Annotated in this window: 211 protein-coding genes and 1 pseudogene; 124 read left to right on the top strand and 88 right to left on the bottom strand. The window is 71.3% G+C overall.

Features of this window, described 5'->3' with window-relative positions; translation table 11 throughout:
• Nucleotides 1–48 precede the first annotated feature (48 nt).
• Nucleotides 49–1,701 (bottom strand): LCP family protein, encoded by a 1,653-nt coding sequence (locus VA596_RS01060; RefSeq protein ID WP_323322627.1) that lies wholly within the window; start codon nt 1,699–1,701, stop codon nt 49–51.
• 287 nt (nt 1,702–1,988) lie between these two features.
• Nucleotides 1,989–4,145 carry a phospholipase gene (locus VA596_RS01055; protein ID WP_323322625.1) on the bottom strand — a complete coding sequence of 719 codons (2,157 nt, stop codon included), beginning with the start codon at nt 4,143–4,145 and terminating at the stop codon, nt 1,989–1,991.
• Nucleotides 4,146–4,299: 154 nt separating this feature from the next.
• Between VA596_RS01055 and VA596_RS01050 the strand changes: the two genes are divergently transcribed.
• Nucleotides 4,300–5,118 (top strand): hypothetical protein, encoded by an 819-nt coding sequence (locus VA596_RS01050; RefSeq protein ID WP_323322623.1) that lies wholly within the window; start codon nt 4,300–4,302, stop codon nt 5,116–5,118.
• A gap of 130 nt (nt 5,119–5,248) precedes the next feature.
• Here VA596_RS01050 and VA596_RS01045 read toward each other — a convergent pair whose 3' ends face one another.
• Together VA596_RS01045 and VA596_RS01040 are read right to left on the bottom strand one after the other, a co-directional pair.
• Entirely contained in the window at nt 5,249–6,637 is a 1,389-nt protein-coding gene (locus tag VA596_RS01045; RefSeq protein WP_410171830.1) for a sensor domain-containing diguanylate cyclase, read from the bottom strand.
• Between the two features lie 365 nt (nt 6,638–7,002).
• The gene (locus VA596_RS01040) at nt 7,003–8,211 is read right to left on the bottom strand and encodes an MFS transporter (protein ID WP_323322621.1); all 1,209 of its coding nucleotides are present in this window, start codon (nt 8,209–8,211) and stop codon (nt 7,003–7,005) included.
• Between the two features lie 385 nt (nt 8,212–8,596).
• Here VA596_RS01040 and VA596_RS01035 point away from each other — a divergent pair, with 385 nt between their 5' ends.
• Nucleotides 8,597–9,496: an SDR family NAD(P)-dependent oxidoreductase gene (locus VA596_RS01035; RefSeq protein WP_323322619.1), complete on the top strand. Its 900-nt coding sequence runs from the start codon at nt 8,597–8,599 to the stop codon at nt 9,494–9,496.
• 69 nt (nt 9,497–9,565) lie between these two features.
• Here the strand turns inward: VA596_RS01035 and VA596_RS01030 are convergent, their stop codons facing one another.
• Nucleotides 9,566–11,425 (bottom strand): AMP-dependent synthetase/ligase, encoded by a 1,860-nt coding sequence (locus VA596_RS01030; RefSeq protein ID WP_323322617.1) that lies wholly within the window; start codon nt 11,423–11,425, stop codon nt 9,566–9,568.
• 169 nt (nt 11,426–11,594) lie between these two features.
• On the opposite strand from VA596_RS01030, the gene VA596_RS01025 reads away from it, so the two are divergent.
• From VA596_RS01025 to VA596_RS01005, 5 genes are all read left to right on the top strand, one after another.
• Nucleotides 11,595–12,251, top strand: a complete 657-nt coding sequence (locus tag VA596_RS01025; protein ID WP_323322615.1) for a transcriptional regulator — start codon at nt 11,595–11,597, stop codon at nt 12,249–12,251.
• A 701-nt stretch (nt 12,252–12,952) separates the two neighbouring features.
• Nucleotides 12,953–15,493 (top strand): sensor histidine kinase, encoded by a 2,541-nt coding sequence (locus tag VA596_RS01020; RefSeq protein ID WP_323322613.1) that lies wholly within the window; start codon nt 12,953–12,955, stop codon nt 15,491–15,493.
• Nucleotides 15,493–15,912 carry a roadblock/LC7 domain-containing protein gene (locus tag VA596_RS01015; protein WP_284745731.1) on the top strand — a complete coding sequence of 140 codons (420 nt, stop codon included), beginning with the start codon at nt 15,493–15,495 and terminating at the stop codon, nt 15,910–15,912. The genes VA596_RS01020 and VA596_RS01015 overlap by 1 nt, the downstream gene beginning before the upstream one ends.
• Nucleotides 15,909–16,280, top strand: coding sequence for a DUF742 domain-containing protein (locus VA596_RS01010; RefSeq protein ID WP_323322611.1), 372 nt, complete (start codon nt 15,909–15,911; stop codon nt 16,278–16,280). The genes VA596_RS01015 and VA596_RS01010 overlap by 4 nt, the downstream gene beginning before the upstream one ends.
• Entirely contained in the window at nt 16,261–16,863 is a 603-nt protein-coding gene (locus VA596_RS01005; protein WP_086674902.1) for a GTP-binding protein, read from the top strand. Before VA596_RS01010 ends, VA596_RS01005 begins: the two co-directional genes overlap by 20 nt.
• Before the next feature lie 21 nt (nt 16,864–16,884).
• On the opposite strand, the gene VA596_RS01000 is transcribed toward VA596_RS01005, so the two are convergent.
• Nucleotides 16,885–17,340, bottom strand: coding sequence for a DoxX family protein (locus VA596_RS01000; RefSeq protein WP_323322608.1), 456 nt, complete (start codon nt 17,338–17,340; stop codon nt 16,885–16,887).
• Between the two features lie 133 nt (nt 17,341–17,473).
• Between VA596_RS01000 and VA596_RS00995 the strand changes: the two genes are divergently transcribed.
• A complete protein-coding gene (locus VA596_RS00995; RefSeq protein WP_323322606.1) occupies nt 17,474–17,941 on the top strand; it encodes an NUDIX domain-containing protein in 468 nt (155 codons plus the stop codon).
• Here VA596_RS00995 and VA596_RS00990 read toward each other — a convergent pair.
• Nucleotides 17,931–18,578: an HAD family hydrolase gene (locus tag VA596_RS00990; protein WP_323322604.1), complete on the bottom strand. Its 648-nt coding sequence runs from the start codon at nt 18,576–18,578 to the stop codon at nt 17,931–17,933. The genes VA596_RS00995 and VA596_RS00990 overlap by 11 nt on opposite strands.
• 257 nt (nt 18,579–18,835) lie before the next feature.
• Here VA596_RS00990 and VA596_RS00985 point away from each other — a divergent pair, with 257 nt between their 5' ends.
• Nucleotides 18,836–19,261: a hypothetical protein gene (locus VA596_RS00985; RefSeq protein ID WP_323322602.1), complete on the top strand. Its 426-nt coding sequence runs from the start codon at nt 18,836–18,838 to the stop codon at nt 19,259–19,261.
• Here the strand turns inward: VA596_RS00985 and VA596_RS00980 are convergent.
• The 3 genes from VA596_RS00980 to VA596_RS00970 all read right to left on the bottom strand — a co-directional run bounded on the left by VA596_RS00980 (nt 19,258) and on the right by VA596_RS00970 (nt 21,935).
• Nucleotides 19,258–20,055 (bottom strand): alpha/beta fold hydrolase, encoded by a 798-nt coding sequence (locus VA596_RS00980; RefSeq protein ID WP_323322600.1) that lies wholly within the window; start codon nt 20,053–20,055, stop codon nt 19,258–19,260. The two genes, VA596_RS00985 and VA596_RS00980, sit on opposite strands and share 4 nt — an antisense overlap.
• A gap of 27 nt (nt 20,056–20,082) precedes the next feature.
• The gene (locus VA596_RS00975; RefSeq protein ID WP_323322598.1) at nt 20,083–20,715 is read right to left on the bottom strand and encodes a DUF998 domain-containing protein; all 633 of its coding nucleotides are present in this window, start codon (nt 20,713–20,715) and stop codon (nt 20,083–20,085) included.
• 98 nt (nt 20,716–20,813) lie between these two features.
• Nucleotides 20,814–21,935, bottom strand: coding sequence for a metallophosphoesterase (locus VA596_RS00970; protein ID WP_323322596.1), 1,122 nt, complete (start codon nt 21,933–21,935; stop codon nt 20,814–20,816).
• 73 nt (nt 21,936–22,008) lie between these two features.
• On the opposite strand from VA596_RS00970, the gene VA596_RS00965 reads away from it, so the two are divergent.
• Both VA596_RS00965 and VA596_RS00960 read left to right on the top strand, forming a co-directional pair.
• Nucleotides 22,009–22,281 carry a DUF6412 domain-containing protein gene (locus VA596_RS00965; RefSeq protein WP_323322594.1) on the top strand — a complete coding sequence of 91 codons (273 nt, stop codon included), beginning with the start codon at nt 22,009–22,011 and terminating at the stop codon, nt 22,279–22,281.
• Nucleotides 22,282–22,343: 62 nt separating this feature from the next.
• Nucleotides 22,344–23,000 carry a YidC/Oxa1 family membrane protein insertase gene (locus VA596_RS00960; protein ID WP_323322592.1) on the top strand — a complete coding sequence of 219 codons (657 nt, stop codon included), beginning with the start codon at nt 22,344–22,346 and terminating at the stop codon, nt 22,998–23,000.
• Here the strand turns inward: VA596_RS00960 and VA596_RS00955 are convergent.
• On the bottom strand, nt 22,983–23,396 hold the full coding sequence (locus VA596_RS00955; protein WP_323322590.1) for a DnaJ family domain-containing protein: 414 nt from the start codon (nt 23,394–23,396) through the stop codon (nt 22,983–22,985). The genes VA596_RS00960 and VA596_RS00955 overlap by 18 nt on opposite strands.
• Nucleotides 23,397–23,505: 109 nt before the next feature.
• Between VA596_RS00955 and VA596_RS00950 the strand changes: the two genes are divergently transcribed.
• Nucleotides 23,506–24,306: a TetR/AcrR family transcriptional regulator gene (locus tag VA596_RS00950; protein WP_323322588.1), complete on the top strand. Its 801-nt coding sequence runs from the start codon at nt 23,506–23,508 to the stop codon at nt 24,304–24,306.
• A 59-nt stretch (nt 24,307–24,365) separates the two neighbouring features.
• On the opposite strand, the gene VA596_RS00945 is transcribed toward VA596_RS00950, so the two are convergent.
• The 3 genes from VA596_RS00945 to VA596_RS00935 form a co-directional block, all read right to left on the bottom strand.
• Nucleotides 24,366–24,641, bottom strand: coding sequence for a hypothetical protein (locus VA596_RS00945; protein ID WP_323322586.1), 276 nt, complete (start codon nt 24,639–24,641; stop codon nt 24,366–24,368).
• Entirely contained in the window at nt 24,638–25,789 is a 1,152-nt protein-coding gene (locus VA596_RS00940; RefSeq protein WP_323322584.1) for a lytic transglycosylase domain-containing protein, read from the bottom strand. Before VA596_RS00940 ends, VA596_RS00945 begins: the two co-directional genes overlap by 4 nt.
• Nucleotides 25,790–25,994: 205 nt before the next feature.
• Entirely contained in the window at nt 25,995–26,897 is a 903-nt protein-coding gene (locus VA596_RS00935; RefSeq protein WP_323322582.1) for a LysR family transcriptional regulator, read from the bottom strand.
• Between the two features lie 102 nt (nt 26,898–26,999).
• Here VA596_RS00935 and VA596_RS00930 point away from each other — a divergent pair, with 102 nt between their 5' ends.
• The gene (locus tag VA596_RS00930) at nt 27,000–27,695 is read left to right on the top strand and encodes an SDR family oxidoreductase (protein ID WP_323322580.1); all 696 of its coding nucleotides are present in this window, start codon (nt 27,000–27,002) and stop codon (nt 27,693–27,695) included.
• A 91-nt stretch (nt 27,696–27,786) separates the two neighbouring features.
• Complete coding sequence (locus tag VA596_RS00925) at nt 27,787–28,347, top strand: hypothetical protein (RefSeq protein WP_323322578.1); 561 nt, start codon at nt 27,787–27,789, stop codon at nt 28,345–28,347.
• Here VA596_RS00925 and VA596_RS00920 read toward each other — a convergent pair.
• A complete protein-coding gene (locus tag VA596_RS00920; RefSeq protein ID WP_323322576.1) occupies nt 28,344–28,784 on the bottom strand; it encodes a GNAT family N-acetyltransferase in 441 nt (146 codons plus the stop codon). The genes VA596_RS00925 and VA596_RS00920 overlap by 4 nt on opposite strands.
• Before the next feature lie 132 nt (nt 28,785–28,916).
• Between VA596_RS00920 and VA596_RS00915 the strand changes: the two genes are divergently transcribed.
• From VA596_RS00915 to VA596_RS00870, 10 genes are all read left to right on the top strand, one after another.
• Complete coding sequence (locus VA596_RS00915) at nt 28,917–29,144, top strand: hypothetical protein (RefSeq protein WP_323322574.1); 228 nt, start codon at nt 28,917–28,919, stop codon at nt 29,142–29,144.
• A gap of 178 nt (nt 29,145–29,322) precedes the next feature.
• Nucleotides 29,323–30,204, top strand: a complete 882-nt coding sequence (locus VA596_RS00910; protein WP_323322572.1) for an SIS domain-containing protein — start codon at nt 29,323–29,325, stop codon at nt 30,202–30,204.
• Nucleotides 30,201–31,100 (top strand): 1-phosphofructokinase family hexose kinase, encoded by a 900-nt coding sequence (locus VA596_RS00905; RefSeq protein ID WP_323322570.1) that lies wholly within the window; start codon nt 30,201–30,203, stop codon nt 31,098–31,100. The genes VA596_RS00910 and VA596_RS00905 overlap by 4 nt, the downstream gene beginning before the upstream one ends.
• 3 nt (nt 31,101–31,103) lie before the next feature.
• A complete protein-coding gene (locus VA596_RS00900) occupies nt 31,104–31,958 on the top strand; it encodes a class II fructose-bisphosphate aldolase (RefSeq protein WP_323322568.1) in 855 nt (284 codons plus the stop codon).
• A gap of 126 nt (nt 31,959–32,084) precedes the next feature.
• Nucleotides 32,085–33,461: an ABC transporter substrate-binding protein gene (locus VA596_RS00895; RefSeq protein ID WP_410171860.1), complete on the top strand. Its 1,377-nt coding sequence runs from the start codon at nt 32,085–32,087 to the stop codon at nt 33,459–33,461.
• A complete protein-coding gene (locus tag VA596_RS00890; protein WP_323322564.1) occupies nt 33,461–34,414 on the top strand; it encodes a carbohydrate ABC transporter permease in 954 nt (317 codons plus the stop codon). Before VA596_RS00895 ends, VA596_RS00890 begins: the two co-directional genes overlap by 1 nt.
• 10 nt (nt 34,415–34,424) lie before the next feature.
• Nucleotides 34,425–35,348 carry a carbohydrate ABC transporter permease gene (locus VA596_RS00885; protein ID WP_323322562.1) on the top strand — a complete coding sequence of 308 codons (924 nt, stop codon included), beginning with the start codon at nt 34,425–34,427 and terminating at the stop codon, nt 35,346–35,348.
• Nucleotides 35,349–35,354: 6 nt separating this feature from the next.
• Nucleotides 35,355–36,404 (top strand): ABC transporter ATP-binding protein, encoded by a 1,050-nt coding sequence (locus VA596_RS00880; RefSeq protein ID WP_323322560.1) that lies wholly within the window; start codon nt 35,355–35,357, stop codon nt 36,402–36,404.
• Entirely contained in the window at nt 36,401–38,200 is a 1,800-nt protein-coding gene (locus VA596_RS00875; RefSeq protein ID WP_323322558.1) for a DUF5107 domain-containing protein, read from the top strand. Before VA596_RS00880 ends, VA596_RS00875 begins: the two co-directional genes overlap by 4 nt.
• 102 nt (nt 38,201–38,302) lie before the next feature.
• A complete protein-coding gene (locus tag VA596_RS00870; protein WP_323322556.1) occupies nt 38,303–39,088 on the top strand; it encodes a DeoR/GlpR family DNA-binding transcription regulator in 786 nt (261 codons plus the stop codon).
• Here VA596_RS00870 and VA596_RS00865 read toward each other — a convergent pair.
• The 4 genes from VA596_RS00865 to VA596_RS00850 all read right to left on the bottom strand — a co-directional run bounded on the left by VA596_RS00865 (nt 39,085) and on the right by VA596_RS00850 (nt 44,104).
• Entirely contained in the window at nt 39,085–39,927 is an 843-nt protein-coding gene (locus VA596_RS00865) for an SGNH/GDSL hydrolase family protein (protein WP_323322555.1), read from the bottom strand. The genes VA596_RS00870 and VA596_RS00865 overlap by 4 nt on opposite strands.
• Nucleotides 39,928–39,999: 72 nt before the next feature.
• Nucleotides 40,000–41,496, bottom strand: coding sequence for an alpha/beta hydrolase (locus VA596_RS00860; protein WP_323322553.1), 1,497 nt, complete (start codon nt 41,494–41,496; stop codon nt 40,000–40,002).
• A gap of 81 nt (nt 41,497–41,577) precedes the next feature.
• The gene (locus tag VA596_RS00855) at nt 41,578–42,987 is read right to left on the bottom strand and encodes a DHA2 family efflux MFS transporter permease subunit (RefSeq protein WP_323322551.1); all 1,410 of its coding nucleotides are present in this window, start codon (nt 42,985–42,987) and stop codon (nt 41,578–41,580) included.
• Between the two features lie 121 nt (nt 42,988–43,108).
• On the bottom strand, nt 43,109–44,104 hold the full coding sequence (locus VA596_RS00850; protein ID WP_323322549.1) for a LacI family DNA-binding transcriptional regulator: 996 nt from the start codon (nt 44,102–44,104) through the stop codon (nt 43,109–43,111).
• 95 nt (nt 44,105–44,199) lie between these two features.
• On the opposite strand from VA596_RS00850, the gene VA596_RS00845 reads away from it, so the two are divergent.
• Nucleotides 44,200–45,690 carry an FGGY-family carbohydrate kinase gene (locus VA596_RS00845; RefSeq protein ID WP_323322547.1) on the top strand — a complete coding sequence of 497 codons (1,491 nt, stop codon included), beginning with the start codon at nt 44,200–44,202 and terminating at the stop codon, nt 45,688–45,690.
• A gap of 32 nt (nt 45,691–45,722) precedes the next feature.
• Here the strand turns inward: VA596_RS00845 and VA596_RS00840 are convergent, their stop codons facing one another.
• Nucleotides 45,723–46,052, bottom strand: coding sequence for a hypothetical protein (locus VA596_RS00840; protein ID WP_323322545.1), 330 nt, complete (start codon nt 46,050–46,052; stop codon nt 45,723–45,725).
• A 506-nt stretch (nt 46,053–46,558) separates the two neighbouring features.
• On the opposite strand from VA596_RS00840, the gene VA596_RS00835 reads away from it, so the two are divergent.
• A complete protein-coding gene (locus VA596_RS00835; protein ID WP_323322543.1) occupies nt 46,559–49,693 on the top strand; it encodes a TIM-barrel domain-containing protein in 3,135 nt (1,044 codons plus the stop codon).
• Between the two features lie 988 nt (nt 49,694–50,681).
• On the opposite strand, the gene VA596_RS00830 is transcribed toward VA596_RS00835, so the two are convergent.
• Nucleotides 50,682–51,149, bottom strand: coding sequence for a GNAT family N-acetyltransferase (locus VA596_RS00830; RefSeq protein ID WP_323322541.1), 468 nt, complete (start codon nt 51,147–51,149; stop codon nt 50,682–50,684).
• Nucleotides 51,150–51,219: 70 nt separating this feature from the next.
• Between VA596_RS00830 and VA596_RS00825 the strand changes: the two genes are divergently transcribed.
• Nucleotides 51,220–51,810: a TetR/AcrR family transcriptional regulator gene (locus tag VA596_RS00825; protein ID WP_323322539.1), complete on the top strand. Its 591-nt coding sequence runs from the start codon at nt 51,220–51,222 to the stop codon at nt 51,808–51,810.
• 493 nt (nt 51,811–52,303) lie between these two features.
• Here the strand turns inward: VA596_RS00825 and VA596_RS00820 are convergent, their stop codons facing one another.
• The gene (locus VA596_RS00820) at nt 52,304–53,269 is read right to left on the bottom strand and encodes a helix-turn-helix domain-containing protein (protein WP_323322537.1); all 966 of its coding nucleotides are present in this window, start codon (nt 53,267–53,269) and stop codon (nt 52,304–52,306) included.
• Between the two features lie 51 nt (nt 53,270–53,320).
• Here VA596_RS00820 and VA596_RS00815 point away from each other — a divergent pair, with 51 nt between their 5' ends.
• Nucleotides 53,321–53,704 carry a cupin domain-containing protein gene (locus VA596_RS00815; RefSeq protein ID WP_323322535.1) on the top strand — a complete coding sequence of 128 codons (384 nt, stop codon included), beginning with the start codon at nt 53,321–53,323 and terminating at the stop codon, nt 53,702–53,704.
• Here the strand turns inward: VA596_RS00815 and VA596_RS00810 are convergent.
• Nucleotides 53,697–54,587: a LysR family transcriptional regulator gene (locus tag VA596_RS00810; protein ID WP_323322533.1), complete on the bottom strand. Its 891-nt coding sequence runs from the start codon at nt 54,585–54,587 to the stop codon at nt 53,697–53,699. The genes VA596_RS00815 and VA596_RS00810 overlap by 8 nt on opposite strands.
• A 132-nt stretch (nt 54,588–54,719) precedes the next feature.
• Between VA596_RS00810 and VA596_RS00805 the strand changes: the two genes are divergently transcribed.
• The 8 genes from VA596_RS00805 (at nt 54,720) to VA596_RS00770 (ending at nt 61,840) form a co-directional block, all read left to right on the top strand.
• Nucleotides 54,720–56,141: an MFS transporter gene (locus VA596_RS00805; protein WP_323325580.1), complete on the top strand. Its 1,422-nt coding sequence runs from the start codon at nt 54,720–54,722 to the stop codon at nt 56,139–56,141.
• Nucleotides 56,142–56,153: 12 nt separating this feature from the next.
• Nucleotides 56,154–57,041 carry an SDR family oxidoreductase gene (locus VA596_RS00800; RefSeq protein ID WP_323322531.1) on the top strand — a complete coding sequence of 296 codons (888 nt, stop codon included), beginning with the start codon at nt 56,154–56,156 and terminating at the stop codon, nt 57,039–57,041.
• Nucleotides 57,042–57,052: 11 nt separating this feature from the next.
• The gene (locus tag VA596_RS00795; RefSeq protein ID WP_323322529.1) at nt 57,053–58,045 is read left to right on the top strand and encodes a YncE family protein; all 993 of its coding nucleotides are present in this window, start codon (nt 57,053–57,055) and stop codon (nt 58,043–58,045) included.
• A gap of 39 nt (nt 58,046–58,084) precedes the next feature.
• Entirely contained in the window at nt 58,085–58,588 is a 504-nt protein-coding gene (locus VA596_RS00790) for a winged helix-turn-helix transcriptional regulator (protein WP_323322527.1), read from the top strand.
• A 69-nt stretch (nt 58,589–58,657) separates the two neighbouring features.
• The gene (locus VA596_RS00785; protein WP_323322525.1) at nt 58,658–59,149 is read left to right on the top strand and encodes an SRPBCC family protein; all 492 of its coding nucleotides are present in this window, start codon (nt 58,658–58,660) and stop codon (nt 59,147–59,149) included.
• On the top strand, nt 59,146–60,183 hold the full coding sequence (locus tag VA596_RS00780; RefSeq protein WP_323322523.1) for an LLM class flavin-dependent oxidoreductase: 1,038 nt from the start codon (nt 59,146–59,148) through the stop codon (nt 60,181–60,183). Before VA596_RS00785 ends, VA596_RS00780 begins: the two co-directional genes overlap by 4 nt.
• Nucleotides 60,184–60,200: 17 nt before the next feature.
• Complete coding sequence (locus tag VA596_RS00775) at nt 60,201–60,737, top strand: dihydrofolate reductase family protein (protein ID WP_323322521.1); 537 nt, start codon at nt 60,201–60,203, stop codon at nt 60,735–60,737.
• Entirely contained in the window at nt 60,734–61,840 is a 1,107-nt protein-coding gene (locus VA596_RS00770; RefSeq protein WP_323322519.1) for an epoxide hydrolase family protein, read from the top strand. The genes VA596_RS00775 and VA596_RS00770 overlap by 4 nt, the downstream gene beginning before the upstream one ends.
• Here VA596_RS00770 and VA596_RS00765 read toward each other — a convergent pair.
• Both VA596_RS00765 and VA596_RS00760 read right to left on the bottom strand, forming a co-directional pair.
• Nucleotides 61,837–62,166: a hypothetical protein gene (locus VA596_RS00765; protein ID WP_323322518.1), complete on the bottom strand. Its 330-nt coding sequence runs from the start codon at nt 62,164–62,166 to the stop codon at nt 61,837–61,839. The two genes, VA596_RS00770 and VA596_RS00765, sit on opposite strands and share 4 nt — an antisense overlap.
• Nucleotides 62,163–63,686, bottom strand: a complete 1,524-nt coding sequence (locus tag VA596_RS00760) for an AMP-binding protein (protein ID WP_323322516.1) — start codon at nt 63,684–63,686, stop codon at nt 62,163–62,165. Before VA596_RS00760 ends, VA596_RS00765 begins: the two co-directional genes overlap by 4 nt.
• Before the next feature lie 81 nt (nt 63,687–63,767).
• Here VA596_RS00760 and VA596_RS00755 point away from each other — a divergent pair, with 81 nt between their 5' ends.
• Both VA596_RS00755 and VA596_RS00750 read left to right on the top strand, forming a co-directional pair.
• The gene (locus tag VA596_RS00755) at nt 63,768–64,631 is read left to right on the top strand and encodes a hypothetical protein (protein ID WP_323322514.1); all 864 of its coding nucleotides are present in this window, start codon (nt 63,768–63,770) and stop codon (nt 64,629–64,631) included.
• 83 nt (nt 64,632–64,714) lie between these two features.
• Nucleotides 64,715–65,131: a nitroreductase family deazaflavin-dependent oxidoreductase gene (locus VA596_RS00750; protein WP_323322512.1), complete on the top strand. Its 417-nt coding sequence runs from the start codon at nt 64,715–64,717 to the stop codon at nt 65,129–65,131.
• Here the strand turns inward: VA596_RS00750 and VA596_RS00745 are convergent, their stop codons facing one another.
• Genes VA596_RS00745 through VA596_RS00725 form a run of 5 tightly spaced genes read right to left on the bottom strand, consistent with a single transcriptional unit; the run spans nt 65,132 to nt 69,798 of the window.
• Nucleotides 65,132–65,980, bottom strand: coding sequence for a TIGR03620 family F420-dependent LLM class oxidoreductase (locus tag VA596_RS00745; protein ID WP_323322510.1), 849 nt, complete (start codon nt 65,978–65,980; stop codon nt 65,132–65,134).
• A 25-nt stretch (nt 65,981–66,005) separates the two neighbouring features.
• A complete protein-coding gene (locus tag VA596_RS00740) occupies nt 66,006–66,695 on the bottom strand; it encodes a TetR/AcrR family transcriptional regulator (RefSeq protein ID WP_323322508.1) in 690 nt (229 codons plus the stop codon).
• A gap of 28 nt (nt 66,696–66,723) precedes the next feature.
• A complete protein-coding gene (locus VA596_RS00735; RefSeq protein WP_323322506.1) occupies nt 66,724–67,668 on the bottom strand; it encodes a phosphotransferase enzyme family protein in 945 nt (314 codons plus the stop codon).
• A gap of 11 nt (nt 67,669–67,679) precedes the next feature.
• A complete protein-coding gene (locus tag VA596_RS00730) occupies nt 67,680–68,870 on the bottom strand; it encodes a pyridoxal phosphate-dependent aminotransferase (RefSeq protein ID WP_323322504.1) in 1,191 nt (396 codons plus the stop codon).
• A 19-nt stretch (nt 68,871–68,889) separates the two neighbouring features.
• Nucleotides 68,890–69,798, bottom strand: a complete 909-nt coding sequence (locus tag VA596_RS00725) for a hypothetical protein (RefSeq protein ID WP_323322502.1) — start codon at nt 69,796–69,798, stop codon at nt 68,890–68,892.
• A gap of 200 nt (nt 69,799–69,998) precedes the next feature.
• On the opposite strand from VA596_RS00725, the gene VA596_RS00720 reads away from it, so the two are divergent.
• Nucleotides 69,999–70,298: a YciI family protein gene (locus tag VA596_RS00720; RefSeq protein ID WP_323322500.1), complete on the top strand. Its 300-nt coding sequence runs from the start codon at nt 69,999–70,001 to the stop codon at nt 70,296–70,298.
• 733 nt (nt 70,299–71,031) lie between these two features.
• Here VA596_RS00720 and VA596_RS00715 read toward each other — a convergent pair.
• The 4 genes from VA596_RS00715 to VA596_RS00700 form a co-directional block, all read right to left on the bottom strand.
• Nucleotides 71,032–71,427 (bottom strand): NUDIX hydrolase, encoded by a 396-nt coding sequence (locus VA596_RS00715; RefSeq protein ID WP_323322498.1) that lies wholly within the window; start codon nt 71,425–71,427, stop codon nt 71,032–71,034.
• A gap of 15 nt (nt 71,428–71,442) precedes the next feature.
• Nucleotides 71,443–73,113, bottom strand: a complete 1,671-nt coding sequence (locus VA596_RS00710) for a hypothetical protein (protein WP_323322496.1) — start codon at nt 73,111–73,113, stop codon at nt 71,443–71,445.
• 81 nt (nt 73,114–73,194) lie between these two features.
• A complete protein-coding gene (locus tag VA596_RS00705) occupies nt 73,195–73,557 on the bottom strand; it encodes a VOC family protein (RefSeq protein WP_323322494.1) in 363 nt (120 codons plus the stop codon).
• A 36-nt stretch (nt 73,558–73,593) separates the two neighbouring features.
• On the bottom strand, nt 73,594–74,010 hold the full coding sequence (locus VA596_RS00700) for a hypothetical protein (protein WP_323322492.1): 417 nt from the start codon (nt 74,008–74,010) through the stop codon (nt 73,594–73,596).
• Between the two features lie 103 nt (nt 74,011–74,113).
• Between VA596_RS00700 and VA596_RS00695 the strand changes: the two genes are divergently transcribed.
• From VA596_RS00695 to VA596_RS00685, 3 genes are all read left to right on the top strand, one after another.
• On the top strand, nt 74,114–75,262 hold the full coding sequence (locus tag VA596_RS00695) for a serine hydrolase domain-containing protein (protein ID WP_323322490.1): 1,149 nt from the start codon (nt 74,114–74,116) through the stop codon (nt 75,260–75,262).
• A gap of 373 nt (nt 75,263–75,635) precedes the next feature.
• Nucleotides 75,636–75,797 (top strand): hypothetical protein, encoded by a 162-nt coding sequence (locus tag VA596_RS00690; RefSeq protein ID WP_323322488.1) that lies wholly within the window; start codon nt 75,636–75,638, stop codon nt 75,795–75,797.
• Nucleotides 75,798–75,887: 90 nt separating this feature from the next.
• Complete coding sequence (locus VA596_RS00685; RefSeq protein ID WP_323322486.1) at nt 75,888–78,494, top strand: CHAT domain-containing protein; 2,607 nt, start codon at nt 75,888–75,890, stop codon at nt 78,492–78,494.
• Nucleotides 78,495–78,936: 442 nt separating this feature from the next.
• Here VA596_RS00685 and VA596_RS00680 read toward each other — a convergent pair whose 3' ends face one another.
• Complete coding sequence (locus VA596_RS00680; RefSeq protein WP_323322484.1) at nt 78,937–79,857, bottom strand: alpha/beta fold hydrolase; 921 nt, start codon at nt 79,855–79,857, stop codon at nt 78,937–78,939.
• 131 nt (nt 79,858–79,988) lie between these two features.
• Between VA596_RS00680 and VA596_RS00675 the strand changes: the two genes are divergently transcribed.
• The 11 genes from VA596_RS00675 (at nt 79,989) to VA596_RS00625 (ending at nt 90,725) form a co-directional block, all read left to right on the top strand.
• Nucleotides 79,989–80,678 (top strand): GNAT family N-acetyltransferase, encoded by a 690-nt coding sequence (locus tag VA596_RS00675; RefSeq protein ID WP_323322482.1) that lies wholly within the window; start codon nt 79,989–79,991, stop codon nt 80,676–80,678.
• A 102-nt stretch (nt 80,679–80,780) separates the two neighbouring features.
• On the top strand, nt 80,781–81,383 hold the full coding sequence (locus VA596_RS00670; RefSeq protein ID WP_323322480.1) for a hypothetical protein: 603 nt from the start codon (nt 80,781–80,783) through the stop codon (nt 81,381–81,383).
• Nucleotides 81,384–81,456: 73 nt separating this feature from the next.
• The gene (locus tag VA596_RS00665) at nt 81,457–82,794 is read left to right on the top strand and encodes a DUF2252 domain-containing protein (protein WP_323322478.1); all 1,338 of its coding nucleotides are present in this window, start codon (nt 81,457–81,459) and stop codon (nt 82,792–82,794) included.
• Nucleotides 82,795–82,902: 108 nt separating this feature from the next.
• The gene (locus VA596_RS00660; RefSeq protein ID WP_323322476.1) at nt 82,903–84,225 is read left to right on the top strand and encodes an MSMEG_0569 family flavin-dependent oxidoreductase; all 1,323 of its coding nucleotides are present in this window, start codon (nt 82,903–82,905) and stop codon (nt 84,223–84,225) included.
• Complete coding sequence (locus VA596_RS00655) at nt 84,225–85,061, top strand: amidohydrolase family protein (protein ID WP_323322474.1); 837 nt, start codon at nt 84,225–84,227, stop codon at nt 85,059–85,061. The genes VA596_RS00660 and VA596_RS00655 overlap by 1 nt, the downstream gene beginning before the upstream one ends.
• Before the next feature lie 4 nt (nt 85,062–85,065).
• Entirely contained in the window at nt 85,066–85,578 is a 513-nt protein-coding gene (locus VA596_RS00650) for an MSMEG_0572/Sll0783 family nitrogen starvation response protein (protein ID WP_285484086.1), read from the top strand.
• A 9-nt stretch (nt 85,579–85,587) separates the two neighbouring features.
• Nucleotides 85,588–86,658, top strand: a complete 1,071-nt coding sequence (locus VA596_RS00645) for an MSMEG_0568 family radical SAM protein (RefSeq protein WP_323322472.1) — start codon at nt 85,588–85,590, stop codon at nt 86,656–86,658.
• Between the two features lies 1 nt (nt 86,659).
• Nucleotides 86,660–88,030: an MSMEG_0567/sll0787 family protein gene (locus VA596_RS00640; protein ID WP_323322470.1), complete on the top strand. Its 1,371-nt coding sequence runs from the start codon at nt 86,660–86,662 to the stop codon at nt 88,028–88,030.
• On the top strand, nt 88,027–88,857 hold the full coding sequence (locus VA596_RS00635) for a carbon-nitrogen hydrolase family protein (protein WP_323322468.1): 831 nt from the start codon (nt 88,027–88,029) through the stop codon (nt 88,855–88,857). The genes VA596_RS00640 and VA596_RS00635 overlap by 4 nt, the downstream gene beginning before the upstream one ends.
• Nucleotides 88,858–89,688, top strand: a complete 831-nt coding sequence (locus VA596_RS00630; RefSeq protein ID WP_323322466.1) for a carbon-nitrogen hydrolase family protein — start codon at nt 88,858–88,860, stop codon at nt 89,686–89,688.
• Nucleotides 89,688–90,725, top strand: coding sequence for an MSMEG_0565 family glycosyltransferase (locus tag VA596_RS00625; RefSeq protein WP_323322464.1), 1,038 nt, complete (start codon nt 89,688–89,690; stop codon nt 90,723–90,725). Before VA596_RS00630 ends, VA596_RS00625 begins: the two co-directional genes overlap by 1 nt.
• Here VA596_RS00625 and VA596_RS00620 read toward each other — a convergent pair.
• Nucleotides 90,710–91,174: a hypothetical protein gene (locus VA596_RS00620; RefSeq protein ID WP_323322462.1), complete on the bottom strand. Its 465-nt coding sequence runs from the start codon at nt 91,172–91,174 to the stop codon at nt 90,710–90,712. The two genes, VA596_RS00625 and VA596_RS00620, sit on opposite strands and share 16 nt — an antisense overlap.
• A 180-nt stretch (nt 91,175–91,354) precedes the next feature.
• On the opposite strand from VA596_RS00620, the gene VA596_RS00615 reads away from it, so the two are divergent.
• Genes VA596_RS00615 through VA596_RS00590 form a run of 6 tightly spaced genes read left to right on the top strand, consistent with a single transcriptional unit; the run spans nt 91,355 to nt 95,648 of the window.
• Entirely contained in the window at nt 91,355–92,545 is a 1,191-nt protein-coding gene (locus tag VA596_RS00615; RefSeq protein WP_323322460.1) for a PP2C family protein-serine/threonine phosphatase, read from the top strand.
• Nucleotides 92,542–94,086, top strand: coding sequence for a sensor histidine kinase (locus VA596_RS00610; protein WP_323322458.1), 1,545 nt, complete (start codon nt 92,542–92,544; stop codon nt 94,084–94,086). The genes VA596_RS00615 and VA596_RS00610 overlap by 4 nt, the downstream gene beginning before the upstream one ends.
• The gene (locus VA596_RS00605; protein WP_323322456.1) at nt 94,083–94,523 is read left to right on the top strand and encodes a response regulator; all 441 of its coding nucleotides are present in this window, start codon (nt 94,083–94,085) and stop codon (nt 94,521–94,523) included. Before VA596_RS00610 ends, VA596_RS00605 begins: the two co-directional genes overlap by 4 nt.
• 46 nt (nt 94,524–94,569) lie before the next feature.
• A complete protein-coding gene (locus tag VA596_RS00600) occupies nt 94,570–94,929 on the top strand; it encodes an STAS domain-containing protein (RefSeq protein WP_323322454.1) in 360 nt (119 codons plus the stop codon).
• A 32-nt stretch (nt 94,930–94,961) separates the two neighbouring features.
• On the top strand, nt 94,962–95,387 hold the full coding sequence (locus VA596_RS00595; protein WP_323322452.1) for an ATP-binding protein: 426 nt from the start codon (nt 94,962–94,964) through the stop codon (nt 95,385–95,387).
• 12 nt (nt 95,388–95,399) lie between these two features.
• Nucleotides 95,400–95,648 carry a hypothetical protein gene (locus tag VA596_RS00590; RefSeq protein ID WP_323322451.1) on the top strand — a complete coding sequence of 83 codons (249 nt, stop codon included), beginning with the start codon at nt 95,400–95,402 and terminating at the stop codon, nt 95,646–95,648.
• A 60-nt stretch (nt 95,649–95,708) separates the two neighbouring features.
• Here VA596_RS00590 and VA596_RS00585 read toward each other — a convergent pair whose 3' ends face one another.
• The 5 genes and pseudogenes from VA596_RS00585 to VA596_RS00565 form a co-directional block, all read right to left on the bottom strand.
• Nucleotides 95,709–97,331: a phospholipase C gene (locus VA596_RS00585; protein ID WP_323322450.1), complete on the bottom strand. Its 1,623-nt coding sequence runs from the start codon at nt 97,329–97,331 to the stop codon at nt 95,709–95,711.
• 37 nt (nt 97,332–97,368) lie between these two features.
• Nucleotides 97,369–98,526 carry a Dyp-type peroxidase gene (locus tag VA596_RS00580; RefSeq protein WP_323325578.1) on the bottom strand — a complete coding sequence of 386 codons (1,158 nt, stop codon included), beginning with the start codon at nt 98,524–98,526 and terminating at the stop codon, nt 97,369–97,371.
• Between the two features lie 80 nt (nt 98,527–98,606).
• On the bottom strand, nt 98,607–99,746 hold the full coding sequence (locus tag VA596_RS00575; protein WP_458363998.1) for an EfeM/EfeO family lipoprotein: 1,140 nt from the start codon (nt 99,744–99,746) through the stop codon (nt 98,607–98,609).
• A gap of 227 nt (nt 99,747–99,973) precedes the next feature.
• A pseudogene (locus VA596_RS50585) lies at nt 99,974–100,299 on the bottom strand (SRPBCC domain-containing protein); the annotation flags it as partial.
• Nucleotides 100,300–100,359: 60 nt separating this feature from the next.
• Complete coding sequence (locus VA596_RS00565; protein ID WP_323322446.1) at nt 100,360–101,265, bottom strand: hypothetical protein; 906 nt, start codon at nt 101,263–101,265, stop codon at nt 100,360–100,362.
• Between the two features lie 75 nt (nt 101,266–101,340).
• Between VA596_RS00565 and VA596_RS00560 the strand changes: the two genes are divergently transcribed.
• Nucleotides 101,341–102,144 carry a hypothetical protein gene (locus VA596_RS00560; RefSeq protein WP_323322444.1) on the top strand — a complete coding sequence of 268 codons (804 nt, stop codon included), beginning with the start codon at nt 101,341–101,343 and terminating at the stop codon, nt 102,142–102,144.
• Entirely contained in the window at nt 102,141–103,847 is a 1,707-nt protein-coding gene (locus VA596_RS00555) for a serine/threonine-protein kinase (RefSeq protein WP_323322442.1), read from the top strand. The genes VA596_RS00560 and VA596_RS00555 overlap by 4 nt, the downstream gene beginning before the upstream one ends.
• 5 nt (nt 103,848–103,852) lie before the next feature.
• On the opposite strand, the gene VA596_RS00550 is transcribed toward VA596_RS00555, so the two are convergent.
• Nucleotides 103,853–104,275, bottom strand: a complete 423-nt coding sequence (locus tag VA596_RS00550) for a hypothetical protein (protein ID WP_323322440.1) — start codon at nt 104,273–104,275, stop codon at nt 103,853–103,855.
• 284 nt (nt 104,276–104,559) lie between these two features.
• On the opposite strand from VA596_RS00550, the gene VA596_RS00545 reads away from it, so the two are divergent.
• The 9 genes from VA596_RS00545 to VA596_RS00505 all read left to right on the top strand — a co-directional run bounded on the left by VA596_RS00545 (nt 104,560) and on the right by VA596_RS00505 (nt 115,154).
• Nucleotides 104,560–105,117 (top strand): AAA family ATPase, encoded by a 558-nt coding sequence (locus VA596_RS00545; RefSeq protein WP_323322438.1) that lies wholly within the window; start codon nt 104,560–104,562, stop codon nt 105,115–105,117.
• A 347-nt stretch (nt 105,118–105,464) separates the two neighbouring features.
• Nucleotides 105,465–107,240: a chitinase gene (locus VA596_RS00540; RefSeq protein ID WP_323322436.1), complete on the top strand. Its 1,776-nt coding sequence runs from the start codon at nt 105,465–105,467 to the stop codon at nt 107,238–107,240.
• A gap of 59 nt (nt 107,241–107,299) precedes the next feature.
• Nucleotides 107,300–108,046 (top strand): IclR family transcriptional regulator, encoded by a 747-nt coding sequence (locus VA596_RS00535; RefSeq protein ID WP_323322434.1) that lies wholly within the window; start codon nt 107,300–107,302, stop codon nt 108,044–108,046.
• Nucleotides 108,047–108,118: 72 nt separating this feature from the next.
• Nucleotides 108,119–109,270 carry a 4-hydroxybenzoate 3-monooxygenase gene (locus VA596_RS00530; RefSeq protein WP_323322432.1) on the top strand — a complete coding sequence of 384 codons (1,152 nt, stop codon included), beginning with the start codon at nt 108,119–108,121 and terminating at the stop codon, nt 109,268–109,270.
• A 91-nt stretch (nt 109,271–109,361) separates the two neighbouring features.
• A complete protein-coding gene (locus tag VA596_RS00525; RefSeq protein ID WP_323322430.1) occupies nt 109,362–110,984 on the top strand; it encodes an FAD-dependent oxidoreductase in 1,623 nt (540 codons plus the stop codon).
• 47 nt (nt 110,985–111,031) lie between these two features.
• Nucleotides 111,032–112,087, top strand: coding sequence for a LacI family DNA-binding transcriptional regulator (locus VA596_RS00520; RefSeq protein WP_323322428.1), 1,056 nt, complete (start codon nt 111,032–111,034; stop codon nt 112,085–112,087).
• A gap of 76 nt (nt 112,088–112,163) precedes the next feature.
• On the top strand, nt 112,164–113,456 hold the full coding sequence (locus VA596_RS00515) for an ABC transporter substrate-binding protein (RefSeq protein WP_323322426.1): 1,293 nt from the start codon (nt 112,164–112,166) through the stop codon (nt 113,454–113,456).
• Complete coding sequence (locus VA596_RS00510; protein WP_323322424.1) at nt 113,453–114,337, top strand: carbohydrate ABC transporter permease; 885 nt, start codon at nt 113,453–113,455, stop codon at nt 114,335–114,337. The genes VA596_RS00515 and VA596_RS00510 overlap by 4 nt, the downstream gene beginning before the upstream one ends.
• Complete coding sequence (locus VA596_RS00505) at nt 114,327–115,154, top strand: carbohydrate ABC transporter permease (RefSeq protein WP_323322422.1); 828 nt, start codon at nt 114,327–114,329, stop codon at nt 115,152–115,154. Before VA596_RS00510 ends, VA596_RS00505 begins: the two co-directional genes overlap by 11 nt.
• On the opposite strand, the gene VA596_RS00500 is transcribed toward VA596_RS00505, so the two are convergent.
• Entirely contained in the window at nt 115,144–116,913 is a 1,770-nt protein-coding gene (locus VA596_RS00500) for a sensor histidine kinase (protein WP_323322420.1), read from the bottom strand. The genes VA596_RS00505 and VA596_RS00500 overlap by 11 nt on opposite strands.
• Complete coding sequence (locus tag VA596_RS00495) at nt 116,903–117,598, bottom strand: response regulator transcription factor (RefSeq protein ID WP_323322418.1); 696 nt, start codon at nt 117,596–117,598, stop codon at nt 116,903–116,905. Before VA596_RS00495 ends, VA596_RS00500 begins: the two co-directional genes overlap by 11 nt.
• A 158-nt stretch (nt 117,599–117,756) precedes the next feature.
• Here VA596_RS00495 and VA596_RS00490 point away from each other — a divergent pair, with 158 nt between their 5' ends.
• The gene (locus tag VA596_RS00490; RefSeq protein ID WP_323322416.1) at nt 117,757–120,912 is read left to right on the top strand and encodes a GH92 family glycosyl hydrolase; all 3,156 of its coding nucleotides are present in this window, start codon (nt 117,757–117,759) and stop codon (nt 120,910–120,912) included.
• Nucleotides 120,913–120,978: 66 nt separating this feature from the next.
• Here the strand turns inward: VA596_RS00490 and VA596_RS00485 are convergent, their stop codons facing one another.
• A complete protein-coding gene (locus VA596_RS00485) occupies nt 120,979–121,839 on the bottom strand; it encodes an esterase/lipase family protein (RefSeq protein ID WP_323322414.1) in 861 nt (286 codons plus the stop codon).
• 167 nt (nt 121,840–122,006) lie between these two features.
• Here VA596_RS00485 and VA596_RS00480 point away from each other — a divergent pair, with 167 nt between their 5' ends.
• The 3 genes from VA596_RS00480 to VA596_RS00470 all read left to right on the top strand — a co-directional run bounded on the left by VA596_RS00480 (nt 122,007) and on the right by VA596_RS00470 (nt 124,103).
• Nucleotides 122,007–123,077: a PucR family transcriptional regulator gene (locus tag VA596_RS00480; RefSeq protein ID WP_323325573.1), complete on the top strand. Its 1,071-nt coding sequence runs from the start codon at nt 122,007–122,009 to the stop codon at nt 123,075–123,077.
• Between the two features lie 100 nt (nt 123,078–123,177).
• A complete protein-coding gene (locus tag VA596_RS00475; protein WP_323322412.1) occupies nt 123,178–123,660 on the top strand; it encodes a hypothetical protein in 483 nt (160 codons plus the stop codon).
• A gap of 8 nt (nt 123,661–123,668) precedes the next feature.
• Nucleotides 123,669–124,103: a hypothetical protein gene (locus VA596_RS00470; RefSeq protein ID WP_323322410.1), complete on the top strand. Its 435-nt coding sequence runs from the start codon at nt 123,669–123,671 to the stop codon at nt 124,101–124,103.
• Here VA596_RS00470 and VA596_RS00465 read toward each other — a convergent pair whose 3' ends face one another.
• Nucleotides 124,104–125,735: a DUF885 domain-containing protein gene (locus tag VA596_RS00465; protein ID WP_323322408.1), complete on the bottom strand. Its 1,632-nt coding sequence runs from the start codon at nt 125,733–125,735 to the stop codon at nt 124,104–124,106.
• Between the two features lie 53 nt (nt 125,736–125,788).
• Between VA596_RS00465 and VA596_RS00460 the strand changes: the two genes are divergently transcribed.
• The 3 genes from VA596_RS00460 to VA596_RS00450 all read left to right on the top strand — a co-directional run bounded on the left by VA596_RS00460 (nt 125,789) and on the right by VA596_RS00450 (nt 127,410).
• The gene (locus VA596_RS00460; RefSeq protein ID WP_323322406.1) at nt 125,789–126,037 is read left to right on the top strand and encodes a hypothetical protein; all 249 of its coding nucleotides are present in this window, start codon (nt 125,789–125,791) and stop codon (nt 126,035–126,037) included.
• 510 nt (nt 126,038–126,547) lie between these two features.
• Nucleotides 126,548–126,814 (top strand): hypothetical protein, encoded by a 267-nt coding sequence (locus tag VA596_RS00455; protein ID WP_323322404.1) that lies wholly within the window; start codon nt 126,548–126,550, stop codon nt 126,812–126,814.
• Nucleotides 126,815–126,987: 173 nt separating this feature from the next.
• Nucleotides 126,988–127,410 (top strand): hypothetical protein, encoded by a 423-nt coding sequence (locus tag VA596_RS00450; protein WP_323322402.1) that lies wholly within the window; start codon nt 126,988–126,990, stop codon nt 127,408–127,410.
• 109 nt (nt 127,411–127,519) lie between these two features.
• On the opposite strand, the gene VA596_RS00445 is transcribed toward VA596_RS00450, so the two are convergent.
• A complete protein-coding gene (locus VA596_RS00445) occupies nt 127,520–130,111 on the bottom strand; it encodes a glycoside hydrolase family 3 protein (RefSeq protein WP_323322400.1) in 2,592 nt (863 codons plus the stop codon).
• Between the two features lie 269 nt (nt 130,112–130,380).
• Between VA596_RS00445 and VA596_RS00440 the strand changes: the two genes are divergently transcribed.
• Nucleotides 130,381–130,803 carry a GNAT family N-acetyltransferase gene (locus VA596_RS00440; protein ID WP_323322399.1) on the top strand — a complete coding sequence of 141 codons (423 nt, stop codon included), beginning with the start codon at nt 130,381–130,383 and terminating at the stop codon, nt 130,801–130,803.
• 581 nt (nt 130,804–131,384) lie between these two features.
• Here the strand turns inward: VA596_RS00440 and VA596_RS00435 are convergent.
• Nucleotides 131,385–131,918 (bottom strand): Lrp/AsnC family transcriptional regulator, encoded by a 534-nt coding sequence (locus VA596_RS00435; RefSeq protein ID WP_323322397.1) that lies wholly within the window; start codon nt 131,916–131,918, stop codon nt 131,385–131,387.
• 77 nt (nt 131,919–131,995) lie between these two features.
• On the opposite strand from VA596_RS00435, the gene pdhA reads away from it, so the two are divergent.
• From pdhA to VA596_RS00410, 5 genes are read left to right on the top strand one after another with little or no spacing between them, the layout of a single operon-like run.
• Nucleotides 131,996–133,066, top strand: a complete 1,071-nt coding sequence (gene pdhA / locus VA596_RS00430) for a pyruvate dehydrogenase (acetyl-transferring) E1 component subunit alpha (protein ID WP_323322395.1) — start codon at nt 131,996–131,998, stop codon at nt 133,064–133,066.
• Entirely contained in the window at nt 133,066–134,061 is a 996-nt protein-coding gene (locus VA596_RS00425) for an alpha-ketoacid dehydrogenase subunit beta (protein WP_323322393.1), read from the top strand. The genes pdhA and VA596_RS00425 overlap by 1 nt, the downstream gene beginning before the upstream one ends.
• Nucleotides 134,054–135,235, top strand: a complete 1,182-nt coding sequence (locus VA596_RS00420) for a dihydrolipoamide acetyltransferase family protein (RefSeq protein ID WP_323322391.1) — start codon at nt 134,054–134,056, stop codon at nt 135,233–135,235. Before VA596_RS00425 ends, VA596_RS00420 begins: the two co-directional genes overlap by 8 nt.
• 55 nt (nt 135,236–135,290) lie before the next feature.
• Complete coding sequence (locus VA596_RS00415) at nt 135,291–135,860, top strand: hypothetical protein (protein WP_323322389.1); 570 nt, start codon at nt 135,291–135,293, stop codon at nt 135,858–135,860.
• On the top strand, nt 135,857–136,855 hold the full coding sequence (locus VA596_RS00410; protein ID WP_323322387.1) for a hypothetical protein: 999 nt from the start codon (nt 135,857–135,859) through the stop codon (nt 136,853–136,855). Before VA596_RS00415 ends, VA596_RS00410 begins: the two co-directional genes overlap by 4 nt.
• Here VA596_RS00410 and VA596_RS00405 read toward each other — a convergent pair.
• Complete coding sequence (locus VA596_RS00405; protein ID WP_323322385.1) at nt 136,852–137,067, bottom strand: hypothetical protein; 216 nt, start codon at nt 137,065–137,067, stop codon at nt 136,852–136,854. The genes VA596_RS00410 and VA596_RS00405 overlap by 4 nt on opposite strands.
• A gap of 98 nt (nt 137,068–137,165) precedes the next feature.
• On the opposite strand from VA596_RS00405, the gene VA596_RS00400 reads away from it, so the two are divergent.
• Nucleotides 137,166–138,128 (top strand): response regulator, encoded by a 963-nt coding sequence (locus VA596_RS00400; RefSeq protein ID WP_323322383.1) that lies wholly within the window; start codon nt 137,166–137,168, stop codon nt 138,126–138,128.
• Here the strand turns inward: VA596_RS00400 and VA596_RS00395 are convergent.
• From VA596_RS00395 to VA596_RS00375, 5 genes are all read right to left on the bottom strand, one after another.
• Nucleotides 138,082–139,227: an NAD(P)/FAD-dependent oxidoreductase gene (locus VA596_RS00395; RefSeq protein WP_323322381.1), complete on the bottom strand. Its 1,146-nt coding sequence runs from the start codon at nt 139,225–139,227 to the stop codon at nt 138,082–138,084. The two genes, VA596_RS00400 and VA596_RS00395, sit on opposite strands and share 47 nt — an antisense overlap.
• Nucleotides 139,224–139,544: a bifunctional 3-phenylpropionate/cinnamic acid dioxygenase ferredoxin subunit gene (locus VA596_RS00390; protein ID WP_323322379.1), complete on the bottom strand. Its 321-nt coding sequence runs from the start codon at nt 139,542–139,544 to the stop codon at nt 139,224–139,226. The genes VA596_RS00395 and VA596_RS00390 overlap by 4 nt, the downstream gene beginning before the upstream one ends.
• Nucleotides 139,545–139,728: 184 nt before the next feature.
• Nucleotides 139,729–141,387, bottom strand: coding sequence for a choline dehydrogenase (gene betA, locus VA596_RS00385; protein ID WP_323322377.1), 1,659 nt, complete (start codon nt 141,385–141,387; stop codon nt 139,729–139,731).
• Between the two features lie 101 nt (nt 141,388–141,488).
• Nucleotides 141,489–143,057, bottom strand: coding sequence for an amino acid permease (locus tag VA596_RS00380; RefSeq protein WP_323322375.1), 1,569 nt, complete (start codon nt 143,055–143,057; stop codon nt 141,489–141,491).
• Between the two features lie 32 nt (nt 143,058–143,089).
• A complete protein-coding gene (locus VA596_RS00375) occupies nt 143,090–144,556 on the bottom strand; it encodes an aldehyde dehydrogenase family protein (RefSeq protein ID WP_323322373.1) in 1,467 nt (488 codons plus the stop codon).
• A gap of 98 nt (nt 144,557–144,654) precedes the next feature.
• Between VA596_RS00375 and VA596_RS00370 the strand changes: the two genes are divergently transcribed.
• Nucleotides 144,655–145,233: a TetR/AcrR family transcriptional regulator gene (locus tag VA596_RS00370; protein ID WP_323322371.1), complete on the top strand. Its 579-nt coding sequence runs from the start codon at nt 144,655–144,657 to the stop codon at nt 145,231–145,233.
• Between the two features lie 165 nt (nt 145,234–145,398).
• On the top strand, nt 145,399–146,520 hold the full coding sequence (locus VA596_RS00365) for an aromatic ring-hydroxylating oxygenase subunit alpha (protein ID WP_323322369.1): 1,122 nt from the start codon (nt 145,399–145,401) through the stop codon (nt 146,518–146,520).
• Here the strand turns inward: VA596_RS00365 and VA596_RS00360 are convergent.
• Nucleotides 146,517–147,164 (bottom strand): GntR family transcriptional regulator, encoded by a 648-nt coding sequence (locus VA596_RS00360; protein ID WP_323322367.1) that lies wholly within the window; start codon nt 147,162–147,164, stop codon nt 146,517–146,519. The two genes, VA596_RS00365 and VA596_RS00360, sit on opposite strands and share 4 nt — an antisense overlap.
• 55 nt (nt 147,165–147,219) lie before the next feature.
• Between VA596_RS00360 and VA596_RS00355 the strand changes: the two genes are divergently transcribed.
• Genes VA596_RS00355 through VA596_RS00325 form a run of 7 tightly spaced genes read left to right on the top strand, consistent with a single transcriptional unit; the run spans nt 147,220 to nt 155,546 of the window.
• Complete coding sequence (locus tag VA596_RS00355; protein WP_323322365.1) at nt 147,220–148,449, top strand: sarcosine oxidase subunit beta family protein; 1,230 nt, start codon at nt 147,220–147,222, stop codon at nt 148,447–148,449.
• Between the two features lie 8 nt (nt 148,450–148,457).
• Nucleotides 148,458–148,736, top strand: coding sequence for a sarcosine oxidase subunit delta (locus VA596_RS00350; RefSeq protein WP_285475991.1), 279 nt, complete (start codon nt 148,458–148,460; stop codon nt 148,734–148,736).
• Nucleotides 148,733–151,270, top strand: a complete 2,538-nt coding sequence (locus VA596_RS00345) for a 2Fe-2S iron-sulfur cluster-binding protein (RefSeq protein WP_323322363.1) — start codon at nt 148,733–148,735, stop codon at nt 151,268–151,270. The genes VA596_RS00350 and VA596_RS00345 overlap by 4 nt, the downstream gene beginning before the upstream one ends.
• Nucleotides 151,260–151,727 carry a sarcosine oxidase subunit gamma gene (locus VA596_RS00340; RefSeq protein ID WP_323322361.1) on the top strand — a complete coding sequence of 156 codons (468 nt, stop codon included), beginning with the start codon at nt 151,260–151,262 and terminating at the stop codon, nt 151,725–151,727. The genes VA596_RS00345 and VA596_RS00340 overlap by 11 nt, the downstream gene beginning before the upstream one ends.
• A complete protein-coding gene (purU, locus tag VA596_RS00335; protein ID WP_323322359.1) occupies nt 151,724–152,566 on the top strand; it encodes a formyltetrahydrofolate deformylase in 843 nt (280 codons plus the stop codon). Before VA596_RS00340 ends, purU begins: the two co-directional genes overlap by 4 nt.
• Nucleotides 152,567–152,576: 10 nt before the next feature.
• Nucleotides 152,577–155,012 (top strand): GcvT family protein, encoded by a 2,436-nt coding sequence (locus VA596_RS00330; protein ID WP_323322357.1) that lies wholly within the window; start codon nt 152,577–152,579, stop codon nt 155,010–155,012.
• Nucleotides 155,013–155,015: 3 nt separating this feature from the next.
• Nucleotides 155,016–155,546, top strand: coding sequence for a cyclodeaminase/cyclohydrolase family protein (locus VA596_RS00325; RefSeq protein WP_323322355.1), 531 nt, complete (start codon nt 155,016–155,018; stop codon nt 155,544–155,546).
• Here VA596_RS00325 and VA596_RS00320 read toward each other — a convergent pair.
• Entirely contained in the window at nt 155,536–155,931 is a 396-nt protein-coding gene (locus VA596_RS00320; RefSeq protein ID WP_323322353.1) for a hypothetical protein, read from the bottom strand. The two genes, VA596_RS00325 and VA596_RS00320, sit on opposite strands and share 11 nt — an antisense overlap.
• Before the next feature lie 149 nt (nt 155,932–156,080).
• On the opposite strand from VA596_RS00320, the gene VA596_RS00315 reads away from it, so the two are divergent.
• Nucleotides 156,081–157,538, top strand: a complete 1,458-nt coding sequence (locus VA596_RS00315; protein WP_323322351.1) for a S1C family serine protease — start codon at nt 156,081–156,083, stop codon at nt 157,536–157,538.
• 4 nt (nt 157,539–157,542) lie between these two features.
• On the opposite strand, the gene VA596_RS00310 is transcribed toward VA596_RS00315, so the two are convergent.
• Nucleotides 157,543–157,917, bottom strand: a complete 375-nt coding sequence (locus VA596_RS00310) for a MarR family winged helix-turn-helix transcriptional regulator (protein WP_323322349.1) — start codon at nt 157,915–157,917, stop codon at nt 157,543–157,545.
• Between the two features lie 86 nt (nt 157,918–158,003).
• Here VA596_RS00310 and VA596_RS00305 point away from each other — a divergent pair, with 86 nt between their 5' ends.
• Nucleotides 158,004–159,461 (top strand): MFS transporter, encoded by a 1,458-nt coding sequence (locus VA596_RS00305; protein ID WP_323322347.1) that lies wholly within the window; start codon nt 158,004–158,006, stop codon nt 159,459–159,461.
• 60 nt (nt 159,462–159,521) lie between these two features.
• On the opposite strand, the gene VA596_RS00300 is transcribed toward VA596_RS00305, so the two are convergent.
• Entirely contained in the window at nt 159,522–159,974 is a 453-nt protein-coding gene (locus tag VA596_RS00300) for a carboxymuconolactone decarboxylase family protein (protein WP_323322345.1), read from the bottom strand.
• A 47-nt stretch (nt 159,975–160,021) separates the two neighbouring features.
• Between VA596_RS00300 and pdxR the strand changes: the two genes are divergently transcribed.
• Nucleotides 160,022–161,428, top strand: a complete 1,407-nt coding sequence (gene pdxR, locus VA596_RS00295; protein WP_323322343.1) for a MocR-like pyridoxine biosynthesis transcription factor PdxR — start codon at nt 160,022–160,024, stop codon at nt 161,426–161,428.
• A 1-nt stretch (nt 161,429) separates the two neighbouring features.
• On the opposite strand, the gene VA596_RS00290 is transcribed toward pdxR, so the two are convergent.
• On the bottom strand, nt 161,430–162,230 hold the full coding sequence (locus tag VA596_RS00290) for a glycoside hydrolase family 25 domain-containing protein (RefSeq protein ID WP_410171829.1): 801 nt from the start codon (nt 162,228–162,230) through the stop codon (nt 161,430–161,432).
• 261 nt (nt 162,231–162,491) lie between these two features.
• On the opposite strand from VA596_RS00290, the gene VA596_RS00285 reads away from it, so the two are divergent.
• Together VA596_RS00285 and VA596_RS00280 are read left to right on the top strand one after the other, a co-directional pair.
• Nucleotides 162,492–164,072 carry a substrate-binding domain-containing protein gene (locus VA596_RS00285; protein WP_323322341.1) on the top strand — a complete coding sequence of 527 codons (1,581 nt, stop codon included), beginning with the start codon at nt 162,492–162,494 and terminating at the stop codon, nt 164,070–164,072.
• 7 nt (nt 164,073–164,079) lie between these two features.
• A complete protein-coding gene (locus VA596_RS00280; protein ID WP_323322339.1) occupies nt 164,080–165,834 on the top strand; it encodes a glycosyltransferase family protein in 1,755 nt (584 codons plus the stop codon).
• Nucleotides 165,835–165,838: 4 nt separating this feature from the next.
• Here the strand turns inward: VA596_RS00280 and VA596_RS00275 are convergent, their stop codons facing one another.
• A complete protein-coding gene (locus tag VA596_RS00275) occupies nt 165,839–166,489 on the bottom strand; it encodes a class I SAM-dependent methyltransferase (RefSeq protein WP_323322337.1) in 651 nt (216 codons plus the stop codon).
• A gap of 143 nt (nt 166,490–166,632) precedes the next feature.
• On the opposite strand from VA596_RS00275, the gene VA596_RS00270 reads away from it, so the two are divergent.
• Complete coding sequence (locus VA596_RS00270) at nt 166,633–170,649, top strand: alpha-(1->3)-arabinofuranosyltransferase (RefSeq protein ID WP_323322335.1); 4,017 nt, start codon at nt 166,633–166,635, stop codon at nt 170,647–170,649.
• Between the two features lie 264 nt (nt 170,650–170,913).
• Here the strand turns inward: VA596_RS00270 and VA596_RS00265 are convergent, their stop codons facing one another.
• Complete coding sequence (locus VA596_RS00265) at nt 170,914–172,116, bottom strand: lipopolysaccharide biosynthesis protein (RefSeq protein WP_323322333.1); 1,203 nt, start codon at nt 172,114–172,116, stop codon at nt 170,914–170,916.
• A gap of 70 nt (nt 172,117–172,186) precedes the next feature.
• On the opposite strand from VA596_RS00265, the gene VA596_RS00260 reads away from it, so the two are divergent.
• Both VA596_RS00260 and VA596_RS00255 read left to right on the top strand, forming a co-directional pair.
• On the top strand, nt 172,187–173,878 hold the full coding sequence (locus VA596_RS00260; RefSeq protein ID WP_323322331.1) for a hypothetical protein: 1,692 nt from the start codon (nt 172,187–172,189) through the stop codon (nt 173,876–173,878).
• 3 nt (nt 173,879–173,881) lie between these two features.
• On the top strand, nt 173,882–174,064 hold the full coding sequence (locus VA596_RS00255) for a hypothetical protein (protein WP_323322329.1): 183 nt from the start codon (nt 173,882–173,884) through the stop codon (nt 174,062–174,064).
• Between the two features lie 929 nt (nt 174,065–174,993).
• Here VA596_RS00255 and VA596_RS00250 read toward each other — a convergent pair.
• Nucleotides 174,994–176,241, bottom strand: a complete 1,248-nt coding sequence (locus VA596_RS00250) for a glycosyltransferase family 4 protein (protein WP_323325569.1) — start codon at nt 176,239–176,241, stop codon at nt 174,994–174,996.
• A gap of 173 nt (nt 176,242–176,414) precedes the next feature.
• On the opposite strand from VA596_RS00250, the gene VA596_RS00245 reads away from it, so the two are divergent.
• Nucleotides 176,415–177,110: a class I SAM-dependent methyltransferase gene (locus VA596_RS00245; RefSeq protein WP_323325567.1), complete on the top strand. Its 696-nt coding sequence runs from the start codon at nt 176,415–176,417 to the stop codon at nt 177,108–177,110.
• A gap of 1 nt (nt 177,111) precedes the next feature.
• On the opposite strand, the gene VA596_RS00240 is transcribed toward VA596_RS00245, so the two are convergent.
• Nucleotides 177,112–178,179, bottom strand: coding sequence for a DUF3068 domain-containing protein (locus tag VA596_RS00240; RefSeq protein ID WP_323322327.1), 1,068 nt, complete (start codon nt 178,177–178,179; stop codon nt 177,112–177,114).
• 241 nt (nt 178,180–178,420) lie between these two features.
• Here VA596_RS00240 and VA596_RS00235 point away from each other — a divergent pair, with 241 nt between their 5' ends.
• Nucleotides 178,421–178,936 carry a hypothetical protein gene (locus VA596_RS00235; protein WP_323322326.1) on the top strand — a complete coding sequence of 172 codons (516 nt, stop codon included), beginning with the start codon at nt 178,421–178,423 and terminating at the stop codon, nt 178,934–178,936.
• Here the strand turns inward: VA596_RS00235 and VA596_RS00230 are convergent.
• On the bottom strand, nt 178,933–179,364 hold the full coding sequence (locus tag VA596_RS00230) for a RidA family protein (RefSeq protein WP_323322324.1): 432 nt from the start codon (nt 179,362–179,364) through the stop codon (nt 178,933–178,935). The two genes, VA596_RS00235 and VA596_RS00230, sit on opposite strands and share 4 nt — an antisense overlap.
• Before the next feature lie 62 nt (nt 179,365–179,426).
• On the opposite strand from VA596_RS00230, the gene VA596_RS00225 reads away from it, so the two are divergent.
• Together VA596_RS00225 and VA596_RS00220 are read left to right on the top strand one after the other, a co-directional pair.
• Nucleotides 179,427–179,900: a MarR family winged helix-turn-helix transcriptional regulator gene (locus tag VA596_RS00225; RefSeq protein ID WP_323322322.1), complete on the top strand. Its 474-nt coding sequence runs from the start codon at nt 179,427–179,429 to the stop codon at nt 179,898–179,900.
• Nucleotides 179,901–180,140: 240 nt separating this feature from the next.
• The gene (locus tag VA596_RS00220; RefSeq protein WP_323322320.1) at nt 180,141–180,692 is read left to right on the top strand and encodes an Ltp family lipoprotein; all 552 of its coding nucleotides are present in this window, start codon (nt 180,141–180,143) and stop codon (nt 180,690–180,692) included.
• A 10-nt stretch (nt 180,693–180,702) separates the two neighbouring features.
• Here the strand turns inward: VA596_RS00220 and VA596_RS00215 are convergent, their stop codons facing one another.
• The 4 genes from VA596_RS00215 to VA596_RS00200 are packed head-to-tail and all read right to left on the bottom strand — an operon-like array spanning nt 180,703 to nt 183,350.
• Nucleotides 180,703–180,909, bottom strand: coding sequence for a helix-turn-helix domain-containing protein (locus VA596_RS00215; RefSeq protein ID WP_247056639.1), 207 nt, complete (start codon nt 180,907–180,909; stop codon nt 180,703–180,705).
• Nucleotides 180,909–181,388 (bottom strand): DUF2975 domain-containing protein, encoded by a 480-nt coding sequence (locus VA596_RS00210; RefSeq protein ID WP_323322318.1) that lies wholly within the window; start codon nt 181,386–181,388, stop codon nt 180,909–180,911. Before VA596_RS00210 ends, VA596_RS00215 begins: the two co-directional genes overlap by 1 nt.
• Before the next feature lie 50 nt (nt 181,389–181,438).
• Complete coding sequence (locus tag VA596_RS00205) at nt 181,439–182,617, bottom strand: PucR family transcriptional regulator (RefSeq protein WP_323322316.1); 1,179 nt, start codon at nt 182,615–182,617, stop codon at nt 181,439–181,441.
• 55 nt (nt 182,618–182,672) lie between these two features.
• Complete coding sequence (locus VA596_RS00200; protein ID WP_323322314.1) at nt 182,673–183,350, bottom strand: class I SAM-dependent methyltransferase; 678 nt, start codon at nt 183,348–183,350, stop codon at nt 182,673–182,675.
• Between the two features lie 152 nt (nt 183,351–183,502).
• Here VA596_RS00200 and VA596_RS00195 point away from each other — a divergent pair, with 152 nt between their 5' ends.
• Together VA596_RS00195 and VA596_RS00190 are read left to right on the top strand one after the other, a co-directional pair.
• Entirely contained in the window at nt 183,503–185,479 is a 1,977-nt protein-coding gene (locus tag VA596_RS00195) for a glycosyl hydrolase family 28-related protein (RefSeq protein WP_323322312.1), read from the top strand.
• A 36-nt stretch (nt 185,480–185,515) separates the two neighbouring features.
• Complete coding sequence (locus VA596_RS00190) at nt 185,516–185,992, top strand: nitroreductase family deazaflavin-dependent oxidoreductase (RefSeq protein WP_323322310.1); 477 nt, start codon at nt 185,516–185,518, stop codon at nt 185,990–185,992.
• Here VA596_RS00190 and VA596_RS00185 read toward each other — a convergent pair.
• The gene (locus VA596_RS00185) at nt 185,982–186,515 is read right to left on the bottom strand and encodes a GNAT family N-acetyltransferase (protein WP_323322308.1); all 534 of its coding nucleotides are present in this window, start codon (nt 186,513–186,515) and stop codon (nt 185,982–185,984) included. The genes VA596_RS00190 and VA596_RS00185 overlap by 11 nt on opposite strands.
• Before the next feature lie 85 nt (nt 186,516–186,600).
• Between VA596_RS00185 and VA596_RS00180 the strand changes: the two genes are divergently transcribed.
• A complete protein-coding gene (locus tag VA596_RS00180; RefSeq protein WP_323322307.1) occupies nt 186,601–187,182 on the top strand; it encodes a YdeI/OmpD-associated family protein in 582 nt (193 codons plus the stop codon).
• A 208-nt stretch (nt 187,183–187,390) separates the two neighbouring features.
• Nucleotides 187,391–188,743 carry a pyridoxal phosphate-dependent decarboxylase family protein gene (locus VA596_RS00175; protein WP_323325565.1) on the top strand — a complete coding sequence of 451 codons (1,353 nt, stop codon included), beginning with the start codon at nt 187,391–187,393 and terminating at the stop codon, nt 188,741–188,743.
• Here VA596_RS00175 and VA596_RS00170 read toward each other — a convergent pair.
• Nucleotides 188,737–189,129 carry a hypothetical protein gene (locus VA596_RS00170; protein WP_323322306.1) on the bottom strand — a complete coding sequence of 131 codons (393 nt, stop codon included), beginning with the start codon at nt 189,127–189,129 and terminating at the stop codon, nt 188,737–188,739. The genes VA596_RS00175 and VA596_RS00170 overlap by 7 nt on opposite strands.
• A 144-nt stretch (nt 189,130–189,273) precedes the next feature.
• Between VA596_RS00170 and VA596_RS00165 the strand changes: the two genes are divergently transcribed.
• Nucleotides 189,274–190,491, top strand: coding sequence for a glycoside hydrolase family 18 protein (locus VA596_RS00165; protein WP_323322305.1), 1,218 nt, complete (start codon nt 189,274–189,276; stop codon nt 190,489–190,491).
• Nucleotides 190,492–190,537: 46 nt separating this feature from the next.
• Here the strand turns inward: VA596_RS00165 and VA596_RS00160 are convergent, their stop codons facing one another.
• Nucleotides 190,538–191,677 (bottom strand): MFS transporter, encoded by a 1,140-nt coding sequence (locus VA596_RS00160; RefSeq protein ID WP_323322304.1) that lies wholly within the window; start codon nt 191,675–191,677, stop codon nt 190,538–190,540.
• A gap of 64 nt (nt 191,678–191,741) precedes the next feature.
• Here VA596_RS00160 and VA596_RS00155 point away from each other — a divergent pair, with 64 nt between their 5' ends.
• Nucleotides 191,742–192,110, top strand: coding sequence for a MerR family transcriptional regulator (locus VA596_RS00155; RefSeq protein ID WP_323322303.1), 369 nt, complete (start codon nt 191,742–191,744; stop codon nt 192,108–192,110).
• A gap of 13 nt (nt 192,111–192,123) precedes the next feature.
• Here VA596_RS00155 and VA596_RS00150 read toward each other — a convergent pair whose 3' ends face one another.
• Entirely contained in the window at nt 192,124–192,276 is a 153-nt protein-coding gene (locus VA596_RS00150) for a hypothetical protein (protein ID WP_323322301.1), read from the bottom strand.
• A 170-nt stretch (nt 192,277–192,446) separates the two neighbouring features.
• Between VA596_RS00150 and VA596_RS00145 the strand changes: the two genes are divergently transcribed.
• Nucleotides 192,447–192,617: a hypothetical protein gene (locus tag VA596_RS00145; RefSeq protein ID WP_323322300.1), complete on the top strand. Its 171-nt coding sequence runs from the start codon at nt 192,447–192,449 to the stop codon at nt 192,615–192,617.
• A gap of 198 nt (nt 192,618–192,815) precedes the next feature.
• Here VA596_RS00145 and VA596_RS00140 read toward each other — a convergent pair whose 3' ends face one another.
• Complete coding sequence (locus VA596_RS00140; RefSeq protein WP_323322299.1) at nt 192,816–193,766, bottom strand: helix-turn-helix transcriptional regulator; 951 nt, start codon at nt 193,764–193,766, stop codon at nt 192,816–192,818.
• Nucleotides 193,767–193,975: 209 nt separating this feature from the next.
• Nucleotides 193,976–194,401 (bottom strand): DUF5709 domain-containing protein, encoded by a 426-nt coding sequence (locus VA596_RS00135; RefSeq protein WP_323322298.1) that lies wholly within the window; start codon nt 194,399–194,401, stop codon nt 193,976–193,978.
• Between the two features lie 98 nt (nt 194,402–194,499).
• Between VA596_RS00135 and VA596_RS00130 the strand changes: the two genes are divergently transcribed.
• Nucleotides 194,500–195,324, top strand: coding sequence for a cyclase family protein (locus VA596_RS00130; protein ID WP_323322296.1), 825 nt, complete (start codon nt 194,500–194,502; stop codon nt 195,322–195,324).
• Here the strand turns inward: VA596_RS00130 and VA596_RS00125 are convergent.
• The 4 genes from VA596_RS00125 to VA596_RS00110 all read right to left on the bottom strand — a co-directional run bounded on the left by VA596_RS00125 (nt 195,321) and on the right by VA596_RS00110 (nt 199,933).
• Entirely contained in the window at nt 195,321–197,639 is a 2,319-nt protein-coding gene (locus VA596_RS00125; protein WP_323322294.1) for a putative bifunctional diguanylate cyclase/phosphodiesterase, read from the bottom strand. The two genes, VA596_RS00130 and VA596_RS00125, sit on opposite strands and share 4 nt — an antisense overlap.
• An 87-nt stretch (nt 197,640–197,726) precedes the next feature.
• Nucleotides 197,727–198,548, bottom strand: coding sequence for an ABC transporter permease (locus tag VA596_RS00120; RefSeq protein ID WP_323322292.1), 822 nt, complete (start codon nt 198,546–198,548; stop codon nt 197,727–197,729).
• A complete protein-coding gene (locus VA596_RS00115) occupies nt 198,538–199,437 on the bottom strand; it encodes an ABC transporter ATP-binding protein (RefSeq protein ID WP_323322290.1) in 900 nt (299 codons plus the stop codon). Before VA596_RS00115 ends, VA596_RS00120 begins: the two co-directional genes overlap by 11 nt.
• On the bottom strand, nt 199,346–199,933 hold the full coding sequence (locus VA596_RS00110) for a hypothetical protein (protein ID WP_323322289.1): 588 nt from the start codon (nt 199,931–199,933) through the stop codon (nt 199,346–199,348). Before VA596_RS00110 ends, VA596_RS00115 begins: the two co-directional genes overlap by 92 nt.
• Nucleotides 199,934–200,416: 483 nt before the next feature.
• Here VA596_RS00110 and VA596_RS00105 point away from each other — a divergent pair, with 483 nt between their 5' ends.
• Nucleotides 200,417–201,049, top strand: a complete 633-nt coding sequence (locus VA596_RS00105) for a TetR/AcrR family transcriptional regulator (RefSeq protein WP_323322287.1) — start codon at nt 200,417–200,419, stop codon at nt 201,047–201,049.
• Nucleotides 201,050–201,304: 255 nt separating this feature from the next.
• Here VA596_RS00105 and VA596_RS00100 read toward each other — a convergent pair whose 3' ends face one another.
• Complete coding sequence (locus tag VA596_RS00100) at nt 201,305–203,488, bottom strand: ATP-binding protein (protein WP_323322285.1); 2,184 nt, start codon at nt 203,486–203,488, stop codon at nt 201,305–201,307.
• Nucleotides 203,489–203,674: 186 nt separating this feature from the next.
• Nucleotides 203,675–203,833, bottom strand: coding sequence for a hypothetical protein (locus tag VA596_RS00095; RefSeq protein WP_323322283.1), 159 nt, complete (start codon nt 203,831–203,833; stop codon nt 203,675–203,677).
• A gap of 265 nt (nt 203,834–204,098) precedes the next feature.
• Between VA596_RS00095 and VA596_RS00090 the strand changes: the two genes are divergently transcribed.
• Nucleotides 204,099–205,064, top strand: a complete 966-nt coding sequence (locus tag VA596_RS00090; RefSeq protein WP_323322281.1) for a hypothetical protein — start codon at nt 204,099–204,101, stop codon at nt 205,062–205,064.
• Here VA596_RS00090 and VA596_RS00085 read toward each other — a convergent pair.
• Nucleotides 205,057–207,792: a tetratricopeptide repeat protein gene (locus VA596_RS00085; RefSeq protein ID WP_323322279.1), complete on the bottom strand. Its 2,736-nt coding sequence runs from the start codon at nt 207,790–207,792 to the stop codon at nt 205,057–205,059. The two genes, VA596_RS00090 and VA596_RS00085, sit on opposite strands and share 8 nt — an antisense overlap.
• Nucleotides 207,793–208,134: 342 nt before the next feature.
• Here VA596_RS00085 and shbA point away from each other — a divergent pair, with 342 nt between their 5' ends.
• A complete protein-coding gene (gene shbA, locus VA596_RS00080) occupies nt 208,135–208,785 on the top strand; it encodes an RNA polymerase sigma factor ShbA (protein WP_323322277.1) in 651 nt (216 codons plus the stop codon).
• 3 nt (nt 208,786–208,788) lie between these two features.
• On the opposite strand, the gene VA596_RS00075 is transcribed toward shbA, so the two are convergent.
• Complete coding sequence (locus VA596_RS00075; protein WP_323322275.1) at nt 208,789–209,091, bottom strand: cupin domain-containing protein; 303 nt, start codon at nt 209,089–209,091, stop codon at nt 208,789–208,791.
• A gap of 476 nt (nt 209,092–209,567) precedes the next feature.
• The gene (locus VA596_RS00070; RefSeq protein WP_323322273.1) at nt 209,568–212,720 is read right to left on the bottom strand and encodes a BTAD domain-containing putative transcriptional regulator; all 3,153 of its coding nucleotides are present in this window, start codon (nt 212,718–212,720) and stop codon (nt 209,568–209,570) included.
• A 91-nt stretch (nt 212,721–212,811) separates the two neighbouring features.
• Here VA596_RS00070 and VA596_RS00065 point away from each other — a divergent pair, with 91 nt between their 5' ends.
• The 3 genes from VA596_RS00065 to VA596_RS00055 are packed head-to-tail and all read left to right on the top strand — an operon-like array spanning nt 212,812 to nt 214,050.
• Nucleotides 212,812–213,681 carry an alpha/beta fold hydrolase gene (locus VA596_RS00065; protein WP_323322271.1) on the top strand — a complete coding sequence of 290 codons (870 nt, stop codon included), beginning with the start codon at nt 212,812–212,814 and terminating at the stop codon, nt 213,679–213,681.
• Between the two features lie 4 nt (nt 213,682–213,685).
• A complete protein-coding gene (locus VA596_RS00060) occupies nt 213,686–213,907 on the top strand; it encodes a VOC family protein (RefSeq protein ID WP_323322269.1) in 222 nt (73 codons plus the stop codon).
• Nucleotides 213,907–214,050: a VOC family protein gene (locus tag VA596_RS00055; RefSeq protein WP_323322267.1), complete on the top strand. Its 144-nt coding sequence runs from the start codon at nt 213,907–213,909 to the stop codon at nt 214,048–214,050. The genes VA596_RS00060 and VA596_RS00055 overlap by 1 nt, the downstream gene beginning before the upstream one ends.
• Nucleotides 214,051–214,145: 95 nt before the next feature.
• Here VA596_RS00055 and VA596_RS00050 read toward each other — a convergent pair whose 3' ends face one another.
• Entirely contained in the window at nt 214,146–214,511 is a 366-nt protein-coding gene (locus VA596_RS00050; protein ID WP_323322265.1) for an RNA-binding S4 domain-containing protein, read from the bottom strand.
• Between the two features lie 129 nt (nt 214,512–214,640).
• On the opposite strand from VA596_RS00050, the gene VA596_RS00045 reads away from it, so the two are divergent.
• Complete coding sequence (locus VA596_RS00045) at nt 214,641–216,275, top strand: GMC oxidoreductase (RefSeq protein ID WP_458363997.1); 1,635 nt, start codon at nt 214,641–214,643, stop codon at nt 216,273–216,275.
• 30 nt (nt 216,276–216,305) lie between these two features.
• Here the strand turns inward: VA596_RS00045 and VA596_RS00040 are convergent, their stop codons facing one another.
• Nucleotides 216,306–216,791 (bottom strand): carboxymuconolactone decarboxylase family protein, encoded by a 486-nt coding sequence (locus VA596_RS00040; protein ID WP_323322263.1) that lies wholly within the window; start codon nt 216,789–216,791, stop codon nt 216,306–216,308.
• Nucleotides 216,788–217,864 carry an NAD(P)H-dependent amine dehydrogenase family protein gene (locus tag VA596_RS00035; protein ID WP_323322261.1) on the bottom strand — a complete coding sequence of 359 codons (1,077 nt, stop codon included), beginning with the start codon at nt 217,862–217,864 and terminating at the stop codon, nt 216,788–216,790. Before VA596_RS00035 ends, VA596_RS00040 begins: the two co-directional genes overlap by 4 nt.
• Before the next feature lie 117 nt (nt 217,865–217,981).
• Between VA596_RS00035 and ilvD the strand changes: the two genes are divergently transcribed.
• Nucleotides 217,982–219,673: a dihydroxy-acid dehydratase gene (gene ilvD / locus VA596_RS00030; RefSeq protein ID WP_323322259.1), complete on the top strand. Its 1,692-nt coding sequence runs from the start codon at nt 217,982–217,984 to the stop codon at nt 219,671–219,673.
• Here the strand turns inward: ilvD and VA596_RS00025 are convergent.
• Both VA596_RS00025 and VA596_RS00020 read right to left on the bottom strand, forming a co-directional pair.
• The gene (locus VA596_RS00025; RefSeq protein ID WP_323322257.1) at nt 219,652–221,028 is read right to left on the bottom strand and encodes a class I adenylate-forming enzyme family protein; all 1,377 of its coding nucleotides are present in this window, start codon (nt 221,026–221,028) and stop codon (nt 219,652–219,654) included. The genes ilvD and VA596_RS00025 overlap by 22 nt on opposite strands.
• 16 nt (nt 221,029–221,044) lie before the next feature.
• Complete coding sequence (locus VA596_RS00020) at nt 221,045–221,458, bottom strand: SsgA family sporulation/cell division regulator (RefSeq protein WP_323322255.1); 414 nt, start codon at nt 221,456–221,458, stop codon at nt 221,045–221,047.
• 390 nt (nt 221,459–221,848) lie between these two features.
• Between VA596_RS00020 and sigK the strand changes: the two genes are divergently transcribed.
• From sigK to VA596_RS00005, 3 genes are read left to right on the top strand one after another with little or no spacing between them, the layout of a single operon-like run.
• A complete protein-coding gene (gene sigK / locus VA596_RS00015) occupies nt 221,849–222,445 on the top strand; it encodes an ECF RNA polymerase sigma factor SigK (RefSeq protein WP_323322253.1) in 597 nt (198 codons plus the stop codon).
• Complete coding sequence (locus tag VA596_RS00010; protein WP_323322251.1) at nt 222,442–223,164, top strand: anti-sigma factor; 723 nt, start codon at nt 222,442–222,444, stop codon at nt 223,162–223,164. The genes sigK and VA596_RS00010 overlap by 4 nt, the downstream gene beginning before the upstream one ends.
• A gap of 19 nt (nt 223,165–223,183) precedes the next feature.
• A complete protein-coding gene (locus tag VA596_RS00005) occupies nt 223,184–224,764 on the top strand; it encodes a molybdopterin-dependent oxidoreductase (protein ID WP_323322249.1) in 1,581 nt (526 codons plus the stop codon).
• Nucleotides 224,765–224,979 lie beyond the last annotated feature (215 nt).

Genomic DNA, 224,979 nt, shown 5'->3' with positions numbered 1-224,979 from the left:
CGGGTTAACAGCAGATGACAAGATCGTGCAACTTGCAGACGTCGTTGCTCAGTTGACGCAGGGGACGCCCTCGGCCGTGATCGGCTTCTCCTCGTCGGCGGGCGGCGGCGCGGGTGCCTGGGACGTCGCGCCCCCGGCGCTGGAGCCGGCGTTCGAGTCGGTGGAACTCGGCGGCTGGTAGTCGGCGCCGAGGAACACCATCACGTGCCCCGCCTGGACGCTCTTGTCCTCCTGGACCGTCGGCGAGCCGCCGAGCGCGTCCGCGACCTTCTGGCCGGTGTCCTTGCCGCCCTTCGGCACCCAGATCACGGTGGTCTTGCGCGAGGTCGCGTTCGCCGTGTCACCCGAGGTGAAGCCCTTGGCCGAAAGGGCCTTGGCGACGGTCGCGGCCAGGCCGGTCTTGCCGGAGGCGTTGCGGACGTCGACCGTGGTCGCCTTGTTCGCGCTGTCGGCCTGGTCGGTGGTCGGCGTCGGCTGGCCCGGCTGCGGCCCGGCGAGGCTCTGGACGAAGTCCTTGACCTCGGCGGGGTCGACCTGGATGGCCGAGCCGTCTTCGGGGGTCTTGTAGTCGACGTTCTTCACCGGGATGGTGCGGAACTCGAGCTGGCCGCCGGTCAGGCCCTTCATCTGCTGGGCGAACCCGAAGATGTCCCAGTTCTGGTTGAGCACGACCGACTTCTTGATCGCGTCGATCAGGTCGGTGAGCTTGCCCGGGTTGGTCAGCGTGCCCGCCGAGAGCACCTTGCGCGCCATGCCGGCCATGAACACCTGCTGCCGGACGACCCGGTCGAGGTCGCCGTTGGGCAGGCCGTGGCGCTGGCGGACGAACTCGAGCGCCTCGACGCCGGAGATCGTGTGCTGGCCCTTGGTGAAGTTCGCGCCGGAGTACTGGTCCTTGACGGTGTTGTTCAGGCAGACGTCGACGCCGCCGATGGCCTTGGTGATGTCGCTGAAACCGAGCAGGTTGACCGCGGCGTAGTTGTCGATGGTCGACCCGGTGAGCTTCTCGACGGTCTGGATCAGCTCCTTGGCGCCGGCCTGGTTGGCCTGGACGTCGAGCTGCTTGGGGTCGGTGACGCCCTGCTTCTGCAGGTCCTTGCGGGCCTGGAGCATCGCGCGGGCGTACGCGGAGTTGATCTTGTGCTTGCCGTAGCCGGGGATGTCGACGTAGGAGTCGCGCGGCAGCGACATCGCGACGGCCTTGCTGCCGTCGTTCGGGATGTGCACGAAGATCAGCGAGTCGGTGTTGAGCTCGCCGTCGGACTCGCCGGCCCGCAGCTCGTCGAGCACCTCGCGCGACAGGGGGTTGCCCTGGGCGTCGGTGCGGCTGTCCAGGCCGACCAGCAGGATGTCGCGGGCGCCGTCGGCGGGCTTGTCGCCGCCACCGCCGTCGCTGATCACGTTCGCGTAGTTCAGCCCGTTGACCAGGCCCTGCATCGCGGCCCACGCGTAACCGGTCAGGCCCATCACCAGCAGCGAGACGACGGTCAGCGCGATCTTCGCGCCCCGGAAGGAGTTGCGGCGCGCCCGCGCCGGCGGCCGGCGCTGCGGCTCGATGCGGCGGGAGTCCACCGGTTCACGGCGGGGTGCGGGGCGGCGCGGCGGCGGGGTGCCGCGCCGGGCGTCGGCCCGGACGGGCTCGTCCTGCCAGGGCCGAGCGGGGCGGCGGCCGCCTTGCCCGTTCCGAGGCGGGTGATCCACGCGGGCGACTCCTCACTGCTCGTTCGGTAGGGCTGATCTGTAGGGCTACAGGATGGGACGCATGGTGCCTTCCCCTGGTTGCCGTAGCGTTACACATCCCCCTGTGAATGTGGCGTGCAGCACCCATTTTCCCGCACCGCCGCCGGTTTCGCCTGGTCAGGACGCCGCGTTCGCCGGAGCCCGCGGCGCTCGCCGCGAACCCTTCTCCGCGCCGCGTGGCCGGATGTCCCACGAACGAGTGAACGCGGCGCGTGCTGTGCGCCGGCTGAGAGCGCGTCGTGGCCCTCTCAGGGGGTCGCGTTGGCGGGGCTGCGGGCGGGCAGCAGCGTTCCGGCCGCGGCCAGCAGGGCGAACACCGCCGTCGCCGCGTGGAGCGTGACGCCGAGGAAGCCCGGGGAGCCGCCGTCGGCCGCGAAGAGCAGGGACGGGGCGCACGCCAGGGCCGTGGCCAGCCAGGTGCCCGTCGCCGCGCTCGCGCCGATGCGGATCGTGTGCAGCAGGAACACCCCCAGCAGCAGGTGCACCAGGCTCTGGATCGGGTCGAGCCGCAGGCCGAGGATGTCCGCGTCCGCCGCGACGCCGCCGAAGCGCGTCAGGGCGAAGCCGAACACGCCGAGCGTCGCGTAGCCGATGCCGAGCGCGGCCGCGGCCCTGGTCAGCACCGCCGTCCGGCGGCCGGGGTGCTCCGCCGCGCGCGGGCGGCCGGCACCGTGGGCGTGCCGCTCGAACCACCAGAACACCAGCGCGCCCGGGACCGCGAGCAGGCCGACCGCGACCAGCGTGCGCGGCCGGACCAGCCAGGTCAGCCCGTCGGCGATCCGGCCGGGCAGGTAGACGACGGCGACCAGCAGCAGCATCGCCGCGAGGAACGCCAGGTAGAGACTCATCGGCGCGCGCAGGACGAACCGGCACACCCGGACGACGCCGGGCCGTGAGCCGAGCCGGACCAGCGGGCCCGCCAGCAGCCCGAGCAGGCCGAGCTGGACCAGGCCGAGCAGCAGCACGCCCCACGGCGGCGCGGAGAACGCGGCCGGGGCGCCCGGGCTGCCGAGCAGCAGCGGCGGCCCGCCCCGGAGGACGCTGACGACCGCGAGGCCCGCTACACCGGCGAAGGCCGCGAAGCCGAGAAGACGTCGAGACGGCCGTACGCCGTCAGCGTGCGCGAAGGCGAGCTGCTGGGCGAGGAGCGCGAGAGCGAACGTCGCCGCGTAGCGGGGTAGCGGCGAGCCCACCCAGCTCGCGGCCAGCTCGCCGCCGACGACCAGCGCGAGCAGGCCGGCCGCGGCCGCCACCGGCGCCCGGCGGTGCAGCGCCAGCAGCGGCGGCGCGCAGACGATCGTCAGCAGGTAGACGCCGAGCAGCCAGAGCGGGTGCAGCGCGATCCGCATCACCGTCGCGGTGGTGCCCGCCGGGATGCCGAGCAGTTCGAGCGCGAGCGGCGTCAGCAGCGCGACGACGGCGAAGATCAGCGCCGGGCGCAGCAGCGGGCTGGCGCGTTCGGCCAGGTAGTGGCGGTAACCGCCGCCCGACTCCTGCTCGGTGCGCCAGCCGGCCGCGTTGGCGTGCCCGCCGGCGAAGAAGATCAACGGCGTGAGCTGGGCGAGCCAGGTCAGCGGCCACAGCGCCGGTTCGGGCGCGCCGGCCCAGTCCGCGAGCGCCGTCACGGACTCGCCGAGCAGCAGGAGGACGACCCCGCCGGCGCCGAGCAGCGCTGCTGGTTGTACGCCCGACGCCGGTACCGGCGCGGGGCGCGGCAGCGGCATCGCGCGGCGAGCGTACAGCCAGCCGCGCAGCCGGAAGACCAGCAGGCAGGCGATCACCAGCACCCCGGCGACCATCGGGCCGATCGGGTCGCCGACCGGCGGGCCCCACCGCTGGTGCCACGAGTTGACGACCAGGCCGGCCGAGTAGAAGGACGCGACGACCCGGCAGGTGCCGGCCGAGTCCATCGGGTTGAGGTCGCAGGCGTGGTGCATGTCGTAGGAGAGCCTGCTGTCCAGCGCTTCGCGGACCTCCGGGCCGAGCGGGTGGCCCTTGCGGTCGGCGTAGCGCAGGAGGTCGTACCCGAGGTCGTGGGCCTTGCACGGCACCGCGTAGTCCCACTTGGTGTTGTCGTCACCCCAGGGCGTCGAGCAGCCGCCGTCGACGTGCACCGCGCGGACCGTGCCGTCGCGGGCCGGCATCGAGCCCGGCGTGACGCCGCTGAGCGCGGTGAAGTCCTTCGGCAGCAACGCCAGCGCGTCTGGGTGCGGGCCTGGGTGGACCAGGGCCTCGATCGCGTTCTGCGCGGCCAGGACGTCTCCGGTGGGCGGGCCCTGGTCGGGCGGCGACGGCGGGCGCGAGGCGATCAGCCCGAACGCGAACACCACCAACAGGACCAGCAGCAGCCAGCCGGACGTCGACCAGGGTCGGCGGACACGCGGCGGCTCGGTCGGGGCTGGCATGCGTCAAGGGTGCCAGCCCCGCCGGCGGGCCGACACGGGGCTAACCCCCGGGCGTGCGGTGGGGGTTGCCCGATCGGCTGCCCGTTCTCGCCTTCCGCGGCCGGGCGGCGGTGCGGAGACTCGGGGCGGGGGCACGGCGACCAGGAGGCGTGACGTGGGGCCGGTTCCCGTGGAGAACACCGTGCGCGCGCTGCGCCGGCTGGCTCCCGGCGCGTCCTTGCGGACGCCGCGTGACGCCGACCTGCGGGTGCTGGCCCGGGCCCTGCGGAGCGTGGAGCCGGGGACACTGGCCCGCCACTGCCCGCCGGAGGTCGCGCGCGTGGTGCTGGCCGACCAGGTGCGCGCGCTCGACCGGGCGTCGACGGGCTTCTTCGGCGCCGGCCCGCCGGAAGCGGCGAGGCTGGTGCGGGCGTCCCGGTTGCGCGTCCAGCCGGGCCTGCGGTCCGCCGCGCTGGCCTGGGCGGAGGCGGTGGGACACGGCGTTCTGAGCGACTTCCTGCGAGGTGTCCCGCCGGCCGTTTCGTCGGAGGACGGCCGTCGGGCGGCGGAGCTGACGGTCGCCGCGCTGCTGCCCCGCGCAGACTGCCTGCCGGGCGAGGTGGGTTCGCCGAGGGGCGGCGCGATCCTTCGGATCCGAGGTGTTCGCGTGGGCCCGAGCGGTTTCCGCGTCGACGTCGATGCGGACCCGCCGATGGAGCTGACGGCGGGGCCGACGCTGCGGGCCCTGTGGTGGAACGGCCTCGGCCGGGTGACCGACGACCTGGGGTACGAGTACCTGATCCTGGCGAAGGACCCGGCCGGGACGGGCACGGTCCGCCACTGGTGCCACCCCCGCCCGGCACGGGGAGCAAGGGAGCTGCGCCTGGAGTCGGCCGGCTATCGGGGCGAGCGCCTGCGGCTGAGCGCGACGGCGGTGGGGACATCGGCGGAGGTGCTGGTGAAGACCCAGCTCACGGTCCGGCTGGAGACTTGAGCAGCCGGGGAACGAGCAAAGCCGTGAAGGCCACCTTGAGGGACTCAGAGTCCCTCAAGGTGGCCTTCACGGCTTTGAGGCGAGGCGTCGGGGGCCAGCAGGCCGTCTGGAGCCGCAGCTGGGTGGGGCCTCAGGGGGCGGGCAGCTCGTCCGGGGTGTCGGGGGCGAAGCTGACCTGGTCACGGCCGTTCTCCTTCGCCAGGTAGACCGCCGCGTCGGCGGCCTGCAAAAGCCTGTCCAACGTGTCGCCGTGTCTTGGGTAGCGCGCTACGCCGATCGACGTCGTGCGGTCGGCGATCGTGGCTGGGTCGCCGCGCTTGTCGGTGGTCACGATGTGTGACTTGGCGATCGCTATGCGGATGCGCTCGGCTGCGTCGCGGGTGGCCTCTTCGTCGATGTCGGGGAGGAGAATGAGGAATTCCTCGCCACCGAAACGGCCGACCGAGTCACTCGGTCTGGTCACCTCGTCGAGGGTTTGCGCAACAGTGCGCAGCACGTCGTCACCCGCTGGGTGTCCATAGGTGTCGTTAATCCACTTGAAGTGGTCGAGATCGACCATCAGGAGCGCCAGCTGATCACCCGATCGAGCAGTCCGTTCCAGTGCTCGCTCCGCCGTCTCGGACCAGCCGCGCATGTTGAGAATGCCGGTTTTCGGATCCGTCCGGACGTCGTTCTGCAGCTGATCGAGTTCGGCGAGGCGATTGAACACGACCGTGACCACGGCCATCACCGCCACCATCGGCGGGACCACCGCGAGCAGGATCGCAGTCACCGCGCCGAGGCCGATGGTGATCGCTTCGAGCATGTTGTCGGCCGGGCTGCCGAGGACGTTGCGAACCGTGGGCTCGGACGACATGCCGAGCGCGAGGGCCCCGCCGACGTAGACGATCTGGATCGCCTCGTAGATCGCGCCGGTGAGGACGATCGCGCCGAACTCGTACAGGAAATCGGTCCAGCCGGTGCCCAGCAAATGCGGGCCGAGTGCCGTGTAGGTGAGGTGCGCGAGGACGCCGGCGAGGCCGTGCGTGATCGACGAGAAAATGAAGTTGTGCGCCGGGCGGCGGGCGATGAACCAGTGCTGCAGCCGAATGACGAAGATGACCAAGAGAATCAACGGCGCCGGCAGGATCAGCGCGGCCGAAAAAGTCCACACCGCGGTGAGGTCGATGAGGACCGTCTTTTTGCGGTTCCGGCGCCTTTCCTCCTGGCGCTGGGTCAGCTGGATGTGAATGGTGGCGCCGGCGGCGAGAATTCCGAAATTGATCCAGTCGCGCGGCACGAGCGCCGGTGAACGGGTGAGCGAAACGGCGAGCACGGCGAGGGCGATCGCCTCGCTGGCGAGGAAGAAGGCGACGACCCGCGGACGGCGGCGCCACAGCGCCCAGTTGCGGGGCGAGTACGGGTGGTCGCGCCAGACCGTCCCGGGTGGACCACCGGCCGTGGTCGCCGCGGGGTCCGGTTGACGGCGCGACGACGCGCCGCGGCCGCCCGTCACGGCGTCGTCTGGTCCGGGATGCAATTGGTCACCTCCTTTCCAGCCTACTTGGGGTGTTGAGTAATCTCATCGGTACCTGCCAGAGTGGTTCACGCATTCCGCTGCCGGGTATCATCCCACTGCAACGGAACTGCCGCGCCCTCGGCGGAACTGCCGGGAACGTGGACCAAAGGCATCTTCAGGCTCCCCACACGGAGGTGGCACCGTTGAGCAACCGCGATCTCTGATGCGCCGTCGAATTGTCGTCCCTTGATTACTCCGAGAGGTGGCTCCCGTGCGCAACCGCGACCTGTGACGAGTGCGAATCCCATTCACGATCTTGACTTCACGGAGAGGTGGCTTCCGATGGCGAACCGTGACCTCTGAACCCAAGCCCTTGAACCCCCGGGTCACGACGGCCGGGGTTCCGTCCCGCCGACCCGGCGCCAGGCGAGCGCGACCGGGACGGCCAGCAGCAGGCCCACCGCACCGGCGAGCGCGATCGTGGCGTTCGCGGAGCCGGCCCACTGCGCGACCAGCCCGCCGATCCCCACGCCCACACCCTGGGCGACCCGCAGCCCGGTCCGGTACAGCCCGCCGGCGCTGCCGCGGATGTCGTTGGGGACCCACGTGATGAACGTGGCCGACACCGTGATGACGTACGCACCCGTCGCGCCCGCCAGCGCGAGCAGGACCAGCGCGATCGCCAGGTTCGGCCGCAGCGCGAAGGCCGCCAGCGCGGCCAGCGGCAGCGCGGCCAGCACCCCCAGCAGCTTCCGGCGGTGTTCCGTCGAGACGTACCGCGACAGCAGGAACGTGCCGAGCACGAATCCCAGCGGGTCGGCGGCCAGCAGCCAGCCGACGGCCTGGTCGCCCGCGCCCAGCTGCGCCGCCAGCGGCGCGGCGAGGCCCTCCGGGATCACCGCCAGGCCGACCAGCCAGGACAGGTAGAGCAGCACCCGCAGCCGTTCGTCGCCGAAAACCTGCCGGACGGCGCCGAACCACGGGGCGCCCCCGTCCCCGGCCGCCGCGCGCCGGAGCACCAGCAGCTGCACGGCGGCCGCGGCCACCAGGAACGTCAGCGCGTCGATCGCCAGGGCCCACGACGTGCCGATCGTCGTCACCAGCAGGCCGCCGACGGCCAGCCCGCCCAGCATCGCCGTGTTGTTGGTGATCCCGCGCAGGTCCTGGCTCTGCAGGTAGACGTCGTCGTCGGTGAAGATCTCCCGGCCGAGCGCGTTCTGCGCGGCGTTGCCCGGCGCGTTCGCCAGCCGGGCGAGCACGAACAGCACGAACAGCCACGCCATCGGCATGCCGGGAACGGCCATCAGCCCGATCAGCACGGCCTGCGCGAGCGACCCGGCGGCCAGCACCGCCCGCCGCGGGAAGCGGTCGGCGAGCTGGGACAGGCCGAGGCCGCCGGCGAGCGCGGGCAGGAACGTCAGCGAGTAGACGACGGCCGAGAGCAGCGGCGACCCGGTCCGGTCGAACACGAGGATGGCCAGCGCGACGATGGTGAGCTGGTCGCCCAGCATTGACTGCGTCTCCGCGAACCACAGCGCGCGGAACTCCCGGTTGGCCAGGACGGCCCGGAGCCGGGGTGTCGCACGCGTCGTCACCTCGTCACCACCGTCCCCCGATCGAGTGAATATGGACCGCCCCGCATTGTGCCTCGCCAGTGACGACCCGGTCCGGGGGCGTCACATTCACGGCCCCGGGCAGCACTAACAGTATGCCGCCGACTACGCGCCGACGTACGTGGAACGACGTACTACTGCACCCTTGAGCCGATCGGGTTACGCCGCCTGACCGGCGACGGACGGTGGCTTTGACCGGTGCGCGGGTATCTCCGGACTGATCGAACCCGACTCGTTCGGCGCAAGGCGGCGGCCGCTCGTCGTCGTGGCGATGCTCCGTTGGGCCGAACGGGCCAAGACTGGAGCCAGGACCGGCCGGGGTGGACGGGCCGCCGCGCCGACGGCGCCGCAGATCGGGGAGATGACGATGGACGACTTGATGCAGGGCAAGGCGGTCGTGGTGACCGGCGCCGGGCGGGGGCTGGGCGAGGCGTTCGCGGTGCACGTCGCACGCGCGGGCGGGTCGGTGGTCGTCAACGACGTCGACGTCGAGCTCGCCGAGCGGACCGCGCAGAACATCCGGGACCACGGCGGCCGGGCGGTGGCCAGTGGCCACAGCGTGGCCGAGGCGGGCGAGGCGCAGGAGATCGTCGACCTGTGCGTCAAGGAGTTCGGCGGGATCGACGGCCTGGTCAACAACGCCGGCCTGAACTACGAGGCCCTGCCCTGGGAGGACGACGCCGACCAGGCCCGCGAGCTGGTCCAGGTGAACGTGCTGGGCGTCGTCAACACCGGCCTGGCCGCGATCAAGGCGATGGTCGACGCGGGCACCGGCGGCTCGATCGTCAACATCTCCTCCGGTGCTTCGCTCGGCCAGCGCAAGCTCGGCGTGTACGCGGCGAGCAAGGGCGCGGTCGCGTCCCTGACCTACTCGTGGGCGCTGGACCTCGAGGACGTCGGCATCCGCGTCAACGCCGTCTGCCCGCTCGCGCACACCCGGATGGTCTGGAAGTCCGAACGCTCCCTGCGCGCCTGCCCGCCGGACCGCACGCCGTCGCGGATCGCGCCGGTGGTGCTGTTCCTGCTCGGCGAGGGCTCGGACGGCATCACCGGCCAGATGATCCGCTGCAACGGCCCGCAGCTGCACGTCATGGGCCAGCCGTTCCTCAAGCAGCCGATCCTCGAGCGGCCGGTGTGGGACACCGAGACCGTGCAGAAGGCGTTCGACGAGGTCTTCAGCGCGCACCTGGAGAACTACGGCCTGGAGAAGCGTGTCCCGCCGCGCCTGCGCAAGTGGACCGACACCACCTCGCCGCGCACCGCCTGAGCGTCGCTTTCACGTGAAAGTGACCACCTGGGGGCGTCACTTTCACGTGAAAGTGACGCCCTTCCAGGGTCAGGAGCCGGCGGTGGGGGCCGGGTCCCGGACGGCCGCGTAGAGCGCTTCGATGTCGGTCGAGTAGCGGTCGTTGATGATCCGGCGCTTGAGCTTCAGCGTCGGGGTCAGCTCGCCGGACTCGGGCGTCCACGCCTTCGGGAGCACGTGGTAGCGCTTGATCTGCTCGATCCGCGCCAGCCTGCTGTTGGCCGACTCGACCGCGCGCTCCAGCTCCGCGCGCACCGCCGGGTGCTCGGCCAGCTCCTCGGGCTTCGCGTCGACGCCGTTCGCGGCGGCCCAGCCCGGGGCGATCTCGTCGTCGAGGACGATCAGCGCCGTGACGTACGGCCGGTCGTCGCCGATCGCCACCGCCTGGCCGATCAGCGGGTGCTCCTTGAGCAGCCCCTCGATCCGCGTCGGGGCGATGTTCTTGCCGCTCGAGGTGATGATCAGTTCCTTCTTGCGGTCGGTGATCGTCACGAAGCCGTCTTCGTCGATCGTGCCGATGTCGCCGGTGGCGTACCAGCCCTCGGCGTCGGTGGCGTCGGCGATCGTGCCGTCCTCCTGCAGGTAACCGAGGAACACGATCGGGCCGCGGACCAGCAGCTCACCGTCTTCGGCGACGCGGACGTCGATGTCGGCGAGCGGCTTGCCGACCGTGCCGGCGCGGAACGCGGCGCCGGAGTTCGACGTCGCCGCGCCGGTCGTCTCGGACAGCCCCCAGACCTCGGAGATCTCGATGCCGAGGCCGGCCAGGAAGTAGATGATCTCCACCGGCAGCGCGGCCGCGCCGCTGGAGGCGACGAGCACCTTGTCCAGCCCGAGCAGCGCGCGGACGGGGGCGAGGGCGGCCGCGTCGGTCTGCGCGATCTGCTCGGCCAGCTCCGGCGGCACCGGCTGCCCGGCACTGCGCAGCTTGTAGCCCTTCTGCAGCAGCTCGTTCGCCGCGAGCAGCGCCGTGCGGCGGTCCTCCGGCACCCCGCCGAGCATGTTCTTCAGCCCGGCGACCATCTTCTCCCAGACGCGCGGGACGCCGAAGAAGCTCTGCGGGTGCACCTGGCCGAGCGCGCCGACCACGCCGGACGGGTCGGCGAGCGTGTGCACGTGCCCGGCCCAGACGATCGGCAGGTAGACCGACAGCTCCCGCTCGGCGATGTGCGCGAGCGGCAGGTACGCGATGTTCGTCGCGTGCATCGGCGGGTGGTGCAGCTCCGTCACCGCGTACGCCTGGTGGATCGCGTTGCGGTGCGACAGCACGACGCCCTTCGGGTCGCCGGTGGTGCCCGAGGTGTAGATCATCGACAGCGGGTCGTCCGGCTGGATGCCCTGCCACGACTGTTCGAAGGCCTCGGGGTCGGCGGCCAGCGCCTCCCGGCCACGCGCCCGGAGGTCGGCCAGCGAGAGGAACCGGTCGTCGCCCTCGGGGATCGCGTCGGCGTCCATCACGACGATGTGGCGCAGTGCCGGGAGGTCGTCGAGCACCGTGCGCCAGCGGGCCAGCTCGGTTTCGCCGCCGAGGATCACGACGGGCGCCGCGCTGTGCCGCGCGACGTACCGGATCTGGTCCGGGCTGAGCGTGGCGTAGGCGGTGCACGGGATCGCGGACAGGTGCGTCGCGGCGAGGTCGGCGACGATGTGGTCCGGGCAGCCGGGCGCCATGATCAGCATCCGGTCGCCCTGGGCGAGGCCGAGCCCGGCCAGGCCGCGGGACACCTCGGCGATGGCGGTGCGGAACTCCAGCCAGCTGAGCGTCGGCTGCCCCTCGATGTCGAGCGAGGTGATCGCCGGCAGGCCGGGGAACTCGACCGCGTTGCGGTGCAGCAGTCGCGGGATCGTCTGACCTTCGGTCTGCTCGGCGACGGACGGGGTGGTCAACACTGGCCTCCTGGTGGTCCGGATGGCCACACTTTAGGGGCTCCGCAGGCTGGTGGATAGAGAATCGCGGCCAGGTCAAATGTCTCCTTGGTCCGGTTTCGGCCGGTCAGCTCCTCACGACCGTCCACAGTGCACCCGGGCGGCTCCGGCCGGAATTCGGTTGAATGGGGTGATGACCCGCCAGGCTCGCGAACTGCTCGACCAGATCCAGTCCGAGCTCGCCTCCCGCGACGACGACAACCGGCTGGTGCCGCTGATCACCGCGGGCCGCGCGCCGCGGCGGGTGTTCGCCGCGCTCGCCGCGGAGGAGAAACGGATCACGCTCAGTGACTGGCGGAGCTTCCACGCTCTGGCCGCGCGGGCCGACGAACCGAACGCGCGCACGTTCTTCGGCGGTCTCGCGCCGGGGGAGCAGCGGGCCAACCTGATGCTGGACGCGCTGATCGCGGCGGCTGGTCCAGACCACGGGGAGGAGCGGCCGCGCGCGGGCTGCCAGGCGTACCCGGCCTACGTGGCGTGGCTGGCGCTGAACGGCGAGTCGTCGGCGGCCGTCGCCGGGATCTTCGCCAACTTCTCGGCCTTCGGCCGGTACTGCGCGGACGTCGCGGCCGGCATGCGCGAGCACTACGGCTTCGACGACGTGGCCTGCGCGTTCTTCGACTTCTTCGCCGCGGACGTCCCGGAGATCGAGGAGCAGGCGCTCGCCGCGATCCAGGCCGGCATCGACGCCCACCGGCTCGACGTCCACGAGGCGCTGCTCTACGCCCGGCTGTTCCAGAGCTACGAGCTGCAGTTCTGGAACACCCTCGCCGACGAGTTCCCGGGCTGAGGAATCCCTTGGCGGGCAAGGGTTTCGTGCGCTGACGACGCCGTCTCCCGGCGGGCGGGCCCCGGTGGCCGGTAATCGAATTCTTCGACAGCGCGCTATTCCATTCGGAGCAACGGGTCCCGGAACCGGTTCCGGAGGTAGCGGACACCCGGTGAACGCCCACTTCGCGGAATGGCGGGAATTCCGGCCCGCTTTCCGGTGAATCCGTGGTGCCGGTCGCGAATCGTGCGCAATTCCGCTTTCCGGGAGCCATCCGGCCCGGACGAAGGGGTGGTGCGGCCCGGCCGTGTCGTTCCCGTGATGTTTCTCACCGAACGATTCGGCGCCGCCGTACGTAGCGACCCCCAGGTCGGCGGCCGGTTCGATCGGTGCCGGTACCAGCGTGCACCCGTGGCGTGAAAGAGAAGCCGCCCTGGGACGAACCTCACGACTTTCGGTGGTGGACTTTCCAAGCGCAGGCAGCGAGTGTTGACGGGTCACCGTTTCCAAGATCACGTTATCGCCACGGACTTGACGTGCCCTGAAGGGCTGCCTAACGTCGTCGCGGGCGAAGCAGACCACGGTGATGTTGATCCGGCTGGTCGGAATCCGGGTGTTGACCGCCTCGGGCGACCCGAAACCATGTACTGCCGGAAGGAAAACGGACCCAGGTGAAGCAGATTTCTCTTCGACGCAACCGGGGATCCTCGATTCGGAAGCGCGTGCTCACGATCGCGCTCATCCCCAGTGTCGCGCTGTTGCTCGTCGGCGTGGCACTCGCAGGTTACCTGATTTACGACGCCGTCACGGGCCGTGACTACGTGAACCGGATCCGGGGTTCGGAAGCCCCGTCGATCCCGTTCTTCGGCGCGCTGCAGCAGGAGCGCCTGGCGACCCTGAGCCTCCTCGCGGGGCAGGGCAACCAGCGCGCGGTGCTCGCGGCCGTCCGCCCGAAGACGGACCAGAACGCCGCGAAGACGATCGAGTACCTCAAGGACAGCTTCGCGGGCTACGACGACACCCCGCCGAGCGTCCAGAAGAACATCGCCACGTTCTTCGCGCTCTACCAGCAGCTGCCGCAGACCCGCCAGGCGGTCGACAGCGGCCAGATCCAGATCAGCCAGGCCTTCACCTTCTACAACAAGATCATCGACCAGTTCACCGACGGACTGGCCGGGCTGGCGCAGAACGCGCGCGGCGCGCAGAACGCGTTCGACCGGCTGACCGCCATCCCGATGTTCACCGCCGCGGAGGCGATGCAGCGCAGTGACGCGCTCGCCGCCGCGGGGCTGGCCGCGGGCGGGCTGACGAACGACGACTTCCGCACCTACGTCGGCCAGGTCGGTGCCTACCACGCGCAGCTCGACGCGTCGGCGCCGAAGATGATCCCCGACGTCAAGGCCAAGTACGACCAGCTGCTGGCGAGCCAGCCGTGGCAGATCGTCAACCAGGTCGAGACCGCGTTCCTGCGCGGCGACCTGACCAAGCTGCCGGTGCCGCAGGACCAGTGGCGCACCGCGGCGCGCCAGGTCGGTGACGCCCTGTCGGGCATCTTCGTCCTGCAGAGCTCGAACGCCAGCCAGGCCGCGATCAACGACGCCGACTCGACGTTCACCGAGTCGCTGATCGCCGGCGTGATCGCGGTGCTGTTCGCGGTCTTCGTCGTCTTCGTCGCCGTCCGGCTGTCGAACCGGCTCATCGGCCGGCTGCACCGGCTGCGGGAGGACACCCTCGACGCGGCCGAGGTCCGGCTGCCCGAGCTGGTCGCCAGGGTCCAGGCGGGTGAACCCGTCGACCTCGAAGAGGGCGGGCACTTCCTCGACCACGGCACGGACGAGATCGGCCAGGTCGCCGACGCGTTCAACAAGGCGCAGCAGACGGCCATCGCGGCCGCCATCGACGAGGCCAAGACCCGTGAGGGCACCAAGACGGTGTTCCTCAACATCGCGCACCGCAGCCAGGTCATCGTGCACCGCCAGCTCAAGGTGCTCGACCAGGCCGAGCGCAAGCAGGAGGACCCGGAGCAGCTGGACACGCTGTTCCAGCTGGACCACCTCTCCACCCGCGCCCGCCGCAACGCCGAGAACCTGATCATCCTCGGCGGCGGCCAGCCGGGCCGTCAGTGGCGCAACCCGGTCGGGCTGGCCGAGCTGGTCCGCGGCGCGTCCGCCGAGACCGAGGACTTCGCCAGGGTGAAGACGGCGGCGCTGCCGCAGATCGCCATCCGCGGCCCGGTCGTCGGCGACCTCGTGCACCTGCTGGCCGAGCTGATCGACAACGCGACGTCGTTCTCGCCGCCGCAGTCGCGGGTCGAGGTCCGCGGCAACGTGGTCGGCAAGGGCGTCGTGATCGAGGTCGAGGACCAAGGCCTCGGGCTCGAGCCGGACCAGACCGAAGAGATCAACACGCTGCTGGCCGACCCGCCGGACTTCGGCATCATGGCGCTGTCCGACGAGCCGCGCCTGGGCCTGTTCGTGGTCGGGCGGCTGGCCGCCCGCCACGGCATCCAGGTGCACCTGCGCGAATCGGCCTACGGCGGCACCCGGGCCATCGTCCTGGTCCGCACCGACCTGCTCGCCCCGCTCACCGAGCTCGAGCCGGAGCAGCCGATCACCCCGCCGAAGCCGGAGCTCGTGCCGAACCCGGCCGACGGGGAGCCGCCGAACGACGAGGTCAGGCAGCTGCGGCGGCAGCCGCGCCGCCCGGCCCGCCACCGCACCGAGCCGTCGGCCGCGCCGCCGATGCCCACGCAGCCGGCCCCGGTGCTCGCGCCGGCCCCGGCCCAGCCGTCGTCCGCGCCGACGCCGGTCGGGACCGTCTCCGAGCCGGTCAGCCAGCCCACGCAGGTCCAGCCGGTGAGCCAGCCGGCCAGCCAGCCGACCCAGGCCCAGCCGGCCGCCCCGGTCCGCCCGCCCGCGCCCCCGGTCCGCGGCTCGCGCCCGGCCCGCCCGGCCGCGCAGCAGCCGGTGTGGCCGCCGCAGGAACCCCGGCAGGAGCCCCGGCCCGCGGTGTCGGAGTCCCGGCCGCAGCAGCCGCGGCGCCCGGAGGCTCCCGGCCGCCCGCCGTTGCCGCAACGGCGACGCCAGCAGAGCCTGGTTCCCCAGTTGCGGGAGGATAGGCCCGCACAGCAAGAGCGCGAAGAGGTTCGGCTGGACTCCCCGGAGGCAGCCCGCAGCCGGTTGTCCGCCTTCCAGCAGGGCACCCGCCGGGGCCGTGACGAGGAACCAGCCGAGAACGACGACACGTACGGAGAGCGCGAGTAATGGCCAACTCAGGCGTCAGTGAGCTCGACTGGCTGCTGGACGACCTCGTCAAGCGGGTCGCCGGGGCGGACCGCGCGGTGGTCCTGTCCTCGGACGGCCTGCTCATCGGGCGGTCCGGGAACCTCTCCGAGGAGGACGCCGAGCACCTTTCGGCGGTGGCTTCGGCGTTCCAAAGCCTGGCGCGCGGGACCGGACGGCACTTCGGCGGCGGCAACGTCCGCCAGACGATGGTCGAGATGGACCACGCGTTCCTGTTCGTGACGGCGGCCGGACGGGGTGCCTGCCTGGCCCTGCTCGCCCGCGAGGACGCGGACATGGGCCTCGTGGCCTACGAAATGAACCTGATGGTGAAGCGGGTCGGCCAAGTGCTCACCTCCGCGCCGCGCACCGGTGCCGGCGTACTCCCGACGTCGCCATGAGTGCCAAGCACGAAGCCTGGTTCGACGACGAGGCCGGCCCACTGGTCCGGTCCTACGCCGTCACGGGTGGGCGCACGCGGTCGGACACGCTGGGACTCGACCTCATCACCCTGGTCGTCGCGCTGCGCACGGCGCACGAAGCGGGCATGCTCGAACCGGAGTACGCGCGGATCATCGCCCTGTGCCAGCGGCCGGTCTCGGTGGCCGAGGTCGCCGCGCGGGTCGACCTGCCGTTGCCCGTGGTGAAGGTGATGTTGAGCGATCTCATCGAGCAGAACCTGGTGCTGTTCCGTACCGCGGCGCCGGTCAACGAAACTCCCAACAAACACGTACTCCAGGCGGTTCTTGATGGCATCCGGAAACTCTGATCCCCGGCGGAACCTGACCGCGACCGCGGTCAAGGTACTGATCGCCGGCGGCTTCGGAGTCGGCAAGACCACGATGGTCGGTTCGGTGAGCGAAGTGCCGCCGTTGCGCACCGAGGAAGTCATCACCACCGCGTCCGAGGGCGTCGACGACCTATCGGGCATCGAGCAGAAGACCACCACCACGGTCGCGCTCGACTTCGGCCGCATCACGATCAACCCCGACCTGATCCTGTACCTGTTCGGCACGCCGGGGCAGGACCGGTTCTGGTTCATGTGGGACGAGCTGGCGGAGGGCGCGCTCGGCGCCGTCGTGCTGGCCGACACCCGCCGGCTGGACAGCTGCTTCGCGGCGGTCGACTTCTTCGAGCGGCGCAACCTGCCGTTCGTCGTCGGCGTGAACTGCTTCGACGGCGCGTACCGCTACGGCACCGAGGAGGTCCGCCAGGCGCTCGACGTCGGCATGGACGTCCCGCTGCTGCTGTGCGACGCGCGGGAGCGGGAGTCGACGAAGCAGGTGCTGACCAGCCTGATGGAACACGTGATGGCGCGGTCCGACCTGGCGGCCGCCCAGGGCGGCTACTGACCGGACCGCGCCCGCGGTTCCTCAGCGACGGCGCTTGACGAGCGTGTCGAGCGCGAACGTGCCCGGGCCGACGACGGCGAAGAGCAGGAAGACCCAGGCGTAGACCGCGGCGGGCTCGCCCATGTTCTGCAGCGGCAGCAGGCCCATCGGGGCGTGCACGGTGAAGTAGGCGTAGGCCATCACGCCGGACAGCAGCAGCGCCGCGGGCCTGCTGGCCAGCCCGACCAGCAGCAGGACGGCGCCGGCCAGCTCGAACACGCTGCCCCACCAGCCGGGGAACGAACCGAACGGGACGCCGCCACCCTGGCCGTCGATCCCGCCGAAGTACCCGAATCCCTGAAGGCCGTGGAAGCCGAACAGGAACGAGATCACGATCCGGCTGGCGGAGATGACCGCGCTGGTCAGCGGGCTGAACCGGGTACGCGGGGCCGCGGTCCGGGACGGGGTGGTCGTGGTGACGGTGGCGATCGTGCTCATGGTGAGCCCTTCTTCTCGTGATGTTCTTCCCTGTTGCTGAAGCGTCGAGTGGGCTCCTCCCGGATCGACATCCCCTCGGAAAAAATCCCGACCGGGTTCTGCCCGGCACCGGACGGCCCGGCAGACTGGGCGGATGGCGGGCAAACGCAGTGCCGGGCTCCTGCTCTTCCGCGGGCGCGGCGAAGACGTCGAAGTGCTGCTCGGGCACATGGGCGGGCCGTTCTGGGCGAAGAAGGACGCGGCCGCGTGGTCGCTGCCCAAGGGGGAGCTCGACCCGGACGAGCCACCGGAGAAGGCGGCGCGGCGCGAGTTCGAAGAGGAGCTGGGCCTGCCCGCGCCCGAGGGTGACTACGTGCCTCTCGGTGAGATCAAGCAGTCGGGCGGCAAGGTCGTCACGGCCTGGGCGGTCGAGGCCGACCTCGATCCGGCGGCCGTCGTGCCCGGGACGTTCAGCATGGAGTGGCCACCGCGCTCGGGGAAGCAGCAGGAGTTCCCCGAGCTGGACCGGGTGGAGTGGTTCGGGCTGGACGCCGCCCGCGAGAAGCTGCTCAAGGGCCAGTTGCCGTTCCTCGACCGGCTGACGGCGTCGCTCAGCGAGTGAGCAGGGCCTCGAGCGGCTTGGCCGTGAAGGACGGCAGCACGACGTCCGCGGCGCCGAAGTCGAGGCTTTCGGTGATCGCGTTGGGCACCGCGACGCAGGTCAGCCCGGCGGCCTTGGCGGAGGTCACGCCGTGTGGGGTGTCCTCGAAGGCGATGGTCTCCCCGCCGCTCGTGCCGAGGGCGTCGAGCGCGGCGAGGTAGAGGTCGGGCCGGGGCTTGGCGGCGTGCCGGTCACCGGTGCAGACGGCGTCGAAGTAGCCCGCGATGCCGAGCCGTTCGAGGTGCGGGTTCACCCAGGCCCCGGACGAGCTGGACGCGACGGCCAGCTTGAGGCCGTGCTCCCGAGCGGCCTCGAGGTAGCCGACGACACCGTCACGTGGACCGAGCGTTTCGAGCAGCTCGAAGACCCGCGCCTTGGTGAGCGGCCGCAGCGCCTCGGTGTCGACGCCGGGCACCTGCTCGGTGAGCAGGGCGAACATCGCGGGTGTGGTGTGCTGGGTGCCGATGACGGCGTACCAGGCTTCCAGCGGCAGCTCGACCCCGTGGTCGCGAAAGGTCTCCTGCCAGGTCCGGAGCACGGCGGACTCGGTGTCGGCAAGCGTGCCGTCGAAGTCGAAGACCAGGGCGCGGGTGGGCACGCCTGCACCCTGCCTGGTCGCCGATCGCTCAGGCAAGGGACTTGTGACGCGCGCGAAAGGCCTCGATGGCTTCTTCGCCGCGGAGCGCGAAGACGATTTCCTCGACGTCGGTCTCGGTTTCGCGCACGGAGGCGAGCGCGATCTCGGCCGCCGACCGGTCTTGAGCCCACGCCCGTAGTGCTCGGCCCGCAGCTTCCGGCACTCGGCGAGGGCCCGGGACCGTCCACCGGTAATCGCGGTGGTGGCAGACTCCCGGCGTGCTGCTGACGTGGATCGCCGAGCTGGGTGCCGAGGAGTTCCTGGTCGAGCCGTCGGATCCGCTGGCGGAGGCGAGGCACAACACCTGGTCGCTGAGCGCCGGACCGGTGGCGGTGACCACCGGGGAGGTGGTCGCCGCCTTTGACGCGGTCGCCGTGGTCCTCGCCGGCCGTCTGACCGGCGTGACCCTCTACGCCTGGCACGACGAGCAGGTCGGCGCGCTCCGGGTGTCGATCTCCTCGCTCGGCCCGGACGCGCTGCCGTTCGGCGCGATGTACCGGACGACCGGTGACCTGGCCCCGATCGTCGAGGTGTTTCTCTCCGATCCCCATCCCGGCTTCATTCCCTGGGAAGAGCTGGAGGACGGGAAGGCCGAAGAGCCCGAACCGCCGCCGTTTCCCGTCTGGGTGCGGGTGCTTCCCTAGCCGCGGAAGAAGGTCGTCAGCACCGGGGCCAGGGCCGCTGCCTTCACGATGTGTGTCTGGCCCTCCAGGGTCCGGTGGTCCGCCGATGGCAGGGCCTTCGCCAGCGAGGCCACTCCGTTGCGCATCCACTCCGGGCTCTTGCCGCCGTCGATGGCCAGGGTCGGGATCTTCACCTCCGGCCACGCCGCCGGCGGCAGCGGGTTGCCCGACTGGTGGTCGCCGACCACTGCCGTGTCGTACGGGATCGTGTGGGCCACTCGCTTGAGCTTCGACCAGAACGGCATGATCCGCATCAGCGCGACCGTCACGCCGCCGAGGCCGACGCCTTCGGTCATGAACATCTTGACCGCCTTGCCGCGCTTGCCCGCCGCCACGGCCTCGTCGAGCCGGGTCGCGTAGTCGGCCTTCACCGGTGTGCGGGTGTGGTCGAGGATGAACGGCGGTTCGTACAGCGCCAGCTTCGTCACCGGCAGCCCGCGGTCCACCGCCTCCAGCGCCAGCGCCGCGCCCGACGAAATGCCGAACAGCAGCGCCGAGCCGCCCGCTTCCTTGACCAGCGCGTCGAGGTCCTCGACCTCCCGCTCGACCGAGTACGGCGCGGTGTCCGTGCTCTCGCCGCGGCCGCGGCGGTCGTAGGTGTACACGGTGAAGTGCGCGGCCAGCTCCTTCGCCAGGTCGTCGTTGGGCGACGAGCCGCGGTAGCACATCGCGCCGTCCACCAGGACGAGCGCGGGGCCGGTGCCGGCGCGGGTGTAGGCGATCCGGGTGCCGTCGGCGGAAACCGTCGTGCTCATGGGAACTCTCCTTGTCCGGTAGGGGTTTCAGCGCCGCATCAGGTGGGCCGAGGTGGTCGCGAGCCAGGTCCAGGCGACGATGACGGCCGCCCAGAAGCCGAGCGTCGCGGCCGGGCTCGTCGAACCGGACGCTACGCCCGCGACGCCGATGAGGAAAAGCAAGCCGCTGATCCGCGAGTACCAGGCCCGCCCGGGGGCGAGGTGCGAGCCGATCGCGAAGCACGCCGCGACCAGGCAGGCGAAGCCGATGCCGCCGCTGACGAAGTGCAGCGTGCCGTGCCAGCTCACCGACGCCGGCGGCCCCGCGGGCGTGCCGAGCGGGAAGCCGTCCTGCGGGTCGGCCCGGAAGACGCCGGCGCAGATCAGGCTGACGCCGTAGACGGCGAGGAGCCTCGGCCCCCACCGGCCGGGCAGCGCCCGTCTGGTCCCGGCCGCGGCCGCCAGCGTCAGCAGGCCGCTGACCACGAAGTTCGTGATCTGGATGAAGCCGAGCGAGCCGTCCGACAGCAGGCTCGCCGGGTGCCGCGTGAGGTCGAAGCCGGCCCGCGTCAGGCCCTGGACCAGCCCGGTCAGGACGAAGACGGGCCCGGCGAGGACACCGCAGGCGAGCAGGGCGCGGGTCCGGTCACCGGTGCGGGCGGGGGCGAGTGTCGTGGTCATGCCGCACAGCCTGGCATCCGAGTGTAAAAACTGTCAAGACAAAAAAATCTGTCGGTAGTGCCGGAGAGAGGCCGCCCCGGAGATCGAGGCGGCCTGACTCAGGCGCGGCGCAGGGTGAGGAGCGTGATCTCGCTCGGCGCGAAGACCCGGAACGGCGGACCCCAGAACCCGGTGCCGCGGCTGTTGTACACCTGCGTCGGGCCGAACCGCTTGAGGCCGGACAGCATCGGCTGGTCGATCCGCACCAGGAAGTGGAACGGCCAGATCTGCCCACCGTGCGTGTGCCCGGAGATCTGCAGGTCGATGCCCGCTTCCCGGGCCGTCGCGACCTGCTTCGGCTGGTGCGCGAGCAGCACCACCGGCACCTCCGACGGCACGCCGTCGAGCGCCGCGGGCAGGTCGGGGCCGTGGCCGGGGAGGCCGGACGACGCGCCCGTCGGGTCGTCGATGCCGGCGAACGCGATCCGGTCGCCGCCGCGCTCCAGCAGCGTCGAGCGGTTGTGCAGCGGGTCCCAGCCGAGCCCGGCCATGTGGTCGAGCCAGCCCTGGGCCTCGCCGAAGTACTCGTGGTTGCCGGTGATGTAGAACCGCCCGAGCTTGGCCTGGACGCCGCCGAGCGGGTCGACCTGCTTGCGGCGCCGCGCCACCGAGCCGTCCGCGAGGTCACCCGCGTGGCAGACGACGTCCGCGTCGAGTGCGTTCACCGCCGCGACGACCTTCTCCGACCACTTCGTCCGGTCGATCGGCCCGAAGTGGGTGTCGGTCAGCACCGCGACGCGCAGGCCGTCGAGCGCCGGGCCGAGCCGCGGGATGACGACGTCGGTCTCCTTCACCGGCGGCACGCGCATCGCGACGCGGTTGCCGTACACCAGGAGCGAGACGGCCACGAGGGCCGCCGCGCCCGCGACGATCCGCGACCGCGCCGGGTCGTCGACGCCCAGGAGCGCGACGCGCAGCACCAGGCTCAGCACCGACCACGTGAACAGCACCCAGCTGACGGCGAGCAGCGTGTCGCCGAGGCGCGCGGCGCCGTCCCGCTGGCGCTTGCCGTGGCCGAAGACCATCGCGACGGGCATCGTCACCAGGCCCACCGCGAAGAGCGCGGTACCGGCGGCGAAGCCCGCGGTACCCCACTCCGGCGCGAGAACGAGCGTCCACCACGGGACGGTGAACAGCAGAAGCAGCGCCAGGATCGGCACCGCGAGGAAAGGGCCTCTCATCGAACCAGGTTACAGCCCATCGGGCTGTTAGCGCTTCGGCTACGCTGGGAGCGGAAGGAAGGGAACGGCCGCCGTGACCACGTTGCTCGAGCTGGCGTTCCCCGTGCTGATCAGCCCCACCGCGCTGGTCGCCTTCGCCTCCCTCGCCGCCGCGAGCCTCCTGGTCGTCCTGCTCGTCGGCAGCACGCAGCGCAGCGAACTCGCGCTCTGGTCGGTGCCGGCGCGCAGCCGGGTCGCCGCCGCGCGCCGCCGCGCCCGCCGGGCCGAGTCCATCCGGCTCCGCGATCCGGGAGCGCCTGGACGCAGCAGGCCACGAGCACCCGGTTCCCGCAGCCTGGCTGCGTAGGAACCTTTTCACGCAGCCATTCCGCGTACCCCTTTCCTTCTCACTCATGCGGAGTGCTGCCCATGTTCGGCTTTCTCGACGTGCCCGTTTCCGGCGCGTACCACCTGATCCACTGGCTGACCCCGCTCCCCGCGGTGCTCGCCATCGTCCTGTTCACCCTGTCCGTGCGGCTGCTGCTGCACCCGTTCGCCCGGGCGGCGGCGCGCGGCGAGCGTGCCCGGGCCGCCCTGATGCCCGAAATCAAGGCGCTGCAGACCAAGCACGGCCGCGACCGGGAGCGCCTGGCCGCGGAGATGACGAAGCTGCAGCAGGAGACCGGCACGTCGATGTTCGTCGGCTGCCTGCCGATGCTGGCGCAGCTGCCGTTCTTCATGGTCATGTACCGGCTCTTCACGACGCCGGCGATCGGCGGCGAGCCCAACTCGCTGCTCGGCGCGACGCTGTTCGGCACGCCACTGGGCGCGCACGGCCTGGCCGGCAGCCCGCTCGTCTTCGTGATCGCGGCCGGGCTCGCCGTCGTCGCGTGGTTCTCGGTGCGCTGGCAGGACCGGCAGCGCGCGGCCGGCGCGGCCGACGTCCCGGGCGGGAAGCTGCTGCGGCTGCTGCCCTACGGCACGGTGCTCGCGACGCTCGTCGTGCCGCAGGCCGCCGGGATCTACCTGCTCACGACGACCGCGTGGAGCGCGGCCGAACGCGCGTGGTTACGGCGTGGCGCGTGAACGGCGCCAGTCCTCGAGCGTCTCTTCGACGTCGACCATCGCGACGGTGAGCGGCGGGCCGGACAGGTGGTTCAGGTAGGCCTGGCGGATCCGCTCGTTGAGGTCCTCGACGAGCTCCCGCACCCGCCGTTCGGTCCGCTCACCGGCGAGTTTGCCCGGCAGGTCCTGCACTTCGCGCCGGAGGGCCAGCGCGGGCGGCAGCAGCACCGCGGTGTCGTGGCCCTCGGCCCGGACGCGGCGCAGGACCCAGTCGGTCGCGGCGTCGTTGCCGGTGGGCGGCGGCAGCGGCTTGCCGGTGCCGGGCAGGTCGTCGAACTCGCCCCGGTCCTTCGCCTCGCTGATCTGGCGGTCGACCCACCAGCGGAAGGAGACCTTGGGCGGCTTGCGTCCGGTCATGGTTCCCAGGGTAGGCGGACGCGCGTCCGGGTTCACGGGACCAACGTCCTGAAGCGCCAGGTGAGCGCGGTCCGGCGGGTAGGATTCGCGGGAGGAGCGAGGGGAGCGCATGACCGCCGAACGCAGTGGTGCCGAGAACGTCGACCGCACGCTCGGGTTGCTCTGGCGTGCCCGGGGCGGGGCGGCCGAACCGACGAGGGGACGGCGCCCGACGCTGACGGTCGAGCGGATCGTCGCGGCGGCGATCGCGGTCGCGGACGCCGACGGGCTGGCGGCCGCGTCGATGCACCGCGTCGCGAAGGAGCTCGGCGCCGGCACGATGACGCTCTACACGTACGTACCCGGCAAGGCCGAGCTGGTGGACCTGATGGTGGACGACGTGCTCGTCGAGCGGCGGCTGCCCGGGCCGGGCGAGCCGCGCCCGGCCGGCTGGCGCGAGCAGGTGGCGCTGTACGCGTCGCGGACCGGCGAGGCCTACCGGAACCACCCGTGGCTGTGCGAGGTCTCGCGGGTCCGGCCGCCGCTGGGGCCCGGCCAGCTGGCCGGGCAGGAGTACCTGCTGTCCATTGTGGACGCCCTGGGCCTGCCGCCGCGGCAGGCCGTCGCGGCGGCCAACGGGATCGGCACGTACATCGACGCGAACGCGGCACTGGGCGCGGAGCACACCCACCTGGAACGCAGCACCGGCCAGTCGACCGAGGCGTGGTGGCACCAGCGGTCGTCGTTCTGGGAGAACTACTTCGAGGTCGACGCCCACCCGTCGATCAACCGCATCTGGCTGGGCGGCGGCTTCGAGCAGACCGCCGAAGCCCAGGGCGAAGCGGCGTACGAGTTCGGCCTGCGCCGCATGCTCGACGGCATCGAGGCCCTCGTGCGCGGCGACCAGCGGCCCCGCACCCCAAAGCCGTGAAGGCCACCTTGAGGGACTCTGAGTCCCTCAAGGTGGCCTTCACGGACTTGGGACGGGTGTCAGCGGCGGGTGGCGCGCAGCCACCTCGAGCGGCGGCGTTCCTGGGCCGGCACCGTCGGCTCGGCCGGGGTGGTGTCGCCGCGGAGGAGGTCGCGGCAGGTCGGGTCGAAGCGGCCGGGGGCCTCGATCATCGGCGCCGCCAGCACCACGTGGCCGCAGATCGCGCGGAACCGGCCGTCGTGGCGGCCCGTCGCGAACGCGTCCTCGGTGACGGCGTGGGTGTAGCCGTCGGTGTCGCAGCGGATGTGCACCAGGAACGGCTCCATCGGGCTCATCCCGTCGGGCTGGTCGTGGTGGTGGTGTCGGTGGGCGTCTCCGCCGAGCCGGCCGGGGTGGTCGACGTCGTCGACGGCGGTGGGGTGGTCGTGCTGGTCGTCGACGGCGGCGTGCTGGTCTCCGGCGGCGTGGTCGGGGTGGTGGACGACGACGGGGAGGTCGTCGGTGTGTCGGACGTCGGGGACGTCGAGGTGGTCGGGGTCGTCGACGTGCCCGGGTCCACCGGGAGCGACTCCGGCGGGCCGGTGACCTCCGGCGGGGCCGGGGTGCCGACCGGGCTGCCGGCCGCGGCGTTGTCCGGGGCGTTCGGCGTGCCGATCGGGATGTCGCTGTCGGGCAGCTGCGCCACCCCGCCGCGGTAGGCCGTGGCCCACGCCATCACGGTGTCCACATAGGACTGCGAGTTGTTGTAGCGGCGGACCGCGATGCGCTGGCCGGCGTCCGTCGAGAGGTCGAGCCCGCCCGAGCAGAGGTACCGCGCGGTGGCCAGGGTCTCGTCGTAGATGTTGTTCGGGTTCGAGACGCCGTCGCCGTTGCCGTCGGAGGCGTAACCGCGCCAGGTCCCCGGGATGAACTGCGTCGGGCCGACCGCGCGGTCCCAGACCGGGTCGCCGTCGTACTTGCCGCCGTCGGTGTCCGGGATCGCGGCGAACGCGCCCGCGCCGTTGAGCACCGGGCCGAGGATCGGCTCCAGTGTGTCACCGGCCGCGTTGACGTACCCGCCGCGGGCGTGGTTCGACTCGATGCGCCCGATGCTCGCGATCAGGGCCCAGTCGATGTGGCAGCCCGGCTGCTCCTTGTTCAGGATCTCGGCGGCGTTCTTGTACGCCTTGAGCATGCTGGCCGGGATGCCGAGCGGCCCGGAGATGCCCGCGGACCCGGCGTGCCCGCCGGGCACGACCAGCGGCATCGGCACCGGCGGCTGCGGCAGGCTGCCGTCCACGGCGACCGGCGGCATGACGACGTTCGGCGGCTGCAGCGGCGCGGCCTGGTCGGGCAGCGCGTCACCGGACCTGGCGACGACGACCGGCGCGGGCAGGCCGCCGGCGGTCAGCGTGGGCAGCACGACGAGCGCGCCGCCGGCGAGCGCCGCGGCGGCCCGGCGAACGGAACGCGCGCTCTCGCGGCGTGGCCGGTGCTTCGGCATGGTCGTCCCCGCTTCCCTCGATCTGCGCTGATCGCCTCACCCGATCGGCCCCACCGCCGGTACTGGCCGGTAGGAGCAAGCTATCCGATGTAAGCAAACTTTGGCGAATGCCACAGCGAAATCCGGGTCTCCGGGAGAAGTTCGTCCTGATGGCACAAAACTATCGTCGGAAATCTGTCACATTCACCAGGACTTAACGGGTCGCTCAGGAGAGTTTGTCCAGTAGCGGGGCCGGGACAGTGATCCCGCGGTGCCGCACGTCCGAGCAAAACCGCCGGACGAGCGAATCCGACGGCGTTGCGGTGAACGTGACGACGTCGCGGTGCAGGGCCGGCTTCAGCCGCCGCAGCGCACCCGCGAACGTCCGGGTCAGCGCGGTCGTCGGGACCAGCGCCACGCCCAGGCCCGCCGCGGCCAGCTGGGCCGCCGTCGCCGCCTGCTTCGTCCGCATCACCGCGTCCAGCACCGTGCCGTGCTCCGCCGCCACGCCGTCCAGCCAGCCGCCGAGGCCGTTGTCCGGGTGGTAGTGGACCACCGGCAGTCCGGCCAGCTCCGCGATCGGCACCGACGCGCGGGTGGCGAGCGGGTGGTCCGCGGCCAGCGCCAGCACGACCTCCTCGCGCCCCACCACCTCGGTGTGCCCGGTCCACCGGCTCGGCCGCGGCCCGGTCGCGACGTCCGCTTCGCCGGTTTCCACGGCCGTGACCAGCGCGTCTGCGCTCGTCGTCTCGACGAGCGTGATCAGCACGCCCGGCCGCTGCCGGTGCCAGGCCCGCAGGACCGGCGCCAGCAGCCCGGCCGTCATGCTCTCCGCGCAGGCGATCCGGAGGGTGCCGTCGCCACCGCCGGCCACCGCGCGGCCGGTGCGGACCACCCGCTCGGCCGCGGCGAGCGCCGCCCGCGCGTCGGCCAGCACCGCCCGGCCCGCCGCGGTCGGCCGGACCCCGCGCGGCAGCCGTTCGAGCACCGGGGTGCCCAGTTCGCGTTCGAGCGCGCCGATCTGGTGGGACAGCGCGGGCTGCGAGAGGTGCAGCCGCGCGGCCGCTTCGGTGATCGACCCGGCGTCCAGCACCGCGACGAGGCACTCGAGGGCGCGCAGCGTAGGCATTCGCCGATTCTATCGCAGCCATCGAAAACCTTCGGATCGCGACGGGATGGTTCAGGCGCCCACATGCGCTGAACCCGGTGTGCGAGACGAAAGGAGCACGTGATGTCTTGGGAGAAAAAGCGGCTGGTGATCGTCGGTGGCGGTTCGGGTATCGCGCGCCGGATAGCGGTGGACGCGGCCGCGGCGGGTGCGGAAGTCGTGCTCGCCGGGCGGAATCCGGCGGAGTTCACCGATCCCGGAATTCGCCCGGAATTCGCGGATCTCGGTGACGAATCGTCGCTGAAAGCGCTTGCCGAGGAGGTGGGAGAACTCGACTACCTGGTCACCCTCGCGGCGGCCCCGGCGAACGGGCCGTTCACGACGCTGGAGCGGGACGCGGTCGCCCGCGCCTTCGACGCCAAGGTGATCGGCCCGATGATGCTGGCCAAGCACTTCGCGCCGCGATTCCGCGAAGGTGGCGCCATCGTGCTGTTCTCCGGCGTCGCCGCGTGGCGCCCGATGCCCGAGCGGGCCGTGATGGCCACGACCAACGGCGCGGTCGCGTTCCTCGCCGAAGCGCTCGCGGTGGACCTCGCGCCGGTGCGCGTCAACGCGGTGTCACCGGGCATCGTCGACTCGGGCGCGTGGGACGGGCTGGGCGAGGCGAAGGACGAGTTCTTCCGCCGCACGGCGGAAACGAACCCGGCGCGCCGGGTCGGCACGACCGCGGACGTCTCCGCGGCCACCCTGTCCCTGCTGGCGAATCCGTTCGTCACGGGGACGACCCTGCACGTCGACGGCGGCGCCCGGTTGTCCTGAAACCTGATCCTTTACAGGGCCCGCCGCTGTTCCTATGATCGGCCGACCGGACGCGCCGCCGCCGTTCGGTCGGCCCAGGGTGGAGGGTTGCATGGCACGTCGGGCTCCGCGCCGCGAGCAGGTCAGCGTCGCCGAGTTGCTCGTCCGGTCCGCCGTCCGGGAGGACGCGCCGGCGCGGCACCGGCAGCAGTCGCCGGGGGCGCGCGCTCTCGCCCGCGTCCGGGTGTTCTCGGTGGTCGCCGGGGCGCTCGCGCTGACCGGCGGAGTCGCCGCCGCGGCGTTGCAACCGTACGAACACGCCGCCGGAGCCGTGTGGCCGCCCGTCGGGCTGGACCCCGTGCCGGTCACGCTGACGCCGAAGCCGGTGGACGCCGTCGTTTCCCCGGGAACTCTGGAATCCGCGGCGCCGACCCCTCGCGCGGGAGGAATTACTCCGACTGTCACCAAGCGCGAAGCGAATTTCGTAAAGGCGCCCGTCAGGAAAGCTTTGCCGGTGAAAAAGGTGACGCCGGTGCGTCACGCGATCCCGGACGTCCCGGCCTGGTCGCACGGCCATGCCGCGAAACCGGACCGGCACGCGGTCCGGGCCGCCGGGCACCGCGACGGCGGGCACGGCCACCACCGCGGTGGTGGCGGCCGGCACCGTCGTTAGGACCCGAGCGGGATCTGGTACTGCATGAACCCCTTGTCGAGCGCGACCTGGTCGTAGAGCCGGCGCGCGGTGGTGTTGGACGTCTGCGTGTGCCAGTAGACGCGGGCGCAGCCCCGGTCCCGCGCCCAGCCGGCGACGGCTTCGATCAGCGCCCGGCCGGCCCCGTGGCCGCGGGCTTCGGGCGCGGTGAAGAGGTCCTGCAGGTAACAGACGTCGGCCGACGTCGTGCTGACGTGCGTGAAGAAGTGGACGATGCCGACCAGTTCGCCGTCGAGGCGCGCGCCCAGCGCGTGCATCCGCTCGCCGCTCGAGAACTCGCGCCACGCGCGGTCCACGAGGTCCGGCGCGAGTGTCCTGCCGTAGAACGTGTTGTAGCCGGCGAAGAGGTTTTCCCAGGCCACGCGGTCGGTTTCGGTCAAGGCCCCAGTGGTGATCATGCGTGAGGCTAACGCGCCGCCTGACCTGTTCGATGAATTCCGTGGACACAACTGGCGAGTAAGGTGACGAACCCGAATTTGATTCATAGAATCAGCGCCGTCCCGCCAGGCAGCTACTCCCGGAGGTTCCCGATGGCGCGCACGGCACCCCGTGCCAGTGGCAAGGCCGTCACGGTCAGCGAGCTGTACCTGCGGCCGGACGTCCACGGCAGACGCCGGCCCGAAGACCTCGAAGTGCTCGAACTCGCCTACCGCATGCGCCGCCGCATCGGCCCCGAGCCGATCGTGACCCCGGCGCCGTCGCCGCGCTCCCGCGCGCTGGCCGTGGTGACCGGGCTGCTGCGCCGCAAGCCGCGGTAACCCGCCCGACCGTCGTTCCATCGCAGGCCACCCTCGCCGAGGGTGGCCTTTTTGCTGTCCTCTCGCGCACTTCTCTGCGCGGATCCTGTACGAAGTTGCACGATACGACGATTGACGACGCACAAAACTGCACCTAACGTGACAGCTGTTGCGCACAACTGGCACGAACGGGGAGTTCATGAGCGGGACCTTCATGGCGGCGGAGATCGCGAGCCAGCCCGGCTGCTGGCGGGACGCGGCCGCGCTGGCCTCGGCGAACGCGGGGCTGCTGCCGGCCGCGGGCGCGCGGGTGGCGATCGTCGGCTGCGGGACGTCGTGGTTCGTCGGCCAGGCGTACGCGGTGCTGCGCGAAACCGCCGGGCTCGGGGAGACCGACGCGTTCGCCGCGTCCGAGTTCCCGGCCGGGCGGGCCTACGACCACGTGCTCGCGCTCAGCCGCTCGGGCACCACGACCGAGGTGCACAGCCTGCTCGCGCGGCTGCGCGGCCGCACCCCGACCACGGCCATCACCGGCGTGCCCGCCGAGATCGCCGGGGCCGCGGACACCGTCGTCGACCTGTCCGCGGTGGACGAACGCTCGGTCGTGCAGACCCGCTTCGCCACCACCGCGCTCGCGATGCTGCGCGCGCACCTCGGCGAAGACCTGACCGAGGTCATCGCGCAGGCCGAGCAGGTGCTGGCGGAACCGCTGCCGGAGTCGCTGGTCGGCGCCGGGCAGTTCAGCTTCCTCGGCACCGGCTGGTCGGTGGGCATCGCGAACGAGGCGGCGCTCAAGTTCCGCGAGGCGTGCCTGCTGTGGACGGAGTCGTACCCGGCGTGGGACTACCGGCACGGCCCGATCAGCATCGCCGAGCCGGGCCGGGTCACCTGGATGTTCGGCAGCTCGCCGGACGGGCTCGCCGAGGACGTCCGCCGCGCGGGCGGCACGTTCGTCGAGAGCGGCCTCGACCCGCTCGCCGACCTGGTGCGGGCCCAGCTCGTCGCGGGCGCGATCGCCCGGCGCAAGGGCCTCGACCCGGACAACCCGCGCAGCCTCACCCGCTCCGTCGTCCTGACATGATCGTCACGGTGACGCCGAACACCGCGCTCGACGTCACGTACACAGTGGACGGTCTGGCCCCGGACGGCGTGCACCGCGTCCGGGAGGTCCGGAGCCGGGCCGGGGGCAAGGGGATCAACGTCGCCCGCGTGCTGCACGCGCTCGGCGCGGACGTCGTCGCGATCGCCACGGCGGGTGGGCCGACCGGCGCGGCCGTCACGGCGGAGCTCGGCGCGGCGGGCGTGGCGGCGGACTGGGTGCCGATCGCCGGGGAGACGCGCCGCACGACGACGGTCCTGGGCGACGACGGCTCGGTCACGCTGCTCAACGAGCCCGGGCCGGAGCTTTCCGATGAGGAGTGGACGGCGCTGGCCGGCGCCGTCCGGCGGCACGAGCCCGACGTGCTGGTCTGCTCCGGCAGTCTCCCGCCCGGCGCCCCGCCCGGCGGCTACGCGTCCCTGCTCGGCGGAACGTCCATCTTGGACACCTCCGGGGCCGCGCTGCTGGCCGGCCTGGCCGCGCGCCCGGCCGTGGTCAAGCCGAACGCCGAGGAGCTCCGCGAGGTCACCGGCCTGGACGACCCCGAGGCCGCGGCCCGCGAGCTGGTGAAAGCGGGCGCGGGCGCGGTGGTCGTGTCGCTCGGCCCGGACGGCCTGCTCGCGGTGACCGGCTCGGGTGCTTGGCACGCGGCACCGTCCACTGTGCTCAGGGGCAACAGCACCGGCGCGGGTGACGCCGTCGTCGCGGCCCTCGCACTCGGCCTCAGCCACCGCGAGCCGTGGCCGGACATCCTGCGCCGCGCCGTGGCCCTGTCCGGCGCGGCGGTACTGGGGCCGCTCGCCGGAGATGTCGATCTCGCGCACTACCACCGGGAACTGGAGCTGGTCGCCGTGCGCGCCCGGCCGGAACAGGAGTAGGTCATGCCTCTGGTGAGCACCGGGGAGATCGTCGGCGCTGCGGCGGCGGCGCGGCGCGGCTGCGGGGCGTTCAACGCCATCCAGCTGGAGCACATCACCGCGATCGTCGACGGCGCGGCCGCGGCCCGGGCACCGGTGATCGTGCAGCTCAGCCAGAACGCCGTGCGCTACCACGGTGCGCTGGCGCCGATCGGCGGCGCCGCGCTCGCCGCGGCCCGAGAGGCCGGGCCGGACGTCGCCGTGCACCTCGACCACGCCGAGTCCGCCGACCTTGTGCGGGAGGCCGTCGGGCTCGGGTTCGGCTCGGTCATGTTCGACGCGTCCAAACTGGACTACGCCGACAACGTGCGGGCCACCCGGGAGATCACCGCGTTCTGCCACGACCACGGCGTCTGGGTCGAGGCCGAACTCGGCGAAGTCGGCGGCAAGGACGGTGTGCACGCGCCGGGTGCGCGCACCGATCCGGACGAGGCGGCGGAGTTCGCCGCGGCCACCGGGGTCGACGCGCTCGCCGTCGCGGTCGGCAGCTCGCACGCGATGCTGACCCGGGACGCCACTTTGGACTTCGAGCTGATCGGGCGGCTCCGCGACCGCGTGCCGGTGCCGCTGGTGCTGCACGGTTCGTCCGGGGTGCCCGACGAAGGCCTGGCCGAGGCCGTGAAAGCCGGGATGACGAAGATCAACATCGCCACCCAGCTCAACAAGGTGTTCACCGCGGCCGCCTCGGGCGACTGGCGCGCGCACCCGGACCGCGTCGACCCGCGCAAGTACCTGGGCGCCGGGCGGGATGCCGTCGCCGTCGAAGTGCGGCGGTTGCTCGGTGTGCTCATGCTGGTCACGGAGGGCGGGCCCAAGTGACGGTTGAGCAGATTTTGTTCCATTGAGTGTTGACAGATGCGTGAAACCTAACAAAACTGCGCAGCAACGCGCAGAAGTTGCGTGAAACTCGAGCTCTGGTGGTGGCGGATGCGGCGAAGCAAGGTCATGGCGTGTGCGGTGGGGGCCTCTCTCCTGCTGGCCGGCTGCGGCGGGGGCGCGGACACGGACAGCGGCACCGGTGAGAACGCGCTGCCCGGCGTCGACCAGTACCTCAACGCGCCCTGCCCGGAGGCGGCGGTCAAACCCGCCACGGACAAGGAATTCACCTACTGGGCGATGTGGACGGCCGACGAGCCGCAGGGCAAGGTCCTGCAGAAGGCCTTCAAGTGCTTCCAGGAGAAGACCGGCGTCAAGGTCAACGTGCAGTGGCTGGGGCGCAAGGCCTACACGCAGAACCTGGTGCCCGCGCTGAACACCGACGCGGTGCCGGACCTGTTCGACCAGGACGTCAGCAAGGTCGGTGCGGCGATCATGACGCCGGGCGGCACGCAGAGCGTCGACGACGTCTTCGCGATGAAGGTCGGCGAGGGTGACAAGACCGTCAAGGACGTGCTTTCGCCCAGCTCGTACGACTTCCCGCAGAACAAGGACCACGAGGGCCACAACTTCATGGTCCCCTACACCGTCCAGTCGAGCGCCTGGTGGTTCAACAAGGACGCCGCCGGTGACGTCCAGCAGCCGAAGACGATGGACGACCTGACTGCGCTCTTCGACAAGGCGAAGGCCGACGGCAAGGCCGCGATCAGCCAGGACGGCGACATCCCGTTCTACAACATGTACTTCTTCACCCAGCTCGCCGAGCGGTACGTCGGCTCGGGCGGGCTGAACAAGGCGGCGTCCGACAAGACCGGGCAGCTGTGGAAGACCGACCCCGGCTTCCTCAAGGCCGCCACCGAAACCGCGAAGCTGCCGAAGTACTTCATCGACGGCTGGGACGCGGCGAAGTTCCCGCAGGTGCAGCAGCGCTGGGCGGACGGCGACTCGCGGTACCTCTACGTCGGCACCTGGGCGCCGAGCGAGACGCGCGAGTACCTCGACAAGCAGGGCGCCGGGACGAAGATCAACTACGGCTCGTTCCAGTTCCCGATGCCGGCCGGCGCCACGCACGACACCGTCGAGCAGATGTCGATCGGCTTCGCCGTCACCAAGAAGGCCAAGCACGCCGAGGCGGCCAAGGCGTTCATCGCCTACTTCCTCAACAAGGACATCCTGTCCGGCATCCCGGCGGTGGCCGACAACCTGGTGCCGCGCGCCGACCTCGCCGTGCCGGACGACCTCAAGCAGGTCAAGGCCGCGATGGACGACACGAAGAAGGAGCACGTCCTGCAGTACGACGGGATCGACGGCATCGCCGGCGGCAAGTGGCAGACCGACGTCTTCGACCCGGCCGACACCTCGCTGCTCAAGGGCGAGCTGAACCCGCAGCAGTTCGTCGACCAGCTCGCCGCCAAGGGCGCCGACTTCTGGAAGAACCAGAGCTGATGGCCACGGTCACGACGACGGCGGCGCGGGCCCGGGGGACCCGCGCCGCCGGGGCCGCGCACCTGCGCCGCAAGAAGCGGCTGTTCTGGCCGTTCGCAGCCCCGGCTTTGGTGCTGTACCTGGCGTTCCTCGTGCTGCCGACGCTCGCGACCGTCGTACTGAGCTTCACGAGCTGGGCCGGCGCGGGGGACACCCCGAAGCCCAACGGCGTCACCAACTACACGCAGATGTGGGCGAGCGACTCGTTCCAGTACGCCTTCCGCAACACGCTGGTGTACGTCTTCCTCGGCGGCATCGGCACGTTCGCGCTGGCCTTCCTGTTCACCATGGTGCTGCGGGACATGCGCGGCGGCAAGGTCGTGCGAGCCATCCTGTTCTTCCCGAACATCGTCGCGCCGGTGGCGCTCGGCATGTTCCTCGGGTTCGTGTTCAAGTACCAGCCCGGCAAGCAGGGCCTGGCGAACTACGTGCTGGAGCACATCGGCGCGGACGCGGCGAAGTTCCTGGCGCCGGCCAACGTGACCGGCGTCGTGACGGCGTCGCTGATCTGGGCCAGCTCGGGTTTCTACATCACCATCCTGATGGCCGCGGTCGACCGGATCCCGCCGTACCTCTACGAGGACGCCGAGCTGGGCGGCGCGTCGCCGTGGCAGAAGTTCCGCAACATCACGCTGCCGATGACCTGGGACGTCGTCGGCGTCGCCGGTGTCCTGTGGACGATCAACGCGCTGAAGATCTTCGAGCTGGTGTTCGTGCTGGCCGGGCCGGGCACGTACGCCCCGCCGAACCAGGCGTGGACGCTCGGGATCTACGTGTTCGACCGCACTTTCGGCTCGAACGGCACGCCGGACTTCGGTGCCGCGTGCGCCTGCGCGGTGGCGATGATCGCGCTCGTGTCGATTCTCGTTGTCCTGCTGCGCCGGTTGATGCGCCGTGATGCGATCCAGTTCTGAGGGAGACCCGATGACCGTCACCGACGCGCCGGCGCGCGTGGTTGCCAAACCGCCGCGCAAGGTGCCGCGCAAGCCGCGCCCGGCGCCCGGCTCGCGGAAGCTGAGCCCGTTGCGGCTGCTGGGTTCCGTGATCGTCTGGGCGTTCACCGCGGGCAACGTGCTGGTGCTGTACTGGCTGCTCACGGCGTCGTTCAAGACGCCGGTGGAGATCTTCACCAAGCCGTTCGCCCTGCCGTACCAGTGGTTCCACGTCGGCAAGCCGTTCCGGAACTTCATCTACGCCTGGAACAACGCCGGGTTCGGCGACGCCGTGCTGACGACGGTCGTGCTGGTCGGGTTGGCAACGGTCGCGACGGTCGCCGTGTCCGCCCCCTGCGCGTACGCGCTGACCCGGCTGGGTGTGCGCGGGTCCGGGCCGATGACGAACGTCGTCGCGATCGGCATGGGCGTCCCGTTCCAGACGGTGATCATCCCGCTGTTCGTGACCATGAGCAAAGCCCACCTGGACAACGAGTACGGCCTGTTCCTGCTGTACGTCGCGTTGTCCATCCCGTTCACGGTGTTCCTGCTGACCGGGTTCTTCCGCTCGCTGCCGGACGAACTGGAGGAAGCGGCCTCTTTGGACGGTGCCTCGCCGACGCGGACGTTCTTCTCGGTCATGCTGCCGCTCGCGCGCGGCGGCCTGATCACGGCGTTGACGCTGAACGCCATCGGCCTGTGGAACGAGACGCTGCTGGCGATCGTGTTCCTCAAGGACCAGGCCCACTTCACGCTCTCGCGGGCGCTGTTCACCTTCTACGGCGCCGCGAGCTACCAGTCGGAGTACGGCGGCCTGATCGCCGGCGTGGCGATCGTCGTGCTCCCGATGCTCGTGCTCTACCTCGTGCTCGCCCGCCGGATCATCACCGGCCTGACGCTCGGCGCCGGAAAGTAGGACCTGATGGCCACCGTGAGTTTCCAGGACACGACCCGGTTCTACGCCGGGGTCGAGCGGCCCGCCGTCGACGGGCTCGACCTCGAGGTCGCCGACGGCGAGTTCCTCGTGCTGGTCGGGCCGTCCGGCTGCGGCAAGTCGACCACGCTGCGGATGCTGGCCGGGCTGGAGGGCGTCGACGACGGGTCCATCCACATCGGACAGCGTGACGTCACCGAGCTGCCGCCGAAGGACCGCGACATCGCGATGGTGTTCCAGAACTACGCGCTCTACCCGCACATGTCGGTCGGCGAGAACATCGGCTTCCACCTGAAGCTGGCCAAGATGCCGAAGGCCGAACGCGAACGCCGGGTGCAGGAGGCCGCTGCGGTACTGGATTTGACCGAGTACCTCGACCGCAAGCCCGCGAAGCTCTCCGGTGGACAGCGCCAGCGCGTCGCGATGGGCCGGGCGATCGTGCGCGAGCCGAGTGTGTTCTTGATGGACGAACCACTGTCCAACCTGGACGCCAAGCTGCGGGTGCAGACGCGCACGCAGATCGCGTCGCTGCAACGGCGTCTCGGCATCACCACGCTGTACGTCACGCACGACCAGGTCGAGGCGATGACGATGGGCGACCGGGTCGCGGTGCTGCGCGATGGGCTGTTGCAGCAGGTCGACACCCCGATCGGGCTGTTCGCGCGGCCGGTGAACGTGTTCGTCGCCGGGTTCATCGGCTCGCCCGCGATGAACCTGCTGGAGACCACTGTGGACGCCGAGGGCGCGCTCGGCGTCCCGCTGACCCCGGCGCAGCGCTCGGCGCTGACCGGTCCGGGCATCGTCGTCGGCGTCCGGCCGGAGGGCTGGACGATCGGGGAGGGCGGGTTCGACGCGATCGTCGAGGTCGTCGAGGAGCTGGGCAGCGACCAGTACCTCTATTGCCGGGACGGCGACCGGGTGTTGACGGTCCGCACCCCGGGTATGGCGCCGTGGCAGCGCGGCCAGACGATCTCCTTGTCCCCGCAGGTCGGCTCGGTCCACCTGTTCGACGCGGCCACCGGTGACCGGCTGCCATGACACGCCTGTACCGCACCACGCTGGTCCTGCCCGCGGCCGAGCTGGGGCCGGAGAACCCGCTGCCGCCGTTGGTCAAGCCGGAGGCCGTCGCGTCGGTGTCCAATGTGGACGAGCTGCCGCCGGACCTGGCGGCCGGACTGGCGTACGGGCGGCTCGACCACGTGCTGCCGTGCCGTCTTCAAGACGGGTATTCGCGTTCGCGTACCGAGCGGGAGTTGCCCGCGCTGGTGCTGGAGAACGACCGGGTGCGGGCGACGATCCTGCCGACCCTCGGCGGACGGCTGTACTCGCTGGTCCACAACGGACGTGAGCTGCTCTACCGCAACCCGGTGTTCCAGCCGGCGAACCTGGCGCTGCGGGACGCGTGGTTCGCCGGCGGTGTCGAGTGGAACCTGGGCAGCACCGGGCACACGACGCTGACGTGCGCGCCGATGTTCGCCGCTTCCGTCGAAGGGCCGGACGGGACGCCGGTGCTGCGGCTGTGGGAGTGGGAGCGCACCCGCGACCTGCCGTACCAGCTCGACTTCTGGCTGCCGGAGGACTCCGACTTCCTGCTGGTGGGCGTGCGGATCCGAAACCCGCACCCGCACGACGTCCCGGTGTACTGGTGGTCGAACATCGCGGTACCGCAGACGCCGGACACGCGCGTGCTCGCGCCCGCGTCGCAGGCATGGCACTACGGCTACTCCGGGCGGCTGGACCTGGTCGACGTCCCGGGTGCGCTGACCTACCCGGCGCGGGCCGAGTCCGCGGCCGACTACTTCTTCGAGTGCTCGAAGCCGTGGATCGCCGCGGTCGACGGCGCTGGGCGCGGCCTGCTGCAGACGTCGACCGAGCGGCTGCGCGGCCGGAAACTGTTCCTGTGGGGCGAGTCCGCGGGCGGGCGTCGCTGGCAGGAGTGGCTGGCGCCGGGGGCCGGCGGCTACCTGGAGATCCAGGCCGGGCTGGCCCGCACGCAGCTGGAGCACCTGCGGCTGCCGGCGGGCGAGTCGTGGGACTGGCTGGAGGCGTACGGCCCGATCTCGGCCGACCCCGCGGTGATCCACGGCGACGACTGGCAGGCCGCGACCGGCGCCGTCGTCGCGCCGGTGCTGGCCGGGTACCACAACGAGTGGCGGAAGATCCTCGACGTCGAGCCGGAGTCGCTGCTGGCCACGGGGTCCGGCTGGGGTGCGCTGGAGGCGCGCCGGATGCCGACGTGCCTGCCGGGCACGCCGTTTCCTTCGGAGTCGCTCGGGCCGGAGCAGGAGCCGTGGCTGTCCTTGCTGGACGGCGTCCCGCCGGACGGCGACCCTGCGAGCGTTCCGCCGTCGACGCTGGTCAACCGCTACTGGGCCGACCTGCTGGAGCACACGCCGGACAACTGGCTGACCTGGTACCACCGCGGTGTCGCGCGCTGGGCGGCCGGACGTCACGACGCGGCCCGGGAGGCGTGGACGGCCTCGGTGGCGGCGGCCGAGAACGCCTGGGCACTGCGGTGTCTCGCGGTGGTGGCGGACGATCCGGCCGAGCTGTACGAGCGGGCGGTGAAACTGGCACCGGACTTGGAGCCGCTGCTGGTGGAGGCCGTCGCCGCCGGGTGCACGCCGGAGCTGCCCGCGGAACCGGCGGGACGGCTGGCGCTGCTGGCCGCTCAGGCCCGGCTCGCCGCGGGGGACGTTTCCGGTGCGCGGGCCGTGTTCGACGCCGGGTTCGAGGTGGCGAACATCCGCGAAGGCGAGACGTCGTTGTCCGACACCTGGGCGGCGCTGTCGTCCGACCCGCTGCCGGAGCGCTATGACTTCCGGATGAAGTAGGCGGCGCGCCGCGCACGGGCACCGGTGATTGTGCAGCATAATGCTCGAAACGGTGGTCAACAGCGCACCTCTTTGTGCACAGGAAGCTAGGGAGTACCGCCGATGGCCCGGCACGAACGGCTGAGCACCCTGCTGGACATGCTGGGGCAGCGGGAAAAGATCGACGTCGAAGACGTGGCCGGGGAGCTGAACGTCTCCGCGGCGACGATCCGGCGAGACCTCGACCATCTGGCGGAGCAGCAGCTGCTCACGCGGACGCGGGGTGGCGCGGTCGCGAACGACCTCGCCTACGACCTGCCGCTGCGCTACAAGACGGCCCGGCACGTCCCGGAGAAGCAGCGGATCAGCGCCGCCGCGGCCGCGTTCGCCGCGAAGGGCATGGTGGTCGGGCTCAACGGCGGCACGACGACGGCCGGCGTCGCGCGGGCCCTGACGATGCGCTCGGACCTGTCCGGCCGCGGTGACGCGCCGGGCATCACGGTGGTGACGAACGCGCTGAACATCGCGCACGAGCTGGCGGTCCGCCCGAACGTCAAGATCGTGGTGACGGGCGGGGTCGCCCGGCCGCAGTCGTTCGAGCTCAGCGGGCCGCTGGCCACGAGGGTGCTCAGCGAGCTGACGATCGACCTGCTGTTCCTGGGCGTCGACGCGTTCGACCCGGAGTCCGGCGCGTTCGCGCACCACGAGGGCGAGGCGAGCATCAACCGCCTGATGGTGGAACGCGCCGAACGCGTGGTGGCGGTGGCGGACGGCTCGAAGCTGGGACGCAGGGCATTCGCCCGCATCTGCGAGACGACGCAGGTCCACGCACTGGTAACGGACACGGAGGCGAACCCGGAAGCGGTCCGCGCCTTCGAAGCGGCGGGCGTAGAGGTGCAGACCGTCTAGCGGGCCAAGGCGAGAGCCGCTGTCAGGACTCGGTGGCCGGCCGCCGTCGGGTGGACGTCGCAGCCTCCGGTCGGCAGCTTGATCAGCAGGCCCGCCGCGCACGGGTCGCCGCCTGTGCGGAGGGACGCCAGGCGGAAGGCCGTGAAGCCGTCGGCGATCTTTCCGTGGTAGCGGCGGGTCACCTGCGTCAGGGCCGCGTTGATCGCCTGCACCTGCTTGACCTGCACCGGGTCGCGGTAGTCCAGCGAGTAGTACGACACGAGCACGACGTCGCCGCGGTAGCGTGCGCGCACCGCGCCGAGGATCGCCGCGACGTTGTGGCTCACCTGGTTGAGCGCCGCCTGGAAGTCCGGGCCGGTGCACTGGTCCGGCGTGGTCGCCTGGCAGACGAACAGGTCGTTGGCGCCGATGTTCAGCGTCACCAGCTTGGTGTCGCCGTGGGTGCGCAGGTACCGCGTGGCGTAGTCGAGCTGGGTGCCCGCGTACGTCACGTGCAGCGGGAACGTCGTCCGGTAGCCGACCGGGGAACCGACTGAGTTCTCGCAGCCGTTGCTCTGCGCGCCGGCCTTCAGGAAACTCCCGGTCGTCTCGCCGGGACACGACGCGTTCGCGAGCCGCAGTCCGCGCAGGGACGCGTAGTTCTCCGCGTAGCCGCGGAAGTTCGCCGCGTTCAGGTAGTCCGAAGGCGGTGTCACGGCGCCCGGCCGGTAGCCGAACGCCACCGAGTCACCGAGCGCGAGGTAACCACCGTGACGGCTTCCGGCGTCCGCGGGCGCCGTGGCCAGCCCGGTCAGCGTGACCGCTATCGCCGCACTCGCGAGGAAAGTCCTGAACCGCATGACGGTCTCCCTTCCCCGCGACACTGCGAGGCCGGAACCGATTGTGCCGGTCCCGGCCCCGCAACGGAAGCGTCAGAAACCGATCGCCGCCGGCGCCTTCGGCCCGGCGATCCGGGCTTGGGGCGCGTCCGGCTCCACCGCGGCGCAGTGCGTGCCCCGGGCGGGGAGCTTGCCGGAGATCAGGTAGTCGTCGGTCGCCTTGGTGACGCAGTCGCTCTTCTTGAAGTACGCGCCGTGGCCCCAGCCGTCGTAGGTGAGCAGGGTGTTGCCGCTCTGCCGGGCCACGGTCTGCGACCACGCGTACGGCGTCGCCGGGTCGTACCTGCTGCTCAGCACCAGCAACGGCGGTGCGCCGTGCACCTGCAGCGGGTGCTGCGGGTTGCTCGCCTTCTCCGGCCAGCCGATGCAGCCGGTCACCGCCTGCCAGCCCAGCGAGTTGACCTTGACGTCCGGGGCGAACGCCGCCACCGCGCGCCGGTAGGTCTCGAGCTCGGCGTAGTTGTGCACCGGCAGGCGCCAGTCGTCGCAGAACACGCTCTGGAACACCGTGTTGACCGGCGTCTCGTCCCGCAGCTTCGCCGACGCGGCCGCCGGCGTGCCGTCCGCGAAGGACTTCAGCGTCTTCGCGAGCTGGTCCCAGCTCGGGCCGTAGAACGAACCCTGGAAGATCGACGCGAGGGTCAGCGGCGTGATCGCCTCGCCGCCCTGCGGTTCCTTCAGCTCCCCGCGCGCGGCCTTGTCCTGCAGGGCCCGCGTCACCTTCGAGACGTCCTGGCCGTGCAACGCGCAGGCCGGCGTCCGGCCGCACCACGCGGCGAACTCGCCGAACTCCGCCTGCACGGACTTGGTTTCGCTGAGCAGGAAGTCCCACGCGCCCTGCTGCGAGTGGTCCATGTTGCTGTCCAGCACGAGCGCGCGGACCTTGTCCGGGAACAGCTCGGCGTACTGCTGGCCCATCAGCGTGCCGTACGAAACGCCGTAGTAGGTCAGCTTCTTCTCACCGAGCGCGGCGCGGATCGCGTCCATGTCGCGCGCGACCGTCTTGGTGTCGGCGAAGCTCGCGAGCGGCCCGGTGAGCCGGGAGCAGCTCTCGCCGACCTTCCGGTTGTACTGCGCGAGCTGCTCGAACTCGGCCTGGTTCGCCGGCACCAGCGGGTGGTCGGCGATGACCTCGTCGAGGCCGCACTTGATCTGCGTGCTGTCGCCGACGCCGCGCGGGTCGAAGCCCACGGTGTCGAACCGCTTCGTGACGTCGGCCGAGAGTCCCCAGCCGGCCTTGACCTCGCCCGTGCCGGAGCCGCCGGGACCGCCCGGGTCCATCAGGACCGCGCCGATCCTGGCCTGCGGATCGGTGGCCTTGCGCCGGGAGAGCGCCACGCTCGTGGTGCCCTTGTCCGGGTGGCCGTAGTCGATCGGCACGGTGACCGTGCCGCAGTCGACGCCGGGCGCGTCGGCGCACGGTTTCCAGTCGATCGTCCCCGCGGCCGACGCCGGCGCCGCGGCCAGCAGGCTTCCCGTGACCGCGGTGACCGCCGCGGCTGTCCAAAGCCGCTTTCCTACCCCCAGCATAACCAGCCTTCCGTTACCGACAGTGGTTGATCGGCTCCAGGAAATCACCAATCGGCTGATCGCGCCAGGTTCCCAGGTGGGTCACGTCGTGGTGTCCACTGTGGATGATCGTTCCGCCCGCCGGAGCCACGCCGTGGCGAAGGTGCCGAGAACGCAGAGCGCGCCCAGGACGCCGAACGCCCAGCCGAACCCGGTTGCCGGGCCGACGGTGAGCCCGCGCGAAAGCACGATGACGCACAGCGCCCCGCCGACCGCGCCACCGACGCGCAGCACGATGTTGACCAGCGCCGTCGCGTGGCCCAGCTCGCTCGCGCCGACCGACGCGTACGCCACCGTCGACGCGGGCAGGATCGACAGGCCCAGTCCGGCGCCGCGGACCACCAGCAACGCCTGGATCAGCCACATCGGCGTCTCCGGGCCGAGCCAGGGCATCGGCACCGTGCTCGCCAGCACCACCAGCGACCCGGTGAGCGCGACCGTGCCGCCGCCGTACCGGTCGGCCAGCCGTCCGGCGACCAGCACGAACACCGTGGTGGCCAAGCCCATCGGCGCGAGCAGCACACCGGCTTCGGCCGGGCCGGCGCAGAGGCGGACCTGGAACCACAGGGGGAGCAGCAGGACCGCGCCGAACATCCCGGCGCCCGCGAGCAGCACCGACGCCAGCGCCGCGCCCATGACCGGCCGCGAAGCCAGCCTCAGCCGCAGCACCGGGTGCGGCGCGCGCAGCGACCACCACGTGAACACTGCGAGTGCGACGGCGCCGGTCACCGCCAGCACGACGTTCAGCGGGCCGGCGGACCCGGGCGTGCCGAGTTCGGTGAGCGCGTAGACGACCAGCGGCAGGCCGAGCGACACGAGGATCAGCCCGGGCCAGTCCATCGGCGGCGGCTGCCGCCGGTCGCCGCGCGGCACGAACCGCAGCGCGAGCCCGAACGCGACCAGCCCGATCGGCAGGTTGAGCCAGAACAGCACCGGCCACGAGAAGTGCGCGAGCAGGAAGCCGCCGACGCTCGGCCCGATCACCGGCGCGAGCCCGACCACCAGGCCCAGCGTGCCCATGGTCCGCCCGAGCCGCTCCGGCCCGACGGCCAGCCCGATCACCGTCTGCCCGGCCGTGACCATGACGCCGGCGGCCATGCCCTGCACCGCACGCACCCCGATCAGCGTGGCCGCGTCGGGCGCGAGCGCGCACGCCGCCGACGTCAGGAGGAACGCGGCGAGGGCGCCGAGCCACAGCCGTCCCGCGCCGAACCTCCGGACGAGCCACGGGGTCAGCGGCAGGGCGGCGGAGAGCCCGAGCAGGTACGCGGTGGCGACCCACTGGATCTCGACGAGCCCGACCCCCAGGCTCAGCCGCAGGGATTCCAGCCCGACGGCGACGATCGAGCCGTCCATGTTGCCGAGGAATCCGCCGAGCGCCATGACCCCGGAGGCGATCCAGACGGCACGGGGAATCGGCGGCAGCGTGGCCCGCTCACGGAGATCACTCATGGAGCGACGGTAAAAGCTCAAGAAAGGTCGAAGTCAACCTCGGCTGCCCGGCTTCTCGATGCACCCAATGTGGCGTTCGGTGCGTTGGACGCACCCAACGCCACATTGGGGCGCTTCGGGGTCAGCGGGTCGAGCTGCCGCGGACGATGAGCTGCGCGGCCAGCGTCGTCGTGGTCGTCGCGTGGGTGCGGCCGGGGCCGACGCGGTCCAGCAGGAGCCGCGCCGCGAGCTGGCCCATCGCGTGCGCCGGCTGGGCGACCACCGTCAGGGCCGGCGAAATCAGCGTCGCCCACGGGGCGTCGTCGAACGAGACGATGCCGACGTCGCGCCCGGAACCCCGGCCCAGTTCGGCCATCGCCTGCAGCGCGCCGACCGACATCGTGCTGCTGGAAACCAAGAGCGCGTCCGGCGGATCCGCCTTCGTCAGAAGCTGTTTCGCCGCTTCGTATCCGCCGGTTTCGCGGAATTCGCAGCGGCGCACCAGATCCGCGGAGTATTCCCGGCCCGCCTCGTGCAGGGCGTCGCGGTAGCCGTCGAGGCGGTCGTCCGCGGTGGTGATGCCCGGCGGGCCCGCGATGCAGGCGATCCGCTCGTAGCCGCCGTCGATCAGGTGCCGCACGGCGTCGCGGGCCGCGACGCGGGAGTCGACGAGCACGGCGTCGCAGTCCGCCGAATCGAGGCGCCGGTCGACCGTGACGATCGGCGTGCCGTGGGCGAGCAGGGGACGGACGTCGCTTTCGCCGGTGGTCGGCGACATGATCACGCCCGCCCGCCGTTCCCGCGCCGCGACCTCGACGTACCGGAGTTCCTTCGCGGTGTTCTCGTCGGAGTTGCACAGCATCACCGAGAACCCGGCGGCCTGCGCGGTGTCCTCGACACCGCGCGCGATCGCCGTGAAGAACGGGTTTTCGACGTCGGAGATGATCAGCGCCAGCACGGCCGTCTCGCGGCGGCGCAGGCTGCGCGCCAGCCCGTTCGGCGTGTAACCGAGCTGCGCCACGGCGCCGGCCACCCGCTCGGCCAGCACCGGGTCCACAGTGGACTTGCCGTTCAGCGCCCGGGAAACGGTCGCGGTGGAGACGCCGGCCAGGGCCGCCACGTCGGAGATCGTCGCCACGCGCGTCCTCGTTCACCTGAGTTTGACAGTGCTCCTGGCACACCATAGCTTGGTGGTAATCGATTTCCGGCACAAGTGGTCCTGCGGAGGGGCGGATGACGGGGCTGCTGCTGGGGGTGGACATCGGCACGGCCGGCTCGAAGGGCGTGCTGGTGGACGCCGACGGCGCCGTGATCGCCCGGTCCGTCCGTGAGCACGGTGTCTCGACCCCGCGCCCCGGCTGGGTGGAGCACGACGCCGAAACGGTCTGGTGGGCCGACTTCACCGCCATCGTCGCGGACCTGCTGCGCGCCGCCAGCGGCCAGGCGCTGGCCGGGCTCGGGGTCAGCGGCATCGGCCCGTGCCTGCTGCCCGCGGACGAGCACGGCGACCCGCTGCGCCCGGCCATCCTCTACGGCGTCGACACCCGGGCGAGTGCCGAAATCGCTTCGCTGAACGAAGAGTTCGGCGCCGACGCGATCCTGGCGCGCGGCGGTTCGCCGCTGACCAGCCAGGCCGTCGGGCCCAAGGTGCGGTGGCTGGCCCGGCACGAGCCGGACGTCTACGCCCGCACGAGGAAGCTCCTGATGGCGAGCTCGTTCCTGGTGCACCGGCTCACCGGCCGGTACGTCCTGGACCACCACTCGGCGAGCCAGTGCACGCCGCTGTACGACCTCGTAGCCGGCGAGTGGGCGAGGGACTGGGCCGAGCGCGTCGCGCCCGGGCTCGCGCTGCCGGATTTGCTGTGGCCGAACGAGATCGCGGGTGAGGTCACCGAGGCTGCGGCGTCGCTGACCGGCCTGCCTCGCGGCCTGCCGGTCACCGCCGGGACTGTCGACGCCTGGGCGGAGGCCACCAGCGTCGGCGTCCGCGAGCCGGGTGACGTGATGGTCATGTACGGCAGCACGATGTTCCTCGTCCAGGTGCTCGCCGAACCGCGCCCGCACCCCGGCCTGTGGGGCACCCGCGGGGTCGTCCCGGGCAGCTTCACGCTGGCCGCGGGGATGGCGACGTCCGGCGCGGTTACCGACTGGCTGCGCCGACTCGTGGGTGGCGATTACGCGGACCTGGTCGCCGAGGCCGCGGACGTTCCGGCGGGCAGCCGCGGGCTCCTGCTGCTGCCGTACTTCGCCGGCGAACGGACGCCGTTGTTCGACCCGGACGCGCGGGGCGTGCTCGCCGGGCTGACGACCACGCACGGCCGCGCCGAGATCTACCGCGCGGCGCTCGAGGGCATCGCTTACGGCGTCCGGCACAACCTGGAGGCGATGGCCGCCGCGGGTGGGGCGGCCGGGCGGCTGGTCGCGGTCGGCGGCGGCACCCGGGGTGGTCTGTGGACGCGGATCGTCTCCGACGTCACCGGCCTGCCCCAGCAGATCCCCGCCGAAACGATCGGCGCCTGCCTGGGCGACGCGCTCTTGGCGGCGGAGGCCACGGGCGCCGGGATCGACCCGGCCCGCGCCAACCCGATCGCGACAACGGTGACACCGGACCCGGCCAATGTCACGCGGTACGAGGCGTTCTACGGGCACTACCGGTCGTTGTACGAGGCGACGGCGAAGACGGCGCACTTCCTGGCCGCCCAGCAGCACGAGGCGGCCGGGTAGCTCGCGGTGTCAACGTTGTCGGCGGGCAGTCGTCACTCAGGTGGTGGTAAGCGGCGTGCGGCGGCGCCGTGCCAACGTTGTCGGCCGACGCGACCGCGGTAGTCCTCCAGAGCGGCCACCGACTCGGTGACCTGCTCGAAGGACGGCAGCGCGCGCACGTTCGCGACCAGCGTCATGTCCTTGCGCGGGATTTCGACGAAGCACACGTCGACTCCGGAGCGTGACGCCCTCGCGGCCACTTCGGCCTGCCACGTCGGCAGATCGCCGTCGTCGCCCAGCCACTCGTGCAGGTACACGCACCACTTGCCGCGCAACAGCTCGTCGGCGATCGCGTCCTGTGCCACCAAGTACGGCTCTGTCACTCGGTCGGACACTGCTTGTCCTGGTTGAACCACGGCATGACATCCCTCCTGCACCCGACGGCGACCCGACCGCCGGTAAGCGCTCTCTCTACGGTCACCTCCCCGATCCCGTCGAGCAGCACGAGCCCCGATGGCCGATCCCCGGCCTTCGGTGGCCTGTCAACTTACAGCGGAAAGTGTTTGACAGCAAGCACTTCACGAGTTGCTGACAACTTTCGCGCATCGGCGTCGTGCGGATGCACGTGCTGCTGCACATCGGGAAACGCGCATCGGAACCTGAAGTGTGCCAACGGGAAACTACGCGCGTATTCGTCCTGAATGGACAGAGAGATGCGATCTGCAACTTGCAGATAGGGTGAGCGCTAAGACGCCGTTCAAGCACTCTTCGTAACCGCACCAACGGAAGTCGGGAGTCGGGCGCCGGAACCGGTTCGGCGGGTGACTTTGCGCGAAACGTGCGCTATACAGAGGCCAACATGCGTATTGATGCGCGAAAGGTGTCAGTAATGAACAGAGTTGCGCAGTCGCTCTGGTGTCTGGCGACGGTCGCCGTTCTCGGGCTCTCGCCCGCCACGGCGTACGCCGACCCGCCCGCGGCGCCCTCCGGGCAGCTCGGCGACCTGACCGGGATTTCCGCCGACGGAACCACCGTGACGCTGGCGTCGGGGAGCGCGGCGGTGCGCGTGAGCTTCCCGGCCGACGGCGCCGTCCGGGTCTGGCTCGCCCCCGACGGGTCCTTCACCGACCCGGCCGGCAGTAAGATCGTGCTTCCGAAGAGCACGCCCCCGGCCACGCCGAAGCGCGTCGACAAGGGCGCCTACTGGGCCATCTCCACGCCGAAAGCGACATTGCGGGCATACAAGCACCCGCTGAAGTTCGCTCTCTACGACGGCGCGGACCGCAAGCAGCTCTGGGCGGAGTCCGCGCCGCTGTCCTGGACCGGCTCGACGACCACGCAGAGCCTGACCCGGACCGGGGCGGAGCAGTTCGTCGGCGGTGGTGAGCAGAACGGCCGCTACAGCCACCGCGACCAGACGATCAAGATCTTCGCCGACGACAACTGGAACGACGGCGGCGCGCCCAACTCGCAGCCGTTCTACGCCTCGACCGCCGGTTACGGCGTCCTGCGCAACACTTTCGCGCCGGGCAGCTACTCGTTCACCGACCCGGTCGAGACCACCCACGACGAGCGCCGGTTCGACGCCACCTACGTCGTCGGGAACACCCTCAAGGACGTCATCGGGGGCTACACCGACCTGGTCGGCAAGCCGTTCCTGCCGCCGATCTACGGCCTGGAAACGGGCGATTCGGACTGCTACCTCCACAACGCCAACCGCGGCGAACGGCACACGCTCGACGCCGTGAAGGTCGCCGACGGCTACGCCGCGAACGACATGCCGAACGGCTGGATGCTGGTCAACGACGGTTACGGCTGCGGGTACGAGAACCTGCCGCAGACCGGCGAGGGCCTCCGCAAGGACAACATGCAACTCGGGCTGTGGACCGAGAACGGCGTCCCCAACCAGGCCGAAGAGGTCAAGGCCGGGGTGCGGGTGCGCAAGCTGGACGTCGCCTGGGTCGGCCCGGGGTACCAGTTCGCGCTCGACGCCTGCGACACCGCCCACAAGGGCATCGAGGACAACAGTGACGCCCGCGGTTTCGTCTGGCAGCCGGTGAGCTGGGCCGGCGCCCAGCGCTGCGGCGTGCTGTGGAGCGGCGACCAGTCCGGCTCGTACGACTACATCAAGTGGCAGATCCCGACGTACGCGGGCGCGACGACGTCCGGCATCGCGTACAACACCGGCGACATCGACGGCATCTTCGGCGGCAGCCCGCAGACCTACGTCCGCGACCTGCAGTGGAAGGCCTTCCTGCCGACGGCGATGACGATGGACGGCTGGGCGTCGTCGGACAAGCAGCCGTGGCAGCAGGGTGAGCCGTACACCTCCATCAACCGCAAGTACCTCATGCTCAAGGAACGGCTGCTGCCCTACACCTACAGCTACTCGGCGCAGGCGCACCAGACCGGCGTCGGCCAGGTGCGGCCGCTCGCGCTCGAGTACCCGGACGACCCCAACGTCTGGACGGACAAGGCGAAGTACGAGTTCCTGTCCGGCACCGACTTCCTCGTCGCGCCGGTGTACGAGAAGTCCAACGTGCGCAACGGCATCTACCTGCCCCAGGGCGCCTGGGTCGACTACTGGAGCGGAAAGACCTACACCGGACCGGCCACTGTGGACGGCTACGACGCGCCGCTCGACACGCTCCCGCTGTTCGTCCGGGCCGGCGCCGTGGTGCCGATGTGGGCCGACGGCACGAAGTCGTGGCAGACGCGGGACAAGTCCCTTCTGGACCTGGACGTCTATCCGCAGGCGAAGGGCAGTTTCACGCTCACCGAGGACGACGGCGTCACCCGTGGTTACCAGCGCGGGGAACAGGCGAAGCAGACGTTCACCGTGGACGCGCCGAAGTCCGGGCCGGGCACGGTGACCGTCGGGATCGGCGCGAGCGCCGGGACGTACCCGGGCAAGCCCGCGGCGCGGAGCTACCAGCTGTCCGTCCACACGGGAACGAAACCGGCGCTCGTCCAGGCGGGCGCCGGGATCCTGCGGCAGTACGGCAGCAAGGCCGAGCTGGACAAGGCGGCTTCGGGCTGGTGGTACGACCCGGCCGCGCACGGTGTCGTGCGCGTGAAGACCGGGCCGGTCGGGGCCGGTGACCGCCAGGACGTCCGGCTCTTCGGGGCCAGCGCCGTCGGCGGGTTCTTTCCCGAAGACGACAATGGCACGACGACCCTGACCATGCCGTCGCTGGCCGCGCCGGGGCAGGCCACCGCGGCGACGGTGAGCTTCACCAACGGCACCCCGCTGCCGGTCCGGGACGTCGTGTTGTCGGTGCAGGGCAACGGGTTCCGGGCCGACGTCCCGGCGTTGCCGAAGGTCGTCCGGCCGGGCCAGACCGTGAAGGTGCCGGTGACGCTGACCCCCGACGCCGGGCTGAAACCGGCGGACTACCAGGTCACCGCGTCCACGTCCTACCGCGCGCGGCTGGACACGCACCAGGCCGTGGACTCGTCGACCGTCACGGTGCCGTACGCGTCGCTGGCGGCGGCCGCGTCGAACATCGGTGTCACCGACGCGGGCCATGTGACGGCCGGTGATCTCGACGGTGGCGGCAGCAGCTTCCGGGCCGAGGGCCTCGCCGAGGCCGGTCTCAAGCCGGGAGCGGCGTTCTCGGCCCTGGGCGCGTCCCTGACCTGGCCGGACGCCGTGGGCGCGAAGGCGGACAACGTCGTCGCGGCCGGTCAGACCGTGGCCGTGAAGGGAGCGGGCTCGAGGCTGGTGCTGGCCGGCACGGGCACCGGGACCGCGAAGGGCACGGTCGTCGTCCAGTACGCCGACGGCAGCACCAGCCAGGCCGATCTCGGGTTCCCGAACTGGTGCTGCGCCGACCCCGCCCAGTACGGCGCGACGACCGTCGCGACCGTACTGGGCAAGAACACGCACACGGGCGCGGCCTACCCGACCACGCCGTACCGGGTGTTCGCGAACTCCGTCCCGCTGACCGCGGGCAAGGAGGTCGTGGCGGTGACATTGCCGTCCAACTCGGCGTTGCACGTGTTCGCCGCGAGCGTCGCCTGAAGCAGGTTCGGCGAACCGCCGAAGTAGGCGCCGTCCGTGACGAACAGCGTGTCGTCACGGACGGCGACCGCGGTCGGGTTGGCCAGTCCATCCTCAGTGGACAGAATGGTCTTGACGCCGTCGCGGCCGATCGTCACGACCCGGTTCTCTTGGTTGATGGCCGCGACGACGGTGCCGCCGTGGAAGGCGAAGTCGTCGACCGGGCCGAGACCCGACGTCACGACCCGGCCGGGGCCGCCGTGCAGGGGGAAGCGGACCAGGGTGCCGCGGTCCAGATTGGACACCCAGAGAGCGCCGCCGTGGACCTTGACGCCGTTGGCGCCGAAGCCGCTCACCGGGGCGAGCAGGTCGCCGGTGGCCCAGGCGGTGACGTGACCCCGGGAGACCCGCCAGACCGTGGCGTTGAACGAGTCGGCCACGAAGATGTCGCCCGTGGCCGGGTCGCGCGCGACGCCGTTCTGGAAGCCGGACGGCGGCAGTTTTGCTACCTGCACTGGTGGCATCCCGGCCCTGACCCGGTAGAGGCCGGTGGCCGCGGTGCCGGTCGAGACGGCGACGTACAGGTCGCCACCGGGTGCGCGGACGATGCCGCCGAGGAACAGTCTCTTGTGGACGACCGGGACGTCGCCGTCGTCGGGGATCGGGATCCGTCCGATGGTGGTAACCTGGCCGTCGCGGGAGACCCGGCCGATCTCGCCGGTGTAGGCGAAGGTCAGGTCGGCGGAGCCGTCGGGCTCCAGGGTGATGTTCTCGGGCTGCTGGTCGAGGGGCACGATCCTGGGTGCCGCGTCGGCCGGGGTGGCCGACAGGGTGAAGACGGCGGCCGCGGCCAGCGCGACGCCGATGTGCTTGATGCGCAAGGGAAAACTCCGTCTGGTTCGGGAGCGGCGGCCCGACCCTGGGCTCGCCGTGCCTTCGACGGTAGGCCCGGTGCGTGCTCGCGGGCCAATAGCTCAGCCTTGCGGGGCCATCGGAAAACCGATGGCGCTCAAAGATCTCGGGCGAAGCAGCGCGAAATCGATTCGCCGCGGTACGGCCCGTAGGCCTCGATCGGCTCGTAGCCTTCGCGCTGGTAGAACCGCATCGCGTCCGGCTGCCCGGTGCCGGTTTCCAGCAGCAGCCGCGGAATCCCGAGTTCCCGCGCGTGGTCTTCGAGCGCGCGCAGCAGGGCGGTCGCGACGCCGGTGCCGCGCGCGGACGGGTCGACGTACATCCGCTTGATCTCGGCGGAGCCCGGACCGAGCGGCCGGAGCCCGCCGCAGCCGACGGCGGTGCCGTCACCGTCGCGCGCGACGAGGAACACGGCCATGGTCTCGGCGGTCGGGAGTGCGCCGGGCTCGTGGTCGTCGGTGCCGTAGCGGGCGTCGAGCTCGACGCGCTGGGCCTCGCGCAGCCGGACCGCGTCGGGATCGTCCCAGCTCACGGCGCTGATGGTGCTGGTGCCGAGGTCGGTCATCGGGTGCACCTCCTTTTCGTAACAAGCGTTACCGTAGCACCTGTTACGCTACCGGGAAAGGAGGTTCCGGGTGCCGAGACAGCGTGACGTGGGGGCGCAGCGGGAGCTGCTGTCGAACGCGGTGTGGCAGGTGCTGGCCGAGGCGGGCCTGCCGGGCCTGACGCTGCGCGCGGTCGCCGAGCGCGCGGGTTGCACGACGGGCCTGGTGCTGCACGCGTTCCCGACGAAGAAGGCCCTGCTGCTGCACGCGCGCGACCTGCTGTACGAGCGCACGGCGATCCGCGCGGACGCGGCGGAAGCAGCGGCGGCGTCGCCGTCCGACGCACTGACGGCGGTGCTCGGCTGCGCGGCGGACCTCACCCAGGGCCACCAGGAGGAGTCCCGCGTCTGGGTGGGTTTCCTGGCCGCAGCCCTGGCCGACGACGACCTGGCCGAGCGCCACCGAGCAGCGAACCACTCGTTCCTGGCCCGGGTCCGGCGCCTGATCGCGGCCTGCCGTCCGGAGTGGACGGACGACCGGCTCGACCTGACCACAAAGACCCTGGTGGCGCTGGTGGAGGGCCTCAACGTCCTGGCGGCAGCGGACCCACAGGCCTACCCGGCGCGACTGCAGGAGAACGCGCTGGCCAAGGCCCTCCACGACATCGTGAGTGAGGGTTAGAGCGGACCTGGCCTGCCGCGGCTTGTCGTGAGTGTTTAGGAGGGTTAGAACCCCTCTAAACACTCACGACCGGTACCGGCGTGGCGCGTGTGACTTCTGGTGCGGTGGGGTGGCCTGCAGTGTTCCGGTAGTTGCCGCCCACGAGAGCCGAGCCGACGCAGCGGTGACCGGCGCTCGGGCTGCGCAGGTCGGCTGCCGCGCCGGAACCCGAACCCCTTACGTCGCTTGGCCGGAGCGGTGGCGGTGAGTGTTCGGGCTGGGGGCTTGTGTGGTGGCGCGGGTCGGCTGCTGCGCCGGAACCTGAACCCGTTACGCCGCTTGGCCGGAGCGGTGGCGGTGAGTGCTGGGGCTGGGGGTTTGTGGTGGCGCGGGTCGGCTGCTGCGCCGCGACCCGAACCCGTTACGCCGCCTAGCCCGAGCGGCGGCGGTGAGCGCTTGGGTTGGGGGCCTGTGTGTTGGCGCGGGTCGGCTGCTGCGCCGGAACCCGAATCCGTTAGGCCGCTGGGCCGAAGCGGCGGCGGTAGGCGCTGGGGCTCAGGCCCGTGTGCCGCCTCAGCTGTAGCCGCAGGTTTGCCGCCGTGCCGAAGCCGCTTGCCTCCGCTACTCGATCCAATCTCAGCTCGCCGCGCTCGATCAGGCGGCAGGCCAATGTCACCCGCTCCGTGGTCAGCCACGCCAGCGGCGTTGTTCCCAGCTCTGCGCGGAACCGGCGGTGCAGCGTTGCCGGGCTGGTTGCCGCTTGGGTCGCCAGGTCGGCCACCGTCAAGGGGCGGTCCAAGCGGGCGAGGGCCCAGGTCAGCAGTGGGGCCAGCGACGTGTCCGGCACCTCCGGTACCGGCCGGGTGATGAACTGCCGCTGGCCGCCGTCGCGGTGGCCCGTGAACACCAGGCGGCGGCTGACCGCGTTGACGACCTCCGCGCCGTGGTCGCGGTGGATCAGGTGCAGTCCGAGGTCGAGCGCCGCCGCGCTGCCCGCCGCCGTCAGGACACCACCGTCCTCGACGAACAGGACGTCCGGTTCCAGGGCCACGGCCGGGAACCGGGAGACGAAGTCGTCGGCCCAGCGCCAGTGCGTGGTCGCGCGGCGGCCGTCGAGCACGCCGGCGAAGGCGAGCGTGAACGCGCCCGTGCAGAAGCTCACCAGCCGCGCGCCGCGGTCCGCCGCCCGCCGGACCGCCGCCAGGACCTCGGGCGACGGCTCGCGAAGCGGGTCCGGGCGGTTGGGCACGATCAGCGTGTCCGCGGTCTCGGCGACGTCGAGGCCGCCGACGCCCGACAGCGTGAACATCCCCAGGTGCATGGCGACTTCCGGGACGGGCGTGCAGAGCGCGAAGTCGTACCAGGGCCGCTCCAGCTCGGGGCGCCGCAGCCCGAACAGCTCCGTCGCGACGCCCAGCTCGAACGGGTTCGAGCCGTCGTCGACCAGGACGACGACCCGGTGAGAGAATTCTTGCGGCATGTGCGATTCCTAGCACTCGTCCGCGCGGAACGGCAAGCGCAGGATCGGCGCATGAACCCGATCGACCTGACCGAAGTCCTGGCGAGCTTCGACGCCGCCTGGAGCCCGCGGATCGTCACCCGCGTCAACGACTACGACATCCGCCTCGCGCGGTTCGCCGGCGAGCACGTCTGGCACGTCCACGAGGACACCGACGAGTTCTTCCTCGTGCTCGACGGCGAGATCGAGATCGGCCTGCGCGACCCGGCGGAACGCGTGGTGACGCTCAAGACCGGCCAGGTCTTCGTCGTCCCGAAGGGCACGTTCCACAAGCCGTCGTCGAAGGCCGGCGCGAGCGTGCTCCTCGTCGAACCGGCCGGCACGCTCTCGGTCGGCGACGCGCACGACGAGGTCCCGGACCACATCGACGTCACGACGGGACACCTGATCAGCTGAACGCGGCCCGCAGCGTCTCCCGCAGCCAGCGCTGCGCCGGGTCGGCGTCGAGGCGCGCGTGCCAGCGCAGGACGACCTCGACCGACGGCAGCGGCGCGGGGATCGGGAACCAGCGCAGGCCGAGGGCCTCGCCGTACTGCTCGGCGAGCCGCTGCGGGACGAGCCCGACGTACTCGCTCGACGACACCAGCAGCGCGGCGACCGCGGACGTGGGCACGACCGCGGCGACGTGCCGCTGCAGGCCTTCGGCGTCGAGGACGTCGTCGAGCGGCCCGCGGGCGAGGCCCCGGCGGGACGCCGAGACGTGCGGGTGCCGGCACAGCTGCGCGAGCGTCGGCCGCCGTCCCAGCGAACTGCCGGAACGGACGATGCCCACCACCCGTTCGAGGTAGAGCCCGGCGGTCCGGATGTCCGGCGCCGGGGCGTCGCCCGCGCCGATGTCCAGGTCGATCGAGCCGTCGCGGAGCGCTTCCGAACTCTCGGTGCCTTCCGCGACGAACCGCAGGACGACGCCCGGGGCGACCGCGGCCGTGGCGGCCACCGCCGCGGTCACCAGGGTCGCCGCGACGCCGTCGTTGATCCGGATCGTGAAGGTGCGTTCCAGCTCGGCGACGTGCAGTTCGCGGCCGGCGCCGGCCAGCGCGGCCGCTTCGTCGAGCAGGGACCGCACCCGCGGCGCGGTCCGCAGCGCGAACGGCGTCGGCGCCATCCCGCGGCCCGCGCGCACCAGGATCGGGTCGTCCATCGCCCGCCGCAGCCGCCCCAGCGCCCGGCTCGTCGCCGGGATCGACAGGTGCAGCCGCTCGGCCGCGGCCGTCACGCTGTTGTCCTGCAGCAGCGCGTCGAACACGCGCAGCAGGTTCAGGTCGAGTAGCTCAGCCACAGTTGCATCGTACGCAAAGAGTCATTGTCAATCTTGCGTGGCACGACTGGTCTCGGTCTCCCTACCGTCAGTCGTATGACAACGACCTCGACCCGCGGCCCGGCCGTAGCGCACCGCGGCCTCCTCACCGTCATGTGCGCCTGCGTCGTCCTCGTCGTCGGGATGGTCGCCGCGATCAACCTCGCCGTCCCGATGCTCGCCGCGAGCGCGCTGCACCCGTCCGCGTCGGCGCTGGTCTGGATCGTCGACACCTACGTGATCTTCTTCGCCTGCCTGGTGATCCCCGGCGGCGCCGCGGGCGATCGCTTCGGCCGCAAGGGGGTTCTGCTGGCCGGCCTGGGGCTGTTCGCGGTGGGCGCACTCGTGTCGGCGGTCGCGCCGGACGTCGTCGTCCTGCTCGCCGGCCGGGCGCTCACCGGGGTCGGTGCCGCCGCCGTGCTGCCGAACACGCTCGCCGTGCTGCTGCACGCCGTCCCGGCCGAACGCCGGGGTCCGACCATCGCGACCTGGGCGTCGATGACCGGCATCGGCGGGGTCATCGGCAACGTCGGCGGCGGTGCCGTTCTGACGGCCGGGTCGTGGCGGTGGCTGTTCGTCGCCGCCGTGCCGGTTTCGCTGGGCCTCGCCGCGCTGGTGGCACGCGTCGCGCCGGTGTCGTCACGCCACGACCGCCGGCTCGACCCGCTCGCCGCGGCACTGCTCGTCGGCGCGTGCGTCGCCCTGCTCGTCGGGATCGTCCAAGGCCCGGAGGCGGGCTGGGGCAGCCCGCTCGTGATCGGCGGTTTCGCTTGCGCCGCCGCGCTTTTCACGGCCTGGGTGCTCGTCGAGCTGCGCTCCGAACACCCGCTGCTCGACCCGCGCCTGTTCCGCATCGCGGGCCTGCGCAGTGCCTGCCTCGGCATGACGGCGATCTTCTTCGGGATGTTCGCGCTGTTCTACGTCAACGCGTCGTTCCTGCAGTACGCCAAGGGGTTCAGCGTGCTGGGGACCGGGCTCGGGATCCTCCCGCTGACCGTCCCGATCATCGTCGGCGGCCGGCACGTCGGCCTCCTGACCCGCCGCGTGGGCCTCGACACGACGATCGCCCTCGCGTTCGCCTTCGTCGGCGGCGGGCTGCTCGGCCTGTCGACGACCGATGCGCAGACGCCGTACGCCGGGTACGCGGCGTGGCTCGTGGTGACCGGCATCGGCGTGACGCTCTCGCTGCCGACGTTGTCCGGTGTCATCGCGGGTTCGCTGCCCCCGGCCCAGGCCGGCGTCGGCACCGGCCTGCAGTCCACCACCCGCGAGTTCGGCAGCGCGCTCGGCGTCGCCGTCATCGGCACGGTGTTCACCGGCCGGTTCGCCGACGCGCTGCCACCGGACGTCCCCGCACACACCGTGGCCCAGGCCCTGGCCATCGCACCCGGCCGCGCGCACGACGTCGTCACGGCGTTCGTTTCGGCCACCAGTCTCGGACTGCGGGTGATCGGCGTGACCGTGCTCGTCCTCGGCGGTCTCGTCGTCCTGGAGTCCCTGTTCGCCCGCGGCCGCAAGCCGCGGACCACCAAGTAAAGGAGCACCACCATGCACGTGTTCGTCACCGGAGCCACCGGGTGGATCGGCTCGGCCGTCGTCGACCAGCTGCTCGACGCCGGGCACGAGGTCACCGGGCTCGCCCGCTCGGACGCCTCCGCCGAAACCCTCGAGAAGAAGGGCGCCGGAGTGCGGCGCGGCGACCTCGACGACCTGGCCGGCATCCGCGCCGGAGCCGATAGCGCCGACGCCGTCGTCCACCTCGCCAACAAGCACGACTTCGCCCACCCGGAGGTGAGCAACCGCGCCGAACGGGACGCGGTGCAGGCCATCGGCGAAACCCTCGTGGGCTCGCGACGGCCGTTCGCCGTCGCGGCCGGGCTCGCGTTCCTCGCCCCCGGCCGGGTGGCCACCGAACAGGACCGCTCCCCGTTCCACGGCCTCGACTCCCTGCGCGGCGGCAGCGAAAACCTCGCGCTGGAGTTCGCGGACCGCGGTGTCGGCACGGTCGTCGTGCGGTTCGCGCCGACCGTGCACGGCGAGGGGGACCACGGCTTCCTGCCCGGTCTGGTCGCGACCGCCCGCACCCAGGGCCTCGCGGGGTACGTCGGCGACGGCGCCAACCGGTGGGCCGCGATCCACCGGTCCGACGCCGGCGCCGTCGTGCGGCTCGCGCTGGAGAAGCAGCTCCCGGCGGGGACCGTCCTGCACGCCACCGCCGAAACCGGCATCCCGATGCGCGAAATCGCCGAAGCCATCGGCCGTGGGCTGGATGTGCCCGCGGCCTCCGTGCCGGAAGATCAGGCCGGTACGCACTTCGGCTGGCTGAGCAAGTTCGCCGGGGCCGACATGGCCGCCGCGAGCGACACCACCCGTTCGCTGCTCGGCTGGACGCCCAGCGGCCCGACCCTCGCCGAGGACCTCGGCAGCTACCTCTGAAGGGAGATCCCGTGACCGACTACCCGCGTCCCGGCGACCGGCTGGCGGTGGTCGACCAGAGCGGCTCCACCGTCACCCTGCTCGACGCCGTCGACCACCGCGTCCAGGCGGTGCTGGCGGTGCCCGCCGAGCCGCACGAGCTGTGCTTCGATCCCGGGCACCGGCTGGTGTACTGCACCAGCGCGTACCACCACGGCCACTACGACGAGAACGACGGCCGCAACCACGTGGTCACCGTGATCGACCCGGACGCCGGGGAGATCGTCGAGGTGCTCGACATCTCGCCGGAGCACGGCCCGCACGGGCTGGCCCTGCACGACGGCCTGCTGTACATCAGCGTCGAAGCCGGTCCGGCGGGCCCGGGTGGCGTCGTCGTCCTGGACACCGCCACCCGGAAGGTGCTCCGCCGCGTCGACACCGAAGCGCCCGGGCCGCACTGGTTCGTCACGGACCCGGACGGCGTCCGCGGCTACGCGGCGAACAAGGAAGCGCCGTTCGTCTCCGTGGTCGACCTGGCGACCGGTGAGCTGGTCGCCAAGGCCGCCGTGCCTGGCAGTGAGGGGATCGCGGCCAGTCCGGACGGCTCGGTCGTGGCCGTCGCCGCGCCGAAGGCCGACGGCCGGTCGGCCGCGCAGCCCGGGGTGCGGCTGATCGACACGCGGACCGCCGAGGTCGTCCGGACCCTGCCGACCGAGTTCCCGGTGGTCCCGGTGCACTGGACGTCGACCGGCCTGCTGCTGGCGGGCGAACTGCTCGACGGCGCCGGCCGCCTCTCGGTGTGGGCGGGGACGTCGCCGGTCTCGGTGGAACGGGTGGGGCAGGCGGACGTCGGCGCCTTCCCCCTCACGATCCGGTCGTCGCCCGACGGCACCCGGGTGTACGTCGCGGCGGTGTTCGGCTCGACGGTGACCGTCCTCGACGTCGGCAACCCGGCGCGGCCCGCGGTCCTCGACACCCTTGAGATCCCGCACGCCCACGGCCTGGCCTACATCCCAGCGCCCTGACCTGCTGAGTCCTTCGTCGAAACGGCGTATCCTCGGCCCATGAAACGGACATCGTTCGCGCAGTGGCCGTGCTCGATCGCGCGCACCATGGATCTGCTGGGTGACTGGTGGACCCCGCTGGTGCTGCGTGACGCCTTCTACGGCGTCCGCCGCTTCGACGAGTTCCAGCAGGCGCTGGGCATCGCGCGCAACACCCTCGCCGACCGGCTCAAGCGGCTGGTCGACGAAGGGATGCTCGAGAAAGTGGCCTACCAGACCGAGCCGGTGCGCTACGACTACGTGCTCACCGAGAAGGGCCGCGACTTCTACCCGGTGCTGCTCGCGATGACCCGCTGGGGCGACCGGTGGCTCGCGGCCGAGGCCGGGCCGCCGATCACCGTGCACCACCTGGCCTGCGGGCACGACACGCACGCCGAAATCGTCTGCGCCGAATGCGCGCAGCCGATGACGCCGGACGACACCCGGATGCGCCGCGGCCCCGGTTTTCCGGCGCGGCTGGCGCAGCGCCCGGACGTCGAGGAGCGGTTCGCGCGGCAGGAGTGAGATTGACAGAGTAGGTCTGCCTACGCAACTATCGTGGTCAGAGGCTCACCGAGAGGAGTGGTGACCACGATGGAGTGGACAGGCGCGCGGTACGCGGACAAGCCGACGGCGGAGGTCTCGACCTGGATCGACGCCGCGCCGGAGGTCGTCTGGCCGGTCGTCTCCGACATCGGGCTGATGCCCTCCCTGAGTTCCGAGCTGCAGTCCGTCGAATGGCGCGAGGCCGGCCGGACGTTCGTGGGCCGGAGCAAGCACGACGCGTTCGGCGAGTGGGAGACGACGTCGTACGTCGTCGAGTGCGAGGAACCGCGCGTGTTCGCCTGGGCGGTGCAGGATCCGGCCGAGCCGAGCTCGGTCTGGCGGTTCACCCTCGAACCCGACAACGGCGGCACCCGGCTCTCGCAGTGGATGCAGATGGGCCCGGGCCGGTCCGGCCTGTCGTTCGCCATCGACCGGATGCCCGAGAAGGAACAGAAGATCGTCTTCGTGCGGCTGCGGGAGTTCGAAACCGCGATGACCGGCAACCTCGCCGCGATCAAGGACCGGATCGAAGGCTCGTGAAGACCGCGACGACCGTCGAGTTCTCGAAGGACACCCGCACGACGCTGGACTTCGTGCTGGAGGCGGAAAAGCTCGGCCTCGACGTCTGCTGGGTCGCCGAAGCGTGGGGCTCGGACGCGCCGTCCGCGCTCGGTTACCTCGCCGCGCGCACCGAGCGGATCCGGCTGGGCTCCGGCATCATCCAGCTCGGCACGCGCACGCCGGTCGCGATCGCGCAGGCCGCGCTGACGCTCGCCGACCTGTCCGGCGGCCGGTTCGCCCTCGGCCTCGGCCCGTCCGGGCCGCAGGTGATCGAGGGCCTGCACGGCGTGCCGTTCGCCAAGCCGCTGACGCGGATGCGCGAGACCGTCGAGATCATCCGCCGGGCGTTCGCGGGGGAGAAGATCTCCTTCTCCGGCAAGGCTTTCGAGATCCCGCTGCCCGGCGAAGCGCGTCCGATGCGGCTGTCGTCCGAGCCGAATCCGGACATTCCGATCTACTTGGCCACGCTCTCGCCGAAGCTCCTCGAGCTGACCGGCGAGGTCGCGGACGGCTGGCTCGGCACCAGCTTCGTCCCCGAAGGCGCCGACGCGTACTTCAGCCACCTCGACGCCGGACTTGCGAAGTCGGGCCGCACGCGGGCGGACATCGACGTCTGCCAGGGCGCCGAAGTCGCCTTCGCGTCGGACGAGGACGAGCTGCGCACGATGGTCGGCGGCCGCAAGAAGGAACTCGCCTTCAGCCTCGGCGGGATGGGCTCGGCCACGACGAACTTCTACAACAACGCCTACAGCCGCCAGGGCTGGGCGGACGTCGCCGCCGAGGTCCGCGAGCGCTGGCAGGCGGGCGACCGCGACGGCGCCACCGCGCTCGTCACCGACGAGATGGTGCTCGGCACCACGCTGATCGGCACCGAAGAGATGGTCCGCGCACGGCTGCGCGTCTGGCGCGACACCGGCATCGACACCGTCCGGCTGTACCCGGCCGGCGAAACGCTCGAAGCGCGTCTCACGACCCTCGGCCGGGCCCTGGAGTTGGTGAAGCACTTGCCCTGATGGTCCATAGTGGGTCCATGCGCAAGCTCGTGGCGAACTTGTTCATCTCCCTGGACGGCGTGGTCGAGGCGCCCGACAAGTGGTCTCTGCGGTACTGGAACGACGAAATCGGCCGTGCGGTGGGCGGCGGGATGGCGGCGGCCGACGCGATGCTGCTCGGGCGCGTCACCTACGAAGGCTTCGCGGAGTCCTGGCCGGGACAGGAGGACGAGGGCGCCGAGTTCATGAACAACGTCCGCAAGTACGTGCTGTCGTCGACGTTGTCCGACGTGAGCTGGAACAACTCGATCCTGCTGACCGGCGACCCGGTCGAAGCCGTCCGGGACCTGAAGGCCGGCCCCGGCGGCGACATCATGACCAGCGGCAGCACCGTCGCCGTGCGCTGGCTGCTGGCCGAAGGCCTGGTCGACGAGCTGAACCTGCTGCTGTACCCGATCGTCGTGGGCCGCGGGAAACGGCTGTTCCCCGAGGAGGGGCCGAACTTCCCGCTGGTGCTCAAGAAGTCGGCCACCTTCGGCAACGGCGTCGTCCAGCTGACCTACGTCCCGGCATGATCACGCCGTTCCGGATCGACGTCCCCGACGCCGACCTCGCCGACCTGCGCTCCCGCCTGCGCCGGACCCGCTGGCCCGAGGCCGAGCCGGTGGACGACTGGAGCCAGGGCACGCCGCTGGCCCTGGTGCGTGAGCTGTGCGAATACTGGGCGTCCGGCTACGACTGGCGTCGCGCGGAGGCCCGGTTGAACGGTTTTCCGCAGTACCGCACCGAAATCGACGGCCTGGGTATCCACTTCCTGCACGTGCGTTCGCCGCAGCCGGACGCACTGCCGCTGATCCTCACGCACGGCTGGCCCGGCTCGATCGTCGAGTTCGGCAAGGTGATCGAGCCGCTCTCGCGCGAGTTCCACCTGGTGATCCCCTCGCTGCCGGGGTACGGCTTCAGCGACAAGCCGTCTTCGCCGGGCTGGGGTATCGAGCGGATCGCGGCGGCGTGGGCGGTGCTGATGGCCCGCCTCGGCTACTCCCGCTACGGCGCGCAGGGCGGCGACTGGGGAACGTCGATCACGACGTCCCTGGCCCAGCAGGACGCGGCCCACCTGGCGGGCATCCACCTCACCCCGCCGATCGCCGCCCCCGACCCGGCGACGTTCGACGACCTGACCGTGGCCGAGCGCGCCGCGCTGGACGCGTTGAAGCACGCCCAGCGCTGGGAGGACGGCTATTCGGTCCAGCAGTCGACGCGCCCGCAGACCCTGGGCTACGGCCTCGCCGACTCCCCGGCGGGCCTGTGCGGCTGGCTGCTGGAGAAGTTCCACGCCTGGTCCGACGGCTTCCCGTTCACCCGCGACGAGCTGCTGGACAACATCACGCTGTACTGGCTGACGGGCACGGCGACGTCGTCGGCGCGGCTGTACTGGGAGAGCATCCGCCAGGTCCAGAAGTGGTTCGCCGAGGCGACCGACGACACGGTGGACGTCCCGGCGGGCTGTTCGATCTTCCCGAAGGAGATGCCCCGGCCGTCACGCCGCTGGGCGTCGCGGAGGTACACGGACATCCGGCACTGGAACGAGCTGGACCGGGGCGGCCACTTCGCGGCGTTCGAGCAACCGGAGCTGTTCGCGGACGAGGTGCGCACCTTCTTCCGCCTGGTCCGCTAGCGCCTGAAGCCCTTCGGGTCGGCCAGGTAGCGGTCCAGGTCCGGATCCTCGTGCAGCTCGGTGAACCCGTCCTCGACGTCCTCCCCGAGTTCACGGCACAGCCGGTCGAACGCCGCCCGGACGTCGGCGTTGAAACGACGGCACCGCGCCTCCCGCCACGGGCCGGGATCCGGCGGGTAGTCCCAGTTCATCGACTCGTCGTACTGCTCCACGAGGCTGTCCAGCTCCCCGCGCAGCTCGGCGCCGATCGGCAGCCGCTCCAGGTCCGCCGGGCCGACGTCGGCCCAGAGCACCGTGCCCGAGCCCGCGTCGAAGAAGAACCTCAATTCACCCCTCGCCCCTGGTCCTTCCAGAACGGCTCCCGCAGCTTGAACTTCTGGATCTTCCCGGTCGCCGTCCGCGGCAGCTCGTCCAGGAACTCCACGCGCTTCGGGCACTTGTAGCCCGCCAGGTACGAGCGGCAGTGCTTGATCAGCTCCTCGGACGTGACGGCCTCGGAGGTGACCACCAAAGCCGTGACCAGCTCGCCCCACTTCTCGTCCGGGATGCCGATCACCGCCGCCTCGCGGACCGCCGGGTGCGAGCTGAGCGCGTCCTCCACCTCGATCGACGACACGTTCTCGCCGCCCGAAATGATCACGTCCTTCTTGCGGTCCGCGATGGTCAGGTAGCCGTCCTCGAACGTGCCGCCGTCACCCGTGTGGAACCAGTTGCCTTCCTGCACCCGCGCGGTCTCGTCGGGGTTCTCCCAGTAGCCGTCGAGGTTGTGGTTCGACTGCGCGAGCACCTCGCCGTCGGTGTCGACGGAGATCCGGACGCCCAGCGCGGGCGTCCCGGCGCGGCCCAGCAGCTTCGCCTGCTCGTGCGGGTCCAGGTCGGCCCATTCGCTGCGCATCCGGTTGACCGTCAGCAGCGGCGCCGTCTCGGTGAGCCCGTAGATCTGGATGAACTCCCAGCCCAGCTCGGCCCGCACCCGCTCGATCGTCCGGGTCGGCGGTGGCGCGCCGGCCACGACGATCCGGACGCGGTCGCGGCCGGGGATCGCACCCTCCCAGGTGGCGGCGCCGTCCAGCGCCGCCGTGACCACCGCGGGCGCGGCGCACAGGATCGTGACGCCGTGTTCCTCGATGCGCCGCAGGATCTCGGTGCCGTCGACCTTCCGCAGCACGATGTGCCGCCCGCCGAGCCCGGTCACCGCGTACGGCATGCCCCAGCCGTTGCAGTGGAACATCGGCAGCGTGTGCAGCAGGACGTCGTTGTCGCTCAACGTCGTGTGCAGCCCGAAGACGGCCGCGTTGAGCCAGATGTTGCGCTGGGTCAGCTGCACGCCCTTGGGCCGCGCCGTCGTGCCCGAGGTGTAGTTGATCGTCGCGGTGGCCGACTCGTCACCCGCCCACGGCCGCGGCTCGCCGTCGCCGCCCCAGAGCGTCTCGTCGTCGCGGCCCAGCACGAAGACGTGCTTCGCGGTGACGGTGTCGAGCAGGGACTCCAGCTCGGGGTCGACGATCAGCACCTCCGCGCCGGAGTGCTCCACGATGTACTTCACCTCGGCCGGCGCGAGCCGGAAGTTCACCGGCACCAGCACCCGGCCCCAGCCGGAGACGCCGAAGAACGACACGAGCAGGCGGGCGGCGTTGTGCGACACCATCGCGACGCGCCCGCCGACCGGCACGCCCAGCTCGTCGAGGTGGGCCGCCTGCGCGCGGGCCCGACGCGCCACCTCGCGGTAGGTCAGCGATCCCCAGCTCGGCGCGGGCTGGTTCGGCTCGTCGACCACCGCGACGCGGTCCGGGTACACCGTTTCCGCGCGGTCGAGGAAGTCCCGGACACCCAGATCGAAGAACACGCGCCTTCCCTTCGTCGCCCCTGACCCGATGATGACTGTTCGCAGGTGCTCGCACCAGTCCGATGTGGTTGGCTGGCGGTGATGGACCTGGACACGGTGGCCGGCGAGCTCTACGGGGGTGACCTCGCGGAGTTCGTCAGCGCGCGCAACGCGGCGGCGAAGGCGGCGAAAGCCGAGGGCGACGCCGACCTGGCGGCGAAGATCAAGGAGCTGCGGAAGCCGACCACGGCCGCGGCGATCGTCAACCGGCTGGCCCGCGAAGACCCCGACGAGCTGCGTGAGCTGGCCGAACTCGGCGACGAGCTGCGGGACGCGCACACCCGGCTGGCCGGCGACGACCTGCGTGCGCTGACCCGCAGCCGCGGCGAGCTGGTGCGCCGGATCGTGCGTGGCCTGGACAAGATGAGCGACACCGTCGCGCGGGAGGTCGAGGCGACGCTCGAAGCCGTCGCGGCCGACCCGGACACGGCCGCCCTCGCGCTGGCCGGGCGCCTGACGTCGGTGGCCCACCAGGACGCCGACCAGTGGTTCACCCTCGCCGCGAGCGCACCGCCGTCGACCGGCAAACGCCCCGCGAAGCTGGTGGAAAAGGCCGAACCGGCGCGGCCGAAGCGGGCGTCCCGGACCGGGAAGACCGAAGAGGACCGTCGGCGCGAAGAGGAGGAGCGCGCCGAGCGGGAGCGCGTCCGCGCGGAACGTGAGCGCCTGCGCAAGGAGGCCGCCGAGCTGGCCAAGGAGCGGGCGGTCGTCGAGCGCGACCTGGTCCGCACCGAACGCGCGGCCGAGCAGGCCACGGCCCGCGTCGAAGACCTCCGCACCCGCTTGGCGGAGGCCGAAGAACGCGCCGAGCGCGCGACGGCGGAGTTCGAAGCGGCGAAGGAAGCCTACGAGCAGGCCGACGAGGCCGCCAACAACGCGCAGAAAGCCGCTGACGCCGCGCGCTGAGCCGTGCTAATCTGGCGCTGCGCCCCAGATGGGCCTACGCACGGAGGTAGTGGCTACTCAGCCCCCTTGAGATCGACACGTCGGTGTCTCTCCTCTTTTCCCTTTGCCGTGGGACAAGTGTGCCTCCGTCGTGCCCTCTCACGCCTCCGATCACTCCACATCGGAAGGACAACGCGAGTTTGATCCAGCTCACCACGACCGGTGCCCGCACCGGCCGGAAACACCGCGTCACCCTGGGCGCCATGAACATCGACGGACAGCTGGTGGTCGTCGCCTCGGCGATGGGCCTGCCGAAGCACCCGGCCTGGTACCACAACATCCGCAAGAACCCTTTGGTGACCGTGGAAACCGGCACCGAGACGTTCGAGGCGATGGCGGCCGTCGCCCCCGACCGTGACGCCTTGTTCGCCAAGGTCGTCGAGCAGCAGCCGGGCTTCGCGGACTACCAGGCCCGCACGACCCGGGTGCTGCCGGTGATCGTGCTGCGCCGCCTCGGCTGATCAGAGCAGCACGCCGGCGAGGATCCGGTGGTGCTCGGCCTCCACGCCGGGGGTGGGGCCGAGCACCTGGACGGCCACGTGGTCGGCCCCGGCGTCCACATGGGACAGCAGGCCCTTCGCGATGCTCTCGGGCGTGCCGTGCAGGACGAGGTCGTCGATCAGGCGGTCACTGCCGCCGCCAGCGACGTCCTCCTCGGTGTACCCGTGGCGCCGCAGGTTGTTCACGTAGTTGCGCAGCCCGAGGTACGGCTCGCGCACGAACGGGCGGCCGATCGCGCGCGCCGCCACCGGGTCCTCGTCGACGACCACTTTCTGTTCCGGCGTCAGCAGTTTGCCCGCGCCCAGCACCGACCGCGCGTGCCGCGTGTGCGCGACCGGCACGAGGTAGGGGACCGCGCCGGCGGTGCGTTCGGCGGCGAGCTTCAGCACGCGGTCGCCGAGCGCGGCCAGGATCCGGGCGTCGACGGGGACGCCGGCCGCGTCCAGCCGGTCGAGGTAATCGACGATCTTGTCGTACGGGCTCTGGTACGCCGCGACCGATTCCGGATGGCCGACGCCGATGCCCAGGAGCAAGCGCTTTCCGTACCGGCCGGCTAGCCGGTGGTACGACTCGGCCAGCGTCTCCGGCTCGTCGGCCCACATGTTCACGATCGCCGTCGCCACGGTGATCCGCTCGGTCGAAGCCAGGACGTCCTCGACGAACGCGAGGTCGCCGACCGACGCGCTGCCCGTGCCGAACCACACCGTGCCGTAACCGAGCTTGTCGGCACCGACGGCGTGCGCCTTGCGGGTCACGTCGTCGCGGTGCGGGGCCAGGAACACGCCGAACCGGTTCACTACATTTGCCATACGGATTAATGTAGCAAATGTAGCGTCAGCTCGCGAGGCGGTGCAGCCACTCCCGCAGAAGCTGCCGCTCGGTGGTCGTCAGCGCGTCGACGTCCTCCGCGAGCGCGGTCGACAAAGCGACAGCGAGCGCGCCGGTCGACGACCCGGCGGCCGGGCCGTCGGTGAGCAGCCCGGCCAGCACGGAGTCCCGGACCTGCGCGGACATCGCGAGGTCACGGGCCCCTTCGGACTGGGCGATCAGGCTGAGCGTGACGCCGCTGTTCGCCGCCGCGAACTGCCGCGCGGCCTCCGTCGCCTCGACGCGCAGCCGCCCGGCGCGGGCGAGCGGCGTGAACAGCTCGAGCAGCATCGCCTCGGCGCTGCTGGTGAGGTTGCACGGCACGCCGGGCTCGATCTGGCCGTAGAGCAGCACGTAGAACGCCGGGTTCTCCAGGCCGTACGCGACGTGCCTGTCCCAGCCTTCACGGATCCGCGTCACCGGGTCACCGCCGGTTTCGGGCGCCTGGACGTACTGGGTGAAGCCGTAGTTCACGACGGCGTCGAGCAGGCCCTGCTTACTGCCGAAGTGGTGGTAGAGCGTCGGGGCCTGGACGCCGGCGCGCTCGCAGATGGCCCGCGTCGACACCGATCCGCCGTCCGCTTCGTGCAGGAGCTGCCCGGCGGCCAGCAGGAGGCGGTCGCGGGTGGAGGTGGCGTTGCTCGATCGTCCGGCCATGTAGCAATTGTAGCGGTGAGTTGTAACGTCAGGGGTGGTCGTCGAGCTCGCGCAGCCGCAGCTGGACCCGGCGAAGGCCGACGAAGGCGTTCAGCACGGCCGGATCGGTCGCGAACGTCGCCGGGCGCACCGACCGGTACCCGTCCAGCAGCGCCTCCCGCAGCTCCGCGTGGTGCGGAAGGTGCGTGAACGCGTCGACGGTCACCGCCAGGTCGTAGGCGTAGTGCCCGAACCCGCAGTCGTCGAAGTCGACCACCCGCGCCCGGCCGCGGTGGAACAGGTAGTTCTCCTGGTGCAGGCCGCCGTGGACGAGCCCGAACACGTCGGCGCCGAACCCGAGCGCGGACCGCACCGCCCGGACGCGCGCCAGCGCGGCGCGGACGCCCTCGTCGCCCCCGGCCAGCGCGACGGCCCGGTCGACGACGGTGTCCGAGAAGCCGTCCACCTGCGCCCGGCCGAACGCCGTCAGGTCGTCGGCCCGGCCGCGGTCGAGGCCGTTCATCCGGGCGCCGTGCCGGTGCAGCCGCGCGGTGAACTCGCCCAGCCGGTACAGCTGCGGCGCGCTGAGCCGCTCGTCGAGGAACCGGCCCTCGAGCCGGCGGTACAGCACGCAGGTGCGCGGCTCGGGCACGGCCGGGTCGGCGACGACCGTGGCCGCCTGCCGCTCCCGGGTCGGGACCGGCCGTGGTACCGCCAGGTCCGTCTCACGGCCCAGCGCGGCGAGCCAGGCCATCTCGGACCGCACCTGTGCGACGCTCGGGCCGTCCGGGCGTTCGATCCGCAGCACGTACCGGTGGCCGTCCGCGCCGTCGACCCGGAACGCCGTGTTGCGCCCGCGCGGCAACGGCGTCAGCCTCGCCACCGGGACGTCGTACTCCGTCAAAGCCGCTTCGGCCAGCCTCCGCAGCCGCCGGGTGCGCCCCGCGCGGTCGAGCTCGGCGAACGGCCGGGTGTTCGCCTGGAAGTCGGCCATCGACCACGTGGTCAGCTGATCGACCGTTCGGCTTCGCGGGAGTGCGAGACGAGCTCGATGGTCGGCGTGTGCCGTCCGCCGCCGAGCCGCTCCACCCCGCGCAGGCCCTCGACCAGCCGCTCGACCTCGGTGTCCGGCCGCACCCCGAAGCGCATGAACTGGCTGGTCATGCCGATCTTGTTGCCGCATTGGCGCACCAATAGGTGGTGCTCGGCGAGCAGGTAGTCGCAGAGCTCGGCGCCGTCGACCGAGCCGGGCAGCTTCACGAGCAGGAAATTCGCCTGCGACGGGTACACCGTCAGCTCCTGGAACTGCCCGAGCAGCGAGTTCATCATGAAGCGGTCGAGCGCCAGCCGCTTGAGGCTCTCCTCGTACTCCGCGCGGCGTTCCGCGAGCATGAAGATCACCGTCTCAGCCAGGGAGTTCAGGTTCCACTTCGGCAGCGCGGCCGACAGCTTGCGGGTCAGCGCCGGGTTCGACACCTGGTAGCCGAACCGGATCCCGTGCAGCCCGAAGTTCTTCCCGAGGCTCTTCAGCACGATGACGTTCGGCCGCACGACGGCTTCGGCGGCCACCGACGGGGTCATCTCGACCTCGACGAAGTCGATGAACGACTCGTCGATCACCACGAGGTCGAGGTCTTCCAGGGCGTCCATGAACCGGATGACCTCGCGGCGCGACAGGTACCCGCCGTCGGGGTTGTTCGGGTTGCACAGCACCGCGACCCGCGAGCCGCGGCGCTTGATGAACTCGATGTACTCGTCGACGCGCAGCTCGAAGTTGTTGGCCTCCTTGAGCAGGAACATGTCGACGCGCTTGCCGGTCTCCAGCGGCTGGTCGGTCCAGCGGCCGAACGTCGGGATCGGCACCGCGATGCTGGAGCCCACCAGCAGCTGGTCGATCCAGGTGATCAGCTCGGTGGAGCCGTTGGCCAGGGAGATCGTCGACGGGTTCAGCCGGAGCACGTGCGCCAGCTGCGCGGTGATCGCGCCGGCGTCACTCGGGTAGAACTTGAGGATCGTGCGGAGGTTGCGCTCCAGCTCCCCGAACATCTCGTCGGTCGGGAAGTACGGGTTGCACGGGATGCAGAAGTCCGCGAGATCGTCCCCGTGCTGGCCCATGGCCCGCATGACGGAGAAGAACGACGGGCTGTGTGCCTGACTCTGCTGGAAAAGGCCGCTCGTGGTCATGCCGTGCCGCACGTGGTCTCCGTCCGCCGGTTTACCGGCCCCTTGCCTTCCCATCGGAGATACGTACGAATCGGATTCCCGGTTCAATGCCGCTCAACGCGTACAGGCCTGTGCCGGCCAGCGCGACGGCCGCCAGGATGGACAGCGCGAGCACCGGCAGCGGCGCGCCGAACGGCGACACGCCGGTGAACGACTCGACACCGATCACGGCGGTGAGCAGGGCGTCGGCGGTGACCGCGATCTTGACGACCCGCAGGCGGTGGGCCTCGGGCCAGCGGGTGAATCGCAGCAGCCAGGCCAGCCCGGGCAGCACGAGGATCGCGTGCATCGCGACCGCGTGCAGCGGCTTGAGCGAGCCGGCGGTGGTGTAGGCCAGCTGCGGGTCGCCACCGCGGGCCTCGACCACGCCGCGGGCGATCATCACGGCTCCGGTGGCCAGCGCGACCACCAGGACGACCAGGCCGGCCCGGATCGCGAGACGCAGGCTCGGCGCGTCCGGACCGGGTTCGACGACCGCGGCGACGGTGAAGCCGACGACGGTCAGGATGAGCACCCCGCCACCGGCGGCGAGCGTCATCGACACGACGTTGTCGAACGGCGTCTCGAAGTTGAAGTGCGACGGCACACCGCGCCAGGCCTGCATGCTGACCAGCGCGACCTCGACGATGCTGGCGACGCCGAACGCGCCGAGCAGCACGGCGCGCCACCGCGGCCGGACGGTGAGGAACGACGTCGCCCAGGCGACCGAGGCCAGCGTCAGCCCGAACGACAGCCCGAAGGTGACGGCCTTGCGCATCGACAGCGGCCCCAGCCACGAGCCGCCGGTGCCGAGGAGCACGATCGCGTGCACGAGGCCGCTCACGAAGAGGACCGCGCCGACGACGTAGGCGGCGCGTTCGGCGGGCCGGCCGTCGTGCCAGATCCGGGTCAGTGCGTTCATGCGCCGAGTCTCGCGCGTTCCGAGGCCGCCCGCGTCGGCCCGGCGTCGACTCCCTGTCGTACGCCGATCTACGTACAGTGGATTCCGAAGCCATTGGTAAAGAATTGCGAAGTTCCTTGACCGAAATATTGCCGAATGCGGTGCCCGGTGCCACTCGGCAGGCGGATGCGGGATGGTCCGGGGAGTTCTACTATTGAATCATGTACATCGCATTGCTGACCTACACGGCACCCGAAACAGAAGTCGACTACGCGCTCCCGGACCATTCGGACTGGGTGCGCACCCAATTCACGAGAGGACTTTTCCTAGTTTCCGGAAAGGGAACCGGCGCAGCCGACCAGGTGATCCTCACCCGCCCGATCCTCCGCGGCAAGCTGGACGCGGTCCTCGCCAGCGACCCGTTCGTGATCCAGCGCCTGGCCCGCTACGCCGTCATCGAATTCACCGCCACCCGCACAGCACAGGAGCTGGTGGCGATCAACGAGGCGCTGGCCTCCTGAGCGAAGCACGCCTCCGGCCAGGTGGCCCGCAACGCAGCCCGCCACCTACCGGTAAAAAACGACGCCCTCCTGGCGTTGCTCAGCTTTGATGTCGCACGCTCTCTGCTCGGCTCGCGTCACTCGGCTCGCCCGCTGCGCTGCGGTTTCACCCAGCGCCGCGCCACTTCGCGCCTGCCCGTGCCACTTGGCGCCCGCCTGTGCCGCTTCGCGCCCGCCCGCGCCGCTTCGTGCGCCACGCTGCCTCACCGTTTGCCCGGCTCTGTCCGTAGCGCTGCCTCGCGCGCCGCCCGGCCTCGCCTGTCGCACGGGCCATGCCTTCGGTGCGGAAGTCTTGTTCACCACTCGTTCCGGTCCGCCAGTCGTGCCGCCGCCAAGTGTGGCTCGCCGCCCCTTCGCGGGGAACCCGCCTCGCCTGCCGTCCAGGTCTTGTCCGCAGCGCAGGAGTTTGCTCGCCACCCGTCCCGGTCCTGCCTGCCGTACCGCGGATTGCCCGCCGCCCAGCCTGCCGCCACCCGTCCCGCCCGCCGCGCCGCAGTTTTTGTCGGTGCCTTCCGGTAGCGTGGGAACCGGGGGCAGCGCCCATCACTTTCCCACGATTCCCCTTACGCCACAACAGAAATCGCACACCGAACCCCACCCCCAACATCACCCGATTCAGCGATGATCTTCGCACGTGTGTTCGGGTAACGTCAGTGCTGTGACCAGATCGATCCGCCTGCCCGGCAGAGGCAGGCTACGAAGACAGCAGCCGGCGAAAGTGCTCCGGCAGCTCCAAAGCGCGTGCCTCCGCCGGGGTCAGCCACGCGAAGTCGTCGTGCTCTTCCGGATTCAGCACCACTTCGCCCGCGCCCGTTTCCTCGGCCGTGTAGACGAACGCGTGGATGAGCAGCGGCCGTCCCGTGATGTCCGGCCACGAATCGCGGCTGCGCTCACCTTTGATCCGGACCGTCAGCCCGGTTTCCTCCGCCGCTTCGCGTACCGCTGTGGCCTCGAACGCCTCACCCGGCTCCACCGTCCCGCCCGGCAGTTCCCAGCGCCCGCCGAGGAAGACGCCGGGCGCGCGGCGGAGGAACAGCACCTCGTCACCGCGGGCGATCCAGCAGTACGCGAGGTGCTTGTGCTCGGTCATGTGCGCGATTCTCGCTCAGTTGGTCTTCGACGTCGGCAGGTGGGCGCCCAGATACCCGACGTAGACCGTCCCCGTGCCGTCGGTGTCGTCGAGGAAGTGCAGCCGCGGGGCCGGCGACTTGAAGCGCTCCAGCGCGATGTGGGCGCCGAAGTAGTCGCGGCCTGCCGGGTTCGTCCGCGGGTCGACACGGAAGGTGCGGGCCTGGCGCAGCCGTTCGTTCGTGGTGACGGTGTCCGACTCGGCCAGCGCGATGATGTTGGCGCTGATCAGCGAGCCCGGCTGGCCGGTGCGGGCGAACGCGAGCACGTCCGAGAGCTCAGGCCCGGGATCCTGCCCCGCGTCGAGCAGCGAACGGCGAGCCCCCGCGTAGGCGTCGAGCGTGCGGAGCGCGTCCCACGCCTTCCGCCGCCAGGCAGCGGCCTTCGGATGGTGGTCGAGGATCGCCGTCGGCGCGGGCTCGGCCGTGATGGCGAGGTGCTTGAGCGTCGCGGTGGCCGCGCCGATCAAGTCCGCGAAGCTCGGGAAGTCGGCCGGCGGGCACTCGGCGTCGGCGACCTCGGCTCCCGCGTCGTGGTAGCGGGTCAGCTTCCCGGCCAGCAACCCGTTGGCGCGCCTGAGTTCGTCGCGCTCGGCCTCCATCTCGTCGAAGGCGCGCGCGTAGTCGTCCACCGCCTGCTGCAACCGCGCCAGCTGCTCCTGCAGGCAGGCGACGTCGATCGCCGACAGCTCCTCGAGCCGACACCGGAGCGCCTTCACCTCGTGCGCCGCGCGGTCCCGCTCTTCCGCGCCCGCCTTGGCCTTCTTGCGCAGGATGGTGATCACGCCGCGCGCCTCCGCCAGCTCGCGCTCCACGCGGTCCAGCTTTTCGGTCAGCCCGGCATCGGGTTCCTCGTCCGGCGCCGCGAACGGATCCGCCGCGTACCAGGCCCGCACGCTCGGCACCTCCGCCCACTCCTCGGGCAGCGGCGTCCGGCTCCGAGTCTGGATGAATCGCGTGATCGCGCCTTCGAGCGCTTGGTGCGCCAGTGGGCTGGCCGGGTCGACGAAGTCCGGCAGTTCGTCGCACGGCGGCACGAACAACCGCGCGCCCAGGGGCACCGCGCAGCCGAGCGGGAGGTGGCTGTTGAGGGTGCGGCGGAAGCGGTCGTCGACGTCGAACACGTTCACCAGCCCCGGCCAGCCCTCGACCGGCTCCGTCGGCGGCTCGGTGAGCACCAGCACCGCCGACGTCCGCCACGGCGCCACAAGGGCCTCGGCGAGCAGATCCGCGACGCGGTCGCACTCCTCGCGGGACCAGCCGCGCATCGACAGCACCGGTCCCTCGATCGGGATCTCGTCGCTGCCGCTGGCGCCCAGCTCCTCCAAGCCGATCCGCCGCGCCGGTGCCTCATGGCAGCTGCGCCACGGCCGCGTGCACGCCGCCGCCAGCAACCACGCCACGCGGTCCTCGCCGGCGCGGTAGCACAGCGAAAGCAATACCTGAACGGAGTAGCGGTCTTCCTGGCCCGGCCACGCGAACTTGAGGTCGCACCGGCGCGATCCGCCGTCGTCGGACGAGCCGAGATCGGTGACGGTGTAGTCGTCGTGCTGCCGCTGGCGGGTGATCAGCCTGCTGCGCAAGGCGTCCAGGGGGCGCTTTCCCTCGACGGGGACCAGTCCGTGGTGCCAGATCCGGTGCACCCCCACAGGACTCACTCCGTTCGCCGGGAACCGGTACCTCAGGCGAACATAGCGGATCCTGTGACCGGGCGAACGCGGGGCGTCACCTCATTTGCTCGTCCACAGACAGAACGGATGCCCGGCCGGATCGAGGTACACGCGGACCTTCTCCTGGGGCTGGAACGCGGCCAGCCCGGCGCCCGCGTCGATGGCGGCCGAGCCGGCCGCGTCGAGGTCGTCGACCTCGATGTCCAGGTGCATCTGCATCTGCTGGACGCCGTTGGCCTGCGGCCACTCCGGCGGCACGTGGTCGGGCTCCAGCTGGAACGACAAACCGGGGCCGCCGTCGTCGGGGCGCAGCGTCACCCACTCCGGCTCGTCGGTCTTGATCGACCAGCCGAGCAAAGTCGCGTAGAACACGGCGAGCGCACGGGGATCGCGTGCGCCGAGCACAGTCGAAGTCAGCTTCATGAGCGGTATCTACCCGCAGGTGGAGGCGATCTACCCTCAGCGTCCGGTCTGGTTGTCGAAATAGGCGTACGGCGGGCCGGCGTCGCCGAACGACGACGTCGCGAACACCGCGGCGCCGGACAACGCGAGCAGGATCGTGAGCACACCGAGGGTCGCGCCGATCCGGCCCGGCCCAGGGGTGGTGCGCGCGCCGGCGTACCCGCCGAAGACCAGTGCCAGCACGCTGATCGGCAGCAGGGCGAACCACAGCGCGCCGAGCACCAGCACGAACGCGTGCACGACCCATGAGTACGTCCACGCGGCCACGATCTGCGGCCGGACGATCAGCCAGGCCGCCCAGGTCGCCACCGCCAGCGTCAGGCCGGACGCGCCGAGTGCGACGGCCGAGATCCCGAGGCCGCGGCCTCGTGGCTTGGTTTCCGTCGACCCGGTTTCGCAGTCAGGTTCCCCCATGGCCGAAATATCACCTCCGGGCGGCTTCGTGTTACCCGGAATACCCCGGCGCCGCACCGGCTTGCACCCTGGCGCAGGCGTAGTGATCACTGAGGGAGCCGCCATGTCGTCCGAGCACATCCAGGGAACCGTCGCCGACGGGTACGAGTCCGTCCGGGAGGAGTTCGCCGCCGTCGCGACCGGCGAGGGCGGGGACTACGCCGCCCAGCTCGTCGCGCATGTCGACGGCGAGCGCGTCGTCGACCTGTGGACCGGCCCGGAAATCACCGCCGACTCGCTGACCGGGGTGTTCTCCTCCACCAAGGGCGCGGCGCACCTGGTGGTCGCGCTGCTGGTGCAGGACGGCGTGCTGGACCTCGACGAGCGCGTCAGCCACTACTGGCCCGAGTTCGGCGCCGCGGGCAAGGCCGGGATCACGCTGCGGGACCTCCTGGCGCACCGTGCCGGTGTCGTCGGCGCCGACGACGGGTTCACCGCCGAGGAGCTGGCCGACGACCGGATCATCGCCGAGCGTCTCGCACCGCAGAAGCCTTACTGGCGCCCGGGGACCGCGTTCGGCTACCACGCCCTGGTGATCGGCGCGCTGACCGGCGAGGTCGTCCGGCGCGTCACGGGACGCAGCATCCAAGAGCACTACGAGGAGCGTGTTCGCAAGCCGTACGCGCTGGACTTCTACCTGGGCCTGCCCGAGGAGCTGGAGCCGCGGTTCCTGACCACGCTGCCGATGCTGCCGACGCCGGAGCAGCTGGCCGAGCTGGAGGCGAACGCGACCGGGCCGGACAGCCTCACGGCGATCGCGTTCAACCGCAACCACCCGAAGGCACCGGAGCTCTGGGACCTGCCGAACATCAAGACGATCCGCCGGCTGAGCCCGGCCTCGGTCGGCGGCGTCGCCTCCGCGCGCGGCCTGGCGGGCATGTACGCGGCGGCGATCAGCGGCCCGGAACCCCTCCTGGCCAAGGAAACCGCGGCGGACTTCGCCCAGATCCACTCGATCGGCGACGACCTTTCGACCCGAGGGGGCAACGCGTTCGGGCTGGGTTTCTCGGCCGTGGCGTACGACTACCCGGTGCTGGGCCAGGGAGCGTTCGGCCACAGCGGCGCGGCCGGTTCGCAGGCGTTCGCGGACCCGCGCAGCGGCCTCGCGTACGGCTACAACCGCCGCCGGTTCGCCTTCCCCGGCGGCGCGGCGCCGGAGAACACCCGCCTGGTCCGGGCGGTCCACTCGGCGGTGGTGGCCAAGCGCGGCTGACCCCGCAGACGGCATACGAGACTCGCGGCGGAAGGCCGGGATGGGCGCCGCTCCCATCCCGGCTTCGGGGCGCGCGGTCACGATCAGTACCCGGACGCACACGTAGACCCGCCTGGCCCTGAACGCTGTAACCCACACGGCGGCGATGCACGCCCTGGTGAAAGCCGTTACGGGGTTCACTCTTTAGGACGTTTCGACCGGTGCATCTGGCCTGTTCACGCCGGTCGAACTGACTTTCTGTAGTGAAAACTCTCCCGATCAATGCTTTCTTGTGCAACTATTGGGCCGTTCGCGGGGAGAGGGCCCCGCGAGGGGGACTCACCGTCACCGGTCAGCGTCCCCATGCAGATCCCCAGGGGAGAGGAGATCGACCATGTCGACGCCCACGGACACCAAGCCCGAAGAGACGCCGGAGCCGACCGAGGAGCCGACCACGCCGTTGGTCCAGTGGACCGACGAGGACGGCAAGGTCCACGACGGCCACCCGGTCCACACCGAGTGCTCGGGCGGCTGCTATCAGGTCATCAAGGGCTGAGCTCGCTCGGCTTCGTCGCCCGCCTGCTGATCTTCGACCGGTAGGCGGGCTTCTTTCTGCCATCGGCTGTGCTGTCATAGGGGAGTGCCTGTGACAAACCTGGACCCTCCGGAAGTCATCGAGTCGGTCCGCGCACTTCAGCAAGCCGCCGCCGACGCATCCTGCCTCGGGCGTTTTCACGAGGGTGTCAAGCACCTGCGGCGCGGGATGAGCCTCCTGGACTCCATTCACCCGGTCGCGGATCAGCACCGCACCGACTGGCTGGTCACCCGGATCAAGCTGGCGAGCACACTGGCCGCTATGTCGTCGGAGATCACCGGTGACGTCGCCGCCGGGCTGGCGGGTCTGGACGATGTCCGGCTTCTCATCAACGCGGTGCCCGACGGCACACTGAGGGCTGAGCTCGACGGCACGTTGAACCACAACTACGCCATGCGCCTCATGACCGTCGGGCGGAACGAGGACAGTCTCGCGTCGTTCGACACCTCTTTGGAGCACAAAGAGCATCGGCTCGCCCAGGGCGCTGTGGAGTCACAGATGCGCGGGTTCGTGGTGACCCTCTATTCGCGCGGATGGGTGCACACGAAGCTGGGTAACGTGAACGACGCGCGTGCGGACTTGACCCGGGCGCTGCAGCTTTCCGAGAAGTACGAGCTGCGTGCCGAAGCCGCGGACGCCCGGCGCATCTTCGGAATCCTCGCGCTGCGCACCGGCGACGTTCCTGAGGCCCTGCGCCTGTACGACGAGAGCGAACAGGCGTACCGGGCACTGGGGCTCGAGGTGCCGGCGCTGCTCTGGCGGGAACGAGCTCAGGCTCTGCTGGCCGCGGGACTGGCCGATGAGGCCGGAGAACACCTCGACGAGATCATCGCGCGGATGCGTGCCGAACCCAGCCTCGCCCGGGACCTCGGCGCCGCAGAGCTCGAGCGAGCCTCGGCGGCTCTGCTGAGCGACGACATCGAACTCGCCCGGCAAATGTCGGCCTCAGCTCGTCGGCGGCTCCAGCGGGTGGGCTGCCAGACCTGTGCCGCGAACGCCGCGGTGCTGGGACTCCAAGCCGATGTCCGGGAGATGCTGGCGAGCGGGGAGGTGGCCGCCGCGCTACCGACCCGGGCGATCCGGATCGCCGAGAAGATGCCGCTGCCGCGGCTCGCCGAGCAGGCCGCGACCGCGCGGATGCTGGCCGTCCGGCTCGACATCCGGCGCGGGAACCTCAAGCGGGCCGCCGAAACCCTCGCCCTGGTGCCGCGGTCCGGGCAGCTCACCCCGATCGACTACCGGATGCTGCGGCGGCTCTGCCGGGCCGAGCTGGCCGTCGCGCAGGGGAACCGGGCCAAGGCGCTCACCGAGATCCGGTCGGGGCTGACCGAGCTGGACGCCGTCCGCGACCGGATGGGCGGGCTGGACCTCGTGTCCGGGACCGCTCTCCACGGCCAGGAGCTCGCCGACCTCGCCGTCAAGCTCGTGCTCGAACGCAGCGACGCGCGGCGGCTGTTCGTCTGGCTGGAGCGGACGCGGGCGCAGACCTACCGCTACGAGCCGCTGTCCGCCGGGACCGCCCCCGAGCTGGCCGCGCGGGTGGCCGAGGTTCGCGGGCTCGGGCAGGCCATCCAGGAGGCCCAGCACGACGGGCACCCGAGCGCGAGCCTGCGCGCCAAGTACAACGAACGGCTCCGGGAGGCCCAGCGCCTCGGGTGGCACACCGGGCGGTGGGGCCGGCCGCGGCCGGTCGCCGGGCTGAACGAGGTCGTCGCGCGGCTGGGTGACCGCGCGATGGTCAGCTTCGCCGCTTCCGGTGACGAGCTGGTCGCCGTGGTCGTCGCCGGTGGTGAGTGCCGGCTGGTGCGGCTCGGTTCGGCCGGGGACGCCGCCGAGTCGGCGCGGGTGCTGAACGTCGACCTCGACGCCCTCGCGCCGGACAACCTGCCCGAACGGCTCGCCGAGGTCGTCATGGCTTCGGCGCGCAAGCAGGCCGACAAGCTCGACGCGCAGCTGATCCAGCCCCTCGAAGAGCTGTTCGGCGACCGTGACCTGGTCATCGTCCCCACCGGGCCGCTGTACGCGGTGCCGTGGGGGGTGCTGCCGGGCCTGCGGGGCCGTCCGACGGTCGTCGCGCCGTCGGCGACCGCGTGGCTCGCCGCCGAGCTGACGAAGTCGCCGCGGGCGCGCAAGATCGTGCTCGTCCGCGGCCCAGGCCTGGCCGGCGCCCGCGGTGAGCTCGAGAAGCTGACCACGCACTACCGCACCGCGACGACGATGACGGGCGCGAAGGCGACCGTGAAGTCGGTGCTGCGCGCGATGGACGGCGCGAAGCTGGCCCACTTCGCCGCCCACGGCGCGCACGAGCCGGAGAACGCGCTGTTCTCCCGCCTCGAGCTGGCCGACGGTTCGCTGTTCGGGCACGAGATGGCCGGTTTGCGGCAGCCGCCGCGGCAGGTGGTGTTCGCCGCGTGCGAGCTGGCGCTGAACCGGATCCGCCCGGGCGACGAGGCCCTCGGGTTCGCCAGCGCGCTGCTGGCGAGCGGCTCCCGGACGGTGATCGCCCCGCTGTCGAGGGTCGGCGACCTGGCCTCGGCCGCCGCGATGGACGACTACTACCGGGCCCTCGCGGTCCGCGACAGCCCGGCGCTGGCCCTGGCCGACGCCATCGCGGTCGACCCGTTCCGCCGCCCCTTCGTCTGCCTGGGCGCCGGCTAGCCCGCCGCCCGGCCACAGAAGGATCGAGACGCGTGATGGGGAAGCTGACGCGTGCTGGAGAGGTCGACACGCGATGGAGGGCCCGATGCGCGTGACGGGAAGGCCGACGCGGTGACGGGAAGGGTCGACGCGTGACCGAGGACCAGTCGTGCGTGCCGGGAGGCCGAAGCCCGTGACAGAGGTCGACACGTGTGATCCAGGGGCCGACGCGTGATAGGGAGGTCGACACGTGTGATGGGGAAGCCGACGCGCGTGATTGAGGGGTCGACACGGCGAGCACGGTGCCGGAACTCGTTGACATGCCGTGTTGGGAAGGTCGGGACGCGTGATCGAGGGGTCGACACGTGATGGGGAAGCCGACGCGCGTGATTGGGGGGTCGACACGCCGAGCGCGGCGCCGGGAACTCGTGTCGGCTTGGGAAGCGCGTGAGTGGCGTTCTGGTCACGTGACCGAGGGGTTGGTGGCTTCCAGGCGGGTCACCATGTCGTCCAGGGTGAGGCGGGCGGGCTTTGTTTCGGTGACGAACTCGTTCAGCAGCAGGCAGAACCGGTCCGGGTCGGCTACGTGGGGGAAGTGCTTCGTGTTCTTCAGGACCGTCAGGCGGCTGTCCGGCAGGGCTTCGGCCGTTCGGTGGCCGTGGGCGACCGGGATCAGCGTGTCGCGCTCGCCCCAGATCAGGAGCATCGGCACGTCCGCGGCCAGGTAGAGCTTTTCGACGGCGCTGGCGCGCTGGCCGCGCAGGTCGAGCAGGCCGCGGGCGATGGACAGGAACGCGCGCCGGCGGGCCGGGTCGGCGAGGGAGCCGAAATGGCGGGCCAGCTCCTGGGTTTCGGTCTTCGGTGAGAAACCCAGGAGCCGTCCGACGTGGGTTGCGGCCCTGGCGACGGCCACCGTTGCCGGGTTGATCGTCAGGGCCAGCGTGAGCTGGGCGCCCGGCAGGGTCGCGGCTCGCAGTACCGGGCTCACCTCGCGGCCGAGGCCGCCGCTGTCGACCAGCACCAGCCGGTCGCACATCTCCGGGAACTGGTAGGCGAACTGCAGCGCGATGCCCCCGCCGAGCGAGTGCCCGACGACGGTCGCGTGCCGGACGCCGGACACCGCCAGCACGTCCCGCACGACGCTGGCCATCGAGCCGAGCCCGTAGTCCGCGCGCGGCGCTTCGGACTCGCCGTGCCCGGGCAGGTCGAGGGCCAGCACCCGGCGGTTCAGCGCGGCGGACCGCTCGAGGACCGGCCGCCACGTCTCGGCGCTGCCCGCGATCCCGTGCAGCAGCACGATCGCCTCGTCGGTCTCGCCCGCCGGCTGCTCGTGCAGCAGGATCCGGCGGCCGTGCAGGGTGAGGTGGCGGGTCTGGAGGGTCATCGGCGGCCTTTCTCGCGAACTCGTGCGCTCCCGGGATACCCGCTGTCCTTGCCGACATACCCGAGTGGACCGGTCCGGGCACCGCGGATTGGCTCTGGGGACGGGAGACCGCCCGCCCTAGGCTCCCGGGCATGACCGGGTTGCTCACCGTCCGCCTCCAGCAGGCCTCCGCCAACGCCACCGCGATGTGGGCCACCCTCGCCCGGGCAAGGGGCCACGACGTCCGGGAGCAAGACGGGTTCACCGTCATCGACGGCCCGGCCGGCGCGCGGGTCATGGTGACCACGCCGGAGCCGGGTGACGGCCTGGCGGAGACCGCCCGCTGCCTGCGGGACGCCGGCGTGGTCGTCGAGGATCCCTTCGCGACGCTCGACCTCACGGCGATCGGGCTGACCGCGCGGCAGCTGCCGGTGATGGTGCGCGAGCCAGCGCCCGCACCCGAGCCGGCCGGGGTCACCCGCGTCGCGAGCCCGGCGGACCTGGTCCGGGCCGGGGGCATCGTCGTCGACGGCTTCCCGCTGGAGCACTACCGGGCCGATGACGCCTTCCCGCCGTCGCTGCTGGAGCAGGACGGCCCGGCGATCTTCACCCGCGGCGACGCGGGCGCCTGCCTGACCATGGCCCACGGCGGGGTCGGCGGCGCCTACTGGGTGGCGACGCTGCCGGAGCACCGCTCGAAGGGCGTCGGCCGGGCGCTGATGCACGCGGTGCTGCGGCACTTCGACGGCCTGCCCGTCACGCTGACCGCCGCCCGGCCCGGCAAACCGCTCTACGACTCGCTGGGTTTCGTCACCGTCGGCGAGGCGAACTGGTGGCGCTGAGGGCCGTCACCGGCTTCTCTCGGCACACGGTGAGCTCCGGCCTGTAGTCGCCCAGTAGGGTGACCCCCGTACACGGCCGGGCCGACAGGTGGAGGTCTTCCGATGGCACGCACGGGCGGTGAGGGCGAACTCCCCTCGGTCGCCGAACTGGTGAACCTTTCGCAGACGAAACCGCTGATGATCCGCGGTGAACTCGACGCGAGACTCGCCGAGGAGCTTGCCGCCGAACCCGCACCCGATCCCAGACCCGACCCGCTCGCGATCCTCGACGCCGAGCTGGCCGCCGACGAGCCCGTCGACGATCGCCCGCTCGACGCGCCGCCCGCCGATCCGCAGCGGCGCACGCAGCCGTTCGTCATCGGCGCGGTCGCGGCCGTCGCGCTCGGGCTGGCCGCCGTGGTGCTCTTCCAGCCGCACGAGGTCGGCGGCACGGCCGTGCCGCCGCCGGGCGCGGCCGCGCCGCCCCCGGCGCCGACCTCGAGCGAAGCCGTCGCGACGTTCAGCGCCTCGGCGGCGCCGCCCCCGCTCACCGCCGGGCTGCAGGACACGCCCGTAAAGACGACGAGCCGCCCGGTCGCCGGACGCAAGCCCGCGAACCCCGTGACGACGTCGTCGACGCCGTCGCCCGAGGACCAGTGGCGCGACATGGTGAGCTCCGCGATCAGCTCCTGGCAGCACGGCCACGGCCGGCCCGGCGGCCGCTGATCGGCCGAAGTGACACCACGGCGTTCGCCGTCACGTTGACCGGGGTTCACCTCCGCCCGGTAGCTGTGGGCGAATGCGCCGAACCGCCGTCGGGACCCTGGTCGTAGCCGCCCTGCTCGTCACCGCCGCGCCCGGGGAGGCCGCCAGCCTCACCCGGGACCCGGTCACCGTGGTTTACGACCGGGACCACGCACTGCACGTCCTCAACGGCGGCGCGACCGACGACGAGCTGACCCTGCGGACGCAGACGCTCGCGTCGAGTGCCTGGGCCTTCTTCCGCGGTACCTCGCCGCTCTACTACCGCGACCTCGGGGAGCTGCCGGCGTCCGCGTACGCGACGGCGGGCGGCGACGTCTGGCTGACCGGCGACGCGCACCTGGAGAACACCGGCGCCGACCGCGGGGCCGACAACGAGGAGCAGTTCGCGCTCAACGACACCGACGACGCCTGGCGCGGTTCGTGGACGTGGGAGCTGCGCCGCGAGGCCGTGTCGATCGTGCTCGCCGGCCGCGCCGACGGCCGGAGCGCGAGCCAGATCGCCGCCGACGTCGACACGTTCGTCGCCGAGTACGCCCAGTGGATCGCGAAGTTCCACGGGAACAACGACGAGCTGAGCTGGCGGCTCACCTCGAGCAACACCTCCGACCTCGTCGGCGACCTGATCGACGACGCCGCCGGGGACAAGCGCAGTGATCTCGTGGCGAAGTGGACCACCGGCGGCCACTTCAAGTCGGACCCGGAGCTGCAGACCGTCTCCGCGGCGACGCGCACGCAGATCGTCAACGCCGTCGCCGCCTACCGGACCACCGCGGGCAAGCCGCTCAAGGCGTCCGAGGCCGTCGTGAAGGACGTCCGGCGCCGGACCGGTGCGGGCACCGGCAGCCTCGGCCGGTTCCGCTGGTACGCGCTCGTCGAGGGCGACACGTCCTCGGCGTCCGACGACCGGATCCTCGAGCTCAAGCAGGAAGTCGACCCGGCGCCGAAGCAGTTGGCGCCGAACGCCACGACGCTCACCGGCGGGCAGCGCCCGGCGCTCGCGCTGCGATGGCTGGCCAACCAGTCGGACCCGCTGGCCGGCTGGGCGAGTGTCGGCAGCACGCCGGTGCTGGTGAAGGAGAAGTCGCCGTTCGCCGAGGACCTGGCGATCGGCGACCTGACGTCGTCGGCGATCTGGGACGACTCGGTCCGCGACGTCGGGCGGCTGCTCGCCGCCGCGCACTCCCGCGCGGACCAGGACCTGCCCGGCACCGGGCTGGGCTACTCCGCGGACGCGGCCATCGACGGCGCGATCACGTCGGTTCCGGGGCTGCAGAACGAGACCCGGACGTTCGCGACCGGTTACGCCGACCAGGTGACCCACGACTGGCAGGCGTACGTGACCGCGAAGAACAATGGCCGCCCGCTGTTCTGAGTGGTGTTAAGCGCACGCCGGGAGAAGCGTTACTCAAAGCTGGTCTGGTAACACTCCGATGTTCCGGATGAAACCGTCCGGAAATGGTTCGCCGTTGCACTGATCGGCATGAACTTCGAGCTCGACGGCCTGCATCGGCCGGTGATCGTGGTCGGCGGCGGCCAGGCGGGACTGTCGATGTCCCATTGCCTGACCTCGGCCGGGGTCGGGCACCTCGTGCTCGAACGCGAGCGCGCGGGGCACGAATGGCGGACCCGCCGCTGGGACAGTTTCTGCCTGGTCACGCCGAATTGGCAGTGCCGGCTCCCCGGTTTCCCCTATCCGGGTGATGACCGCGACGGATTCATGGTCCGGGACGAGATCGTCGCCTACCTCGAGTCGTACGTGAAGGCGTTCGACGTCCCGCTGTGCGAGGGCGTCGAAGCGAAGCGGCTACGGCAGCTGCCCGGCGGCGGGTTCCGGCTGACGACGTCGGCCGGCGAGCTGACCGCCGACCACGTCGTGCTGGCCACCGGGCCGTACCAGGTGCCGTTGAAGCCGCGGCTGGCCGAGCGGCTGCCGGAGCACGTCGTCCAGCTGCACTCGGCCGAGTACCGCAACCCGGACCAGCTGCCCGAAGGGGACGTCCTGGTCGTCGGCACCGGGCAGTCCGGCTGCCAGATCGCCGAGGACCTGCACCTGGCCGGACGGCGGGTGCACCTGGCCGTCGGGTCGGCGCCGCGGGTCGCCCGACGTTACCGCGGCCGAGATGTCGTGGCCTGGCTCGACGAAATGGGTTACTACGCCAGAGGAATCGACGAGTTCGCCGACGTGGACGCCGTGCGGTTCCGCGCCAACCACTACGTCACCGGACGCGACGGCGGCCACGACATCGACCTGCGCGCGTTCGCCGCCCAGGGCATGCAGCTCTACGGCCGCCTGAACACCGTCCGCAATGGACAGTTGTCGTTCGCGGACGACCTGCGCCGCAACCTCGACGCCGCGGACGCCGTCTCCGAGGGCATCAAGGACTCCATCGACGGCTACATCGCGAAACGCGGAGTGGCCGCGCCGAAGGAAGACCGGTACAAGCCGGTCTGGGAACCGGCCGACGGTTCACGAAGCCTCGATGCGGAAGCGCTTTCCGCGGTCGTCTGGAGCACCGGCTTCGGCCGCGACCACCGCTGGATCGACGTCCCGGTCTTCGACGGCAAGGGCTACCCGACGCACCACCGCGGCGTCACGAGCTGCCCCGGGCTGTACTTCCTCGGCCTGCCCTGGCAGCACACCTGGGGCTCCGGACGCTTCTGCGGGGTCGCCGCGGACGCCGAGTACCTGGCCCGGCGCATCACCGACGTCGGCCGCGGCGGCGACGTCCGCTGGCTGTCGGGCACGCCGGTCAGCACCTACCCGGCCGACGACGACTGGGTCGCGCCCCGGACGGTGGCCTGATGCGCTGGACCCACGACGCCCACCGCCACCTCGGGGTGCTCCCGGCCTACCCGTTCTACGGCGGCCCGCCGGTCGCGCCGGCGATCGGCAGCCGCGCGACGATCGGCGAACTCCTGTCCGATCTGGACCGCGAAGGCACCGAACGTGCCTTGGTGATCCCGAACTACGGCATCCCCGATCCGGCGGTCGCGTTCTCCTTCAACGAGCTCTGCGTCGAGGCGGCGGGCAAGGACGACCGGATCAGCGCCGCGCTGTGGGTGTCGCCGCGCGCCGAAGACGCGGACCGGACCGACAACGCCCTGAAGCTGGCCGGCGAACCCGGCGTACGAGCGCTCAAGCTCAGCTTCCTGCTGGGCGGCAAGGCATCCGACCCGGCGTGCAAGCCGCAGCTCGACAAGATCTTCGCCACGGCAAGGGAACACGACCTCGTCGTGCACGTCCACACCTCGCCGGGCGCGGCGTCGGACATCGACGAGGTCGGCAAGCTCGTCGACGCCTACGCCGGCGACGTCAAGCTGCACCTCGTCCACTTCGGCGGCGGCATGAGCGGGCACATCAAGCTCGTCGGCGGCCGCTTCTTCGACTGGATCGCCGCCGGGAAGCAGGTCTACACGGACCTGTCGTGGGCGATCGGTTTCACGCCCCGCTGGCTCGTCGAGGAGATCTCACGCCGGGGCCTCGGCCACGACCGCGTGCTGTTCGCCTCCGACGAGCCCTGGGGTGATCACGAGGGCGAACTCGCCAAGCTGGCCGCCGCGGCCGGCGACGGCGAGCTCGCCGACCTGGTTTTCCGCGGCACGTTCGACGTGCTGTACGGACCGAAGAAAGGGAAATAGACCGATGGCAGAGCTGACCGACACCGAAAAGACCAGCCTCGACGAGATCCCGCACCCGTCGCTGCCGCAGGGCTCCAACCTGTACGGCGGGACCAAGGTCTTCCCGGACTACCAGGCCGAACCCGGCCAGAGCTACTTCACGCTCGTGCACGGCATCGCGCACGAGTCGTCGGTGAGCTTCGTGGCGATCCTGCAGGCGACGCGCGCGCTGCGGAAGGGCTTCGAAGCCGCGATCTACTTCTACGGCCCGGGTTCGCTGAACTGCCTGGCCACGCGCGGCTTCCCGACCACCGGCAACGCCGCCTTCCCGGGTGAGCTGAACATCAACGACCAGCTCAAGACGTTCATCAGCGAGGGCGGCAAGGCCTACTGCTGCCGCTTCGGCCTCTCGCTGCACGGTGCGCGCGAGGAGGACCTCATCGAGGGCGTCATCCCGACGCACCCGCTGGACGTCCAGGACGCGCTGATCCACTACGCGCGCAAGGGCGCGATCATCAACTCCACCTACATGTTCTAGGAGCGGTCCGTGCGCGTTGGCATCGAAGAGGACTTGGAGACCCGCGCCGACATCGCCGTCCGCGGGGTGCGAGCGGACGCACCCGTACAGCGCAGCAAGGGCGCCGGGCCGAGCGACGACGGCCACCTGGTGGTCGACGGTGCCAACGCCACGCTGCCGCTGAACCCCGAGAGCCCGTACGAGATCCGCGACGGCCGGATCTTCCGCGAGACGATCGACCTCGGCCTGAGCGTCGCCCCGGTCGGGCGTCCGCGGTTCTACGATCTGTCCACAACGGACGGTGTGCCGTACCGGAAGATCGCTTTGCTGCACGGAAAGGACGTCCTCGCGACGACCGTCGTCCAGACGTGCATCCGGTACACCGAGGACCAGCGCTGCCGGTTCTGCACCATCGAGGAGTCGCTGCGGGCGGGGTCCACTGTGGCCGCGAAGACCCCGCAGCAGCTCGCGGAGGTCGCCGAGGCGGCGGTGCGGCTCGACGGCGTCCGGCAGATGGTGATGACCACCGGCACGACGTCCGGGCCCGACCGCGGCGCGCGGCACCTCGTGCGCTGCGTCCGCGCGGTGCTCGACGCCGTGCCGGGCCTGCCGATCCAGGTGCAGATCGAGCCGCCGGGCGACCTCGGCGTCCTCCGGGACCTGCGCGACGCCGGGGCGACGTCGATCGGCATCCACGTCGAGTCCCTGGACGACGACGTCCGGCGGCGCTGGATGCCGGGCAAGTCGACCGTGCCCATGGCGGAGTACGAAGCCGCGTGGGCGGAAGCGGTCCGGGTGTTCGGCCGCAACCGCGTCTCGACGTACTTGCTGATCGGCCTCGGCGAAGACCCGGACTCCCTCGTGGAGGGTGCCGGACGGCTCATCGACATGGGCGTCTACCCGTTCGCCGTGCCGATGCGGCCGATGGTCGGCACGCTGGCCCGGAGGGACGGCGCGACCGCACCGTCGCCCGCGCTGGTCGCCGACGTCACCGGCCGGATCGCCGCGCTGCTGCGGGCGGCCGGGATGACCGGCGCCGACCAGGGCGCGGGCTGTGCCGCGTGCGGTGCGTGCGGCCTGCTCAGCGCGGCGGGTGGCTGACGTGGACCACGACATCCTCGCGTTGCTGGGTGACGTCCGCAGTGTCGCGGCGCGCCCGGCGTTCGGCATCGGCGAAGCCGACCACAGTGGACTGACCGCTTACCGCACGCTGCGGCACGAAGCTTTCGTGGCCAGACAAGGACTCTTCGCCGGACACGATCTCGACGACCACGACACCGACCCGCGCACCCTGGTCCTGGTGGCGAGGGACCCGGCAGGCGAAGTGCTCGGCGGCGTCCGCCTCGGCCCGGCGAACGATGGTCCCGACCTCGGCTGGTGGAGGGGCGGCCGTCTGGTCGTCGCGCCCGGCTCGCCGCCCGGGATCGGCTCGGCGCTGGTTCGCGCGGCCTGCGCACGAGCCGAAGCGGAAGGCGCGCTGCGGTTCGAAGCGACCGTCCAGACGCGCACCCAAAAGCTGTTCACCCGGCTCGGCTGGCAAACGGTGCGGCCGGTGACCGTCGCCGGCCACGACCACGTGCTGATGCGCTGGCCGATCGGCCGGATCGCCGCGCTGGCCCGCTCGACCAAGGCCGCGCTCGGGCCGCTGTTGCAGGGAATGACCGGCGTACCCGGCTTCGTCGGCGACGACGGCGTCCCGCTGCCCGGCACCGACGTCGTCGCGGCCTGCGACGCGATCATCCCGTCCATGGTCGAGCGCGACCCGGAGTGGGCGGGCTGGTGCTCGGTCCTGGTCAACCTCAACGACCTGGCCGCGATGGGCGCCACCCCGACCGGCCTGCTCGACGCGCTGGGCGCGCGGGACGCGTCGTTCGCCGCGCGAGTCCTCAGTGGACTGCGCAAGGCGAGCCAGGCGTACGGCGTCCCGGTTCTCGGCGGGCACACGCAGTTCGGCGTCCCGGCCTCCCTGTCGGTGACGGCTCTGGGGCGCACGGAAAACCCGGTGCCCGGGGGCGGCGGCAAGGCCGGCGAGCGTGTCTGGCTCACCGCCGACCTCGGCGGCGGCTGGCGGCCGGGCTACACCGGACGTCAGTGGGACTCGACGAGCTTCCGCCGTACGCCCGAGCTGCGGGCTCTGCTCGGCTCGGTCGCGAAAGCCCGGCCGAGCGCGGCCAAGGACGTCTCGATGGCCGGGATCGCGGGCACCCTCGGCATGCTCGCCGAAGCGTCCGGCTGCGGCGCGGTTTTGGACGTCGACAAGGTGCCACGGCCGCGCGGAGCGTCCACAGGGGACTGGCTGACCTGCTTCCCCGGCTTCGCGATGCTCACCACCGGCACGCCCGCGCCCGCGGGGCCGGCGGTCACCGCGGACTGCGGCGAGCTGGTCGCGGGCACCGGCGTCACGCTGCGCTGGCCCGACGGCGAAACGACGCCCGCCATCGACGGCGGCGTCACCGGATTGGGGAACTCATGACGACGCTCAGGATGGCCGCGGTCGCCGCGCCGTTCGACCGCGACCTCGAAGGCGACTTCGCCCGCATCGAAAAGCTGATCGGCGAGGCGAAGGCCGAGGGCGTGCGGCTCCTGGCCTTGCCGGAAGCGGCCCTCGGCGGCTATCTCGCCAACCTGGACGGCGGTGCCGAAGGACCGCCCGCGCTGGCCGTCGACGGCCCGGAGGTGCAGCGGCTGGCCGCCCTGGCCGGAGACCTCGTCGTCACGGCGGGGTACTGCGAAATCGCCGGCGGCCGGCGCTACAACTCGGCGGTCTGCGTGACCGGCGACGGCGTCCTCGGCAACCACCGCAAGGTCCACCAGCCCCTGGCCGAAAACGCCAGTTACGGCGCCGGCCGCGGGTTCGCCGCGTTCGACACACCGGTCGGGCGTCTCGGCATGATGATCTGTTACGACAAGGCTTTCCCCGAATCCGCGCGGGCGCTCGCCCTCGACGGCGCCGAGGTCGTCGTCTGCATGAGCGCGTGGCCCGGCAGCCGGACCAACCCGGCGGCGGACCTCGCGCAGGACCGCTGGAAACGCCGGTTCGACCTGTTCGACCGGGCCCGCGCGCTGGAGAACCAGATCGTCTGGGTCTCGGCCAACCAGTCCGGCACCTTCGGCGACCTGCGGTTCGTCGCCGGGGCCAAGATCGTCGACCCCGGCGGGGAGATCGTCGCCGACACCGGTGTCGCGGAAGGGATGGCGATCGCCGAGATCGACGTCCAGGCCGCGCTGGCCACGGCGCGGCGGTCGATGGGACACCTGGCGGACAGACGGCCCGACGCCTACCCGGTTAGTGTCCCGTGAATGGGGCAGACCCGGATCGCCGCCGTCGCCGCGCACTTCGGCCGCGACCTCGACTTCGACCTGCAGCGCATCGCGACGCTGATCGACCACGCGCGCTCGTCGGGCGCGGCGTTGCTGGTGCTGCCGGACGCGGCGCTCGGCGGTTACCTCGCCGACCTGCGCCATCCGGACCCGGAAGCGCTCCCGCCGGCCCTCGACCCCGACGGCCCGGAGCTGAAGACCGTCCGGTCGCTGGCCGGGGAGATGGTCGTCTGCGTCGGGTACTGCGAGGCGGACGGGCCGCGGCGCTACAACTCCGCGGTGTGCGTCACCGGTGACGGCGTGCTCGGCCGGCACCGCAAGGTCCACCAGCCGCCGGGCGAGAGCATCGCGTACGAGCCGGGCGGCGAGTTCGCCGCGTTCGACACCCCGGTCGGGCGGCTGGGCATGCTGATCGACTACGACAAGACGTTCCCCGAGTCGGCCCGCTCGCTGGCGGTCGACGGCGCGGACATCGTCGCCTGCCTCAGCGCGTGGCCGACGAGCATCACCAACCGCGCGCCGCGGATGGCCCAGGACCGCCAGTCGCGGCTGTTCGACCTCTACGACCAGGCGCGCGCGGCGGAGAACCAGGTGGTGCTCGTGTCGTCCAACCAGACCGGTGCGATGGGCGGCATGCGGTTCCTCGGCCAGGCCAAGGTCGTCGGCCCGGGCGGCGAGATCCTGGCGCGGACGTGGTCGAAGGCGGGCATCGCGGTCGCCGAGCTGGACGTCGAGCAGGAACTCGCGAACGCCCGCCGGGTGCTGCACCACCTGGGGGAACGGAAACCCGAGGTCTACCGGGAGGCCTGATGCGCATCGCCCTGCTGAGCTACTCGACCAAACCCCGCGGTGGCGTCGTGCACACGCTCGCGCTGGCCGAAGCCCTCGCGGCGCTCGGTGAGGACGTCACGGTCTGGACGCTCGGCCGCGGCGGCGACGCCGGGTTCTTCCGGCCGGTCGACCCGCGCGTGCGGTTGTCGATCGTGCCCTTCCCGGACGTCCCCGGCGAGAGCGTCGGCGAGCGGATCCTGCGCTCGATCGCGGTGCTGCGCGCGGCGTTCACCCCGGACGCCTACGACGTCGTCCACGCGCAGGACTGCATCAGCGCGAACGCCGTCGACCGCTGCGTGCGGACGATCCACCACCTCGACACCTTCACCACGCCGGAACTCGCGGCCTGCCACGAACGCGCGATCGTCCGGCCGTACGCGCATCTCTGCGTGTCGGAGTCCGTCGCGGCGGAGGTCCGCGACGGCTGGGGCATCGAGGCGACCGTCATCCCCAACGGCGTCGACTACGACCGCTTCGCCAACGCTCGCCGGGATACCGGCCGAGGACGTTATGTCTTGGCGGTGGGCGGGATCGAGCCGCGCAAGGGCTCGCTGGACCTGCTGGAGGCGTACGCGCTGCTGGCCGATCCGGGCCTGCGCCTGGTCATCGCGGGCGGCGAGACGCTCTTCGACTACCGCGACTACCGCACCCGCTGGGAGAAACGCGCCGCCGAGCTGGGGGTCGAGCCGGACGTCCTGGGCCCGGTCGATCACGACGAGCTGCCGTCGCTGATGGCGTCCGCGGCGGTGTTCGCCTTTCCCTCCACCAAGGAGGGGTTCGGGCTGGCCGCGATGGAGGCGCTGGCCGCCGGGGTGCCGGTGGTGACGCGCGACCTGCCGGTGCTGCGCGAGGTCTTCGGCGGGGTCGCCCGGTTCGCGGCCGGCCCGCCCGGTTTCGCGCGCGAGCTGCGCGCCGCGATGGCGGACACCGACCCGGCACCGGGGCGCGCGCTGGCGCGGCGGTTCACCTGGCCGGCGGCCGCCGCGGCGCACCGGCGGTTCTACCGCGCCTTGTGACCGGCGAAGTACGGCCCGGCCTCCGTGCGGAACATCAGCACGTAGCCCGTCAGCGACAGGCCCAGCGCGAGCAGGAACGCCAGGCCCCGCACCAGGTCGCCGGGGCCGTGGGCGGACGAGGCGACGACGGCGAACAGCTGCAGCACCAGGTCGAAAACGCCGACGGCGCCGACGATCGCGAGCACGACGCGCGTCCAGCCCACGCCGTCGTACACGCCGTACACCACGGCCGCCCACAGCCCGGCCGCGATCACGAACGCGAGCACCGCGACCGGGGCCGACAGGGTCGCCGCCAGCAGGGCGTCGCGGTCGCCGGCGCCACTCGTCCCCAGCGCCGGCGTGGCGTGCCCGCCGAGCAGCCGGCCCAGGAGCGAGCCGAGGAACCAGCACGCCGTCGCACCCCACCACGCGAAGGCCGCGCGCCGGACCGGAACGGGCGGTTCGGGCATAACAGCAGGGTAGGCGCGGAACGCCTGGTAACGGGACTGCGACGAGCCGAACCGTTATGCACCGAGCGGGACGCCGGGTGCTATAAATCGCTACCCCTGCCGGGGCCGTGCGGTCGTAGGCGGCCGCGTCCGGTGCCGCTAGGGTGATCGCTTGAAGGTGCCGCTGAACGGGAGAAACCGGTGACCGCCGACTCATCGTGGGATCCCAGTACCCGCTTGCGCGTGCTGCTGATCGAGGACGACGACGGCGACGCGCTGCTGGTCGACGAGATGCTCGCCGACACCTCCGTGCCGGTCGCGCTCGAACGCGTCGAGACCCTCACCGCCGCCCTCGCCACTCCACTGACCGCCGACTGCGTCCTGCTCGACCTCCAGCTGCCCGACACGATGGGCCTCGGCGGGCTCACCCGCCTCGCCCAGCACGCGCCCGGCGTCGCGGTCGTCGTGCTGACCGGCCAGCACGACCAGGCCACCGGCGTCGCCGCGGTCGCCGCCGGCGCGCAGGACTACCTCGTCAAGGACCAGGTCGACGGGCCGCTGCTGGTGAAGGCCCTGCGCTTCGCCCGCGAGCGCAAGCGCGCCGAGCAGGTCGAGCAGCAGTTCCTCCAGCAGCAGCTGCTCGCCCGCGAGAACGCGCGCCTCGAGCGCGGCCTGCTGCCCAGCCCGCTGCTGCACGACCCGCACCTCGCCCTGGCCTCCCGCTACCGGCCCGGCCGCAACGGATCCCTGCTCGGCGGCGACTTCTACGACGCCATCGAGCTCGACGACGGCAGCCTCCACATGATGATCGGCGACGTCTGCGGCCACGGCCCGGACGAGGCCGCGCTCGGCGTCGCGCTGCGGATCGCGTGGCGCTCGCTGGTGATGGCCGGCCTGCCGATGGCCGACGTGCTGAGCATGGTCGAGCGGGTCCTGGTGCACGAGCGGATCGAGCCGCTGTTCGCCACCGTCTGCATGGTCGTCGTCGCGCCGGACCGAAGATCCCTGCGCCTGTCGCTGGCGGGGCACCTGCCGCCGCTGCTGCTGACCCCCGGCGACGGGCACCTGCTCTCCGGGAGGTGCCTCGGCGTCCCGCTCGGCGTCGTCGAAGGCACGAAGTGGGAGGCCCTCGAGGTGCCGCTGGAACCGGGCTGGTCCCTGCTGCTCTACACCGACGGCGTGTTCGAGGGCCGCGTCGGCGCCGGCTCCGAACGCCTCGGCCACGAGCGGATGGCCGACCTCGTGCTCGACATCCGCCACCACGACGGCCTCGGTGGCCGCGCCCTCCTCGACGAACTGATCGCCCGCGCCGAACGCCTCAACTCCGGCCCGCTGGACGACGACGTCGCCCTCGCCCTGCTCGACCACATCCCCGGGGAGAACGGCCGATGACCGGCACTGAGCGCGGCTGGCCGATCCGCCGCTGGCTGACCCTGCTCGCCCTGGTGGAGGCGGTGCTGCTGCTCGCGGCCCTGGCCGGCGGCGCGATCGCGCTGAGCAACCTCACCGACGCCCGCAACCGCCTGCTCGACGTCATCGGCGCCCAGCGGCTCGCCGCGATCCAGCTGTCGACGGCGCTGCTGAACCAGGAGACCGGCGTCCGGGGCTACCAGCTCGGCCGGCAGCCGGACTTCCTCGTGCCGTACAACGACGGCGTCCGCTCGCAGGCCGACGCCGTCACCCAGCTGCGGAAGCTCGGAGCGACCCCCGGCACGCAGATCGGTGACGACCTCGGCCGCGTGCTGGCGGCCGCGTCGGCCTGGCAGACGACGGTCGCGCCCACCATCACTCCGGGGGCGCCGCCGGTCACCCCGGCGCAGGCCGACCGCAGCCGGACCCAGTTCGACGCCGTGCGCCGCGCCCTCGACGCCCAGGCCGCCCACCTCACGACGCTGCGCGACGAGGGACGGGCCGAGCTGGACGGTGCGGCGAACTTCCTGACCGCGATGCTCGTCGCCGTCGCGGTGCTCATCGTGCTGCTGTTCGTCCTGCTGTTCCTCGGCCTGCGGCGCGTCATCACGCGGCCGATCCTGCGGCTGGCCGACGAGGTCCGGCAGGTCGCCGACCAGGACATCCACCGGCCGGTCCGCGGTGACGGGCCGAGCGAGCTGGTGCAGCTCGGCAGCGACGTCGAAGCCATGCGGCAGCGGATCCTCGACGAGGTGGCCGAGCTGGAGCGGGCGCACGCGCTCCTGGACCGGCGGACGCACGAGCTGGAGCGGTCCAACGCCGACCTGGAGCAGTTCGCGTACGTCGCTTCGCACGACCTTCAGGAACCGCTGCGCAAGGTGGCCAGCTTCTGCCAGCTGCTGCAGAAGCGCTACCAGGGCCTGCTCGACGAGCGCGGCGAGCAGTACATCGAGTTCGCCGTCGACGGCGCGAAGCGGATGCAGGTCCTGATCAACGACCTGCTGGCGTTCTCCCGCGTCGGCCGCAACCCGGGGGAGCACGTCGTCGTCCCGGCGGGCGAGCTGGTCGACGGCGCGCTCGCGAACCTCGAGGTCGCGCTCTCCCTCAGCGGCGGCCGGGTCGTCCACGACGACCTGCCGAAGGTCCGGGCCGAGCCGGCGCTGCTGACGGCCGTGTTCCAGAACCTCGTCGGCAACGCGCTGAAGTTCCACGGCGAGGCGCCGGCCGAGGTATGGGTCACCGCGGAGCGTGACGGCGACGACTGGGTGTTCTCGGTGCGGGACAACGGGATCGGCATCGAAGCGGAGTACGCGGAACGGATCTTCACGTTGTTCCAGCGGCTGCACACCCGCAGCGCGTACCCGGGCACGGGGATCGGGCTGGCCATGTGCCGCCGGATCGTCGAGTACCACGGTGGCCGGATCTGGCTCGACACCGAGAGCGACTCCAAGACCGGCGCGACTTTCCGGTTCACCCTGCCCGCTCGGCTCGAGCGCGGCGACGAGGAAGGGGGCGGCGCGTGAGCGAGGCGCTGGCACCGATCGACATCCTGCTCGTCGAGGACGACCCCGGCGACGTGCTGATGACGCAGGAGGCGTTCGAGCACCACAAGATCCGCAACGCGCTGCACGTCGTGAGCGACGGCGTCGAGGCGCTGCAGTTCCTGCGCCGTGAGGGGCGCTTCGCCGACGCGCCGCGGCCGGGGCTGATCCTGCTCGACCTCAACCTGCCCCGCAAGGACGGGCGTGAGGTCCTCGGCGAGATCAAGCAGGACCCGGCGCTGCGGTCGATCCCGGTGGTTGTGCTGACGACGTCGGAGGCGGAGGAGGACATCCTGCGCAGCTACGACCTGCACTGCAACGCCTACGTCACCAAGCCGGTCGACTTCGAGAAGTTCGTCGAGGTCGTCCGGCAGATCGACGACTTCTGGGTCACCGTGGTGCAGCTCCCGCACCGGTGACTTCCGGCGTGGCGCGGTGGCCGTGATTGAGGCACGATAAGGGGCCGTGAGCCCTTCTTCCCGGGACCTCCCCGCGACCGAGCTGGCGGCCACGCTCGACTGGCGGGGCGAGTGCGCCGTGCTGTCCGTGGCGGGCGAGATCGACCTGCTCAGCGCGCCGGAGTTCGAGGAAGTCGTCGGCAGCGTGCTCGCCGGCCGGCCCGAGGTGCTGGTGGTCGACCTGCGCGGGGTGACGTTCTTCTGCTCGGCGGGCCTGCAGGTGCTCGCGGCCGCGCACCGCAAGCTGGCGGAGCGCGCGCTGCGCGTGGTGAGTGATTCGCCGGTGACGTCGGGACCGCTGACGACCACCGGGCTGGACACGTGGATCGGCGTCCACCCCACCGTCGACGAAGCCCTCCGGACGTGACGGCCCCGGGGCAGGGGAGAAAGGCGAACCCGATGCACGAATCCGCCGGGTCGGCGGCCCCGTTCCGCCGTCACGGCGTCGCGGCCGCACCCGCGGCGCTGCGGCGCCTGCGGCACGACCTGACGGCGTGGGTCCTGGCGGCGGGCGTCGAGCCGGACCGGGCCCAGGACATCGTGCTGGCGAGCTACGAAGCCCTGGCGAACGTGGCCGACCACGCCTACCACGGCTCGGGCTCGGGCTCGGTGGACCTCGACGCGGCGATCCACGCGGACCGCATCGAAGTGGTGATCACCGACCACGGCCAGTGGCGCACCCCGGTCCCCGACCCCCGCCCGGTTTCCCTGCGGGGCCGGGGCTTGATGTTGTTGCGGGCGAGCGCGGACCGAGCGGACATCTCGTCGGGTGACGAGGGCACGGTGGTCACCCTGGCCTGGGACCTGGACGCCCTGCGCAGCTGAGGGTTCCTGTCGATGCTGGCCCTGCCAGCTTTCGTCGCTACTGCGGCGCCGGTCAGCGTTTCGCCGCCGACGTCGGCCTCGTCGACAGTCGCCCCGAACAGCACCGGCTACCTCGCGAAGAAGATCGGTGAAGGAGCCGGCCTCGGGTCGGACACCGAAGTCACGGACTGGTGCGTCTTCGCGATGCCGGACGCGTCGGGAAAGCTGCAGCTCAAGGGCGAGGGCATGGATAACGTCATGGGCTGGGATCGGCCGTTCTGAGCCCGAAAGCAAGACGGGCCCGCAGCCAGCCGGCTGCGGGCCCATCCAGCTTCGAGAGCGTTACCGGTGCGCCACGGCCCCGGTCTTCGGGTCGAGCGGCAGCTTGCCCGCCTGCGGCCACCAGAAGTCGAACATCCCCGACAGCGAGTTCGCCCGTGCGTCGAACGAGCTGTCACCGACGCGGCCCGCGAACCAGTTGTCCTCGATGAACCGCAGCACCGAGGTCTGGTCCGTCGGCGTGTGGTCGACGTGGTTCACCTTGCTGTACGGCGAGATCACCAGCAGCGGCAGGCGCGGGCCGTAACCGCAGCGGTCGGCGTAGCTGCCCACCTTCGTCGGCTTCGCCGTGCAGACCGCCTGGTCCTGCGCGGCGTCGTGCGAGCCGTTGAGGACCGACGACGCCTGGTGGTCGTACCAGCCGTCCGAGTCGTCGTAGGCCAGGACGATGGCCGTCGAGCGCCAGTCCGGGGACTGCTGGATCTTGTTGATCTCGCCGACCACGAACTGCTGCTCGTCCAGCGGGTCCGAGTAGCCCGCGTGGCCGTCCTGGTACTCCGGCGCCTTCAGGAAGCTCACCGCGGGCATCGAGCCGGCCCGCAGCGAGTCGTTGAAGTCCGAGACGTCGTACTGGTGGTTCGCGCGGTCGGTCTGGCCGATCGCCTGCACCGAGGACGGCGGCAGGTGCTTCGGGTTCGCCGTCGACTTGTAGTACTGGAACGGCTCGTGGTGCGGGCTGTAGTCCACCGCGGCCGCGCCGCCGACGTTGGTGTGCGTGGCGCCGCAGACCGCGTAGCCGTTGGCCGAGCTCGTCGGGCGGAAGCCGCCCTGGAACCAGCCCCACGTGACGTGGCGCTGGTTGAGCAGGTCACCGACGTTGCGGCCGCTCAGCGTGGCCAGGTTGTCCGTGCTCGTGTGGTTCTTGTCCGAGCAGTCGTCCCACGCCGGGTCCGGGTCGTTGATGACCGTGCCGACGCCCTTCGCGTCCGGCGAAACGACGGCGTAGGCGTCGGTCGTCGGTTCGTGCGTCACCGACGTGACCGCCTGCGCGCCGTGCGTCTGGCCCGAGATGAGGTTCAGCGCGCCGGGCGTCGACGGCCCGAACACCGTGTTGAACGAGTTGTCGTTCAGCGCGTAGTGCTGCGCGTAGTTCCACATGCCCGTGACGGTGTTGCCGTCGTAGTAGTCCATCACCAGGCCGGGCTCGCCGAACAGCACCGGCTGGCCGGTGCACTTGTCCGTCTCGGTCTTCTCGACGAACTTGTCCATCTTGCCGCCGTTGAAGGCGGCCTGCTCCGCGCCGTAGTTGTGGTTCTGGTCGCAGGTCAGCGCCTGCTCGTGCGTGAGCCGCTTCGGGTCGTACGCGTTGGGGTTGTTCGTCAGCAGCTTGTGGTCCAGGCCGTTGACCTTCGGGGTGTTGCGCGCGGCCTGGAACGGCGTGCCGTCCGTGTTCGCCGCGTTCGGGTAGGTGCCGAAGTAGTGGTCGAACGAGATGTTCTCGCCGAAGATGACCACGACGTGCTTGATCGGCGTCGCGGTCGGGATCCACTGCGCCGGGAACGGGTGCAGTGGCTGGGCTTCCGCGGTGCTCGCCGCGGATCCGGTGACGACGGCCAGCGCGGCCACCGAGGCGAGTGCCCCGGCGCCGATCAGCCCGCGCCGCCGCCGGCGGGATCTGGTGTCCACTGAGGATTCCTCCTGGATTTTCGTGGTGGGAGTTGCGTCAGGTGAGCAGGGAACGCCCGTAGTGGTCCTGCGGGCCGGTGACGCCTGGCAGCGCGAAGAAGTAGCCGCCGCCGAACGGGGAGATGTAGTCGACCAGCGGCTCGTCGGCCAGCCGGGTCTGGACCGCCTCGAACTGGCGCTCCAGATCCTGCTGGTAGCAGACGAACAGCAGGCCCATGTCGAGGTTGCCGTTGCTGTCGACACCGCGGTCGTAGTTCACCGCGCGCCGCAGGATCCGGCTGTTGTCGGTCTCAGGAGTGCGCGGGTTCGCTTTCCGGATGTGGCTGGTCAGCGGGATGACCGTGCCGATCGGGTCCTCGGCGTACCGCGGGACGTCCTTCTCGTCGGTCCCGTCGAGCGGGGCGCCGGTGTCACGGCGGCGGCCGAACATGTTCTCCTGCTCGGTCAGCGAAACCCGGTCCCAGAACTCCACCAGCATCCGGATCAGCCGGACGACCTGGTAGCTGCCGCCCGCCGTCCAAGCGGGTTCGCCGCCGCCGGACGTCCACAAGAGACTGTCCAGTTCGGACCCTTCCGGGTTCGCGGTGCCGTCCTTGAAGCCCATCAGGTTCCGCGGGGTGCCGGACGGGCGCGGCGGCGAGCTGAACCCGTTCATCCGCCAGCGCAGCTGCATGCCGCCGCGGGTCGCGCGGGTGATGTCGCGCAGGGCGTGCAGCACCGTGTCGTTCGCGTTCGCCGAGAGGGTGAGGCTCAGGTCGCCGTGGCACTGGGCCGGGTCCAGCGCGTCGTTCGGGAACATCTTCATCGGCTTCAGCTTGGCGGGCTTGAGCTTCGCCAGCCCGAACCGGTCGTCGAACAGCGACGCGCCGGCCCCGAGGATCACGCCGAGGTCGCCACCCGGCACGACCGGCCCGAGCACCCCCGAGTCGGCGGGCGGCCCGGTGATCCCGAGGGCCGCGGGCGCCCCACCACCGGTGAGGAACCGCGCCCGGTCGGTGATGGTGCGGAAGAGGTCGGTCAGCTCGGCCTTCGACTCCGCGACGACGTCGAACGAGGCCACGATCGTCTGGGTCGGCGGCGTCCGCAGGATCGCGGCCTGGTTGGCGCCGTGAAAGGGCACCGGCGAGGTGCTGTCGGTGACTCCGGCAGACGCCCCGAGCCCGGCTCCAGCGGCGACGGTCAGCCCAGCACCCATCGCGGCCCGGCGCAGGAAGGACCGGCGAGGCAGGCCCGGTGCGGCGGCCGGGTGCGGCACGGGACAACGAGGCTGGTCGCTCACGAGACCCTCCTCGGCTCGGCGATCGCCGCGATCGGGGCCAGCAGCTCGGTCAGCTCGCTCACGTCCGCGTTCAGCTTCTGCCGCTGCTTCGAGTCCAGCTGGGCCAGCGGGGTCCACGAGCCGTCCGGGTGGTGGGTGGCGTCCAGGGCCGTCTGGGTGCGGGTCAGCCAGCTGTCCAGCTTCGGCAGCTGCTGGTAGCGCGGGGTGAGCAGCGGACGCAGGACGTCCAGCACGGCCCGGGTGCCGTCGAGGTTCGCCCGGGCGGTGGCGAGGTTCGTGCCGCTGCCGTAGTCGGTGCGGCCCGTGAGTTCGAACTGCAGCGTGTTCTCCATGATCTCGTGCGCGCGCAGGGCGAGGTCGTTGCCGTCGACCTGGCTGTCGCCGAAGGCCGCCTGCAGCGCGTGGGCGTCGGTGTCCAGCTGGTCGGCGACGCCGGCGAGCGCGCCGAGGTCCTCGCCGTGCCAGAGGCCGGACTCGAGGCGGTGGAAGCCGGTGAAACCCTCGTCCGCGGTGCCGCCGGGGAGGCCTTCGGCGGTGCCGTTGAGCGCGCCGTCGGAGTCGCCGAACGCGTCGTACGCGGCCCCGAGCCGCTCGTAGGTCAGGTGCGCGGTCAGCCAGGCCGATTCGCTCGCGGTGCGATCGCCGCCGTGGACGGCGTTCTTCAGCGCGCCGGTGTTCGCGACCAGCTCGCCGAGGCCGGTGGTGACGTGCTGCTGGTACGCCTTGAGCGGCCCGAGCAGGTCGTTGTGCGTCACCGGCGCGACGCCCGGCCCGGTGCGCTCGGCACCGCCGCTGACCTGCGCGACCGGCCCGACGATCGCGCTCGCGTCCTCGGGCAGGCAGCGGAACGCGTAACTGCCGTTGCCGAGGTTGACCTGCAGCGGCCGGGTGGTCGCCGGGCCGAGCCCCTCGACCTCGCCGTAGATCACGCCGGTGGCGGGGTCGATGAGGTCGACCTCGGCGGTCACCGAGCCGGTGTTGTGCAGGCGGAACGTCTGCGGGCCGGGTTTCGGGGCCTCCCAGCCGGTGCCGCACGACGAGCGCGAGATCGCGATCTCCGGGTCCTGCGCCTCGGCGTCACGCGGCCAGAACACCACGGCGGCGCCGGCCACGACGGCGAGGGCGACCACCGCCACGATCCAGCGAGTACGCACTGACCCCGGCACGCACGCTCTCCCGTCACTCGATCGGACCATTCTCGGCACGGATTATGCGAGCCTAACGCCCGGAAAACCGCATCCGATGGGGCCGTGAGGAGGGAATTCACCCGGACTTCAGCCGGCCGCCCACGAAAGGGGGAGAATCCGGACGTTTCCCTGTGGGAGAAGTGTCGCGTTCGGACGGTTCGCCCGATAAGTCGTGGTCACGTAAGGGGAGCGCCGGTCTCCAGGAGCGTCTTCAGGCTCGACAGCAGCGCGGGCCAGCCCTCACTGCAGATCGAGAGGGTGGAGCTGTCGTCGAAGCCGTCGTGCAGCACCGTCAGCCCTTGCTGCGGCTTTCATTGCGCAGTTTCGCCAATGTCTCGTCATCGACGCCCGCGCTCTTCGCCCATTGCGGCGTGAAGGTGTGCCAGGTGTAGGAAAGCCGTCGAAAAGGGCTAGGATTCGACGACGACCTGCGCTTGCCAGAGCTTTCGGGAGTGGTGCCGATGTAGGTCGTGTACGCGAATTCGTTCATCGGTGCGGACTCTCCCGCAGGGTCTGGCCGTTGCGTTCGTTGAGCACGTCCAGCAGCTGACGGCGGCTGGACCTACGGAAAACGGACCACTGCGATACCGGCCAGCACGAAGAACACCAGGATCACCAAAGTGCTCGTCTGCCCGCCGGAGGAATGGGTCACGACCTGGTCGACCGTGCCGGTCAGGCGGACCCCGCAGTCGGCGACCACCGTGTGCGGCCCGGCCTCGATCCGCGTGAACTGGACCGGCGCGGTGAACGCGCCGGTGCTGTCGGCGTAGGCGGAGCCGACCTCGGTGCCGTCGGCCGTCAGCGTCACCGTCCGGCCCGGCTGGCAGCCCTTCCCGGACGCCGACAGCTCGTCGCCGGGCTGGACGCTCGGCCGGTCGAGCACCAGCTCACCCGGCTTCGGCTCGGTGCTGGTGGTCGCCGGCGTCGTGCCGGGCGTGGTGGGAGTGGTCGACGTCGGGGGTGTGGTCGTGGTGGTCGGCGGGGGCGTCGTCGTGGTGGCGGGCGTGGTCGTCGGACCGCCGGGCTTGGACGGCGTGGTCGTGACGGGCGGCGGCGTGACCGGCGTGGTGGTCGGCGGCGGTGGCGGGGTCGTGCTGGGCGAGCCGACCACGGTGAAGCGGCTCGCCCCGGTGAGCGGCTGCTTGGTCCGGGCGTTGGTGCACGTGCCGGTGACCGGGTAGGTCCCGGGCTGCGCGCCGGCGGGCACCGTCGCCGCGACCGTGCCGGAGGTCTGCTGGACGGAGGCGCCCGTCGACCACGTCGGCGTGCCGTTCCAGGAAAAGGTGATCGGCCCGCCGCAGGGGGAGAAGTTCCACGAAATAGTAAAAGCGCTGCCGGCCTTACCGCTCGACGGTTTCAAACCAACTGTCGCCGTGTACGGTGATTGTGCGCTGGCGTTCCACGCGAACGTGAGCAGGAGCAACGCCCCGGCCACGGTGCCGAAAAACAACCGAACCACGTAACGCATCGGAACGTCCCTCCCCGGGTGTGTGGTCGCTGTAGCATTCCGCACGAGTCGGATTAAGCAAGTAGGGGATGCCCAATGGGACGTGTCATCGCGGCGGGGGTTGCGTTGGGTTTGTGCGTGGTGCTGCTCGGCGCGCCACCCGCCTCGGCGGAGTCCGGTTCGCTCGGGCTGGACGTGTCGATCGACGACCGGCCGATCGCGGACGCCACCGTCCCGATCGACCCGGCGAACCAGGTCAAGCTCGAGGTCGTGGCCACCAACACCGGCAACGCGCCGGTGAAGGTCCGCAGCGTGCGCCTCTCCGGCGTCGCCCTCGCGCTCACCTTCTTCGCCTACGACACGACCGCGCCGTTCGAGGTGCCGGCGCGGGGCCGGGTGACCCGGACGTTCGTGCTCGACCTCGGCGACCTGTCCGGGCAGGCGACCGGGCTGCTGCCGTCGTCGGTGGAGCTGCTCGACGCCCAGCGCGCGACGCTCGGCGAAGCCACCACGGTCGCCGACGTCCGCGGCTCGTTCTGGTCGGTCTACGGCGTCTTCGGCCTGGCGATGCTGGTGCTCACGATCCTGGCCTGGCTGACGGCACTGCTCGCGCTGGCGCGCCACCGCCTGGCCGCCAACCGCTGGCGCCGCGGCCTGCGGTTCCTGCCCGCCGGGTTCGGCACCGGCCTGGTCGCGGTGATCACGCTGTCCGTGCTGCGGCTGGTGCCGCCGGAACCGGCGATCGAGATCCCGGTGGTGCTCGGCGCCGCGGCGATCGCGTTCCTGCTGGGCTACCTGACGCCGAACCCGGTGAAGCCGGCGCCCGAGCCCGGCTACGAGGGCATCGGTGACGCCACCGTCCGGATGCGCGTCCCGGCGACCCGGGACGTCACCCGATGAGCGCACCGGCGGACCTCGTCGCCGCGCTCCCGCAGTACGACATCGGCGCCGAGATCGGCGAGGGCGGCATGGGTGTCGTGTTCGCCGGGACGCACCGGACGCTGGGCCGCAGCGTCGCGATCAAGCAGCTGCCCTGGGACATCCTCAACCACGCGGCGAGCAGCGAGCTGTTCGACCGCGAGGCCCGGGTGCTGGCCAGCCTGGACCACCCGCACATCGTGCCGGTGTACGACTACGTCCGCACCGGCCGCGAGCACCTGCTGGTGATGGAACGGCTCGACGGCGGCACCGTGCACAGCCGGTTCCACGGCGGCGGCGTCAGCGGCGAGCAGGCGTGCGCGATCGGCCTGGCGATGCTCGCCGGGCTGCACGCGGCGCACCGGGCCGGCGTGCTGCACCTCGACGTCAAGCCGCGGAACCTGCTCTTCACCACCCAGGGCGTGATGAAGGTGGCCGACTTCGGCATCGCGCGCGTCATCAGCGAAGGCGCCACGCTCGTCACGCACGGCGGCGAGATCCTCGGCACCCCGGCCTACATCGCGCCGGAGCAGGCGATGGGCAACGCGCTGAGCCCGGCGGCCGACGTCTACGCGGCCGGCACGGTGCTCTACGAGCTGCTGTCCCGGCAGCTGCCGTTCGACAACACCCGCGGCGCGATCAGCATGATGCGCCAGCACATGTTCACCGACCCGCGGCCGATCGCCGGGGTGCCGATCCCGATCGCGGCCGTGATCATGCGCAGCCTGGCGCGTGAACTCGATGCGCGTTATCGGGAAGCCGAATCCTTCGCCGCCGACCTGGCGAGCGCCGCCACCGCCGTCTACGGCCCGGGCTGGCTCGAACGCGCGGGTGTGCCGGTGCTGCACCTGACGCCCCGGGTGATCGCCGGGCTCAACTCGCCGACGGCGCCGGCCCCGCCGTCGGACGCCCGGACACGGCCGGTCCAGCGTCCGTCCGCTCCGGACCCGACGCTGTCCGCGACGCGGGTCCCGCGGCAGCCCGAACCCGAGCCGCGCCCGGCGTCCACCCTGTGGTTCCGGCTCGCGGCGGCCGCCGCCGCGGTCGTGCTGGTGGTGCTCGCGCTGCTCAACCCGGAACGGCTGCCGCACCAGGCGTCACCCACGCTGAAACTGGGCGACGCGCCCGTGTCGGCGCCGGTCGAGGTGGACCTGAGCAAGCCGCTGACGGTGACCGGCCCCGGCAACCCCGGCCGGGTCGCGCTGGACCTGTCCGCGGCGGGGATCCCGCTCGGCTCCGCCGAGACGACGTCCAAGGCCGCGGGCAACGGCTTCACCGCGCAGCTCGAACTGCCGGGCCTGGCGCGGTGGATCGTGGGCGGCGCGGTCTCCGCGACCATCCAGACGGGGACCGTCACCCAGACGTTCACGCTGCTCACGTCGCAGCACCCGCTGGCCAGCGCGATGGGCGCGGGCAGCCTCATCCTGGCGCTGTTCGCGCTCGCCTACCTGGAGTCGGTGCTGCGCACCATCCGCAACGGCCACCGCGGGCGGGGTTCGCTGTTCGCCGGGCCGGTGCTCGGGATCCTGTTCGGCGCGGCGCTGTGGCTGTGCGTCTCGGTGCTGCGCGTGCACGAACCGTCACCGGGCTTCGGCGCCGGGTGCGCAGTGGCGGGCGCGGTCGCGGCCGGGTTCGTCGTGGTGGCGGCGCGGCGGCGCCGGGCGTCCACAGTGGCCAGTCGTTAGGAGATTCAGTCGACCATCCGCACGGTGACGTGCGGGCTGTAGGACTTGCGGCGGCTCCACCCGAGTTCGGCGCACAGGCTCAGCTGGATCGAGCGGTCGGCGGGCGCCCAGTAGCCGGTGCGGACGAAGTAGCCCTCCATCGTGTTGAGCGCGCCGAGGCTCTTGCGCGCCGAGCACATTTCCCAGCCCCACTGCCGCCCGGTCTTCTCGACGCCGTTGCGGCGCACGGACAACCGCGGGTTGCCGACCGCGCGGATGTCGGCGTCCCCGTGGGAGACGTAGACGACGCCGTCGATCTTGTAGAACCGGTTGTTGTCCAAGAGGGTCACCTGACCGGAGAGGGTGACCTCGACCCGGCCGCCGTCGTCGCCGGTGAGTGTCCAATCGAGACAGTATTCCTGGAGTGGGAGTTCCAGCGACTGGGTCATGATGCCTTTCCCCTGTTCTAGCCGTGGCGTCCCTTCCAGAAGATAGGGATTTTCCGGACGCCGGGAAGAGGCGCGGGCGATCTTCACCCGAAGCGGTTCCGGTTCTCGGATGCCCTGTCGCGCATGGGTTTTCAGGCGAGTGGGTGAAGGTGGACACGGCACGTGAGAACCGGCCCCACCTAGGAGTGGTTGTGCCTCCTCGGGTGCTCTCTGTAGATGCGGTCGTTACTGAATGTGATCAAAGGTAAAGGAACCATTACCTTCGGCGGAACGTTGTGCCGGGCATGAGCGAGCCCACTGTCATCGAGCTCGGACCCCGTGACCTGCTCGTCGTCGCCGGGCTGCCGGGCGCGGGCAAGACCACGATGCTCCGCCACGCGGCGGAGGGCCTGCCGGTGCTCGACTCCGACCAGGTCCGGGCGAGGCTGGCGACGGTCCTGCCGGAGGCGGTGCCGTACCGCTGGTACCGCCCGCTGGTGCACGCGGGCCACCGGCTGCGGATCGTGGGGAGGGCCATCTCGGCGGACGGCCCGCTGGTGGTCCACGAGCCGTCGACGCGCGCGTCGACCCGCGCGCTGCTGGCCCTGGTCGGCCGGCTGACGGGACGTTCGATGCGGCTGCTGTTCCTGGACGCCACGGCCGAGCAGGCGTTGGAGGGTCAGCGCAGCCGAGGCCGGATGGTGCGGCCGAGGTCGTTCGAGCGGCACGTCCGGCGGATCGGGAAGTGGCGGCAGGAGCTGCTCGCGGAGCAGGTGCCGCCGGGGTGGCGCAGCGTCCGGGTGATCGACCGAGCCGCAGCCCGCCGCACCCGCCTGGTGGCTCGATTGCTGGTCGGCTGTTAGCAGGGCTGGCTGAGTGGGCGCTGGTTCTGCCTGGTTGGCGCGAGGTTCGAGTGGATGCCCGGGCGGCGCGGGCTCGGGGTGCCCGGGCGCGCTGGCCTGGAATGCCACCTGGGCGGTGAGGGTGAGGCTTGTGCACCCGAGCGGTGCGGGCCAGTCGGTTAGTGGACCGTGCGAACCTGAGGCGCGGCCCTGGGTGCACTCCCAGACGATCAAGCAAACCGGCTCCCCAGCACGCGCGGCCGGTGGGCCGGTCACCCCCGCGGCTGCTCGTTGGTCTGGACATTTTACCTATTGGTCTAGACAATAGACCCCTCCGCGGTGCGACCGCGTCCCCACTGGAGGACTCGATGAGGCGTTCCAGATTCTCCGTTGCCCTCGCCGCCTTCGCGCTGGCGCTCTCCGGTCTGGTGGCCGGTGGAGGCACCGCCGGTGCGGCCAACTTGCTCACCAATCCCGGGTTCGAGGCCGGGTCGCTTTCCGGCTGGACGTGCTCCGGTGGCTCGGCCGTGACGACCCCCGTGCACTCCGGCGGGTACGCCCTCGCCGCCACTCCGGCCGGTTCCGACTACGCCCAGTGCGCGCAGACCGTGTCCGTCCTGCCGAACACCACCTACACCGTGTCCGCCTGGGTCCGTGGCAACCCCGTCTACCTGGGCATCACCGGCGGCGCGTCGACCTGGTCGGGCAACGCCGGCGCCTACAACCAGCTTTCGCTGTCCTTCACCACCGCCGCGAGCCAGACGTCGGCCCAGCTCTACCTGCACGGCTGGTACGGCGCCGGCACCTACTACGCCGACGACGTCATCCTCGACGGGCCCGGTGGCAGCACTCCCGGCACGCCCGGCGCGCCGGGGAACCCGGCAGTCGGCGCCGTCACGGCGTCCTCCATCGCCCTGAGCTGGGGTGCGAGCGCCGGTACCGTCACCGGCTACCGGGTCTACGAGGGCAGCACGCTCCGTACGACTGTCACCGGAACGAGTGCCACCCTTACGGGGTTGACCGCGTGCTCGACGCACAGCTACACCGTCGCCGCCTACAACACCGCCGGTGAATCACCGCGCAGTGCGACGGCCACCGGCAGTACCACCGGCTGCGTCGACACCGGCCTGCCGAAGCACTCCCTGATCGGTTACCTGCACTCGAGTTTCGCGAACGGGTCCGGGTACGTCCGGATGGCCGACGTCCCCGCGGCCTGGGACATCATCGACCTGTCCTTCGGCGAGCCGACGTCGGTGACGTCCGGTGACATCCGCTTCAACCGCTGCTCGGCCGCCGAGTGCCCGAACGTCGAGAGTGACGCCGACTTCATCGCCGCCATCCGCGCGAAGCAGGCGCAGGGCAAGAAGGTGCTGATCTCGATCGGCGGCCAGAACGGCCAGGTCCAGCTGACCACGACCACCGCGCGCGACGCGTTCGTCAGCTCCGTCTCGGCGATCATCGACAAGTGGGGGCTCAACGGCCTCGACGTCGACTTCGAGGGCCACTCGCTGTCGCTCAACGCCGGCGACACCGACTTCCGCAACCCGACCACGCCGGTGATCGTCAACCTGATCTCCGCGCTGAAGACGCTGAAGGCCAAGTACGGCTCGGGTTTCGTGCTGACGATGGCGCCGGAGACGTTCTTCGTGCAGGTCGGCTACCAGTTCTACGGCGGCACGAGCGGCGGTGACGCGCGGACCGGCGCGTACCTGCCGGTGATCCACGCGCTGCGCGACTCGCTGACCGTGCTGCACGTCCAGGACTACAACTCCGGCCCGGTCATGGGCCTGGACAACCAGTACCACACCATGGGCGCCGCGGACTTCCCGATCGCGATGGGCGACATGCTCAAGGCCGGTTTCAGCGTGGCGAACACCGGCCAGTTCTTCCCGGGCCTGCGGCCGGACCAGATCGCGGTCGGGCTGCCGGCGGCGGTCAGCGCCGGCAACGGCTACCTCGCGCCGTCCGTCGTCCAGACGGCGGTGACCTGCCTGGCCAAGGGCACCGGCTGCGGCTCGTACACGCTGCGCGGCGGCGCGTCGCCGGCGCTGCGCGGGCTGATGACCTGGTCGATCAACTGGGACAAGTACTACAACTGGGAGTTCCAGAACAACCACGAGCCGTTCCTGAACGCCCTGCCGTGACACGTCGCGGTGTGCCCCGCCTGTGGGTGGGGCACACTGCCTGACGTGGTGCTAGTGACATGGTAAAGCGCGCGCACGGCGAGTCCGTGCTGTCGCGCGTCGTCCGCATCTTCGAGACGTTCGGGCCGGACACCCCGGCGCTGCGGGTGTCCGACGTCGCGCGGCGCGCGGACCTGCACGTCGCGACGGCGTCGCGGCTGATCGACGAGCTGGTCGGGCACGGCTGGCTGCGGCGTGATCCCGACCGGCAGGTCCGGGTGGGTGTCCGATTGTGGGAGCTGGCGTCCCGGGCGTCGCCGACGCTCGGGCTGCGGGAGGCGGCGCTGCCGTTCATGGAGGACCTGCACGCCGTCGTCGGGCACCACACGCAGCTCGCGGTGCTGGAAGACCGCGAAGTGCTGTTCGTCGAACGGCTTTCGGCGCCCGGCGCGATCGTCAACGTGACGCGCGTGGCCGGGCGGCTGCCGCTGCACGCGTCGTCGTCCGGGCTCGTGCTGCTCGCGCACGCACCGGCGGAGCTGCAGGAAGACGTGCTGGCCTCGCCACTGCCGGCGTACCGCCGCACCAAGCTCACCGAACCGGCGCGGCTGCGGCGGTTCCTCGCCGACGTCCGCCGCGACGGCTACGCGTACTGCGCGGGCTTCATCGACGAGGAGACCACCGGCATCGCGGTACCGCTGCGCGGGCCGGACGGTGACGTCGTCGCGGCGCTGTCGGTGATCGTGCCCAACGACCGCAATGCGCGGATGCAGATCCCGGCCCTGCGCGCGGCGGCGCGCGGTATCTCGCGGACAATCTCTCATTGAATGAGAATGCCCTGGTGCAGGGCGCGCGGTCGGCGTCATCCTCGGGGTTCGGTCACCGAAAGGACGTTCCGCGTGCGCACCCAGGTCGTCATCGTCGGCGCCGGCCCGGCCGGGCTGCTGCTGTCCCACCTGCTCGGCCTCGAGGGCATCGACTCGGTGCTGCTCGAACGGCAGACTCCGGAGTACGTCCAGGCCCGCATCCGTGCAGGCATCCTCGAGGCGGGCACGGTCGAGCTGCTCCGCGACACCGGCCTCGGCGACCGGCTCGACGCGGAAGGCATGGAACACCGCGGGATCCACCTGCAGTGGCCGGGAAACCGGCACCACCTGGACTTCGTCGACCTCACCGGCCGGTCCGTGACGGTCTACGGCCAGACCGAGGTGACCAAGGACCTGATGGCCGCGCGGGAAAAGGCCGGGCGGCCGGCGTTCTACTCCGCTTCCGAGGTCGAGCTGCACGACGTCACGGGATCGCCATTCGTGACCTTTGTGGACGGTGACGGCCACGCGCAGCGGATCGACGCGGACGTCGTCGTCGGCTGCGACGGGTTCCACGGGCCGAGCCGTGATTTCGTGCCGCGGCAACAGGTGTGGGAGCGGGCCTACCCGTTCGCGTGGCTGGGAGTGCTGGCCGACGTCGCGCCGTCGACGGACGAGCTGATCTACGCCTGGCACCCGGACGGGTTCGCCATGCACAGCATGCGTTCGCCGCACGTCAGCCGGTTCTACCTGCAGGTGGCGCCGGACGAGGACATCGCGCGGTGGAGCGACGACCGGATCTGGACGGCGCTGTCGGAGCGGCTCGGCGTCCCGGGCTGGACGCTGCACACCGGCCCGATCACGGAGAAGAGCGTGCTGCCGATGCGCAGCTTCGTGACGACCCCGATGCGGCACGGAAACCTTTACCTGGCCGGGGATGCGGCCCACATCGTCCCGCCGACGGGCGCCAAGGGCCTCAACCTCGCGGTGGCCGACGTCGCGCTGCTTTCCACGGCGCTCACGGCTTCCTTCCAGGGTGACGACGACCTCGTCGACGCCTATTCGGAGACGGCCCTGCGGCGGGTCTGGCGCTGCACGCACTTCTCGTGGTGGATGACGTCGATGCTCCACCGCCACGGCGACGACTTCGACGCGCAGCTCCAGCTCTCCCAGCTCCAGCGCACGGTGACGTCGGAAGCCGCGGCGACCGAGCTGGCCAACAACTACGCCGGCCTCCCGCTGTAGACCACGCACCCTTGACGCACGGCTCCGGCTCCCGCACTATGCCTTGAGTAATTCGTATTACTCCGGCGGCGTGGCGAGATCGGGAAGGCTCATGAGGGAACTGGACACGGAGATTCTGGTGGTCGGCGGCGGGCTCGGCGGGGTTGCCGCGGCTCTCGCCGCCGCCAAGGCCGGGCGGCGCGTGGTGCTCACCGAGGCGACCGACTGGCTCGGCGGGCAGCTGACCGCGCAGGCCGTGCCGCCCGACGAGAACCCCTGGATCGAACGCTTCGGGTCCACGCGCACCTACCGTGAGCTGCGGGAAGGCATCCGCGGCTACTACCGGCGCCACTACCCGCTGCGGGCCGAGGCCGCGCGGCAGGCCGAGATGAACCCCGGGGCCGGGAAGGTCAGCAAGCTCTGCCACGAACCGCGCGTGGCGCTCGCCGTCGTCGAGAGCCTGCTCGCGCCGCACGTCAGCGCCGGGCGGATCCGCGTGCTGCTCGAACACCGGCCCGTCGACGCCGTGACCAGCGGCGATCGGGTCGATGCGGTGACCCTCCAGGACCACCACGGAGAGCGGGTCACCGTCAAAGCCCAGTACGTCCTCGACGCCACCGAGGACGGCGACCTGCTGCCGCTCACCGGCGCCGAGCACGTCACCGGGGCCGAAGCGCAGAGCGAGCACGGCGAACCCCATGCCCCGGCGGAAGCCGATCCCGCCAACCTGCAGGGGATCACCTACTGCTTCGCCGTTTCGCACCACGAGGGTGAGCACCACGTCATCGACCGGCCCGCGATGTACGGCTTCTGGCGCGACTACCAGCCGGACTTCTGGCCCGGCCCGCTGCTCGGCTTCGTCGCCCCGGACCCGCGGACGCTCGAGCCGGTCAAGCGCACCTTCGTGCCGAACCCGGCCGGCGACCCCCTGGCCGTCAGCGCCGACCAGAGCGCCGACGCGGGGGACAAGGAACTCTGGTCGTTCCGCCGCATCCTCGCCCGCGGCCTGCACGTCGACGGCGCCTTCGACTCCGACATCACCCTGGTCAACTGGCCGCTCAACGACTACTGGCTCAAACCCGCGCTCACCATCCCCGGCCACGCCACCGAGGCGGAAGTGACGGAAGCGCACCGCGAAGCCAAGCAGCTCAGCCTGTCCGTCCTGTACTGGCTGCAGACCGAGGCGCCCCGCGCGGACGGTGGCACCGGCTTCCCCGGCCTCAAGCTGCGCCCCGACGTCACCGGCACCGACGACGGCCTCGCGAAGTCCGCGTACGTCCGGGAAGCGCGGCGCATCAAGGCCGTCACGACCGTCACCGAGCACGACGTCTCGGCCGAGATCCTCGGGGTCGACGGCCGGGTGCGGCGCGCGGACGCCGTCGGCGTCGGGAGCTACCGGATCGACCTGCACCCGTCGACCGGCGGCGACAACTACGTCGACGTCGCGAGCGTGCCCTACGAGATCCCGCTCGGTGCGCTGCTGCCCGTCCGCGTCACCAACCTGCTGCCCGCGGGCAAGAACATCGGCACCACGCACATCACCAACGGCTGCTTCCGGCTCCACCCGGTCGAGTGGAACATCGGTGAGGTCGCGGGGATGCTCGCCGCGTTCGCCGTGCGCGAGGGCGTCGAGCCGCGGGCCGTGCAGGCCGACGGCCGGCTCTTCGAGGAGTTCGCGCGCGAGCTGGACGCTGCCGGGGTGGAACGCCGGTGGCCGGAAGTGCGGGGGTACTGAGGTGCCGCCTGTAAGGTCCCGGGCAGTCGCGCTGGAGGGAGTCATCGATGACGGCGGGTTCGGGCCGGGTCACGCAGGCCCAGGTGGCACGCCTGGCCGGCGTCTCGCAGGCCGTCGTTTCGATGGTCCTGAACGGCTCCGACAGCCTGCGCATCACCCCCGAGACCCGCGAACGCGTGCAGCAGGTGCTCCGCGAAACCGGGTACACCGTGGACATCATGGGCCGGCGCCTGCGCGGCAAGTCCAACCAGATCCTCGGTGTGTTCACCTACGAGTCGGTGTTCCCGTCCGGCGTGGCCGACTTCTACCGCCCGTTCCTGCTCGGCATCGAGGAGGAGGCCGAGGCCCAGGGCTTCGACCTGCTGCTGTTCACCAGCGGTGGCCGCCGCGACGGGCGCCGCCGCATCTACGACCAGGGCACGAACCGGTTGCGCATCGCCGACGGCTCGATCCTGCTCGGCCGGCACAACGACCCGCAGGAGCTCGCGCAGCTCGTCGACGAGCAGTTCCCGTTCGTGTTCATCGGCCGCCGCGAGTCGCCGACCGGGCCGATCAGCTACGTCGGCGCCGACTATGTCACGGCCACCCGTGAGGTCCACGAGTGGCTGTGGGGGCTCGGGCACCGCAAGATCGGCCTGCTGAGCGTCACCGAGGAGAACGAGCCGACGCTCGACCGGCGCTCCGGCTACGAAGCCGCGGCGCGCAAGCACCGCCGTCCGCCGCTGGTGTTCCTCGCCGACGACCCGGCGCTCGCGCTGCGGCAGGCGCTCGACGAGGGGGTCACCGCGCTGCTCGTCGAGAGCTCGGCGATGGCCGATGGCATCCTGGCGTACGCGGACGACCTCGGCGTACGCGTGCCCGAGCACCTTTCGCTCGTCGTGCTCGGTGACGCCGACCCGACGCAGCAGCCGTCGGCGCACGCGGTGCCGAGCACGCCCACCGACTGGTCGATGTTCCGCATCCCGCGCCACGAAATGGGCGTGCACGCGGTGCGCGTCCTGGTCGAGCTGCTGGCGGATCCGAAGCCCCGGCAGCTGCTGCTGCCGTGCACGTTCCACGAGGGTGCCACTGCGGCGCCACCCTCCACAGTGCACACTCGATAACCAGGCGCACTGGCTGTTGACAGCCACTGAACGAGACATTTACCGTCGCTGCTAATTCGAATAACCAGGAGGCATTGTGGCCTACCGTAGAACCCGGCTGCTCCTCGCCGCGGCCCTGTCCGCCGTCGCACTGGCCACGACCGCCTGCTCGGGCGGCGCCGGCGACGACACGAACATCGCACTGCGCATGACGGTCTGGACGACGGACAAGAACCAGCTCGCCCTCTTCGACTCCATCGCCGCCGAGTACCGCAAGGCCCACCCCGAGGTCGCGTCGGTGAAGTTCGACGTCGTCCCGGGCGACACCAGCGCGTACTCGGCCGCGCTGACCACCCAGATGTCCGGCGGCAACCCGCCCGACCTCGCCTGGATCCTCGAGCGCGACGCCCCGGACTTCGTCCAGTCCGGCGCGCTCACGAACCTGAAGCCCACTTTGGACGCGACCGCGGGGTACAACGCCGGCGAGCTGGTCCCGTCCGCCACCAGGCTGTGGACCAAGGACGACAGCCTCTTCGCCTACCCGTTCTCGACGTCGCCGTTCGGCATGTTCTACAACAAGAACCTGCTGACCCAGGCCGGGGTCACCGAGACCCCGGACCAGCTGCTCGCGAGCGGCAAGTGGACGTGGGACGCCGCGAAGCAGATCGCCACCCAGGTCGCCGCGCGCGACACCGGCAAGGCCGGGCTGGTGGTCCGCGAGTTCGAGTACAAGCAGTGGGTGCTGCTCGCCTCGGTCTGGCGCGGCTTCGGCGCCGACGCCTGGGGCCCGGACGGCAAGACCTGCGGGTTCGCGTCGCCGGAGATGACATCCGCGATGACCTTCCTGCACCAGGCGATCTTCACCGACAAGGCGCTGCCCGGCCCGGGCACGACGGCGGACTTCTTCGCCGGCGAGTCGGGCCTGACCATCGCGCAGATCAGCCGCGCCGGGCTGCTGAAGGCCAAGCCGTTCGACTGGGGCATCGTCCCGCTGCCCGCCGGGCCGAAGGCGAACGCGCAGGTCATCGGCCAGGCCGGGATCGGCGTGCCGGTGAAGGGCAAGCACGCCAAGGCCGCGGCCGACTTCCTGGCGTTCTTCACCAACCCGGCCAACTCGGCGAAGCTCGGCCAGTACTTCCCGCCGGCGCGCGACAGCCTGATCAACGCGGCCACCCTGGCGAAGGCGAACCCGTTGTTCAGCCAGGAACAGCTGCAGAACGTCGTGGTGAACGGGATCAAGACCGGTGCCGTGCTGCCCTCGCACACCGGCAGCGCACGGATCGCGTCGCTCGTTCAGTCCGCTTTGGACCCGATGTGGAAGCCGGACGCGAACGTGCCCGCCGCGCTGGCCGGGGTGTGCCAGGCCATCGACCCGGTGCTGAGCCGGTGACCCTCAGCTCGAAGAAGCGCGAGGAGCTCGCGGGGTGGGCCTTCATCGCCCCGCAGGCCCTCGGCTTCCTCGCCTTCGTGGTGGCGCCGCTGGCCGCGGTGGTCTGGTACAGCTTCCAGGACGTCAACCTGCTGGCCGGGACGTCGTCGTTCGCCGGAGCGGCCAACTACGCGCAGCTGCTCGACGACCCGGTCGCGCCGAAGGTCGCCCGCGCGACGGCGATCTTCTGCGTCGGCCTGGTCGTGCTGAACCTCGTGCTGGCGCTCTCGCTCGCGTTGCTGCTCAACCTGAAACTCCGCGGCACCACGGTGTTCCGGACTGTCTTCTTCTCACCGGTCGTCATCACGCTCGTCGCGTGGACGATCGTCTGGAACTTCCTGCTGCAGGACAACGGCGGGATCAACTCGCTGCTGCAGACGATCGGGATCGACGGGCCGAACTGGCTGCGGGGCAACGGCACCGCGATGCTGTCGGTGATCGTGGTGCAGGTGCTGAAGAACGTCGGGCTCAACATGGTGCTGTTCCTCGCTGCCCTGCAAGGCATTCCATCGTCCATCATGGAGGCGTCGCAGTTGGACGGTGCCGGGCCGTGGCGGCGGTTCCGGTCGGTGATCCTGCCGATGATCAGCCCGACCACGCTGCTCACCGCGATCATCACGGTCGCCGGCGCGCTGCAGGTGTTCGCGCAGATCCAGGTGCTGACCCTCGGCGGGCCCGCGGACAGCACCAACGTGCTCGTCTTCTACTTCTACCAGCAGGCTTTCGCCAACCACGACCTCGGCTACGGCGCGGCGCTGGCCGTGGTGCTGTTCCTGGTGATCCTGGTGCTGACGCTGCTGCAGTGGCGGATGCGGAGGCGGTGGGTGTTCCATGAGTCGTAGGGCCAGGATCGCCTGCTACGCCGTGATGGTCGTGCTGGCGGTGCCGTTCGTGTTCCCCACGTGGTGGATGATCACGGCGTCGCTGCTGCCGGCCAACGAGGTGCTGGCGTACCCGCCGAAGCTCTTCCCGAGCCAGCCGCAGTGGGAGAACTACAAGGCGGCGTTCACCGACTTCCCGTTGGCGCGGCAGTACTTCAACAGTCTTTACATCGCCGTGCTGGTCACCCTCGGCACGATGTTCTTCTCGTCGCTGGCCGGGTACGCGTTCGCCCGCATCCGGTTCCGCGGCGAGAAGCTCTTCGGGCTGATCCTGATCGGGCTGATGGTGCCGAGCGAGGTCACGATCATCCCGCTGTTCCGGGTGGTCGACGACCTGGGCCTGACCAACACACACTGGCCGCTGATCGTCGTGCCGATCTTCGGCGCGCCGAGCGTGCTCGCGACGTTCGTGATGCGGCAGTTCTTCATCACGATCCCGGGTGAGCTGGAGGAGGCGGGCCGGCTCGACGGCCTGTCCCGCTTCGGGCTCTACCGCCGCGTCGCGATGCCGATCGCCAGACCCGCGCTGGCCGCGGTGGCGATCTTCACCTTCCTCAACACGTGGAACTTCTTCCTCGAACCGCTGGTCTACCTGACCGACAAGGACCAGTTCACCCTGCCGGTGGCGCTGACGCAGTACGTCGACGTCTACGGCGGGCACCTCTGGAACGTCCAGCTCGCCGCCGCGACCACCACGGTCGTGCCGGTGCTCATCGTTTTCATCATCGCGCAACGCCAGTTCGTCGAGGGGCTCGCCCAAAGCGGTCTCAAGGGTTAGCCCGCGGCAGCCGGACGGTGAACGTCGAGCCAGTGTCCACTTCGGATTCGACGTCGATGGTGCCGCCGTGGGCCTGCACGAGGTGGCGCACGATGGCGAGGCCGAGCCCGCTGCCGCCGGTCTGGCGGCTGCGGGACTTCTCGGCCCGCCAGAACCGGTCGAACACGTGTGGCAGGTGCTCGGGCGCGATCCCGGTGCCGGTGTCCGCGACAGCGAGCACCACGGAGTCCACAGTGGACGAGACGTGGATCGTGACGCGGCCGCCGGCCGGGGTGTGCCGGATCGCGTTGCCCACCAGGTTGCCCATCACCTGGCGCAGCCGGACCGGGTCGGCCGTCAGCCGGGCCTCCCCAGTGGCCTCGACGCTCAGCGTGACGCCCGCCGCGGCGGCCCGGTCGGCGTGCGCGGCCGCGACCTGGCCGGCCAGCTCGGCCGCGTCCACCGGCTCCGGGTACAGTCGCAGGTGCCCGGCGTCGGCCGCGGCCAGGTCCTGCAGGTCCTCGACGATGTGCTGCAGCAGCACGGTTTCCTCGAGCAGCGACGCGCTCAGCGCGTGGTCGAACGGCAGGTGCCCGTCCTCGGCGGCCTCCAGCCGGCCGCGGATGACGTTGAGCGGGTTGCGCAGCTCGTGCGCGATGTCGCTGACCATCGCCTTGCGCTGCTCCTCGATGCGCTCGCGGCGCGCGGTGAGGTCGTTGAACGCGGTGGCGAGGTACCCGACCTCGTCGCGGGACTTCACCGGCGCCGGCCGGTCCTGCTCGGCCGCCTCGGTCAGCGCCCGCAGCGGGCGGGACAACCGCGTCGAGACCAGCACGGTGATCGCCACGGCCAGCGCCAGCACCCCGCCGGTCACCGCCAGGATCCGCGTCAGGTTCTCCCGCGACAGCGTGAACGTCGGCACCGGCGAGTCGCCGGGCCCGAGCGTGAACAGCAACGCGGCCGGCGCGACGTACGGGGCGAGCTGCTCACGCCGTGACGTGTCGATACAGGCGCCGGCCGGCCCCTGGTCGGGGGCGCCGAGCGCCTCGAAGTCGAGGGTGAGCTTCACCTCGCCCGAACCCCGGCGCTGGAGGCAGGTGTTCACGGCGTCGTTGAGGCTGGTGAGCGCGGTCTGCTCGGTCGGCGTGGGGTCCGCGAGCTCGTAGAACCCGCACTTGGCCGCGAAGTAGCGGGCGGTGACCGGGTCGGGCGCGCTGATCTGCGGCCGGCCGCTCGGCGAGTCCTGCACCTCGCTGCGCAGGCCCATGTCGCCGAGGCACAGGACCGCCTTCCTGGCCAGGGCGGCGAGGTCCTCGTGTTCGCGGGGTGACAGCCGGAACGGCCCGACCGCGCGCGGGTCGATCCCGCTGGTCCCGGCGCCCGGCATCAGCACCGGGTCGACGTGCAGCGGGTCCACCGACGCGCTCGCCTTCACCGGCAGCGTCACCGGCGAGCCACCGGAGTCGGCGAGGACCCGCCGGTCGACCGTCGTCACGACGATCCGGCGCCCGGTCTCGCCGGCCAGCGCCCGCAGCTTCGGCCCGGCCTGGTCCCAGGTGTGGTTCACCGCGGCGAAGCCGAGCAGCTCGGTGTAGATCGTCGCGTCGTCCGACAGGGCCTGGCCCTGCTCCTGCTGGATCGCCCGGGTGGTGGTCTGCACCGCGAGCCACGCCGTCGCGGCGATCGAGCCGAGCGCGATGAGCAGGGAGACGGCGGAGAGCCGCAGGACCAGGCTGCGCCGTCTCGGAAAGTGCCGCCCAGGGAAGCGCTTACGTGCCATTCTCGGCCGCGAGCTTGTAGCCGACGCCGAAGACGGTCAGCAGGTACTGCGGCTTCGCCGGGTCCGGCTCGAGCTTCTTGCGCAGGTTGAGCACGTGGACGTCGATGATCCGGGTGCTGACGAACCGGTCGTCGCCGCGGGTCAGCTCCAGCAGCTGCCGCCGGGTGAACACCCGGCCCGGCTGCTTGATCAGCGTCTCCAGCAGCAGGAACTCCCCGGGTGTCGTCTCCACCGGGCGGCCGTCGACCGACACCTCGTGCCGCAGCGGGTCGAGCCGCAGCCCGCCCGCGCGCAACGCCGTGTCGGCCGGTTCGCGCCGGGCGGCGGTCCGGCGCAGCAGCGTGCGGACGCGGGCCATCAGCTCGCGCGGGCTGTAGGGCTTGGTCAGGTAGTCGTCCGCGCCGAGGTCCAGGCCGAGCAGCAGGTCGTCCTCGGTGGCCCGGGCGGTCAGCATCAGCACCGCGACGTCGGACTCGCCGCGCAGGATCCGGCAGACGTCGAGGCCGTCGACCTTCGGCATCATGACGTCGAGGACCAGCAGGTCGGGGCGGTCGCGGCGGGCCTCGTCGAGGGCGGCCCGGCCGTCCGGGGCCAGCACCACCGTGTGGCCTTCGCTCTCGAGGTAGAGCCGGAGGACCTCGGCCTGCTTCTCGTCGTCCTCGGCGACCAGTACACGTGCGCACACGGCGTAGACAGTAGGCGTCCTGACACGGTAACCACCCGATCCTGACCGGATCTTCACACCTCGGGGGAACGAGCCAGGTCTTTGTCAAAGTGTTGACCGCGGGCCCGCTCGCAGGCAAAGGTCGGATGTTCAGGCAGTGCAGCCTCGGGAGGGCACCGGTGCGATACAGATTCTTGGCCGCGATCGTGACGACGGCGGTGATCGGCGTCCCGGCGGTCGCTTCGGCGGCGCCGACAACGATGTCACCGGGAAGTCCGCTGGTCGGCGACCCGGCGGCGTACGTCGACCCGCTGATCGGGACCGGCAGCGGCGGCAGTTCGGTGGGGGAGATCAACAACTTCCCCGGCCCGGCGGCGCCGTTCGGGATGATGCAGTTCTCGCCGGACACCCAGGGCGCGTACGCCGGCTACCAGTACCACTCCGATCAGATCCGAGGTTTCAGCCTCGACCACGCCTCGGTCGGCTGCAACGCGTTCGGGGACGTGCCGATCCTGCCGATCACCGGTGACGTCGGCAGCGCGCCGTGGGACCGCACCGAGCACTTCACCCACGACGACGAGAAGGCCGAGCCGGGCTACTACGCCGTGACGCTCGCCGACTCGAAGGTCCGCGCCGAGCTGACCGCGACCACCCGCACCGGGCTCGCCGCGTTCACCTTCCCGGCCGGCTCGAACGCGCAGGTGCTGGTCAAGGGCGGCGCCAGCCTCGCCGGGAACTCGCACGCCGACCTGAAGATCACCGGTGACCGCGAGGTCAGCGGCTCGGCCACCACCGGCAACTTCTGCGGCAAGCCCAACAAGTACACGGTGTACTACGACGTCACCTTCGACCAGCCGTTCACCGCCCACGGCACCTGGGACGGCTCGTCGGTGAAGCCGGACACGGACAGCGTCGACTCGCCGCGGGCGGGCGCGTACCTGACTTTCGGCTCCCAGAGCGTGGTGCACGCCAAGGTCTCGATGTCCTATGTGGGCGTCGACGGCGCGAAGGCCAACGCGGCCGTGGAGGTGCCGGGCTTCGACTTCAACGCCGTCCGCAAGTCCACAAGGGACAAGTGGACGCAGGCGCTGGGCAAGATCCGCGTCGCGGGGCGCGATGCGGATCAGCTCAAGACGTTCTACACCTTCCTGTACCACTCGCTGATGCACCCGAACACGTTCGACGACGCTGACGGGCGCTACATCGGCTTCGACGACCAGATCCGCACGCTGCCGAAGGGACGGCACCAGTACGCGAACTTCTCCGACTGGGACACCTACCGCTCGCTCGCGCCACTGCAGGCCATGCTGTTCCCGAAGGAAGCCAGCGACATGGCGCAGTCGCTGACGAACGACGCCGTGCAGGGCGGCTGGTGGCCGCGCTGGCCGATGGCGAACGACTACACCGGCCAGATGACCGGCGACAGCTCGGTCGCGCTGATCTCCAACCTGTACGCGTTCGGCGCGCGGGACTTCGACGTCAAGACGGCACTGAAGTACCTGGTCAAGGGCGCGACGTCGGTCGACAACACGCCTGGCGCGTGCCAGGAACGCCGCGGCATCGAGGACTACGTCGCCCGCGGGTACATGCCGAACAACGACGCCTCCCGCGGTGACCACGCCCGGGTCGGCGCGTCGATCACCCTGGAATGGGCGATCGACGACTTCGCCATCGCGCAGCTCGCGCAGGGCATCGGCGACCGCGACGTCGCGCGCGAGTTCACCCAACGCGGCCAGAACTGGCAGAACATCTTCAACCCGCTCACCGGCTACCTCCAGCCGCGCGGGCAGGACGGCCGCTTCCCGGACGGCCCGGCGTACGTGCCGCCGCCGCCCGGCAAGTTCGGCCAGGACGGTTTCGACGAGGGCAACGCCGCGCAGTACACCTGGCTGGTGCCGCAGGATCCGGCCGGCCTGGTGACGGCGATGGGCGGCCCGGCCGCCACGGCGTCCCGGCTGGACACCTTCTTCCAGAAGCTCAACGTCGGCCCGAACGAGCCGAACATGTGGGCCGGCAACGAGCCCGACTTCGGCGTTCCCTGGCTGTACAACCACGTCGGGCAGCCGTGGAAGACGCAGCAGGTGGTCCGCGAGATCGCCACGACGCTGTTCAGCGCGACCCCGGACGGCGAGCCCGGCAACGACGACCTCGGCGCGCAGTCGTCGTGGTACGTCTGGGCCGCGCTCGGCATCTATCCGGCGACGCCGGGCACGCCGGACCTGGTCGTGCACAGCCCGCTGTTCGAGCGCGCCGTGCTGTCCCTCCCGAATGGACGGACGATCGACATTCGCGCGCCGAAGGCTTCTTCAGGAACGCCTTATGTCCACGATCTGTCGCTGAACGGCCGTGACTGGGACCGCACGTACCTGCCCGCGAACACCGCGCGGGACGGCGCCCGGCTGGACTTCTCGCTCCAGTCCACTCCGGACAAGCGGTGGGCGGCGAACTCGGCACCACCGTCCTATCAGGACAAGGAGAAGCCGTTCCTGACGTCGGTGACCAACCAGGTCGTCGTCGAGCCGGGCACCTCCGGCGAGGCCACGGTGAGCGGCCAGCGGCTCGGCGGGCACGACCGTAGCCTGGACGTCACGACCCAGGCGCCCGCCGGTCTCACGGTCACGGGTCCGCGGCAGCTCCGGCTCGACGACCGGACCGGCAGCGGCACCGCGAAGCTGAAGGTTTCGGTGGCGGCCGGGACGCCCGAGGGCTACTACCAGGTGCCGGTGACCGTCCGGGACGGCTCGACGTCCGTGCCGGGGTCGGTGATCGTGCTGGTCGCGCCGAAGGGCGGGCTCGCGGCGGCGTACTCGAACGTCGGCATCTCGGACGACGGTGACGTCGGCTCGGCGGACATCGACGGCGCCGGGAACAGCCTGTCCCGGCAGGCGCTGGCCACGGCCGGCCTGGTCGGCGGGAAGCCCGCCCAGGCGGCCGGCACGACGTTCACCTGGCCCGCCGCGCCTTCGGGCCGTCCGGACAACGTCGTCCCGGCCGGGCAGACGATCCGGCTGAGCCCGGCGACGCGGCTGTCGTTCATCGGCACGGCCTCGAACGGCGACCACCAGGCCAAGGCGACCGTCACCTTCACCGACGGCACCACCGGCCAGGCCGACCTGTCCTTCGGCGACTGGGTCTTCCCGGGCGGCGGAAACGACCCGGTGTTCGGCAACACGCTGGTGGCCCGCACGGACCACCGCAACCAGCCCGGCGGCCCGGGCGGCGGCGCGTCGGTCTACGCGACGGCACCGTTCGACGCCCCGGCCGGAAAGCAGATCGCCTCGGTCACCCTCCCGACGGACACGAACCTCCACGTGTTCGCCATCGGCCTCGGCTGACCGGTCGTGAGTGTTTAGGGCGGTTAGAACCGCCCTAAACACTCACGACAAGCCGCGGGAGCCTCCTCAGCCGGGGGAGCCCACCGCGCAGATGCGGATGGGGGCGGCGTGCGCTGGGTCCAGGGCGTTGCGGACCAGGTGCCAGACGTTGAGGTCGTAGGCCTCGCCGATGTGGCCGACCGGGTCGAACGGGCACGAGTCCTGGACGTAGCGGTTGTGCACGCCCGGCTCGCGGATGAACGACGTCTCGGTCGGCGTCACCAGCTCGTCGTAGCGCGAGGTGATGATCGTGTAGTCGATGCCGGGCTGGGCGACCGGGCCGGTGTTGAGCGCGACGATCGCCGCGCCGCCGTCCAGCTCGTCGGCGAAGATCGGCAGGCCGATCGTCTTCACGACGTTGTCCCACGTGCTCTTGCCGAGCAGCGTGTAGGCCAGCGTCAGGAGCCCGGACGCGTTGGCGCCGTGCGTCGGCGGCGCGATCGCGACGACCTTGCCGATCTCACCCTGGATGCCCTGCATCTTGGCCAGGTAGATCGACTGCAGGCCGCCTTCGGAGTGGCCGACGACGTCGACCTTTGCGGCGCCGGTGGCCGCGCGGACCTTCTCGACGTAGTTCTTGATCTCCAGCGACGACTCCGCGACCGGCTTGAGCCCGCCCACGAACGGGAACTGCGGGTAGGCGCCGTAGGTCAGCGAGAACGTGCAGTAGCCGCGGGCGGCCAGGTCGGCCTGCAGGAAGTTGAGGTCCTCGTAGTAGGTGGCGAAGGTGCCGTGGAGCAGCACGACCGGGTTCGGGTGCGCGGCGCTCGGGCGGCAGCCGAAGTCGTTGTTGCCCCCGGTCGCGGCCTGGGCCGGCGCCGCCACGCCCAGGGCGAGCAGGCTCGCGATCCCGAGCCCGGCCAGCCATCGTTTTGTTCCCCGCGCCATTGCGAAGTCCCTTCCGTCTGGTTGCTTTGCACAGCATGAGGCACAAGATCAAGGCTGTCTGCTGGCAGGAAGCGCAGAAAGTTGCCGTGGCCGTTTGTGCATGGTGACAATGTGGCATGGATCCGGTGGCCGAGCTGTTCCCTCGATCGGGTGAGATTGCCAGCGTGATGATCACTCGGTGCGCCGCCGAGATCCCCGAATACCGGCTGCTGCCCGCGAGCGTGCTGGAGGGTGACCTGGTCGCCAACGCGACCGCGGTGTTCGAGCTGTTCCTCACCACCGTCGCCGAGGGCCGGCGCCCGACCGAGGACGAGCTCGCGCTGCCGATCGCCTGGGGCGCCGAGCGCGCGCGGGACGGCCTGCCGCTCGAAGCCGTCCTCAAGATCTACCCGCTCGCCGCGAGCGTCGCCTGGGAGCAGCTCACCGGTGACCGGGCGCTGATCGGTGCGCGGATGCTCGACTTCCTCGGCGAGGTCATGCCGCGGGTGGCGCAGGCGTACCTGCGCGAGCGCGACGACCTCGACTGGGAGCAGCGCGAAGACCGGCAGAACCTCGCCTCGAGCCTGCTTGCCGGCCGCCCGGTGCGCCATCGCGAGCTGCCGCCGGGGTTCGACGTCGTCGTGTTCCACCTGCCAACGTTGCCGGCCCTGCCGCCGGAAGCGGGCAGCCGGGCGGCGACGGACCTCTTCCGCGCCGTCCGGTCCGATGTGGACAGTCAGGTCCTGGTGACCTTCAAGGGGGACGGCGGGGTGCTGCTGGTCCCGGACGGCGTCGCGGCCGACGCCGTCGCCGCGCGGGTCGACGAGATCTGCGGCCGCCGCTGCACCGCCGCCGCGGCCCGGGCGGAGACCCACGCGGACATCCCGGCGGCGCACTCCGAAGCCGTGGAAGTCCTGGAGCTGGCGGAAAACCTGCGCCGCCCCGCCCGGCTCTACCGGCTGGCCGACCTCGCCATCGAGTACCAGCTGGCCCGCCCGGGCCCGGCGCGTGACGCGCTCGCCCGGGTGCTGGCCCCGCTCGAAGACCACCCGCACCTGATCGACGCCCTGCGCGCGTTCGTCGTTTCCGGGTACAACCGCGGGGAAGCGGCGCGCGCGTTGAGCATTCACCGCAACACGCTCACCTACCGCTTGAGCCGGATTCAGCTGATCACCGGTTACGACGCGACGCAGGCTTCGGACGCCCGCCACCTGGCCGCCGCGATGACGGCTTACGACATCATCCGGCAGGACGTCTGAATCCCACGGGGTAACGCTTGGGTCGCGTTCCCGGAAAAGCGTTGCAGAATGCCGCGGGCGACCGATTCCTGGGTGGCGAACACGGAAGAAGTTGATTCCCATGAAAGCTGCCGGAATTCTCGTCGCCGCCCTGGTCCTGGTGGGTGCCGCGGCCTGCGGTGTGCCCGTGGCGGGCACGCCGGTACCGGTCACGGTGACCCCGCAGGCGGCAACGACCAGCGTAATCGCCGTTCCTGCACCGCAAACCGTCTACGTGCAGCAGCCGCCGGTGTACGTCGCCCCGGTGGACACCTCCGCGGCCCAGACGGTGATCGCCTATTACGACGCGCTCAACCGCCGTGATTTCGCCACGGCGTGGTCACTCGGCGGCAGCCGCATCGCCGGCGGTGGCGGATACACCAAGTACGTCAACGGTTTCGCGACGACGTCGTGGGACACGCTGACCGTCACCGACGTCCGCGGGAACACCGTGTACGTCGTGCTTTCCGCCGTGCAAACCGACGGCAGCACCCGCGTGTTTTCCGGTTCCTACACCGTTTCCGGCGGAGTGCTCGCCGGCAGTCACATGACCCGGACGAAATGAGCAGGACCATGCGTATTCTCCCCGCGTCCGCCGCGATTTCCGCGGTGCTCGCCCTGGCCGCGTGCGGGCTCCCCGTGCGCACGGTCGCCGCCCAGGCCCCGGCCCCGAGCACGGCGACCGTCACCGCCTCGAGCACCCCGACCGTCACCGCGCCGGTACCCCAGACGGTCGTCGTGCCGGCCCCGCAGACCGTCTACGTCCAGCCGAAGAACCCGGGCGTCGCGGCGACGAGCCAGTGGTACGCCCAGCCGAGCTGGTACAACGCCCAGCCGTGGATCTCCATCACCAACTCGGGCGGCCAGACGCCGTGCCAGTGGCTGTACGCCCGCGGGTACACCTACGCGCAGGCGTACGCGGCCTGGGCGCAGAACGGCTATCCGGCCAGCTGGTCGGCCACCGGCGACGGCTACCCGTGCCAGAAGTCCTACGGCATGCAGCACTGATCAAACGGAAGCGACCCAGGCGCGGACGACGTCGCCCAGCACGGTGAGCGGCACCGGCCCGCCGCCGAGGACGACGCCGTGGAAGTCCTTGATGTCGAAGGAATCCCCGAGCTCGGCCTCGGCGAACCGGCGCAGGCGGACGATCTCCAGCCGGCCGGTCATGTAGGCCAGCGCCTGGCCCGGGCACTCGATGTACCGGTCCGTTTCGGACTGGACCTCGACCTCGCTGAGCACCGTGCGGGTACGGAGGAATTCGACGCACTGCTCGCGGGTCCAGCGCAGCGCGTGCAGGCCGGTGTCGACCACCAGCCGCGCGGCGCGGGTGGAGTCCGCCGCGAGCATGCCGAGGCGCATCAGGTCGTCCGAGTACAGGCCCATCTCGTCGGCGAGCCGCTCGGAATAGAGCCCCCAGCCCTCGCCGTAGGCCGTCACGGGCGCGATGGTCCGCAGCTGGGGCAGGCCGGTCAGCTCCTGGGCGAGCGAGTTCTCGAAGTGGTGGCCGGGAACGGCCTCGTGGAACGCCACGCTTTCGCCGATGAACCGGACGCGCGTGCGCACCTCGTGGGTGTTGGTGAAGTAGGTGCCCGGGCGCGAGCCGTCGAGGGCGGGCGGCAGGTAGTAGGCCGGGGCGGCGACCGGTGCGTCGGCGGCCGGCACCGGTTTGACGACGCACTCCGCCTTCGGCAGGCGCGGGAACCAGTCCGGCGCCGCCGCGGTCGCGCGGGCGACGGCACCGCGGGCGTTCTCGAGCATCTCGTCGGCGTCGCGCCAGCGGAGGGTCTCGTCGGTCCGCAACCGGTGGCGCACCTCGGCCGGCTCGGTCAGCCCGAACGCGCGGCCGCCGATCTCGGCGTACTCGGCTTCGAGCCCCTCGAGCACGTCCAGGCCCAGCTGGTGCAGCTCCTCGGGCGTGTGCTCGGTGGTCGTGTGCATCCGCGCCAGTGCCGCGTACGCCGCTTCGCCATGCTCGAGCCAGCAGAGGCCGGGCCGGTCGTCCGGCCGCCCGTGCCCGGCGATCTCGGTGGCGAGGAAGTCGCGGTAGCGGACCAGTGCCGGGCGGACCTCCCCGGCCACCAGCCGGTCGCGGCGCTCGGCGCGATCCCCGGTCAGCGGCTGGGGGAACGGCGTTTCCTGCGCGAGGAAACGGTCCAGGTACGCGATCGCGCCGTGCACCATCCGCTCGACCGGCGTCCGCCCGGCCGCCAGGCCCCGGCGGTGCCGCTCGGCCACCGCCTCGTAGAACGCGGGGAGCGCGGCCAGCCGGGTCAGGAAGTCGTCCTCGGCCCGCTCGCCGGGCAGCGTGAGCTGCGGCAGGAACGCGAGGTGCTTGATCCCGGCCGCCTCCATCGGAAAGGCCAGGGTGAACTCCACGACCCGGGCGTCGAGCCGCGCGAGCACGGACTCCGCCTGCTGGACGACGACCCCGAGCGTGACCCGGTCCGGATCGTCCGACGCCCGGGCCCGCGTGAGGACGTCCGCGGCCCGGGCTCGCAGCCGCCCTTCGGCCGCCTCGCCGAGGTCGGGCAGTTCGGCGTCGTGGCCGGGGATGCCCATGAAGGTCGCTTCGAGCGGTGCTTCGGTGCCCAGGACGTCCAGCAGTTCGTCGGCGAGCGCGGCCGCGTCGGTGGCCATCACCTCATCCTGGCCGAGCGTTCACCCTCGATCCAGCGGGTTTCGCACCGGCGGTGCTGCTGCTCGACGACCCGGCCCGCGGCGTCGACGTCGGCGCACGAGCGGAGATGCACGCGGTGATCCCGGAGTTCGCGGCCGCGGGGAAGCCGGTCGTGCCGGCCTCGACGGACCTAGCGGAGAGGTGCGACCTCTGTGACCGGGCGCTGGTGTTCCAATGCGGCCGGGTGGTGGCGCGGCTGACCCGCGTGGAGGTTTCAGAGCAGGCGCTGAGCGTCGCGATGAACGCGGGCTTCACCCGATAAAGCAGCCCTGAACTCGCGGTAAGCCGACGAAGTCTCGGAGATCCGCAGCGGACCTCCGAGACTTCTGGCGATGAATCGCCGTGCCACCGGCGTTTCATCAGAGTTCCGTGCTCCGACTTCACCATCTCGACACAGGAACGTGGGGCGGACTGACTTTGCCCATGTTGCACGTAACCAGAGCTGCGCCGAGCTGGCAATACTGGTACATACCGAAATCGGCCCCGTGAGACGCCCGTAACGCGTTGACCTGCGAAAACTTGATTTCATCGTTTTGATCCGTGTACACCTCTTTGGACACTTCGCCGAGCTTGGACGCAAAGTTCTCCCGATACGTGCGTCGTGCCGAACTCTGGTGAGAGTATCGAATCGTTCCTGCCGGTGCGGTGCCTTCCACGCAGGGAACGTTCGCCGTCGAGTGCCACCTCGCTCCGAACGTGAGATCCGATGTCTCCGACTTCACCAACTGGACCATGGCCCCGGGCGCCGGGGGCCGCACCTCCGGGAGAACTGATGATGCCCATCAAGCAGTACCGACCGTGTGCTGTCGTCGCGGGCGATCCTCCGAGCTTGACGGCTCGTCGTGCGACCATCTGGATGATGGCCGTGTTCGTCGGGTTTGGATCGTCCTTGTCCGACAGGGTGTACGTACCGGTCCTCATCGCCGCTCTTTTGTCTATCGGCATGACGGTCGAAGTCGTTGCGCCCGGCATGATCTTGGTGCTGCGTATGCAGCTACGAGGTCGTCGCCACAGGGTCGAGCCGGCGGGGGAAATGTGAGCCTGCCTGTGGATCGTCAGCTGTTGTGGGGGCGTACTCCGGTGACGCTCAGCGGGCTCGAGTTGCGCCGAAATCTGCGAGTCGTCGCTGAGCGGGAGCCAGAGACCTTCAGTTCTACGCAGAGGGTGGCTCTGAGGGGCGAGGAACTGACTCCGTCGACGGTTCTCGAGTTCTTGGCCGTACTGCGCCTCGTTTTGAAGCGGTCGGGTCTGACGGCAGGGCAGATTTCGGCGAAGACGTCGATCGCGCGGAGTTCGGCGTACAACCTGGTTGCACCTGCGAGGACGGGCCTGCCAACCGATCCTGGCCAGGTGCTGCTTTTTCTGCGCGGCTGTGGCCTGCAGCTCGATCAGGTCAACAAGATCATGTGGGCTTGGGAACGGTTGGGTGCCGACCGGCGCAAACATCGGCTCAACACGGCCAGATCGGAGTCGATGCGATCGGGAATGGCCACTCAGAGGGAGGTGGCCGGAGTCGAAGAGTGCATCGAGCAGGTGCAGCGAGCCCGCGCCGCAGGCCAGCTCACGGCGGCGGTCGGGTGGGCGCGGCGGCTCACGGAAGCTCTGTCGACAGAGCACGCACAGCTCGGTACCTAGCCTGGTTCTGGCAGTCAGCCGTTCGCGGGCGTTGCGGTTTTCAGGCATCAGTCGAATATGCCGAAAACGAACCGGGCCGGGAGCTTCGCGCTCCCGGCCCGGCCGGTGATCAGGTCAAGCTCGAACAGGGTCTCGCGTCAGGATCCTTGGCCCCGTTGGGGACCCACCTCACGTTCGCGAACGACGCCTGGAACGGCGCGTCCGTGTAGACCAGGAACGGCGTGTTGATGTGCTCGAAGTCCAGCCCGTTGTTGAAGCAGGACAACGGGATCTTGACCGTCGTCTTCGCGCCGCCCGCCAGGTCGGTGAACAGCTTCGTCGCGTTGACCTCCGAGAAGCAGGGGTAGACGCAGTGCATGCTGATCACCGTCCGGTTGACCGGTGCCTGCTGCACGACGGTGTCGAACTCCAGCGCCCCGTCCGCGTTCAGGTAGCTGCGCAGGTCGTTCGTGCCCGCCGTGTTCTGCATGTAGAGCTGAGCCGCTCCGGTACCCGTCCAGGTCGTCTTCAGGCCGTCACCCTGCACGTTGACGTCCGTCGGGACGGTGTTGATCTCGGGGTGCTCGGCCGTGCCGTCCGGGCCGATCGCGGTGCCGCCCCAGTTCGAAGCCGAGCCGATCTGGCTGGTGTACGGCGCGACGTCGGTCCGGTCGTAGATCGACAGGTCCTCGGTCGCCGTCCCGCCGCCACCGGTGGACCCGCAGGTCGCCGGGCCGGGGGTCTCGTCCAGCTGGCCGATGGTGACGCGCTGGCCGGTCTTCAGGCCGTAGCCCAGCTTGAACAGCGGGTCGTAGTCCGGGGACCACGGGTTGAGCGGCGACTGGCACGCGCTCTTCGGCCACGAGTAGGACAGCGTGCCCTGGTAGCCGTTGCCGTCCTTGCCCTTGACGAGCATGTCGGCGACGCCGCCGCCCTCGGTGCCGGGCAGCCAGGCCGCGACGAACGCGTCCGAGCGGTTGATCTCGTGGTTCATGTAGAGCGGGCGGCCGCCGACGTAGACGGTGACGACCGGGGTGCCCTTGCCGCTGACCTTGTCCAGCAGAGCCGCGTCCTCGGGGTAGAGCTTCGAGGCCTCGAGGGTCTTGCGGGTCAGGTCGCCGACACCCTCGGCGTACGGCGTCTCACCGATCACGGCGATGACGGCGTCGTAGCCCTTCGGGTCCACCGTGCCGGTGGCGTCGAAGGTGACGTTGGCGTCGCCGAGGTCCTGCTTGATGCCGGTCAGGATCGAGGTGGCGTTCGGGAAGTCGGCGTTGGTGTTGCCGGTGCCCTGCCAGCTCAGCGTCCAGCCGCCGGTCTGGTTCGAGATGTTGTCGGCGCTCTTGCCGACCACCAGGACCTTGGACTGCGGCTTGAGCGGCAGCACGTTGCCGTTGTTCTTCAGCAGCGTCTGCGACTCGCGGGCCGCGTCGCGGGCCAGCCAGTTGTCCTTCAGCGCCTCGTCCGAGTTGGCGTAGGAGCGGTCGGACGGCTTCTGCGACTCGAAGAGGCCGTCACGCACCTTGACGCGCAGGATGCGGGTCACGGCGTCGTCGATCCGCGACATCGGGATCTGGCCGCTCTGGACCTGGGCGATCGTGTTGGTGATGAACGCCTTCCAGTCCGCGGGCACCATCACGACGTCGATGCCGGCGTTGATCGCCTGCGGGCACGAGGAGTTGGTGCAGCCGGGGACCTGGCCGATGGCGTTCCAGTCGGACACGACCAGGCCGTCGAAGCCGATCTTGCCCTTGAGGATCTCGTTCATGGCCTTGCTGCTGCCGGTCAGCTTGCCCTCGTTGATGCCGAGGTCCGGGTTGGTCCAGCTGTTGAACGACACCATCACGGTCTGCGAGCCGGCGGCGAGCGCGCCGTAGTAGCCCTGGCCGTGGAGGTTGATCATGTCGGCCTCGGACGAGGGGTTGACGCCCTGGTCCTGGCCCTTGATCGTGCCGCCGTCACCGATGAAGTGCTTGGCGGTGGCGATCACGCCGTTGTAGCCGATGCGGCTGGTGGCGCCGTCCTGGAGGCCGTTGATGTCCTCGTAGCCGTAGGAGCGGGTGATCCGCGGGTCCTCGGAGTAGCCCTCGTAGGTGCGGCCCCAGCGGTCGTCCTGGACGACGGCCAGCGTCGGCGAGAACGCCCAGTCCTGGCCGGTCGAGCGGACCTGGCGGGCGGTGGCGCCGGCGACGTCGCGGACCAGGCACGGGTCGTGCGCCGCGCCGAGGCCGATGTTGTGCGGGAAGACGGTGGCGCCGTAGACGTTGTTGTTGCCGTGCACGGCGTCGATGCCCCAGATGACGGGGATCTTCGTGCGGCTGGTCTTGGAGGCGTTCCAGTAGGAGTCGGCGAGGTTCAGCCAGTCCTGCTGGGTGGCGTGCTTGTTGCCGCCCGGCCACGCGCCGCCGCCGTTGAGGACGGTGCCGATGGAGTACTGGCGGACCTCGTCCGGGGTGATCGAGGTGATCTCGGGCTGCGTCATCTGCCCGACCTTCTCCTCGAGGGTCATCCCCGCGAGGATCTGGGCGACGCGCGCCTCGTCACCCGCCTTGCCCTTGAGCTGGCTGTCGACCTTGGGCCAGTCCGCCAGGGTCGGCAGGGCCTTCTCGATCTTGGCGCAGCCGTTCTTGTCGAGGGCGGGCTTCCCGATCACCGGCTGCGGCGGGGCGTCCGCCTGGGCCGGGGTCGCCTGGGCGAGCCTCCCGAGCAGGGTGAGGCTCATCAGCGTGACGAGCGAACTTCGACGCGCACGGGACCACGCGCGTGATCTTCTGGCCATGGTCTGGTCCATTCTCGAGGGCGGCGGACGGGCCGATCCTCACCGGGCAAAGGGGACGGCGTCAATAGTTTCCGGTCGGTGTGCTCTTAGTTAATTCTCGCCATAAAATAAGAGTCGTCCGGTTGGCGGCACCGTATTACCCCGCTGGTCGGACTGGGTCAAGGGTGCGCACGGGCAGCCGTTCTGCCCGCCGGGCCTGTCACGATGGCCGGATGGACATCCGCCGCGTCACGACGTCCGCCCCCGCGCTGGCCGCCGCCCACCTCTTCGACGAGCCTCCCGTGCCGTCGGCTTTGTCGCGTTTCCTGGCGTCGGAGGACCACCACCTGCTGATCGCCTACGTCGACGACGTCCCGGCGGGCATGGTCACGGGCGTCGAGACGACCCACCCGGACAAGGGCACGGAGATGTTCCTGTACGAGCTGGGCGTGTCCGACTCGTTCCAAGGCCACGGCATCGGCTCGGCCTTGGTGACGGCCCTGGCGTCCTTGGCCCGTTCGCGCGGCTGTTACGGCATGTGGGTGGTGACGGAGGAGGACAACGCCGCGGCCCAGGCGACCTACCGCCGCGCCGGCGGCGCCTCGACGGGCCGCCAGGTAGTCCTGGAATGGACCCTAGCCCCGCCCACCCCCTAACCTACCCCACCAGACACGCCCCCCGCCCCCAGACGCGCGTCCCGCCCCTCGGGGTACGCGTGTCGACCCCCCAATCACGCGTGTCGACCCTTCAGGCACGCGTCGACCTTGGAATCACGCGAGTCAACCCTCCAGACACGCGTGTCGACCCTGGAATCACGAGTGATGCCCCTTCAATCACACGTGATGCCCCGCTGATCACGAGTGATGCCCCGCGGATCACACGCGCCGATCGGCCGAGGGCGCGGGCCGGGCCTTCGGGTCGCGTGCCCAGACCCGGATGTCGCGTGCCTGAACCCCGATCTCGCGTGCTGGACCCGGATCTCGCGAGTCTGGCGGTGAAACTCGCGTGCCTGGACCCGGATCTCGTGTGATCGGAGACGGAACTCGCGTGATCGGGCGGGCATCTCCCATGATTGAGCGGGCATCTCGCGTGATTGAGGGGGCATGACTCGTGACTGGAGGGCATCTCCTGTGATTGGGCGGGCATCACTCGTGTTTGGAGGGGCATCTCGCGTGATTGGGCGGGCATCACGTGTGATTGGAGGGTCGACTCGCGTGATTCCCGGGTCGACACGGTGTCAGGCCAGGACTGAGCCGGGGAGTTCCTCGAAGATCAGCCACGTGCGGGTCGAGCGGACCCCCTCCAGGGCCTGGAGACGCTCCAGGACCACGTCGCGCAGGGTGGTGTTGTCCGGGGTGCGGACCAGCAGGAGGATGTCGAAGTCGCCGCCGACCAGGGTCACGTGGTCGACGTACGGGATTTCGTGCAGGTCCGTGGCCATCGTGCGCCAGGACGTCTGCTCGACCGTCACCATGATGTACGCCGACGTGCCCAGGCCCGCGCGGCGCGGGTCGATGCGGGCGCCGAAACCCGTGATCACGCCCTCCGCCATCAGGCGCTCCAGCCGCGCGTACGCGTTCGTGCGCGAGATGTGCAGCCGCTCCGCCAGTGCCCGGATCGCGAGACGGCCGTCCGCGGACAGCTCCGCCAGCATCGCGCGGTCGACGTCGTCGAGGGGCGCGACCGTCCGTCCCGCGAGGCCGCCCGCCGCCGAACCCGCGGAGGACGTTTGGTCACCGGAAGCGTCAAGAAAAGACTGTTTGTCGCTCATTTCCCGCAACCCTTGAACACACAACCGCCGAGAACGACCATCTGAGCATCATATGTCTGCGAGAGGTGGTGTGCGTCATGGCGACGGAAACCCTGCTGCCGTCCGCGTCGCCGGTGCGGTTCGTCGCCGAGGACGGCACGCGCGTCGACCAGCAAGGCGGCTACAGCGAGCCGTCCCAAGAGCGGCTCAAGGAGGCCTACCGGCTGATGGTCCTGGGCCGCCGGTTCGACGTCCAGGCGACCGCGCTCACCAAGCAGGGCCGCCTCGCCGTCTACCCCTCCAGCGCCGGCCAGGAGGCCTGCCAGATCGCCGCCGCGCTGACGCTCGAAACCCAGGACTGGCTCTTCCCGACCTACCGCGACTCCGTCGCCCTCATCGCCCGCGGCCTGAAGCCCGGCGAAGTCCTGACGCTGCTTCGCGGCGACGCGCACTGCGGCTACAACCCCGCCGAGACGCGCGTAGCGCCTCAGTGCACTCCGCTCGCTACGCAGACCCTGCACGCCGCCGGCCTCGCGCACGCGATGCAGCGACGCGGTGAGGACGGCGTCGCGCTCGCCCTCATCGGCGACGGCGCCACCAGCGAAGGCGACTTCCACGAGGCCCTCAACTTCGCCGCCGTCTTCAAGGCGCCCGTGGTGTTCTTCGTGCAGAACAACCGCTACGCGATCTCCGTGCCGTTCGAGAAGCAGAGCGCCGCGGCCGCCCTGGCGTACAAGGGGATCGGCTACGGCATGCGCTCGGAGCAGGTCGACGGCAACGACGCCGTCGCGGTGCTGAGCGTCCTCGACGACGCCGTGAAGCACGCGCGGGACAAGAACGGCCCGGTCCTCGTCGAGGCCCACACCTACCGCATCGACGCCCACACCAACGCCGACGACGCCACCCGCTACCGCGAAGCCGGCGAAGTCGCGAAGTGGCGCGAAGCCGACCCGCTGAAGCGACTGGAGACCTACCTCGGAGACGCGCTCACCGAGAAGGAGATCAAGCAGTTCCACGACGACGCCGAGGACTTCGCCCAGACCGTCCGCGACACCATGAACGCCGAGCCGGAGCTGGACCCGCTGTCGCTGTTCGACCACGTCTACGCCGAGCCGACCCGCCATCTCGCAGCGCAGCGGGCCGCCCTCAAAGCCGAGTTGGAGGCCTGATGACGACCACGATGGCGCAGGCGCTCAACGCCGCCCTGCGGGACGCGCTCAAGGACGACGACAACGTGGTCGTGTTCGGCGAGGACGTCGGCGCGCTCGGCGGCGTCTTCCGGGTCACCGACGGCATCACCGCCGACTTCGGCGAGGACCGCTGCTTCGACACCCCGCTGGCCGAGGCCGGCATCGTCGGGTTCGCCGTCGGGATGGCGATGGGCGGCTTCCGCCCGGTCGTCGAGATGCAGTTCGACGCCTTCGCGTACCCGGCGTTCGAGCAGATCACCTCGCACGTCGCGAAGCTGCGCAACCGCACCCGCGGCGCGCTTTCGCTGCCCATGGTCATCCGGATCCCCTACGCCGGCGGCATCGGCGGGGTCGAGCACCACTGCGACTCCAGCGAGGCCTACTACACGCACACGCCGGGCCTGCGCGTCGTCACGCCGGGCACCGCGCAGGACGCCTACGACCTGCTCCGCGACGCCATCGACTCGCCGGACCCGGTGGTCTTCCTCGAGCCGAAGTGCCGCTACTGGTCGAGCGAAGAGGTCAGCTTCACGCGCAGCGGTCCCGGCATGGACCAGGCCGTGGTCCGCCGGAGCGGCAAGGAAGTCACGCTCATCGCGTACGGCCCGATGGTCGCCACCGCGATGGAGACCGCCGAAGCCGCGAAGGACGAGGGCTGGGACGTCGAGGTCGTCGACCTGCGGTCGCTGAGCCCGTTCGACGACGAGACCGTGACGGCTTCGGTGCGCCGCACCGGCCGCGCGGTGGTCGTGCACGAGGCCGCCGGCTTCGGCGGCTACGGCGCCGAGGTCGTTGCTCGCGTCACGGAGCAGTGCTTCCACCAGCTGCACGCGCCGGTGCTGCGCGTGACCGGCCTGGACATCCCGTTCCCCGCGCCGAAGCTGGAGCGCCACCAGCTGCCGGACGTCGACCGGATCCTCGACACGATCGCGCGCCTGCAGTGGGCCGACACCCCGGTGGTGGCCGGTGCCTGACTTCCTGCTGCCGGACCTCGGCGAGGGCCTGACCGAGGCGGCGATCCTCAACTGGCACGTGAAGGTGGGCGACACCGTCGGCATCGACCAGATCGTCGTCGAGGTCGAGACGGCGAAGGCCGCGGTCGAGGTGCCCGTGCCGTTCGCCGGCGTGGTGTCCGCGCTGCACGGCGAGCCCGGCCAGCTGCTGCCGGTGGGCGCGCCGCTGCTGAGCGTCGGCGGGTTCGCCGAGCCGGGCGTGACGACGTCGTCGGGCAGCGGCAACGTCCTCATCGGCTACGGCACCGCACCGACGACCCGGCGCAAGCGCGTCCGGCGAGTCGAGGCGCCTGTGGTGAAGGCCGCGGCGCCCGGCGTGATCTCGCCGTTCGTCCGGAAGATGGCCGCGGACAACGGGATCGATCTCGCGAAAGTCACCGCCACCGGCCCGGACGGGATCATCCGGCGCGCCGACGTCGAAGCACTGCTGCCCAAGCCGAAGCAGGAGGACGGCGAACGCCGGATCCCGCTCACCGGCATCCGCAAGGTCGTCGCCGACAAGCTCACGGCGTCGCGGCGCGAGATCCCCGAGGCCACGGTCTGGGTGGACGTCGACGCGACCGAGCTGGTCGCCGCCCGGGTGGCCTTGAACGCCAAGACGGACCGTCCGGTGAGCCTGCTCGGCCTGATCGCGCGGTTCGCCGTCGCGGGCCTGCGCAAGTACCCCGAGCTGAACTCGCGCGTCGAGGGCGACGAGATCGTGGTGCTGGACCGGATCCACCTCGGCTTCGCCGCGCAGACCGGCCGCGGGCTGATGGTGCCGGTGGTGCGCGACGCCGGGAGCCTGTCCACCCGGGACCTGTCGGCGGCGATCGGCGACCGCGCCCGCACCGCGCGCGACGGCAAGCTCGCCCCGGCGGACCTGACCGGCGGCACGTTCACCGTCAACAACTACGGCGTCTTCGGCGTCGACGGCTCGGCCGCGATCATCAACCACCCCGAGGCCGCGATCCTCGGCATCGGCCGGATCATCGACCGGCCGTGGGTGGTCGGTGGCGAGCTGGCCGTGCGGAAGGTCTGCGAGCTGACGCTGGCGTTCGACCACCGCGTCTGCGACGGCGGCACGGCGGGCGGGTTCCTGCGGTTCGTCGCGGACTGCGTCGAGTCACCGGTGACCGCCCTCGGTGACCTGTAACGACTCACCGGCCGCCTTGGCCGGATGTGACGGGAATGGCACTTAAAGTGTCCGCGTGACGACTCCAGCCCAGCACGACCGCGACCAGGCGGCGGCGCGCGTGGACCGGCTCAAGCAGGACCTGGCGGGCCGGCTCGGCACGGCGCCGGAGCCCGGTGCCGAGGACCCCGAGCCGATGGACCGGCTCGTGGCGGCGGCCACCCGGCTGCTGGACGCCGAGACGGACCTCGACGAGGCCGTGCACCGGCTGGTGTCGGCGGAGCTGGGCGCCCGTCACGCGGCGACGCAGCGCGCGGTCGTGTTCTTCGCCGCCGGGCCGGTGCTCGCCGGGCTCGTCTCGGGCGCGCTCGTGCTGTTCGGCGTGCTGTCGCCCGGGTGGCTGCCGCTGCTGGTCCCGATGTTCGCGGCCGGGATGTGGGTCGGCTTCGCGCCCGTGCGGAAGGTGCCGGCGGTACTGCGCGAGCGGACGCGCGCGGCGTGGGCGGGCACAGTGGCCGCGGTGTTCCTGGTGGTGGCGCTGCTGCCCTGGCCGTCGGCCACGGCGACGGTGGTGTGCACGGTGCTGGCCGTACTCGGCACCGCGGCGGCGATCGCCTGGCTGGTGCGCGAAAGCCGGATCCCGTGACGCGCGGCTACGCCACCTACGGCGACGACCCCGACTTCGAGGCGGAGTACGCGGACTACGCCGAGCCGGCCGACGACACCCGCCGCGACCTCGACGAGCTGTTCGCGGCCGTCGACGTGCTGCGCACCGCCGTCCAGGACGCCGACAACCGCGACGCCGGCCTGCGCCAGGAGGTCACGGCGCTGGCCGACCGGCTCGGCCCCGGCGCGTCGCAGGAGCACCGCGTCGACCAGCTCAGCCGTCAGCTCGAACGGCTGCAGCAGCAGGTCCAGGCGCTGGAGCGCGCGGTGCGCGTGTCGGACGGGGTGCCGCAGGCCGACCTCGACGACGTCGGCGCGGAGACGCGGGCCCTGGCGGCGCAGGCCGCGCGCTGGGACGACCTGCACAAGGAGCTGGTGACGAAGGAGCAGCGCGCCCGGCACGAGCAGGAGATCGCGCGGCTGGATTCGGTGCGCGCGGCGCAGGCCCGGTGCGACGCGGACCTGCTGGAGGTCATCCGCCGCCTCGCGACGACGGACCACGGTTCCCGCGCCCGCGGCGACGCGGAGTCGTCGCTGCGGGCGTTGAGCACCCGGCGCCGCACCCTGCTGGACGACGAGATCCCGGCGGCCTCCGACGCCGCGGACCAGGCCCGGCTGGCGTTGCGCGAGGCGGACGCGGTGGACGCCCGGGTGCTGCCCCAGCTGGAGCGCGCGGAACGAGCGTGGCACGACCTGCAGGTCCGCCTGCGCACCCGGATCACGGACGCGATCGGCTCGAACGCCCTGCTGCCGATGTGGTTCAGCCACGCCCTCGGCGTCGCCCCACCAAGCGGAACATCAGGCGACGCCTGGATCCGCACGGCGGCTTCGGTGCTGGCTTACCGGGTGACGTTCGGCATCAAGGACCAGGCGCTGCCTCTGGGGCCGCCGGCGACCGATGGGGCGGACACGACGGAACGCCGCTGGACCTGGCGAGCCCGGCTGGAGTCCGATTTGGACGATCTGTCGCTCTAAGGCGGCGCCGGATTCCGGCGGGATCGCGGCGCGTGGTGCGTGATGTAGTCGGACAGGACGGCGTCGCTGGCCCGAGGTCTCCCGCGGCGCAGCAACATCCGGAGACCGATCAGGAACGCCACCCGGTCCGCGATCCGCGCTGCGCCGTAGATCAGCACAGGCAGCCCGGAACCACCGGCGATGGCGGCGGCGAGGGCGGGGTCCAGGCTCATCATCGGCTCCCAGGTGTCCGACTGGCGAGACCTTGTCATCTTGACGGATCGGCCGTAATAATTACCATACCTTCTGACGAAATCGGACGGAGATGGCGATGGCGGTGATCCGCAGGCCGGACGTACCGGAAGGTGCACGTCGGAACCTCGTCGACGCGCTTCACGAGATCTACCTCCAGGCGGGCGCGCCCGGCGTGCGCGCAATCGCCCAGCGAGGCGGGATCAGCCGGGACACGGCGCACCGCGTGCTGGCCGGCACCGCCGTGCCGACCTGGCCCGCGCTGGAAGCCGTGGTGACCGCGCTGAAGGCGGACGTCGCCCGGTTCCGCGCGCTCTGGGTCGCCGCCCGGCAACCGGACGTCGCTTCGGTCGCCGAGCCCGAATCCGCCGGCCGGAGTGAGCTTCCGTTGCGGCTGCTGGTCGTCGAGGACCACCCGCTCTACCGGACAGCTCTCACGCGCGTGCTGGTCGAGGCCGGGCACGACGTGGTCGGCACTACCGAGAACGGCGAGGAGGCCGTCTCGCTCGCTCTGGCTACTCGCCCCGACGTGATCCTGATGGACCACTACCTGCCCGGGCTCCTGGGGATCGACGCGGCGGCACGGATCAGGTCGGTGGACCCGACGATCCGTGTGCTGGTCATCAGCGCCGCGGCGAGCGCCGAACTGACGTTGCACGCCCTCCGGGTCGGGGTGCAGGCGGTGCTCAGCAAGGACGTTGACGCCGAAGAGATGCTCCGCGTCCTCCGCATCGTGGCGGCTGGGGAGATTCACGTGCCGGCGAAGTTCGGTCCGGCGCCTGACGTTGAACCGTCCGAAGCTGGGGAACCGTCACTGAACCCACGCGAATGGCGGGTGCTGCAGCTGGTGGCGGAGGGGCGCACAGACGTGGAGATCGCCGAGCAGCTGGCGGTTTCCGTGCGGACTGTGCGGTCTTACCTCGACCGCGTCCGTGACAAGACCGGGCTGCGCCGCCGTCCCGAGCTGATTCGCTTCGCGGTCGACAGCGCCCTGGTCAGACGGCGGCCGGGCGGCGCAACGCCTGGCGCCGCAGCCGGTTGAACAGCTTCGCGTTGTTCAACGCGAACACCCCCACCGTCGCGCCATCACGCTGGTACGTCGCCACGAACGAAGGGTCCGCAGGGCCGCCCTCCACGAAGGTGACGGTGTCGTCCGGGCGGGGGTGCCCGGCCAGCTGCAGCGTTCCCGTGTACTGGTCCGACCAGACGTACCCGCTCGGGACGTACGTGCGTTCTGTCCGCCCCGCCAGGAGGTTGCCCACCGCTACCGGTGCCTGCTCCGACGCGTTCGTCCAGTGCTCGTGGCGGCGGCCCTCACCGGAAACGTGGTAGCGCGCGACGTCGCCGATGGCCACCACCTGGGGGAGGTCCGTGACCAGGCCCGCGTTCGTGTGGACGCCGTTGCCGACCGTCAGGCCGGAGCCCGCCAGCCAGTCCGTCGCCGGGGTCATGCCCACGCCCACCACGACCACGTCGGCCGGGACCAGGGAGCCGTCGGCCAGGTGGACGCCGGACTCGGACAGGCTCGAGACGGCGACTCCGCAGCGCAGGTCCGTGCCGTGGTCGGCGTGCAGCCGGGCGCACACCGCGGCCAGCTCCGGGCCCAGCACCGGGGCCAGCGGCGCGCTCAACGCCTCCAGGACGACCACGTCGAGGCCCAGCGAACGGCACGTCGAGGCCACCTCGGCGCCGATGAACCCGGCTCCGACGATCGCCACGCGGACCCCCGGGACCAACGCGGCTCGCAACGCCACCGCGTCGTCGATCGTCCGCAGCGTGTGGGCGCGCTCGAAGCCCGGCAGGGTGCGCGCGCGGCCGCCCGTCGCGATGACGACGCCGTCCGCGTGCACCGAGCTGCCGTCCGACAGCAAAACCCGGCGAGAAGCAGGATCCAGGGACGTCGCCCGGACGCCGAGGCGGAAGTCCAGGGCCAGCGACGCGAGGTCGCCGGCGTCGAGCAGCTCCAGCGCGGCGCGGGACGTCGTCCCGGCCAGGAAACCCTTGGACAGCGGCGGCCGGTCGTAGGGCAGGTGCGCCTCTTCGCCGATCAGCACCACGCCTCCGTCGTAGCCCTGCGCGCGCAGCTCCTGTGCCGCGCGGACCCCGGCCAGTGAGGCGCCGACGACCGCGACGCGCTTCACGCGGCGTCCTCGCGGGCCACGCCCTCGACGTAGATGACGCCGTCGTCGACCAGCACGGTGTACGTCCGCACCGGCTCCTTCGCGGGCAGGCAGCTCGGCACGCCCGTGCGCAGGTCGAACAGCGCCGCGTGCAGCGGGCACTCGACGAAGCAGCCCTCGAGCCAGCCGTCGGCCAGCGAGGCGTCCTGGTGGGTGCACGTGTCGTCGATGGCGTACAGCTCGCCGTCCTCGGTGTGGAACACCGCGATGGCGGGAGTCCCGGGGATCCGGACGGACTCACCCGGGGGCAGCTCGTCGACGGTGCATGCGCGAATCATGACGCCTCCGCTAACTGTTGCGCATTGAGGAACATCGACTGTGATCCGCAACAAAGTCTGAGTGCCATGTCAGGCGTCGTCAAGGGGGTACGCCCCGGTAGTTTTCGTTACCCGCTAACGGATAATCCGGGCACCGCGAAGCGCCCGTACCGGGGATGGTGGTACGGGCGCTGCGACGTCCGGGCTAGTTCTCGCCGTGGCGGTAGAACGCCTGCTTGAGCGGCGCGAGCGGGGTGTTGCCGAGGATCAGGTCCGCGGCCTTCTCCGCGGTCATCATCACGGGCGCGTAGATGTTGCCGTTGGGGATGTAGGGCATGACCGACGCGTCGACCACGCGCAGGCCCTCGGTGCCGTGCACCCGCATCGTCTGCGGGTCGATCACGGAACCCTCGTCCACGCCCATCTTGGCCGTGCACGACGGGTGCAGCGCCGTCTCGGCGTCCTTGGCGACCCAGTCCAGGATCTCCTCGTCGGACTCGACGGACGGCCCCGGCGAGATCTCCCCGCCGTTGTACCGGTCCATCGCGGACTGGTTGAGGATCTTCCGCGCCACCCGCACCGCCTCGACCCACTCGCGCCGGTCGTTTTCGGTGGACAGGTAGTTGAACTTGATCGCCGGGTGCTGCCGCGGGTCGGTCGAGGTGAGCTTCACCGAACCGCGGGTGTCGGCGTACATCGGGCCGACGTGCACCTGGTAGCCGTGCCCTTCCGTGGGCGCCGAACCGTCGTAGCGGATCGCCACCGGCAGGAAGTGGAACATCAGGTTGGGGTACTTCACCTCGTCGTTCGACCGGACGAACCCGCCGCCCTCGAAGTGGTTGGTCGCGGCCGGGCCGGACCGCAGGAACAACCACTGCGCGCCGATGGCGGGCCGCTTCCACTTCGCCAGCGACGGCTGCATCGACACGGGTTCCTTGCAGGCGTACTGGATGTACACCTCCAGGTGGTCCTGCAGGTTCTCGCCGACACCCGGCAGGTCCTTCACGACGTCGATGCCGAGCTTCTCCAGGTCGGCCGCGTTGCCGACGCCGGACAGCTGCAGCAGCTGCGGGCTGTTGATCGCCCCGCCGCAGAGGATGATCTCCTTGCCGTAGACCTCACCCGGCACGCCCCGGCCCTCGGCGTACTCGACGCCGATCGCGCGGGTGCCGTCGAAGAGGATCTGCGACACGAAGGCGTGCGTCTTCACCGTGAGGTTGGGCCGGTGCTCGACCGGGTGCAGGTAGGCGCCGGCCGCGGACAACCGGCGTCCTTTTCGGACGTTGCGGTCGAACGCCGCGAAGCCCTCCTGCCGGTAGCCGTTGACGTCGTCGGTGCGTGGGTAGCCCGCTTCCTCGGCGGCGTCGAAGAAGGCCTGGAACAAGGGGTTCGACGCCGGGCCGCGCTCCAGCTCCAGCGGGCCGTCGTGGCCACGCCATTGCCCGTCCGGAGCGTCGGCCAAGCAGTTTTCCATGCGCTGGAAGTACGGCAGGCAGTGCGCGTAGTCCCATGTGGACATTCCCGGGTCGCCGGCCCAGCGTTCGTAGTCCATCGGGTTGCCGCGCTGGAAGATCATCCCGTTGATGCTCGACGAGCCGCCGAGCACCTTGCCGCGGGCGTGGTAGATCCGGCGCCGGTTCATGTGCGGCTCGGGCTCGCTGCGGTAGCCCCAGTCGTAGAACTTCGACCCGATCGGGAAGGTCAGCGCGGCCGGCATGTGGATGAAGACGTCCCACTTGTAGTCCGACCGGCCGGCCTCCAGCACCAGCACCTTGTTGTTGGGGTCGGCGGAAAGCCGGTTCGCCAGCGCGCAGCCCGCCGAGCCACCGCCGACGATGACGAAGTCGTAGGTATCGGAACTCATGGGGCCTCCTGGAGAACCTTATTCAGCCGTCGGCCGGCGCGAGAGTCACCGCCGGTAGGTATGTCACGATCCATAGCGCCGTCCTAACCAGAATAAGGTTCTCAGCCGGGCAGGGTGTCCGGGGCGTCGTCGGGCATGTGCTCGGGGCTCGTGTGCGACGAACCCCAGGTACCGCGCCGGATGTAGAGCATGATCGCACCGACGAGGACGATCAGCGCGGTGACGATCACCGCGCCCCACTGGAAGTACCAGTGGTCGTCGCCGTAGACCTCGGCGCGCGGCCAGATCAGGTTGACCGTCATCCCGGCGCCGTAGAGCACCGCGACCGCGTTCACCAGCGTGCCCCAGCGGCCGAGCTTGAAGTACGGGCCGTGGTCCGGGCGCGGCCAGCCACCGCGCAGGCGGCGGAGCAGCATCGGCGCGGTGACCATCAGGTAGGGGATGTAGAACAGGATGATCGCCGTCGAGGTCAGGATGAAGAACGCCCGCTGGTTGCCCAGGTTGATCAGCAGCACCACGATCGTGAGGCCGCCGGTGAGCAGCGCGGGCACGACCGGCGTCTTCGAGCGCGGCGACACCTTGGACATCGCCTTGCTGAACGGCAGCCGGCCGTCGCGGGACATCGCCCACGTCATCCGGATCGCCGCGGTCTGCACGGCCAGGCAGCACACGGTGATCGCGATCGCCGAGCAGATCAGGAAGGCGTCACCCAGGCCCTCGCCGAGGGTGCTCTTCAGCAGGTACGGCATGCCGGACGTGCTCAGCTCCTGCGCGTTGAGGTCGCCGACGGCCATCATGCCGACCAGCATCATCAGCCCGCCGACGATGAACGCGGCCGTGATCGCCCGCAGGATCGCGCGCGGGGCGTGCCGGCGCGGCTGCGTCGTCTCCTCGGCCAGCGAGCCCGCGGTGTCGAAGCCGTAGAAGACGTACGCGCTCATGAGCGACGCCACCAGGAAGGCCCCGAGGTACCCGAACGTGTGACCGTCACCCGTGCCGTGGGTGTCGAAGACGATGCCCGGGCCGCGCTTGATGTGGATGGCCAGCGCGATCACGAGCAGCACGCTCGCGCCGAGCTCCACCGCGACGCCGAAGTTGTTGATCTTCGCCATCAGCTTGACGCCGATGATGTTCACGATCGTGGCGAACACGACCAGGATGAGCGCCAGGATGATGGCGTTCTGCGCGCCGCCCGGGGTCGAGGTCAGGCCGGCGTCGGCGTCACTGCCGACGATCTGGAACGCGGTCGACACCTGCGGCAGGATGATCTGGTAGGCCACCGCGACGGCCGCGGCCGTGACGATCGCGCCGATGATCATGATCCAGCCGGCCAGCCACGACGTCCGGGGCTTCGCGATCTGCTTCGCCCACTGGTACACCGAACCGGCGAGCGGGAACTGCCCGGCGAGCTCGGCGAAGCACAGTGCGACGCAGAGCTGGCCGACGAAGACCAGCGGCCAGGTCCAGATGAACGCCGGCCCGCCCGAGCCGAAGCCGAAGAAGAAGAGCTGGAACACGCCGGTCAGGATCGAGATGTAGCTGAACCCGGCGGCGAAGCTGGAGAAGGAGCCCAGAGACCGTTCGAGCTCCTGGCGGTAGCCGAACTTCTCGAGGTCGGAGCTGTCGTCCGGGGCAGGCCCCCCGCCCGCCGGCTTTTCCTGAGTGGTCATGGCAACGTCCTCACGTGGTGGGGGAGGGGAATTCAGCCTTTGAACCAGTGCTGCGGAACGGGATCGATGTTCTGGTAGACGTGCTTGCTCTCCTGGTACTCCGCCAGCCCGGACGGTCCGAGCTCGCGGCCGATGCCGGACCGGCCGAACCCGCCCCACTCCGCCTGCGGCAGGTAGGGGTGGTAGTCGTTGATCCACACGGTGCCGTGGCGCAGGGCCCCGGCGACCCGCTGGGCGCGGGACGCGTCCGACGTCCACACGGCTCCGGCGAGCCCGTACTCGGTGTCGTTGGCCAGCGCGATCGCGTCGGCCTCTTCTCGGAAGCGTTCGACGGTGACGACCGGGCCGAAGACCTCTTCCCGGACCACCGCCATGTCCCTGGTGCAGTCGCTGAACACGGTCGGGCGCAGGAAGAAACCGCTTTCGTACTGCGCGCCTTCGGGCCGCTTGCCGCCCGCCCGCAGCGTCGCGCCCTCTCGGAGAGCGCTTTCGACGTACCCCTCGACCTTGGCGCGGTGCTGCGCCGAGACGAGCGGGCCCGTCTCGGTCCCGGGATCGAAGCCGTCGCCGACCCGGATCCGGTCGGCGCGCGCGGCGAGGTCCGCGACGAACCGGTCATGGATGCCATCCTGGACGATCAAGCGCGCGCCCGCCGAGCAGACCTGTCCCGAATGGACGAACGCGGCCATCAGCGCGTAGTCGAGGGCCGTGTCGTAGTCGGCGTCGTCGAAGACCACGTTCGGGTTCTTGCCGCCGAGTTCGAGGGCGACCCGGCGGACGCCCTTCGCGGCGGCCGTCATGATCTTCTCGCCGGTCGCGTAGCCGCCGGTGAACGAGACCAGGTCCACGGCCGGGTGCTCGACCATGGCCGCGCCGACGGTCCCGGTGCCGAGCAGGAGGTTGACCACGCCCGGCGGCGTCCCGGCCTCTTCGAGCAGGGCGACCAGCTTGATCGTGGTGAGCGGCGTGACTTCGCTCGGCTTCAGCACGACGGTGTTGCCCGCGGCCAGCGCCGGGGCGACCTTCCAGGACATCTGGAGCAGCGGGTAGTTCCACGGCGCGATCAGGGCGCAGACGCCGACCGGCTCGTGCACGATCCGGCTCACGACGGACGCGCTGCCCGCGTCGACCATCCGCCCGGCGTCCTTGCCGGCGAGGTCGGCGTAGTAGCGGAAGACGTTCGTGACGTCGTCGATGTCGATCCGGCCCTCGCCCAGCGTCTTGCCGGTGTCGAGGCTCTCGGTGCGGGCCAGCTCCTCGCGGTCGCGGACCAGCAGGTCGGCGACGCGGCGCAGCAGGTCGCCGCGCTCGGTGGCGGTCGTCGCGCGCCACGGGCCGTCGTCGAAGGCCCGGCGCGCCGCGTCGACGGCGGCGCCGACCTCCTCGCGGCCGGCTTCGGCGACCTTCTCGATCACCTCGCCGGTGGCGGGGTTCAGCACGTCGGAGGCGGTGCCCCCGGACGCGTCCGTCCAGTTCCCGTCGATGAACAGGTCTTTCATGCGGCCCCTTCCGGATCGGTAGTGGCTGCTCGGCGCGTTGAGTGCGTACATTTGTACGCGAGACGTGTACAGATGTCCACAAGGGGGTTGCGGCAGCGATGACGAAGAGTGAATCCGCGGGGACCCGGCGTCGTGGCCCCAACGATCCCGACCGGCGCGCGCGGATCGCCAAGGCGGCGATCGAGGTGGTCGCGCAGCGGGGCATCGACGGGCTCACGCACCGCGCGGTCGCCGCGCAGGCCGACGTCCCGCTGGGCTCGACGACCTACCACTTCGCGACGCTGGACGACCTGCTGGAGGTGGCGCTGCACGAGGCCGCGGAGAAGAACGTCCACGCGCTGAAGGAGTGGGAGGCCGCGCTCCCGCCGGACGCCGACTTCGCCGCCGCGCTGGCCGACCTGGTCATGGGCTACATCAACGAGCAGTACCGGGACACGGTCGTCGAGTACGACCTGTACGTCGCGGCCCTGCACCGGCCGCGGCTGCGCAAGGCGAGCGCGGCCTGGGACGACGCCCTCACCGAGCTCTACGGCATCCGCACCGACCCGCTCACCGGCCGTCTCCTGGCCGGCCTGTTCTGCGGCTTGCTCATGCAGGCGGCCCTGGCCGACCCCCGCCCGACCCGGGAGGAGATCGAAGCCCTCTTCCGCCGCGCCATCCACGGCCCCGCGGTGTGAAACGTGCGGGAAGTCTTTGGCGGGTAACGGGATCTCCTACCCGGTGGTAGGTGAAAAACCCGTCTTGACATCGCCGGTTGGCGGCAGTCACTCTGTTCCGGAGTGAGCAACAAGACGCGTTCTGCGCAACTACTCCCGAACTGATCCGCGGAGAGGACCACGCCGGTGACCGCAACCGATCTCCCGCCGAGCCTGCTCGCCACGCTGCCCGGCACCTACTACACCGATCCGGCGATCTTCGCGCTGGAGCAGGCGAAGATCTTCGAGGCGGACTGGTTCTGCGCCGTGCGCAGCGCGGACCTCGCCGGCCCCGGTGCGTTCGAGACGGTCCAGATCGGCAAGGAGAGCGTGCTGGTCTCGCGGGGGCGGGACGGCAAGCTGAACGCGTTCCTCAACGTCTGCCGCCACCGCGGCGCGCGGCTGTGCACCGACGAGTCCGGCACCGTGAAGCGCGCGTTCCAGTGCCCGTACCACGCCTGGACGTACGGGCTCGACGGCAAGCTGATCGCCGCGCCCAACCTCACCGGCATGCCGGACGTCGACCGCACGACGTTCGGCCTGACGAAAGTCCACCTGCGCGAGTGGCTTGGCTACGCCTGGGTCTGCCTGGCCGACGAGCCGCCGCCGTTCGACGGGAGCGTCGTCGCCGCGGTCACCGAACGGCTCGGCGGCGCGGAGGCGATCGAGGCGTACGGCGTCGACGGCCTGGCGCTGGGCAAGCGCATCGAGTACGACGTGAAGGCGAACTGGAAACAGATCATCGAGAACTTCATGGAGTGCTACCACTGCGCGACGATCCACCCCGAGCTCACCGAGGTGCTGCCGGAGTTCGCCGACGGGTACGCCGCGCAGTACTACGTCGGCCACGGTGCGGCGTTCGGCGGTGACGTCCAGGGCTTCACCATCGACGGCAGCGAGGGGGTCGACCGGCTGCCCGGTGTCACCGAGGACCAGGACCGCAAGTACTACGCGATCACCATCCGGCCGCAGGTCTTCGTCAACCTCGTGCCCGACCACGTGATCCTCCACCGGATGTTCCCGCTCGCCCCGGACCGGACGCTGGTGCGCTGCGACTGGCTCTACCTGCCCGGCGTCGTCGAGTCCGGGCGTGACCTGACGCGCTCGGTCGAGCTGTTCCACCGCGTCAACCTCCAGGACTTCGAGGCGTGCGAACGCTGCCAGCTCGCGATGGACTCGCGCGCCTACGCGGGCGGCGGGGTGCTCGTGCCCAGCGAGCACCACATCGGCGAGTTCCACGACTGGGTCCGCGCGCGGCTGGGGTTCTAGATCAAGGCTCGGATGGCCGCCTCGAAGCCGGCGACGTGCTCGAGCGTGAGCGCGGCGGCCTTCTCGGCGTCACCCTCGATGATCGCGGTGAGGAGCGGGACGTGCTCGTCGACGTGGCCGGCCATCCCGGGCAGCCGGGGCACGAACACGCACCAGATCCGCGTCGCGAGGTTGTCGTACCGGATGAGCGTGTCCTCGAGGAACGGGTTGTGCACGCACCGGTAGATCGCCCGGTGCAGGGCGAGGTCGGTGCGCAGCAGCTCGGCGTTGTCGCCGGCCGGGACGCCGACGTCGAGCCGGCCGCGCAGCTCGGTGAGCGTGACCCGGTCGGCCGCGGTCGCGCGCTCGGCCGCGGCGGCCGTGGCCATCGGCTCCAGCGTGCGCCGGACCTCGGAGATGTGCGCGAGGTCGGAGATGTTGACGTCGGTGGCGAACGTGCCCCGCCGCGGGTAGGCGACGACCAGCCGCTCGGATTCGAGGCGTTTGAGTGCCTCGCGGATCGGCGTGCGGCCCATGCCGAGGGTGGTGCCGAGCCACTCCTCGTTGATGGGGTCGCCCGGTCGGATGTCGAGCATGACCAGGCGATCGCGGACGAAGAGGTACGCCTGTTCGGCCAGCGACGGGGGATTGACCTGTGGGTTCACGCCGCTTAGCCTACATCGACAATTGATATATCAGAAGTCGACCAGGAGGACTCGGATGCCTCGCACCCCCGGCGCGGACCTGCCGGACCACCCGGACTTCCTCTGGGAGGACCCGGAACCTCGCAAGAACTACGACGTCGTCGTCGTGGGTGGCGGCGGGCACGGCCTCGCCACCGCGTACTACCTGGCGAAGGTGCACGGCATCACCAACGTCGCCGTGCTGGAGAAGGGCTGGCTCGCGGGCGGCAACATGGCCCGCAACACCACGATCATCCGCTCCAACTACCTCTGGGACGAAAGCTCCGGCATCTACGAGCACTCGCTGAAGCTGTGGGAGGGCCTCGAAGAGGACCTCGGGTACCCGATCCTGTTCAGCCAGCGCGGGGTGCTGAACCTCTCGCACAGCCTGCAGGACGTCCGCGACAGCGTCCGCCGCGTCGAGGCCAACAAGCTCAACGGCATCGACGCCGAATGGGTGGACACCGACGGTGTCAAGGAGCTGTGCCCGATCGTCAACACCGCGCCGGACGTCCGCTACCCGGTGCTCGGCGCGACCTACCAGCCGCGCGCGGGCATCGCCAAGCACGACTACGTGGCCTGGGGCTTCGCCCGCGCCGCGCACGCGATGGGCGTCGACCTCATCCAGAACTGCGAGGTCACCGGCATCTCGACGGTGAACGGCCGAGTCACCGCGGTCGAGACGAGCCGGGGCACGATCGCCGCGGGCAAGGTCGCGTTGTGCGCCGCCGGGCACTCCTCGGTGCTGGCCCGCATGGTGGGCCTGGACCTGCCGCTCGTGTCGCATCCGTTGCAGGCCTTGGTGTCCGAGCTGCTGGAGCCGATCCACCCCACGGTGGTGATGTCGAACGCCGTGCACGTCTACGTTTCCCAGGCGCACAAGGGTGAACTCGTGATGGGCGCCGGCATCGACAGCTACAACGGTTACGGCCAGCGCGGTTCGTTCCACATCATCGAGCAGCAGATGGCCGCCGCGCTGGAGCTGTTCCCGGTGTTCGCGCGGGCGCACCTGCTGCGGACGTGGGCGGGCATCGTCGACGTCAGCCCGGACGCGTCGCCGATCATCGGGCTCACCCCGGTGGAGAACCTGTTCCTCAACTGCGGCTGGGGCACCGGCGGTTTCAAGGCCACGCCCGGGGTCGGTGACGTCTTCGCGGCCACCATCGCGCGGGGCAAACCGCACGAGTACGCCGAACCGTTCACCTTGGACCGGTTCACCACCGGTGCCCTCGTCGACGAGCACGGCGCCGCCGCCGTCGCGCATTAGGAGCAATCATGCAGTTGATTCCTTGCCCGTGGTGCGGGCCGCGTGAAGAGGCCGAGTTCCACTACGGCGGCCAGGCCCACGTCGCCTACCCGGAGGATCCGGCCGCACTGTCCGATGAGGACTGGGCCAAGTTCGTCTTCTTCCGCGCCAACCCGAGCGGGCCGCTCGCCGAGCGCTGGAGCCACTCCGCGGGCTGCCGCCGGTGGTTCAACGCCGTGCGCGACACCCGCACCCACGACCTCCTGGCGGTCTACCGCCTCGACGAGCCGAAGCCGGTGATCCCATGACCCGGCTGTCCGGCGTCCCGCTCAAGTTCACCTTCGACGGCCGCGAGCTGACCGGGTTCCTCGGCGACACCCTGGCTTCCGCGTTGCTGGCCAACGGCATCCACCAGGTCGCGACCAGCATCAAGTACGGACGGCCGCGCGGCATCGTCGCGGCCGGCGTCGAGGACTCGAACGCCCTGGTCCAGATCGAAGCGCCGTTCCCGGAGCCGATGCTGAGCGCGACCACCGTCGAGCTGTACGACGGCCTGGTCGCCCGCGGCCTGCCCGGTCAGGGCCGCCTGGCCGCCGAGCCCGACCCGGCGCGGTACGACGCCAAGCACGTCCACTGTGACGTCCTGGTCGTCGGCGCCGGACCCGCCGGGCGCGCCGCCGCGGCCGCAGCCGAGGGCCGGGTACTGCTGGTCGACGACCAGCCCGACGGCGAAGCTCCGGAGGGCGTCCGGTTCCTCTCGCGGACCACGGCGTTCGGCATCTACGACGACGGGTTCGTGCTGGCTCTGGAACGCCGTGGCGAGCCCGCCGCGCCCGAGCGGATCTCGCGGCAGCGGGTCTGGCGGATCCGGGCCCGGAAGATCGTGCTGGCCACCGGCGCCCACGAGCGGCCGATCGTGTTCCCGGACAACGACCGCCCGGGCATCATGCTCGCCGGTGCCGCGCGGACCTACCTGAACCGCTACGGAGTCCTGGCCGGGCAGCGGGTGGTCGTGTTCACCACCAACGACAGCGCGTACGACGCCGCCTCCGACCTGGCGGCGGCCGGGGCCGAGATCGTGCGGATCGTCGACGCCCGCGAGGGCTACGGCGTCATCGGCACCGACGGCGACACGCACATCACGGCCGTGCACGTTGCTCCGCTGGGGTCGATGAAGGGGGAGCGGGTGCCGTGCGACCTGCTGCTCGTGTCCGGTGGCTGGAACCCGGCGGTGCACCTGTTCAGCCAGGCCCGCGGCAAGCTGCGGTACGACGCTCGCCTCGGCGCCTACGTTCCGGACGGTGACCTGCCGACGGTGAGCGTGGTCGGTGCGGCCGCGGGTGAAGGGCTGCCGGAGGCGAAGATCCTCTGGCAGGTCCCGGCTCCGGAGTCCGAAGTGGACACCCGGTTCGTCGACCAGCAGCGCGACGCCACGGTTTCCGATGTCCTGCGCGCCACCGGTGCGGGGCTGCGCTCGCTGGAGCACATCAAGCGCTACACGACGATCGGGACCGCACACGACCAGGGCAAGACGTCCGGGCTGCTCGCCGCGGGGATCACCGCCGAGGCGCTCGGTGTCGACCTGTCGACCCAGCGGCCGACGACGTTCCGGCCGCCGTACACGCCGGTGTCGTTCGCCGCGCTGGCCGGGCGCAACCGCGGTGAGCTGCACGATCCCGTGCGGGTCACCACGATCCACCGATGGCACGTCGAGCACGGCGCCGAGTTCGAGAACGTCGGCCAGTGGAAACGGCCGTGGTACTACCCGCGACCGGGCGAGTCGATGCACGACGCGGTCACGCGCGAATGCCGCGCCGCGCGCACCGACGTCGCCGTCATGGACGGGTCCACGTTGGGCAAGATCGACGTCCAGGGCCGGGACGCCGGCGCGTTCCTCGACATGCTCTACACGAACATGATGAGCAACCTGAAGGTCGGCCGGATCCGTTACGGCGTGATGTGCGGCGTCGACGGCATGGTCCTCGACGACGGCACGGTCATCCGCGTCGCCGAGGACCGCTTCCTCGTCATCACGACCACCGGCAACGCGGCGATGGTCCTCGAGTGGATGGAGGAGTGGCTGCAGACGGAATGGCCGCACCTCAACGTCTTCGCGACGTCGGTCACCGAACACTGGGCCACGATCCCGCTGGTCGGCCCGCGGTCGCGGGAGGTGCTGGGCGCGCTCGCCCCGGATCTCGACGTGAGCAACGACGCCTTCGGGTTCATGACCTGGCAGGACGCGGGGGTCGCCGGGATCGCGGCCCGCGTCTGCCGGATCAGCTTCTCCGGCGAGCTGGCCTACGAGATCAACGTGCCTTCGTGGTACGGCCTCGCGCTGTGGGAGTCCATAGTGGACGCCGGGGCGACGCCGTACGGCACCGAGACCATGCACGTCCTGCGCGCCGAGAAGGGCTACCCGATCATCGGCCAGGACACCGACGGCACCGTGACACCCCAGGATCTCGGGATGTCCTGGGCGGTGTCCAAGAAGAAGGCCGACTTCCTCGGCAAGCGGTCGTTCGCCCGCACCGAGAACAACCGGCCGGACCGCAAGCAGCTCGTCGGTCTGCTGCCCGTGGATCCGTCGGTGCTGCTGCCTGAGGGATCGCAGATCATCGAGTCCGACGTCGTGCCCGAGCCCCCGGTGCGGATGCTCGGCCACGTCACCTCCAGCTACCACAGCGCCGCGCTGGAACGGACCTTCGCGCTCGCCTTGGTGCGTTCCGGACGTGAGCGCGTCGGCGAAACGCTGTACGTCCCCGTCGGCGACCAAGTGGTGCCGGTGACCGTGACCGAATCCGTGCTCTTCGACAAGGAAGGAGCCCGCCGTGACGGCTGAAGCGGTCGAAGAACCGTTCCGCACCCAGCTCACCGTGCGCCTCCGTGACGGGCACACCCTGCTCGGCGTCCCCCTGCCCGAGCCGTGCACGTTCACCAGCGGCCACGGCGTCGACCTCCTGTGGATGGGGCCCGACGAGTACCTCGTGCTCGCCGAACCCGGCCGCCAAGCCGAGCTGGAAGCGTCGCTTTCACGTGAAAGTGACGCGGTGGTCGACGTTTCGGCGCAGCGCGTCACCGTGCAGCTCACCGGGTCGCACGCGCGGGACGTCCTCGCCCACGGCTGCTCGATCGACCTGGAGATGTCACCGCCCGGTACGTGCGTGCAGACCTTGTTCGCGCGCACGGGGATCGTGCTCATGGTCCGGGAAGACGGCTTCACGATCCTCGTGCGGCAGTCGTTCTCCGGGTACTTCAAAGCCTGGCTGGCCGACGCGAGTCTGGAGTACGTCTCATGACCTTCACCTTGACGCTCAAGTGCCCCGAACGCTCGGGCATCGTGCACGCCGTCACGACGTTCCTCGTCGGGCAGGGCTGCGACATCGTCGAGCACCAGCAGTTCGACGACGACGTCCGCGGCTCGCTGTTCCTGCGCACGTCGTTCACCGCGCCCGAACCGACCACTGTGGACGATCTGCGCCGCGACTTCGCAGTCGTGGCCGGGGACTTCGCGATGGAGTACGGGTTCGCCGACGGGACGGCGCCGCGGCTGCTCGTCATGGTGTCGAAGTTCGGGCACTGCCTCAACGACCTGCTGTTCCGCTGGCGTGCGGGCAGCCTCGGTGCGGACATCGCCGTGGTCGTCTCGAACCACGAGGACCTGCGGCCGATGGCCGAGGCGGCCGGCGTCCCGTTCGAGCACGTACCCGTGACGCCGGAGACCAAGCCGGAGGCCGAGCAGCGGCTGCTCGACCTGGTCGGCGAGTACCAGGCCGATCTCGTGGTGCTCGCGCGGTACATGCAGGTGCTGTCCAACGACCTGTGCCTCAAGCTCGAAGGCCGCGCGATCAACATCCACCACTCGTTCCTGCCCGGGTTCAAGGGCGCCAAGCCCTACCACCAGGCCTACGACCGCGGCGTCAAGTACGTCGGCGCGACCGCGCACTACGTCACGCCCGACCTCGACGAGGGCCCGATCATCGAGCAGGAGGTCGCGCGCGTCGACCACACCTACTCGCCGCGCGAGCTGGTGACCGTCGGGCGTGACGCCGAGGCGCTCGCCCTGTCCCGCGCGGTGCGCTGGCACTGCGAGCGCCGCGTCCTGCTCAACGGCAACAGCACCGTCGTCTTCCGTTAGGAGTTCCGCCATGACCGCACCGAAAGTCGTGATCATCGGCGCCGGCATCGTCGGCGCGAACCTGGCCGACGAGCTGACCACTCGCGGCTGGGCCGACATCACCGTGCTCGACCAAGGTCCGCTGCCGCGCACCGGCGGGTCGACGTCGCACGCGCCGGGCCTGGTGTTCCAGACCAACCCGTCCAAGACGATGACGGAGTTCGCGAAGTACACCGTCGAGAAGTTCCTGGAGCTGGGCTGCTTCAACCAGGTCGGCGGCATGGAGGTCGCGACCACCCCGGCGCGCTGGGAGGACCTCAAGCGCAAGCACGGCTGGGCGACGTCGTGGGGTGTGCCCGGCTCGCTCATCGACGCGGAGGAGTGCGTCCGCCGCTGGCCGCTGCTGGACGGCTCGCAGGTCTTCGGCGCCCTGTACGTGCCGACCGACGGGCTGGCGCTGGCCGCGAAAGCCGTCGAAGTCCTCGCCGAGCGGGCCACCGCGCGGGGTGCCCGGTTCATCGGCTCGACGCGCGTGACCGACGTCCTGCAGGAAGGCGGGCGGGTCACCGGCGTCCGGACCGACCAGGGTGACTTCCCGGCCGACGTCGTCGTGTCGTGCGCCGGGTTCTGGGGCCGTGAGATCGGCGCGATGGTCGGGATGGACGTCCCGCTGCTGCCGCTGGCGCACCAGTACGTCAAGACGGGGCGGATCGACGAGCTGGTGGGTCGCAACACCGACGAGGTCGAAGCGAGCATGCCGATCCTGCGGCACCAGGACCAGGACCTGTACTTCCGCGAGCACGTCGACCGCATCGGCATCGGCTCCTACGCCCACCGGCCGATGCCGGTCGAGGAGTCCACTTTGGACCCTTCGGTGACCGAGAGCGCCATGCCGTCGATGCTGCCCTTCACCGAGGACGACTTCGCGCCGTCGTGGGAACAGAGCCAGCTGCTGCTGCCCGCACTCCGTCAGGCCAAGGTCGAGGAGGGCTTCAACGGCATCTTCTCGTTCACCCCGGACGGTCAGTCGCTGGTCGGCGAATCGGCCGACGTCCGCGGGTTCTGGCTCGCCGAAGCCGTCTGGGTGACGCATTCCGCGGGCATCGCCAAGGCCGTCGCGGAGCTGCTCGTCGACGGCCGGTCGGAGACCGACCTGCACGAGGTCGACGTCCACCGCTTCGAGGACGTCCAGCTCGCACCGTCCTATGTGCACGAGACGGCGCAGCAGAACTTCGTCGAGGTCTACGACATCCTGCACCCGTTGCAGCCCAAGCTTTCCCCGCGCGACCTGCGCGTGACGCCGTTCCACGTGCGGCAGCGCGAGCTGGGCGCGGTGTTCCTGGAGGCCGGCGGCTGGGAGCGGCCGCACTGGTTCGAGGCCAACGCGCCGCTGCTGAAGAAGCTGCCGCACGACTGGCTGCCGCCCGCGCGCGACGGCTGGTCGTCGCAGTTCCACTCGCCGATCGCGGCGGCCGAAGCCTGGCACACGCGGAACAAGGTTGCGCTCTACGACATGACCCCGTTGAAGCGGGTGGAAATCTCCGGCCCGGGGGCGCTGGAGTTCCTGCAGTCGCTGACGACCAACCAGCTCGACAAGTCCGTCGGGTCGGTCACCTACACGCTGATGCTGGACTCGGCGGGTGGTGTCCGGAGCGACGTCACGGTGGCCCGGCTCGGCCCGGATCTCTTCCAGGTCGGCATCAACGGCGGCATCGACGTCGACCACTTCCTCAAGCACAAGCCGGACGGCGTCCAGGTCCGGGACACCACCGGCGGCACGTGCTGCATCGGCCTCTGGGGGCCGTTGGCTCGCGATCTCGTGCAGCCGTTGAGCCAGGACGACTTCTCGCACGCCGGGCTGAAGTACTTCCGGGCGCGCCGGGCGCGGATTGCCGGGGTGCCGGTCGTCGCGATGCGACTGTCCTATGTGGGCGAACTCGGCTGGGAGATCTACACCAGCGCGGACAACGGCCTGCGGTTGTGGGACGCGCTGTGGGCGGCTGGGCAGTCGCTCGGTGTGATCGCCGGTGGGCGCGCGGCGTTCAACAGCCTGCGGCTGGAGAAGGGCTACCGGTTGTGGGGCACCGACATGACCACCGAGCACGACCCGTACGAGGCCGGTGTCGGCTTCGCGGTGCGCCCGGCCAAGGGGGACTTCCTCGGGCGCGACGCGATCGAGGGCCGGAGCGAGGAGACGGCGTCACGCCGGTTGCGGTGCCTCACGATCGACGACGGCCGGACCGTGGTGCTGGGCAAGGAACCGGTGTTCGTGGACGATGCCCCGGCCGGGTACGTCACGAGCGCGGCGTACGGCTACACGATCGGGAAGCCGATCGCCTACGCCTGGCTCCCGGCGTCGGTGGACGTCGGCAGCGGCGTGGAGATCGAGTACTTCGGCCGCCGGGTGCCGGCGACGGTGACGGCGGAGCCCCTGTTCGACCCGGCCATGGAACGGATTCGGCGGTGAGTCATGCGTGACCAGATCATGAGCGACTTCCTGAAGGCCCTCGCCTCCCGAGACGCGTCACCCGGGGGCGGGGCGACGGCGGCCCTGCACGTCGCGCAGGCCGCGGCCCTGGTGGCCGGTTGTGCCGGGGACCGTGACGTCGTGGCCGAGGCGCGGGCGCTGAGCATGCACGCGCTGCGGCTGGCGGAGAAGGCCGCGCACGCGGTCGCGACCGTCGGCCGGGCCCGGCCGGACGACCAGCAGGCCCGGCGTAACGCGTGCGTGCCACCCGCGGACGTGATCGCCGCGTCGGCGGTGGTGCTGGACCTGGTGGAGCGGGTACCCCCGGACCCGCGGGTGGTGACGGACCTCGCGGCGGCGGCCGAAGCGGCGCGCGCGGCGGCGGTGACGGCCCGGGTCAGCATCGAGGTTCAGCTAGCGGGTCTGCCAGAAGACACAGCACTGCGTGAATCCGTCGCAACCGTGGGCGAGATCTGCGAGCGCGCGGACCGCGTCACCGAGGGGATCCGGTCGGGGGTGGCGCTCAGTCGGTGAAGTCGCCGTTCATCGACTGGGTTCCGGCGCCGTCCCCGCCGCCGCTGCTGCTGGTCTGGAGCCGCCCGTCCACCTTGGCCGTGGCGTTCACCGAGCCGTCCGAGTACTGCATGACGACCTGGTACTCGTGCTTGCCGGTGTGCGCCGGGAAGCTGAACGTGCGGCTCCAGGGCAGCTTCACGTTCTTCTCCTCCGTCGTCTTGCCGTCGACGGTGCAGGTCAGGGTGGTGACGACGGCCGTGCCCGAGACGTCGAACGCCAACTGGTGCGGTTTCTCCGCCACCGACGTCGAGCCCGAAGACGCCGGTGACGGCGTCCCGCCGGTCGTGCCGCTGCAGCCGGCGGCCAGGAAAGCGGCCGCGACCAGCACGGCGGTGCGCTTCATGCGGAAAGGGTAACGTCGCTCACACGGGACCGGTCCCGGCGTTCGGGTGGGTACATCCACAGCAACTCCATGGAACCGGACAAGGAAATTCTCAGGAACGCGGCGTTTGCTGGCAGGGCGAAGACTTGCCGAGGGCTGGGAGCAAGGGCATGAGCGAGTACGACCGGCGGCCGCAGGGCGGCGAGTACCCCTATGGCCAGGATCCGTACGGCCAGAACTCCTACGGCCAAGACTCCTATGGCCAGGAGTTCTACGGCCAGGGCCAGGGGGAGCACCCGCAGGGCTACTACCAGCCTGGCTACTACCAGCCCCAGGGCCAGCCGCGCGACCAGTGGGGCCGCCCGTACCCGCCGCAGTACACGCAGCCGAACGCCCAGCCGCCGTACGGCCGTGAGGGGCACCCTTACGACGCCTACCGCCCCGAAGGCGGCCCTCACGGCTTCTACGGCCAGGAGGGGCCCGGGTACGCCTACCCGCCGCCCGCCTACCAGCCGCCGCCGCGCAAGCGGAGCCCGCTGCGCGCGCTGACGGTGGCCGTCGTCGCGATCGCGCTGGCCGTCGTGGCCGGGCTCGGCATCGGGCACCTGATCTCGGCGAACAGCCCCAGTGCCTCCGGCAACCAGAACTTCGGCTTCTCCGGGCAGCCCAGCACGTCGGCCACGGTGCTCGACGCCGCCGCCGTGGCCGCGAAGGTCAACCCGGCCATCGTCAACGTCAACACCGAGCTGGGCCTGCAGGGCGCGGCCGCGGCGGGCACCGGCATCGTGCTGACCGCGGACGGCGAGGTGCTGACGAACAACCACGTCGTGGCCGGCGCGACCAGCATCAAGGTCACCAGCATCGGCACCGGCGACACCTACACCGCGCACGTCGTGGGCTACGACCGCAGTGAGGACGTCGCGGTCATCCAGCTCGAGGACGCCTCCGGGCTGCCGACCGCCGCCATCGGCGACTCGTCGAAGGTGAAGGTCGGCGACCAGATCCTCGGCCTGGGCAACGCGGGCGGCCGCGGCGGCGACCCGGTGCCCGCGCCGGGCACGGTCGCCGCGCTGGACCAGTCGATCACCGCGTCGGACGAGTCCAGCGGGTCGTCCGAGCAGCTCACCGGCCTGATCCAGGTCAAGGCGAACATCGAGTCGGGCGACTCCGGCGGGCCGCTGGTCAACGCGGACGCGCAGGTCATCGGCGTCGACACCGCCGCGTCGACGGGCTACCAGCTCAACGGCCGCCGCAGCGGCGCCGGCGGTCAGGGCTTCGCGATCCCGATCAACCAGGCCATCGACATCGCGCACCAGATCGTCGCGGGCACCGCGACGGACAAGATCCACATCGGCAAGACGGCGTTCATCGGCGTCTCGGTGGCGGACGGCCAGGGCGGTGGCGCCCAGGTCCGTGACGTCGTCGCGCGCGGGCCGGCGCAGAAGGCGGGCCTCGCGGCCGGGGACGTCATCACGGCCATCAACGGCCAGCCGATCGACTCGGCGACGACCCTGACGAACGTGATGGACACCCACCACCCGGGTGACCAGCTGACGCTGACGGTGTCGGGCGCGTCCGGGGCGTCACAACAGCTGCAGGTGACGGCGGCCGAAGGTCCGGTCGGCTAAGCGCTCAGCGCAGGGTCTCGTTCAGTACCTCGCGGTGCGTCTGCTTGGCCGCGAGGTACTTCTCCTGGCCGGCGTCGGTGATCGTCACGAAGATGCCGCGCCGGTCCGCGTCGCACAGCGCGCGCTGGACCAGGCCTTCCTTCTCCAGCCGGGCGACCAGCCGGGACGTGGCGCTCTGGCTCAGGTGGATCGCGCCGGTGAGGTCGGCCGAGCGGCACTTGAAGTCGCAGGTGGCCAGGCGTTCCAGCGCCTCGAACTCGTTCGCGCCGATCCCGTGGCGCTCCTGCAGGCGGCACTCGAGCGTGCTGAACACGGCCGAATAGCGGGCCAGCAGCTCGTGCCACTCCTCGACCAGGCCTTGCTCAGCGACGTCGCTCACGGCGACCAACTTAGCATGCGCAGGCATCAGATGCAAACACATAAGATGCTTAGACATTAAATGCGTATGCATGTACTGTCGCCGTCATGAGTTCTTCCGCGGACCTGTCCACCACCTCGACCCGGTGGGACGCGCGCCTCTGGGGTGTCCTGCTCACGGTGTCCATCGTCATCGGCCTCGACGCGCTCGACGTGTCGATGGTCGGCGTCGCCCTCCCCGCCATCCAGGCCGACCTGGGCCTGTCCACCGCCGCGCTGCAATGGGTCGTCAGCGGCTACGTGCTGGGTTACGGCGGGCTGCTGCTGCTCGGCGGGCGCACCGCCGACCTGCTCGGCCGCCGCCGCGTCTTCCTGGTCGCGGTCGCCGTGTTCGCGCTGGCCTCGCTGCTCGGCGGCCTCGTCGACGACGGCGCGCTGCTCATCGCGAGCCGGTTCGTCAAGGGGCTCGCCGCCGCGTTCACGGCGCCGGCCGCCCTGTCCATCATCACCACGACGTTCCACGAAGGCCCCGCCCGCAACAAGGCGATCAGCATCTTCGCCGTCTTCGGCGCCAGCGGGTACTCCGCCGGGCTGGTCTTCTCCGGGCTGCTGACCGAGGTCGGCTGGCGCTGGACGTTCCTGCTCCCCGCTCCGATCGCCGTCTTCGCGTTCGCCGCCGCCTGGAAGCTGATCCCGTCCTACCGCCGCGAAGAGGGCCGCGGGTACGACTTCCCGGGCGCGATCACCGGCGCCGTCGGCTCCCTGCTGCTGGTGTTCGGCGTGGTCGAAGCCCCGCAGGTCGGCTGGGCCTCCCCGCGCACGCTGATCACGTTCGTGGTCGCCCTTGCGCTGCTCACGGCGTTCGTCCTCATCGAGAAGCGCAGCGCGCACCCGTTGCTGCGCCTGGGCATCCTGCGTTCGGGACCGCTCGCGCGGGCCAACCTCGGCGGTGCGCTGTTCTTCGGCGCGTACATCGGGTTCCAGTTCGTCGTGATGCTCTACCTGCAGCGGGTCCTGGGCTGGTCCGCGCTGCAGACCGCCCTCGGGTTCCTGCCGGCGGCGCTGATCGTCGCGTTCGGCTCGCCGCGCATCGAGCCGCTGATCGACCGCGTCGGCACGCCCCGCACGATCTTCGCGGGTGTCGTCGCGCACGTCATCGGCTACGCGCTGTTCCTGCGGGTCGACGAGCACTCGGGGTACGCGGCCTACGTCCTGCCCAGCATGATCCTGCTGGGCATCGGCTTCACGCTGGCGTTCTCGTCGCTCAACATCCAGGGTACGAACGGCATCTCGGACGACGAACAGGGTCTGGCCGGCGGCCTGCTCAACACGTCACTGCAGGTCGGTGGCGCGATCGGCCTCGCGGTGGTGACGGCGGTCCTGACCGCCAACGGCGGCGGTGAGGCGTCACCCGCCGCGCTGCTGACCGGCCTGACGCCGGCGCTGAGCGTGGTCACCGGCATCGCGGTGCTGGGCCTGCTGGTCGCGATTTCCGGTCTGGTGGCGCGGAAGCGCGTGGCCGAGGAGCCGGTCGTCGAAGAGGATCTGCTGGCCCTCGCGGACTGAGGACCACGCGCGGAGGAACCACCATCGCCGGGGGATGGTGGTTCTTCCGCGTTTCCCGGATCAGGCCCGCTCGTCCGTGCCGGGCACCTTCGCCGTGGTGATGGCGATGCGGTTCCACGTGTTGCTGGTGAAGATCAGCGCGAGCAGCTGGGCGAGCTCCTCTTCACCGAACTGCCCGGCGGCGCGGGCGTAGACGTCGTCGGGGACACCGCCCGCCGAGATGAGCGTGACGGCGTCGGTCAGGGCCAGCGCGGCCAGCTCCGGCTCGCTGAAGAAGTTCGCGGCCTCGTGCCACACGGCGATCATGTGCAGCCGCTGTTCGCTCTCGCCGGCCTTGCGGGCGTCCGAGGTGTGGATGTGCAGGCAGTAGGCGCAGCGGTTGAGCTGCGCGGTCCGGATCTGGACCAGCTCCACCAGCGCGGGGTCGAGCCCGGCGCGGGCGGCGGCGTCGAAGCCGATCAGGGCCTTGAAGGCCTTCGGTGCGGTCTTGGCGAAGTTGATGCGGTGCGTCATGAGCAAAAATCTAGAGCCGAAGTGACCGCCGTGTAGGGTGCATTTTCGTGCCGGATTCATGGGTCAATTCAGGTGAGCGGCTGGGGGCTGACCTGCACCTGGAGCTGTCCGGCACCGGCGGCAACCGGGCCGTGCTCATCACGGCGCTGCGGGACGCCGTCCGCACCGGGCGGCTCGCCCCGGGCACGCGGCTGCCGCCGTACCGCTCGCTGGCCGCCGATCTGGGGCTCGCCCGCAACACCGTCGCCGACGCCTACGCCGAGCTGGTCGCCGAAGGCTGGCTCACCGCCGTCCAGGGCTCCGGGACGCGGGTCGCCGACCGCGCGGAGCCCCTCGCGCCGGCCCGGACGCCGAAGAAGGCGCCGGGGCCGCCGAAGCCGCGGTACAACCTGCGCCAGGGCCAGCCGGACGCGACGTCGTTCCCTCGCACCGAATGGCTCGCCGCCGCGCGGCGCGCGCTGAACGTCGCTCCGCACGACGCGTTCGGCCCCGGCGACCCGCGCGGCCGCCCCGAACTGCGGGAGGCGCTGGCCGGGTACCTCGCCCGCGCTCGCGGGGTGCGGACGACCCCGGACCGGATCGTCGTGTGCTCCGGGTTCGCGCACGCGCTGCGGCTGCTGTTCCCCGCGGTGCTGCCGGGCCCGCTGGCCGTGGAGTCCTACGGCCTGGCCTTCCACCGCTCGATCTTCACGGCCGCGTCCGTGCCGACGATTCCCTTGTCGCTGGACGAAAACGGCGCGCGCGTCGACGAGCTGACCGCGGACGTCGCCGCGGTGCTGCTTACGCCCGCGCACCAGTTCCCGACGGGCGGGCCGCTGCACCACGACCGCCGCACCGCCGTCGTCGGCCACGCCCGCGCGACCGGCGGGGTGGTCGTCGAGGACGACTACGACGGCGAGTTCCGCTACGACCGCAAGCCGATCGGCGCGGTCCAGGGCCTGGACCCGGACCACGTCGTCTACGCCGGCTCGGTCAGCAAGAGCCTTTCACCGGCGCTGCGGCTCGGGTGGCTGGTGCTGCCGGAGCACCTCGTCGACGCCGTCCTCGCGGTGAAGGGCGAGCGCGAGGCCTGGGCGGGCGTGCTGGACCAGCTGACGCTGGCCGAATTCGTCGAATCCGGCGCGTACGACAAGCACATCCGGCGGATGCGCCAGCGCTACCGCCGTCGCCGCGACCTGCTCGTCGACGCGCTCGCCGCGCAGGCGCCGCACGTGGTGCCCACTGGCGTCGCCGCCGGCCTGCACGCCGTGCTGCGCCTGCCGCCGGGCACCGAGAAGTCCGCGGTGACGGCCGCGACGTGGCAGGGCCTCGCGCTCGACGGACTGGCCGCCTTCCGGCACCCGGCGAGCACGATGTCCACAATGGACGGGTTGGTGGTCGGGTACGCGACCCCGGCCGAACCCGCCTACGCCGAGGCGATCGACGTGCTGTGCCGCGCCCTGCCGCCCGCGTGAGCTATCCCACGATGTCGATCTCGAACGGGTCCGTGGAGCTGTAGGTGATGTCCGCCCAGATCGCGCCCGGCAGGTCGAACCGCCGGTGCGAAGTCAGCTTCGAGTTGTAGCCCGAGGTCTGGGCCGGGTTGTGCCCGACGCCGTTGTGGTCGTTGCCCCACGCGAAGATGTCGCCGATCCACATCGGCTTCGAGAAACCGTCGCCGCCCAGCCGCGGGCGGACGACCACGGCCGCGCCGGGGCTGCCGGACAGGAAGACCCGCACCGTGTTCTGCTCGGCGTTCGGCGGGGTGACGGTGATGCGCTCCATGATCTCCACTCCAGTCGAGTCGGAACCCTTGCCGTCCACTCCGGGCCAGAAGTCGACGACCGACGAGACGTCGTAACCCGGGGCGACGTCGCCCCGGTACTGCTTGGCGACGGCACCGTCCGGGATGGTCGGATCGCCGTTGTAGTGCGCGATCCAGTAGTGCGGTTCGGGGACGCCGGCCGTCGAGAACGCCGAGCGCACCGACGGCCAGGTCGAAAGGTTGCAGTAGACCGTCGGGTCCGCACCCGCCGCGCGTCGCATCCGGACCCAGCCCGGCGCCTCGGCCGGGGTGGCGTCACCGGGTTCGACGTCGAGGACGTGCCCGTCGTTCGTGCTCGCCTTCTTGACGATCGTGACCTTGATCGCGTCGGGAAAACGGGCCCAGTCGGCGGCCGACCACGGTTCCAGCTTGATCTTGTCGATGTATCCCGCGACCAGTTGTCCGCCGGCGGGGATGTTCGCGGCCGTGACCGCGTCGTACATCGTGCGCACGGGTCGAGTCTCCGTTCGGTGCCACATCGCCGGTTTCGGGGACGGCGAAATCGTCTTCGCGATCCGCCATCGTGCTGTTACCCATGTGGGACGGGCGTCAAGCCAAAATGTTACGCAGTTCCTGTCTGTCACCAACTCGGCGGCACCACGCAATTCCTTCACCACGACCTCATCCGGCGACGGTGACTTTCCGCTATCGGCTCTGGCTTCCCGCTCACCCGGCTGGCAAGCTGCAGACTCTTTACGAGGGAAGGTACGTGCATGGCGGCACACCCGGCGTGGGCCCGGCGCATCGACGCGCGGGTCGTCGTCCTCAGCGTGCTGCTCGTGGTGGCCCTGCTCGCCTGGTTCGGGGTGGACTACCTGAGGAACCGCCTGGCGAGCGGTGGCTGTGACACCACGACACCGGTCCGCATCACCGCGGCGCCGGACATCGCGCCGGTGCTCACGGCGCTGGCCCGGTCGGTGCCGGGACCCGACTGCTACACCGTGGAGGTCACGGCCAGCGCGTCGACGGCCACCGCGGCGGCCCTCGAGGCCAACGGCGCGAACGGGCCCGACGTCTGGGTGCCGGAGTCGAGCACCTGGCTGCTGCAGGCCCGCGACGGCGGCGCGTGGAACCTGCCGGAGACCGGTCAGTCGGTGGCGAGCTCACCCGTGGTCCTGGCGCTGACCGACGAAGTCGCGAAACAGGCGGGGTGGCCGGCGAAGTCACCGTCCTGGTCGGACGTCGTCGCCGGCAGCCCGGTCGGGCTGCCCGACCCGGGCCGCGACCCGGCCGCGATCGCCGCGCTGATCGGCCTGCAGCAGCTGACGAAGGACGCGCCCGACCCGGCCGCGGCGTTCACCGAGGAGATTCGCAAGCTGTCGGCGGTGAGGGAGCCGTTCACGGCGTCACCCGCGTCCGAACAGTCCGTGCTGGCGCGCAAGCTCGTCGCCGCCTACCCCGCCGTCGGGGTGCCCAGTTTCGACTACCCGTACGTCGTGTTGCCGCGCGCGTCGGAGGCGTCGCGCACGGCGGCCGAGCGGTTCCTGCGGCTGCTGCTCGACCAAACGGCCACAAAGGCCTTCGCCGACGCCGGGTTCCGGACGCCGGCCGGGCAGCTGCTGGGCGACCGGCCGCCGGACACCCGCACGAGCTCCGCGTCGCGGCCGGTCGGCCCGCCCACCCCCGAAGCGATGTACGGCGTCTTGCAGGCCTGGGCCGGGGCCAACCTGAGCGCCCGCGTCCAGGTGCTGCTCGACGTGTCCGGCTCGATGGCCGCGACCGTGCCCGGCACCGGCCGCAGCCGGATGGCGCTGACGCTGGAAGCCGCGACGCAGGGCCTCGGGCTGTTCAAGCCGACGACCGAACTCGGGCTGTGGCTGTTCTCCACCAAGCTCGACGGCGACCGCGACTACAAGGAACTGCTGCCGATGCGGTCCATCGCGGACCAGCTCGCGCAGGGCGGCCTGGCGACGTTGCAGGCGGTCAAGCCGAAGCCCGGCGGCGCCACCGGGCTGTACGACTCGATCCTCGCCGCGTACCAGAACGCCCGGCAGAGCTGGAAACTCGGCCGGATCAACGTCGTCGTCGTGCTCACCGACGGCCGCAACGAGGACAGCGACTCGATCGGGCTGCCCGGCCTGCTGGCCGAGCTCGGCAGGCTGCAGGACCCGCGCAAACCGCTGCCGGTGATCGGGATCGGCATCGGCCCGGACATCGACGCCAAGGAGCTGCAGCAGGTTTCGGCCGCGACCGGCGGCGAATCGTTCACCACGCCGGACCCGCGCAAGATCTCCGACGTCTTCTACCAGGCGCTGAGCAAGCTCATGTGCCAGCCACCGGCGTGCAAGAAGTGAGGCCCCCGTGCTTGACGAGCTGACCGAAGAGCCGCGGGTGCGCCGGAGAGTCCCGGCGGTGGTGATCGCCGCCTTCGTCGCGGGCTTGGTCCCGTTCGTGCTGCACACCTGGGCGGCACTGCACGGGAATTTCGCCCAGGACGACTTCGTGGTGACGTACCGGGCGGCCGCAGCCGGGCCGTTCGACCTCGGGTTCCTGTTCCAGGACTACCACGGGCACCTGACCCCGGGCGGGTTCTTCCTCGCCGCGGTGCTGACCGCGTGGGCGCCGTTGAACTTCCCGCTGCTGATGCTGCCGCTGCTGATCATGCGCGCGCTCATGACGGTCCTGTTCTGGTGCCTGCTGGTGCGCTGCTTCGGCCGCCGGTGGGCGATCCTGGTGCCGTTCACCGTGTTCACGGCCTCGACGCTGCTGCTGGTCCCGACACTGTGGTGGGCCTACGGCGTCCAGATCGTGCCGGTCGTGCTGGCGACGGCCGGCGCGTTGCACGCGCAGGTCCGGTACTTCCAGGACGGCGGCCGCTGGTGGATCGGCACCTTCGCCTGGACGGTCTTCGGCTTGGCGTTCTACGAAAAGGCCGCGGTGATCCCGCTGGTGCTGGCCGGGGTGACCGTCCTGCTCGGACAGTCCTTTCGCGACCGGGCGCGCTACTGGGCCGGGCACGTCCTGTTGCTGGCCGCGTTCGTCACCGTCTACCTCACGGTGACCTCGAGCCAGGTGGCACCGGGCGGCACGCCGATGTCCGCCGGGTCGGTCGCGGACCTGACCGGCCGGATGCTCGGCGACACCCTGCTCCCGGGCCTCGCGGGCGGCCCGTGGTCCGGCCCCGGGCCGGGCGCGACCTGGGCGCCGTCGCCGTTCGGGGTCGTCGTCGTGGTGTTCCTGGCGGCGTTGGGCGTGCTGATCGCCGGGGTGCGCGCGGGTGGCCGCCGGGCGTGGCGGGCGTGGGCGTTGTTCGGGGTCCTGCTCGCCGTCGACGTCGCGCTGCTGGCGCTGACCCGGCTGCGCGAGGTCGGCCCCGCGGCCGGTGACGACCCGCGGTACCTCGCCGAGCTGGCGCTGGCGGCCGCCCTTTGTGGAGCGTTCGCTTTCCTGGCCCCCGGCGAAGTTGCGCCGTCCGGCGGAAAGCGCGAACGGCCGATCGCCCTAGTCGCCTGCGTGCTTCTGCTCGCGAGCTCCACTGTGGGCTTTCTGCAGCTGTCGCCCGGGATGCGGTTCGAGCACGCGGGCCAGTACGTCGCGAACGTCCGGGCCGCGATCGCCGAGGACCCGGATCTCGTGTTCTACGACGACTTCGTCCCGTCCGACGTGGTGTTCGAATGGTTCGGGGCGGATTCCTTCGCGTCCCGGGTGGTCGGCCTGCTGCCCGGCGCGCACTTCGACCAGCCGACCAGCCGGATGCACCTGCTCGACGCGAACGGCACCCCGCACCGGATCACCGGCGTCGCCCCGGTTTCCCGCGGTGTCACGGGCCCGGTGCCGAACTGCGGCTACACCATCGGCGAGACGCTCGTGCGGATCCCGCTCGACACCGCGGTGCTGGGCCGGCACCTGCTCAAGGTGGACTACTTCACTTCGGACGGCGGGGAAGGCCTGATCGACCTCGAGGGCAAGCGGACGCCGGTCTGGTTCCAGGCCGGCCTGCACTCGATGTTCCTGCCTGTGGACGGCCTGTTCGACCACATCGGCGTCCAGCTCTCGAGCCCGGGCGCGCCGGTGTGCCTCGCCAAGATGGAGGTCGGGAAACCGCTGACCCAGTAGGCCTTCAGTACGGGTCGAACGGGCTGTCGTGGCCCAGCAGGCGGGCCACCGGCCGCAGCCGCAGGCGCAGCAGGACCTTGAGCACGACGTTGCGGGCGAACCACGGCAGCTGGGCGAGCACCCGCAGCCGGTCCGCCGTGGACGGTGGCGAAAGCCGGAACCGCGCCAGCGACGTCGCGCGGTCCACATAGGTGTACCGGCGTCCGAAGAGGACCTTCGCGATCGTGCCGAGCGTGACGCCGATCGAGGAAAAGCAGTCGTGGACCAGGATTTCCGCGCCCGGCGGCAGGTGCTCCGACCAGCGCAGGTCGTCGGTGTAGGTCCAGTAGTCGTGCTTGCCGTCGATGTAAAGCAGCTGTATGGGCCGGTCCCAGTCAGGGCGCAGTGCCGTGCTGTAACCGGCGACGAGCTCGACGACGTCGTCCAGCCCGGCCTCGCGGACGTTGCGCTCGAACAGTTGCCGCGTCGGCGATCCGCCGAACAGGCGGCCGTCGACGAACGGGTCGACCGCGATCACCGTGGCCCCGGCCGTGCGCGCGGCCGCGCCGAGCACGATCGTCGACCGGCCCTGGTGGCTGCCGATCTCCAGGACGACGTCGCCCTTCTCCAAGCGGCGCGCGGCGTCCCAGAGCGCTTGGCCCTGGGCGCGCGTCATCCAGCCCTTGACGGGCTCGGCGAGGGCCCAGGCGTCGTCGAACGCCGTGTTTTCGGAGGGAATGACGCACCTGCCCAGGAAAGTCGGGGACCGCGGAAAATCGTCGGCACATGGTAGCCAGGTTTCGGCCTAGTATCTACCGGATGGTAACCGCCACCCGCGAACGAACCCGGGACGACGCTCCGCCCTCGGAGCGCGCCCGGAAGTTCTCGCCGGGCGGTTTCGTGCGCCGGCCCAGCACGTGGATCGTGCTGGCGCTGACCACGTTGTCGTTCCTGCAGATGCCGGGGAAGACGACGTTCGACACCAAGCTCGACCTGGCCGTCGACCCGCTCGCGTTCCTCGGCCGCGCGCTGCACCTGTGGAACCCGCAGGCGACCGCGGGCGAGCTGCAGAACCAGGCCTACGGCTACCTGTTCCCGATGGGCCCGTTCTTCGCGCTGGGCCAGGCCGCCGGGGTACCCGCGTGGGTCACGCAACGGCTGTGGGGCGCGCTGCTGCTCTCGGCCGCGTTCGGCGGCGCGCTGCTGCTGGCGCGCGCGATGAAGATCGGCACCGAGCGCACCCGGCTGATCGGCGCGCTCGGGTACGCGCTCGCACCGCGCATGCTGACCGAAATCGGCGGTCTGTCCGCGGAGATGCTGCCCGCGGTGCTGCTGCCGTGGGTGCTGGTGCCGCTGGTGCGCGCCGGGGTGACCGGCTCGCCGCGGCGCGCGGCCGGGCTGTCCGCGATCGCCGTGCTGTGCATGGGCGGGGTCAACGGCGCGATGGTCGTGATGGCGCTGGTCCTGCCGGGACTGTGGCTGCTGACGCGCAAGTGGACCCGCGAGCACGTCCGGCTCGTCGTCTGGTGGGCCGTGTTCGTCGCCGGCGCGACGCTGTGGTGGATCCTGCCGCTGCTCCTGCTCGGCGAGTACAGCCTGCCGTTCCTGGACTACATCGAGTCCGCGACCAACACGACCGCGCCGATGTCGCTGTTCGAGGTGCTGCGCGGGACGAACCAGTGGGTCGCCTACGTCGTGCAGGGCACCCCCTGGTGGCCCGGCGGCTGGTCGCTGATCGACAACCCGGTGCTGATGCTGGCGACCGGGCTCGTCGCCGGGGTCGGCCTGTTCGGACTGACGCGCCGTGGCCTGCCGGAGCGGCGGTTCCTCGTGCTGGGCGTCGTCACCGGGCTGACCCTGCTGACGATCGGGTACGTCGGCACGCTCGACAGCCCGGTCGCGGAGCAGGTCCGCCACCTGCTGGACGGGCCGCTGGCCCCGCTGCGCAACGTCCACAAGTTCGAGCCGGTGCTGCGGCTGCCACTGATGCTCGCGTTCGTGCACGGGATCTCCAGTCCGGTGCGGGTGAAGTCCGCGCGCCGGTTCCTGCGGCCCGCGCTGGGCCTGCTGCTGATCCTGGTGATGGCCGCGCCCGCGTGGCTGCTGAACCTGCGCTCCGGCCCGGGCTGGGACGAGGTGCCGGACTACTGGTACGACGCGACGGGCTGGGTCGCGAAGGCCGACCCGAACGCGCGGACGCTGCTGCTGCCGGCGACCGGCTTCGGCGAGTACGACTGGGGCCGCACGGTCGACGAGCCGGCGCAGGCGATCGCGAAGAGCCCGTGGGCGGTGCGCAACCAGGTGCCGCTGGGGTCCGAAGGAAACACGCGGCTGATGGACTCCGTCGACGCCGCCCTCGCCGACGGCCGCGGCGATCCCGGGCTGGCCGCGCTGCTCGCGCGGTCCGGCTACCGGTTCCTCATGCTGCGCAACGACATCGACCGGGAGCGCACCGACGCCCCGTCCGTCGCCACGCTGCGTTCGGGGCTGGCGGGGTCGCCGGGCATCGGCAAGGCCGCGACGTTCGGGCCGCTCGAGATCTACCAGGTGCAGCGGCCGGTGCCGCTGGCCACCGCGACGTCCACAAAGGACGTCCCGACGGTCAGTGGCGGCCCGGAGAACCTGATCCCGCTGATCGACTCCGGCCAGCTCGACCCGGCGACGCCGACGGTGCTCACCGGCGACGGCGGCTCGCCGGGCGGGCCGCGCCTGGTGACCGACGGGCTGCGCCGGGCCGAGCGGAACGTCGGCGGCGTACGGGACAACCTCAGCCAGACCCTCACCGCGGGCGAGGCGTTCCGGCAGCAGCGCGCGGCCGGCGACGTGCTGCCGTTCCCCGGGCAGGAGCACCAGACGGTGGCCGCCTACCGGGGCATCCGCTCGGTGACGGCGTCGACGGCCGCGTCGTTCGCCGACGCCTTCGGCGGCTCCGACCCGAGCCACCAGCCCTTCGCCGCGATCGACGGCGACCCGCGCACGGCGTGGGTGTCGTCGTCGTTCACCGGCCCGGTCGGGCAGTGGCTGGAGGTCGAGCTCGACACCCCGCGCCTGGTCACCGCCGTCGACCTGCAGATGGTCGACGACCTGCGGGTCGGCTGGCCGGCGACGCGCGTCCGGATCACCACCGACAACGGCTCGGTCGACCAGCAGGTCATCCGCGGCGCGGGGGCGCACAGCTACCCGGTCGCCGCGGGGGTCACCACGAAGGTGCGGATCACGTTGCTGTCGCTGGTGGTCGGGCGGCAGGACGGCAACGTCGGCATCGCGGAGCTGAACATCCCGGGCACCGAGCCGCAGCGCGCGCTCGAGGTGCCCGCGGACCTGCCCACCGGCGCGGCGCCCGGGTTCGCGTTCACGCGCGGCGCGCAGCCGCGGTACGCGTGCCTCCCGGACGGCGGCGCGGTGCGCTGCGACGCGACGTCCGCCCGCGACGGCGAGGAACCCGACGGCATCCGGCGGCTGTTCAGCACCCCCGCGGACGCGACGTTCCTGCTCGGCGGCTCGGTGCTGCCCGCGGGCGGCGGCAAGAACCCGGTGTCCCTGCCGGGGGTGACGGTCGCTTCGACTTCCCAGCTGGGCGGCGACCCGGCGGCGAGCGGGTTCGCCGCGGTCGACGGCGACCCGGGCACGACGTGGCGCCCCGACGTCACCGACCTGCGGCCGACGTTGACGCTCGGGTGGACCGCGCCGAAGCGGATCACGGGGCTGCACATCGGGGTTTCGCCGTCCAGCGGGGCGAAGGCGCCGCGGCAGGTGGAGCTGGTCGGCAAGACGGGCAATCGCACGGTGCAGCTCGACGCGAGCGGGTCCGGCTCCTTCGACCCCCTGGACACCGACCAGCTGCAGATCATCGTGCCCGGCGACGACGACGATCCCGCGGCCCGCGCGGTGGTCGGCATCGGCAGCCTGGAACTGTCCGGCACGGACGGCCTGTTGCCGGGGCCGGACCCGGCGTTCACGGTGCCCTGCGGCGCGGGCCCGAACGTCCACCTGGACGGCCTCGACTACCGGACGTCGGTGACGGGCACGCTGTCGGACATCACCGACCACCGGCCGCTGCCGCTGACGATGTGCCGCGACTCCGAGGGTGGCGTCGAACTTGCGCCCGGCGGGCACGAGCTGCGCACGGACCGCTCGGACTCGTTCGTGGTCCAGGACCTGTGGCTGCGGCCTTCTTCCGGGGTTGCGGCCCCGGTGACGCACCGGGCGGTGCAGATCGGCCAGTGGGACGCGACGTCGCGGTCGGTGACGGTGGCCCCGGGCGACGAGTCGGTGCTCGCGGTGCCGGAGAACGCGAACGCGGGCTGGGTGGCCACTTTGGACGGCAAGGACCTGGCCCGGACCCGGGTGGACGGCTGGCAGCAGGCCTGGATCGTCCCGGCTGGGGCGGGCGGCGTGGTCTCCCTTTCGTTCACGCCGGACGCGTCGTACCGCACGGACCTGCTGATCGGGGCTCTGGCGGTGCTGGCGCTGCTGGTGGGAGTGGCCTGGCCGGCTCGCCGCCGCCCGTTCCCGGTCGTGGCGGGCGGTGCGGTCTTGGTGCCGGTGCTGCTGATCGGGCTTTTGGTCGCGTTGGGCGGGATGCTGCCGGTGGTGCTGTTGATCGCCTGCCTGCTGGCGCGCCAGTTCTCGGAGCGAGCGCCGAGGTTCCTGGCCCTGGGCGGCATGGTCCTGGCGGCGGCGGTCTCGGTGACGGGCCGGGTGCTGGGCCACGGCCAGGACTGGGCCTACGGCCCGGTGACCCAGGCGGCCCTGCTCTTGGCCGCCGCAGCGACGGTGGCCACGTGCATCGACTGGTTCGCCCGAAAAGCCAACCCGACCGAACCAACCCCCTAACCCGCCCACGACACGCGAGTCGTCCAACCGAGTACGCAAGTCGTCCAGCTGGGTACGCGTGTCGTCCGGTCCGTACGTGTGTCGTCCGGCTGGGTACGCGATTCGACCTTTCACGCACGTGAGCCGACCCCGCAGGCACGTGTGTTGACCCTGCAGGGACGTGTCGACCCTTCAAACACGCGTGTCGGCTCCCCAATCACGCGTGTCGACCCTCCAGACACGTGTCGACCATCCACACACGCGCCCGGAACCCCCCAGCCGCGCTCAGCCCGTGCGCCGGGACCGAATCTCCACCAAGGCCCCCGCCACCGCCAACCCGCCGGCACAGCAAGCCGCCACCGTCACCACCTGGGTCGCCGAGCTGTGCAGCCAGGCCGGGATCAACACGGCCTCCACCGCCACCGCCGCCCACATCAGCACCGTCACGCGGCGGTCGCCGTCCGCCAAGCGTGCGTACAGCAGGATCTGCACCAGCGCCAGCATCGACCCAGCCAACGCGAACGGCCACAACGGCATAGTGCTTCCGGCGTAACGCACCCCGCCGATCAGCGGCAGCAACCGCGACCCGAAGACCAAAGTCACCAGCACCACCACAGCGTCCAAAGCAGCACAGATCCCCAACGCCACCGGCAACGCCCGGCGGCGGTCGGAAACAACAGCGAACCGGGGGAGGACCAAGACGCCGACGGCCTGCGGCAGCCAATAAGCGATCTTCGTGACGATCGCACCCAGTGCGTACTCGCCCGCCTCCGCCGCGGGCAGGGTGTGGCGGGCCAGGACCAGGTCCAGGTTCACCAGCAGCACCAGCGCCAGCATCGCCTGGGCCGTGTGGAGGACGTCGCGGCCGTGGCGGTCGGACCACCTCGGACGCGGGCGGCCGCAGATCTGCCAGCTCGCCGTCACCACCGCCAGGGAACCGATCGCGGTGCCGGCCAGCGCGCCGGTCGTCGAGCCCGAGACGAGCAGGCCCACCAGCGAGCCACCGACCTTGCCGACGCCTTCCAGGGCGATCAGCCCGGCCAGCGTCGCGAAGCGGTGGCTGCCCTGCAGGAGCCCGTGAAACAGCCCCAGCAGCGTCAGCGGGCCGAGCGACGCCGTCACCAGCAGCGCCGGCGCCAGCGAGCCCAGGTGCAGCAGGAGGACCAGCAACGGGCTCACCGTCAGCGCCGCCGCCGCGACGATCCCGCTCGTCACCAGGCCGAGCGCGAACAGCGACCCCGTGTGCTGCGGCGAGCGCGCGACGCGCAGCGCCACCACCGTCTGCAGCGCCATCGCCGGGACGACACCGATCACCAGCACCGCCAGCAGCGAGCTCAGCTCACCGAACGCGCCCGGCGCGAGGATCCGCGCGGCCGCCAGGCTCAGCACGTAGCTGCCCGCGTTGTTGCCCGCGAGCGCGAGCGAGACGAGGATCGCCGCGATCCGGTTGCCGGTCCGCGCCGGTCCGGCTTCGGTGTCTACGCTCAACGACGGGCTCCCATTACCGGCGAGTAATGAGCAGCGACGATAACCGCGCGGGGAACGGAAAGGAAGGGCCGTGGACGCACCGGGCAGGCGGCTGGCCCTTCCCGCCGTCTCCGCCGTGCTCGCGTTCGCCGTCTGCGCGCCGCTGCTCGGCCGTGGCTTCGTCCTGAGCTACGACATGGTGTTCGCGCCGGAGCAGTACTTCGTGCCGGACGCCTTCGGGATCGGCGCCACGCTGCCGCGGTCGGTCCCGGCCGACACCGTCGTCGCGCTCGCGACCACCGTGCTGCCCGGCGACGTCGTCCAGAAAATCGTGCTGCTGCTGGCGATCTTCTTCGCCGCGTACGGCGCGGGCAAGCTCGTCCCCACCGAGCACACCGGCACCCGGCTGGTCGCCGCGACCGCGTACGCCTGGACGCCCTACCTCGCGGAACGGCTGTTCATCGGCCACTGGCCGCTGCTGCTGACGTACGCGAGCCTGCCGTGGATCGTCGCGGCCGGGCTCGCCGCCCGCGCGCACGAACCGAAAGCGCTCCTGCGGCTCGTGCTCGCCTGCGCGCCCGCGGTGCTGACGCCGCCGGGCGGGGTGCTCGCGGCCGCCGTCGCGGTCGTGGCCGCCGGGTCCAGGCGGATCCCGGCGACGCTGGGCATTTCCGTGCTGCTCAACCTGCCCTGGCTCGTACCGACGTTCCTCAACGCCGGCGGCACCTACTCCGACCCGGCCGGCGTCGCGGCGTTCAGCGCCCGCGCCGAAAGCTGGGGCCCCGCGCTGCTCAGCGTCCTCGGCCTCGGCGGGATCTGGAACGCCGAGACGGTGCCCGGCAGCCGCGCGATGCCGCTGATCCCGGTGCTCGTGCTCGTCACCGTCGCGATCGCGCTGGCCGGCCTGAAACCGCTCGCCGCGCGCTGGGGCACCCCGCCGGTCCGCGCGCTCTTCCTCCTCGGCGTCGCGGGGGTGCTGCTGGCGTCACTGGCGACGCTCCCGTTCGGCGAAACCCTGCTGGACGTGGCAACGCGGCATCTCCCCGGCGCCGGGCTGCTGCGCGACGCGCAGAAGTGGGTGGCCTGGTGGGCGCTGCCGCTCGCGATGGGCTTCGCGCTCGCGATCGAAGCCGCGACCGCGAAACTGCGGACGAACCAAGGACGCGCGGGGCTGGTCGCGGCGGCGGCGCTCTTCCCGATCCTCACCATGCCGGACCTGGCGTGGGGCGGCTGGGGCCGGCTCGCCACCGCGCAGTACCCGGACGACTGGCGCGCGGTGTCCGAAGTGCTCGGTGCCGACGACCGTCCGGGAGACGTCCTGGCGCTGCCGCTCTCGGCGTTCCGCGGCTTCGCCTGGAACGGCGATCGCACGCAGCTGGACCCGGCGCCGCGCGCGCTCCCGAAACCCGTGCTGACGGACGACACCCTGCAGGTCGGCACCGAACGGATCGCCGGGGAGGACCCGCGGATCGGCGACGTCCGCGCCGCGACGTCCGCTCAGGACCTCACCGGCGCCGGGATCGGCTGGATCCTCGTCGAGCGCGGGACTCCCGGTGACGTCGACCCGCGGCTGCTCTCCGGTGCCACGCAGGTGTGGTCGGGGGAATGGCTGACGCTGTACCGGACCCCGGGTGAGCCGGAGGTGAAAGCCGTTGCGTGGGCCCCGGCCTTGGCGGCGGACAGCGTAGTGCTCACGTCGCTCTGCGTCGCACTGTTGTGCCGCATGTTACCGATGCGTACATTGGGCCGCGGCAGGATTTTCCCGCCGCGGAAGAAGGAGTGACACGTGGGCACGCTCATCGGCGTGGTGGCCGCCGTCATCATCGGGGGCGGGTTGGCGACGGGCGCGGGCTTCGCGTTGATCGAAAGCGGTGACCCCGACAGCACCGCCGCGGTCCAGCAGCAGCTCAACCAGCAGGTGAAGTACAACCCCGCGGACCACCCGGCCAAGTTGTACGGGAACCGCTGACACCCGTGACGCAGTTCGCCTCCGACCACGCGCACCGCGTGGTCGGGCTCTACGGCGACCCCACCGTCTCCTGGAGCATCCTCCTGGAGGCGGAGCTCTTCTCGGCCCCGGAACCGGAAAAACTCCGCGCGCGGCTGGCGGCCGCCCTCCCGCAGTACCCGCACCTCGGCCCCGCGCCGGCCGTCGACCAGGCCCGAGGCCCCGAGTTTTCCGAGGCACGCGCGCGATTCGCCGCCGAACCCTACGACCGGGGCGCCCCCTTGGTGCGCGTCGCCGTCCGCACCGACCAGCCCGCGGTGCTCGTCGCCGCCCACCACGGCGCGCTCGACGGCCTCGGCCTGCTCGCCCTGCTCGGGTTCCTCCTCGACGTCCCGGTTTCCTCCGCGGCACGCGGGATCGGGGCGCGCACCGGCGGCGGGAAGCCGTTCCTCGTTTCGGCCGTCCAGCGGCTCGCCGAGGCGCTTTTCGCGCCACCGGGCCGGATCGTGCCGGATCGGGACGCCGAGCGCGCGGGTGACGTCTTCGAGGCCCGCCGGATGCCCCGGCTGCGGCTGAGCGCCGCGGGGTTCGTCGCGGCGGCCACGCAGGCGACCGGGCACTGGAACCGCGCGCACGGCGCCCGCACGGCCCGGGTCGTGGCCGCGCTGGGCGCGTCGTGGCGCTCCGGTGCCGCGCCGGAACCCGTGCACGACAGCGCGTTCTTCCGGCTGCGGCTGCCGTCCGATCCGGACTCGGCGGGGGTCGCGGACGTCCTGCGCGCGCAACCACCCGAGCCCGACTTCCCCGCACGCAGCAGCCGGATCGCCCGGCTGGGCACCCGGCTGCTGGCGAGCCGGCTCGGCTCGACGTTCCTGGTGTCGAACCTCGGCGTGGTGTCCACCGGGGACACCGTCCGCTCGATCGCGTTCTACCCGGCGGCGAGCGGCCGCTCAGGCGTGGCGTTCGGCGCGGCGACCACGGGGGACACCACGACGGTGACCGTGCGGGCCCGCCGCAAGGACTTCGGCGCGGCGGCCGCCGGACGGCTGGCCGGGCAGTTCCGGGACGCGGTGCGCGACCAGGCCGGGCCGGGTCAGGACGCGGGGCCGCGGAGCCGGGACGCCGGCGACGTCCCGCACCAGTGACGCGAACTCGCCGACGCTCTGGTCCCAGCTGTAGTTCCCGGCCCGTGCCGCGCCGGCCAGGCCCATTTCGGTGCGGCGCAGCCCGTCGGCGAGCAGCCCGTCGACCCGGTCGGTGAAGTCCTCGAAGTCGTCGGCCAGCAGGCCGGTCCGGCCGTCCACGATGGACTCGGCGACGCCGCCGGCGGCGCGGTAGGCGACCGAGGGCACGCCGTGCGCGGCCGCCTCCATGATGACGATGCCCCAGCCCTCCTTGACCGACGGGCACAGGTGCAGCCACGAGCGGGCCAGGATCTCGTGCTTGGCCTGCTCGTCGACCCAGCCGTGCAGGGTGACGCGGTCCGCGACGCCGCGCTCGGCCGCGTGCGCCCGCAGCACCTCGTCCCACGGTCCCTGCCCGACGACCTCCAGCCGCAGCTCGGGCCAGCGCCGCGCGAGCCGCGCGACGACGTCGATGGCGTGCTCGATCCGCTTGTGCGGCACCAGCCTGCTCACCGCGACGAGCGTCGGCGCACTGTCCCGTTCGGACGCCACCGGCGGCGGCGCGTCGAGGCCGTTCGCGACCACCGTGACGCGCTCGCGGCCGATGCCCAGCTCGGCCAGCTCGGCCTTGGTGACCTCGGAAACCGTGACGTAGCGGCACTTGCGGAACAGCCACGGCGCCAGCCGCGACTCGATCCACCAGCCGACCCGGCCCAGCGTCTCGCCCAGCGCGCTGATCCACTGTTCCTTGTGGACGTGGTGCACGAGCACCAGCACCGGGCAGCCGGCCACCAGCCGGGCGAAGAACGGCATCCCGTTCTGCACGTCGACCACTAGGTCGGCGCGCGCCCGACGGATCGCGCGCAGCGCGTGGACGTAGACGCCGAACTTGTTGCCGCGGCGCCGGTAGCGGACGCCGTCACGCCACTCGCCCGCGGTCGCGCCCGGGTAGGCCGCGCACTGGATTTCGACCCGGTAGCCCGCTTTCGCGAGTCCTTCGGCCATCCGCTCGACGTACCGTTCGGACCCGCCGCCCTCGGGGTGGCCGGTGTCGCGCCAGTTGACCAGCAGCACACGAGGACGGTCCATCGGGTTATCCAAACTGTAGCGACGATGCTAGGTTACCGGTGCGTACACGGTATGCGTACACAGTAGAGGAACGTATTTCGGAAAGCGATGGTTCAATGGCAGCAAATCCGGTCGTCGCCCCGAACGCCGAGCCGCACCGCGCCACGCTCCGCCGTTCCGTGACGCTCTTCCGCACTTTCCTGACCGAGCAGACCGACCCGGACGGCTTTTACTCGGCGCTGGCCGCCGACTCCGTCCGGCAACTGGCCGCGCACACTCCGCTGTCCGGGCGAACGATCCTCGACGTCGGGGGCGGTCCGGGCTATTTCTCGGACGCCTTCCGCGCGGCCGGCGCGTCCTACCTCGGGGTCGATCCGGACGTCGGCGAGCTGTCCGCGCGCGGTGAGCCGGGGGAGAACATGATCCGCGCGAGCGGCACGGAACTGCCGGTGCGCAGCGGATCCGTGGACGTCTGCTACTCGTCGAACGTGCTGGAGCACGTGGCGAAGCCGTGGGTGATGCTCGACGAGATGTGCCGGGTCACCAAGCCCGGCGGCACCGTCTTCGCGTCGTTCACGCCGTGGTATTCCCCGTGGGGTGGTCACGAGACCGCGCCGTGGCATTTCCTCGGCGGCTACTACGCGCGTCAGCGGTATTTCCGGAAGCTCGGGAAGCAGCCGAAGAACAAATTCGGGGAAAGCCTGTTCCCGGTTTCCGTCGGCGCCGCGCTGCACTGGGCGAAAACGACACCGCTGGCCGATCTGGTGGCCGGGTACCCGCGTTATCACCCGAGCTGGGCGATGTGGATCGTGCGGGTCCCGGCCCTGCGTGAACTGGCTTCCTGGAATCTGGTGCTGGTCCTGCGCCGGCGCTGAGTCAGCGGCCGGCGCCGACCGGTTCCCGCCGCCGCGGCGGCACCGGCGGCTCGGCCCGGCGCCGCCGGGCCAGCAGCACGATCGAGGCGATGATCAGCACGCCACCACCGATGCCGAACCACAGCGGGCCGGTGGTGGACAGCAGTTCCAGCTTGCCCTTGTTCGCGTTCACCTGGTCCGCCATCTTCGCGACGGTTTCCGGGCTGTACGCCAGGGTCCCGTCGAACACCACGGTCGACGTGCCGCTGGTCCCGACGCGCAGCTCCTGGTGCTGCTGTTGCTGCTGCTTGACCTCGATCCCGGTGACCGGCTCCACCCACAGCGTGTTCACGCCGCGGTAGTAGAGGTCGGCCTTGACCGTCGAATCGGTGGAGCCGACGAGTGAACCCGGGACGTCCTTCGAGCCGAGCTTGGTGTCGGGGATGTTCTGGACGAACTTGTAGGTCTCGATCCCGTCCACGGTCTCGGTGCCGGAGTACTTGGCCGTGACGGCCGCGCCGGTGTTGTCGTCGTAGACCTTGTAGTCCTGCTGCTCGGTGCCGAACGGGAACTTGAAGTTCAGGCCGGGCTGCGCCTTGAGCTCGTTCGTCTCCGGCGGCTTCTCACCCTGCTTGGGGGCCTCGGGCTGCAGTTCGGTGACGTAGCTGCTCTTGATGTCGCACTTCGGGTCGGTTTCGCCGTGCGGCTCGTAGCCCTCACCGGTGCGCCGGTCGAAGCAGACCTGGCGCTTGCTCGCGCTCAGCACGGTGCCGTCGGCCTTGTCGGTGACCTGCACGGCCAGCAGCCAGACCGCGTAGTCGGTGTCCTCGCGCATTTCCGGGGCCGCGAAGTTCGCCTGGACGTGGGCGGTCGCGACCAGGTCCGCGTCCTTGCGGATCTCCGAAACCGGGCCGTTGCCCTTGTCCGTCACGGCGAGCACCTGGCTCGCGGTGCCTTCGAGCACCGACGTCGAGTCCTGGTCGAGCGGCACCTTGGCGAGCTTGGGGTAGACGTAGGCCGGGAGGAGCACCGCTCCGGCGACCGCGAAGACCCCCAGTGCCAGCAAGATCAGGCCGAAAGCGCGTCGCAACGGTCCTCCTGGTGTCACACAAATTACCGGGCGGTAATCAGTGCCCGGATAGTGGCCCGCGCCACGCCGGGCGTCAAAGTGTGACTCGCGGTCACAGACACCGCGTACGGCCGGAAGGCGGCATGTACGCCGCCGTTCGCACCAAACGACCAAACATGTTTGTTCCCGGGCACAACGGGCGTGGGCCCACCATCGGACGATCCTCACTCCGCCGCGCGGGACAGCAAGGAGAACCCCTCTTTTGGCGCAGGATCCTTCGACGGTCGCGATCGCGGCCACCGCCCGTTGGCGAGCCAGGATCGTGGCGGCGGCCGCGAGCGTGGGAGTCAGCCTCAGTGACCCCTCGGCGGGCATCCCCGGCATCCGCACGCTCGTCTGCGGCCGCGGCGACCTGGCCCGGTTCGTGCCCCGCCTGGGCCACGACGGCGAACCGCCGACGCCGGCGATCGGCGCGCACTCCGACTCGATCGCCGACCGCGAGCTGCGCGACGCCGTGGCCGACGTCGCCGCCCTGCTTTCGTTGCACGGCAACGTGGTACTCGACCTGGACGCCGGTTTCCGACGGCGCCGCACACCCCGGCCGGACGTGGTCGTCTCGGCCGGTTCGGACCGTCCCCAGTGGACGGAGCCGGCGGTGACGCTCCCGGTGGGCACGGACCGGCGCGGGGGTCCGCTCACGGTGGCGCTCACCGCCGGTCCCGGCTTCGAAGGCACGCTGCTGGAGCTGGCGAGACTGGTGGAGGTGGACGCGGCTTAGCCCGTGATCGCCGTGGCCCGGATCTCCACCCGCATGCCCGGCGCGCCCAGTGCTGCGACGCCGATCTGCGTCCAGATCGGTGCTCGGTCGCCCATGCGCTTGCGGAACTGCTCCACCATCACCTTCGTGTGGTCGTCGCCGATGGTGTCGGGGGCGGTGGGGATGTGGAACGAATCCACCGCGACCACGTCGGTCCAGCTCGCGCCCGCCGTGGCCAGCGTGCGCTCGACGTTCTCGAAGGCCTGGACGATCTCGTCTTCGAGCGACTCGGGGAAGACCGTGTTGTCGTCCCAGCCGCCCTGGCCGGAGATCTCGACGCGGTCGCCGATCCGGACCGCCTGCGTGTAGTGCAGGGCGTCGAGGTGCTTGGGGCCGTAGCCGGGGGTGACGAAGAACTCGGGCATGGTGTTCCCTTCGATTGACTTCACGCTTGAAGTCAACGTATCAGACTTCAAACGTGAAGTCATCCGCGGCTGGGTAGAGTTCCCCCATGGCATCCGACGAGGACGAGCCGCGCTGGCTGACGCCGTCCGAAAAGGACGCTTGGACCGGCCTGATCTCGCTCGCGCTGCTGCTGCCGGGCAAGCTCGAGGCGCCGCTGCAGCAGGAGGCCGGCGTCACGCTCTTCGAATACCTGACGCTGAGCCAGATGTCGGAGGCGCCCGGACGCCGGCTGCGGATGAGCGAGCTGGCCTACCTGGCCAACGGTTCGCTCTCGCGACTGTCCAACGTGGTCAAACGGTTCGAGCAACGGGGCTGGGTGGAACGCTCACCCGACCCCGACGACGGCCGCTACACCCTGGCCGCACTCACCGACGCCGGGTACGAGGTAGTCGTCGCCGCGGCGCCGACGCACGTGCGGGCCGTGCGGCAGCTCGTGCTCGACCCGCTCACCGAGGCCGATCAGCAGGCGCTGGCCCGCATCGCCGAAAAGCTGCGGGTGCGGCCGGTCGACCTCGCTTAGCGGAGATCGAGCCCGTGCGGGCCATCGCCCCGCGGCTGACCGGCCGGGCACCTTCTCCCTTCACGCAGGCGTAACACGGCGGACGCCGTTTTCGACCATATCGACAACACTGCCGCCACCGCCGCCCGTCGCTCTGGACCACCGCCAGACGGCCGGGCGTCTTCGGCGCGCCGTGAAGCATCGCTGCTCTCCCGACCCCCGCTGCGCACAAGGCACTGCCATCAGAGGGAGCGAACCACCATGAAGAAAATCGTTATCGGCGTCGGCATCGGGGTCGCCCTGCTCGTGGTCGCCACAGCCTGCAGCAGCCCAGCTTCTCGGGCGTCCGCGCCGACCGCGCAGGCTGCCGCAGTGACCGACCAGCTGGTTACCAGCCAGCCGGCTACCACCCAGCCGGTCACCTCCCCGCCCAGCACGCCGTCGCCGACCACTGCGAGCCACGACAACGAAACGAGCACGGTGGAGGCGGCTGCACAGTTCTCGCCGCAGGTGGAAATGGCCCGCGACAAGGCGCAGAGCTATCTCGGTTTCAGCGCGTTCTCACGCACCGGCCTGATTCGGCAGCTGTCCTCGGACGCGGGTGAAGGTTTTCCGAAAGCCGTGGCCACCGAAGCCGTGGACAGCCTGTCGATCGACTGGAACGCGCAGGCCGTCAAGTCGGCCGAGAGCTACCTGAGCTTCACGTCGTTCTCCTGCTCGGGCCTGAAGCAGCAGCTCTCGTCGTCGGCCGGCGAAGGCTTCACCAAGGCGCAGGCCGCTTACGGAGCCGGCAAGACCGACGCGTGCAAGTGAGGCCGGGCGTCTAGTCGTCGACCCACTCCAGCAGGTCGCCGGGCTGGCACTCGAGGACCCGGCACATGGCTTCCAGGGTGCTGAACCGCACGGCCTTGGCGCGGCCGTTCTTCAGGACGGCGACGTTGGCCGGGGTCAGCCCGACCTTCTCGGCGAACTCCCCGACGCTCAGCTTGCGCTTGGCCAGTTCGACGTCGATGCGCACGACGATCGCCATCAGATGACCGCTTCCATGTCGGTCCGCAGCGTAGTGGCCTGGCGCAGCAGGGCGCGCATGACCACCATCAGCAGGCCGATCACGGTGATCCCGACGGTCACCAGGAACAGCAGCATCGGCATCCCCGGGTCGTCCGCGTTGAAGCCGACGAAGATCAGCATGCCGACGAAGACCAGCCACGCGGCGGCCACCGACCAGACGATCGCGTCGACCCACTTCAGGGCCGCGATGGTGAAGATCCGGTCCTTCTTGACCAGCGTCAGCAGCTTCCACGTCGCGACGACGATGACCTCGACGCACAGCACCAGGAACACCGCGATCGCGGTCAGCGGCCACCGCAGCGGCGCGTCGTGCGGGTTCTGCGACGTCGTGTACGCGATCCCGCCGGGTAACGAGAGCGTCTGGAAGATCACCAGGACGACGAACAGCACGACGAGGAACACCCGGAGCGCGGCGACGGCGCGTCTTTCGGAGAGCATGCGACGACTATCGCCGGTTATCTATCGAAAGTCAATCGGTAGCTGTCGATCTACGATGGTTCCGGATCAAGCCGGACCGATTCGAGGGCGACGTACAGCTCGCCGATGTCGACCGGGTCGGTCAGGTCGCGCTTGGTCAGCTCCTGCACCCGGCGCAAGCGGTAGCGCACGGTGTTGGGGTGCACGAACAGCCGGTCCGCGGCCTCCTTCGCCGACCCGTGGCCGGCGAACCACGCGAGCAACGTGTCGAGCAGGACCTTGCGCTCGGCGCCCGGCAGGGTCAGCACGCCCGACAACGCGGACCGCACGACGTCGCGGGCCATCCCGGGCGCCGCCGCGACCAAAGTGGTCACCGGCGAATCGCCGAACACGACCACGCCGGCGGTCGCCGACGGCAGCGAGCGGCGCGCGATCCGGGCGCGGTGCAGCGCGTCCGGGACGTCCGGGAACCCGGCGAACGGCCGGCTCAGCCCGGCCGCGACCGGCAGCGAGCCCAGCACCTCCCGCAGTCGCCGGAGGTCCTCGATCCGGTCGATCGCGACCAGGCCCGCTTCGCCGCCGGGCCGCCACGCCGACCGCCAGCGACGCGCACGCATCAGCGCCTCGACCGTGTCCTGCCCGTCTCGCTCGAGGCGTTCGGTGACGACGGCGACGAACATCCCCGCCGTCGGCAGCCCCAGTTCGCGCGCCGCGGCCTCCATTTCGGACTGGCCCGCGAGCCGGCCGCGCAGCAGGTCGTCCAGCCGCTGGACGTTCGCGTGCGACGGCTCGGCCGCGACCTGGTCGTACGCCGTGGTCAGCGCGTCCGAGTAGAGGTCGATCGCCTTCCAGACGTAGGAGTTGATCTCGATCGTCCGGGTGGAGTTGAGGAACTCGGGGCCGGCCAGCTCCAGCAGCGCCTCGTAGACGAACGTGCCGCCGATCCGGAACGCGCGCAGCACGGCCGGCAGCGGAATCCCTTGGCGCGCTTGGACGAGCCCGGTCTTGCGGGCCGCGTCGAGGGCCAGGCCGCGGCCTTCGGCCAGCGCGGTCAGCGCGCGTTCGAGGTTGGCGTGGCAGACCTGCCGCAGCTCGTCCGGCGCGACGTGCTCGACCTGCCGGTAGAACTCGTCCTCTTCGCTGAGCAACCGGGCCAGGCGATCGGCGAACTCCGGCAGCCTGCCCAGCATCTCGCGCACCAGCTCACGGTGTTCGCGAGGTACCGGCCTGGCCAGAGCTTCGATGCCCATTCCTCACTTTAGCTCGGGTTCCGGTGGCGGGGATACGCACGAACTTGAGCAAAATTCATATCCGTCGGGTGATCTTCCCGGTGAGGGGTTGACGCCACGACTGACTCACGAAAGCCGGCGCGCGGTGAGATAGACGTGCGGCTCGGGGGTGGCACCGGGGTGGTCCGGGACGAACTCCGCCTGCTCCTCGCGGACGATCTCGAGCCCGGCCGCGCGCAGCAGCCCGGCGAGTGCCTCGGGGGCGAAGCTGCTCGCGCACCGGGTGTCCCATGAAGACGATGTCGAGGCCGTCCACATCGGCCGGCACGGTGGCCACCAGCACCAGGCCGCCGGGCTTGACCCAGGTCGCCACCCGCCCGATGACCGCCTCCTGCTCCGCGCGCGTCAGCTGCAGCAGGGAGAAGAACGTGGTGACGGCGTCCCAAGAACCGTCCTCGAAGGTCAGCTCGCGCTGGTCGCCGAGCTCGAACCGGGCCGCGGGCACCTGGGCGCGCGCGATCTCCACCATCTTCGGTGCGACGTCGTAGCCGGTGACGTCGTGGCCCGCCGCGGCCAGCAGCTCGGCGGTCGGGCGCCCGGTGCCCGACCCGAGGTCGAGCACCTTCGCCTTCGGAGGCAGCGACTCGATCAACGCCGTGATCGCCTCCCGCTGGGCGGTCGCGGTGCGGAAGGCGGCTTCGTAGTCCTTGCCGAGCGCGTCGAAGACCTCGGCGGCGGATTCGGTACGAGTCATGGGCCCACCTTGCCAGACGTCCGATTGCGCAACTTCTGTATCGATACCTGCAAGTACCGAGTAAGTTCGGGCAAAATCGTGGCAACACCTTGTGGTGAGGGCGAAGCGCGACCTACTCTTCCGCCGCACTCCCGAGTGAAACGAGGTCCGCGATGGCGCGACGCACCTTCGGAACCGTGCTGGCCGCGGTCCTCACCCTGCTTTCCGTGGCCGCGCCGGCGTCGGCCGCCGACCGGCCCGTGGTGACGCGGGCCGCGCTCGATCCGGCGCTGGTCGCCGGGCGCGGCGCCACCGTCGGCTTCGCCGAGCAGGAGGCGGAGAACGCCCGCACCGACGGCACCGTGATCGGCCCGGACCGCTCGGCCTACACGCTGCCCGCCGAGGCGTCCGGCCGCCGCGCGGTGAAGCTCACGGCGGGGCAGCACGTCGAGTTCACGCTGCCCGCCGCGGCCAACGCGATCACCGTCCGCTACAGCATCCCGGACGCGCCGCACGGCGGCGGGATCACCGCGCCGCTGGACGTCACCGTCGACGGCGGCCACCGGCAGGCGATGACGCTGACCTCGCAGTACGCGTGGCTGTACAACCAGTACCCGTTCACGAACGACCCGGACGCGGACCTGCTGCACCCGGACTGGTGGATCACCGAGTGCGCGTGCGTGCCCGCGGCGACCACCCCGGCGCCGGTCGTGACGAAACCCTTCCGCCCCAACCACTTCTACGACGAGCAGCGCCTGCTGCTCGGCAAGACCTACCGCGCGGGGGACCGGGTCCGGCTGACCGTCCCGGCCGGGACGCCCGCCGCGTGGACCGTCGTCGACCTGCTCGACTCCGAGCTCGTCGCGCCGCCTCGGGTCGACCTCGTCGCGGCGAACGTCCTGTTCTTCGGCGCCGACCCGACCGGCAAGCGCGACTCGGCGGACGCGATCGACCGCGCGATCGCCTTCGCTCGCCGGGCGCACCTCAAGGTCTACCTGCCGCCCGGCACGTACCAGGTCAACCGGCACATCGTCGTCGACGGCGTGACGATCGAGGGCGCCGGCAACTGGTACACGATCGTCAAGGGCCACGAGGTCAAGCTGGGCACTCCGGCGCCGGACGGCTCGGTGCACACCGGCGTCGGCTTCTACGGCAAGGACGCGGCGGCCGGCGGCAGTCACAACGTCCACCTCTCGGGGTTCGCGATCGAGGGTGACGTCCGGGAGCGGATCGACACCGACCAGGTCAACGCCGTCGGCGGCGCGCTCAGCGACTCCACTGTGGACGGTCTGTACCTGCACCACACCAAGGTCGGCCTGTGGTTCGACGGCCCGATGAAGAACACCCGCATCACGAACAACGTCATCGCCGACCAGATCGCCGACGGCCTGAACTTCCACACCGGCGTCACGGACTCGGTGGTGTCGAACAACTTCGTCCGCAACACCGGTGACGACGGCCTCGCGATGTGGTCGGAGAAGATCGAGAACGCGCGGAACACGTTCAGCCACAACACCGTCCAGACGCCGGTGCTGGCCAACGGGATCGCGCTCTACGGCGGCACCGACACGACCGTCTCGGCCAACCTGGTCGCCGACCCGATCCGCGAGGGCAGCGCGATCCAGGTCGGCTCGCGCTTCGGGGCCGAGCCGTTCACCGGGTACGTGCGGATCACGGACAACACGACCGTCCGGGCCGGGACGTTCGAGCTGAACTGGAAGATCGGGCTCGGTGCGATCTGGTTCTACGCCTTGGAGAAGAACATCGACGCCGACGTCCAGGTGACCGGTGACGCCTTCCTCGACAACACCTACAACGCGATCATGCTGGTCAGCGACTTCCCGGTGAAGGACCTGTACTCGATCAACGGCCTGAAGTTCGCGGACCTGCGCGTCGACGGCACCGGGACGTCGGTGCTGAGCGCCCGCGCGGCCGGGTCGGCGTCGTTCCGCAACATCGAGGCCCGCAACGTCGGCGCGGTCGGCGTCAACAACTGCGGGTCGTTCAACTTCCCGCCGACGGGCTCGGAGTTCTCGCTGACCGACCTCGGCGGCAACGCGAGCTGGCTGGCCCCGTGGCTCCTCCCGAACACCATCACCTGCGACGACCGCCCGCCGGTGGTCCCGCCGCCCGCCCCCACCACCTGGTAGTGCCGGGGCGGCAGACCCGGCGGCTAGGGTTTGGGGGTGGCTGGGTTACGGGGTGTCTTCGCGGGGTTCGGCAAGAGCAGGGCGTTCGCGGTGCTGGGGCGGGCGCTGGTGCCGGCCGACCGGGTGCTGCTGCGGATCAGCGGCGGCCGGGTCGGTGTCGGCACCGCGGTCGGGCTGCGGACGCTGCTGCTCACCACGATCGGGCGGCGCAGCGGTGAGCCGCGCCAGGTGCCGCTGCTCTACGTCGAGCGCGCCGGCGGGTACGTCGTCATCGGCTCGAACTGGGGCGGCGAGGCGCACCCCGCGTGGTCGGCGAACCTGCTGGCGCAGCCGAAGGCGACCGCCGCGATCGGCGGGCGGAGCGCCGAGGTCACCGCGCGGCTGCTGACCGGCGACGAGCGCCAGGAGATGTGGGACGCCGTCGCGGAGTACTGGCCCGCCTACGACCGCTACGCCGTGCGGGCCGAGCACCGCGAAATCCGCGTGTTCCTGCTGGAGCCGCTCAGTCCATGAGGTCGGTGTGCCGGATCCGGTACACCTGCAGCCGCAGGTTGTAGTACTTGTCGGTCTCGCCGACCCACTGCATGCCGAGGCGCTTGGCGACGGCGATCGCGCGCGTGTTGTTCGGCCGCGCGACCGCGAACAGCTCGTCGGTGTCCTGCGTGAACGCCCACTGGATGAGCGCCTGCGCGGCCTCCGACGCGTAGCCCTGGCCCCAGACGCCGGGGCTGAGCTGCCAGCTCAGCTCGAGGTCCTCTTCGTACGGCGGGAGCAGCCGGATGCCGAGGCCGCCGATCACGGCGCCGTCCTCCTTGCGCTCCACGGCCCAGCGCCCGCGCGGCGGCCAGAGGTTGGGCTGCGCCTCCTGCCACGCGTTGAGCACGGCCCGCATCGCGCCGACGTCGCCGACGCGGTCCATGGCCGGGGTCAGCCAGTGCGTGACGTCCTCCGCGCCGTAGATCTCGAACGCGGCTTCGGCGTCGTCCACCGTCCAGTCCCGGATCACGAGCCGGTCGGTGCTGAGCGCAGTCTCCATATCAAGACGCTACGCCCGGGGACGCCCGATTGTTCCCGCCGCAAAGTGCTCAGAAGGTGAACACTTCACCCCCGATGATGTGGGCATGGAGACTCTGGAAGGCATCGAGGTGCTGAAGGTCACGTCGGCCGCGCAGTGGCGGGAGTGGCTCGCGTCGCGCGGCACGGCACGCGCGGTGTGGCTGGTGATCCGGCGCAAGCACAGCGGTCGGCCGGGCGTGCTGGTCCACGAAGCGATGGAGCAGGCGTTGTGCTTCGGCTGGATCGACAGCAAGGCCCTGCGGCGCGACGCGGAGAGCACGTACCTCTGCTTCACCCCGCGGAACCCGAAGAGCACGTGGAGCCGGGTGAACCGCGAGCGCGTGGCCCGGCTGACGTCGGCCGGGCTGATGACCCCGTCCGGGCAGGCGATGGTGGACCTGGCCCGCCGGACGGGGACCTGGGACGCGCTGGCGGAGGCCCAGGACGGCATCGTCCCGCCGGATCTGGCGCAGGCTTTCGACGACGTCGCGGCCGCGCACTTCGCGGCGTTCCCGCCGTCGTCGAAGCGGCTGATCCTGGAGTGGATCGCGAAGGCGAAGCGCCCGGAGACCCGGCAGCGCCGCATCACGACGACTGTTGAGCTGGCCCGGGAAAACGTGCGGGCCGCGCATCCGAAGGCGGCCTAGCGCCGGGCCGCGGATCACCAGGAAAGGGCTGGCTGAGCGGCGGTCGTGCACCCGATGGCCGCCTGGAGCCGGGCTGGGCCGGTGCCGCCGTGCCGGTCGCGAATCACCGGGACGGATCCGAGCCCACTGTCCGCAGTGGTCGCCCGGCCACCGGGAAACCCGCGAGCCGCGCACCCGAAGGCGGCCTAGAGTCGGGCCCGTGGACGAGATGCGTGAACTCCTGGCCCGTGCCGCCGCGCTGGCTGCCGACCACCGGGACGGCCTCGCCGAGCGGCCGGTCGCCCAAGCCGTCGACGCCGCCGCTCTGCGCGCCGGGTTCGGCGGGGCGTTGCCGAAGGACCCGAGCCCACCGTCCGCAGTGCTCGAACAGCTCGCGCGGGCCGCCGAGCCCGGGTTGACCGCCACCGCCGGGCCGCGGTTCTTCGGCTTTGTCATCGGCGGGTCGCTGCCCGCCGCCACGGCCGCCGAAATGCTCGCCGCCGGGTGGGACCAGAACGCCTTCAACGCCGTCCTGTCACCCGCCGCCGCGGCCGCGGAGGACGTCGCGGGCGGGTGGCTCAAGGAGCTGCTCGGCATCCCGGCCAGCGCGACCACCGGGTTCGTCACCGGCGGGCAGGCGGCGAACACCGTCGGGCTCGCCGCGGCGCGGCACCACGTGCTCGCCGCCGCGGGCTGGGACGCCGAGCGCGACGGGCTCTTCGGCGCCCCGCGCGTCCGCGTGGTCGCGAGCGCCGAGCGGCACGCGACGATCGACCGCGCGCTGCGGCTGCTGGGCTTCGGCACGAGCGTCGTCGAGGAGGTGGCCGCCGGTCCCCAGGGCGCGATCGACGTCGCCGACCTCGCCCGTGTGCTGGCCGCCGGGTCCGGCCCGGCGATCGTCTGCCTCCAGGCGGGCAACGTGAACACCGGCGCGTGCGACGACCTGCGCGCCGCGCGCGAGGCCGCCGGCGACGCCTGGGTGCACGTCGACGGTGCGTTCGGGCTCTGGGCCGGGGCCAACCCGGCCACGGCGGGGCTCATCGACGGCGTCGAGCTGGCCGACTCCTGGGCCTGCGACGGGCACAAGTGGCTGAACGTGCCCTACGACTCCGGCTTCGCCTTCTGCGCCCACCCGGACGCCCACGCCGCGGCCTTCGCCAACCGCGCGGCCTACCTGACCGGCGCGGGAGAAGTCTCCGGCATGGGCGACCTGACGCCGGAGTCGTCGCGGCGCGCCCGCGGGTTCGCCGTCTGGGCGGCGTTGCGCGAGCTGGGCCGCGACGGCGTGGCCGAGCTGGTCGACCGTTGCTGCCGCCTGGCTCGCCGCTTCGCCGAGTCGCTCGCGGAAGGCGGTGCGGTGATCGGGAACGACGTCGTCCTCAACCAGGTCCTGGTTTCCTTCGGCGACGACGCCCACACCGACGCGGTGATCGCCGCGGTTCAAGGCGACGGCACGTGCTGGCTCGGCGGAACCACCTGGCGTGGCCGCCGATATCTGCGGATTTCGGTGTCGAACTGGTCCACGACGGAGGCCGACGTCGACCGTTCGGCGGCGGCGATCCTGCGGCTGGCGGCTCAGTGACCTTCGCGCACTGAAAGCGGATCACGCCGCCAGGCGATCGTCTTCGTCTTGCCGGTCGGCCACGCCGACGAGAGCCGCCGCCGCACGCTGCCGAGCGCGCCCAGCTTGACCAGGTCGACCCGGGAACCCTGTGCCGCCAACGAGGTCACCTCGGTGCCGGTGAGGGGCACGATGTCGAAGTACTGGGCGTCTTCGCCGCCGGTACCGTCGACGAACTCGCTGAAGATCGAAGCGAACGCCTGGCCGCATTCCGGACATTCGCGCAGCGAAACCCCGAAGTGCGACCGTTCGACCAAGCGGTGGGTTTCCCGGAGGCGGGTCGTGCAGAACGCCATCGCGGTCAGGGCGTCTTTGCCGTAGCAGCGGGCGCAGCCGAACTCCGTCATCCGGGGATCTTCGCACACCGTGAATCCGGACCCGGCTGCGACACGACCGGGAAATCTGTTTGCGGCAGACCTTTCGCTCTGTCCGCAGTGGTCTGGACCTGTTAGCCTCAGCCGGTCCGCCCAGCCGGTCCGGAAGGAATCCCCGTGCTCCGCATGAGAAAACGCTTTGCCGTGGCCGCGCTGGCGCTCGCCGCGGCCGCCGTCGTGGCGCCGCCCGCGGAAGCCGGGCAGTCCCACGGCGGTCCGTCCCAGGACAAGGTGATGGCCTACTTCGCCGACTGGGACGTCTACGCCCGCAACTACCACGTCAAGGACATCGAGACGTCCGGGTCGGCCGCGAAGCTGACCCACATCAACTACGCCTTCGGCAACGTGACGGGCGGCGGCTGCGCGGTCGGCGACCCGTGGGCCGACCACGACATGCCCTACGACGCCGCCGGCAGCGTCAACGGCCAGGCCGACAGCGGCACGCTTCACGGCAGCTTCAACCAGCTCCTCGAGTTGAAGAAGCTGCACCCGAAGCTGAAGGTGCTCTGGTCGTTCGGCGGCTGGACCTGGTCGAGCGGCTTCACCGAGGCCGCGAAGAACCCGGCCGCGTTCGCCGAGTCCTGCTACAACCTCGTCAACGACCCGCGCTGGGCGGGCGTCTTCGACGGCATCGACATCGACTGGGAGTACCCCAACGCCTGCGGCCTGACCTGCGACACCAGCGGGCCGAAGGCGTTCACGGGCCTGGTCAAGGCGTTGCGCGCGAAGTTCGGGCACCAGCTCGTCACCGCCGCGATCACCGCGGACGGCTCGAAGAACGGCAAGATCGACGCGAACGACTACGCCGGGGCGAGCCGCTACCTCGACTGGTACAACGTGATGACCTACGACTACTTCGTCGCCGGCGCCAGCCCGACCGGGCCCACCGCGCCGCACTCGCCGCTGCGGTCCTACCCGGGCATCCCGACCGCCGGGTTCTACGCCGACGCGGCCATCCAGAAGCTGCGCCACCAGGGTGTGCCGTCGTCGAAGATGCTGCTGGGCCTCGGGTTCTACGGCCGCGGCTGGGACGGCGTCACGCAGAAGCAGCCGGGCGGCACGGCCACCGGTCCGGTGACCGGCACGACGACCGGGGAGGACGGCGTCGAGAACTACAAGGTCCTCAAGACGACCTGCCCGGCCAACGGCAAGGTCGCGGGCACGGCCTACGCCAAGTGCGGTTCGCAGTGGTGGAGCTACGACACCCCCGAGACGGCGGCGGCCAAGGCCGGCTACGCGAAGTCGCAGGGGCTCGGCGGGGTGTTCGCCTGGGAGCTGTCGGGTGACACGACCAACGCGGAACTGCTGCGGGCCATCTCTTCCGGCCGCTGCTGAAAAGCTGGAGGGCCCGGGCGCGTACCCGCCCGGGCCCTTCGTCCATTCACGACTGCTGCGGGAACCCGTGGCGCCGCGCGCCGACGACCACGGCGAGCACCGGCACCAGGAGCACGAGCAGCGTCCACGGGAACACCGCGGGGCCCGAGGTGTCGAGCAGGATCCCGCCGGCCACCCCGCCCGCGGCCATCGCGGCGTTCCACAACGTGACGAGCATGGCCTGCGCGTTGTCCGCCGCCTCGCCACCCGCGTTGCCGGCCGCGGTCTGCAGCAGCGTCGGGACGCCGCCCCAGCCGAGTCCCCACAGCGCCACGGCGACGTAGATCAGCGCGGGACTGCCCGCCAGCATCAGCGCGGCGGCCACCGCGACCAGCACCGTGCTGAGGATCGTGAGCCGGCGCAGCGCGCGGTCGATCCGGGCGCCGACGATCCCGATGCCCGCCATCGACGCGATCCCGAAGACCAGCAGGACGACGTCCACCGAGCCGCCCAGCCCGGCGTGGCCGAGGAACGCGGCGACGTAGGTGTAGAGCACGGTGTGGGCCAGCACGAACACGAGCGTCACGACCAGGACCGGCGCGACGCCGGGCACGGTGAGCGTGCGCAGCACCGGCAGCCGCCCGCCGCGGGGCTGTCCCGGGTGGTCCGGGACGCCGGCGGCGATCCACACCAGCAGCACGAGCGCGATCGCCGACATCACGCCGAACGCCGAGCGCCAGCCGAGCAGGCCACCGAGGAACGTCCCGGCCGGGATGCCCAGCGACAGCGCGAGCGGGATGCCCGCCATCACGATCGCGATGGCCTTGCCTTCGCGGCCCGCGGGCGCGAGGCGGCGCGCGTACCCGGCCAGCAGCGCCCAGACGACGCCCGCCGCGACCCCGGCGACGAACCGGGCCACCATCGTCAGCGGGTAGTCCGCGGACAGCGCCGTCACCGTGTTGGCGACGGCGAACCCGGCGACGCCGGTCAGCAGCAAACGTTTGCGCCGCCAGGTCGACGTCGCCGCGGACAAGGGGATCGCGGTGAGCGCGGTGCCGAGCGCGTAGATCGTCACGGCCTGGCCGGCCGCGGACTCGCCGACGCCCAGTCCGGCGCTCATACCGGGCAGCACGCCCGCGGGCAGGGCCTCGGTGAGCACCGTGACGAACGCGGCGGTGGTCAGGGCGAGCAGTGCGGGAGTCCTCATGCCGTTATGCTCGAACCCTCACATGGATGTGAAGGTCCAGCCGGGCGGACGTGAGGTGGCGCACATGCGGATCGGCGAGCTCTCCGAGCGCACGGGCACGGCCCGGCGGCTGCTGCGGTACTACGAGGAGCAGGGCCTCATCATCGCGTCCCGCGGCGCGAACGGCTACCGCGACTACGACGAAGCCACCGTCGACCGGGTGATCCAGGTCCGCGGGCTGCTGGACGCCGGCCTGCCGACCCGGATCATCAAGCAGATCCTGCCGTGCCTCGACAAGCCCCGCGCGATCTACTTCCCGGACGCGACCCCGGAGATGCTGGCCACCCTGGAGGCCGAGCGCGACCGCATGGCCCGCCGCGCGGAATGCCTGCTGCGCAACCGGGACGCGATTTCGGAGTACCTGGACGCCGTCCGCGACTACAACCGCGTCTGACCCCGGTCCGGACTTACGAGGGCAGCGCGGCCTCGGCCGGGGCGGGGTTCGTCGCCGGGGCCTGCACCCAGTGCAGGGTGTCGGCCTCCGGCCACCAGCCCGCCGGCTCCGGACGGGGACGGGCGCCCTCCTCACCCCACCAGCGCGGGGGCGCCTCGTCACCCATGTCCCCGACCGTAGGAGAGCCGTGGCGGGATCCGCACCGGTCGGGTCCGGCCAACGTCCGGTTCCGGTCACCCGGCGGTGGCCGGTACCGGACAGTGGCCGAAGCCGCCCCTGCCGACGCCGTCCGGACGGCCCTAACTTGGCGGGGAGATCCCTCCGCGAAAGGACGACATGATCAAGCGACTGCTCGTCGCAGTGGCGGCGACGCTGGCCGTCGGCGCCCTGGGCGCACCGACGGCGACGGCGGCCCCGGGCAACGGCGACCCGTCGGTCCGGCCCCCGGGCACCGACTGCGTGTGGATCTGGACCCAGGGCCCACCCCACTGCAAGAAGCTGGAGTAGCCCCGGCGGATGGGCCTCCCGGCTCGGCTCAGCGAAGCGGCCCTGGGCGAGGCGCGGTCAGCCTGGTCAGCCTGGGGGTCGTGAGTGTTTAGGAGGGTTAGAACCTTCCTAAACGCTCACGAGGGGGCTGCGGCAGACCCCTCAGCCGTCGGCGGCGGTCGATCCGGCTCGGCTCGGCGCGCGGCCAGCCGGTCCCGCTCAACCCAGCCAGCCCAGCCGGGTCGCCGCGAACACCGCGGCCACCCGGTTGTCCGCCTGCAGGGCCTCCAGCAGGCCCTGGACGTGCCGGCGGATCGTGCGCTCGCTGACCTCCAGGTGACGGGCGATCGCGCCGTCGGTCATGCCGGTCGCCAGCAGGTCCAGCACCTTCGCCTGGGTCGGGGTGAGGCCGTGGCGCGGGTGGGCGCCGTCCACCGCCACCGCCTGGCTCCAGACCAGCTCGAACAGCATCCGCAGGGCCGCGACGATCGTCGGGCTGCGGACGAACAGGGCGCCGTCCATCCCGCTCGGGTCCAGCGGCACCAGCGCGGAGTGGTGGTCCGCGACGACCATCTTCATCGGCAGCTCCGGCGCCACCCGCATGGCCCACCCGGCCGCGACACTGGCGTCCACGACCTCCTTGGCGCCGTCGAACTCCAGGGCCGCGCGCTCGTAGACGTTGCGCAGCCGCACCCCGCGCTCGGTCACCGCGTCCGGCAGGCGCATCACCGTGCCGGCGTCCGGCTTCCGCTTGAAGTGCCGGGTGGTGAAGGTGAGGAACTCCTCGCGCGCGGACAGGCACAGCTCCAGCGACAGCGAGCCGATGCGCTGCGGGTCGGTCAGCACCTCGACGGCCGAATCCCCGCCGCCGCCGTGCGCGGCGCGGTACACCGCCTGCAGCATGTCCAGCTGCTGGCGCGCCGCGACGATCTGGCGCTGCTGCTCCACCAGCCGCTGCTGCGCGCCCAGGATGGCGTGGTCGACGGCGCGCACCGGCTCCATCGGCGCGATCACCGGGTCCTCACGGTAGTCGCGGCGCACGAAACCCTGGTCGAACAGCTCCCGCATCTCCGGGCTCCCGGCCCGCGGGTCGTCCAGCGGGAGCGGCCCGGTGCGCACCATCGTGTCGTACAGCGCGCCCGCGCCGGGCGTCAGCAACCCCTCGAGCATCCGTCCTCCTCCGGCAGCAGCGGGGACGGGGACGGCCGGATCCGGCCGTTGTCCGCTCTGCCCCCTACCCCACGCGCCGGACGGCGGAAAGGATTAGGCCGGTCATCAGGTTGGACGCGCAAGTGGCCGTCCGGCCCGTCGAGGGGTCGGGCCGGGCGCCGGAGAAGGATGCGAACCGCCGAGGGGGCGGTTCGCGTTCTCCGGTCACCTCACCAGCGGCGGGACGGGTCGATCACGTGGACCGCGGCCTCCTCGGCCGAGGCCGCGCCGCCGTCGATGCCCTCGTCCGTGGCGTACAGCTCCTCGTCGGCGTCCTCGCCGAACCCCTCGTCCGTGGCGACCAGGCGGCCCGCGCGGACGTCGCCGACCTCGTCGTCGACCAGTTCGCCGTCGCTGTCCTCGCTGTCGCCGAGGCCGTCGTCGTCGGCGTCGTCCGCCAGGTCCGGGACCTCGCGGGCGAGCCGTCCTTCCCAGCTCTCGCCCTCCGCGGTCTCGCGCGCGGTGGTGCCCCAGCCTTCGGTCGCCTGCGCACGTTCCGGCGGTGAATAACCCTCCGCCAGCTCGTCGCGGTCGTCCAAAGTGTCCTCGGGGTCGAGCACGCCGTTGTCGGCGTTGTCTTCGATGTCGTCGTCCATGCCCCCATCTTCGCGCAGATCCTTGGCCGCACCGGGTCTGGGTGATATCACCGTGCAGGCCGCCGCACGGGCGGTGTTCCGGTGAAAGGTGATTCCCCATGCCGATGAGACGCAGGGTGCTGGCCGCGGGGCTGGCCGGGGTGTTCGGCGCCGCCGTGTCCGGGCGGACCGCGCAGGCCGCGACGGTGCCACCGGTGCGGCTCGACCAGCTGAACCTGGTCAACCTGTCGCACGTCAACGATCCCGCCACGACCAACGTGTTCCCCGGCGACCCGGCCTTCTCGCTGGAGACCATCGCGACCATCCCGGCCGACGGCTACTACCTCCAGTTCGTCCGCGAAGGCGAGCACACGGGCACGCACTGGGGCGCGCCCGGCCACTTCAACACCGGTCAGCCCCTCGCCGACGAGATGGACCCGGCGGATCTATTCCGGCCCGCCGTCAAGATCGACATAAGAGCGAAGGCCGCGGCGAACGCGGACTACGGCGTCACGATCGACGACCTCAAGGCGTGGGAGAAGCGCCACGGCCGGATCCCCGACGACGCCGTCGTCGTGCTCTGGACCGGCTGGGACGCCAAGTGGGGCACCCCGGCCTACCCGAACACCGGCGCCGACGGCGTGCTGCACCAGCCGGGCTTCTCGATCCCGGCGGTCAAGTGGCTGATCGACACCGGGCGCCTCGGCCGCCGCGGCGGCACCGGCACGGACACCTTCAGCCCGGACGTCGGCACCGACGAGACGTACACCGTGTCCAAGCTCGTCTACCAGCGCCACCGGATCAGCCTGGAGATCCTGGCGAACCTCAAGGCCCTGCCGACGACGGGGGCCTGGGTGCTGGTGGGCGGCCCGATCAACCGCAAGGGCGCGGGCTCCACGGCGACCATCTTCGGCGTCCTCCCGCCGGGCGTGCGCGCGGACTAGCTCGCCGAGAGCGGCGTCGCGCCCGAAAGGGTCAGCGCCGAGAGCGGGGCCGGGCGGCCGAACCGGTAGCCCTGGGCGGTGGTGCAGCCCGCCCGGGTGATCAGTTCGGCCTGCTCGGCCGTCTCGATGCCTTCGGCGACGACCGCCAGGTCGAGGTCGTCGCACAGCCCGACCAGCGAGCGGCACAACGCCGCGTCGCGCTCCGGCTGGACGCCCGTCGTCAGCGCGCGGTCCAGCTTGATCAGGTCGACCGGCAGCGCGTGCAGCACGGTCAGCGAGCTGTACCCGGCCCCGAAGTCGTCCAGTGCCACCCGGACGCCGAGGGCCTGCAGCCGCCGGATCGCGTCGGCGCCCGCGGCGAGGTCCGGCACCGGCACGGTCTCGGTGATCTCGACGACGAGCCGTTCCGCGGGCAGCCGGTACCGCGCCAGGCTCGCGCTGACGCTCTGCTCCAGCGCGGGCGCGCCGAGCCGGCTGGCGCAGACGTTGACGTGCACGGTCAGGTCCAGCCCGGCCGCGGTGATCTCGCGGCAGGCCAGGTCCAGCACCAGCGCGTCCAGTTCGGCCCCGAGGCCGGCGCCCTCGACCGCGCGGACGAACGTCTCGGGCGAGACGGCCGTGCCGTCCGGTGCGGTCCAGCGAGCCAGCGCCTCGACGGCGACCGGCGTCTCGTCGGGCAGCCGCACGATCGGCTGGAACACCAGCCCGAAGCCCTCCGGGACGCCACCGGCCGCGCGGCGCAGCGCCGCCGGGAAGTCCGGCGGCCCGTCCTGCGACGGCCGGTAGACGACGGTGGTGTCCTTGCCGAGGCGCTTGCCCGCGTACATCGACGTGTCCGCGCGGCCGAGCAGCACGTCGGAGGTGACCAGCGGCTCGGCCGGGTCCGGCACCACCAGCCCCATGCTCGCCCGGACCGGCACGAGCGTGCCGTGCACCGCGAACGGCCGCCGCAGCGCGCCGCGGATCCGGTCCGCGACCGCCTGCGGCGCGTCGACCTCGCCCTCCAGCAGGATGGCGAACTCGTCACCGCCGAGCCGCGCGACGGTGTCGGTCGAGCGCACGCAACCCAGCAGCCGCTGCGCGACGGCGTGCAGCAGCAGGTCGCCGCCCGCGTGCCCGAACCGGTCGTTGACCTCCTTGAAGTCGTCGAGGTCGACGAAGATCAGCACGAGCGGGTGGCGGGCGTCGGCGCCTTCGGCGACGGCCAGGTCCAGCCGGTCGCCGAACAGCGCGCGGTTGGCCAGCCCGGTGAGCGGGTCGTGGTAGGCCTGGTGGGTCAGCTGCTGCTGGCCCTCGTACACCCGCCGCAGCAGCAACCGGTTGTCCAGCACGGAAAGCAGCTGCCGGGCGAGCACGAGGAACACCACGAGCACGCCGACGAACACCTCGACGCCGTCCGGCCCGGCCCCACCGATCAGCTGCACGGTGATCAGCAGCGCCACCGCCGTCACCGGGATGTAGGGCAGCGCCAGCTGCCACCAGTCGACGCCGCCGGCCTGGCCCGCGTCTTCGCGCCGCCGCGTGTTCGGCGTGACGAGCAGGGCGTAGGCGATGAACAGCGGGCCGAGCACGAACCCCGCGTCGGCCCACGGCTTCATGCTCTCCGCGCCGATGCTGACGAGGTAGGCGAACACGCTGTCGGAGCAGGCGAGCGCGACGATGCCGAGGGCGAGCAGCAGCAGGTTCTTGCGGTAGGGCCGGTCCACCCGGTCGAACACCACCAGCAGCACCGCCACGACCACGATCACCAGGTCCGACAGCGGGTAGGCGATGGCGACGGCCCACGAGCCCGCGTCCGGCGCGGTGGCCCGGACCAGCTGCCCGAGCGCCGCGGTCCAGGTGAGGATGAACAGCGAGCCGGTGACGACCAGGCCGTCGAGCACCACCGCGATCCCGAAGTGCGCGGTCCACTGCGCGGGCTGCCAGCGCTCGCGGTCCGGCCGGATCCGCGCCCGGGCCAGGGTGAACAGCGCCGCGAGCGCGAAGACCGGGAAGCTCAGGTACCCGACGTCGGCCAGCGACGGCGAGGGCAGGCCCCGGCCGTCGACCAGCTGGTACCACGACCAGACGCACTGCCCGAGCGACCAGCCGGCCATGCCGAACGCGATCAGCAGCCGCCACCAGCGCTGGTGGCCGCGGAAGCGCCGGGCGACCAGGCAGCCGCAGACGACCGCGGCCACGCCGGCGCTCAGCTGCATGGCGTCGTCGATCCACAGCGCGAAGGTGTCGCCCCAGAACGCGAACCCGTTGACCACGATCACCGCCGCCGTGACGACGACGAGCAGGATCGCCACCGGGTACCGCCGCACTGTCATGGCACCTCACGTGGTCAAACCCGGTCAGTCGAACTGAGAAACACTACACCGGACGCGACCGGGGACCGGCTCACCGCACCGGCACCATCAGGCGATGTCACGCCGGTGGAGCAACCAGCCGCCGAGGACGGCGAAGACGACCACGTACCCCGCGAGCACGGCGGTGGCCTGCCCGGACCCGACGATCTGCTCGACACCCGGAGCGCTCGCCCCGAAAGACGCCACCAGCGCGCCCGCGTTCGGCCCCGGCAGCACCTTCTGCAGCTCGGCGACCCAGGTCAGCAGCGGCGCGGCGATCGAGGAGAGCAGGTTCTGCACGGCCAGCAGCCACACCAGCCCGAGTCCGATCGGCAGCGCGACCGAGCGCAGGCCGACCGCCAGCAGCACGCCGAGCGCGCCCCACATCGTCGCCACCAGCCAGCCGGCGCCCAGGCCCAGCAGGATGTCGGACGCACTGGGCCAGACCAATGCCTGGTTCTGCAGCGAGGCGACGAGCGCGCTCGCCCCCGCCGTCGCGGCGAACAGCACGAGCACGACGGCCAGGCCCGCCACCGCGACGACGACCAGCTTCGCGCCGAAGACCTTGACGCGCGAAGGGTTCTGCACCAGCACGGTCTTCCACGTGCCGAAGCCGTATTCGCTGCCCGCGACGAGCACGCCGAAGATCAGCGCGAGCGCGCCGACGAAGATCGGCAGCCCGCCGAGGGCGCTGCCGACGAACGCGTCCGGCAGCATCGCGCTCAGCCCGCGCCCGGCGCCGGGGCCGCCGGTCGCCGGTGCCCCGTCCAGGCCCGCGTAGGGGACGGCGTAACCGAAGGTCAGCGACAGCACGACGGCGACGGCCAGCAGCAGCCAGCTCGCGGGACGGCGGGACTGCTTGAGGAGCTCGGCTCGGATGTCACGCAGCATCGGGGGTACCTCCGGTCAGGGCGAGGAAGGTCTGTTCCAGGTCGGGTTCGTGCCAGCGCAGCTCGGTGACGTCGAGGCCGGCGGCGACCAGCCCGGCGTTGATCCGCCCGGCCTCGGCGGGGTCGACGTCGAGTTCGAGCGCGGCGCCGTCGGCGTGGACGCGGTCCGCGCCCAGCAGCCGGTCGAGGTGTTCGCGCGCCTGCTCGAGCGGGCCGGCGACCACGCGCAACGCGCCGCCCGCGCGCAGGTCCGGCACCGTCGTCTCGGCGACGAGCCGGCCGCGGTCGAGCACGCCGACGCGGTCGCAGATCTGCTCGACCTCGGTCAGCAGGTGGCTCGACAGCAGCACGGTGCAGCCGTCGGCGGCGAGCTTGCGCAGGGTGACGCGCATGTCGGCCATGCCGGCCGGGTCGAGGCCGTTGGTCGGCTCGTCGAGGACCACCAGCTCGGGGTCCTTCAGCAGCGCGGCCGCGAGGCCGAGCCGCTGCTTCATGCCGAGCGAGTACGTCGAGTACTTGTCCTTGGCCCGGTCGGTCAGGGTGACGACGTCGAGCACGTCCTCGACGCGCGTGCGGTGCACCCCGGCGTGGTCGGCAAGGATCCGCAGGTTCGCCCGGCCCGAGAGGTACGGGTAGAAGGCGGGACCTTCGATGAGCGCGCCGACGCGGGCGAGGCTGGCGGAGCCGGGTTCGGCGCCGAAGAGCCGGACCTGGCCGGAGGTGGGGCGGATCAGGCCGAGCAGCATCCGCAGCGTCGTCGTCTTGCCGGCGCCGTTGGGGCCGAGGAAGCCGTAGACCTCACCGGCGTGCACCGACAGGTTCAGCTCCGCCACCGCGGCGGCCGGTCCGTAGCGTTTGGTCAGGGCGATCGTTTCGACGGGCAGGTTCACGGGTCTCCTTCCGGACGCGGCCCCACGGCTTGAAGACCGAGAGGACGCTGGCGAACAGCAACAGGCTGGGGGCGACGACCACGGGGTAGAGCAGGCCGGCCGGGTCGCCCCGCGGGGTCTGCCCGGCGGCGAGCTGACGGCCGTACTCGGCGGCGTCGTACAGCCCCGGGCGCAGCGCGAAGAGGATCAGCAGGACCATCACGACGTTCACGGCCAGCTTCACGGCCACCCACCAGTAGCGGACTAGGCCGTACTTCGTGCCGAGGCCGAGCACGACGCCGGTGGCGAGGGTGAGGACGGCGGCGATCAGCATCGGCCACACGGCGAACAGCTCGAGCGCCTGCAGGCTCGTGGCGACGACGCCCGCGTCGTCCGAGATCAGCGCGGTGGCGACGAGGACGCCGAGGACCGCGTCGATCCCGATCCACGCGCCACCCGAGACGATGTGGGCCACCAGGTACCCCTTGCGGGCCCGGGCGCCGAGGCGGCTGGTCATGGTTGCCTCCCTTTCGACGCCTCCCATCGTGGGGATTCGCGGCGCCGCGGTCGTCCCGCTGCGGACGGCTTTCGCGCGTACGCCGAGACGCGTACGCGGTGTGCCGGGATGCGTAGATGGTCGAGGTGATCGGCGCCGGACTCGGCCGCACCGGCACGATGTTCTCGGCGAGCCGGCCGCGACGGTGCGCTGGACGGCCGCGCTGCGCGGCGACCGCGAGGCCCTGCGCGCCGCCGTCGCCGGATACCGGGCCAGCGCGGTCCGGACCATCTTCGATCCCGTCATGGAGCAGGTCTTCGCGAAGCTGGGCGCCGAAACCGCCGAGTTCGTGGCGGCACTGGCCGAGCGCGGCTACCGCCACACCTGGGCGCGGAGGTGCCGTCCGAGCCGTTCCCGCGTGTCAACGACTCGGGTGACTTCACGGGCACGGTGGAGCGCTTTCTGGCCGACGGCTGATCGTCAAGGTCCCGATAGACTGAATCGGTGACCGAAGCGAAGGAGCGGACGCGGGAGCGCATCTCCCGCCGCGGGGTGGACAAGTTCACCGAGCGGCGGGCGCAGCTGGCCGAGTCGGCGCTGCAGACGCTGGCCGAGCTCGGGTACGCGCGCACCAGCCTGCGGGAGATCGCCCAGAACTCGGACTTCTCGCACGGCGTGCTGCACTACTACTTCGCCGACAAGGTCGAGCTGCTGACCCACTGCGTACGGCAGTTCGAGGAGGTCTGCGTCACCCGCTACGACGAACTGGTGGCCCGCGCGCAAACCGCGGAGGACCTGGAGCACGACTTCGCGGCGGCGATGGCCGCCACCCTGCGCACGGACGCGAAGATGCACCGCCTCTGGTACGACCTGCGCAACCAGAGCCTCTTCGACGAGTCCTTCCGCCCCGACGTCCTGGAGATCGACCGCCGCCGCGAAGCGATGATCTGGCACGTGGTCTCGCGCTACGCGGAACTGTCGTCGAGGTCGGCCGAAGTCCCGCCATCGGTGGCGTACGCCCTGTTCGACGGCCTGTTCCAGCAGGCGTTGCTGCACCACCTGGCCGGCTCACCTTCGGCCGCGTTTTCGCTGGAACGGGATGTCCCGTCGGTCCTGGCTCGTGTGGTGTCCCGCTAGGTCTCCTGCTGCCTCCGCGGCGGTGACTCGTGGGTGTTGGCGCCGAAGCCGCTCGATCAGGTGTAGCGTCCGGCAGACGCTGGCGCCTCGGTCGCCCGGGCCTGCTCCGGGCTCCCTCGGTCCGGTGCACTCGGGTTTCGTCGCGTTCGGTGGTGTGGGCGCCTGCCTCGAACTCACCGGGTCCGGAGCACCCCGGCCGCGTTTGCCTCGGCGAAGCTGTGAGTTGGTTTCGGGCGCAGCTTTGGACTCGCTGGATCAGCTGTTCTCCGGCCGAACCCGGGTCTCGCCGACCACCACCGGGTCCAGACCCGGATCCGTCTCATCCGCCCGGGCCCAGTACCCCGCCGCTTCTGCAGCCGCCCCGCGGGCCGCCGCCACGTTGCCCAACCCCGTGTACGCCCGCGCCGCCTCGTGGTCGCTCTCGCACGCCTCCGCCCGGGCCGCCGCCTCGCGGTAAGCCGCCGAAGCCAAGTCCAGCTCGCCCGTGTGGAACCGCGCCCAGCCCAGGCAGTTGAGCGCCAGCACCGCGTCGTGCTCCAAGCCGAGTTCGTCGAACACGGCCAGGGTGGCCGCCGCAAGCTCTGCCGCCTCCGCGGCCTCGCCCAGGGCGACGCGCACCAGGGCGATGCCGCGTCTGGTGATGGCGGCGCTCCGGCGGTTGCCGATCTGCTCGTAGAACTCCAGTGCCGTGTGGAAATCCCGCAGGGCCGACTCGTGTTCGCCGCGGTAGTGGTCAGCCCAGGCGTGGTGTGCGAGCGCGGTGTTCTCGCCGTGGCGGTCGCCGATCGCGCGGTACTCCCGTAGCGCCTCTCGATAACACTCGGACGCGCCGTCGATGTCACCTCGGTCGACCAGGGCGATGCCGAGGTTGGCCGTCGTGGTCGCCACCGCCCAGCGGTCGCCCGCCTTTTCGGCCGCGGCGCGGGCCCAGCGGTGCGTCGTGATCCACTCGTCCCACAGCTTCGCGAGGAAGAAGTAGCCGCGCAGGAAGAACGCCAGCTGCCAGCAGCGCTCGTGCTCGCCGAGTTCGCCGGCCCGGCGGCACAGCGCGACCAGGTTCGGCCACTCCGCGCGGAACCACGCGACGCCGTCGAGCGGCGCCGGCCCGGGCAGGCCGCCGGGGTAGGTGACCACCGGCCGGTAGCGCTGCGGCGTCAGCACGCGGTCGGCTTGTTCGGCGCTCCGGACGGCGAACGCCGCCAACCGCCCGAAGGCCGCCTGTCGTTCCTCGGGTTCTAGTGCGGCTTCGACGGTCTCGGCGGCGAACGCGCGGAGGAGGTCGTGGAAGCCGTACCGGTCGGCGGCGGGCTGGGTGACCAGGTACGCGTCGTGCAGGCGGTCGAGCAGCCGGTCGGTCTCCCGCGGCGCGAGCCCGGCCAGCGCGCTCGCCGCGTGGAGGTCGAGGTCGCCGCCGGGGTGCAGCGCGAGCAGGCCGAACAGCCGGGCCTCGGCGTCGCCGAGCTGCCGGGCCGAGAGCCGGAAGGCCGCGGACAGGCTGCGTTCGCCGTCGTCCAGCTCTCCGAGGCGCTCGGCTTCGACGGCCAGCCGCCGGTCCAGTTCGCCGACGTCCCACGCCGGGTGGGCCCGCAGTCGCGCCGCGGCGATCCGGACGGCGAGCGGGAGCCGGCCGCAGCGGTCGGCGACGCGGGCCGCGTCGCCGGCGTCCGCTCCGGTGAGCGCGGCGAACAACCCCGCCGCCGCGTCGGCGGGCAGGACGTCGAGGGAGACGTGCCGGGCCTCGTCGAGCGCGCTGAGGCGCGACCGGCTGGTGATCAGCACCCGGCACTTGGGTTCGGCCGGCAACAGCGGCCGCACCTGCGCCGCGTCGGCCGCGTTGTCCAGCACCAGCAGCAGGCTCCGCCCGCGCAGCCGGGAGCGGTACGCCGCCGCCCGGTCGTCCGGGTCGGCCGGGATCCGTTCGGCGGGCACGCCGAGCACCCGCAGCAGCCGGTCGTGCAGGGCCGCCGGATCCACCGCGCCGTCACCGTGCCCGCGCAGGTCGACGAACAGGCAGCCGTCGGCGAACGCGGCCTCGAGCCGGTGCGCGCAGCGGACGGCCAGCGCCGTCTTGCCGACGCCGCCCATCCCGGAGACCACGCACACGCCGCCGTCGGCTTCCAGCGCGTCGCGGACCGCCTGTAGTTCCTCGGCGCGGCCGGTGAAGTCCCCGGTCGCGGCCGGCAGCCCGGACGCCCGGACGTCGGGGCGGGTGCGCCGCCGTGCGGGCTCGTGGGGCAGTAGCGCGGTGAGCGCCCCGGCCGCGTCCAGCTCGGCCTCGCACAGCGCGGCCAGCGCGGAATTCGGTGTGGTCAGGCCGGTTTCCACTTTGCTCAGATAGCCCTTGCTGTAGTGGACGCGCTCCGCGAGACCGGTGAGGGAGAGCCCGGCGGCCCGGCGGAGACGGCGCAGTTCCGCGCCGAACGTCGCTCGCTCGCCCATTCGCATCCACCCCCGTCGCAGAAGCATTATGACGGCGCCGGAACGCCGTCGCGGGTGGCCGGCCGGGTCCGTGGACCCGGCCGGCCGCTGTGCGCACAGCCCGTGTTCGTCACGCATGGCCCCGTCCTCAGCCGAAGACGACGGTCAGCAGGGCGAGGATGAGCCCGATCGCGTGGGTCTGCATGGTTACCGCACCTCCTCTCCGTGTGCGGCGGCCACGGGCGTGACCCGTTCCACGGGGGCCGGCTCCTGCTGGTGGCCCAGCAGCAGGCCGGCCACGAGGGCCGAGCCCGCCACCCAGAAAGCCAGCCGCAGGAGCAGCGAAAACGAACAGAACACCTTCATTTCGACTCCTTCGACAACGCGCGCCAGGGCAGCACTCGGCAACACGGGAACGCCCGTGGTCTTGTGGTTTTTGCCGCGGAATCACTGCGGCTCACCAAGAATGCGGCCGTCTCGAACGGCTCGACAAGGAGTTTCCTGTTTCCGCTAACGTGAGGAAAGGAAACCGCGGGATAACGATCCGTATGCCGTACCATGATCGACTGGACATGGGCCGCGGTGCTGACGAGTATTGACCCCCGTGCGCGGAACGGCGAGGGGAGGAACGGTGGTCCTCAGAGCGGCGGATGTAGTCGGCGAGCTGAAGATTCTCCGTAAGGGGAGGGGAATTTTCACCACACCACTCGGCGATCGGGTCGGGCCGGCGCTGCGCGCCATATGTGGCATTCTGGAAGATGACGACCAGGCCGAGATGCAGCGTAAACTGTCGGGCCGTTTGCGGCCCCTCGTGGAAGCGCTGCCCGAGGACCTGAAGGTCGTCCTGCTCGCCGCGTTCGCGCTGCACGAGATGGCGCGGAAGCCCTTCTACCAGGAACGGGTGCGGTGGGCCGCGATCACGCTCCAGCGCGACGACCGGACGGTCCGCCGTCGCATCGACGAAGGCATCGAACAGATCGCCGCAATGGCGGTCAAGGTGGTCGAGCCCGATCCCGGGCCGCGCTATCCGAGCCGCAGTTGGCACACCGAAGAACTGCGGGTGGCCTTGACGCTGGGGCAGCCGGCGGCCGAGGCGTTCGAATTCCGGCGGGTGGTCGCGGACGCCGACGAAATCACCGAGCTGGATCTGGCGCTGACGCTGAGCGCGGCCGCCCAGTCCGGCGAATCGGTGCACGAGTCGGATCTGCAGGTGGACGTCTTCCACGGCGGTGTGCTGACCAGCCGGGCGATGGAGTCGAGTGACCGGATCGGGCTGGCGTTGCGGTTGCCCGAACCGCTGCGGCGCGGTGAGCAGCACGAAATCGCGTTGCGGTTCCGGGCGAGCATCCGCGAACCGCACTACGTGTGCGTGCCGCGGCACCCGTGCGATCTGTTCGACCTGCACGTCAAGTTCGGCGACCGGGTGCCGGAGCACATCGTGCTGCTGGAAAAGGCGTTCCAGGACGACGCCCGCGACACCTCCGCGCGGGGGACGGCGCTGACCGCCGACGACTCCGGTGAGGTGCACGTCCGGTTCCGGAACCTGGCGCCCGGCTTCGCCTACGGGATCCGCTGGCGGCCCGCGGACGTCAACTGACGTCCGCGCGGCCCGGCCAGATCACCCGCTCGACGGTGAAAAGCGCGGACACGAACGGCTGAGGCAGCCGCACGACCTGCTTGGCCGCCTGGGCCTTGGCGGCCAGTTCCGTGCTGACGCCGGGCGCGTCGGCGACGTCGCGGGCGGCGCCGTCGACGAGTTCGGTCGCGCGACGGCGTGGGCCGTCGCTCAGCGCGAGCGCGATCCCGAGGTCCAGGCGGGTTTCGAGGGTCTCCGGGTGGGTCCGGCCGAGCAGGCGGATCTGCGGTTCGAGAACGCCTTCCAGCAGCTCGGCCTGGCGGCCGAACTCGCGCAGCTGCCCGTGCGCCAGGCCCATGCCGTGCCGGATCCGGTACCGCAGCGGGTGATCCCCGCCCAGCACCCGCAGCACGACCTGCTCGGTCGCCGACAGCACGGCCAGCGCGCGTTTGGGCTGGCCGAGCGCCAGCAGCGCCCGGTCGGCGATCCCGGTCGCCGTCAGGGTGAGCGGGTTTTCGGTGCCGTAGCGCCGTGCGTAGCCCTCCGCGAGCTCGCGGAGCGCGGCCGCCGAACGTTCCCAGTCGGCCGGGGCGGCGCGCAGGTCGGCCAGGTCGAGGGCCAGCATCGCGTCGGCGCGGACCAGCTCCGCCTCGGTGCAGCGGGCGTGCCGGTCCCGGCCCGCGGCGTGATGAGCCGTGACGACCTCGCCGGCGACCTCCCGCGCGCGCCGTGGCTGCCCGGTCAGCTGCAGGCTTCGCGCGTACTCGAGGCGGAGGTCGCCGGGCGCGTCCCGCACCTCCGCCAGCACCGGTTCGAGGAGCGCGACGGCGTCCCGCGGCCGGCCGCGGAGCCGGTGGGCGCGGGCCGCGGCGGCGGCGAACCGGTAGCGCTCCTCGCCGTCCTCGGGCAGCCGGTCACCCATGGGGCGCCAGAACGTCCGGTCGGCCTCGGCGTAGTCGCCCTGGCAGTCGAGGGCCTGCGCCGCGGTCAGCCCGGCGGCGTGCAGCTCCGCGTCCCCGTCGGCCAGCGCGAGCGCCTCCCGCGCGTGTCCGATTGCTTCCGCGTACAGGCCGCAGGCGATTTCGACGCGGCCCGCGGCGGTGTAGTCCGCCGACGTCCCTTCGCCGGTCGAGAGGAGCACGGCGTGGACCTCGCCGGCCGTGGCCGGGTCGCCCTGGGCCTCGTACGTGGCCGCGATCGGGCGCAGCAGCCGCACCCGGTGGGCCGGTGCGCTTTCGGCGACGACGCGGGCGTGCTGCAGCAGGAAGTCGCGTGGTCCCCGGCCGTCGGCCAGCCAGCCGAGCAGGACCTCGGCCGCGCGGGCCGGGAGGTCGCCCGGTGCGGGGTCGGTGCGTGCGACCTCGAGGGTGAGGGCCTGGAACCGCAGGTCGCCCGCGTTTTCGGTGGCGAGACCGCGGGTGACGAGCTCCGCGGTCGCGTCCTCGATCCCGCCCAGCACCTCGGTGGCGAGCGCCAGGGGGATCGGGACGGGTGCGAGCACCGTGCCCAGCCGGACCAGCTCGCGCGCCCGGCCGCCGAGCACGGCGAGCAGGTCCCGGACGGCCTGCGGCGCGGTGTCGGGCAGGGCGTCCAGCACTTCGCCGGTCACCGCGCGGGACCGGTGCCGGACGGTGAAAGCGGTGGCCCGCAAGGTGATCGGGTGGCCGTCGCAGCGGTCGGCGAACCGCAGCACGGCCGTGCGCTCGACGTCGTCGACCGGCTCGCGGAACTCCGAGAACAGCCGCACGCCTTCCTCGGGCGTGAGGCCGGTGAGCTCCACGGTCGCCGCGGCCCACGGGCCGGCCCGGCCGGTGACCAGGGTGCGGACGTGGTCGCTCGGCAGCACGAGCCGGTCGAGGACCGCGGGTGGCAGCCCGGCGGGGACGTCGTCGACGAGCACCAGCACCTTCTCGCGGGCCGCGGCGATCCGGTCGGCGAGCAGGGCGCGCAGGCGGTCGAGGTCCAGGCCGGACACGTCCGTGCCGAGCTGGTCCGCGACCGCGCGCGCGAGCCCGAGGTGGAACTGCGCGAGGAAGTCGTCCGGGTCGTGGTGGCCGAACGGGCCGGTCCGGATGACGCCGCCGGGGAAGGCGTCGTCGAACAGGGCGGCGTACCGCTCGGCCAGCACCGTCTTGCCGACGCCGGGCAGCCCGTGCACGACGACCATCGGCCGTGCGCCGGTGGTGCTGCCGGGGAAGAGGGCGCTGTGGACGGACCAGAGCGCCGGGTAGCGGCCGACCGGCCGGCCCGGAACCGGGCGTCCGGTGGGTGCCCCGAGCGGGCCGTCCGTCGCGGCCACTTTCCGGCGCACCTTCGCGACCAGGTCGGGCAGGTTCGCCGCGGTCACCGGGCCGGTGAAGAACCGCGTGGCCGCCAGTTCGGCCGGGGCGACGTGCGCGGTACCGGATTCGGGATTGAGCACCAGCACCCGGTCCGCCGGGTCGCCGTGGCGCCGGGCGGCCGCGAACGCCGCCGTCAGTTCCCATTGGCAGGCGTATCGGGTCGGCAGAAGGCGGGAATAGCAGGCGAGAAGCACGCGGGAACCGGCGATCGCGTCGGCGATTTCACCGGTGATCTTGTCGAAATCGTCGATTAGACCGGGCCGGAAAACGCGCAGCCCGGCGGCCAGCAGGGCTTCTTCGATCCGTTCGGCCGCCTCGTCGTCCGGGGCGGCCCGTGGGGAACAGAGGAACACGTCGAACCGATCCGCCGTTCGGGTTGCGGGCAGGCCGGGATCGGGATCCGTCATCGGGCACACTCTCCGGTGGCGTTCAATGGGTGATCATCGGTTCAGGTCCTGGAAGTAGGGGACATTCACGGGCGGAGCATCGTCGCGGGGCGCGATTTCGCTACCGGTTCCCGCGATACGGCGTGAACTGTCAAGAATCTGACCAGTGCGCGCGCCGGTGGTGACCGGCGAGTAACTTTAGTGGGCCGTTTCTGGTTAACGGACAATATCTGGACAAGAAGCCCGGCCGTGCAACGTTGCTGGTCAACGCCTCGATATCCGATTGCCGGAACAGAAATCGGGTTCCTGCGCAGAACGCTTTTCCGCCGTCGGCGGGGCGGTGGCGGAACGAGGAGGGAACCCATGGAAACCATGGCGTCGGAGACGGTCCCGGCGGAAGAAGTCGACGGGTACACCGTGCTGAGGGAGCTGCCCCGGCCGGAGGGGAAGCTGACCAAGGAGGACCTCGACCCGGTGGTCGCGGCGGCGCGGACCGGTGACCCGGAGGCGATCCAGGCGCTGCTGCGGCTGATCAGGCCGACGGTCGCCCGCTACTGCCGTGCGCGGATCGGCGGCCGTGACCTGTCGTACCTCTCGGCCGACGACGTCGCGCAGGAGGTCCTGCTCGCGGTGCTCAAGGTGCTGCCGGGCTACCAGGACCGCGGCGGCTCGTTCCTGTACCTCGTGCGGGCGATCGCGGCGAACAAGGTCGCCGACGCGTTCCGCTCGGTGGCGCGCGACCGCTCGAAGCCCGTGTCGGAGCTGCCGGACCGGCCGCTGGGCGGCAACGAGCCGGAGAACCACGTGCTGGAGATGGACCTCGGCGCGCGGCTGGGCCGGCTGATGGCGGCACTGCCGCCGCTGCACCAGGCGATCCTGTCGCTGCGGGTCGTCGTCGGCCTCTCGGCGAACGAGACAGCGGAAGCGCTGGGCATCTCCGCGGGCAACGTCCGCATCACGCAGTACCGCGCGCTCACCAAGCTGCGCGGCATGATCGGCGACGGCGAGGTCTGAGCGTCACTCCAGCCATTCGGTGACGAAGTGGTCGTTCTCGTGGATGTGCACGGCCTCGTAGACCCCCGGCCCGAGCACGGCGAACTTGTGCGGCGTGCCGGCCGGGACGACGAGCACGTCCCCGGCCCCGCCGTCGCGCTCCTCGTCACCGATGGTGAACCGGGCCCGCCCCCGGATGATGACGAACGTCTCGACGTACGGGTGCCGGTGCAGCCGCGGCCCGGACCCGACGACGTCGCTGCTCTCGCGGATGACGGAGATCCCGGACCCGACGTCGCGCCCCTCGAAGTTCTCGCTGTCGCTCACCCTGACCAGGGTAGGCGCGTCACCCGGCCCGCGGCGCGAGTTTTCGTGTACAGCCGTGTCGACCCCCCAATCACGTGAGTTGGCGTCCCAATCACGCGAGTTGGCGTCCCAGTCACGCGAGTTGGCGCCCAATCACGAGTCGACCCCCCGATCACGAGTGTCGTCCGTCTGGGTACGCGTGTCGTCCCTTCGGGTGCGCGAGTCGGCCGTCCGGGTACGCGAGTTCGCCGCTCCGGTACGCCGGGCTTGCGTGATCGGCCGCGCATCTCGCGTGATTGGGGAGGCATCTCGCGTGATTGGAGGGGCATCACTCGTGATTAGAGGGACGACTCGCGTGCCTGGGTGGACGACTCGCGTGCCTGGGTGGACGACTCGCGTGCCTGGGTGGACGACACGCGTACCTGGCTGGACGACATGCGTGCCTGGGTGGACGACACGCGTACCGGGATGGACGACTCGCGTACCTGGCGAGGCGGTTAGGTGAGGGACTTGATCCAGTGGGGGGCGTTGCAGCGGCGGGCGAGTTCCAGGGCCTTGCGGTAGTGGGCCGTGGCGGGGAGGCCGAGGGCGGTGGCCAGTTCGCCCAGGTAGAACGCCACCGGGCGGAGGGTCAGCAGGCCGCTGCCCGCGCCCGCCAGCTCGGCCTCCGCCGGGAGGAGGGCGTCGTAGAGCGTCTGCATGGTGGGGACGTCGCCGGCGGCGATGGCTGAGAGGGCCTGGAGGCACAGGCGGGCCTCGTACAGCAGGTCGTGAGGGGCCTCGCCGAGGTGGTAGTCCACTGTGGACTCGCCGCGGTGGCACAGCAGGGCGAAGTCGAGGAGGCCGTCCTCCAGGCCGGTCATGCCCGTCCCCGGGAGGCGGGCCGCCGCCGCGCGGAACCGGGCCTCCGCCGCCGGGTCGCCGGTGATGCTCGCCCGCAGCGCGCCGTACCACTGCGTGAACACGCCGACCAGCGGCAGGTCGTGCACCTCCGCCAGCCGGTCGGCCGCGGCGGCGTGGGTGTCCGCCGCGGGAAGGTCGGCGAGCGCCGAATACGCCTGGACCAGCACCAGGTGCCCCAGCACCTCGAACGTCACCAAGCCGTGTGACGCGGCGACGTCGACCAGTTCACGCCCGATCCGCGCCCGCTCAGGAGCGAGGCCGGCCCGGTCGAACGCCTGCATGAAACGTGCGTTGAGCGCGAACGCCAGCAGCGCCGGATCACCCAGCTCCCGCGCCAGGGCCTCGGCTTCCCGAGCCGCCTCCCGGCCGCGGTCACCGCCGGTGTTGCGCAGCTCCAGCGCGAGCGTCGCGAGCAGCCGCGCGCGCTCGGCGCGCCGCTCCGGCGGCAGTGCGACCAGGGTCTTTTCGGCGACCGTGACGATCCGTGCGGCCAGCTCCGGGTCGTCGTTGGCCGTCCAGATCGCCGGGACGTCGAAGGCGCCCAGCACCGACGCGGTCAGCAGCGGGTCGCCGAGCGTCTCCGCCAGCGTCACGGCCTCCGCGCGGTGCTCCCGCGCCTGCGCCAGGTCACCGGTGACGGCCAGCGCCCGTACCAGACCCATGATCAGGTCCAGCCGCTCGCGGACGTCGTCGCCGGCGCGGTTCAGCGCGGCCCGCCACAGCCGCGCCGCCTCGTGCGGCGCCACCCGGCGCTCGGCGCGTTCTGCCGCCTGACGCGCGTAGCGCACGGCGGACGGGCTTTCGGCGAGCAGGAAGTGGTGGGCCAGCGCGTCGACGTCGTCGGGCCGCAGCCGCTCCAGCGCTTCGCCGGCGTCGGCGTGCCAGCGAGCCCGGCGCGTGCGCGAAAGGTCGTGGTACAGCGTGTCTCGCACCAGGTCGTGCGCGAACCGCACCCGCCCCGGCCCGGGCTCGACCAGGAACCCGGCCCGGACCGCCGCTTCGACGTCGTCGAGAACGTCGGCGTCGGCGACCGAGGCGAGCAGGCCGAGGTCGACGTCCCGGCCGAGCACCGACGCGCGGCGCAGCACCTCCTGCGCGGTGGCGGGCAGCCGGGACGTCCGGTGGCGGACGACGTCGCGAACGCCGGGCGGCACGTCCGCCGACGCGTCGGTGTCGAAGAGCCGGGCGAGCTCCCGTACGAAGAACGGGTTGCCGCCGCTGCGCCGGTGGATCGCCGCCGCGGCCGGGCCGGGGACGTCGCGGCCGAGCGTCGCGCGCACGAGGTCGCGCACGTCGTCCGCGGGCAGCCCGCCCAGGTAGACGCGCGCGGGCTCGGCGCGGGCGACGCGGCCGAGGAACTCCGCCAGCGTGGCGGGCAGATCGGTGCTCCGATGCGTCCCGACGACGAGCACGTGCCGCACGGACGGGTCGGCCACGACGGAAGCCAGCAGGGTGAGGGTTTCCGCGCCGGCCCACTGGAGGTCGTCGAACACGAGCAGCAGCGGTGCGGCACGGCCAAGGGTGGTGAGGTGGGCGGCGACGGCCTGGTGCCGCCGGAACCGCGCCGCAACGGGATCGGCCCCTGGCTCGGGATCGAGCGAGGGCGCGCGACTCGATGAAACCGGCTGGGTTGGGGTCGACTCGCCACCCGAAGCCAGTTGAGGCGCGGTCGACCCGCCTCTTACGGCCGGATCGGCTGGGGTCGGCCCGGTGCCCGCGGTCGACCCGCCGCTCGGGGGCGGGTCGCTGGTCGTCGGTCGCCCGGCCAGGCCTTCCAGGATTCGGGTCCACGGCCATACCGGCGGTAGGCCCTCGTCGTCCGGGCTGGCGCCCCAGGCTGTTCTCCAGCCCTGGGTGGCCAGCTGGGCCGCGAAAGCCTCCGCCAGTGCTGTCTTACCCGCGCCTGCTTCGCCCGAGATCAGGGCCAGCCGTAGTCGGCCGGCGCGTGCCGTGGATGCCTCCGCTGACAAAAGCGCCAGTTCGTCCGCGCGGCCCACCAGGTGCGGTGCCAAAACCGGCAAAGCGATCGGGACCTGCGCCAGGACGTCGGCCTCCGCCTGCCGTAGGCCGGGGCCCGGGTCGACGCCCAGTTCGGTGGCCAGCAGTCGCCGAGCGCGGCGCAGGGCGCCCAACGCGTCGCCCTGTCGTCCGGCTCGGTAGAGGGCCAGTGCGAGCAGCCGCCAGCCTTCCTCTCGCAACGGCCAAGTCTGGACGTGCGCTTCCAGGTCCGGGACGGCTTCGGCTGCGCGGCCCAGCTCCAGCAGGGCCGACGCCCGCCGCTCAACCGCCAGCAGCCGTAGCTCCTCCAGGCGGTTGATCTCGCCGCGTGCCCAGGGCTCTTCCGCGAACTCCGCGTACGCGGGGCCGCGCCACCGCCCCAGCGCTTCGTCCACTTGGGACAGTGTGGCGCCGGGCGCGGTCACCGCGGCCTCGAAAGCCCAGGCGTCGACGGACTCCGCGCGCAGCGCGTACCCCGGTCCCGACGTGACCAGCACCGTGGCCGGGGTCCGCGGCGGCCGGGCGGGTTCCAGCGCGCGGCGCAGCGCGGCGACGAACGTCTGGAGCGCGCCGACCGCGCCGTCGGGCGGGTCCGGCCACAGGTCGCCGACCAGGACGTCCACCGGGACGACCCGGCCGCGCGCGATCAGCAGCCGCGCCAGGACCGCCCGGTGCCGCGGGCCCTTGAGCGCCAGGGGACCCCGCTCGTCCTCGGCCACGAGCGGACCGAGCACGCCGAACCAGACCATGCACGCACTGTAACGCGCTCACCCGGCGCTGACCGGACGCTGATCGGCCTGACGCAGGCTCAAGAGACCAACCACCCGCGAAAGGACCTCCATGCCGATCCCCGGATTCGACTACCAGCGTGTCACGGTCGGTGACGACACGGCCCTGAACGTCGCCGTCGGCGGCTCCGGTGCCCCGATCGTGCTGCTGCACGGCTTCCCGCAGACGCACCTGATGTGGCGGCACGTGGCCGCCGACCTCGCCGCCGACCACACCGTCCTCGTTCCCGACCTGCGTGGTTACGGCGACAGCGACAAGCCCGCGGACACCGGTGAGACGTACTCGAAGCGCACGATGGCCGCCGACGTCGTCACCCTCGCCCGCGCCTTCGGGCACGAGCGGTTCGCCCTCGCCGGGCATGACCGCGGCGCGCTGGTCGCCCTCCGCGCCGGCCTCGACCACCCGGACGCCGTCTCCCACCTGGCGATCCTCGACGTGCTGCCGACGCTGGACATGTGGGACGTCCTGCACGGCGTCAGCGCGGCCGTCGCGTTCCACCTCTACCTGATGGCCCAGCCGCCGGGCCTGCCCGAGACGCTCATCGCCGGCGCGCCCGACGCGTTCTTCGGGCACTTCCTCGACGCCTGGACGCTGGCGCCGGACGCGATCCCGCCCGAGGTCCGCGCCGAATACCTGCGGGCTTCCCGCGAGGCCGTGCCGTCGATCGTGGCCGACTACCGGGCGAGCGCGACGATCGACGTCGAGCACGACACGGCGTCGCGGGCGGCCGGCGACCGGCTCGGCATGCCGGTCACCGTGCTGCAGCAGGACTGGGGCGCCGCCCTCGGTTACGACGCGACGGCGCTCTGGCGCCCGTGGGCGGCCGACCTGCGCCACCGCACGGTGTCGTCCGGGCACTTCATGGCCGAGGAGGCACCCGCCGACGTCGTGAAGGAACTGCGCGCGCTGGTGGCACGCTGAGGGCATGACCTTCGGCCTGCACCACGTCCAGCTGGCGATCGAGCCGGGCAGCGAGGACCGCTGCCGCGAGTTCTACGTCGGCGTGCTCGGGTTGACCGAGGTTCCGAAACCGCCCGAGCTGGCCGCCCGCGGCGGATTGTGGGTGCGGGCCGGCGGGCTGGAGCTCCACCTCGGCGTCGAGGCGGACTTCCGGCCCGCCCGCAAGGCCCACGGCAGCTCTGTCTGATGGACGACCTCGACGCGCTGGCCGCCCGGCTCGAAGCACACGGCAATGCCGTTGAATGGGACGACGGCTTTCCGGGCCACCGCCGGTTCTACACCACCGACTGCCTCGGCAACCGCCTGGAGTTCCTGACCCCGAGTCCGTGAAGGCCACATCGAGGGACTCAGAGTCCCTCAATGTGGCCTTCACGGCTTTTGAGCGGCAGGCGATGCGCGCGGCGCTTTCCCGTGAAAGCGGCGCGTCAGGAATCCTGCGAGCGGAACGCGTCCAGCACGCGGCGCTCCCTTTTGGTCGGTCGGCCCGCGCCGCGATCGCGCCGGGCGACCGGGATCGCCGACTCCGGGGGCGGCTTCGGCGTGCGGTCGACGAAGCACGTCGCGGCGTCCGGCGCGCCGACGCGTTTCTGGATCACCCGTACCACGTCGAGGATTCTGGTCGTTCCGCCGATCCGGAAGCGCACCTCGTCGCCCGGTACCACGGTCGTCGCGGGCTTCGCGGGTTTGTCGTTGACGCGCACGTGCCCGCCCCGGCACGCGGCCGCGGCGTCCGGTCGGGTCTTCGTCAGCCGGACCGCCCACAGCCAGCGGTCCACTCGGGTCGACTCCACAGTCGTCCATCATGGCCCATTCGCGCCAATACTGCGTCGTGCCCGGAGGTTACTCGTGGGTATATGTCGACTTGTCTGTACCTGTGAGCTATAACGTGTTCTAAATCCCTCAACGGTGAGGAACATCTCATGAGTGACAAAGCCATGGGAAGAACAAATTCTGGGGCGCTTTCCCGTCGTCTGTTCATCGCAGGAACAGGTTCTATCCTGGCCGGGGCGGCCCTCGCCGGTCGAGCCGCCGGTGCGACGCCCAGGGCGGCCGGTCCCATCTCCGACGGGGCCCGCGTCCCGGCCCTGGTGATCGGCTCCGGGTACGGCGGCCAGGTCACCGCGCTCCGGCTCGCACAGGCCGGGGTCGACGTCCAGCTGGTTGAAATGGGCATGGCCTGGGACACGCCGGGGTCCGACGGCAAGATCTTCGCCAACACGACCACCCCCGACCAGCGCTCGTTCTGGCTGCGCACCCGGACGAAGCAGCCGCTGTCCAACTTCCTCGGCTTCCCGATCGACAAGGACATCCCGAAGTACACCGGCATCCTCGACGCCGAGGAGTTCGGCGGCATCATCGTGTACCAGGGCCGCGGGGTCGGCGGCGGCTCGCTCGTCAACGGCGGCATGGCCGTGACGCCGAAGCGGGAGAACTTCGGCGCGATCCTCCCGACGGTCGACGCCAACGAGATGTACAACACCTATTACCCGCGCGCGAACGCCGCTCTCGGCGTCGGCCTCATCGACCCGGCCTGGTTCGACTCCGCCGAGTGCTACCAGTACGCGCGGGTCGGCCGGAAGCAGGCGCAGCGGTCCGGGTTCCCGTTCGTCTTCGTCCCGGACGTCTACGACTGGAACTACATGAAGCAGGAGCAGGCCAACACCGTGCCGCGCTCCGCGCTGGCCGGGGAAATCCTGTACGGCAACAACTACGGCAAGAAGTCGCTGCAGAAGACCTACCTGCCGCAGATCCAGGCGACCGGCCGCGTCACGATCTCGCCGCTGCACCGGGTGGCGAAGGTGACACCCGCGTCCGGCGGCGGTTACACCGTCACGATCGAGCAGCTGAACACCACGGGCGACGTGACGGTGACCAAGGTCGTGACCGCGGCCAAGGTGTTCTTCGCCGCGGGCAGCGTCGGCACGAGCAAGCTGCTGGTGAAGCTCAAGGCCACCGGCGCGCTGCCGAACCTCAACGGCGAGGTCGGCAAGAACTGGGGTGACAACGGGAACGTGATGGTCGGGCGGGCCAACCAGATCTGGGACCCGACCGGCAGCCTCCAGTCGTCCATCCCGTGCGGTGGCATCGACAACTGGGCGGCGGGCGGCGCGTTCGCGGAGGTCGCGCCGCTGCCGACCGGGATCGAGACGTGGGCGTCGTTCTACCTGTCCATCACGAAGAACCCGAACCGCGCGCAGTTCAGCTGGAACGCGGCGACGCAGGAGGTCGACCTCAACTGGCAGACCGCCTGGAAGCAGCCGGGCATCGACATGGCGAAGAGCATCTTCGACAAGATCAACGCGAAGGAGGGGACGATCTACCGGACCGACCTCTTCGGCATCTACAAGATCTGGGGCGACCATCTGACCTACCACCCGCTCGGCGGCGCGGTGCTCAACAAGGCGACCGACAACTACGGCAGGCTCGCCGGGTACCAGGGCCTGTACGCGATCGACGGTTCCCTGATCCCCGGCAACACCAGCGTCAACCCGTTCGTCACCATCACGGCGCTGGCTGAGCGCAACATCGAGAAGATCATCGCCACGGACTTCTGACCCGAAGGTCGTGAGGGGCTCGCGAGCCCCTCACGACCGGTGGGACGGGAGGACGCAGGCGACGTCGAGACCCAGGACGTGGTTGAGCCGCCCGAAAGCCAGCCACGAACCGAGGCTCATGCTCAGCTCGACGACCTCCTTCTGGCTGTAGTGCTCGGCCATCCGCTTCCAGAACTCGTCGTCGATGCTGTGGTGGTCGAGCGCGTACCGCTCGGCGTACTCGGCCGCCAGGCGCGTCCGTTCGTCGAAGAGATCCGTGGTGCGCCAGTCGGAAACCGCGTCGGCGAACTCCTCTTCGACCTTGACGCCGTCGCGTTCGGTGCGCCAGTCGAGGCAGAAGACGCAGCCGTTGATCTGCGCGATCCGCAGCCGCGCGGCCTCGAACTCCCGCAACCCCAGCGTGGTGTGCGAGTAGACCGCCAGCGAGAACTGCGAGGCGGCGATCCCGATGCCGGGCACCATCTCGCCCCACACGTACCCGATCGGGTCCTTGCCCTCGGGGATGTCGATGTTCACGAGCGCCTCCTTCCGAGCTTGCCGGCTGCCGGGCGCAGCGGGACGTCGAGTGCGTCGTAGAGGCCGGGGGCCGCGCCGGCCAGCCAGTCGATCGCGCCGACGAGACGGCCGACCGCGGTGGCGTTGCCGCCCGCGGACCGGTTTTCGCCTTCGTCGCTCGCCTCGATGCTGACCTCGATCCGCGGCCGGCCTTCGATGATCACGCGGTGGGCGCCGTCGCCGCTCGGCGGCGTCGGCCAGTCCGGCGCGCACGACGGGTGGATGCGGGTGACGTGCTCGATGACGATCCGCGGCTCGCCGTCGACGATGCCCTGCACCTCGAACCGCACCGCCCCTTGGGTGCCCTTCTCGAACTCACCCATCGTCCGCGTGGACACGGTTTCCTCGAGGGGACGCCGCAGCAGCGTCTCGCGCAGTTCGTCCACCTCGACGCCGAGGCCGCGCGCGATCAGCCGGACCTGCCCGCCCCACACCATCGACGGGACGCCGGTCATCAGCATCGGCGGGTCGTAGTCCATCGGCTGGCCCATGCCGACCAGGTACCGCACCGAGTCGGGCTGCTCGTAGGTCGAGTAGTCGAAGATCTCCTGGCAGCGGATGACGTCGACGTCCGTGCCGAGCCCGCTGATCAGCAGCGGCAGCACGTCGTTGCCCCAGCCGGGGTCGACGCCGGAGACGAACAGCGAGCCGCCGCCGTCCTTGATCGCGGCCAGCACCGGGTCCCGCAGTTCCGGGGGCGCGTTGCGCTGGTCGTAGAGCGGGTAGAGCGCCGGCGTCACGACGATCGCGCCCGCGCCGACCGCGCGCACGATGTCGGCCAGCGCGTCGTCGAACCGGACGTCGCCCGAAGCGGCGTAGACGACCGCGCGCGGGCTCGCCGCCAGCACCGCCTCGACGTCGTCGGTCGCGGTGACCCCCAGGTCGGCGACGCCGGCGAGCGCGCCCGCGTCCTTGCCGACCTTGTCCGGGTTGTGCACCAGCACCGCGGTGAGCTCCAACGCGGGATGGGCCGCGACGGCCCGGATTGCCGCACGGCCGACGTTGCCCGTACCCCACACCACTGTGCCGATCATCTGCCCGAGTTTTCGCCGGTTCGCGAAGGTGCGGGAAGGGAATCGTTCCGGTGAGCGGACCGCGCGGACGCGGGTAGCATGCAGTGCGTCCGAACGTCGTATCGGAGGCCCGCTGAGATGACCATCGACCCGAAGCCCCGCAGCCGCACCGTGACCGACGGGATCGAGGCCGCACCCGCCCGGGGCATGCTCCGGGCCGTCGGGATGGGGGACGGCGACTGGCACAAGCCGATCATCGGCGTCGCCAGCTCGTGGAACGAGATCACGCCGTGCAACCTGTCCCTCGACCGGCTGGCGCAGGCCTCGAAGGAGGGCGTGCACGCGGCCGGCGGCTACCCGCTGCAGTTCGGCACGATCTCGGTGTCCGACGGCATCTCCATGGGCCACGACGGGATGCACTTCTCGCTCGTGTCGCGGGAGGTCATCGCCGACTCCGTCGAGACGGTGATGCAGGCCGAACGGCTCGACGGCTCCATCCTGCTGGCCGGCTGCGACAAGTCGCTGCCCGGGATGCTGATGGCCGCCGCCCGCCTCGACCTGGCGTCGGTCTTCCTCTACGCCGGCTCGATCGCGCCCGGCTGGGTGAAGCTGACCGACGGCACCGAGAAGGACGTCACGCTGATCGACGCCTTCGAGGCGGTCGGCGCGTGCCGGGCCGGGCGGCTGAAGAACGCCGACCTGGACCGCATCGAACGCGCCATCTGCCCTGGTGAAGGCGCTTGCGGCGGGATGTACACGGCGAACACGATGGCGTCGGCCGCCGAGGCGATGGGGATGAGCATGCCGGGGTCGGCCGCGCCGCCGTCCGCGGACCGCCGCCGGGACAACTACGCGCACCTGTCCGGCGAGGCCGTGGTCGGGCTGCTCGAAAAGGGCATCACCGCCCGCGACATCCTGACGCGTGAGGCGTTCGAGAACGCCATCACCGTCGTCATGGCGCTCGGCGGCTCGACCAACGCCGTGCTGCACCTGCTCGCCATCGCGCACGAGGCGAAGGTCGCGCTGGACCTCGACGACTTCAACCGCGTCGGCGACCGCGTCCCGCACCTGGGCGACCTGAAGCCGTTCGGCAAGTACGTCATGAACGACATCGACCGCCACGGCGGCATCCCGGTGCTGATGAAGGCGCTGCTCGACGAAGGCCTGATCCACGGCGACGCGCTCACCGTCACCGGCAAGACCGTCGCCGAGAACCTGGCCGAGCTGGACCCGGAGCCGATCGACGGCGAGGTCCTGCGCAAGCTGGACAACCCGCTGCACCCGACCGGCGGCATCACCATCCTGCGCGGCTCGCTCGCGCCCGAAGGCGCCGTCGTGAAGTCCGCGGGCTTCGACACGTCCAACTTCGAAGGCCCGGCGCGGGTGTTCGAGCGCGAGCAGGAGGCGATGGCCGCGCTGAACGAGGGCCACATCGAGGCGGGCGACGTCGTGGTCATCCGCTACGAAGGCCCCAAGGGCGGGCCGGGGATGCGCGAGATGCTCGCGATCACCGCGGCGATCAAGGGCGCCGGGCTCGGCAAGGACGTCCTGCTGCTGACCGACGGCCGGTTCTCCGGCGGCACCACCGGCCTGTGCATCGGCCACGTCGCGCCCGAAGCGGTGGACGGCGGCCCGATCGCGTTCGTCCGCACCGGCGACCGGATCGCCGTCGACATCAAGGCCCGCAGCATCGACCTGCTGGTCGACGCCGCCGAGCTGGCGCGGCGCCGGGAAGGCTGGGAGCCGCTGCCGAACAAGTTCCCGGAAGGCGTGCTGGGCAAGTACGCCAAGCTGGTCCGGTCGTCGTCCTACGGCGCCGTCACGAGCTGAGCGAGGGCGCGCTTGTCGACCTTGCCGACCTCGGTGAGCGGCAGTGCGTCGGTGAAGGACACGCTCGCCGGGACGTAGTGCTCCTGGCCGAACGCGCTTCTCGCGTGGGCTCGCACTTCCTCGACGGTGAGCTTTCCGGACGCGACGACGACGGCATGCAGCACCTGGCCGTCCACGGTGTGCCTGCCGAAGACGGCCGCCGCGCGGACCGCCGGGTGCGTCGCGAGGGCGTGTTCGACGACGGTCGAGGGCACCTTGGTGCCGTGCTCGCCGACCACGACGACGTCGTCGACGCGGTCGAGCAGGTAGAGGTACCCCTCGTCGTCGAAACGGCCGAGGTCGCCCGTGCGCAGCCAGCCGGCGCCGACCTCCGGGCCGCCGAGGTAACCGTCCATCATGGACAGTCCGCGCACCTCGACCTCGCCGTCTCCGGTGAGCCGTGCTTCCATGCCGGGCACGATCCGGCCGACCGAGCCGAGCCGTTCCGGATGGCCGACCAGTTCGGCGGCGGAGATGCTGGCGATCATCGGCGCCTCGGTGAGGCCGTAACCCTGGCCGACGACCGGGCCGAAGACGTCGAGCGCCTGCGCGAGCCGGTGCGGCGGCAGCGGCGCGGCGCCCAGCGAGAGGGACCGGACGCTGCTGACGTCGGTGCTCTTCAACGCCGGGTGGTCGAGCACCGCGGCCAGCCGGGGCGGAGTCAGGGAGAGCGTGTCGATCCGGTGCTCTTGAATCGCTTCAAGGACGGCGCCCGCGTCGAAGCCGTCCTGGAGCACCACCGTGTCGCGCCGCAGGAGGGCGCCGAGCACGGTGGCGTTGCCGGTCATGTGCGTCATCGGCGCGACGAGCAGCGTGCGGCCGGGGCCGTCCGGCGACGGCGCGAAGATGTAGGCCATGCCGTCGTAGATGCCGCTGTGGCGGATGAGCTTGGGGGTGCCGGTGGTGCCGCCGGTGGGGAAGAGGACACGGACGGCGTCGGGCGGTTGCAGCTCCCGGGGTTCGCCGTCGACGTCGTCGAGGCAACGGACGTCGCCGTCGGGCCACTCGTGCGGCCGGTCGGTGACGACGGTGGTGACGCCCGCCGCGGCGGCCGCGGCCAGGCGGTCCTGACGGGGTGCCGACGCAGCCACCAGCAGCACGGTCGCGCCGCGCAGGAGCGCCGCGAGCTGGACCAGCAACGTCTCGGGCCGGTTCCGGACGTCCACGGCCACGACATCGACCTCACCCAGGCCGCCGTGCAGCCGCCGCAGGCGGTCCCGGGCCTGGTGGTAGGTCGTGACGCCGTCCTGGCGGAACAGGACGCGGTCGCCGCCGTCGTCGAGCGCGGCCAGGACGGTCGTCAGGAAGAAGCTCACCCGGCGAAGGTACAGCTCAGTCTTGGTAGGACAGCTTCTCGAGTTCGGTGTCGAAGTCGAACCAGTCGCTCTCGCTGCCGGCCGGGATGACCTCGTACGTCGTGTCCAGGAAGGCGGCGATCTCCTTCGCGGGCGCCTCCAGCACGGCGGCGCCGTCCGGGGAGGTCAGCTCGACGGTGACCAGCTCGGGGTTGCCGGCGGGCCCGATGCGCACGTCACCGTCGCCGCAGCGGGCGAGCAGGCCGTCGGCGAGCAGGTCGCGCCCGAAGAGCCAGCGGACGGCACTGACCCCGGCGTGCAGCACGACGGCGACCGCGTACGGGTCACGGGTGTCGTACTCGAGCTCGGCCGGCACCGGCTTCGGCTCCGCCCCGAAGGTGCGGAGGGCGAAGTCGACGCTGGTGCTGGTCACGCTGTGCGGCTCGGCCATGGGGTGGCCCCTCACGTCTCGTCGGTTCTGTCGATCTTGCTCTGGAGATAACCCATGGTGAGGTTAACTCCTTCTCAATGCGAAATTGTTTCACTCCATTGAGGGACCAAGAAGTGCTAAAGGTCACCGTGAGCGTGAAAAAAGGGCAATCAGTAACGCTCTAACGTGAAGGATCCGGAGCGACTTTCACAAATCCGCCAGAGCGGACCGAGCAGGAGCCACCAGGCATTCGGAGCCGCCGGCGCCGCGGATGGGTCCCGGGCCCGGACTTGGCCCGCCCGGGTGGGACATCCCACCTCATCCTCCCGCAGACCAGTCCGCCGCGGCCCCCGGCGGCGAATCCCCCGTACAGGCCGGAGGGCTTGGTGGGTGACGTGGAGGTTGCCGGGGATGGGTGAGCGTGGGCGGCTGCGGCTGCATACGGAAGAGGCTCCGGTGGCCGCGGCCAGTGCCGAAGAACTGCTGAGCCGGGTCGGCGCGGGTGACGAGACGGCGTTCGCGTCGCTCTACGACCTGATCGCGGGTCCGGTGCTGGGGCTGGCCACGCGGGTGCTGCGCAACCACGCGCAGGCCGAAGAGGTGGCTCAGGAGGTTCTGGTGGAGGTGTGGCGCAAGGCCACGAGGTTCGCCCCGGAGCGCGGCAGCGCGCTGTCGTGGGTGCTGATGATCGCCCACCGCCGGGCCGTGGACCGCGTGCGCTCCCACCAGGCCGTGCTCGACCGCGAGGACAAGGTCGGCCGGATGGACGTGCAACGGCCGTTCGACGAGGTCACCGAATCCACCATGGCCAGCCTCGACCAGGAGCGCGTGCGGCAGTGCCTGTCCGCGCTCACCGAACTGCAGCGCGAGTCCATCGTGCTGGCGTACTACAACGGCTACACCTATCCCGAGGTGGCCGAAGTGCTGAAGGTGGCACCGGGCACCGTCAAGACCCGGATCCGGGACGGGCTCATCCGGCTGCGCGACTGCTTGGGGGTGGATCGATGACTGCCGAGCTGCACACGCTGACCGGCGCCTACGCGCTCGACGCGGTGTCCGATGTGGAGCGTGCCGAGTTCGAACGGCACCTGGGGGAGTGTCCCGCGTGCCGCCAGGAGGTGGAGGAGCTGCGGGCGACCGGTGCCCGGCTCGCCGTCGCCGAGGCGGTCGAGCCGCCCGCCGAGCTGCGCGCCCGTGTCCTCGCCGAGGTGACCCGCACCCGCCAGCTGCCGCCCCGGGTGACGGCGGCCGTCGCACCGGGCCGGGCGCGGACCTGGCAGGTGCGTGTCGCCCTGCTCGGGGCCGCCGCGGCAGCCGTGGTCGCCGTCGTGTTCGGCGTGCACACCGCCGCCAGCGACCGGCAGCTCGACGCCGCCCAGCAGGAACAGGCGTCGCTCAACTCGGTGCTGACCGCGCCGGACGCCTCGACGCTCAAGGGCTCCGGCCTGGCCGGCGCGACGCTCGTGGTGTCGCGGGGCCAGGGCAAGGCCGTCCTGCTCGCTTCCGGGTTCCCGGCGCTCGACCAGGGCCACGCCTACCAGGTGTGGTTCACCGGCGCCGACGGCACGCGGTCGGCGGGGCTGATGCAGCCCGAGTCGCCGCACCAGATGCGCCCGATGCTCGCCGCGATCCCGCCGGGCACCGACCACATCGGGATCACCGTCGAGCCCGCGGGCGGATCCGCCGCACCTTCGACGGCGCCCGTCAGCACGATCTCCCTTACGTAACCCCAAGATTGGGCACCCCATGAGCACGTCCACGGCCGCCGCGGCGGCCCCGGCCCCCGGCCGGGCGCCGGAACCCCGGTTGCCCCGGTGGCAGGCCGTCGTGCTCGGTGTCCTGGCGCTCGCGGCGGCCCTGGCGGCGGGACACCTCGTCGCCGGGCTCGTCGGGATCAACGCCTCGCCGTACCTCGCGGTCGGCAACGGCGCCATCGACCTGACCCCGATCCAGCTCAAGGACTTCGCCGTCCGCACGTTCGGCACGTACGACAAGCTGGTGCTGCTGTCCGGCATGGCCGTCGTGATGGTGATCGTGTCGGCGGTCGCCGGGTTCGTGTCGCGGCGCAAGCCGTGGCCGGGCCTCGTCATGATCACCGCGTTCGGCCTCGTCGGCCTTTTCGCGGTGTACGAGCGACCCGACCTCCGCACCGTCGCGCTGCTCGCGCCGTTGGCGAGCCTGATCGCCGGGGTCGCGACGTTCGGCCTGCTGCACCGGCTGGCCCTGCGGGGCGCGGCCGAAACCGTGGCCGAAGGCGGTTCTTCGCGGCGGACGGTGCTGCTGGCCGGGGCCGGAGTGGTTGTCGGCGCGGGGCTCGCCGGGGTCGGCGGGCAGCTGCTGGCCGGCAGCCGCGACGCCGCGTCGTCCCGGGCCGCGGTCGGCAAGCTCGTGCCGGCCCGGACCGCGCCGATGATCCCGGCGGACGCGGACTTCGCGAAGCTGGGGACGCCGGCGTTCCTCACCCGCAACTCCGACTTCTACCGCGTGGACACGGCGTTGTCTCTGCCGCAGGTGCGGACCGAGGACTGGAGCCTGCGGCTGCACGGCATGGTCGACCGCGAGGTGACCTACAGCTACGGCGACATCCGCAACCGGCCGCTCGTCGAACGCACCATCACCATGACGTGCGTGTCCAACGAGGTCGGCGGGACGTACGTGTCCACGTCGAACTTCATCGGCGTCGACCTGGCCGACCTGCTCGAAGAGGCCGGGGTGCGCCCCGGTGCCGAACAGCTCTATTCGACGAGCGTGGACGGCTGGACGTCGGGCAGCCCGGTCGCCGCCGCGATGGACCGCAACCGCGGCGCCATGCTCGCCATCGGGATGAACGGCGAACCGCTGCCGATCGAACACGGTTTTCCGGCCCGCCTGGTGATTCCGGGTTTGTACGGGTACGTGTCGGCGACGAAATGGCTGACCGATCTCGAGGTGACCACCTGGGCCGCGCGCCAGGCGTATTGGCTGAAACGCGGCTGGAGCAAGGAAGCGCCGATCAAGACGGAATCGCGGATCGACACGCCGAAGGGTTTCGAAACCGTCCCTTCGGGGAAGGTCCGCGTCGCGGGAATCGCCTGGGCGCAGCACACCGGCCTCGACAAGGTCGAGGTGAGCATCGACAACGGGCCGTGGCGGGAAGCCATGCTGACCCAGCAGGTCAACCTCGACACCTGGCGCATGTGGTGGGCCGAGTTCGACGCGGCCCCGGGTGGCCACCAGGTCGTCTGCCGGGCGACCGACAAATCCGGGTACACCCAGACCGACATGCGCGCCGGAACCGTTCCCGACGGCGCTACAGGATGGCACAGCATCGCCTTCACCGCGCAGTGAGCCGTGTCACCCGATCGGACCCAATCCGTTTTCGAGCCAGCCCCGAATGACTTACAACAAACAGTTCGGATGAACTGACCAAGCCGCTTAGTGGAGTGATTTTAGTGACCAAGCTTCGTGTCGCAGGAATTGGCGCCATCGCCGTTGCCGCGCTGTCGCTGACCGCGTGCAGCGGCAGCGACACCGCTTCCTCGGGCAGCTCGAGCGCCCCGGCG

This window comes from Amycolatopsis heterodermiae (assembly GCF_034929455.1).
GTDB classification, from domain to species: Bacteria; Actinomycetota; Actinomycetes; order Mycobacteriales; family Pseudonocardiaceae; genus Amycolatopsis; species Amycolatopsis heterodermiae.
The sequence above is the reverse complement of the archived record's forward strand: the minus strand, read 5'-3'. Positions and strand labels throughout refer to the sequence as shown.

Excerpts from the sequence above, each read along its gene's own strand:
- VA596_RS01055 (WP_323322625.1), bottom strand. The coding sequence starts at position 4,145 with ATGCCAGCCCCGACCGAGCCGCCGCGTGTCCGCCGACCCTGGTCGACG.
- VA596_RS01035 (WP_323322619.1), top strand. The coding sequence starts at position 8,597 with ATGGACGACTTGATGCAGGGCAAGGCGGTCGTGGTGACCGGCGCCGGG.
- VA596_RS01025 (WP_323322615.1), top strand. The coding sequence starts at position 11,595 with ATGACCCGCCAGGCTCGCGAACTGCTCGACCAGATCCAGTCCGAGCTC.
- VA596_RS01015 (WP_284745731.1), top strand. The coding sequence starts at position 15,493 with ATGGCCAACTCAGGCGTCAGTGAGCTCGACTGGCTGCTGGACGACCTC.
- VA596_RS01010 (WP_323322611.1), top strand. The coding sequence starts at position 15,909 with ATGAGTGCCAAGCACGAAGCCTGGTTCGACGACGAGGCCGGCCCACTG.
- VA596_RS01005 (WP_086674902.1), top strand. The coding sequence starts at position 16,261 with ATGGCATCCGGAAACTCTGATCCCCGGCGGAACCTGACCGCGACCGCG.
- VA596_RS01000 (WP_323322608.1), bottom strand. The coding sequence starts at position 17,340 with ATGAGCACGATCGCCACCGTCACCACGACCACCCCGTCCCGGACCGCG.
- VA596_RS00995 (WP_323322606.1), top strand. The coding sequence starts at position 17,474 with ATGGCGGGCAAACGCAGTGCCGGGCTCCTGCTCTTCCGCGGGCGCGGC.
- VA596_RS00980 (WP_323322600.1), bottom strand. The coding sequence starts at position 20,055 with ATGAGCACGACGGTTTCCGCCGACGGCACCCGGATCGCCTACACCCGC.
- VA596_RS00975 (WP_323322598.1), bottom strand. The coding sequence starts at position 20,715 with ATGACCACGACACTCGCCCCCGCCCGCACCGGTGACCGGACCCGCGCC.
- VA596_RS00970 (WP_323322596.1), bottom strand. The coding sequence starts at position 21,935 with ATGAGAGGCCCTTTCCTCGCGGTGCCGATCCTGGCGCTGCTTCTGCTG.
- VA596_RS00960 (WP_323322592.1), top strand. The coding sequence starts at position 22,344 with ATGTTCGGCTTTCTCGACGTGCCCGTTTCCGGCGCGTACCACCTGATC.
- VA596_RS00955 (WP_323322590.1), bottom strand. The coding sequence starts at position 23,396 with ATGACCGGACGCAAGCCGCCCAAGGTCTCCTTCCGCTGGTGGGTCGAC.
- VA596_RS00950 (WP_323322588.1), top strand. The coding sequence starts at position 23,506 with ATGACCGCCGAACGCAGTGGTGCCGAGAACGTCGACCGCACGCTCGGG.
- VA596_RS00945 (WP_323322586.1), bottom strand. The coding sequence starts at position 24,641 with ATGAGCCCGATGGAGCCGTTCCTGGTGCACATCCGCTGCGACACCGAC.
- VA596_RS00940 (WP_323322584.1), bottom strand. The coding sequence starts at position 25,789 with ATGCCGAAGCACCGGCCACGCCGCGAGAGCGCGCGTTCCGTTCGCCGG.
- VA596_RS00935 (WP_323322582.1), bottom strand. The coding sequence starts at position 26,897 with ATGCCTACGCTGCGCGCCCTCGAGTGCCTCGTCGCGGTGCTGGACGCC.
- VA596_RS00930 (WP_323322580.1), top strand. The coding sequence starts at position 27,000 with ATGTCTTGGGAGAAAAAGCGGCTGGTGATCGTCGGTGGCGGTTCGGGT.
- VA596_RS00925 (WP_323322578.1), top strand. The coding sequence starts at position 27,787 with ATGGCACGTCGGGCTCCGCGCCGCGAGCAGGTCAGCGTCGCCGAGTTG.
- VA596_RS00920 (WP_323322576.1), bottom strand. The coding sequence starts at position 28,784 with ATGATCACCACTGGGGCCTTGACCGAAACCGACCGCGTGGCCTGGGAA.
- VA596_RS00915 (WP_323322574.1), top strand. The coding sequence starts at position 28,917 with ATGGCGCGCACGGCACCCCGTGCCAGTGGCAAGGCCGTCACGGTCAGC.
- VA596_RS00910 (WP_323322572.1), top strand. The coding sequence starts at position 29,323 with ATGAGCGGGACCTTCATGGCGGCGGAGATCGCGAGCCAGCCCGGCTGC.
- VA596_RS00905 (WP_323322570.1), top strand. The coding sequence starts at position 30,201 with ATGATCGTCACGGTGACGCCGAACACCGCGCTCGACGTCACGTACACA.
- VA596_RS00900 (WP_323322568.1), top strand. The coding sequence starts at position 31,104 with ATGCCTCTGGTGAGCACCGGGGAGATCGTCGGCGCTGCGGCGGCGGCG.
- VA596_RS00895 (WP_410171860.1), top strand. The coding sequence starts at position 32,085 with ATGGCGTGTGCGGTGGGGGCCTCTCTCCTGCTGGCCGGCTGCGGCGGG.
- VA596_RS00890 (WP_323322564.1), top strand. The coding sequence starts at position 33,461 with ATGGCCACGGTCACGACGACGGCGGCGCGGGCCCGGGGGACCCGCGCC.
- VA596_RS00885 (WP_323322562.1), top strand. The coding sequence starts at position 34,425 with ATGACCGTCACCGACGCGCCGGCGCGCGTGGTTGCCAAACCGCCGCGC.
- VA596_RS00880 (WP_323322560.1), top strand. The coding sequence starts at position 35,355 with ATGGCCACCGTGAGTTTCCAGGACACGACCCGGTTCTACGCCGGGGTC.
- VA596_RS00875 (WP_323322558.1), top strand. The coding sequence starts at position 36,401 with ATGACACGCCTGTACCGCACCACGCTGGTCCTGCCCGCGGCCGAGCTG.
- VA596_RS00870 (WP_323322556.1), top strand. The coding sequence starts at position 38,303 with ATGGCCCGGCACGAACGGCTGAGCACCCTGCTGGACATGCTGGGGCAG.
- VA596_RS00865 (WP_323322555.1), bottom strand. The coding sequence starts at position 39,927 with ATGCGGTTCAGGACTTTCCTCGCGAGTGCGGCGATAGCGGTCACGCTG.
- VA596_RS00860 (WP_323322553.1), bottom strand. The coding sequence starts at position 41,496 with ATGCTGGGGGTAGGAAAGCGGCTTTGGACAGCCGCGGCGGTCACCGCG.
- VA596_RS00855 (WP_323322551.1), bottom strand. The coding sequence starts at position 42,987 with ATGAGTGATCTCCGTGAGCGGGCCACGCTGCCGCCGATTCCCCGTGCC.
- VA596_RS00845 (WP_323322547.1), top strand. The coding sequence starts at position 44,200 with ATGACGGGGCTGCTGCTGGGGGTGGACATCGGCACGGCCGGCTCGAAG.
- VA596_RS00835 (WP_323322543.1), top strand. The coding sequence starts at position 46,559 with ATGAACAGAGTTGCGCAGTCGCTCTGGTGTCTGGCGACGGTCGCCGTT.
- VA596_RS00830 (WP_323322541.1), bottom strand. The coding sequence starts at position 51,149 with ATGACCGACCTCGGCACCAGCACCATCAGCGCCGTGAGCTGGGACGAT.
- VA596_RS00820 (WP_323322537.1), bottom strand. The coding sequence starts at position 53,269 with ATGCCGCAAGAATTCTCTCACCGGGTCGTCGTCCTGGTCGACGACGGC.
- VA596_RS00815 (WP_323322535.1), top strand. The coding sequence starts at position 53,321 with ATGAACCCGATCGACCTGACCGAAGTCCTGGCGAGCTTCGACGCCGCC.
- VA596_RS00805 (WP_323325580.1), top strand. The coding sequence starts at position 54,720 with ATGTGCGCCTGCGTCGTCCTCGTCGTCGGGATGGTCGCCGCGATCAAC.
- VA596_RS00800 (WP_323322531.1), top strand. The coding sequence starts at position 56,154 with ATGCACGTGTTCGTCACCGGAGCCACCGGGTGGATCGGCTCGGCCGTC.
- VA596_RS00790 (WP_323322527.1), top strand. The coding sequence starts at position 58,085 with ATGAAACGGACATCGTTCGCGCAGTGGCCGTGCTCGATCGCGCGCACC.
- VA596_RS00785 (WP_323322525.1), top strand. The coding sequence starts at position 58,658 with ATGGAGTGGACAGGCGCGCGGTACGCGGACAAGCCGACGGCGGAGGTC.
- VA596_RS00775 (WP_323322521.1), top strand. The coding sequence starts at position 60,201 with ATGCGCAAGCTCGTGGCGAACTTGTTCATCTCCCTGGACGGCGTGGTC.
- VA596_RS00770 (WP_323322519.1), top strand. The coding sequence starts at position 60,734 with ATGATCACGCCGTTCCGGATCGACGTCCCCGACGCCGACCTCGCCGAC.
- VA596_RS00755 (WP_323322514.1), top strand. The coding sequence starts at position 63,768 with ATGGACCTGGACACGGTGGCCGGCGAGCTCTACGGGGGTGACCTCGCG.
- VA596_RS00745 (WP_323322510.1), bottom strand. The coding sequence starts at position 65,980 with ATGGCAAATGTAGTGAACCGGTTCGGCGTGTTCCTGGCCCCGCACCGC.
- VA596_RS00740 (WP_323322508.1), bottom strand. The coding sequence starts at position 66,695 with ATGGCCGGACGATCGAGCAACGCCACCTCCACCCGCGACCGCCTCCTG.
- VA596_RS00735 (WP_323322506.1), bottom strand. The coding sequence starts at position 67,668 with ATGGCCGACTTCCAGGCGAACACCCGGCCGTTCGCCGAGCTCGACCGC.
- VA596_RS00725 (WP_323322502.1), bottom strand. The coding sequence starts at position 69,798 with ATGAACGCACTGACCCGGATCTGGCACGACGGCCGGCCCGCCGAACGC.
- VA596_RS00720 (WP_323322500.1), top strand. The coding sequence starts at position 69,999 with ATGTACATCGCATTGCTGACCTACACGGCACCCGAAACAGAAGTCGAC.
- VA596_RS00715 (WP_323322498.1), bottom strand. The coding sequence starts at position 71,427 with ATGACCGAGCACAAGCACCTCGCGTACTGCTGGATCGCCCGCGGTGAC.
- VA596_RS00705 (WP_323322494.1), bottom strand. The coding sequence starts at position 73,557 with ATGAAGCTGACTTCGACTGTGCTCGGCGCACGCGATCCCCGTGCGCTC.
- VA596_RS00700 (WP_323322492.1), bottom strand. The coding sequence starts at position 74,010 with ATGGGGGAACCTGACTGCGAAACCGGGTCGACGGAAACCAAGCCACGA.
- VA596_RS00695 (WP_323322490.1), top strand. The coding sequence starts at position 74,114 with ATGTCGTCCGAGCACATCCAGGGAACCGTCGCCGACGGGTACGAGTCC.
- VA596_RS00690 (WP_323322488.1), top strand. The coding sequence starts at position 75,636 with ATGTCGACGCCCACGGACACCAAGCCCGAAGAGACGCCGGAGCCGACC.
- VA596_RS00680 (WP_323322484.1), bottom strand. The coding sequence starts at position 79,857 with ATGACCCTCCAGACCCGCCACCTCACCCTGCACGGCCGCCGGATCCTG.
- VA596_RS00675 (WP_323322482.1), top strand. The coding sequence starts at position 79,989 with ATGACCGGGTTGCTCACCGTCCGCCTCCAGCAGGCCTCCGCCAACGCC.
- VA596_RS00670 (WP_323322480.1), top strand. The coding sequence starts at position 80,781 with ATGGCACGCACGGGCGGTGAGGGCGAACTCCCCTCGGTCGCCGAACTG.
- VA596_RS00665 (WP_323322478.1), top strand. The coding sequence starts at position 81,457 with ATGCGCCGAACCGCCGTCGGGACCCTGGTCGTAGCCGCCCTGCTCGTC.
- VA596_RS00660 (WP_323322476.1), top strand. The coding sequence starts at position 82,903 with ATGAACTTCGAGCTCGACGGCCTGCATCGGCCGGTGATCGTGGTCGGC.
- VA596_RS00655 (WP_323322474.1), top strand. The coding sequence starts at position 84,225 with ATGCGCTGGACCCACGACGCCCACCGCCACCTCGGGGTGCTCCCGGCC.
- VA596_RS00650 (WP_285484086.1), top strand. The coding sequence starts at position 85,066 with ATGGCAGAGCTGACCGACACCGAAAAGACCAGCCTCGACGAGATCCCG.
- VA596_RS00635 (WP_323322468.1), top strand. The coding sequence starts at position 88,027 with ATGACGACGCTCAGGATGGCCGCGGTCGCCGCGCCGTTCGACCGCGAC.
- VA596_RS00630 (WP_323322466.1), top strand. The coding sequence starts at position 88,858 with ATGGGGCAGACCCGGATCGCCGCCGTCGCCGCGCACTTCGGCCGCGAC.
- VA596_RS00625 (WP_323322464.1), top strand. The coding sequence starts at position 89,688 with ATGCGCATCGCCCTGCTGAGCTACTCGACCAAACCCCGCGGTGGCGTC.
- VA596_RS00620 (WP_323322462.1), bottom strand. The coding sequence starts at position 91,174 with ATGCCCGAACCGCCCGTTCCGGTCCGGCGCGCGGCCTTCGCGTGGTGG.
- VA596_RS00610 (WP_323322458.1), top strand. The coding sequence starts at position 92,542 with ATGACCGGCACTGAGCGCGGCTGGCCGATCCGCCGCTGGCTGACCCTG.
- VA596_RS00595 (WP_323322452.1), top strand. The coding sequence starts at position 94,962 with ATGCACGAATCCGCCGGGTCGGCGGCCCCGTTCCGCCGTCACGGCGTC.
- VA596_RS00590 (WP_323322451.1), top strand. The coding sequence starts at position 95,400 with ATGCTGGCCCTGCCAGCTTTCGTCGCTACTGCGGCGCCGGTCAGCGTT.
- VA596_RS00580 (WP_323325578.1), bottom strand. The coding sequence starts at position 98,526 with ATGGGTGCTGGGCTGACCGTCGCCGCTGGAGCCGGGCTCGGGGCGTCT.
- VA596_RS00565 (WP_323322446.1), bottom strand. The coding sequence starts at position 101,265 with ATGCGTTACGTGGTTCGGTTGTTTTTCGGCACCGTGGCCGGGGCGTTG.
- VA596_RS00560 (WP_323322444.1), top strand. The coding sequence starts at position 101,341 with ATGGGACGTGTCATCGCGGCGGGGGTTGCGTTGGGTTTGTGCGTGGTG.
- VA596_RS00555 (WP_323322442.1), top strand. The coding sequence starts at position 102,141 with ATGAGCGCACCGGCGGACCTCGTCGCCGCGCTCCCGCAGTACGACATC.
- VA596_RS00550 (WP_323322440.1), bottom strand. The coding sequence starts at position 104,275 with ATGACCCAGTCGCTGGAACTCCCACTCCAGGAATACTGTCTCGATTGG.
- VA596_RS00545 (WP_323322438.1), top strand. The coding sequence starts at position 104,560 with ATGAGCGAGCCCACTGTCATCGAGCTCGGACCCCGTGACCTGCTCGTC.
- VA596_RS00540 (WP_323322436.1), top strand. The coding sequence starts at position 105,465 with ATGAGGCGTTCCAGATTCTCCGTTGCCCTCGCCGCCTTCGCGCTGGCG.
- VA596_RS00535 (WP_323322434.1), top strand. The coding sequence starts at position 107,300 with ATGGTAAAGCGCGCGCACGGCGAGTCCGTGCTGTCGCGCGTCGTCCGC.
- VA596_RS00525 (WP_323322430.1), top strand. The coding sequence starts at position 109,362 with ATGAGGGAACTGGACACGGAGATTCTGGTGGTCGGCGGCGGGCTCGGC.
- VA596_RS00520 (WP_323322428.1), top strand. The coding sequence starts at position 111,032 with ATGACGGCGGGTTCGGGCCGGGTCACGCAGGCCCAGGTGGCACGCCTG.
- VA596_RS00505 (WP_323322422.1), top strand. The coding sequence starts at position 114,327 with ATGAGTCGTAGGGCCAGGATCGCCTGCTACGCCGTGATGGTCGTGCTG.
- VA596_RS00500 (WP_323322420.1), bottom strand. The coding sequence starts at position 116,913 with ATGGCACGTAAGCGCTTCCCTGGGCGGCACTTTCCGAGACGGCGCAGC.
- VA596_RS00485 (WP_323322414.1), bottom strand. The coding sequence starts at position 121,839 with ATGGCGCGGGGAACAAAACGATGGCTGGCCGGGCTCGGGATCGCGAGC.
- VA596_RS00480 (WP_323325573.1), top strand. The coding sequence starts at position 122,007 with ATGATCACTCGGTGCGCCGCCGAGATCCCCGAATACCGGCTGCTGCCC.
- VA596_RS00475 (WP_323322412.1), top strand. The coding sequence starts at position 123,178 with ATGAAAGCTGCCGGAATTCTCGTCGCCGCCCTGGTCCTGGTGGGTGCC.
- VA596_RS00470 (WP_323322410.1), top strand. The coding sequence starts at position 123,669 with ATGCGTATTCTCCCCGCGTCCGCCGCGATTTCCGCGGTGCTCGCCCTG.
- VA596_RS00465 (WP_323322408.1), bottom strand. The coding sequence starts at position 125,735 with ATGGCCACCGACGCGGCCGCGCTCGCCGACGAACTGCTGGACGTCCTG.
- VA596_RS00455 (WP_323322404.1), top strand. The coding sequence starts at position 126,548 with ATGATGCCCATCAAGCAGTACCGACCGTGTGCTGTCGTCGCGGGCGAT.
- VA596_RS00445 (WP_323322400.1), bottom strand. The coding sequence starts at position 130,111 with ATGAGCCTCACCCTGCTCGGGAGGCTCGCCCAGGCGACCCCGGCCCAG.
- VA596_RS00440 (WP_323322399.1), top strand. The coding sequence starts at position 130,381 with ATGGACATCCGCCGCGTCACGACGTCCGCCCCCGCGCTGGCCGCCGCC.
- VA596_RS00435 (WP_323322397.1), bottom strand. The coding sequence starts at position 131,918 with ATGAGCGACAAACAGTCTTTTCTTGACGCTTCCGGTGACCAAACGTCC.
- pdhA (WP_323322395.1), top strand. The coding sequence starts at position 131,996 with ATGGCGACGGAAACCCTGCTGCCGTCCGCGTCGCCGGTGCGGTTCGTC.
- VA596_RS00425 (WP_323322393.1), top strand. The coding sequence starts at position 133,066 with ATGACGACCACGATGGCGCAGGCGCTCAACGCCGCCCTGCGGGACGCG.
- VA596_RS00405 (WP_323322385.1), bottom strand. The coding sequence starts at position 137,067 with ATGAGCCTGGACCCCGCCCTCGCCGCCGCCATCGCCGGTGGTTCCGGG.
- VA596_RS00400 (WP_323322383.1), top strand. The coding sequence starts at position 137,166 with ATGGCGGTGATCCGCAGGCCGGACGTACCGGAAGGTGCACGTCGGAAC.
- VA596_RS00390 (WP_323322379.1), bottom strand. The coding sequence starts at position 139,544 with ATGATTCGCGCATGCACCGTCGACGAGCTGCCCCCGGGTGAGTCCGTC.
- betA (WP_323322377.1), bottom strand. The coding sequence starts at position 141,387 with ATGAGTTCCGATACCTACGACTTCGTCATCGTCGGCGGTGGCTCGGCG.
- VA596_RS00380 (WP_323322375.1), bottom strand. The coding sequence starts at position 143,057 with ATGACCACTCAGGAAAAGCCGGCGGGCGGGGGGCCTGCCCCGGACGAC.
- VA596_RS00375 (WP_323322373.1), bottom strand. The coding sequence starts at position 144,556 with ATGAAAGACCTGTTCATCGACGGGAACTGGACGGACGCGTCCGGGGGC.
- VA596_RS00370 (WP_323322371.1), top strand. The coding sequence starts at position 144,655 with ATGACGAAGAGTGAATCCGCGGGGACCCGGCGTCGTGGCCCCAACGAT.
- VA596_RS00355 (WP_323322365.1), top strand. The coding sequence starts at position 147,220 with ATGCCTCGCACCCCCGGCGCGGACCTGCCGGACCACCCGGACTTCCTC.
- VA596_RS00350 (WP_285475991.1), top strand. The coding sequence starts at position 148,458 with ATGCAGTTGATTCCTTGCCCGTGGTGCGGGCCGCGTGAAGAGGCCGAG.
- VA596_RS00345 (WP_323322363.1), top strand. The coding sequence starts at position 148,733 with ATGACCCGGCTGTCCGGCGTCCCGCTCAAGTTCACCTTCGACGGCCGC.
- purU (WP_323322359.1), top strand. The coding sequence starts at position 151,724 with ATGACCTTCACCTTGACGCTCAAGTGCCCCGAACGCTCGGGCATCGTG.
- VA596_RS00330 (WP_323322357.1), top strand. The coding sequence starts at position 152,577 with ATGACCGCACCGAAAGTCGTGATCATCGGCGCCGGCATCGTCGGCGCG.
- VA596_RS00325 (WP_323322355.1), top strand. The coding sequence starts at position 155,016 with ATGCGTGACCAGATCATGAGCGACTTCCTGAAGGCCCTCGCCTCCCGA.
- VA596_RS00320 (WP_323322353.1), bottom strand. The coding sequence starts at position 155,931 with ATGAAGCGCACCGCCGTGCTGGTCGCGGCCGCTTTCCTGGCCGCCGGC.
- VA596_RS00315 (WP_323322351.1), top strand. The coding sequence starts at position 156,081 with ATGAGCGAGTACGACCGGCGGCCGCAGGGCGGCGAGTACCCCTATGGC.
- VA596_RS00305 (WP_323322347.1), top strand. The coding sequence starts at position 158,004 with ATGAGTTCTTCCGCGGACCTGTCCACCACCTCGACCCGGTGGGACGCG.
- VA596_RS00300 (WP_323322345.1), bottom strand. The coding sequence starts at position 159,974 with ATGACGCACCGCATCAACTTCGCCAAGACCGCACCGAAGGCCTTCAAG.
- VA596_RS00285 (WP_323322341.1), top strand. The coding sequence starts at position 162,492 with ATGGCGGCACACCCGGCGTGGGCCCGGCGCATCGACGCGCGGGTCGTC.
- VA596_RS00275 (WP_323322337.1), bottom strand. The coding sequence starts at position 166,489 with ATGACGCGCGCCCAGGGCCAAGCGCTCTGGGACGCCGCGCGCCGCTTG.
- VA596_RS00270 (WP_323322335.1), top strand. The coding sequence starts at position 166,633 with ATGGTAACCGCCACCCGCGAACGAACCCGGGACGACGCTCCGCCCTCG.
- VA596_RS00225 (WP_323322322.1), top strand. The coding sequence starts at position 179,427 with ATGGCATCCGACGAGGACGAGCCGCGCTGGCTGACGCCGTCCGAAAAG.
- VA596_RS00220 (WP_323322320.1), top strand. The coding sequence starts at position 180,141 with ATGAAGAAAATCGTTATCGGCGTCGGCATCGGGGTCGCCCTGCTCGTG.
- VA596_RS00215 (WP_247056639.1), bottom strand. The coding sequence starts at position 180,909 with ATGGCGATCGTCGTGCGCATCGACGTCGAACTGGCCAAGCGCAAGCTG.
- VA596_RS00210 (WP_323322318.1), bottom strand. The coding sequence starts at position 181,388 with ATGCTCTCCGAAAGACGCGCCGTCGCCGCGCTCCGGGTGTTCCTCGTC.
- VA596_RS00205 (WP_323322316.1), bottom strand. The coding sequence starts at position 182,617 with ATGGGCATCGAAGCTCTGGCCAGGCCGGTACCTCGCGAACACCGTGAG.
- VA596_RS00200 (WP_323322314.1), bottom strand. The coding sequence starts at position 183,350 with ATGACTCGTACCGAATCCGCCGCCGAGGTCTTCGACGCGCTCGGCAAG.
- VA596_RS00195 (WP_323322312.1), top strand. The coding sequence starts at position 183,503 with ATGGCGCGACGCACCTTCGGAACCGTGCTGGCCGCGGTCCTCACCCTG.
- VA596_RS00185 (WP_323322308.1), bottom strand. The coding sequence starts at position 186,515 with ATGGAGACTGCGCTCAGCACCGACCGGCTCGTGATCCGGGACTGGACG.
- VA596_RS00180 (WP_323322307.1), top strand. The coding sequence starts at position 186,601 with ATGGAGACTCTGGAAGGCATCGAGGTGCTGAAGGTCACGTCGGCCGCG.
- VA596_RS00175 (WP_323325565.1), top strand. The coding sequence starts at position 187,391 with ATGCGTGAACTCCTGGCCCGTGCCGCCGCGCTGGCTGCCGACCACCGG.
- VA596_RS00170 (WP_323322306.1), bottom strand. The coding sequence starts at position 189,129 with ATGACGGAGTTCGGCTGCGCCCGCTGCTACGGCAAAGACGCCCTGACC.
- VA596_RS00160 (WP_323322304.1), bottom strand. The coding sequence starts at position 191,677 with ATGAGGACTCCCGCACTGCTCGCCCTGACCACCGCCGCGTTCGTCACG.
- VA596_RS00155 (WP_323322303.1), top strand. The coding sequence starts at position 191,742 with ATGCGGATCGGCGAGCTCTCCGAGCGCACGGGCACGGCCCGGCGGCTG.
- VA596_RS00150 (WP_323322301.1), bottom strand. The coding sequence starts at position 192,276 with ATGGGTGACGAGGCGCCCCCGCGCTGGTGGGGTGAGGAGGGCGCCCGT.
- VA596_RS00145 (WP_323322300.1), top strand. The coding sequence starts at position 192,447 with ATGATCAAGCGACTGCTCGTCGCAGTGGCGGCGACGCTGGCCGTCGGC.
- VA596_RS00140 (WP_323322299.1), bottom strand. The coding sequence starts at position 193,766 with ATGCTCGAGGGGTTGCTGACGCCCGGCGCGGGCGCGCTGTACGACACG.
- VA596_RS00135 (WP_323322298.1), bottom strand. The coding sequence starts at position 194,401 with ATGGACGACGACATCGAAGACAACGCCGACAACGGCGTGCTCGACCCC.
- VA596_RS00130 (WP_323322296.1), top strand. The coding sequence starts at position 194,500 with ATGCCGATGAGACGCAGGGTGCTGGCCGCGGGGCTGGCCGGGGTGTTC.
- VA596_RS00125 (WP_323322294.1), bottom strand. The coding sequence starts at position 197,639 with ATGACAGTGCGGCGGTACCCGGTGGCGATCCTGCTCGTCGTCGTCACG.
- VA596_RS00120 (WP_323322292.1), bottom strand. The coding sequence starts at position 198,548 with ATGCTGCGTGACATCCGAGCCGAGCTCCTCAAGCAGTCCCGCCGTCCC.
- VA596_RS00110 (WP_323322289.1), bottom strand. The coding sequence starts at position 199,933 with ATGACCAGCCGCCTCGGCGCCCGGGCCCGCAAGGGGTACCTGGTGGCC.
- VA596_RS00100 (WP_323322285.1), bottom strand. The coding sequence starts at position 203,488 with ATGGGCGAGCGAGCGACGTTCGGCGCGGAACTGCGCCGTCTCCGCCGG.
- VA596_RS00095 (WP_323322283.1), bottom strand. The coding sequence starts at position 203,833 with ATGAAGGTGTTCTGTTCGTTTTCGCTGCTCCTGCGGCTGGCTTTCTGG.
- VA596_RS00085 (WP_323322279.1), bottom strand. The coding sequence starts at position 207,792 with ATGACGGATCCCGATCCCGGCCTGCCCGCAACCCGAACGGCGGATCGG.
- shbA (WP_323322277.1), top strand. The coding sequence starts at position 208,135 with ATGGAAACCATGGCGTCGGAGACGGTCCCGGCGGAAGAAGTCGACGGG.
- VA596_RS00070 (WP_323322273.1), bottom strand. The coding sequence starts at position 212,720 with ATGGTCTGGTTCGGCGTGCTCGGTCCGCTCGTGGCCGAGGACGAGCGG.
- VA596_RS00065 (WP_323322271.1), top strand. The coding sequence starts at position 212,812 with ATGCCGATCCCCGGATTCGACTACCAGCGTGTCACGGTCGGTGACGAC.
- VA596_RS00060 (WP_323322269.1), top strand. The coding sequence starts at position 213,686 with ATGACCTTCGGCCTGCACCACGTCCAGCTGGCGATCGAGCCGGGCAGC.
- VA596_RS00055 (WP_323322267.1), top strand. The coding sequence starts at position 213,907 with ATGGACGACCTCGACGCGCTGGCCGCCCGGCTCGAAGCACACGGCAAT.
- VA596_RS00045 (WP_458363997.1), top strand. The coding sequence starts at position 214,641 with ATGAGTGACAAAGCCATGGGAAGAACAAATTCTGGGGCGCTTTCCCGT.
- VA596_RS00035 (WP_323322261.1), bottom strand. The coding sequence starts at position 217,864 with ATGATCGGCACAGTGGTGTGGGGTACGGGCAACGTCGGCCGTGCGGCA.
- ilvD (WP_323322259.1), top strand. The coding sequence starts at position 217,982 with ATGACCATCGACCCGAAGCCCCGCAGCCGCACCGTGACCGACGGGATC.
- VA596_RS00020 (WP_323322255.1), bottom strand. The coding sequence starts at position 221,458 with ATGGCCGAGCCGCACAGCGTGACCAGCACCAGCGTCGACTTCGCCCTC.
- sigK (WP_323322253.1), top strand. The coding sequence starts at position 221,849 with ATGGGTGAGCGTGGGCGGCTGCGGCTGCATACGGAAGAGGCTCCGGTG.
- VA596_RS00010 (WP_323322251.1), top strand. The coding sequence starts at position 222,442 with ATGACTGCCGAGCTGCACACGCTGACCGGCGCCTACGCGCTCGACGCG.
- VA596_RS00005 (WP_323322249.1), top strand. The coding sequence starts at position 223,184 with ATGAGCACGTCCACGGCCGCCGCGGCGGCCCCGGCCCCCGGCCGGGCG.